Source organism: Cellulomonas sp. URHD0024, from assembly GCF_000426185.1.
Classification (GTDB): domain Bacteria; phylum Actinomycetota; class Actinomycetes; order Actinomycetales; family Cellulomonadaceae; genus Cellulomonas.
The window spans coordinates 55,442-280,242 of the sequence record NZ_AUEW01000007.1 but is presented as its reverse complement, the minus strand read 5'-3'; the positions used below and the strand labels follow the sequence as shown (position 1 = coordinate 280,242).

Annotated in this window: 207 protein-coding genes, 1 tRNA gene and 1 pseudogene (1 of these 209 cut by a window edge); 96 read left to right on the top strand and 113 right to left on the bottom strand. The window is 70.2% G+C overall.

Features of this window, described 5'->3' with window-relative positions:
- Positions 1-178: 178 nt before the first annotated feature.
- Positions 179-2,872 (bottom strand): tetratricopeptide repeat protein, encoded by a 2,694-nt coding sequence (locus I847_RS0109025; RefSeq protein WP_155856078.1) that lies wholly within the window; start codon positions 2,870-2,872, stop codon positions 179-181.
- A gap of 300 nt (positions 2,873-3,172) precedes the next feature.
- On the opposite strand from I847_RS0109025, the gene I847_RS0109020 reads away from it, so the two are divergent.
- The 6 genes from I847_RS0109020 (at position 3,173) to I847_RS22775 (ending at position 11,189) form a co-directional block, all read left to right on the top strand.
- Positions 3,173-3,406, top strand: coding sequence for a hypothetical protein (locus I847_RS0109020; protein ID WP_155856077.1), 234 nt, complete (start codon positions 3,173-3,175; stop codon positions 3,404-3,406).
- Between the two features lie 22 nt (positions 3,407-3,428).
- Positions 3,429-4,472, top strand: a complete 1,044-nt coding sequence (locus I847_RS0109015; protein ID WP_028049434.1) for a DUF4190 domain-containing protein — start codon at positions 3,429-3,431, stop codon at positions 4,470-4,472.
- A gap of 677 nt (positions 4,473-5,149) precedes the next feature.
- Positions 5,150-6,982, top strand: coding sequence for an adenylyl cyclase (locus tag I847_RS0109010; RefSeq protein ID WP_231384150.1), 1,833 nt, complete (start codon positions 5,150-5,152; stop codon positions 6,980-6,982).
- A gap of 284 nt (positions 6,983-7,266) precedes the next feature.
- Positions 7,267-8,436: a substrate-binding domain-containing protein gene (locus tag I847_RS0109000; RefSeq protein ID WP_028049432.1), complete on the top strand. Its 1,170-nt coding sequence runs from the start codon at positions 7,267-7,269 to the stop codon at positions 8,434-8,436.
- A 57-nt stretch (positions 8,437-8,493) separates the two neighbouring features.
- A complete protein-coding gene (locus I847_RS22780) occupies positions 8,494-10,131 on the top strand; it encodes a sugar ABC transporter ATP-binding protein (protein WP_051274648.1) in 1,638 nt (545 codons plus the stop codon).
- Positions 10,128-11,189, top strand: coding sequence for an ABC transporter permease (locus tag I847_RS22775; RefSeq protein ID WP_051274646.1), 1,062 nt, complete (start codon positions 10,128-10,130; stop codon positions 11,187-11,189). Before I847_RS22780 ends, I847_RS22775 begins: the two co-directional genes overlap by 4 nt.
- Before the next feature lie 951 nt (positions 11,190-12,140).
- Here the strand turns inward: I847_RS22775 and I847_RS25525 are convergent.
- Together I847_RS25525 and I847_RS0108975 are read right to left on the bottom strand one after the other, a co-directional pair.
- Positions 12,141-12,716 carry a maleylpyruvate isomerase N-terminal domain-containing protein gene (locus tag I847_RS25525; protein ID WP_051274644.1) on the bottom strand — a complete coding sequence of 192 codons (576 nt, stop codon included), beginning with the start codon at positions 12,714-12,716 and terminating at the stop codon, positions 12,141-12,143.
- Positions 12,717-12,720: 4 nt separating this feature from the next.
- Positions 12,721-13,797: a cupin domain-containing protein gene (locus tag I847_RS0108975; protein WP_028049431.1), complete on the bottom strand. Its 1,077-nt coding sequence runs from the start codon at positions 13,795-13,797 to the stop codon at positions 12,721-12,723.
- A 192-nt stretch (positions 13,798-13,989) separates the two neighbouring features.
- Here I847_RS0108975 and I847_RS0108970 point away from each other — a divergent pair, with 192 nt between their 5' ends.
- The 5 genes from I847_RS0108970 to I847_RS0108950 all read left to right on the top strand — a co-directional run bounded on the left by I847_RS0108970 (position 13,990) and on the right by I847_RS0108950 (position 19,272).
- Entirely contained in the window at positions 13,990-14,991 is a 1,002-nt protein-coding gene (locus I847_RS0108970; protein ID WP_231384149.1) for a fumarylacetoacetate hydrolase family protein, read from the top strand.
- A 23-nt stretch (positions 14,992-15,014) separates the two neighbouring features.
- Entirely contained in the window at positions 15,015-16,007 is a 993-nt protein-coding gene (locus tag I847_RS0108965) for a cyclase family protein (RefSeq protein ID WP_196804519.1), read from the top strand.
- A gap of 26 nt (positions 16,008-16,033) precedes the next feature.
- The gene (locus I847_RS0108960; RefSeq protein ID WP_028049428.1) at positions 16,034-17,164 is read left to right on the top strand and encodes an FAD-dependent monooxygenase; all 1,131 of its coding nucleotides are present in this window, start codon (positions 16,034-16,036) and stop codon (positions 17,162-17,164) included.
- Positions 17,161-18,201, top strand: coding sequence for an amidohydrolase family protein (locus I847_RS0108955; protein ID WP_028049427.1), 1,041 nt, complete (start codon positions 17,161-17,163; stop codon positions 18,199-18,201). Before I847_RS0108960 ends, I847_RS0108955 begins: the two co-directional genes overlap by 4 nt.
- Positions 18,202-18,315: 114 nt before the next feature.
- A complete protein-coding gene (locus tag I847_RS0108950; protein WP_231384148.1) occupies positions 18,316-19,272 on the top strand; it encodes a LysR family transcriptional regulator in 957 nt (318 codons plus the stop codon).
- Here the strand turns inward: I847_RS0108950 and I847_RS0108945 are convergent.
- The 7 genes from I847_RS0108945 to I847_RS0108915 all read right to left on the bottom strand — a co-directional run bounded on the left by I847_RS0108945 (position 19,269) and on the right by I847_RS0108915 (position 26,227).
- Positions 19,269-20,453 (bottom strand): acetyl-CoA C-acetyltransferase, encoded by a 1,185-nt coding sequence (locus tag I847_RS0108945; RefSeq protein ID WP_028049425.1) that lies wholly within the window; start codon positions 20,451-20,453, stop codon positions 19,269-19,271. The genes I847_RS0108950 and I847_RS0108945 overlap by 4 nt on opposite strands.
- Positions 20,450-21,430: a fumarylacetoacetate hydrolase family protein gene (locus tag I847_RS0108940; RefSeq protein ID WP_231384147.1), complete on the bottom strand. Its 981-nt coding sequence runs from the start codon at positions 21,428-21,430 to the stop codon at positions 20,450-20,452. The genes I847_RS0108945 and I847_RS0108940 overlap by 4 nt, the downstream gene beginning before the upstream one ends.
- A gap of 29 nt (positions 21,431-21,459) precedes the next feature.
- Positions 21,460-22,485 (bottom strand): VOC family protein, encoded by a 1,026-nt coding sequence (locus I847_RS0108935; protein WP_028049423.1) that lies wholly within the window; start codon positions 22,483-22,485, stop codon positions 21,460-21,462.
- A 145-nt stretch (positions 22,486-22,630) separates the two neighbouring features.
- Positions 22,631-23,269, bottom strand: a complete 639-nt coding sequence (locus I847_RS0108930; protein WP_028049422.1) for a 3-oxoacid CoA-transferase subunit B — start codon at positions 23,267-23,269, stop codon at positions 22,631-22,633.
- The gene (locus I847_RS0108925; protein WP_028049421.1) at positions 23,253-24,032 is read right to left on the bottom strand and encodes a CoA transferase subunit A; all 780 of its coding nucleotides are present in this window, start codon (positions 24,030-24,032) and stop codon (positions 23,253-23,255) included. The genes I847_RS0108930 and I847_RS0108925 overlap by 17 nt, the downstream gene beginning before the upstream one ends.
- Positions 24,032-24,982 carry a fumarylacetoacetate hydrolase family protein gene (locus I847_RS22765; RefSeq protein ID WP_034609582.1) on the bottom strand — a complete coding sequence of 317 codons (951 nt, stop codon included), beginning with the start codon at positions 24,980-24,982 and terminating at the stop codon, positions 24,032-24,034. The genes I847_RS0108925 and I847_RS22765 overlap by 1 nt, the downstream gene beginning before the upstream one ends.
- Positions 24,983-24,985: 3 nt before the next feature.
- A complete protein-coding gene (locus I847_RS0108915) occupies positions 24,986-26,227 on the bottom strand; it encodes an FAD-dependent oxidoreductase (protein ID WP_028049420.1) in 1,242 nt (413 codons plus the stop codon).
- A gap of 76 nt (positions 26,228-26,303) precedes the next feature.
- Here I847_RS0108915 and I847_RS22760 point away from each other — a divergent pair, with 76 nt between their 5' ends.
- Positions 26,304-27,086 (top strand): IclR family transcriptional regulator, encoded by a 783-nt coding sequence (locus tag I847_RS22760; protein WP_081680673.1) that lies wholly within the window; start codon positions 26,304-26,306, stop codon positions 27,084-27,086.
- 14 nt (positions 27,087-27,100) lie between these two features.
- Here I847_RS22760 and I847_RS0108905 read toward each other — a convergent pair whose 3' ends face one another.
- From I847_RS0108905 to I847_RS0108885, 5 genes are all read right to left on the bottom strand, one after another.
- Positions 27,101-29,326, bottom strand: coding sequence for a glycoside hydrolase family 3 C-terminal domain-containing protein (locus I847_RS0108905; protein ID WP_051274640.1), 2,226 nt, complete (start codon positions 29,324-29,326; stop codon positions 27,101-27,103).
- On the bottom strand, positions 29,323-31,980 hold the full coding sequence (locus tag I847_RS22755; protein WP_081680672.1) for a glycoside hydrolase family 78 protein: 2,658 nt from the start codon (positions 31,978-31,980) through the stop codon (positions 29,323-29,325). The genes I847_RS0108905 and I847_RS22755 overlap by 4 nt, the downstream gene beginning before the upstream one ends.
- Positions 31,977-32,885, bottom strand: a complete 909-nt coding sequence (locus tag I847_RS0108895) for a carbohydrate ABC transporter permease (RefSeq protein WP_028049418.1) — start codon at positions 32,883-32,885, stop codon at positions 31,977-31,979. Before I847_RS0108895 ends, I847_RS22755 begins: the two co-directional genes overlap by 4 nt.
- A gap of 3 nt (positions 32,886-32,888) precedes the next feature.
- The gene (locus I847_RS0108890) at positions 32,889-33,773 is read right to left on the bottom strand and encodes a carbohydrate ABC transporter permease (protein ID WP_028049417.1); all 885 of its coding nucleotides are present in this window, start codon (positions 33,771-33,773) and stop codon (positions 32,889-32,891) included.
- 75 nt (positions 33,774-33,848) lie between these two features.
- Positions 33,849-35,171, bottom strand: a complete 1,323-nt coding sequence (locus I847_RS0108885; RefSeq protein ID WP_034609580.1) for an ABC transporter substrate-binding protein — start codon at positions 35,169-35,171, stop codon at positions 33,849-33,851.
- Between the two features lie 205 nt (positions 35,172-35,376).
- On the opposite strand from I847_RS0108885, the gene I847_RS0108880 reads away from it, so the two are divergent.
- From I847_RS0108880 to I847_RS0108865, 4 genes are all read left to right on the top strand, one after another.
- The gene (locus tag I847_RS0108880; protein ID WP_231384146.1) at positions 35,377-36,432 is read left to right on the top strand and encodes a LacI family DNA-binding transcriptional regulator; all 1,056 of its coding nucleotides are present in this window, start codon (positions 35,377-35,379) and stop codon (positions 36,430-36,432) included.
- Positions 36,433-36,534: 102 nt separating this feature from the next.
- Positions 36,535-37,362, top strand: a complete 828-nt coding sequence (locus I847_RS0108875) for an SDR family NAD(P)-dependent oxidoreductase (protein WP_081680691.1) — start codon at positions 36,535-36,537, stop codon at positions 37,360-37,362.
- A gap of 179 nt (positions 37,363-37,541) precedes the next feature.
- Positions 37,542-38,729, top strand: a complete 1,188-nt coding sequence (locus tag I847_RS22750; RefSeq protein ID WP_196804514.1) for a methyl-accepting chemotaxis protein — start codon at positions 37,542-37,544, stop codon at positions 38,727-38,729.
- A 204-nt stretch (positions 38,730-38,933) separates the two neighbouring features.
- Positions 38,934-39,392, top strand: a complete 459-nt coding sequence (locus I847_RS0108865) for a hypothetical protein (protein WP_155856075.1) — start codon at positions 38,934-38,936, stop codon at positions 39,390-39,392.
- A 377-nt stretch (positions 39,393-39,769) separates the two neighbouring features.
- Here the strand turns inward: I847_RS0108865 and I847_RS0108860 are convergent, their stop codons facing one another.
- Positions 39,770-40,489 (bottom strand): alpha/beta fold hydrolase, encoded by a 720-nt coding sequence (locus I847_RS0108860; RefSeq protein ID WP_028049412.1) that lies wholly within the window; start codon positions 40,487-40,489, stop codon positions 39,770-39,772.
- Positions 40,490-40,553: 64 nt separating this feature from the next.
- Here I847_RS0108860 and I847_RS0108855 point away from each other — a divergent pair, with 64 nt between their 5' ends.
- Entirely contained in the window at positions 40,554-41,270 is a 717-nt protein-coding gene (locus tag I847_RS0108855) for a YafY family protein (protein WP_028049411.1), read from the top strand.
- A 927-nt stretch (positions 41,271-42,197) separates the two neighbouring features.
- Here the strand turns inward: I847_RS0108855 and I847_RS26150 are convergent.
- Positions 42,198-43,934 (bottom strand): discoidin domain-containing protein, encoded by a 1,737-nt coding sequence (locus tag I847_RS26150; protein ID WP_231384145.1) that lies wholly within the window; start codon positions 43,932-43,934, stop codon positions 42,198-42,200.
- 773 nt (positions 43,935-44,707) lie between these two features.
- Positions 44,708-45,361: an RHS repeat protein gene (locus I847_RS0108845; protein ID WP_028049410.1), complete on the bottom strand. Its 654-nt coding sequence runs from the start codon at positions 45,359-45,361 to the stop codon at positions 44,708-44,710.
- A gap of 96 nt (positions 45,362-45,457) precedes the next feature.
- On the opposite strand from I847_RS0108845, the gene I847_RS0108840 reads away from it, so the two are divergent.
- Positions 45,458-46,765, top strand: a complete 1,308-nt coding sequence (locus I847_RS0108840; RefSeq protein WP_081680664.1) for a Fic family protein — start codon at positions 45,458-45,460, stop codon at positions 46,763-46,765.
- A 373-nt stretch (positions 46,766-47,138) separates the two neighbouring features.
- Here I847_RS0108840 and I847_RS0108835 read toward each other — a convergent pair whose 3' ends face one another.
- The 3 genes from I847_RS0108835 to I847_RS0108825 all read right to left on the bottom strand — a co-directional run bounded on the left by I847_RS0108835 (position 47,139) and on the right by I847_RS0108825 (position 51,024).
- Positions 47,139-47,867 (bottom strand): DUF4386 domain-containing protein, encoded by a 729-nt coding sequence (locus I847_RS0108835; protein ID WP_028049408.1) that lies wholly within the window; start codon positions 47,865-47,867, stop codon positions 47,139-47,141.
- Complete coding sequence (locus I847_RS22740; protein ID WP_034609578.1) at positions 47,864-48,124, bottom strand: hypothetical protein; 261 nt, start codon at positions 48,122-48,124, stop codon at positions 47,864-47,866. Before I847_RS22740 ends, I847_RS0108835 begins: the two co-directional genes overlap by 4 nt.
- A gap of 146 nt (positions 48,125-48,270) precedes the next feature.
- On the bottom strand, positions 48,271-51,024 hold the full coding sequence (locus tag I847_RS0108825; RefSeq protein WP_081680662.1) for a LuxR C-terminal-related transcriptional regulator: 2,754 nt from the start codon (positions 51,022-51,024) through the stop codon (positions 48,271-48,273).
- A 336-nt stretch (positions 51,025-51,360) separates the two neighbouring features.
- On the opposite strand from I847_RS0108825, the gene yidD reads away from it, so the two are divergent.
- Positions 51,361-51,651 carry a membrane protein insertion efficiency factor YidD gene (gene yidD / locus I847_RS0108820; protein ID WP_028049406.1) on the top strand — a complete coding sequence of 97 codons (291 nt, stop codon included), beginning with the start codon at positions 51,361-51,363 and terminating at the stop codon, positions 51,649-51,651.
- An 83-nt stretch (positions 51,652-51,734) separates the two neighbouring features.
- The gene (locus I847_RS0108815; protein WP_028049405.1) at positions 51,735-52,634 is read left to right on the top strand and encodes a trypsin-like serine protease; all 900 of its coding nucleotides are present in this window, start codon (positions 51,735-51,737) and stop codon (positions 52,632-52,634) included.
- Here I847_RS0108815 and I847_RS27070 read toward each other — a convergent pair.
- The 8 genes from I847_RS27070 to I847_RS0108770 all read right to left on the bottom strand — a co-directional run bounded on the left by I847_RS27070 (position 52,597) and on the right by I847_RS0108770 (position 63,263).
- Entirely contained in the window at positions 52,597-53,085 is a 489-nt protein-coding gene (locus I847_RS27070; protein WP_051274636.1) for a hypothetical protein, read from the bottom strand. The genes I847_RS0108815 and I847_RS27070 overlap by 38 nt on opposite strands.
- A 956-nt stretch (positions 53,086-54,041) precedes the next feature.
- On the bottom strand, positions 54,042-55,439 hold the full coding sequence (locus I847_RS0108800) for a UTP--glucose-1-phosphate uridylyltransferase (protein ID WP_028049404.1): 1,398 nt from the start codon (positions 55,437-55,439) through the stop codon (positions 54,042-54,044).
- A gap of 58 nt (positions 55,440-55,497) precedes the next feature.
- Complete coding sequence (galK, locus tag I847_RS0108795; RefSeq protein WP_028049403.1) at positions 55,498-56,712, bottom strand: galactokinase; 1,215 nt, start codon at positions 56,710-56,712, stop codon at positions 55,498-55,500.
- On the bottom strand, positions 56,687-57,730 hold the full coding sequence (gene galE, locus I847_RS22730) for a UDP-glucose 4-epimerase GalE (protein ID WP_051274634.1): 1,044 nt from the start codon (positions 57,728-57,730) through the stop codon (positions 56,687-56,689). Before galE ends, galK begins: the two co-directional genes overlap by 26 nt.
- Before the next feature lie 228 nt (positions 57,731-57,958).
- Entirely contained in the window at positions 57,959-58,897 is a 939-nt protein-coding gene (locus I847_RS0108785) for a carbohydrate ABC transporter permease (RefSeq protein ID WP_028049402.1), read from the bottom strand.
- The gene (locus I847_RS0108780; protein WP_028049401.1) at positions 58,894-59,826 is read right to left on the bottom strand and encodes a carbohydrate ABC transporter permease; all 933 of its coding nucleotides are present in this window, start codon (positions 59,824-59,826) and stop codon (positions 58,894-58,896) included. The genes I847_RS0108785 and I847_RS0108780 overlap by 4 nt, the downstream gene beginning before the upstream one ends.
- Positions 59,823-61,091: an ABC transporter substrate-binding protein gene (locus I847_RS0108775; RefSeq protein ID WP_028049400.1), complete on the bottom strand. Its 1,269-nt coding sequence runs from the start codon at positions 61,089-61,091 to the stop codon at positions 59,823-59,825. The genes I847_RS0108780 and I847_RS0108775 overlap by 4 nt, the downstream gene beginning before the upstream one ends.
- Positions 61,092-61,109: 18 nt before the next feature.
- A complete protein-coding gene (locus tag I847_RS0108770; protein WP_028049399.1) occupies positions 61,110-63,263 on the bottom strand; it encodes an alpha-galactosidase in 2,154 nt (717 codons plus the stop codon).
- A gap of 180 nt (positions 63,264-63,443) precedes the next feature.
- Between I847_RS0108770 and I847_RS0108765 the strand changes: the two genes are divergently transcribed.
- On the top strand, positions 63,444-64,592 hold the full coding sequence (locus I847_RS0108765; protein WP_028049398.1) for an ROK family protein: 1,149 nt from the start codon (positions 63,444-63,446) through the stop codon (positions 64,590-64,592).
- A gap of 370 nt (positions 64,593-64,962) precedes the next feature.
- Here the strand turns inward: I847_RS0108765 and I847_RS22725 are convergent, their stop codons facing one another.
- The 3 genes from I847_RS22725 to I847_RS0108750 form a co-directional block, all read right to left on the bottom strand.
- Complete coding sequence (locus I847_RS22725; protein WP_231384142.1) at positions 64,963-65,493, bottom strand: hypothetical protein; 531 nt, start codon at positions 65,491-65,493, stop codon at positions 64,963-64,965.
- A gap of 93 nt (positions 65,494-65,586) precedes the next feature.
- Positions 65,587-66,264, bottom strand: coding sequence for a hypothetical protein (locus I847_RS0108755; protein WP_369751718.1), 678 nt, complete (start codon positions 66,262-66,264; stop codon positions 65,587-65,589).
- Between the two features lie 79 nt (positions 66,265-66,343).
- Positions 66,344-67,210, bottom strand: a complete 867-nt coding sequence (locus tag I847_RS0108750) for a hypothetical protein (RefSeq protein WP_155856073.1) — start codon at positions 67,208-67,210, stop codon at positions 66,344-66,346.
- Between the two features lie 545 nt (positions 67,211-67,755).
- Here I847_RS0108750 and I847_RS0108740 point away from each other — a divergent pair.
- Positions 67,756-68,664 carry a hypothetical protein gene (locus I847_RS0108740; protein WP_028049395.1) on the top strand — a complete coding sequence of 303 codons (909 nt, stop codon included), beginning with the start codon at positions 67,756-67,758 and terminating at the stop codon, positions 68,662-68,664.
- A 498-nt stretch (positions 68,665-69,162) separates the two neighbouring features.
- Here the strand turns inward: I847_RS0108740 and I847_RS0108730 are convergent, their stop codons facing one another.
- From I847_RS0108730 to I847_RS26680, 3 genes are all read right to left on the bottom strand, one after another.
- A complete protein-coding gene (locus I847_RS0108730) occupies positions 69,163-71,718 on the bottom strand; it encodes a S8 family peptidase (RefSeq protein ID WP_028049394.1) in 2,556 nt (851 codons plus the stop codon).
- Positions 71,711-72,724: an AAA family ATPase gene (locus I847_RS0108725; protein ID WP_231384141.1), complete on the bottom strand. Its 1,014-nt coding sequence runs from the start codon at positions 72,722-72,724 to the stop codon at positions 71,711-71,713. The genes I847_RS0108730 and I847_RS0108725 overlap by 8 nt, the downstream gene beginning before the upstream one ends.
- Positions 72,725-72,948: 224 nt before the next feature.
- Positions 72,949-73,263, bottom strand: coding sequence for a hypothetical protein (locus I847_RS26680; RefSeq protein ID WP_155856072.1), 315 nt, complete (start codon positions 73,261-73,263; stop codon positions 72,949-72,951).
- Positions 73,264-73,482: 219 nt separating this feature from the next.
- On the opposite strand from I847_RS26680, the gene I847_RS0108715 reads away from it, so the two are divergent.
- Both I847_RS0108715 and I847_RS0108710 read left to right on the top strand, forming a co-directional pair.
- Positions 73,483-75,168, top strand: a complete 1,686-nt coding sequence (locus I847_RS0108715; RefSeq protein ID WP_028049391.1) for a hypothetical protein — start codon at positions 73,483-73,485, stop codon at positions 75,166-75,168.
- Entirely contained in the window at positions 75,165-76,778 is a 1,614-nt protein-coding gene (locus tag I847_RS0108710) for a hypothetical protein (RefSeq protein ID WP_028049390.1), read from the top strand. The genes I847_RS0108715 and I847_RS0108710 overlap by 4 nt, the downstream gene beginning before the upstream one ends.
- A gap of 240 nt (positions 76,779-77,018) precedes the next feature.
- On the opposite strand, the gene I847_RS0108705 is transcribed toward I847_RS0108710, so the two are convergent.
- Positions 77,019-77,108: transfer RNA gene (locus tag I847_RS0108705), tRNA-Ser, on the bottom strand.
- Positions 77,109-77,191: 83 nt separating this feature from the next.
- On the opposite strand from I847_RS0108705, the gene I847_RS22720 reads away from it, so the two are divergent.
- Genes I847_RS22720 through I847_RS0108690 form a run of 3 tightly spaced genes read left to right on the top strand, consistent with a single transcriptional unit; the run spans position 77,192 to position 78,718 of the window.
- Positions 77,192-77,458, top strand: coding sequence for a hypothetical protein (locus tag I847_RS22720; protein WP_051274631.1), 267 nt, complete (start codon positions 77,192-77,194; stop codon positions 77,456-77,458).
- Positions 77,459-77,460: 2 nt separating this feature from the next.
- On the top strand, positions 77,461-77,844 hold the full coding sequence (locus I847_RS0108695) for a type II toxin-antitoxin system VapC family toxin (RefSeq protein ID WP_028049389.1): 384 nt from the start codon (positions 77,461-77,463) through the stop codon (positions 77,842-77,844).
- Between the two features lie 40 nt (positions 77,845-77,884).
- Positions 77,885-78,718: an NAD-dependent protein deacetylase gene (locus tag I847_RS0108690; protein WP_034609644.1), complete on the top strand. Its 834-nt coding sequence runs from the start codon at positions 77,885-77,887 to the stop codon at positions 78,716-78,718.
- On the opposite strand, the gene I847_RS0108685 is transcribed toward I847_RS0108690, so the two are convergent.
- Genes I847_RS0108685 through I847_RS0108675 form a run of 3 tightly spaced genes read right to left on the bottom strand, consistent with a single transcriptional unit; the run spans position 78,675 to position 82,276 of the window.
- Positions 78,675-80,981: an FdhF/YdeP family oxidoreductase gene (locus I847_RS0108685; RefSeq protein ID WP_028049387.1), complete on the bottom strand. Its 2,307-nt coding sequence runs from the start codon at positions 80,979-80,981 to the stop codon at positions 78,675-78,677. The genes I847_RS0108690 and I847_RS0108685 overlap by 44 nt on opposite strands.
- A complete protein-coding gene (gene fdhD / locus I847_RS0108680) occupies positions 80,981-81,805 on the bottom strand; it encodes a formate dehydrogenase accessory sulfurtransferase FdhD (protein ID WP_028049386.1) in 825 nt (274 codons plus the stop codon). The genes I847_RS0108685 and fdhD overlap by 1 nt, the downstream gene beginning before the upstream one ends.
- Before the next feature lie 9 nt (positions 81,806-81,814).
- On the bottom strand, positions 81,815-82,276 hold the full coding sequence (locus tag I847_RS0108675; RefSeq protein WP_028049385.1) for a nucleoside deaminase: 462 nt from the start codon (positions 82,274-82,276) through the stop codon (positions 81,815-81,817).
- Between the two features lie 43 nt (positions 82,277-82,319).
- Between I847_RS0108675 and upp the strand changes: the two genes are divergently transcribed.
- The 3 genes from upp to I847_RS0108660 all read left to right on the top strand — a co-directional run bounded on the left by upp (position 82,320) and on the right by I847_RS0108660 (position 84,057).
- Positions 82,320-82,955, top strand: a complete 636-nt coding sequence (gene upp, locus I847_RS0108670; RefSeq protein WP_028049384.1) for a uracil phosphoribosyltransferase — start codon at positions 82,320-82,322, stop codon at positions 82,953-82,955.
- Between the two features lie 140 nt (positions 82,956-83,095).
- Positions 83,096-83,344 carry a hypothetical protein gene (locus tag I847_RS0108665; RefSeq protein WP_028049383.1) on the top strand — a complete coding sequence of 83 codons (249 nt, stop codon included), beginning with the start codon at positions 83,096-83,098 and terminating at the stop codon, positions 83,342-83,344.
- Between the two features lie 56 nt (positions 83,345-83,400).
- A complete protein-coding gene (locus I847_RS0108660; protein ID WP_028049382.1) occupies positions 83,401-84,057 on the top strand; it encodes an SDR family oxidoreductase in 657 nt (218 codons plus the stop codon).
- 7 nt (positions 84,058-84,064) lie between these two features.
- Here I847_RS0108660 and I847_RS25515 read toward each other — a convergent pair whose 3' ends face one another.
- The gene (locus I847_RS25515) at positions 84,065-88,096 is read right to left on the bottom strand and encodes a sigma-70 family RNA polymerase sigma factor (protein WP_051274629.1); all 4,032 of its coding nucleotides are present in this window, start codon (positions 88,094-88,096) and stop codon (positions 84,065-84,067) included.
- A 143-nt stretch (positions 88,097-88,239) separates the two neighbouring features.
- Here I847_RS25515 and I847_RS0108650 point away from each other — a divergent pair, with 143 nt between their 5' ends.
- Both I847_RS0108650 and I847_RS0108645 read left to right on the top strand, forming a co-directional pair.
- On the top strand, positions 88,240-89,070 hold the full coding sequence (locus tag I847_RS0108650; protein WP_155856071.1) for a hypothetical protein: 831 nt from the start codon (positions 88,240-88,242) through the stop codon (positions 89,068-89,070).
- 92 nt (positions 89,071-89,162) lie between these two features.
- Positions 89,163-90,002 carry a phosphotransferase gene (locus I847_RS0108645; protein ID WP_028049380.1) on the top strand — a complete coding sequence of 280 codons (840 nt, stop codon included), beginning with the start codon at positions 89,163-89,165 and terminating at the stop codon, positions 90,000-90,002.
- Between the two features lie 3 nt (positions 90,003-90,005).
- On the opposite strand, the gene I847_RS0108640 is transcribed toward I847_RS0108645, so the two are convergent.
- From I847_RS0108640 to I847_RS0108580, 13 genes are all read right to left on the bottom strand, one after another.
- Complete coding sequence (locus I847_RS0108640) at positions 90,006-90,305, bottom strand: DUF1540 domain-containing protein (RefSeq protein WP_028049379.1); 300 nt, start codon at positions 90,303-90,305, stop codon at positions 90,006-90,008.
- 64 nt (positions 90,306-90,369) lie between these two features.
- Positions 90,370-91,170, bottom strand: a complete 801-nt coding sequence (locus tag I847_RS27065; protein ID WP_028049378.1) for a DUF2510 domain-containing protein — start codon at positions 91,168-91,170, stop codon at positions 90,370-90,372.
- A 132-nt stretch (positions 91,171-91,302) separates the two neighbouring features.
- Positions 91,303-92,226: a DUF2510 domain-containing protein gene (locus I847_RS0108630; protein ID WP_155856070.1), complete on the bottom strand. Its 924-nt coding sequence runs from the start codon at positions 92,224-92,226 to the stop codon at positions 91,303-91,305.
- Positions 92,227-92,355: 129 nt separating this feature from the next.
- On the bottom strand, positions 92,356-93,612 hold the full coding sequence (locus I847_RS26670; protein ID WP_028049376.1) for a DUF2510 domain-containing protein: 1,257 nt from the start codon (positions 93,610-93,612) through the stop codon (positions 92,356-92,358).
- Positions 93,613-93,768: 156 nt separating this feature from the next.
- Positions 93,769-94,875, bottom strand: a complete 1,107-nt coding sequence (locus I847_RS0108620) for a sugar-binding protein (RefSeq protein WP_028049375.1) — start codon at positions 94,873-94,875, stop codon at positions 93,769-93,771.
- Between the two features lie 149 nt (positions 94,876-95,024).
- Positions 95,025-96,323, bottom strand: coding sequence for a multiple monosaccharide ABC transporter permease (gene mmsB, locus I847_RS22710; protein WP_051274627.1), 1,299 nt, complete (start codon positions 96,321-96,323; stop codon positions 95,025-95,027).
- 26 nt (positions 96,324-96,349) lie between these two features.
- Positions 96,350-97,897, bottom strand: coding sequence for a multiple monosaccharide ABC transporter ATP-binding protein (gene mmsA, locus I847_RS0108610; RefSeq protein WP_028049374.1), 1,548 nt, complete (start codon positions 97,895-97,897; stop codon positions 96,350-96,352).
- A gap of 117 nt (positions 97,898-98,014) precedes the next feature.
- A complete protein-coding gene (locus I847_RS22705) occupies positions 98,015-99,226 on the bottom strand; it encodes an ROK family transcriptional regulator (protein ID WP_034609573.1) in 1,212 nt (403 codons plus the stop codon).
- Between the two features lie 209 nt (positions 99,227-99,435).
- Positions 99,436-100,410 carry a class 1b ribonucleoside-diphosphate reductase subunit beta gene (nrdF, locus tag I847_RS0108600; RefSeq protein WP_028049373.1) on the bottom strand — a complete coding sequence of 325 codons (975 nt, stop codon included), beginning with the start codon at positions 100,408-100,410 and terminating at the stop codon, positions 99,436-99,438.
- 31 nt (positions 100,411-100,441) lie between these two features.
- A complete protein-coding gene (nrdE, locus tag I847_RS0108595; RefSeq protein ID WP_028049372.1) occupies positions 100,442-102,589 on the bottom strand; it encodes a class 1b ribonucleoside-diphosphate reductase subunit alpha in 2,148 nt (715 codons plus the stop codon).
- Positions 102,559-102,975, bottom strand: a complete 417-nt coding sequence (nrdI, locus tag I847_RS0108590) for a class Ib ribonucleoside-diphosphate reductase assembly flavoprotein NrdI (RefSeq protein ID WP_028049371.1) — start codon at positions 102,973-102,975, stop codon at positions 102,559-102,561. Before nrdI ends, nrdE begins: the two co-directional genes overlap by 31 nt.
- Before the next feature lie 85 nt (positions 102,976-103,060).
- Positions 103,061-103,306, bottom strand: a complete 246-nt coding sequence (nrdH, locus tag I847_RS0108585; protein ID WP_028049370.1) for a glutaredoxin-like protein NrdH — start codon at positions 103,304-103,306, stop codon at positions 103,061-103,063.
- 428 nt (positions 103,307-103,734) lie between these two features.
- A complete protein-coding gene (locus I847_RS0108580) occupies positions 103,735-109,089 on the bottom strand; it encodes a discoidin domain-containing protein (RefSeq protein WP_155856069.1) in 5,355 nt (1,784 codons plus the stop codon).
- 294 nt (positions 109,090-109,383) lie between these two features.
- Between I847_RS0108580 and I847_RS0108575 the strand changes: the two genes are divergently transcribed.
- Together I847_RS0108575 and I847_RS0108570 are read left to right on the top strand one after the other, a co-directional pair.
- On the top strand, positions 109,384-112,569 hold the full coding sequence (locus I847_RS0108575) for a BTAD domain-containing putative transcriptional regulator (protein ID WP_028049368.1): 3,186 nt from the start codon (positions 109,384-109,386) through the stop codon (positions 112,567-112,569).
- Between the two features lie 52 nt (positions 112,570-112,621).
- Entirely contained in the window at positions 112,622-112,948 is a 327-nt protein-coding gene (locus I847_RS0108570; RefSeq protein ID WP_028049367.1) for a YbjQ family protein, read from the top strand.
- Positions 112,949-113,001: 53 nt separating this feature from the next.
- On the opposite strand, the gene I847_RS0108565 is transcribed toward I847_RS0108570, so the two are convergent.
- From I847_RS0108565 to I847_RS0108545, 5 genes are all read right to left on the bottom strand, one after another.
- Positions 113,002-113,829 carry an ABC transporter permease gene (locus I847_RS0108565; RefSeq protein ID WP_028049366.1) on the bottom strand — a complete coding sequence of 276 codons (828 nt, stop codon included), beginning with the start codon at positions 113,827-113,829 and terminating at the stop codon, positions 113,002-113,004.
- On the bottom strand, positions 113,829-114,812 hold the full coding sequence (locus I847_RS22700; RefSeq protein WP_034609571.1) for a daunorubicin resistance protein DrrA family ABC transporter ATP-binding protein: 984 nt from the start codon (positions 114,810-114,812) through the stop codon (positions 113,829-113,831). Before I847_RS22700 ends, I847_RS0108565 begins: the two co-directional genes overlap by 1 nt.
- A gap of 142 nt (positions 114,813-114,954) precedes the next feature.
- Positions 114,955-116,130 (bottom strand): hypothetical protein, encoded by a 1,176-nt coding sequence (locus I847_RS0108555; protein WP_034609570.1) that lies wholly within the window; start codon positions 116,128-116,130, stop codon positions 114,955-114,957.
- Between the two features lie 25 nt (positions 116,131-116,155).
- The gene (locus I847_RS0108550) at positions 116,156-116,797 is read right to left on the bottom strand and encodes a flavin reductase family protein (protein ID WP_028049364.1); all 642 of its coding nucleotides are present in this window, start codon (positions 116,795-116,797) and stop codon (positions 116,156-116,158) included.
- Positions 116,790-117,875 (bottom strand): urea carboxylase-associated family protein, encoded by a 1,086-nt coding sequence (locus tag I847_RS0108545; RefSeq protein WP_028049363.1) that lies wholly within the window; start codon positions 117,873-117,875, stop codon positions 116,790-116,792. The genes I847_RS0108550 and I847_RS0108545 overlap by 8 nt, the downstream gene beginning before the upstream one ends.
- A gap of 118 nt (positions 117,876-117,993) precedes the next feature.
- Here I847_RS0108545 and I847_RS0108540 point away from each other — a divergent pair, with 118 nt between their 5' ends.
- Positions 117,994-118,674, top strand: a complete 681-nt coding sequence (locus I847_RS0108540) for a GntR family transcriptional regulator (RefSeq protein WP_028049362.1) — start codon at positions 117,994-117,996, stop codon at positions 118,672-118,674.
- Between the two features lie 280 nt (positions 118,675-118,954).
- Here the strand turns inward: I847_RS0108540 and I847_RS0108530 are convergent, their stop codons facing one another.
- The 5 genes from I847_RS0108530 to dnaK form a co-directional block, all read right to left on the bottom strand.
- Complete coding sequence (locus I847_RS0108530; protein ID WP_155856068.1) at positions 118,955-119,827, bottom strand: hypothetical protein; 873 nt, start codon at positions 119,825-119,827, stop codon at positions 118,955-118,957.
- Between the two features lie 194 nt (positions 119,828-120,021).
- Positions 120,022-120,435 carry a heat shock protein transcriptional repressor HspR gene (locus tag I847_RS0108525; RefSeq protein ID WP_028049360.1) on the bottom strand — a complete coding sequence of 138 codons (414 nt, stop codon included), beginning with the start codon at positions 120,433-120,435 and terminating at the stop codon, positions 120,022-120,024.
- Positions 120,436-120,437: 2 nt separating this feature from the next.
- Entirely contained in the window at positions 120,438-121,418 is a 981-nt protein-coding gene (locus I847_RS0108520) for a DnaJ C-terminal domain-containing protein (RefSeq protein WP_028049359.1), read from the bottom strand.
- An 81-nt stretch (positions 121,419-121,499) separates the two neighbouring features.
- Positions 121,500-122,060 (bottom strand): nucleotide exchange factor GrpE, encoded by a 561-nt coding sequence (gene grpE, locus I847_RS0108515; protein WP_028049358.1) that lies wholly within the window; start codon positions 122,058-122,060, stop codon positions 121,500-121,502.
- Positions 122,057-123,922, bottom strand: coding sequence for a molecular chaperone DnaK (dnaK, locus tag I847_RS0108510; RefSeq protein WP_028049357.1), 1,866 nt, complete (start codon positions 123,920-123,922; stop codon positions 122,057-122,059). The genes grpE and dnaK overlap by 4 nt, the downstream gene beginning before the upstream one ends.
- 531 nt (positions 123,923-124,453) lie before the next feature.
- Here dnaK and I847_RS22690 point away from each other — a divergent pair.
- Complete coding sequence (locus tag I847_RS22690) at positions 124,454-125,278, top strand: hypothetical protein (RefSeq protein WP_155856067.1); 825 nt, start codon at positions 124,454-124,456, stop codon at positions 125,276-125,278.
- 526 nt (positions 125,279-125,804) lie between these two features.
- On the opposite strand, the gene I847_RS0108495 is transcribed toward I847_RS22690, so the two are convergent.
- The gene (locus I847_RS0108495; protein ID WP_196804512.1) at positions 125,805-127,085 is read right to left on the bottom strand and encodes a phospholipase D-like domain-containing protein; all 1,281 of its coding nucleotides are present in this window, start codon (positions 127,083-127,085) and stop codon (positions 125,805-125,807) included.
- Positions 127,086-127,471: 386 nt separating this feature from the next.
- On the opposite strand from I847_RS0108495, the gene I847_RS0108490 reads away from it, so the two are divergent.
- The 4 genes from I847_RS0108490 to I847_RS0108475 all read left to right on the top strand — a co-directional run bounded on the left by I847_RS0108490 (position 127,472) and on the right by I847_RS0108475 (position 130,472).
- Complete coding sequence (locus tag I847_RS0108490; protein ID WP_028049355.1) at positions 127,472-128,053, top strand: dihydrofolate reductase family protein; 582 nt, start codon at positions 127,472-127,474, stop codon at positions 128,051-128,053.
- Between the two features lie 348 nt (positions 128,054-128,401).
- A complete protein-coding gene (locus I847_RS22685) occupies positions 128,402-129,265 on the top strand; it encodes a CPBP family intramembrane glutamic endopeptidase (protein WP_051274625.1) in 864 nt (287 codons plus the stop codon).
- Between the two features lie 374 nt (positions 129,266-129,639).
- A complete protein-coding gene (locus tag I847_RS0108480; RefSeq protein ID WP_028049354.1) occupies positions 129,640-130,038 on the top strand; it encodes an MmcQ/YjbR family DNA-binding protein in 399 nt (132 codons plus the stop codon).
- Positions 130,039-130,283: 245 nt separating this feature from the next.
- Positions 130,284-130,472: a hypothetical protein gene (locus tag I847_RS0108475; protein WP_028049353.1), complete on the top strand. Its 189-nt coding sequence runs from the start codon at positions 130,284-130,286 to the stop codon at positions 130,470-130,472.
- A 148-nt stretch (positions 130,473-130,620) separates the two neighbouring features.
- Here I847_RS0108475 and I847_RS0108470 read toward each other — a convergent pair whose 3' ends face one another.
- Positions 130,621-131,826, bottom strand: coding sequence for an MFS transporter (locus I847_RS0108470; protein WP_196804511.1), 1,206 nt, complete (start codon positions 131,824-131,826; stop codon positions 130,621-130,623).
- A gap of 135 nt (positions 131,827-131,961) precedes the next feature.
- Between I847_RS0108470 and I847_RS22680 the strand changes: the two genes are divergently transcribed.
- Positions 131,962-132,579 (top strand): arginase family protein, encoded by a 618-nt coding sequence (locus tag I847_RS22680; protein WP_081680642.1) that lies wholly within the window; start codon positions 131,962-131,964, stop codon positions 132,577-132,579.
- On the top strand, positions 132,539-132,733 hold the full coding sequence (locus I847_RS0108460) for a hypothetical protein (RefSeq protein ID WP_028049351.1): 195 nt from the start codon (positions 132,539-132,541) through the stop codon (positions 132,731-132,733). The genes I847_RS22680 and I847_RS0108460 overlap by 41 nt, the downstream gene beginning before the upstream one ends.
- Before the next feature lie 570 nt (positions 132,734-133,303).
- Here the strand turns inward: I847_RS0108460 and I847_RS22675 are convergent.
- Positions 133,304-134,134, bottom strand: a complete 831-nt coding sequence (locus I847_RS22675; RefSeq protein ID WP_051274623.1) for a TlpA disulfide reductase family protein — start codon at positions 134,132-134,134, stop codon at positions 133,304-133,306.
- A 78-nt stretch (positions 134,135-134,212) separates the two neighbouring features.
- Complete coding sequence (locus I847_RS22670) at positions 134,213-134,806, bottom strand: TetR/AcrR family transcriptional regulator (protein WP_081680640.1); 594 nt, start codon at positions 134,804-134,806, stop codon at positions 134,213-134,215.
- 825 nt (positions 134,807-135,631) lie between these two features.
- On the opposite strand from I847_RS22670, the gene I847_RS0108435 reads away from it, so the two are divergent.
- Positions 135,632-136,213 carry a dihydrofolate reductase family protein gene (locus I847_RS0108435; protein WP_028049349.1) on the top strand — a complete coding sequence of 194 codons (582 nt, stop codon included), beginning with the start codon at positions 135,632-135,634 and terminating at the stop codon, positions 136,211-136,213.
- A gap of 353 nt (positions 136,214-136,566) precedes the next feature.
- Here the strand turns inward: I847_RS0108435 and I847_RS0108425 are convergent, their stop codons facing one another.
- Complete coding sequence (locus tag I847_RS0108425) at positions 136,567-137,358, bottom strand: DUF2510 domain-containing protein (protein WP_028049347.1); 792 nt, start codon at positions 137,356-137,358, stop codon at positions 136,567-136,569.
- 270 nt (positions 137,359-137,628) lie between these two features.
- Between I847_RS0108425 and I847_RS0108420 the strand changes: the two genes are divergently transcribed.
- The 5 genes from I847_RS0108420 (at position 137,629) to I847_RS25510 (ending at position 140,819) form a co-directional block, all read left to right on the top strand.
- Positions 137,629-138,066 carry a hypothetical protein gene (locus tag I847_RS0108420; protein WP_155856066.1) on the top strand — a complete coding sequence of 146 codons (438 nt, stop codon included), beginning with the start codon at positions 137,629-137,631 and terminating at the stop codon, positions 138,064-138,066.
- 169 nt (positions 138,067-138,235) lie between these two features.
- On the top strand, positions 138,236-138,430 hold the full coding sequence (locus I847_RS22665) for a hypothetical protein (protein ID WP_034609568.1): 195 nt from the start codon (positions 138,236-138,238) through the stop codon (positions 138,428-138,430).
- 230 nt (positions 138,431-138,660) lie between these two features.
- Positions 138,661-139,299, top strand: coding sequence for a YdeI family protein (locus I847_RS0108410; protein WP_028049344.1), 639 nt, complete (start codon positions 138,661-138,663; stop codon positions 139,297-139,299).
- Between the two features lie 648 nt (positions 139,300-139,947).
- The gene (locus tag I847_RS0108400; RefSeq protein WP_028049343.1) at positions 139,948-140,523 is read left to right on the top strand and encodes an N-acetyltransferase; all 576 of its coding nucleotides are present in this window, start codon (positions 139,948-139,950) and stop codon (positions 140,521-140,523) included.
- A complete protein-coding gene (locus I847_RS25510; protein WP_051274619.1) occupies positions 140,520-140,819 on the top strand; it encodes a VOC family protein in 300 nt (99 codons plus the stop codon). Before I847_RS0108400 ends, I847_RS25510 begins: the two co-directional genes overlap by 4 nt.
- Before the next feature lie 25 nt (positions 140,820-140,844).
- Here the strand turns inward: I847_RS25510 and I847_RS0108390 are convergent, their stop codons facing one another.
- The gene (locus tag I847_RS0108390) at positions 140,845-141,843 is read right to left on the bottom strand and encodes an NAD-dependent epimerase/dehydratase family protein (protein ID WP_034609567.1); all 999 of its coding nucleotides are present in this window, start codon (positions 141,841-141,843) and stop codon (positions 140,845-140,847) included.
- A gap of 457 nt (positions 141,844-142,300) precedes the next feature.
- Between I847_RS0108390 and I847_RS0108385 the strand changes: the two genes are divergently transcribed.
- From I847_RS0108385 to I847_RS0108350, 7 genes are all read left to right on the top strand, one after another.
- Positions 142,301-142,726 carry a hypothetical protein gene (locus I847_RS0108385; RefSeq protein WP_028049341.1) on the top strand — a complete coding sequence of 142 codons (426 nt, stop codon included), beginning with the start codon at positions 142,301-142,303 and terminating at the stop codon, positions 142,724-142,726.
- A 115-nt stretch (positions 142,727-142,841) separates the two neighbouring features.
- The gene (locus I847_RS0108380) at positions 142,842-143,684 is read left to right on the top strand and encodes a bifunctional 2-polyprenyl-6-hydroxyphenol methylase/3-demethylubiquinol 3-O-methyltransferase UbiG (protein WP_028049340.1); all 843 of its coding nucleotides are present in this window, start codon (positions 142,842-142,844) and stop codon (positions 143,682-143,684) included.
- 383 nt (positions 143,685-144,067) lie between these two features.
- A complete protein-coding gene (locus I847_RS0108370) occupies positions 144,068-144,757 on the top strand; it encodes an NADPH-dependent F420 reductase (protein WP_028049339.1) in 690 nt (229 codons plus the stop codon).
- Between the two features lie 543 nt (positions 144,758-145,300).
- Entirely contained in the window at positions 145,301-145,858 is a 558-nt protein-coding gene (locus I847_RS0108365; RefSeq protein ID WP_028049338.1) for a TetR/AcrR family transcriptional regulator, read from the top strand.
- A gap of 81 nt (positions 145,859-145,939) precedes the next feature.
- A complete protein-coding gene (locus I847_RS22655; RefSeq protein WP_051274618.1) occupies positions 145,940-147,382 on the top strand; it encodes an MFS transporter in 1,443 nt (480 codons plus the stop codon).
- A 27-nt stretch (positions 147,383-147,409) separates the two neighbouring features.
- Complete coding sequence (locus I847_RS22650; RefSeq protein ID WP_051274616.1) at positions 147,410-148,018, top strand: SRPBCC family protein; 609 nt, start codon at positions 147,410-147,412, stop codon at positions 148,016-148,018.
- Positions 148,019-148,164: 146 nt separating this feature from the next.
- Positions 148,165-148,365, top strand: a complete 201-nt coding sequence (locus tag I847_RS0108350) for a hypothetical protein (RefSeq protein ID WP_028049336.1) — start codon at positions 148,165-148,167, stop codon at positions 148,363-148,365.
- Between the two features lie 284 nt (positions 148,366-148,649).
- Here the strand turns inward: I847_RS0108350 and I847_RS27555 are convergent.
- Positions 148,650-149,744 (bottom strand): annotated as a pseudogene (locus I847_RS27555) (DUF4037 domain-containing protein).
- Between the two features lie 162 nt (positions 149,745-149,906).
- On the opposite strand from I847_RS27555, the gene I847_RS0108335 reads away from it, so the two are divergent.
- The gene (locus I847_RS0108335) at positions 149,907-150,302 is read left to right on the top strand and encodes a VOC family protein (RefSeq protein ID WP_028049335.1); all 396 of its coding nucleotides are present in this window, start codon (positions 149,907-149,909) and stop codon (positions 150,300-150,302) included.
- A gap of 89 nt (positions 150,303-150,391) precedes the next feature.
- Here the strand turns inward: I847_RS0108335 and I847_RS0108330 are convergent, their stop codons facing one another.
- Complete coding sequence (locus tag I847_RS0108330) at positions 150,392-151,813, bottom strand: serine hydrolase (RefSeq protein ID WP_028049334.1); 1,422 nt, start codon at positions 151,811-151,813, stop codon at positions 150,392-150,394.
- A gap of 304 nt (positions 151,814-152,117) precedes the next feature.
- On the opposite strand from I847_RS0108330, the gene I847_RS0108325 reads away from it, so the two are divergent.
- Both I847_RS0108325 and I847_RS0108320 read left to right on the top strand, forming a co-directional pair.
- Positions 152,118-152,516, top strand: a complete 399-nt coding sequence (locus I847_RS0108325) for a VOC family protein (protein WP_028049333.1) — start codon at positions 152,118-152,120, stop codon at positions 152,514-152,516.
- A 49-nt stretch (positions 152,517-152,565) separates the two neighbouring features.
- Positions 152,566-153,135, top strand: a complete 570-nt coding sequence (locus I847_RS0108320; protein ID WP_028049332.1) for a GNAT family N-acetyltransferase — start codon at positions 152,566-152,568, stop codon at positions 153,133-153,135.
- Between the two features lie 170 nt (positions 153,136-153,305).
- Here I847_RS0108320 and I847_RS26660 read toward each other — a convergent pair whose 3' ends face one another.
- The 4 genes from I847_RS26660 to I847_RS22630 form a co-directional block, all read right to left on the bottom strand.
- Positions 153,306-153,461 carry a hypothetical protein gene (locus I847_RS26660; RefSeq protein ID WP_155856064.1) on the bottom strand — a complete coding sequence of 52 codons (156 nt, stop codon included), beginning with the start codon at positions 153,459-153,461 and terminating at the stop codon, positions 153,306-153,308.
- 51 nt (positions 153,462-153,512) lie between these two features.
- The gene (locus tag I847_RS0108310; protein WP_028049331.1) at positions 153,513-154,112 is read right to left on the bottom strand and encodes a putative glycolipid-binding domain-containing protein; all 600 of its coding nucleotides are present in this window, start codon (positions 154,110-154,112) and stop codon (positions 153,513-153,515) included.
- A gap of 178 nt (positions 154,113-154,290) precedes the next feature.
- Positions 154,291-155,013, bottom strand: a complete 723-nt coding sequence (locus I847_RS22635; protein WP_051274607.1) for a phosphatase PAP2 family protein — start codon at positions 155,011-155,013, stop codon at positions 154,291-154,293.
- Positions 155,010-155,687 (bottom strand): phosphatase PAP2 family protein, encoded by a 678-nt coding sequence (locus I847_RS22630; protein ID WP_034609566.1) that lies wholly within the window; start codon positions 155,685-155,687, stop codon positions 155,010-155,012. The genes I847_RS22635 and I847_RS22630 overlap by 4 nt, the downstream gene beginning before the upstream one ends.
- Positions 155,688-155,828: 141 nt before the next feature.
- Here I847_RS22630 and I847_RS0108295 point away from each other — a divergent pair, with 141 nt between their 5' ends.
- Both I847_RS0108295 and I847_RS0108290 read left to right on the top strand, forming a co-directional pair.
- Positions 155,829-156,170: a helix-turn-helix transcriptional regulator gene (locus I847_RS0108295; protein ID WP_028049330.1), complete on the top strand. Its 342-nt coding sequence runs from the start codon at positions 155,829-155,831 to the stop codon at positions 156,168-156,170.
- Positions 156,167-156,814 (top strand): dihydrofolate reductase family protein, encoded by a 648-nt coding sequence (locus I847_RS0108290; RefSeq protein ID WP_028049329.1) that lies wholly within the window; start codon positions 156,167-156,169, stop codon positions 156,812-156,814. Before I847_RS0108295 ends, I847_RS0108290 begins: the two co-directional genes overlap by 4 nt.
- A gap of 12 nt (positions 156,815-156,826) precedes the next feature.
- Here the strand turns inward: I847_RS0108290 and I847_RS0108285 are convergent, their stop codons facing one another.
- Positions 156,827-157,558: a ZIP family metal transporter gene (locus I847_RS0108285; RefSeq protein ID WP_028049328.1), complete on the bottom strand. Its 732-nt coding sequence runs from the start codon at positions 157,556-157,558 to the stop codon at positions 156,827-156,829.
- 204 nt (positions 157,559-157,762) lie between these two features.
- On the bottom strand, positions 157,763-160,084 hold the full coding sequence (locus tag I847_RS22625) for a bifunctional diguanylate cyclase/phosphodiesterase (RefSeq protein ID WP_196804510.1): 2,322 nt from the start codon (positions 160,082-160,084) through the stop codon (positions 157,763-157,765).
- 525 nt (positions 160,085-160,609) lie between these two features.
- Between I847_RS22625 and I847_RS0108275 the strand changes: the two genes are divergently transcribed.
- Genes I847_RS0108275 through I847_RS25495 form a run of 5 tightly spaced genes read left to right on the top strand, consistent with a single transcriptional unit; the run spans position 160,610 to position 167,181 of the window.
- Positions 160,610-162,010, top strand: coding sequence for a cytochrome ubiquinol oxidase subunit I (locus I847_RS0108275; protein WP_028049327.1), 1,401 nt, complete (start codon positions 160,610-160,612; stop codon positions 162,008-162,010).
- 12 nt (positions 162,011-162,022) lie between these two features.
- Positions 162,023-163,087, top strand: a complete 1,065-nt coding sequence (cydB, locus tag I847_RS22620; protein ID WP_081680636.1) for a cytochrome d ubiquinol oxidase subunit II — start codon at positions 162,023-162,025, stop codon at positions 163,085-163,087.
- The gene (locus I847_RS0108265) at positions 163,084-163,851 is read left to right on the top strand and encodes a glucose 1-dehydrogenase (RefSeq protein ID WP_028049326.1); all 768 of its coding nucleotides are present in this window, start codon (positions 163,084-163,086) and stop codon (positions 163,849-163,851) included. The genes cydB and I847_RS0108265 overlap by 4 nt, the downstream gene beginning before the upstream one ends.
- A 10-nt stretch (positions 163,852-163,861) precedes the next feature.
- Positions 163,862-165,127: a GMC family oxidoreductase N-terminal domain-containing protein gene (locus I847_RS22615; RefSeq protein ID WP_081680683.1), complete on the top strand. Its 1,266-nt coding sequence runs from the start codon at positions 163,862-163,864 to the stop codon at positions 165,125-165,127.
- Entirely contained in the window at positions 165,127-167,181 is a 2,055-nt protein-coding gene (locus I847_RS25495) for a LuxR family transcriptional regulator (RefSeq protein ID WP_051274603.1), read from the top strand. The genes I847_RS22615 and I847_RS25495 overlap by 1 nt, the downstream gene beginning before the upstream one ends.
- A gap of 132 nt (positions 167,182-167,313) precedes the next feature.
- On the opposite strand, the gene I847_RS0108250 is transcribed toward I847_RS25495, so the two are convergent.
- The gene (locus I847_RS0108250) at positions 167,314-168,255 is read right to left on the bottom strand and encodes a cold-shock protein (RefSeq protein WP_028049324.1); all 942 of its coding nucleotides are present in this window, start codon (positions 168,253-168,255) and stop codon (positions 167,314-167,316) included.
- 181 nt (positions 168,256-168,436) lie between these two features.
- Positions 168,437-169,519, bottom strand: a complete 1,083-nt coding sequence (locus tag I847_RS22610) for a DUF4190 domain-containing protein (protein ID WP_034609565.1) — start codon at positions 169,517-169,519, stop codon at positions 168,437-168,439.
- A 125-nt stretch (positions 169,520-169,644) separates the two neighbouring features.
- On the opposite strand from I847_RS22610, the gene I847_RS22605 reads away from it, so the two are divergent.
- A complete protein-coding gene (locus tag I847_RS22605; protein ID WP_051274601.1) occupies positions 169,645-170,394 on the top strand; it encodes a VOC family protein in 750 nt (249 codons plus the stop codon).
- Here I847_RS22605 and I847_RS26655 read toward each other — a convergent pair.
- Entirely contained in the window at positions 170,373-170,546 is a 174-nt protein-coding gene (locus tag I847_RS26655) for a hypothetical protein (protein WP_155856063.1), read from the bottom strand. The two genes, I847_RS22605 and I847_RS26655, sit on opposite strands and share 22 nt — an antisense overlap.
- 252 nt (positions 170,547-170,798) lie before the next feature.
- Between I847_RS26655 and I847_RS0108225 the strand changes: the two genes are divergently transcribed.
- From I847_RS0108225 to I847_RS0108215, 3 genes are all read left to right on the top strand, one after another.
- A complete protein-coding gene (locus I847_RS0108225) occupies positions 170,799-171,401 on the top strand; it encodes a PilZ domain-containing protein (RefSeq protein ID WP_028049323.1) in 603 nt (200 codons plus the stop codon).
- A 142-nt stretch (positions 171,402-171,543) separates the two neighbouring features.
- Complete coding sequence (locus tag I847_RS0108220) at positions 171,544-172,740, top strand: M4 family metallopeptidase (protein WP_028049322.1); 1,197 nt, start codon at positions 171,544-171,546, stop codon at positions 172,738-172,740.
- Between the two features lie 32 nt (positions 172,741-172,772).
- Positions 172,773-173,084: a protealysin inhibitor emfourin gene (locus tag I847_RS0108215; protein ID WP_028049321.1), complete on the top strand. Its 312-nt coding sequence runs from the start codon at positions 172,773-172,775 to the stop codon at positions 173,082-173,084.
- Between the two features lie 95 nt (positions 173,085-173,179).
- On the opposite strand, the gene yiaA is transcribed toward I847_RS0108215, so the two are convergent.
- Positions 173,180-173,638, bottom strand: coding sequence for an inner membrane protein YiaA (gene yiaA / locus I847_RS22600; protein WP_034609564.1), 459 nt, complete (start codon positions 173,636-173,638; stop codon positions 173,180-173,182).
- A gap of 481 nt (positions 173,639-174,119) precedes the next feature.
- Here yiaA and I847_RS0108205 point away from each other — a divergent pair, with 481 nt between their 5' ends.
- Together I847_RS0108205 and I847_RS0108200 are read left to right on the top strand one after the other, a co-directional pair.
- Positions 174,120-176,831 carry a discoidin domain-containing protein gene (locus I847_RS0108205; protein ID WP_034609563.1) on the top strand — a complete coding sequence of 904 codons (2,712 nt, stop codon included), beginning with the start codon at positions 174,120-174,122 and terminating at the stop codon, positions 176,829-176,831.
- 167 nt (positions 176,832-176,998) lie between these two features.
- A complete protein-coding gene (locus I847_RS0108200) occupies positions 176,999-177,388 on the top strand; it encodes a hypothetical protein (protein WP_028049319.1) in 390 nt (129 codons plus the stop codon).
- A 48-nt stretch (positions 177,389-177,436) separates the two neighbouring features.
- Here I847_RS0108200 and I847_RS0108195 read toward each other — a convergent pair whose 3' ends face one another.
- From I847_RS0108195 to I847_RS0108185, 3 genes are all read right to left on the bottom strand, one after another.
- The gene (locus I847_RS0108195) at positions 177,437-177,853 is read right to left on the bottom strand and encodes a hypothetical protein (RefSeq protein ID WP_028049318.1); all 417 of its coding nucleotides are present in this window, start codon (positions 177,851-177,853) and stop codon (positions 177,437-177,439) included.
- 38 nt (positions 177,854-177,891) lie between these two features.
- Entirely contained in the window at positions 177,892-178,728 is an 837-nt protein-coding gene (locus I847_RS0108190; RefSeq protein WP_028049317.1) for a class II glutamine amidotransferase, read from the bottom strand.
- Positions 178,729-178,844: 116 nt separating this feature from the next.
- A complete protein-coding gene (locus I847_RS0108185; RefSeq protein ID WP_028049316.1) occupies positions 178,845-179,483 on the bottom strand; it encodes a hypothetical protein in 639 nt (212 codons plus the stop codon).
- A 454-nt stretch (positions 179,484-179,937) separates the two neighbouring features.
- Here I847_RS0108185 and I847_RS0108180 point away from each other — a divergent pair, with 454 nt between their 5' ends.
- Genes I847_RS0108180 through I847_RS0108170 form a run of 3 tightly spaced genes read left to right on the top strand, consistent with a single transcriptional unit; the run spans position 179,938 to position 184,831 of the window.
- Complete coding sequence (locus tag I847_RS0108180; RefSeq protein WP_034609562.1) at positions 179,938-183,300, top strand: glycosyl hydrolase; 3,363 nt, start codon at positions 179,938-179,940, stop codon at positions 183,298-183,300.
- Positions 183,301-183,357: 57 nt separating this feature from the next.
- Positions 183,358-183,819, top strand: coding sequence for an SRPBCC family protein (locus I847_RS22595; protein ID WP_081680634.1), 462 nt, complete (start codon positions 183,358-183,360; stop codon positions 183,817-183,819).
- Positions 183,812-184,831 carry a suppressor of fused domain protein gene (locus I847_RS0108170; protein WP_028049314.1) on the top strand — a complete coding sequence of 340 codons (1,020 nt, stop codon included), beginning with the start codon at positions 183,812-183,814 and terminating at the stop codon, positions 184,829-184,831. Before I847_RS22595 ends, I847_RS0108170 begins: the two co-directional genes overlap by 8 nt.
- Before the next feature lie 11 nt (positions 184,832-184,842).
- Here I847_RS0108170 and I847_RS0108165 read toward each other — a convergent pair whose 3' ends face one another.
- From I847_RS0108165 to I847_RS0108135, 7 genes are read right to left on the bottom strand one after another with little or no spacing between them, the layout of a single operon-like run.
- Positions 184,843-185,709, bottom strand: a complete 867-nt coding sequence (locus tag I847_RS0108165) for an ABC transporter ATP-binding protein (protein WP_028049313.1) — start codon at positions 185,707-185,709, stop codon at positions 184,843-184,845.
- Complete coding sequence (locus I847_RS0108160; protein WP_028049312.1) at positions 185,706-186,518, bottom strand: ABC transporter ATP-binding protein; 813 nt, start codon at positions 186,516-186,518, stop codon at positions 185,706-185,708. The genes I847_RS0108165 and I847_RS0108160 overlap by 4 nt, the downstream gene beginning before the upstream one ends.
- Positions 186,515-187,561: an ABC transporter permease gene (locus I847_RS0108155; protein ID WP_028049311.1), complete on the bottom strand. Its 1,047-nt coding sequence runs from the start codon at positions 187,559-187,561 to the stop codon at positions 186,515-186,517. The genes I847_RS0108160 and I847_RS0108155 overlap by 4 nt, the downstream gene beginning before the upstream one ends.
- Before the next feature lie 52 nt (positions 187,562-187,613).
- Positions 187,614-188,696 (bottom strand): ABC transporter ATP-binding protein, encoded by a 1,083-nt coding sequence (locus I847_RS0108150; protein WP_028049310.1) that lies wholly within the window; start codon positions 188,694-188,696, stop codon positions 187,614-187,616.
- Positions 188,693-189,529: an ABC transporter permease gene (locus I847_RS0108145; protein WP_028049309.1), complete on the bottom strand. Its 837-nt coding sequence runs from the start codon at positions 189,527-189,529 to the stop codon at positions 188,693-188,695. The genes I847_RS0108150 and I847_RS0108145 overlap by 4 nt, the downstream gene beginning before the upstream one ends.
- 4 nt (positions 189,530-189,533) lie before the next feature.
- On the bottom strand, positions 189,534-190,322 hold the full coding sequence (gene modA, locus I847_RS0108140) for a molybdate ABC transporter substrate-binding protein (RefSeq protein WP_028049308.1): 789 nt from the start codon (positions 190,320-190,322) through the stop codon (positions 189,534-189,536).
- Between the two features lie 11 nt (positions 190,323-190,333).
- Entirely contained in the window at positions 190,334-190,744 is a 411-nt protein-coding gene (locus I847_RS0108135; protein ID WP_028049307.1) for a molybdopterin-binding protein, read from the bottom strand.
- Between the two features lie 132 nt (positions 190,745-190,876).
- On the opposite strand from I847_RS0108135, the gene I847_RS0108130 reads away from it, so the two are divergent.
- Positions 190,877-191,935 (top strand): DMT family transporter, encoded by a 1,059-nt coding sequence (locus I847_RS0108130; protein ID WP_034609561.1) that lies wholly within the window; start codon positions 190,877-190,879, stop codon positions 191,933-191,935.
- Positions 191,936-191,940: 5 nt separating this feature from the next.
- On the opposite strand, the gene I847_RS0108125 is transcribed toward I847_RS0108130, so the two are convergent.
- Entirely contained in the window at positions 191,941-192,726 is a 786-nt protein-coding gene (locus tag I847_RS0108125) for a ParA family protein (protein WP_196804509.1), read from the bottom strand.
- 107 nt (positions 192,727-192,833) lie between these two features.
- Positions 192,834-193,169 (bottom strand): hypothetical protein, encoded by a 336-nt coding sequence (locus I847_RS0108120; RefSeq protein WP_028049304.1) that lies wholly within the window; start codon positions 193,167-193,169, stop codon positions 192,834-192,836.
- Between the two features lie 151 nt (positions 193,170-193,320).
- Between I847_RS0108120 and I847_RS0108115 the strand changes: the two genes are divergently transcribed.
- Positions 193,321-194,136, top strand: coding sequence for a hypothetical protein (locus I847_RS0108115; protein ID WP_028049303.1), 816 nt, complete (start codon positions 193,321-193,323; stop codon positions 194,134-194,136).
- 12 nt (positions 194,137-194,148) lie between these two features.
- Here the strand turns inward: I847_RS0108115 and I847_RS0108110 are convergent, their stop codons facing one another.
- Entirely contained in the window at positions 194,149-195,243 is a 1,095-nt protein-coding gene (locus I847_RS0108110; protein ID WP_028049302.1) for a winged helix DNA-binding domain-containing protein, read from the bottom strand.
- A 178-nt stretch (positions 195,244-195,421) separates the two neighbouring features.
- Between I847_RS0108110 and I847_RS0108105 the strand changes: the two genes are divergently transcribed.
- From I847_RS0108105 to I847_RS22585, 5 genes are all read left to right on the top strand, one after another.
- Complete coding sequence (locus I847_RS0108105; protein WP_028049301.1) at positions 195,422-195,919, top strand: DUF2975 domain-containing protein; 498 nt, start codon at positions 195,422-195,424, stop codon at positions 195,917-195,919.
- Complete coding sequence (locus tag I847_RS0108100) at positions 195,919-196,152, top strand: helix-turn-helix transcriptional regulator (RefSeq protein ID WP_028049300.1); 234 nt, start codon at positions 195,919-195,921, stop codon at positions 196,150-196,152. The genes I847_RS0108105 and I847_RS0108100 overlap by 1 nt, the downstream gene beginning before the upstream one ends.
- 65 nt (positions 196,153-196,217) lie before the next feature.
- Entirely contained in the window at positions 196,218-197,204 is a 987-nt protein-coding gene (locus tag I847_RS0108095; protein WP_028049299.1) for an aldo/keto reductase, read from the top strand.
- A gap of 123 nt (positions 197,205-197,327) precedes the next feature.
- Positions 197,328-198,752, top strand: a complete 1,425-nt coding sequence (locus I847_RS25490) for a hypothetical protein (RefSeq protein ID WP_051274596.1) — start codon at positions 197,328-197,330, stop codon at positions 198,750-198,752.
- 39 nt (positions 198,753-198,791) lie between these two features.
- A complete protein-coding gene (locus I847_RS22585) occupies positions 198,792-200,267 on the top strand; it encodes an NAD(P)/FAD-dependent oxidoreductase (RefSeq protein WP_081680632.1) in 1,476 nt (491 codons plus the stop codon).
- 11 nt (positions 200,268-200,278) lie between these two features.
- Here the strand turns inward: I847_RS22585 and I847_RS0108080 are convergent, their stop codons facing one another.
- Positions 200,279-200,710: a VOC family protein gene (locus tag I847_RS0108080; protein ID WP_028049298.1), complete on the bottom strand. Its 432-nt coding sequence runs from the start codon at positions 200,708-200,710 to the stop codon at positions 200,279-200,281.
- A gap of 73 nt (positions 200,711-200,783) precedes the next feature.
- Between I847_RS0108080 and I847_RS0108075 the strand changes: the two genes are divergently transcribed.
- Both I847_RS0108075 and I847_RS0108070 read left to right on the top strand, forming a co-directional pair.
- Positions 200,784-202,028, top strand: a complete 1,245-nt coding sequence (locus I847_RS0108075; protein ID WP_028049297.1) for an MFS transporter — start codon at positions 200,784-200,786, stop codon at positions 202,026-202,028.
- A 267-nt stretch (positions 202,029-202,295) separates the two neighbouring features.
- Positions 202,296-203,138: a sigma factor-like helix-turn-helix DNA-binding protein gene (locus tag I847_RS0108070; RefSeq protein ID WP_051274593.1), complete on the top strand. Its 843-nt coding sequence runs from the start codon at positions 202,296-202,298 to the stop codon at positions 203,136-203,138.
- Here I847_RS0108070 and I847_RS0108065 read toward each other — a convergent pair.
- The 3 genes from I847_RS0108065 to I847_RS0108050 all read right to left on the bottom strand — a co-directional run bounded on the left by I847_RS0108065 (position 203,135) and on the right by I847_RS0108050 (position 206,176).
- Positions 203,135-204,337, bottom strand: coding sequence for a hypothetical protein (locus I847_RS0108065; protein WP_155856062.1), 1,203 nt, complete (start codon positions 204,335-204,337; stop codon positions 203,135-203,137). The two genes, I847_RS0108070 and I847_RS0108065, sit on opposite strands and share 4 nt — an antisense overlap.
- Positions 204,334-205,413 (bottom strand): ThiF family adenylyltransferase, encoded by a 1,080-nt coding sequence (locus tag I847_RS0108060; protein WP_028049294.1) that lies wholly within the window; start codon positions 205,411-205,413, stop codon positions 204,334-204,336. The genes I847_RS0108065 and I847_RS0108060 overlap by 4 nt, the downstream gene beginning before the upstream one ends.
- Positions 205,414-205,750: 337 nt before the next feature.
- Positions 205,751-206,176: a hypothetical protein gene (locus tag I847_RS0108050; protein ID WP_028049293.1), complete on the bottom strand. Its 426-nt coding sequence runs from the start codon at positions 206,174-206,176 to the stop codon at positions 205,751-205,753.
- 36 nt (positions 206,177-206,212) lie between these two features.
- Between I847_RS0108050 and I847_RS26650 the strand changes: the two genes are divergently transcribed.
- The gene (locus I847_RS26650) at positions 206,213-206,383 is read left to right on the top strand and encodes a hypothetical protein (RefSeq protein ID WP_155856061.1); all 171 of its coding nucleotides are present in this window, start codon (positions 206,213-206,215) and stop codon (positions 206,381-206,383) included.
- Positions 206,384-206,411: 28 nt separating this feature from the next.
- Here I847_RS26650 and I847_RS0108040 read toward each other — a convergent pair whose 3' ends face one another.
- Genes I847_RS0108040 through I847_RS0108025 form a run of 4 tightly spaced genes read right to left on the bottom strand, consistent with a single transcriptional unit; the run spans position 206,412 to position 208,469 of the window.
- Positions 206,412-207,158: an ABC transporter permease gene (locus I847_RS0108040; RefSeq protein WP_028049292.1), complete on the bottom strand. Its 747-nt coding sequence runs from the start codon at positions 207,156-207,158 to the stop codon at positions 206,412-206,414.
- A complete protein-coding gene (locus tag I847_RS0108035) occupies positions 207,155-207,520 on the bottom strand; it encodes a CrcB family protein (RefSeq protein ID WP_034609560.1) in 366 nt (121 codons plus the stop codon). The genes I847_RS0108040 and I847_RS0108035 overlap by 4 nt, the downstream gene beginning before the upstream one ends.
- On the bottom strand, positions 207,520-207,948 hold the full coding sequence (locus I847_RS0108030; protein ID WP_028049290.1) for a CrcB family protein: 429 nt from the start codon (positions 207,946-207,948) through the stop codon (positions 207,520-207,522). The genes I847_RS0108035 and I847_RS0108030 overlap by 1 nt, the downstream gene beginning before the upstream one ends.
- A complete protein-coding gene (locus I847_RS0108025) occupies positions 207,945-208,469 on the bottom strand; it encodes a universal stress protein (protein WP_028049289.1) in 525 nt (174 codons plus the stop codon). Before I847_RS0108025 ends, I847_RS0108030 begins: the two co-directional genes overlap by 4 nt.
- A gap of 74 nt (positions 208,470-208,543) precedes the next feature.
- Between I847_RS0108025 and I847_RS0108020 the strand changes: the two genes are divergently transcribed.
- Positions 208,544-209,173 carry an NADPH-dependent F420 reductase gene (locus I847_RS0108020; protein WP_028049288.1) on the top strand — a complete coding sequence of 210 codons (630 nt, stop codon included), beginning with the start codon at positions 208,544-208,546 and terminating at the stop codon, positions 209,171-209,173.
- Here the strand turns inward: I847_RS0108020 and I847_RS0108015 are convergent.
- Genes I847_RS0108015 through I847_RS0108005 form a run of 3 tightly spaced genes read right to left on the bottom strand, consistent with a single transcriptional unit; the run spans position 209,170 to position 211,509 of the window.
- On the bottom strand, positions 209,170-209,601 hold the full coding sequence (locus tag I847_RS0108015) for a DUF6194 family protein (protein WP_028049287.1): 432 nt from the start codon (positions 209,599-209,601) through the stop codon (positions 209,170-209,172). The two genes, I847_RS0108020 and I847_RS0108015, sit on opposite strands and share 4 nt — an antisense overlap.
- Positions 209,602-209,611: 10 nt before the next feature.
- On the bottom strand, positions 209,612-211,093 hold the full coding sequence (locus I847_RS22580; protein WP_081680630.1) for an MFS transporter: 1,482 nt from the start codon (positions 211,091-211,093) through the stop codon (positions 209,612-209,614).
- Positions 211,090-211,509 (bottom strand): MarR family winged helix-turn-helix transcriptional regulator, encoded by a 420-nt coding sequence (locus I847_RS0108005; RefSeq protein ID WP_028049286.1) that lies wholly within the window; start codon positions 211,507-211,509, stop codon positions 211,090-211,092. Before I847_RS0108005 ends, I847_RS22580 begins: the two co-directional genes overlap by 4 nt.
- Before the next feature lie 91 nt (positions 211,510-211,600).
- Here I847_RS0108005 and I847_RS27550 point away from each other — a divergent pair, with 91 nt between their 5' ends.
- Positions 211,601-211,723, top strand: coding sequence for a hypothetical protein (locus I847_RS27550; RefSeq protein WP_255346365.1), 123 nt, complete (start codon positions 211,601-211,603; stop codon positions 211,721-211,723).
- Complete coding sequence (locus tag I847_RS0107995) at positions 211,720-212,208, top strand: hypothetical protein (RefSeq protein ID WP_028049285.1); 489 nt, start codon at positions 211,720-211,722, stop codon at positions 212,206-212,208. The genes I847_RS27550 and I847_RS0107995 overlap by 4 nt, the downstream gene beginning before the upstream one ends.
- Here the strand turns inward: I847_RS0107995 and I847_RS0107990 are convergent.
- The 4 genes from I847_RS0107990 to I847_RS25485 are packed head-to-tail and all read right to left on the bottom strand — an operon-like array spanning position 212,199 to position 215,583.
- Positions 212,199-213,053 carry an alpha/beta fold hydrolase gene (locus I847_RS0107990; RefSeq protein WP_028049284.1) on the bottom strand — a complete coding sequence of 285 codons (855 nt, stop codon included), beginning with the start codon at positions 213,051-213,053 and terminating at the stop codon, positions 212,199-212,201. The genes I847_RS0107995 and I847_RS0107990 overlap by 10 nt on opposite strands.
- Positions 213,054-213,066: 13 nt before the next feature.
- A complete protein-coding gene (locus I847_RS0107985) occupies positions 213,067-213,654 on the bottom strand; it encodes a TetR/AcrR family transcriptional regulator (protein ID WP_028049283.1) in 588 nt (195 codons plus the stop codon).
- A gap of 25 nt (positions 213,655-213,679) precedes the next feature.
- Complete coding sequence (locus I847_RS0107980; protein ID WP_028049282.1) at positions 213,680-214,324, bottom strand: response regulator transcription factor; 645 nt, start codon at positions 214,322-214,324, stop codon at positions 213,680-213,682.
- Complete coding sequence (locus I847_RS25485; protein WP_028049281.1) at positions 214,321-215,583, bottom strand: sensor histidine kinase; 1,263 nt, start codon at positions 215,581-215,583, stop codon at positions 214,321-214,323. Before I847_RS25485 ends, I847_RS0107980 begins: the two co-directional genes overlap by 4 nt.
- A gap of 141 nt (positions 215,584-215,724) precedes the next feature.
- Here I847_RS25485 and I847_RS0107970 point away from each other — a divergent pair, with 141 nt between their 5' ends.
- Both I847_RS0107970 and I847_RS0107965 read left to right on the top strand, forming a co-directional pair.
- Positions 215,725-216,069, top strand: a complete 345-nt coding sequence (locus I847_RS0107970; protein WP_028049280.1) for a VOC family protein — start codon at positions 215,725-215,727, stop codon at positions 216,067-216,069.
- A 97-nt stretch (positions 216,070-216,166) separates the two neighbouring features.
- The gene (locus tag I847_RS0107965) at positions 216,167-217,219 is read left to right on the top strand and encodes an NAD(P)-dependent alcohol dehydrogenase (protein WP_028049279.1); all 1,053 of its coding nucleotides are present in this window, start codon (positions 216,167-216,169) and stop codon (positions 217,217-217,219) included.
- A gap of 69 nt (positions 217,220-217,288) precedes the next feature.
- On the opposite strand, the gene I847_RS22570 is transcribed toward I847_RS0107965, so the two are convergent.
- Complete coding sequence (locus tag I847_RS22570) at positions 217,289-217,990, bottom strand: TetR/AcrR family transcriptional regulator (RefSeq protein ID WP_051274590.1); 702 nt, start codon at positions 217,988-217,990, stop codon at positions 217,289-217,291.
- A 102-nt stretch (positions 217,991-218,092) separates the two neighbouring features.
- Between I847_RS22570 and I847_RS0107955 the strand changes: the two genes are divergently transcribed.
- The 3 genes from I847_RS0107955 to I847_RS22565 are packed head-to-tail and all read left to right on the top strand — an operon-like array spanning position 218,093 to position 220,862.
- Positions 218,093-218,824 (top strand): DUF4386 family protein, encoded by a 732-nt coding sequence (locus tag I847_RS0107955; protein ID WP_028049278.1) that lies wholly within the window; start codon positions 218,093-218,095, stop codon positions 218,822-218,824.
- A gap of 17 nt (positions 218,825-218,841) precedes the next feature.
- Positions 218,842-219,576, top strand: coding sequence for a YqjF family protein (locus I847_RS0107950; RefSeq protein WP_034609558.1), 735 nt, complete (start codon positions 218,842-218,844; stop codon positions 219,574-219,576).
- A complete protein-coding gene (locus I847_RS22565) occupies positions 219,573-220,862 on the top strand; it encodes a low temperature requirement protein A (RefSeq protein ID WP_255346369.1) in 1,290 nt (429 codons plus the stop codon). The genes I847_RS0107950 and I847_RS22565 overlap by 4 nt, the downstream gene beginning before the upstream one ends.
- A gap of 101 nt (positions 220,863-220,963) precedes the next feature.
- On the opposite strand, the gene I847_RS26130 is transcribed toward I847_RS22565, so the two are convergent.
- The 3 genes from I847_RS26130 to I847_RS0107930 all read right to left on the bottom strand — a co-directional run bounded on the left by I847_RS26130 (position 220,964) and on the right by I847_RS0107930 (position 222,986).
- Positions 220,964-221,665 carry a PadR family transcriptional regulator gene (locus tag I847_RS26130; protein WP_155856060.1) on the bottom strand — a complete coding sequence of 234 codons (702 nt, stop codon included), beginning with the start codon at positions 221,663-221,665 and terminating at the stop codon, positions 220,964-220,966.
- Positions 221,666-221,858: 193 nt separating this feature from the next.
- The gene (locus I847_RS0107935; protein WP_034609556.1) at positions 221,859-222,578 is read right to left on the bottom strand and encodes an SDR family NAD(P)-dependent oxidoreductase; all 720 of its coding nucleotides are present in this window, start codon (positions 222,576-222,578) and stop codon (positions 221,859-221,861) included.
- A gap of 24 nt (positions 222,579-222,602) precedes the next feature.
- Positions 222,603-222,986 carry a VOC family protein gene (locus tag I847_RS0107930; protein WP_028049275.1) on the bottom strand — a complete coding sequence of 128 codons (384 nt, stop codon included), beginning with the start codon at positions 222,984-222,986 and terminating at the stop codon, positions 222,603-222,605.
- 106 nt (positions 222,987-223,092) lie between these two features.
- Here I847_RS0107930 and I847_RS0107925 point away from each other — a divergent pair, with 106 nt between their 5' ends.
- From I847_RS0107925 to I847_RS22550, 4 genes are all read left to right on the top strand, one after another.
- A complete protein-coding gene (locus tag I847_RS0107925; RefSeq protein WP_028049274.1) occupies positions 223,093-223,482 on the top strand; it encodes a YciI family protein in 390 nt (129 codons plus the stop codon).
- Between the two features lie 72 nt (positions 223,483-223,554).
- Positions 223,555-223,917, top strand: a complete 363-nt coding sequence (locus tag I847_RS22555) for a YciI family protein (RefSeq protein WP_051274585.1) — start codon at positions 223,555-223,557, stop codon at positions 223,915-223,917.
- Entirely contained in the window at positions 223,914-224,144 is a 231-nt protein-coding gene (locus I847_RS0107915; protein ID WP_028049273.1) for a hypothetical protein, read from the top strand. The genes I847_RS22555 and I847_RS0107915 overlap by 4 nt, the downstream gene beginning before the upstream one ends.
- Positions 224,141-224,801, top strand: partial view of an RNA polymerase sigma factor gene (locus I847_RS22550; protein ID WP_231384137.1) — the start only. It continues 857 nt past the right edge of the window; 661 of the gene's 1,518 nt are visible here — the first part of the coding sequence; its start codon is at positions 224,141-224,143; its stop codon lies off the right edge, out of view. The genes I847_RS0107915 and I847_RS22550 overlap by 4 nt, the downstream gene beginning before the upstream one ends.

Here is a 224,801-nt window from a genome sequence, read left to right as displayed (position 1 = left end):
ATCGCGCAGGTCGCGCTCAACCTGTTCACCAACTACGTCAACGTCGCCCTGGCCGTTCCGGTCGACTTCCCCCGGGTCGGGCTCCAGCGCGCCGCCTGACCGCCCGGCGCCCGGGCGGAATCAGCCCCGCCCGGGCGTGTCACCCCCGACAGACGACGAGACCTCGATGACATCCACCCTAGGTGCCTGTCCGAGTCCTGCCGATGGTCGCGTGCGGTGCTCCCGCGTCGATCGTGGTCCAACGGGCGAGAAGCTCTGCCGCTTCGCGGGTGCGGGAGTGATCAGGGCCCTGGATCTCGCACATCGTGGCCACGGTGGCTGTCAGGTCCTCGACGGCTCCAGTCACGTCCCCGTGGCGGTGACGAAGCTCGGCGAGATGCTGGCGAACCCGCAGCGCACGCGGGTGCATGGGACCGAAGACGTCATGGACCAGCTCCTGGAGACCGACGAGATCTGCTCGTCCCTGCACCGGATCGCCGGCCATCCCGCGCCAGTAGCCGAGATTGAGGCAGAAGGTGATCGTCGTCGGGTGTCGTCGCCCGAGTGCTCGCTCGGCGTCCTGAGCGGCGACCGCAAGCTCGTCGATGGCTCGGTCGGGCCGCCCGGCCAGGCCGCGCCAGTACGCCAGGTTGTGGCGCGTGGCGAGGGTCTCATGGTGCAGAGCGCCGAGGATGTCGGTGAACCCTTGGACGGCCGTCTCGTACCTCGCGACCGCACCTCCCGCGTCACCGCTCTCGCCGATCCAGCGGGCGGACTCGGCCAACGCCTGGATGGTCGCCGGGTGGTGCGGCCCGAGCTGCTCTCGCAAGTCGTCGGCCAGCTCGGTCAAGCCGTTGCACGCTCCGGCCGGGTCACCGGACAGGCCGCGGCACAGTGCGACGTAGCGACGTGCATGCCGAGCAAGTCGATGGCGCTCGCCGAGAGCCGCGGTAGCGGCCTCCACGACGGACAGCAGGTTGCGCAGGGCGTCGTGCACCACGCCGACCTCGAGCTGCTGCCGAGCTTCGTGCAGGCGCACCTCGAGCGTGTCCGGGTCGTCCAGGCCGAGCAGCTGCTCGGCCCGTCGGCGCAGCGGCACCAGGAGCTCGTACGCGCCGGCCGGGTCGCCGAGGTCACCAATCGCCCGTGCCACCTGGCTCTCCAGGAACACCACATCGCGACCCTGGTCGCCCTGGCGGGAACGCGCCTGGAGCAGAAGATCCTCGGCCGCGTCCCTGGCGACGGTGGAGCGACCGACGGTTGCCAGGTACTCCGCAGACCTGCGCAGCACGGGGTGCATGCCCTCGTCGAACAGGTGGTCGCCGGCCGTCCGCCGAAGGGTCGTCACTCCGTCGTACATGGAGGCTTCGAGCGCCGGATCGGCGTCGGTGGCAGCCCAGGCCTCCTCGAGGGCATCCGCCGCGGCGCGGGCGAGCATCGGCGCGGCCGCCGGATCGAGGGCTTCGCGGACCGCCCGCTGCACCAGAGCGTGCATCGCCACGACGCCTCCCTCGTGATCGAGCAGGCTGAGCCTGTGCAGCGCGCGGAGCGCGAGCAGCACGTCCCGCGGCCGTCCCCCGACCCAGTCGCACGCCGCCGCGCTCGTCAGCACCTGCTCGGGCGTGCCGGTGGGGGCGAGGACCGCCACGAGCTCGAGCGTCCGCCGCACGCTTCCGGGCGGCGCGAGTGCCGCCGCGCGGTCGGCAGCCAGCCGCCACGTGGTCGCGACCGTACCGTCGTGGCCGTCGGCCGGTGACGACCGTGGGAACAGGTCCGAGAGCCGTTCGCGATCATCCTCGACGAGACCCCGGTAGGCAGACACCTCCATGCCGGAGTCGATGAGGAACGCGGCGGCCTGCGACAGTGCCAGCGGGAAGTGCCCGAGTGCCTCTGCCAGCGCGGCGAGCTCGGCGGCGGTCGGTTCCAGCGCGCCGACCACCGGGTCCACGGTCAGCCGGCTGCGCAGATACTCCACGGATTCTGCCGGGCTGAACATGCCTACCGGCACGACCCGGGCCGCGGACCGGATCACCATGGCGTCCCGCCGGCGCGTGGTGACGATGCTGTGCCCGCGGTGGCCAACCGGCCACAGCCCGTCCAGCTCGGACGGGTCCTCGAGGTCGTCGAGGACGATCAGCCAAGGGCGGTCTGCCGCGCGCAGCCACGCCATCAACAGATCGGCCTGGGTCTCCTCGTCGTGGGCATGAGAGCTTCCGGCGGACGGGGAGACGCGTCCGTCCAGCGACTCGTTGACGATGGCTCGCCATACCCGGGCATACGCGGACAGGACGGCTTGCCGGGACGAGGCCGGCACCCAGACGAGCAGCCCACCACGCGCGCGGGCCCGGTGGAACGCCGCCGCTGCGAGCTGGGTCTTGCCCGCGCCGCCCGGTCCGGCCAGGAGCACCTGGCTCACCGCCCGATCCAGCAGGGCCTCGTCGATCATGGCGCTCAGCACCGGCCGCGCGCGCACCGACGCCGCATCACTCGGCGGTCGGCCCACCACCAACGACGCGATTGCCGTCAGCCGTGCGGGATCCGCACCGGTGACGTGGTGCGCGCGAGCCGCCCGCCACAGCAGGCGCAAGGCTTCGACCGACCGGCTCGGCACCTGTCCCGGACCGCCGCCGCGCGCTGCCGTCTCCACGACGCGCAGCAGGGCCGCGACCTGGTCGAAGTCTCGTGGCACCGAGCGGCCGTGCAGCCATTCGCCGAGGCGGCGGGCGTTGACGGAGACCCGACGTCCCGACGGCAGAGGAGTCGCGGAGGCGCGGCGCGCCAGCTCCTCGTCGGACACGTCCGGGAGCCGACGGCGCAGCCGCAGCAGAGCGGAGGCGAAGGCCGCGCGCGGATCTTCACAGTCATCAGCAGGTTGCTCCGCACCGGATGCCATCCGTGCCTCCTCACGCAGGCTTGCGGCGAGTGTAGGGGAAGTGGCGTGGCGTCCCCGGATGCCCCGCACCGGGCCGCTCCGGGGCCGGCTTGCCGGCTGCTACGGGGCGCTGACCTGCGCGAACCCGTGCCGCGTCGAAGACCCGTCCGACGCCGCGACGCGGTTCCACCTACGGTCGGCGCAAGCGACGGCGGGCGCCGACGCCCGAGTGGGAGGCGACACACCATGGTACGGATCTTGCGGCAGGACGAGCTCGACAGGTTGATCCGTTCCCATCGCAACAGCAAGGTCTCCCTCTGGGTGACGTCGATCGTTGCGCTGGGGGTCTACATCGGGCTCGTGGCGGCGGGCGGTCCGCCGATGATCGGCCTCGTCCTTGGTGTGGTAGCTGCTCTGCTGGCGGTGAGCCCGCAGCGTCGGCTCCTCAAGGAGCTTGGCCTCACCACCGTCGAGGCCAAGCGGATCCTCGCGGCCGAACGTGAGCGCCGCGCTGGGTCCGGGAAGTCGCTCGGGCACGACCGGTCGCAGTCCTGACCGAGGAGAGGAAGCAACGGCAATGACGGCGCCTCAGCAAACCCCCACCAGTCTGGCGAGCGAAGACAGGGACACGAGCCAGAACTGGTTCGCGGTCGCCTCGCTGGCATCCGGCATCGTCGGACTCAGCATCATCGCCGTCCCGTTCGGGGTCCTGGGCTTGAGAGCAGTGCGACAGGGTCACGCGACGAACCGCGGCTTGTCGATCGCCGGCCTCGTCCTGGGCGCCGTGGGTGTGGCCGCGTGGGCCGGCGCCGTCGCCTTGGCGACGTCCACGCCGGGTCGCGGCAATGCGGTCGCTGCCCCGGCACCTACGCCGGCCGCGGGTGCGACGCGCTACGTGCTGACGCCGACGCCGGGCTCGGACAAGGCCCTCGTGCATGCCGCGGCGGTCTACCTGTCCTCGCGGATCGACGACGACGCGAAGGTCGGGACCGATGGGCGATCGGTCCTGGTGGTGTTCCCGGCACCAGCGACGGCCGAGCAGGCGGCCTCACTGGTGGCGGGCAGCGGCGCCCAGTTCCGCCCGGTGATCGATGACGCGGACCCGATGGCCGGGTCGGGCACCGTGGCGACTCCCGGATCCGCATCGACCCCGTCCTGGCCGGGCGACGCGACCTTCTACGTGACGGCGGATCTCGCGCAGGCGTACACGTCGACGGACTGCACCAGGCCGGCACCGGCACAGCAACCTGCCCCGGACTCCGGCGCCGTGGCATGTGCTGCCGACGGGTCACGCAAGTACCTGCTCGGCGGAGCGCCCCTGACGGCGGCAGACATCTCCGCGGTGAGCATCGACCGGAACACCGTGACGTACGTCCTCACCCGCGAAGGGGAGGCCGCACTGACCAACCTGACGACCCAGCTGGCGAGTGCGGTGCCCCCCGCCAACCAGATGGCGATCACGGCGGACGGTCTGGAGCTCTCCGCGGCGCAGGTCTTGGCGCCCATCCGCGGCACCGAGATGCAGGTGCGGTTTCCCGACGAGGTCGCCGCGCAGGTGTTCGCCGGTGCTCTGACGTACGGGAGCAAGGTCATCGCGCTCGAGGTCACCGACGCTGAATAGTCGAACGCCGCGGTCGCGCTACCCGCTGGTGAGCTCAGCGGTGGCCCGGAACGCGGTTACGGCCATGGTCCAGCCATTCACCACCCGTCTGGCCAGATCGACGCGGTAAAGCGGTTGATTCGGCACTCCCGGCGGAAGCGGTCCGGACGGGCTCCTCGATGAATCAACCGTGGAACGGCACAATGGGGCGATCTTGTCGAGTCGGTGTCCCACATCAATTCATGTGATGTCGCGAATTGCCAAAACTGTCTTCCGAAGAGACGCGTAGTTGCCCCAGGCTGCGTGACGGCGAACCAGTCAATGACGAGCTGATCGCCACCGGAGAGCCCTCGGAAGTGCGTGACGTCGCCGAGACGGCTCAGTTCATCCCGGCGACCTGAGCGACGACTGCACCTTCGATGACGAACGCGCAGCTCCGAATGTCAGCGGTCGTCGGGTGCGCAGCAGCTCGAAGCATCCGACCCCTACCGCCGGTCCGCGAGGCCGCAACAGCGGGTGCGACGTGCTGCGACATGGCTCGCCACGGCAATCGCGGCGACGAGCCCGGGCCCGCTTCACCTGGGCCCCGCACACGCTTCACAGACGAGAGGATCACCATGCAGCCCACACCGACGCGACAGACTACGAGGTCGCGATGGGTCACTTTTGCCCTCGCAGGACTGACCGGATCGCTTCTCGTGAGTGGTCTCGCGGTCCTGCCCGCTGTGGCGGCTGAGGGCACGCCCGACTTCGGACCGAACGTCAAGATCTTCGACCCGAAGACACCCGTGGCCGAGATCAACGCGTACCTGCGCAGCATCTCGACCGAGTCGGAATTCAGCGCCGGCCGACACGCCGTCTACTTCCAGGCCGGCGCCTACGGAAGCGCCAAGGGTCAGAACGACCCGGCGACGGCCGAGGGCATCGTCAACTCCGAGGTTGGCTACTACACGTCGATCGCCGGACTCGGCAACGCACCCACCGACGTCAAGATCAACGGTGCGCTCCACTCCGAGCCCCGCCAGGGTGCCGACGGCTCGTCGGACGGCCTGACGAACTTCTACCGCGCACTGTCGAACGTCTCGATCAACCCGATCCAGCGACCGGTCGGCACCGACGCCGAGCGGTCGAGGCCGGAGGGCGTCGCAGGGCCACGCACGATGCGCTGGGCGACCTCCCAGGCGTCCTCCCTCCGTCGGGTCCAGATCGAGGGCAACCTCGACCTGAACGGCGCCTACGGCGCCACCCTCTTCGGTGCCGAGATCGCGGACAGCCGCATCACCGGCGACGTCAACAGCGGCGGCGACCGCGGACCGGGCCAGGCGCAGTACTACACGCGCGACAGCCAGATCGGCAGCTGGAGCGGAGGCTCGGCGAACCTCGTCTTCTCCGGCGTCAAGGGTGCTCCCGCCACCGACCTGACGGGCCGTGGCATCACGGCGATCCCGTCGACACCGGTCTCACGTCCGGCTCCGTTCCTGACCCTGAACGGCAGCTCCTACTCGGTGTTCGTTCCCGACGCAGGCACCAACACCTCCGGTGTGCGCTGGGCGACGGACGCCGGTGCCGGCACCCGGATCGGCCTCGGACAGTTCTACATCGCCCGACCCAGCGACTCCGCCGCGACGATGAACGCCGCACTGTCGGCCGGCAAGAACCTTCTCCTCACGCCCGGTGTCTACCGGCTCACCGCTCCCCTGAAGGTCACGCGTGCAGGCACGGTCGTGATGGGCATGGGCTACGCCACCCTGGCACCCACCGGCGCTCAGGCGGCGATCGAGGTCGCCGACGTCCAGAACGTCGTCCTGTCCAGCCTGATCGTCGACGCCGGACCGGGCTCCCGAGTCGTGGTGAAGGTCGGCACCGGCGCCGCGAACGGCATCGGCGACGCCCTGCGACCCACCTCGCTCACCGACATCTTCGTGCGCGTCGGTGGCGCACAGGCCGGGTCGACGTCGACCATGCTCGAGGTCAACCAGAGCAAGGTCATCCTCGACAACACCTGGCTGTGGCGTGCCGACCATGGCGCCGGCGTGGGCTGGACGAGCAACACGAGCGACCACGGGCTCGTCGTCAACGGTACCGACGTCACCGCGCTCGGCCTCTTCGTCGAGCACAACCAGAAGAACCAGACGGTGTGGAACGGCGAGCGCGGCGCGACGGTGTTCTACCAGAGCGAGTTCCCGTACGACCCGCCGAGTCAGACCGCCTGGATGGACGGGACGCGCGAGGGCTACGCGTCCTACAAGGTCTCGCCGAGCGTCAGGGTGCATTCGGCGACGGGCACCGCGATCTACTCGCTGTTCACGAGCTCGACGTTCGCCGGTGCGCCGGTGCACGCGTGGACCTCCGTCGAGGCGCCGGCGGCCACCTCTGTCCGACTCAGGTCGATGACGAACGCCACGATCGCCCTCGGGGGCGGCATCCGGCACATGGTCAACGAACACGGCACCCCCGTGGACGCGAGCCTGCCCAACCAGGTCGTGCCGGGCTTCGCGTCGTCCGCACGGCTCTCCGAGTACCCGGGCTGAGCCACGCCGGCTGTCGCCGCAGAGCTGCGTCCGGTCGCCCTCGCGCGATCGGGCGCAGCCCTCGGCGGCAGCTCCTCCCGCCGCGGTATTCTCCGGCTCGCATTCAGCAAACGGATGGCGACCATTGCGAGTTGTGATTTCCCGGCGCAGCACAGCAATGCTTCCATATGAAGCACCCAAGGAGCCCGGTCCTGAGACGTGAAGAAGCGTCGTCAAAAAGCCGGCTTCGAATGGAACTACCTCCGTGCAATGACGCCGGAGCCGGTAGCTCTGGAAGAGGTCCCATGTCGAATCGTGTGTGCGCGCGGGCAATCGCCGCCATCCTGGCAGCTACCGCCGTCCTGTGCGGTGCAGCCTGCAGCTCCCCGTCCCAAGTCGTCAGCGACCAGCCGACGGCCTCACCAGCAGCCACCCCGGAGAGCACGGCAAGCAACGCTGCGGTCGCCCTCGAGAACGCCTACGCGGGCAAGACCGGTGCGCCGCCCACCGTACCGACCGTCCCTCCCAAGGACATCGACCTCTGGGTTATCTCCTGCGGCCAGCAGGCCCCCTCCTGCGCCACGCCGGTCGCGGCCTCGCAGGAGGCCGCGGAGGCTGCCGGTTGGACCGTGAACGTCTGCGACGGTCAGCTCAACCCCGAGGGCTGGGGCAGCTGCGTCCGCCAGGCCATCGGTGCGGGTGCCAACGTCATCATTCCTATCGGTATCGACTGCATCTCGATCCAGCAACCCTTCGTCGAGGCGAAGGCTGCAGGCGTCACCGTCGTCGGCGGCGGGGGCGCCGACTGCAACTCAGCCGGCAGCGAAGCGCTGTGGGCGACGGAGCGCATCCCGCTGGAAGGCGTGAACGTGCACGACTTCTGGAACCTTTCCGGCAAGCTCGCCGCCGACTGGATCATCGGCAAGACCGATGGAAAGGCCAAGGTCCTCCAGCTCTCCTTCAGCGACCCCTTGTGGGGCCCCTGGCAGAGGTCGGCCTTCGCTTCCGAGATTGCGACGTGCGAAGGCTGCGACGTCGTCGGCAACCTCGAGATCTCGAACAACGACCTCGTGAGCGGTGCGATCGGCCAGAAGTTCCAGACCGCCCTGCTGCAAGCAGATGACGCGAACGCCGTCTACATCCCGATGGGCGCCTGGGTCACGGCCGGCCTCGGCCAGGGCATCGTCGCCTCCGGTCGCTCCGACCAGCTCGCCGTGATCAGTGGCTTCGGAGATGCGTCGACGGTCGAGGCGATCCGCGCCGGAGCGGGCCTGGACGCGATCGTGGGCTACTCCACCGAGTGGGGCGGCTGGGGATCGGTCGACACGGCGATCCGCGTGCTCAACGGCGAGGAGGTGCAGGCGACCGGTGAAGGCCAGCAGGTCATCGACGCCGAGCACGGTCTTCCGCCGACCGGGGACTACGACCCAGGCGTCGACTTCAGGGCTGCCTACCGAAATCTCTGGGGCCTCTGACCAGACCCATCGTGCGTCCACTGGTCCCGACCGCCCACGCCACCAGGGGAGAAGCCCGTGAGTACCGACAGCTCTGCGCTCCAGACGGATGACGGTGCGAACGGCGCGTTGCAGGACGGCAACCAGAGCCGGTCCGTCCTGCACGTGTCCGGTCTCACCAAGCGGTTCGGCGGCACCGCCGCACTCGACCGCGCGGTCCTGACCCTCCGGGCAGGGACCGTGCATGCTTTGGTCGGAGGCAACGGGAGCGGCAAGAGCACCATCATCAAGGTGCTGGCGGGCGTGCACCGGGCCGACTCCGGCCGGATCGAGACGAGGCGAAAGACCTGGGATGCCTCCGAATACGGGGCCCGTTCCGCATGGGAGGCCGGGTTCCGCTTCGTCCATCAGGACCTGGGGCTCTTCCCCGAGCTGTCGGTCGCGGAGAACGTCGCACTGCAGGGCGGCTACCCGACCCGTGGCTTCGGCCGGATCCGGTGGAGCACCCTGAACCGACACGTCCGACAGCTCCTCGACGCGTACGAGATAGACGCCGACCCGACGACGCCCGTGGGTGCACTCGCACCCGCGCAGCGCACGCTCGTCGCCATCTGTCGCGCGCTGCAGGACCCCGATCCGCAGGGCCGCCTGATCCTCGTGTTGGACGAGCCGACGGCGGCCCTGCCTCACCAGGAGTCCATCGCTCTGCTCGACGCGGTCCGGCGTCGAGCAGAGCGTGGGCAGACCGTCCTGCTGGTATCGCACCGGATGCCCGAGGTCCTGACGGTCAGCGACGACTTCACCGTCTTCCGCGACGGGCGCACGGTCGCGCAGATCGTCGACCGCCGTCCGGAAGAGGAGGAGCTCGTCTCGCACATGACCGGCTCCACGAGGCCGCGGCTGATTGCGCGCCCTCCGACGCGCAGCTCGACCGACCGGGCTCCGTACCAGGAGCACGCCGTCCTGGCGGTCCGAGGTCTGCACGGAGGACCTCTGCGTGGCGTGGATCTGGAGGTGCGACGTGGTGAGGTCGTCGGGGTCACGGGCCTTGTCGGCTCCGGCCGGAGCTCCCTGCTGCGTACCGTCTTCGGGCAGCACCGCCCGGTCGCCGGCGAGATCATCGTGCACGGCGCCGCCGGAGCGCGGTCCTCGGCCGGTACAGGCGCTCGGATGCGGGCGGGCGTCTCGTTCGTCCCGGAGGACCGCCCCGGCGACGCCGCCTTTGCGCAGCTCTCGATCCGGGACAACCTGTCCGTCACCGTGCGCTCGATCTACTGGCGCCTGACGGGCATGAACGCCACGAAGGAGAACGCGGACGCCCGCGAGCTGGTCCACCGCTACCGAGTTCGCAGTGGCGCTCCCGAGGCGCCGTTCTCGGTGCTCTCGGGCGGGAACCAGCAGAAGGTGATCCTCGCGCGCTGGCTCCGTCGTCGACCCAGCCTCCTCCTGCTCGACGAGCCGACCCAGGGAGTCGACGTCATGAGCCGGGTCGACATCTACGACGCCGTGCGGGAAGCGGCCGCCCGAGGGTGCGGCGTCCTGGTCGCGTCGTCCGACTTGGACGAGCTGGCCGTCCTCTGCGACCGCGTCCTGGTGATCCGCGACGGGCGCATCGCTGCCGAGCTCGCGGACGGGGAGCTCACCGCCGACGCCTTGCTCACCCTGACCCAGATGTCCGACGCCCCGCCCACCCCCAGCCCACGGAGCCCTCTATGACCATCGACGAGACGGGCACAGTCGCCACCGTCCCCACCGACGCGGGCCCGGCAGAGGGACACGAGACCAAGGCGAGGACCCGCTCGGGGTCCGGCCATCGCATCCGCGGTCTTGCAGAGCGCCACGCGCTCCTCGGCCTCGTCGCCGTCGTCGCTGTGTTCTTCGCCCTTAACCCGTCGACCCGAGAGACCTTTGCCACCTCTCAGAACCTGGCTGTCCTGCTCGGGAACCAGGCCACGGTGGCACTGCTCGCCCTGGCGGTCGTCCTCCCGCTGGTGTGCGGGTACTTCGACTTCTCCCTCGGCGCCGTGGCGGCGGCGTCGGCGGTCCTGACAGCCGGTCTGATGAGCTTCCACGACCTGCCTCTCGGCATTGCCATGACCGCCGGGATAGGCGTGGGCATCCTCGTCGGGCTCGTCAACGGCCTTCTCGTGACGGTTGTGGGTCTGAACTCGTTCGTCACGACGTTGGGGATGGCAACCCTGCTCGGTGGCCTGATCCAGTGGTACACGTCGGGGCAGACCATCCTGACCGGACTCGATCCTCGGCTCGCCCACTTCGGTTCGACCACCCTGCTCGGCGTCCCGCAGGTGGTGTATGTCGTAGCCGTCATCGCCTTGGCGCTCTGGTACCTGCTCGCACAGACGCCGTTCGGTCGGGGGCTCTACGCCATCGGCGCGAACCGCCGAGCGGCCACGCTCGTCGGCATTCCGGTGCGTCGATCATCGACGCTGACCTTCATGCTCGCCGGCGCAGTCGCTGGAGTGGTCGGGGTGTTGGCGCTGTCCCGTGCCGGCTCCGCGACTGCGGACTCCGGAACGACGCTGCTCTTCCCCGCACTGGCAGCCGCGTTCCTCGGTGCGACGTCCGTGCGCCCCGGCTTCTTCAACATCGTGGGGGCTCTCGTGGGAGTCCTCTTCGTCTCGGTCGCCGTCAGTGGGCTGACGCTCGCCGGCGCCAGCTCGTGGGCCAGCCCGGTGTTCAACGGAGCCGCTCTGCTGATCGCCGTCGCGCTGTCCCACTACCTCGGCCGGAGCCGCGGCCTCGGTTCTGCGTAGTGCCACCGGAGCGGGGCCCCCGGACTTGCCAGCGGCCAGCGGCCCGGTCGTCGTGATCAGGTCCGCAGGCGGTTCTCGGCGCGGTCCCAGACCCGCAGGTCCCCCTCGGGTTCCCATCGGACGAGCTCGGTGGAACGGCGACGACCTCGCGGATCGCCGGCAACCCGCCCTGCAGGTCGCCGAGCGCCCACGCCTGCACGAGCAGGTTGCGGACGCGAACCCGCCGAGCGGGTGGGCGGCCTCCAGCCCGCCGCGGACACCCGACCACAGCGACAGGACGTCCCACTGCAGGGCCCGCCGACGTCGTCCACCGACACCGACGACACATCCGAGGCAGCAGGCGCCGGATCGAGGAAGTCGACCGGGACACCGCGGCGCCGGATCTCCGCCAGGTGGACGATCGACCGGCGCGACGGGCCGACGAGGACCCGAGGACACCGTGCTCCTCGAAGCGAGGACGTACTTCGCCTCTCGTTCCGGGTCATCGTCCGAGCTGGCGAGCATCAGAGTCAGGTCGTCGAGCGCCACCCTGTCCTCGACGCCTCGAGCGACGTCCGTGAAGAACGGGTTCCGGATGTCCAGCACGATCGCACCGACCGTGGTCATCGCCCCTGACGCAGCTTCCGTGCCGAGCCGTTGCGCACGAACGACAGCTCAGAGACCACACCTTCGACACGCGCCCGCGTCGTCGGAGCCATCATGTGCGGGGTTGAGGACGTTCGACACCGTGCCGAAGGACACCCGTGCCGCGGTAGCGACTCCATTGACCGAAGGTCGTCGGAACTGCTGAGTCACCACCCGACCGGCCTCCGGTCGTCGCGCTTGTCGGCCGCCCACGCTGCAGTGGGGGCCGTGCTCGCAGCATCATGGACGTGAGCCAGGCTGCGTCACGGACCCATTCGACATGGCCGACGACTGTTCCGGCAACGGGTCATCTGGTGATCGAGACCATCATCGGAGCCGATGCCGACCGTCGGCGAGCGTCCCGCAAGCGCCTGACGCCGGCCGTATCGCACGCCGGATGGCGTCTGGAGCGTCGGCGAGGCGACCGCCGTTCCCGAGCCCTAACGCCGCCTTCCAGAGCAGCCCTGCCCGCGCCGGGACGGTAGCCCGGAACGCGATCGGCCGACCGTCGAGGCCAGTGAAGACCTCCTCCCAGGCCCACGGGGCAAGGTCTCGCCACTCCACGTCCAGATGGATCGCTGTGTGCAGCGCGAGATTGCGCAGCGCCTGCGGCGGGAGCGTCGCCGTGTACTCCTCGATCTCGTCGCGCTCGGCGGCGGAGGTCCACATCGGTTCGAACACACCGGTCGCTGCCCACTCGGTCCGTCGGGTGAGCGCCCGTGCGTCAAGTGCGACGTGCGCCACGAGTCGTCGTCGCGACCAATCGTCGATCTCGGACGGTTCACCGAGCTGCTCGTCTGACAGACCACGAAGCTGCCTCGCGTAGTAAGCCTGCGCACGACGGGCAACGAGCAGGTCGGCTCGGATCGATACGTCGTCGGTCCGGTCGACGCGCGCCGGCACCCCGTCAGCCCCGGCCGGGTACGTACGTGCGCGTGAACCCCAGCGCGTCGATCACCGGGCCGTCGTTGAAACGGAAGAGGTCGAGCTGGGTTTCCGCGACGAGCGACCACGGCGTCCAGCTGGGGACGACGAAGAGATCTCCCTTCTCCAGCGCATGCTCGACGTCGCCGAGGACGGCGGTCCCCCGCCCTTCGAACACCTGCCATACCGACGAGCCGACCTCGTGCCGCACGGGCGTGACGGTGCCTTGGCGAAGCCGGTGGAACTCGGCGCGGAGCGTCGGCATCACGTCGCCGCCGGTCGTCGGGTTCGTATAGCGGACCGCCGCGTGCCCCTGCTCGACGGTCGCCGGCTGACCCTCGTCCTCGAGCGCGAGCTGCTCGGTCAGGGCACGGTCCGTGTGCTCCCACCGGTAGGCCATCAGCGGAGAGCTGACGCTCGACCCCAGCTCGCTGAGCGGCCGCAGACCGGGATGTGCCCAGAGCCGCTCGTTGCGAGAGATCGCGGGCGACGCCTCGTCTGTCACGCGCTCGGAGCCGAACTCGAAGAATCCGACGTCCGCATAGTGCGACAGGGGCACGTCGAGGCCATCGATCCAGGCCATGGGCTGATCGGTGTCGTTGTGGTGCCCGTGGAAGTTCCACCCAGGGGTCAGGAGGAGATCGCCTCGCCGCATGGCGACCGGGTCGCCGTTCACGACAGTCCAGACGCCCTCGCCCTCGATGACGAACCGGAACGCGTTCTGAGCATGGCGATGCTCCGGCGCCGTCTCGTGGCCGCCCAGGTACTGGATCGCGCACCAGAGTGTCGGCGTCGCATACGCGGTCCCGGGCAGACCCGGATTCGCGAGCCCGATCGCACGACGCTCTCCACCGCGTCCCACCGGGACCAGGTCTCCGCTGCGCTCGGCGATGTCGAAAAGCTGCTTCCAGCGCCAGACGTGCGGAACGGCCCTGGGCGTCGGCGTCGTCGGCATCAGGTCGTCGCGCTGGGTCCACAGCGGGCTCGTGCTGATGGCCTCGAAGTCCTCGTACAGGCGCGCCAGCTCGGGTGTATCGGCGGTGCCGTCCATCTGCTTCATCGCAGCCCTCTCGTCGTAGACGAGTCGTTGGTATCCCACCCCGTCCGGCGCCGACAAGGTGATCGGGCGCGTCGTCGCATCAGAACTCATGATGCGCGGGATCACTGATCAGCGGCTTCACGGTGAGGTCGCCGCGACCGATCCTTTTAGCCGCCGACACCGGCACACCGTGCAATGAAGGACGGACGACTCTTGAGCACCGCTACCCCCCTCCCTGCGACGACGCCGTACGCCGTCGGGATGTTCGACACCGGAACAGGCCCCTTCGCCGGGCTGGTCGTGGGGTCCGAGGTCCTGGACCTCGCCTCGATCCCCGAGCACCTTCCGGCGGTCGGGTCGACCGACGAGCTTCTCCAGCAGTGGGAGACCATCCAGCCGGTCCTCGCGGGCCTCGCTGAACTGCGGCCGGGGCGCTGGCGCTCTGTCGCGGAGCTGTGCGTCATGCCACCCGTCGCGCCGCGGCAGATCGTGCAGGCGGGTGCCAACTACCGCACCCACGTCATCGACCTCGCCGTGAAGCACACCGAGCTCTCCCCTGGTCGCACCGAGGAGCAGGTCCGGGCCGAGACGGCGGCGATGATGGACGAGCGGGCCCGCACCGGGATCCCGTACCTGTTCGGTGGCAGCTCTTCGGCCATCACCGGTCCGTACGACGACGTGGCGCTCCCGACGTACAGCGACCAGCACGACTGGGAGCTCGAGCTGGTCGCGGTGATCGGTCGTCCCGCTTACCAGGTCAGCCGCGAGGACGCCCTCAGCCACGTCGCCGGGTACACGATCGCCAACGATCTGACCACCCGCGACCTGGTCTTCCGCCGGGACATGCCAGAGATCGGGACCGATTGGCTCCGAGCGAAGAACGCACCCGGCTTCCTGCCGCTCGGTCCGTACCTCGTTCCGGCCGCCGTGGTCGGGGACCCCGCCGACCTTCGACTGACCCTGAGCCTCAACGGTGAGACCAAGCAGGACGAGTCGGCGAAGGACATGCTGTTCGACGTCGCCACCCTCGTCTCCCACGCCTCGCACTTCGTCGCCCTGTCGCCCGGCGACCTCGTCCTCACCGGCAGCCCCGCAGGAAACGGGATGCACTGGCGCCGGTTCCTCCGTGCTGGCGACGTCGTCGACGCTTCGATCTCGGGTCTGGGTGCCCAGCGAACGCGGTTCGTCGATCCGACGGACCGGGATGCGGCGTGACCGCGCTGGACGACATCGTCGAGATGGATCCGACGACGCTGGACAGGTCCGACCCCGAGGGCGTCATCGGACTGCTCGCCGACGCGTGCTCGAACGCCGGGCGCTGGGGCGAGGCCGACGTGCTCGGCACCCTCAACCTCATCGACGACGAGTCGCGTGCTGCTGCGGCCGGGCTCGTCCGCCGGGGACGGACGTTCTCCCTGTCACTGCCGTTCGACACGAACGGTCCCCAGAACGGTTGGCGCCGTCGCACGAACCCCGTGCACACGATGCTCGACACCGGCGTCGACGCCGAGCGAGGGATCCAGGGCTTCCCGCACGGTCTCGGCGGGGCCGACGACGTCGTGGCGATGCCGCTGCAGTGCTCGACGCAGTGGGACGGACTCGGGCACATCTTCGACCACGGCTGGGCCTACAACGGCCGCCGGGCGGGCGACGTCGTCACCAGCGCGGGCGACCAGGTCACCGGCATCGAGACCGCGGCGGCAGCGATCGCTGGCAGGGGCGTGCTCCTCGACGTCGGGCGACTGCTCGGCGACGACGTGGAAGGCGACGGCGGAGAACTCGCGGACGGGTTCGCCATCACGACGGAGCACCTTCGAGCGTGCATCAGCGCCCAGGGCGCGACGTCGACGGTAGGGCCTGGGGACATCGTCCTGGTGCGCACGGGTCGCCTCACGCGAGCCAAGCGAGAGGGCTGGGGCCAGTACGCGGGGGGTCCGGCGCCCGGGCTCTCGATCACGACTGCCGGGTGGCTGCGCCGGACCGACATCGCGGCGATCGCCACGGACACCTGGGGCTTCGAGGTCCGCCCGAACGAGTTCGACGAAGCATTCCAACCCCTGCACCAGGTCGTGATCCCCAACATCGGCCTGTTCGTCGGTGAGATGTGGAACCTCGACGAGCTCGCAGCCGACTGCGCCCAGGACGGCAGCTACGACTTCTGGCTCACAGCGGTGCCCATCCCTTTCACCGGCGCTGTCGGCGCCCCGGTCAACCCCCTCGCGGTCAAGTGACTCGCACAGTTCTCGAAGGAGCGAGCATGCCAGCAGTCAGCAAGGTCCTCGTCGTCGGCGGCGGCGCCGCAGGCGTGGCGACGGCGATCCTTCTCGCCGAAGCCGGTGTCGAGGTCGACCTCCTCGAGATCAAGCCCGACATCGTGACGTTGGGGTCCGGAATCACCCTTCAGGGCAACGCTCTGCGCGTCCTGCGCGACCTCGGCGTGTGGGACGACGTCCAGAAGGCAGGGTACGGGTTCGACACCCTGGGCCTTCGCGCTCCCGACCCTGCAGGGACGGTGATCGCCGTGTTGCCCGACGCGCGCACCGGCGGGCCCGACCTGCCGGCCGCCCTCGGGATGCCTCGCCAAGAGCTCGCCCGGGTGCTCCACGCGCGCGCCGAGGACGTCGGGGTGAAGATCAGGCTCGCCACGACCTGCACCGGGATCGAGCAGGACGCCACAGGCGTCGACGTCGAGCTCTCGGACGGGTCGCGCGGACGATACGACCTGGTCGTGGGTGCGGACGGGATCCGGTCGTGGACCCGGCGGATGATCGGCGTGCCACTCGAGACAAGGTCGACAGGGATGGGCATCTGGCGGGCGTTCACCACGCGCCCGGACACCGTGACCAGGACCGACCTCTTCTACGGTGGGCCGCAGTACATCGCCGGGTACTGCCCCACGGGGCAGGACTCGCTGTACGCCTACATCGTGGAGGAGGCGCAGGACCGCAGCGCACTCACGCCCGACGAGCAGCTCAGTGAGATGGTTCGGCTCTCGGAAGGTTATGGCGGCCCCTGGGACGAGATCCGCCCGACCCTGACCGACCCGACGCGCGTCAGCTACACCTGGTTTGAGTCCCACGTACTCGAGGAGCCGTGGAACCGCGGACGCGTCGTCCTGATCGGTGACGCAGCGCACGCCTGTCCCCCCACGCTCGCGCAGGGGGCCGCACAGGCGCTGGAGGATGCCGCGGTTCTCGCCGAGCTGCTGCTCACGAGCGACGCGGTCGACGCCACGCTGTGGCAGTCCTTCATGGAGCGCCGCTACGACCGAGCGCGCGCCGTCGTCGAGGCTTCGGTCCAGCTCGGCCAGTGGCTCATCGACGGCGAGCGAGGCGATGTGCCCGGACTGATGGGACGCATCTCTGCCCTCGTGTCCGAGCCCGCATGAGCACCGACGAGCTGGGGCACCTGCCGTCCGTCGATGTCCATGCGCACGTCCTCGTCCCCGCGGTCGAGCAGCTGGTCGCCGACCATCCCGGACTCGCTGCTCAGCGGGAGCTCGACCTGCGGCGCAACGGAGCCGAGTCGACGGCGGTCTCTGCCGCGATGATCCGTGAACGCGGGTCGCTCCTCGTGCGGACCGACCAGCGGCTCGAGCTCATGGATCGTCAGGGCGTCGACATCCAGGTCTTGTCACCTTCGCCGGCGCAGTACCACTACTGGGCTGACGAACCGCTGGCATTCGAACTGGCGAGGCGGGTGAACGACGGCGTGGCACAGGCGGTCCTCGCCGCACCCGCACGGCTGACGGGTGTCGGCGTGGTGCCACTCCAGCACCCGCACCTGGCGGCCAGGGTGCTCCGCGATGCCGTCGAGAAGGGGCTGCGGGGCGTCGAGATCTCCTCCCACGCACCCGATCCCCTGGGCGGGACCGTCGAGCTCTCGGACCCACGGCTCGAGGAGCTGTGGGCGGAGGCGGCGGCACTGGGTGTCGTCGTCTTCGTGCATCCGTTCGGCTGCACGCTCGACGAGCGACTCGACCGCTGGTATCTGTCGAACTCGGTCGGACAGCCAGTCGAGACGACCGTGGCGCTCTCCCACCTCATCTTCGCGGGAGTCCTCGACCGGCATCCCAACCTCCAGATCCTCGGTGCGCACGGGGGCGGCTACCTGCCGACCTACCTCGGCCGGAACGACCGGGCGTGGCGCGTGAGAGCAGAAGCGCGGACGTGCGCCGACGCACCGAGCTCCTACCTCCGCAGGATGTGGTTCGACTCCGTCGTCCATGACGGGCGGACGCTGCGGGCCCTCGTGGACTCGGTCGGGGTAGACCGGGTCTGCATGGGGACCGACCACCCGTTCGACATGGGCTCGGACGACCCCGTCGCCGAGCTCCACGCCGCGGGGTTGACCGCCTACGAGACACATGTCATCCAGAGGGGCAACGCCAGCCGGCTAGGTCTCGCAGCCGGTCTGCGGTCGTGAGCGTCCCGGTTGCACACCCCTCAGGCAGCCGGGGCCGCTCGACTCCATGAGCAACGGGTTCCCCCCCGTCCCGTTGCCTAGGATGAGCCATGGCGTTCCCCCAACGACGACGTCGTGTGGCAGCCGTTCGCCGGAAGGCCGACCGTGAACATCGCCAACCTGAACCTGAATCTCCTCACCGCGCTGGACGCCTTGCTGCGTGAGCGCAGTGTCACCAACGCCGCCGCGAAGCTCGGCCTGAGCCAGCCGGCACTCAGCGCGTCGTTGGCGCGGTTGCGCCGGCACTTCAACGACCCCTTGCTCGTCCGGGTCGGGAACGCGTACGAGCTGACGCCGTTCGCCGAACAGCTCGGTGAGCGCGCGGGCGCTGCCATGGCGTCCGTGCAACGCGTCTTCTCCGTCGCCCCGACGTTCGACCCCGCACGGTCCGACCGGGCGTTCAGCGTGCTCGTTGCCGACTACTCGCTCAGCGTGCTCGGGACCGGCGTGAGCCAGATCATTGCTGAACGCGCACCCGGAGTCCGGGTCGAGTTCCATCCGCACACACCGCAGCTGATCGAACGCGCCGAGGAGGTCCTCCGGGAGGCGGACGCCATGATCCTGCCCCGCGGCTTCCTGTCCAGCCTGCCTCATCTCGACCTCTTCACCGACACGTGGGTCTGCGTCGTCGACGCTGACCACCCGACGATCGGAGACGAGGTCACGCTGGCCGACCTCTCCCGGATCCCGTGGGTGGTGAGCTTTCGTTCATCGTCGGCATTCACTCCCCCGATGCGTCAGCTCGAGAACCTCGGCGTCGACGTGCACGTCCAGGTCGTCGTCGAGAGCTTCTTGGCCCTCCCCCAGTTCCTCGTGGGGACTGATCGCATCGCTCTGGTGCAGGAGCGCCTGGTGCCGCACCTGATGCGCGGTCACCGGCTTCGAATCGTCCCCTGCCCGTTCGAGGTGATCCCTCTGGTCGAAGCTCTGTGGTGGCATCCGTCGCAACAGCTCGAGCCCGGCCATGCGTGGCTGCGGTCGATCATTCTCGAGGCGGCGCAGGGCGTCGAGAACACTGACGACGACATCTAGCGCCGGTACAGCAGGAGAGCTTCGCCCTGGCCGCCCCCACCGCAGAGAGCCACCGCTGCGGTGCCACTGCCGCGCCGGGACAGCTCATAGGCGGCGTGCAGCGCCAGGCGCGCGCCAGAGGCCCCGAGCGGATGACCGACCGCGATCGCACCGCCCTGGATGTTGACGCGAGAGGGGTCGATGCCGAGCTCGATCGCGGAGGCCAGCACGACGGCGGCGAAGGCCTCGTTGATCTCGATCACGTCGAAGTCCTCGATGCCCGTACCGTCGCGTTCCATCGCCGCGCGGATCGCTCGCGCCGGTTGCAGGTGAAGCGACGCGTCCGGCCCGGAGACCTGTCCGTGCGCACCGATCTCGGCGAGCCACGCAAGACCGTGGCGGCGGGCGTAGCCGGCACTGGCCACGACGAGTGCGGCCGCACCGTCGGACAGCGGACTCGCAGATCCGGCAGTGATCGTGCCGTCGGGCGCGAACGCGGGCCGGAGCCGGCCGAGCGACTCCACGGTGCTCGCCGGACGGATGCCTTCGTCGGCATCGATCCGCGTCACTGACGTGCCCGGCCCGGGAACGGTCACTGTGACGATCTCGGCGGCGAGCTCGTCGCGCGCGCCGGCGGCACGGACGTGCGACCGCGCGGCGACCTTGTCCTGAGACTGCCGGTCGATAGCGAGTGCGGCGTTGCCCTGCTCGGTCAGGGCACCCATCGACAGTCCGGAGAACGGATCGGTCAGGCCGTCTTCGAGGGTGTCGGCCAAGGTGGCGTCGCCGTACGGCAGACCGCTCCGTGATGCGCGCAGCGCGTGGGGGGCGTTCGACATGGACTCTTGGCCACCTGCGACGACGACCTGCGCCTCCCCCGAGCGGACGAGACGTGCTGCATCGATGACGGCTGTCAGACCCGACAGGCAGATCTTGTTGATCGTCGTCGCCGGGGTGCTCCACGGCAGCCCGGCGGCGATTCCCGCCTGCCGAGCGGGACCCTGACCAGCCGTGGCCTGGAGCGCCTGCCCGACGATCAGCGCGTCGACATGATCTGCGGGAACCCGGGACCTGACCAGCGCCGCACGGATGGCCACCGCTCCCAGGTCAGTCGCCGACATCGACGCGAGCGCGCCGCGAAACTTGCCGAACGGGGTCCGGGCACCGGCAAGGATCACCGGCGCGGAGTCGTCGGGGCTCACACCCAGACCGAGTCCGAGCCCGAGCGGCTCCTGAGCCTGTCGCGCGTCCGAGCGGGTCTCACGGGACGGCCGGGTGCCCCGATCGGACGGCGCACGACGCGGTTCTCGACCGCCCCGAGGCCCTCGACCTCGAGTCGGACGACGTCGCCGGCTGCGAGCGGCCGCGGGTCGCGTGAACCGGCCAGACCCCACAGCTCCGCGAGGCATCCGCCGTTGCCGCACGTGCCCGAGCCCAGGACGTCACCCGCGGCGACCCACGAACCGCGGGAGGCGTGCGCGAGCATCTCCTCGAAGGTCCATGAGGCGTTCGAGGAGAGGTCCCTACCGACGGCCGTCCCGTTGAGCCACGACCTCATCTCCAGAGCGAGATAGCCGTCCCCGTCCCGGTACGGCTCGAGCTCGTCAGGCGTGACCAGCCAAGGACCCAGGGTGCTCGCCGAGTCCTTGCCCTTTGCGGGACCCAGACCCACCTTCATCTCGACGGCCTGCAGGTCTCGCGCGGACCAGTCGTTCAAGATCGTGTATCCGACGATGTGGTCGCGTGCCCGCTCGGGGTCGAGGTCGCGGCCGTGCTCACCGACTACTGCGGCTATCTCCAGCTCGAAGTCGAACACCTCGCATCCCGGTGGGATCTCCACGTCGTCGCGAGCTCCGACCACGCTGTGCGGGTTCCCGAAGTAGAAGGCCGGGGCTGTGTACCACTCGGCCGGGACGCCCGTACCGCCGGAGACGCTGCGAACGACTCCTTCCACGTGCTCCTCGAAAGCGACGAAGTCGCGGATCGACGTGGGGCGCACGGGCGGAAGGAGCCTGACGTCCGAGAGCGGCACCGCCGGCGAGCTCGACAGCGCCCACGACGCGGCCGCAGCAGCGCCCTCGCGGTCGAGGCTGGCAACGCCGAGGACGCTGGCGCCGGGAGCCAGGGCCCGGACGACCTCGTCACCGGCGTCGCCGAGCACCACTCCCGCACGCTGCACACCTGCGTGACGGTACGTGGCGAGTCGCATCAGCCTCGGCCCTGCACCGCGTAGGGATTGAGCAGTGCGTCCTCGGTGCCCGGCAGGACGCCTTCCTCGGTCGCCGTCGGGTGCCCGGGGTCGTGCGGGAAGGACTCGGTCATCGACATCGGCATGGCGGAGTTGCGGTAGATGCTGTTCGAGCCTGCGGCCGGCGTCCAGTCGTTCGGGGTCCAGTCCGGCACGTAGTTGCGGTATCCGCCGGAGTTCAGCTCGACCCGCAACCGAGACGGCTCCCGGAAGTAGAGGAACGTCTGCTCACCGATGCCGTGGATAGACGGGCCGTACTCGATCTCGACGCCGTTCTCCATCAGCACGTCGGCCGTACGGACCAGCTCGGTGTCGGAGTCGGTCCAGAAGGCGATGTGGTTGACGCGGCCCGGGATGCTCGACGAGTCCAGGACGACGCCGAGGTCGTGCGACTTCTCGTTCGTCGTGAGGACCCCGAAGACCGTGACCGGAATGTGGTCGAGGACCGTGTACGCCATGATCCGGAAGTCCAGGACCTCGTTGTACCAGGCGCAGAAGCCCCGCACGTCCGATGCCGCGACCGTCACGTGGTCGAGGAAGCGTGGCGCGGCCGCGTGGCTGGACCGCCTCTCGGGCCGATCGGGGAAGATCGACGCGTTCTCCTCGGTCGCGTGATACTTCTCGATCTCCCAGAACAGCTCCATCGTGTGCCCGTAGGGCCCGGTGAACTGGTACGACCGACCATGCCCCTGGCGACCGTCGCTCCACCGCCCCGTCACACCGGCCGCCTCGATGCGGCGCGCCGCCTCGTCCAACGCCTCAGGGCTCGACGTCCGCCACGCCATGTTCTTCACCGACGGCTGGTCCCCGGGCGAGACGACCAGGCTGTAGGCGTAGTGGTCCCCCCAGCACCGCAGGTAGACCGACCCGTCGGCGTCCCGGTCGACGATGCGCAGGCCGAACCCGTTGACGTAGAACGCCACCGACGCATCGACGTCCGGGGAGGTGACCTCGAGGTGGGCGAGGTGCGAGAGGAGCTGGAACACGGCAGATCCCTTTCTTGGACCGCCCTGGTCTTCCAAGGGGCTGGTCCCAGTGCTGTGGTCGCACCGCAGTGTGCGACGAGATGACGATGCCCTCCGAAGTGGTGGGTCGTGAAGACGAGATCAGCGATGCCCGGCATCGCCGCTGCTAATGCCGGGCGTCCCGCACCGGCGCGTCGGTGGCGTCGACGACATCGGCCCACGACGTCCCGGCGGCGACCTCGGCGACGGCGAAGTGATCTCCGGCGACGTCCAGGACGGCGAGGTCGGTGATGACCCGGTGGACGACGGATCGCCCGGTCAGCGGGAGGGTGCACGCGCGAAGCAGCTTCGGTCTGCCGTCGCGCGTCAGGTGCTCCATCACGACGATGACGCGACGTGCCCCGTGAACGAGGTCCATCGCGCCGCCCATGCCTTTGACCAGCTTTCCCGGGACCATCCAGTTGGCGAGGTCTCCCGCAGGGCTGACCTGCATGGCGCCGAGCACCGCGACGTCGACGTGGCCGCCACGGATCATCCCGAAGCTTGTAGCAGAGTCGAAGAATGCCGCGCCAGCGCGGACCGTGACCGTCTCCTTCCCCGCGTTGATGAGGTCAGGGTCGATCGCCGACCGCTCCGGGTACGGGCCGACGCCGAGGATGCCGTTCTCCGACTGCAGGACCACGTCGGCGCCCGGTGGCAGATGGTCGGGGATCAGCGTGGGCAGTCCGATGCCCAGGTTGACGTACTGGCCGTCCTGCAGCTCGGCGGCGGCGCGCGCCGCGAGCTCCTCACGCGTGAGCGCCATGGTCCACCCCCCGCCGGATGGTGATCCGCTCGATGCCCTTGGCCCTCACCTGGTGCGCGTCCAGGGCCACGACCTGCTGCACGTAGATGCCTGGGAGGTGGATCTCGTCGGGGTCGAGCTCACCGACGTCCACGATCTCCTCCGCCTCCAGGATCGTGACGCGGCCCGCCTGCGCCGCGAGCGGGTTGAAGTTCCGCGCGGCTGCATGGAAGACGGCGTTCCCGTGACGATCTGCACGTGCGGCTCGGACCAGCGCCACGTCCGTCGTGATCGCCTCCTCGAGAACCATCTCTCGGCCGGCGAACACGCGGACCTCCTTCACGGGTGACGCCGTGGTGACCGAACCGTCCGCGCCGTACCGCCACGGGAGTCCACCCTCGGCGATCTGGGTGCCGACGCCGGTGGGCGTGTAGAAGGCGCCGATGCCCGCCCCGCCGGCGCGCAGTCGCTCGGCCAAGGTGCCTTGTGGGGTCAGCTCGACCTCCAGCTCGCCAGCGAGGTACTGGCGGGCGAACTCCTTGTTCTCGCCGACGTACGACGCCGTGATGCGGGCGATGCGGCCCGCTTCGAGCAGCAGGCCCAGACCGGCACCGTCGACGCCGCAGTTGTTCGAGACGATGCGCAGGTCGGACGCACCGTGCTCGAGCAACGCGTCGATGAGCACGCTGGGGATCCCGCACAGACCGAACCCGCCGACCGCGACGCTTGCTCCGTGCGCGACGGTGCCGATGGCGTGCATCGGATCTGCGACGACCTTGTCCATCACGTCAGGTCGCCGAAGTACCACAGCCCCGCCATGTGCATGGCCCAGTGGGCGCGCCCCGGCGCCGGGCCCGGGGCGGTCGCGTCCACGTCGCCGCGCCGTTCACCGGCAGGGCCGGGCCGGTCGGCGTAGGCGATGCTGTCGCGTCCTGTCACGCCCACCTCGAGCCGGCCGAGCCCAGAGATCTCCAGCACGACCGAGCCACCGTCCGTCAACGAGCCCACGCCCGCCGGCGTGCCCGTGGCGATGATGTCACCGGGCTCGAGCGTCATGACGTGGCTGGCGTAGCTGATGAGCGTCGGGACGTCGAAGATCAGCTCGTCTGTGCCGACGGACTGCCTGAGCTCGCCGTCGACCCAGCAACGCAGCGTGAGTCCTGCGGGGTCGGGCACCTCGTCACGGGTCGTGATGTACGGCCCGACCGGCGAGAACGTGTCGAAGGACTTGCGCGTCGAACGGTCCTCGCCGGAGCGGACGGTGATGTCGAGGATCGGGACGTAGCCGAAGACGTGCTCCAGCGCGTCGGTTCGAGAGACGTGACGCGCGCGGCGTCCGATGACGACACCTAGCTCGCCCTCCTGGTCCGTGCGCTGGTCGGAGTACGGCAGGCAGATGTCCTGGCCGGGTCCGATGATGGACGACGGTGCCTTGAGAAACACCCCGTAGTCGGCGATCGACTTCTGCTCCTGCATCTCGATCTGGTGGTCGCGATAGTTCACCGGCGCCCCGACGATCTTCGACGGCCGCGCCACCGGTGCCAGGAGTACCGCGTCCGCGTCACGGACGAAGGGAGCGCCCACGACGTCCAACCGCTCGAGGTCCGTGCCACGTTCGATCACTGCGCGCACGGGGTCACCGTGTCCTTCGAGCTGTAGCTGGTCCGTCACGTCCCACCAGCCGCCCTCACCACGGACGGCGATCCGGTCTCCGGTCAATCGTGCGATGCGCATGTCTCACCTCTCGCTGGTTGCCGCGTCGAGACGCGCGAGCTCTTGGTCGGTCGTGGTGTCGCTCCGCTTGTCCGGGGCGAGATAGAGCCAGTCGAGCTCGTCGAAGAACTCGTCGTTGCGGCCTTTCAGGTACGCGTCGCGCAGGGTGGCCCCGATCCCGTCGACGTGGCAGATCTCACCGAACGCTCGGGCCGAGGTCTGCACCTGCGACGTCCGTGGCGCGCGCAGTTCGGCGACATCGCGCAGCACGCTGCGCCAGGAGTCGTCGTGCCACGGCTGCGACGCAGCGACGAGGTCACCGAGGACGGCTGCGTCCTCGAGGGCCTGGCACGCGCCCTGCGCGAGGTACTGGAACATGGGATGTGCCGCGTCTCCGAGCAGGAGGACGCGGCCGTCCACCCACTGGGTCGTCGGGACGCGGTCCGCCAGCGTCCAGCATCGATCGGTGCCGACGAACTCGAGACCGGCCAGCACGTCCGGGTGGGCCATGTCGAAGGCCTCTGCCAGTTCCCGCGGGTCACCTCGCAGGATGCGATCGGACGTCGGTCGGCGCGTCTGGAAGACGGCGACCTGGTTGAGCAGCTCCCCACCGCGCAGCGGGTAGCGCACGATGTGGCAGCCAGGTCCGACCCAGCACACGACATCCTCCAGACCGTGTGCGCCGGGAACCTGGTCGATGGGCACCGTCCCCCGGTAGGCGACGAATCCTGACGGCTGCGTCTGGTCGCCGACGAGGCGTGCGCGATGACCTGAGTTCAGCCCGTCCGCGGCGATGACTGCGGCGGACGGGAACCGTCGCCCGTCGTCGGCGACGCCGAGCACGCTGCTCTCGGAGTGGATCACCTTGTCGACACGCGTTCCGGACAGCAGCTCGACACCCGCGGAGCGCGCGGCGTCCAGCAGGACGGTGTGCAGGTCGGTGCGGTGCGTGACGAGGTACGGCGCGCCGTACCGCCGGAGAAACCTTCCCCCCAGGTCTTGTCGGCCGAGCACCGAATCGGTGGCGACGTCACGCATCACGAGCGCCTTGGGGGCCACGGCGTTGAGCCGGACCCGACCGAGAAGCCCCCAGGCGTCGAGCAGTCGCGTCGCGTTCGGCCCGAGCTGCAGGCCGGCGCCGACCTCGGCGAACTCCGGCGCCTGCTCGACGACCGTCACGTCGGCGCCCGCTCGGGCGAGCGCGAGGCTGGAAGCCAGGCCGGCGATCCCGCCCCCGACGACGAGAACGCGTCGTGTGATGTGCATCTGAGTTGTCCGTTCGTCGTTGAACCGGTGGCCAAGCATTCGAGCCGGTGCCCGTCCCATGCAATAGGTTTCTGCTGTGCAGAACACCCGGCTACAAGAGACGCCTGCGTACGTGATCGAGTCCGTCGACAAGGCGCTGCGCCTCCTGCAGACGCTGCGCGACGAGGGTCCGGTCCGGCTCACCGATGCGGCGGAGCGCATCGACGTCTCGCGCTCGACGGCGCATCGGCTCCTGGCCATGCTCGTCTACCGGGGATTCGCTGTTCAGCAGCCCGACAAGTCGTACGCACCGGGGCCGGGGATCTTGTCGGGGTCCGGGCAGGCCGAGCTCGTGACGCAGTTGCGATCGACATGTCGGCCACACCTGGAGCTCCTCGCGCGGCGGTGCGGCGAGTCAGTGAACCTGATGGTCCGGACCGGGCCGGTCGTTCGGTTCGTCCAGACGGTCGAAGGCAGTGCCACCCTGCGTACCGCCGACCGGCAGGGTTCCGTGATGTCGAGCCTGGAGGCGTCGGGGGGGCTGGCCCTCGTCGCCGAGCTGCCCGCTCCTGAGCTCGACGCACTCCGGGAGACCGCGCCACGAGCGTGGTGGCCCACCGTGGAGCGGGAGATCACCCGCGCGCAGAGGCACGGCTACGCATTGAACCTCGCGTACACCGAGCCTCAGGTCACCGCCATCGGGCTCGCGCTGCACGACGGCTACGGTTCCGGAGTCGCCGCGTTCAGCATCTCCATGCCGCAGAGCCGCTTCAGCACGCGGCGCCGCGACGAGCTCGCCCTCCTGGCGCGAGCCACGAGGCACGACATCGAGACGGACATCGCACGAGGACGCGAAGGCCGTCTCGTGGTCGCCGACTGACGTGGTCGATCAGGTCAGTGACCCTGGCGCTGCGCTTCCCGTACCGCCTGAGCCAGCAGCTCCGGGCTCAGCGCTGTCGACGGATCGTCGAAGAGGCGTTCGATCGGCAGGTCGCCGATCATCGTGAGGATCACGGGGTTGCAGAGGAAGCCCGAGGTCCCGCCGGACGGGTCGGCGTCCTGGGCGGCGTCGATGAGTGCCGGGCCGAAGCTCAGGTCGGTCAGCCATTCCCGGAGGGTCGAACGACGCGTCAGGACTAGGGCCGGACCCGTCGACGTCCGGTCGATGCGGACCTCGACCCGGATGTCCCTCGACGACGCGCCCACCTCGATCGCGTAGGTACCGGGATCGACCACCCAGCCGTCTCGTCGCTCGTCCCAACGCGCGAAGGAACGGGCTCCGATCGTCGTCCGGACGCGCGCCGTCGCGCCCGGCTCGAGCTCGACCTTCCCGAACGCCGCGAGGGTCCGTACCGGTCGGTCGTCATCGCCTCCATCCGGCCGGAGGTAGACCTGCCATACGTCGGCGCCGGCGAGGTTGCCGACGTTCCGCACCGTGAGCTCGACGAGCACGTCGCCCAGCCCTTTGTCGTCTGCGACCACGGCGATGTCCTCGTAGGCGAAGCTGGTGTAGCTGAGACCGTGACCGAACGGAAAGGCGACCTCGCGCCCAGCATGGTCGTAGCCGCGATACCCGACGAAGATCCCCTCTCCGTGGAACACCCGTCCGCCGTGGCCCGGGAATGAGGCGAACGCCGGCGTGTCCGCGAGCCGAAGGGGGATCGTCTCGGTGAGGCGGCCGGACGGATTCACCGCGCCGGTGAGCACCTGCGCGATCGCCGTACCACCGCCCTGACCTGGCAGCCACGCCTCCACGAGCGCGCCGACGTCGCGCGACCATGGAGACGTCAGGACGATGCCGCCGTTGTCCAGGACGGCGACGGTCCGCGTGCCGGTCGCCGCGATCCGCGTGAGCAAGCCGACCTGCTCTGCGGGAAGCTCGAGCGTGTCGCGGTCGTAGCCCTCGGACTCCGACCCCTCGTCGGGGCCGAGGAAGACGATCGTGACCTCCGCGTCCCGAGCGATGCGCACGGCTTCGTCGGCGAGCGCCTGCACCTGGTCCGGATCCGACGAGTACCCAGGCGCGAAGTCCACCGTGCGATCGAGCGTTGCGCGCAGGGCAGCGAGTGGGCTGTCGATCCGCGTGGCAGAGGCGTTCGCGCTTCCACCGCCCTGGATCTGCGGGGTGCGAGCCAGCTCTCCGATCACGGCGACCCGGCCCCCCGTGGTGCTCAGGGGGAGCACGCCGTCGTTCTTCAGCAGGACGATCGACGCAGCCGCGGCGGCTACGGCGAGTAGATGGTGCTCCTCGAGGTTCGCTGTCGCGGCGGCTCCACCGCCCCACTTGACCGCCAGGCGGCGGAGGCGGTCAGCCGAGTCGACGACCACGGACGCGTCCAGGTCGCCGTTCTCCACCGCGGCGACGATCCGTCGGCGCGAGGCGTCAGCGGGCCCGGGCATCTCGAGGTCGAGGCCCGCGCGGAGTGCCTCCAGCCGGTCGTCCACCGCTCCCCAGTCGGAGACGACGGCCCCGCCGAAGCCCCACTCGTCGCGCAGGATCTCAGTCAGCAGACGCCGATCCTGCGTGACGTACGTGCCGTTGACCCGGTTGTACGAGGCCATCACCATCGCCGGACGCGCGCTCGTGACGACGTGCTCGAACGCCGCAAGATAGATCTCGCGCAGCGCCCGCTCGCTCAGCTCGGCGCTGACGCGCATGCGGTCGGTCTCCTGGCTGTTGACCGCAAAGTGCTTCACACACGCACCAACCCCCGCGGACTGGACACCGGCGACGAATCCTGCGCCGATGCGACCAGCGAGGAAAGGGTCCTCCGAGTAGTACTCGAACCCTCGCCCACCGAGGGGCGACCGCTTGATGTTGATGCTGGGTCCCAGCAGGATGTCGGCACCGGCGACCCGCGCCTCTCGACCGATGGCAGCCGCGACCCGGTGCACGAGGTCGACGTCCCACGAGGCGGCGAGCGCGACGGGAGCCGGGAAACACGTCGCCGGCACCTTGCCGGACCAGTCGGGCAGGTTCATCGCGAGCCCGTTCGGCCCGTCGCTCAGAGTCAGCGCCGGCACACCGCTCTCGTCCGTCCGTGTGTGCGACATGTCAGCACCGCTGAGCAGCGCGGCGTGCCGCATCAGCTCGCCATCCGGCGACGTCAGCCCGGTCATGCGGTGACCCCTTCCTCGGACATCTCAAGGCGGTCCTCGGGGCTGTGGATGTTCCACAGTCGAGGCATCGTGGGATCGTCGGCAGCGGCGCGGTACGGCACCTGGAACGTGTGTGAGCCGCCCCCCACACGGACTGTCCTGTCATCACCGGGCAGCTCGACCTCGGCCTCGACCCCGAAAGGCACGTCGACCTCGACCACGACCGTGGCGCCGTCCCTGCGCCAGCCGGTCCGGATCATCCCGTAGGGCGAGAGGTGCGCGGCAGACGCGTGCGTCAGACCTCCGCCTGGACGGGGCGCGATCCTGACGCGCTCGTACCCAGGAGCAGCCGGCGCAAGTCCCGCGACGATGCGATGGAGGAAGTCGACGACGGCGCCTAGCGCATAGTGGTTGAACGACGTCATCTCACCCGGATTGACGCTGCCGTCCGGAAGCATGCTGTCCCACCGCTCCCATACCGTCGTCGCCCCCATGGTCACGGGGAACAACCACGACGGGCACCTCGTCTGCAGGAGCAGGTGGTACGCCGTGTCGACGGAGCCCGTCGCGACGAGTGCGTCGCAGACGAGCGGAGTGCCGATGAATCCTGTCCGGATGAGGTGATCACCGTCGCGGACCAGCTCAGCGAGTCGTCTGCCGGCCACGCCGCGGTGGGCGTCCGTCGGCAGGAGATCGAAGCAGATCGCGAGCGAGAGGGCTGTGACGGTGTCGCTGACGACCCGACCTGACGACGTCACGTACTCAGCCTGGAAGGCGTGGCGCGCCCGGTCGGCCACGGCGCCGTACTTCTGTGCCAGAGCCGGCCGGCCGAGGGCTTCACACGCACGTGCCGTGATGCTCGCGGTGTGGGCGTGGTAGGCAGTAGCGACGAGGTAGGGATCAGTGGCCGAGTCACCTGGCCGCTCGGGCGGAGCCTGTGGGTCGAGCCAGTCCCCCAGCTGGAACCCGTCAGCCCACAGACCTGTGCGGCCCGTGAGCTCGTCGACCTGGTCGACCCACGCGGTCATGCTCGGCAGCTGCTCGTCGAGCACGGCGAGGTCGCCGGTGCGCTCGTAGATCGTCCACGGCACCAGCACGGCGGCATCACCCCATCCGGCAGCCGGGTCGGCCGGGAACCCGCACTCGAGCCACGGGTGGAAGTTGCGAACCGAGCCGAACTCCTGCTGCTCGGCCGCGAGATCGCGCAGCCAGCTGCGAAGCACGCCGGTGCTCTCGTAGAGAAACGTCGCCGCAGGTGCGAACGCTTGTATGTCGCCGGTCCAGCCCAGGCGCTCGTCGCGCTGAGGGCAGTCGGTCGGGAGGTCGACGAAGTTGTCCCTCATGCTCCACACGACGTTCTCGTGGAACTGGTCGAGGAGCGCACTCGAGCTGCTGAACCAACCGGCCCGGCGCATGTCCGAGTGGATGACCCGCGCCACCACATCGACCTCCTGCCCGTCGGGCCACCCGTCGATCTCCACGTATCGAAAGCCGTGCAGGGTGAAGCGCGGTTCCCACGTCTCGGGCCCGTCGCCGGAGAACGTGTAACGGTCGATCGAGCTCGCGGTGCGAAGCGGACGCACGCACAGCTCGTCGTTCTCGATCACCTCTGCGTGGCGCACCGTCAGCTGGTGCCCGCGCGTTGCAGTAGCCCGCAGCGAGACACGACCGGAGATGTTCTGACCGAAGTCCAGGCGGACACGGCGGTGGAGGCGTCTCTCGACTGCCACCGGAGCGAGATCCTCCACCACTCGCACCGGGGGGCCTGCCGGTCCCTCGATGGTGGCCGAGAACGCGTCCCGTGCGAGGTTGGTCGTCGGAACCCAGGAGCTGTCATCGAAGCCGACCTGGTTCCAGCCCAGTGGATGACGCCGCGCGTCGTAGCTCTCCCCCTCGTACAAGCCGGTCGCCGTGATCGCCGACTCGCTCGTCCGCCAGTCCAGCGGAACGCGCTCGAGGCTTCCGTCCCCGTGCAGGAGCTCGAGCTGGACCATCACGGCGACATCGTCGCCGTACACGTCCCAGAGCCCGCCGTTGAAACCGAGCCGGCCGCGATACCAGCCGTCTGCCAGCCAGATGCCCAGGACGTTGCTTCCAGCGTCGAGCAGGTCGTCCAGCTCGAACGTCTGCGCTCGGAGTCGGTGGCGGAAGCTGGTCCAGCCAGGCTGAAGCACGGCGTCCTCAGCGGGCGCACCATTCACCTCGAGGTCGTACACGCCGTGCGCCGCGACATACAGCCGCGCGCGGCGGACCGTCGCGGGGACGTCGAACTGAGCGCGCAGCAGGTGCGCCGGCCGCGGTCCGGACCGAGGTGCCGAAGGGGACGGGGAGACGAAGTCGACCGCCCAGTCGGCGGCATCAAGTCCGCGTTCGACGTGCGTCGGCTCCGACCACGAGCTGTGCGCGTCGTCCCCGAACAGGGCGCGCACACGAACCGTTGCGCGCTCCCGCGACTGCAGAGGGGCCGCGGGCCAGCGGACGAGCACTGAGTCCGGGCCCTCGATCCGCATGACCCTGGTCGCGTCGGAGTCGCGGGCGATCTCGAGCTCGTAGGCGATCGCACCGGGGCCCCGTCGCGCACCCCGCAGGATCCAGCTCAGGCGGGGCTCCGCCTCGGAGATGCCGATCGCTCGCTCGAGGTGCTCGACGCGCACGGCGGCGACCGTGGCGGTCACCCCTTCACCGAGCCGGCGCTCAGGCCCGTCATCATGCGCTGGTTGAGGAACAGGTAGATCAGCAGGGTGCCGAAGACGTTCAAGCAGATCGCGGCCATCGTCGGGCCGTACTCGACCTGGCCGAACTGGCCCTGGAAGCTCAGCAGCCCGACCTGGATGGTGCGCAGGTCTTCGCGGTTGGTGAAGGTCAGTGCGATCAGCAGGTCGTTCCAGATGAAGAAGAACTGGACGAGCGCGACTGTGAACACGGCGTTGCGGACGAGCGGCACGCCCACGGTGAAGAACGAGCGGAGCATGCTTGCACCGTCGAGAGTCGCGGCTTCGAACACCTCGCGAGGCACGGCACGGAAGTAGGTCGCCATCATGAAGACTGTGAGCGGCAGGCCGATCGCCGTGTAGGTGATGACCAGCGGCCACAACGAGCCGGTCAGGCCGAGCTTGAAGTAGATGGTGAAGAGGGGGAGCAGGATCATCTGGCCCGGAACCATGATTCCGGCGAGGAAGATCAGCAGCACTGTCCCGCGGCCCTTCCAGACCATCACCTCCAGCGCGAAACCGGCCGCGACCCCGAGCGCGATCGTCAGGAACAGCGCCGGGACCACCGCGAGGATGCTGTTCTTGGCGTACGTGCCAAGGTTTCCTTCGGTGATGGCACGCGTGTAGTTGTCGAAGTTGAGCCAGTTCTCCGGGAGAGCGAACGCCGGGTTGTTCAGGAACTCGGACTGCGTCTTCAGGGAGCCCAGGACAAGCCAGACGAGCGGGAAGACGACGACGACGATCAGGATGGCCGAGATGATCCCGACTCCGACAGATCGGATCCGTCGCTTCCTCGGGACGCGAAGTCGGGGTTCGGTGCCCGCCGGGACGAAGGGCTGGGACGTCACTGGTGCAGGAGCGAGGGTCATGGCTCAGGCCTTCGTCAGATCTCGGCGTGCCGAGCGGAAGATGAACAGGGTGACGGACAGGCACACGACCGTCAGCAGGAACGCGATCGAGCTGCCATAGCCGTACTTCCCGTAGGAAAAGGACGTCTGGAACATGTACATGGTCAGCGGCGTCGTGCTGCTGCCCGGACCACCGTTGGTCAGGGCGAGCACGGAGTCGAAGATCTTCAGCGTGCCGTTGATGCTGAAGATGATCGCTGAGAGCAGCACCGGCCAGGACAGCGGGATCACGATGTGCCGTACGAGCCTGATGCCGGTTGCGCCGTCGAGCCGCGCCGCCTCGAGCGTCTCCTCGGGGACATCGACCAGTCCGGCGTAGAGCAGGATCGCGTAGAACCCCATCGACCTCCACGACTCCATGAGGATCAGCACCCAGAACGCTGAGGTGCTCGAGCCGAACCAGTCCACGCTCTGTATTCCCAGCAGGTTCAGCAGCGAGTTGACCGGACCGACTCTGGGGGCCGACTCGAACAGCTGCCTGAAGAGAAGCCCGACCGCAACAGTCGGCAAGACGATGGGAAAGAATGCCAATGTCCGTACGAGGTTGGAGGCCCTCCGCAGGACGAATACATAGAGCAGTGCCAGCGCATAGCCCAGCGTCACCTGGACGATCGTGAGAACGATCGCGAACCGGACGGTGAAAGAGAGGGCCTCTCGTACGCTGCCGTCCGTGAAGAGCATCTGCAGGTTGTGCAGACCCACGAATTCGAAGCCTGTGATGGCGTTGCCTTCGAAGAACGTGTAGCCGAACGACCAGATCACTGGGACGAGAATGACCAGCGTGTAGATCGTCAGCGCCGGTGCCAGGAGCAGCGTGATCGTGCGGCGGTCGCCAAGGACTTGCTTCATCGGGGGATCTCACACTTCTTGTTGCGGTGGTTGCCGCCGGGCGCGCCCCAGCACTGGAGCGCGCCCGGCGCTAGCTCACTCTTGGTCCAGGTCTGCCTGGATCTTGCTCATGAAGTCCTCGGGGCTGATTCCGCCCGTCACCAGCGACGCGGCATTCGTCTGGCTCGTCGTGGAGGCCTTCGGCGGGAAGAGCGCCTCGAACCACAGGACGGTCTTGGTCGTCTCGTTGATCTTGTCCTGGACCGTCTGGGTCAGCGGGGGCACGTCGCCGACGTCACCGTCGACCTTGAAGCCCGTGATGACGCCCTGGTCCTTGAGCGACTGCGTCCCGAAGTTCTTCGCGATGCACTGGAGCCACTGCTTGGCGCCGTCGTCGTAGCGGAACTTCGACATCGCGAGCGGCACACCGACGTTGGCCGCAAGCTCGTCGGCCGATCCCTTGCCGCCGGTGACAGCGGGGAACGGCATGAAGCCGATGTTCTCGTTCCCGATCTGGTTCGCGGTCGGGTCGTTGAAGTTGCCGAGGACCCAGCTGCCCATGTAGAACATGCCCGCCTTGCCGGAGAGGAACTGGTTGACCGCGGTCGTGTAGTCGATCGAGCCGACCGCCTCGCCGAAGTAGCCCTTCGCGCCGAGTGCGGCGACCTTGCTCGCTGCCTCGACGTAGGCGGTGTCCGTCAGCTTCGCCTTGCCGTCGGCGACATCGGACAGAGCATCCGCGCCCAGGCTGCGGTAGATGTAGTTGCCGACGAGACGCGTGATCGGCCATCCGTCCGTGCCGTCCGCGGAGAACGGCTGGACGCCGGCGCTGTAGAGCTTGTCTGCTGCTGCGACGAGGTCGTCCCAGGTGCCCGGGACCTCGATGCCGTTGTCGGCGAAGAGCTTCTTGTTGTACCAGATGCCCTCGACGTTGAACTCGGTCGGAAGGACGTAGACCTTGCCGTCGTAGAGGGACTCGACCGTCGACTTCGCGGCCGGGATGATCGCGTCGTCCAGTCCCGCCGCCTTCAGCTCCGCGCCGACATCGACGAGAACGCCCGACGACTCGATGTCCTTCGCGACCTGCGGCGAGTTGCCGCTCGCGAACAGTGACGTCAGGTCGGTCTGACCCGCCCTGAGCTGGAGGGCCTGGTCGAAGCTTGCCTGTGGCTGGTTGTCCACCTTGAGCTTCGCGACGGCGTTCGCATCGCTGCATTCACCCGTCGACAGTGCGGTCAGCGTGTCCTTGATGGACGTGTTCTCCGAGAACGACAGGTAGCTGAAGTCCTTGCTCGGACCGCCCGTCTCCGACGGCGAGTCACCGCCCGACCCGGAGCACGCCGAGAGCAGGAACGCTCCGGCCGTGACGAGCCCCAGAACTGACGTGACCTGGGTCCGCTTTCGCGTACGCGTCAACATCACACTTCCTCCTTGAAATGTTTTGGTCGGCGCATTGAAGCGCTTCAGGGCGTGACAGTAACGTCGCGGACGGCATGGATCAAGCGGCGAATCCGCGGTAGAAGTACTTCAAATAGTGGACATAGGGCGCACCTATGGATAAGCGGTTGGAGCGCTTCAAAGATGCGATATCGTTACGCGACCGAGACCAATCAAGGGAGATCTGGTGCAACGCAACATTCGTCCGGGCCCAACGGAGTCCCGCGCGGGCATCTCAGACGTTGCGTCACTGGCGGGCGTCTCACAGGGCACGGTCTCGAACGTCCTGAACCATCCGGACCGTGTGACGGAGGAGACGCGGGGTCGAGTCGTCCGTGCGATGCAGATGCTCAGCTACGTGCCCAACGGGCTCGCACGGTCGCTCGCAGCTGGTACGAGCACGACTCTCGGGCTCGTCGTGACCGATCTCAGCAACTCGCTCTTCATCGACATCGCTCGAGGAGCCGAAGGAGCGGCGGACCTCACCGGCGTCAGCGTGATGCTCGCCAACAGCGACGGCCGGCTCGACCGCGAAGAGCGATATCTGTCGCTGTTCGCCGAGTCCCGGTTCGCGGGGATCCTCATGACCCTCAACGACGAGCACCACTTCGCCGCCATCACCGCGACGGCGACCGGTCGCACCCCGCTCGTCCTGCTCAACTTCGACGCGCCCGTGTCACGGTTCTGCAGCGCCTCGGTCGACAACGAGCTCGGCGGTTACCTTGCGGCGCAGCACCTGCTCGAGCTCGGGCGGCGCCGGCTGGTCTTCGTCGGCGGACCGCACGAGCTCAAGCCCGTCGACGATCGCGGACGTGGCTTCCGACGCGCCCTGCGCGAGCGCGGGCTGACGGGCGCGCGTGAGCTGATGCCCAAGCGGATCAACCGTGCCGACGGGTGGGAGATCGGCCTGGCCCTCGCTGCCTCGATCTCGAGCGGAGAGGTCGACGGCATCTTCGCCTCCTCGGACCTGCTCGCTGCCGGAATCGTCCAGGCGCTCGCAGGCGTGCCGGGCATTTCCATTCCCGAGGACGTCGCCATCGTCGGGTTCGACAACAACCAGGCGGCATGGGACAGCCCGATCCCGATCACGACCGTGAGCCAGCCGGGCGAGGGGGTGGGGCGCACGGGCGCCGAGCTGGTGCAGGCCGAGGCCAAGGAACTCACCAGCGACCATCAGCACCGCTCGGTCGTCCTTGCGCCTGAACTCGTGATCCGACGGTCGACCGCTCTCCAGTCGTCCTGATCGGGCACCGGGGCGGGTCGACTACGACGATCCGCCTGGGTGATCCGCGACATCACCACATCGCGCTTCCCCGTGCAGTCCGGTTCGTCCATCGTGACCCCGATGGAAATCGCACCGAGGCGACCTGGATCCGGCGCGGACGTAGCCGACGCGCCGCGACGATCGGCGATCGCCGAGACCGGACGGCTCGCCGGCAAGGTCGTCGTCGTCACCGGGGCCGCCCAGGGGCAGGGAGCGGTCGAGGCACGACTCCTGGCAGCGCTGGGCGCGACCGTGATCGCCTGTGACCGCGCCCCCGAACCGGTCGGGGACCTCCCCGGGATCGCATATCACCGACTCGATGTCACCGATGCCATGGGCTGGTTCACGATGGCGGACGACCTGCGTGGTCGGCACGGTCAGGTGGATGGTCTCGTCGCCAATGCAGGCGTCACGTGGCGGGCCCGGCTCGCGGACCTTGACGTGGCCGACCTCGCTCGGGTGTTCCAGGTGAATGTGACAGGCACGCTTCTAGGGATCCAGGCGCTCACGCCGCACATGACGTCCGGCGGCTCAGTCGTCGTCATCGGGTCGGCGGCGGCGCTGACCGGGCACTTTCCCGTCGCCTACACCGCGAGCAAGTGGGCTCTGCGGGGCCTCGCGAAGGCGGCATGCCTGGAGCTCGGCCCGTCGGGAATCAGGGTGAACACCATCCATCCCGGCTTCATCGAGACTGCGATGACGGCCTCTGCCCCAGCCGCTTTCCGTGACGCCAACATCGCCGAGACGCCTCTGGGGCGCACTGGCAAGGCCGAGGAGATCGCCGGTCTCGTCGCCTTCCTTCTCAGTGACGAGGCCTCGTTCATCACCGGCGCCGAGATTCCCGTGGACGGGGGAATGACGGCGCACGGTGGCGTGAAATCGGTCAGTGACGCTATGCGCGCCCTCTGACTCACCACCGAGGGTGCACACCCGCGGCGTTCCCATCCGTGACTCGGATACCGGGCATCCACAGAACTACGGTCCTTCTCCTCGCAGGCCGCTCAGAGCACGACCGGTCGGACCGATAGGTCTGGACAGGATGCTCGGCACCCACAGTGCTCGAGATCGAGGATGGGATGGACACTTCGATGAACGTTTCTCACCAAGCAACAGCCGTCGCGGGTCTGTCGACCACGGCCGCCGTCGCACGCGACGCCTCGGCGAGCCCACGACGTGACCGAGCTGCGGGTGTCCCCGTGACGTGGGGACTGCTGGGCTGCCTGAGCTGGTCCCTCGTGTCGGTGACGGTGGTGGTGCTGGGGTCTCCCGAGGGCGCTCGTGACGTCATCCTGCTGCTCGGCGCCGTGGCTTCCGCGTCGTCCCTCGCGCTGATGGCCGTCAGGCTCCGGCGTGATCTCGCACTCGTCAGTGCCGGCACGACCGATCCCTCAGCGAGGAACTCGACGCGTGCCGTGTTCCGGGAGACACGGGACTGCATCGCTCGGGCTGACCGACTCCGCACCGAGTCGAACCGACGCGCCGCAACCGTCTCCGAAGCGGCCGTTGCCCTCGGCGCAGGTCTGGACAGCCTGGCTCAGGCGGGCATGAACGTGGCGATCCGCTCGGACGGAGTCAGTGGACGGGCGGAAGACGTGGCGGTCGCCGCGGACAGGGTCTCGTCCACCGTCCAGTCGGTGGCGTCGGCAACCGTCCAGCTGAGCACCGCGATCACCGAGATCGCCGAGAGCGCGAGCAAGGCCACTGCCGTAGCCCGAACCGCGTCCGACGTCGCCACGCTGGGCATCGCCCACGTGTCCAGACTGGCTACGTCCTCGGAGGAGATCGGCAAGGTCGTCCGGCTCATCACCTCGATCGCGGAGCAGACGAACCTCCTCGCGCTGAATGCGACGATCGAGGCCGCCCGTGCCGGCGAGTCCGGCAAGGGGTTCGCGGTCGTGGCCGCCGAGGTGAAGGAGCTCGCCCGCAGCACGGCCCAGGCGACCGGCGACATTGCGCGTCAGGTCGACGGCATCATGGCCGACGTCGCGGCGACCGTGAAGTCGATCACAGAGGTCGACGGCGTCATCGCGGAGATCAGTCACTACCAGGCCACCATCGCCGCCGCCGTCGAGGAGCAGAGCACGACGACGCGGGCGATCGCCGACGGCGTCGCCGAGGCAGCCCACGCTTCCGATGAGATCGCCACAACAATCACCGACGTGGCGACCGCGACCCGCGAGGCAGCTGTACTGCTTGGAAAGGTCCAAGAGTCAGGTGCTCTCGTCGGCCGCACCTTCGGACTGCTGAATCGTGAGCTGGCCGCCCTCGCGGCCTGAAAGACCGACCCGCTCGCCTCGGACCTGAGAGACGCCTGAGGCCACCACGTGCGGACGCGCCGCAGGCCCTAGCGTCGACCCAGGCGACCGAGGGGGAACATGATGAGCAGGGCAGATGTCTGGGGCGTTCGTCCGGCCGAGCAGCTGAGCCCGTACCCGTGCGATGTGATCGCACCGACGCACTCTCGCCGACGGCTCCGCGGGGTGGACATCGACGCGCCGACCGACGTGGTCTACCGATGGCTGTGCCAGCTGCGCGCAGCGCCCTACAGCTACGACCTCGTCGACAACAAGGGACACCGCAGTCCTCGTGTCCCACTCCCCTGGTGCTGGGACCTCGAGATCGGTCAGTCGGTCTGCAATGTGTTCACCCTCGAGTCGTTCCAGTTCAACGAACATCTGACCATCAAGACATCGCCCCGCGGCGCGGAGCTGTTCGGGGACGTCGCGACGACCTATCAGGTCGCCGCTCGGGGTCGCCAGCACTCTCGCCTTCTTGCCGTCGTCTGCTACCCGACGCCCACGACAAGCTTGCAGCGACTGAAGTCCTGGTTATTGGGCTGGGGCAACCTCGTCATGATGCGCAAGCAACTGCGCACACTGGGGCGACTTGCAGCCGCGGAGCACGCCGCTTCGGGGGAAGCGAGCTCTGCCACCGCGTAGCCCGGGTTGCAGGTTGCCGCGCTTCTTCGGTCCCCAAGGGGGAGTCGAATTAGGTGAGTTCGAGGCAAAACGAAGGGCCCGGACCCGCGTTTCTGCTGGTCAGGGCCCTGCGTTCACTGCCGTTGCGGTAGCGGTGGGCTTCGGTCGCCCGCCGTGCACCGGGTTGCCTCGGTTCGACGTTTACGTACGTGACCTGGCCGAACACCAGCCTGCCGCCTGTATCGCGTTGTACGTATCCGAACCTGGTTGGACACCACAGAGGAGAGCAGTCGGCGACCTCCCACGCCAAAGCGAAGGGGCCGCTAGCCCGCGTCCCGGGCGCTGTCAGGGACGTGCTGTGTACGGACCGTCGGGGCACGGCGGGGCAGGGCTGGGCGTCAGGCGCGGGTCGCGCGGATGAGCTCGGCGGCGAGGTCGGCCGGTCGCGAGAACATCGGCCAGTGCCCGGTCGGCAGGTCGACGTACGTAACGTCGAACCGGCCCAGCTCGGTGTGGAACGGCGGTCCCCCGTCGACCATCGTGCGCAGCACCTGCGAGGGCAGGCTCGTGCAGATCGCAGTCGCCGGGACGTCGAACCGCCGCGGGTCGCTGACGCGCACGGGCTCGCGGGCGACCCGCGCGGGATGCGGGACAGCGCGCGAACGGAACCGCCCGAGCGCGGCCTCGTCCATGCCGTCGATGCTCGAACCCTGCGCCGCGAGCTCGGCCCAGCTCGGCAGCGGCACCTCGGTCATGTCCGGGGGCAGCGTCGCGTTCAGCACGGCACCGTCCTCGAGAGGGCCGGTGTCGACGAACACGACACGGCGCACCCGGCCGGGCCGGCGGTCGAGCGCCTCGCCGACGACAGCGCCGCCACCGCTGTGCCCCACGAGCACCACCTCCTCGCCGTGGAGCCCGTCGAGCAGGTCGGTGACTGCCCCCACATGGTCGGCGCGGGTCACCGACGCCCGCTCGTCGTCGGGAAGCAGGCCGGGCAGCGTCAAGGGCACGGGGTCGAGCCCCGCGGCTCGCAAGGGCTCCAGAAGGGCGTCCCAGGCCCAGGCGCCGAGCCAGAATCCTGCGACGAGGACGACGTGGGGCGTGCTGTTCGTAGTCATGGAACGACTCTCGGGCTACGTCGGTGACAGCAGCCTGTCACCTTCGTGTCCCCATACTGGTGCGGTGAACCGAACCGACCGCCTGTACGCGCTCACGGAGGAGCTGCGCCGCGTCGGGCGTGCCGGCACGACGAGCACGCGGCTGGCGCGGCTCTTCGAGGTCTCGCCGCGGACGGTCAAGCGGGACGTGTCGGCGCTGCAGCAGGCCGGCCTGCCGGTCGTCGCGCAGGCCGGGCTCGGCGGTGGATACGTGCTCGCGTCGTCCGTCGACCTGCCACTGATCAGCTTCACGCCCGCGCAGGTGGTGGCCCTCGCCCTGGCCGTCCGCTCGCTGCCACCGGGCAGCCCGTTCGGCACCGACGCCGAGGCCGCGCGGGCCAAGGCCCTCGACGCACTGCCCCCCGCGGACCGGATCCGGGCGGACGCTCTCGCCGCGAGGGTGTGGTCGCGGCCCGACGAAGAAGCGCCCGACGTCGCCGCGCCCGCGGTCCTCCGCGCCGTCGAGGACGCCGTCGCGCGGGCCCGGGTGCTCGCGATCGAGTACCGCTCGGGGTCCGGAGACGTCACGCGGCGGCGCGTAGAGCCGGTGCTCCTCGCCCGCACGGGGGCCACCTGGTACCTCATCGCGTGGTGCCGGACGCGCCTCGACCTGCGTTGGTTCCGCCTCAGCCGGGTCCTGCGGGCCGACGTGACGACAGAGTCGTATGACCCGCGGCCAGTCGCCGAAGTCGGCCCCGCGCCCGCCGACGCCCGTCCGGTATCCGCTCGTCCAGACGATTGAGCAGGCGTCTTTCGTCCAGGAATAGCGCACGACTTCCGACGGACGGTGCGACAAGGTTGGTCCGGTTGGACGATCTGGTGCCTGACCTGGTCGGACGCTCATACGGCTCTGCACCGAGTTGCAGGTTCCCGCTGCTTCGGACCCCAAAGTGGAGTCGAATTGCGCGAGTTCGAGGCAAAACGAAGGGCCCACACCGGTGTTTCTGCTGGTCAGGACCCTGCGTTCACTGCGGCTGGCGGGGTGTTGACACAACTTCCTGGCCTGCGCGTTCTCACCCCGCCAAGCGAGGCCCTCACAGGCCAAAGGCCGAAGTGCTCACACGGCAGGCAGCGGACCTGCGGAACGTCCTCGTGCGCTGCGCAGTCAGTGGGCGCTGCCGAACCAGCGTGTGCAGCAGCCGGGAAGGGTGATCGGAGGGCCCGGCATCGTGCCCGCCGCACATGGCGGTGCCGGTCAGCGCGAGAGCCCGGCGTGGAACGCCAGCCGCCGCCGCTGGTCCGGCGTCAGCCCCGCGGTTGCCGTGAGCTCCCGGATCCGTGAACCCGGGTGCCGTCCGGGTCGGCGACCCAGGCGCTTGTGCGCCGCGCCCCCGTCGTCGGTCTGGCGTCCGGAACACGGGGGCCTCCTGCGCGGGGCTGGTGGGCGGCGCCATGGCAGGGAACGGCGCCGACGGCACCCGCGCGGGGTCGACTGTTCGTCGGGGTGCCGACGGACTGTCTGAACGGGTTCCGCACGAGCCGGACGCTCGCCCGGAACAGGTCCAGGTGCTCGCACGGCACGTCTCTGACCCGGGTGAACGCGGCGGCACGGTCACCACGTCGCAACGTCCCGGCAGAACCGGGCCAGGCTCCCGTGGAGACACGCGGCACCGCCAGGGCGGCCGGCGAGCCGGCCGCCCTGGGTGCGGCGGCTCGCCAGCCGCCTGTGTCAGCTGCCGAAGACCTGGAACTCCCAGAGGGAGTAGCCCCACTGCGTCGTCCGCGCTGTGCCGTTCATCCGCACGTACCGACCCGCCCCTGTGACGTTCAGCGTCTGGACGCCGCCGACGCTGGAGGTCGTCGTGTAGATCGTCGTCCACGTCGAGCCGTCGTTGGACGTCTCGATCGTGTAGTTCTTCGCCGCCGCCGTCTCCCAGTTCAGGACGAGCTTGTTGATGGCGTGCGTCGCGCCGAGGTCGACCTGCAGCCACTGCGGGTCGCTGCCCTGTGCGCTCTCCCACCGGGTCCCGGTGTTGCCGTCGACGGCCAACGCGGGCCTGTTGGTCCCGGTGACGCTGGACGACGTCGCGGTCTTGCCCTGCGAGAGCAGGGTGGACGAGCCACCGCCTCCGCCCGGGGTCCCCTGGGCCCCGAGCTCCCACAGGGAGTACCCGTAGGGCGTAGTGCGCTGCGTCCCGTACATGCGCAGGTAACGGCCGGTGCCGGACACGGCGAGAGTCTGGTTGCCACCGGTACCCGTGGTCGTGCTGTAGATCGTCGTCCAGTTGATGTTGTCCTGCGACGTCTGGAGCTGGAAGGCCTTGGCAGCCGCAGTCTCCCAGTTCAGGTTCACCGACGTGATGTTGTACGACTGGCCCAGGTCGACGGTGATCCACTGGTTGTCGACGCCCTGTGCGCTCTCCCAGCGGGTGCCGGCGTTGCCGTCGACCGCCAACGCGGCCGTGTTGTTCCCGGTCACGCTCGAGGAGGTCGCGGTCTTTCCCCGCGCGATGTTGGTTCCGCCGGTTCCGCCGCTGCCGCTACCCGGGCCCTTGTTGTAGACCGCGACCGAGTCGATGACCATCGTGCCGCCCGAGACGGTCGACGCGTTGGGACCGCCGCCGAAGGCCGCGGGGAAGCCGCCGCCCATCGCAAGGTCGTAGATGATGAAGAACGGGTGGTCCACAGCGTTGGCCCAGGTGGTGGCGTCGACACGCGTTGCGGGGAGCGTGAAGTAGTTGTTGCCGTCAAGGTACCAGCGGATCTGTTCCGGCGACGTCGAACGATCGATCTCGACCGCGTAGTCGTGGAAGCCCGTCTGGCAGCCGGGGCACGCGTGCTCGCCGCTGCCGATGCCCGACGACTCGTTGCACGGTCCGCCGGGGTTGACACCGCAGTGCAGCGTGCCGAACACGGAGCTGCGCCCGTTGATGTCCTCGAGGATGTCGATCTCACCGGATCCGGGCCAGCCGACACCGCGGCGCAGGGGCTCGCCGAGCATCCAGAACGCGGGCCAGTAGCCGGCGCCGTTCGCCGTCGTGACGTTCGGCTGCTGGATGACGCTCTCCATGCGCACGACCCCACCCGCCGGCGCGCCGAACGTGGCGGCTTGCGTCTCCACGCGTCCGGAGGTCCAGCCGGTGCCGGGGTTGGTGCCCGCGTGGATCGCCTTGAGGACCAGGTGACCCGCACCGTCCTGGTAGACGTTCGCGGTGCTGTTGGTCATCGTCTCGATCTCACCGGTACCGAAGGAGCTGCCGGGTCCGGTGTCGTACTTCCATGTCCCGGTGTCGAGACCCGTGCCGGCGGCGCCGTTGAAGTCGTCGCTCCACGTGAGGGTGAACCCCGCGGGCGCAGCGGGCACCGCGGCGCTTGCGGGACCGGCGGTGACGGCCGCCGTCAGGCCCGCACCACCGATCACCGTCAGCACCGCCCCGAAGGCGAGCAGTCTCTTTCGGCGCCTCACTGGCACGTGCACCTGCATCTGGGAGGGAATCACTTCGATCTCCGATCCTGCTGAACCTCGACGGAACCTGAGCGGCCGTTCGACCGCGCAGGGGAGAGAGCTGTAGCCACCTCGGGGGTCCGGTGCCTGGGCGGCGGTGAGGTGCGGGAACGCAGGCGCTTTCCGGCAGCCGTGGGTGTCCACCGGAATTGCTGCCGTTCCCTGCGCCGCACCTCGGGTTTCAACGGTGTTGCCGTCTGCGTCGTCGGTCGCCCGACTGTGCGCCGCGTGCGGTCGGCGGACGCGTGTCAGGCCACTCGGGAGCGGGTCCGTGCGCGAGACACCGGTAGTGCGAGCCCGCGTGGTGCACGTGGCGACGAGCGTCGTGCCACGCCCTCACGGGCTACCAGCTCTTCCTTGAACTGATCACTTACGGAGTCGACGCTCGGAGAGCGCTCCCTCTCGAACAACCGCTCGAAGCCCTGGAGGCGTCCGGGGGTGGTGAGCGGTCCAGGCGCTCGAGCAGTACTGGTCTACCAGACGTCGGCAGGGAGCGCTCCCTCGATGAACGAGTTCTCACCGAACCCGGCGACGTCCTCCGGCTTCCGCCGCGCATCTGCCGCAGCTTGAGATCGCTGCCGTCGTCGGTGGAGGAGCAACGGCGAAGGGCCCCACTTCGCACGGTCACGCGGGTGGGGCCCTTCGGCTGGCTGGCTGGCGGGCTGTTGACGAAACTGTCCGACGCGCGTGAAGGGGCCGCCCCGGGGGCATTCACACGGCTTACCTGCGAGTGTTCACGATGACACGCTGATCTGCGGAAACGCGCCGCGGCGCAAAACCGCCTCGGAGCGCGCCAACGCGCGCGTCGTCGGAGAGCATCGACTCCACCACCATCCGGCACGTGGGTTGCAGGTTGCCGCGTTGCTTCGGTCCCCAAAGTGAATCAGGCGAGTTCGAGGCAAAACGAAGGGCCCAAACCGGCGTTTGTGCTGGGTGCGGCCCAGGGTGTCGTACTCGAACGTAGTGTTGCGGCCGGCCGGGCTCGTCATGCGCGTCAGCCGCCCTGCTCCGTCACGCGCGTAGGTGGTGCGACCGCCCACGCCGTCGACCATCGCGGCGAGGTTGCCCTGCGCGTCGTACTCGAACCGTTCGACCACCCCGTCGGGGTCCGTCGTGGAACGCACCAACCCGTCGACGACCTCGCTTCGAGTCGTTGCGCCGGACGAGGAGGTGGTCGTGCTCGCGGTGCGCTCGTCGCCGGAGTACGTGTAGGTGGTGTGGCGGCCCGCCTGGTCCATGGTCGCCACCACCCGCTCGGCCGCGTCGTACTCCCATGTCGAGACGCCGCCGAGCGCGTCCGTCGAGGACAGGATGTTGCCCGCGTCGCCGTAGGTCGCACTCGTCGTCGCCAGACCGCGGTCTGTGGAGGCGACCAGGTTGCCGGACATGTCGATTGGCTCGTTCTGGACGATGTGTGCAAGCAAGGATGGATAGCCCAGGCCACTATCCATCTTTAGTCGTGTAGGGAGTGATATCGTCGGTGCATGTCCTCGGTTACGGAAGATCCGCAACGCCGTCAGCCCACTGAGGTTCCCGCCGGCGGGCAACCCGCGGGCATCGTGAAGTCCGAGACTGGTACCGCCCTGTCCCCCGACCTGACCTGGCCCGCCCTTGGCTGGGAAGAGCTCGTGTGGGAGTCGAAGCTACCGCCGGAAGTCCTGTCCCGGTCCAGTCGCGCCACCATGGCCGACCCGTACCTGGCGGCGCTCGTTCCCGAGATCGCCGACCTCGAGGTGCGCCTCCCCAGGGCCACCGCCGCGGCCGCCGAAGAAGCCTCCGTCCTGATCCGCGACTTCGACCGTGACGTCGGCGGTGACGTCGCCCCGTTCGCGGCCATCCTGCTGCGTTCGGAGTCCGCGTCGTCCTCCCAGATCGAGAACCTCAGCTCCGGCGCGAAGGAGATCGCCATTGCCGAGCTCGGCGAAAATGCCAAACGGAACGCCACTCTGATCGTGGGGAACGTCCACGCCATGCAGGCCGCCATCGAGATGTCTGACGTCGTCGACGGGGACACGATCCTCGCGATGCACCGCGCGCTGCTCGAGCACGCCGAGCCCACGATCGCCGGGAAGTGGCGCGACGAACCCGTCTGGATCGGCGGGAGCTCCTACTCCCCCCATCACGCGCTCTTCGTCCCACCAGCGGCGCGCCACATCGGGGCGGCCATCGCGGACCTGACCGCGTTCGCCGCCCGGGAGGACGTCCCGGCTCTCTCTCACGCTGCAATCACCCATGCCCAGTTCGAGACGATCCACCCGTTCCCCGACGGCAACGGGCGCACCGGCCGGGCCCTGGTCCACTCCCTGCTCCGCAAGCGGGCCTTGACGAGGTCGGTGACCGTCCCCGTCTCTGCTGGGCTCCTGATCGACACCCGCGGCTACTTCGGGGCGCTCGGCGCGTACCGCGAAGGCGACCCAGCACCCATCGTTGACGCCATGGCCGCTGCAGCGTTCGCGTCCATCAGCAACGGCCGGATTCTCGTCGCCGAGCTTCAGGAGACGAAAGGCGGCTGGGCTTCGAAGGTGAAGGCCCGATCCGACTCGGCAATCTGGCCGCTGTTGAACCTGATCTTGCGGCAGCCGGTCATCAACACGGCCGTCGTCCAAGCGCAGCTCGGCATCTCACACACGAACGCGATGAAGGCCATCAGCCGGCTCGTCGAGATCGGTGCCCTCGCGGAGGTCGGCGGTCGCCGCCGGTCCATCCTGTGGCAGTCCCGCGAGGTGCTTGGCGCCCTGGACGGGTTTGCGGAGCGCGCGGGCCGGCGCTGGCTCGGCCAGTTCGACGACTGAGACCTCGCCACAGTTCGTTCGGACGCCCGAATTCCCTCGCCGGTGATGCAGTCGCTGCCCGGCGGAAGAGAGCTGCTCCGGGTCGGCTCCAGCGAAGTTGCCGTTCTTCCCGGACCCTGCCCGGCGGGGGACTCTGCGTTCATTGCGGGTGCGGTAGCGCACGACTTCCGACGGACAGTGGCGAGAAGGTCGGTCCGGTTGGACGATCGGGTGCCTGACCTGGTCGGACGCTCATACGGCTCCGCGCCGGGTTGCAGGTTGCCGCGCTTCTTCGGTCCCCAAAGTGGAATCGAATTGGGCGAGTTCGAGGCAAAGCGAAGGGCCCAGACCGGCGTTGCTGCTGGTCAGGGCCCTGCGTTCACTGCGGCCGCGCTCAGCGGATCGGCGCGTCGTCGCCCAGCAGCGGCGACGGGCGGAAGCCCTTGAACGCCATCCACGCGCCGACGGACAGCTCCCAGAGCGCGACCGGCAGGCCCAGGATCGCCGCGGCCGCCGAGAACTGGTCGAAGGCGCCGAACATCGTCGCGACGCCGGAGACCAGGATCAGCGGGGCACCGATCAGGCCGAGCATCGGGATGGGCCGCGGGACCAGACGTGAGCGGTACATGAGGGTGCCGAGTAGGAGCGCGTTGACGCCGGCCAACAGGCCCGGGCCCACCAGGTAGGCCCAGTTGTGCAGCCCGACGAGTGCGTCGCCGATGGGCGCCAGGACCGCGGGATCCGCGCTCGCGTCGGCGGTCCGCAGGGTCACAACGGCCAGCAGGCTCGCAGCACCGACGAAGAGGGCCGACGCCTCGAGCACCCGGCTGGTGACGAACCCGAGCGCGAGGCCCTCGCTCTGCCGCTTGACCAGCGGGTAGAGCACCACGGCCGTGCCGATGCCGGCGAGCGCGCACAGGACGTCGAGCAGCGTGCCCAGCTGCACGCCGGTCGTGCTGCTCGAGCCCAGGATGTAGTCGGACTGGAGCGCCGGGTCGTACAGGATGCGGGCCGGGATCGAGGTGAGGAACGTGACGAGGTAGAGCCGGCCGGCGATGCGCGCGGTCGACCTCGAGGAGCGGGCCGTGCTGGCCGTGGGGCGGGTTCCTGCGGTGAGGGTCATGTCGTTCTCCTGTCGTGACGGTGTTGGCGATCGATGCGGGTGACCGAGATGAGCGGGAGGCCGGTGTCGCGGATCTTCTGGAGGAGGCCGTGCAGCGCGGCCTGGTCGAGCACGGGACCGTGCACGACGGTCGTGCCGTCGCTGTGTCGGACGAGGTCGAGATCGTCGAACCAGGCCGCCCACCGGGTTTCGAGGTGGCCCAGGAGCCGGATCTCGTACTCGCCGGCGTCGGACCACGGACCTGCTGCCTGGCTCATGCGCACCTGCCCGGAGTCGTCGTCAGCGCCGGTGAAGGACGCGAACCGTTTCTCGGTCTGAGCGGGACGTTAGGAGCCGATGTGGTGACCGCGGATCACCACATGTGGGGAAGTTGGGTGGTGAACAGACCCGTGCGGGGCGGCGGTCAGCGCCGGGTACGCGGAGCGCCCGGCAGGCCGAGCTCCTCCGCGCGGCGGACCGCTGCGCGCCGGCTGTTGACGCCGAGCTTGGCGTAGATGCTCTTGGTGTGGCTGCGCACGGTGTGCAGCGAGACGACGAGCTCGCGGGCGATCTGCGGGCCGGTCAGGTCGCTGCGCAGGAGGCGCAGGACGTCCAGCTCGCGCTGGCTGAGCGGTTCGACGAGATCGGACGCCCCGGACGCGACGGAGGCGCCGGACGCGACGGAGGCGCCGGACGCGACGGGCGCGACGGCCGCGGCCGGCTGTGTCGGCTCGAACGCGGCCAGGAGTCGGCGCGCGTAGGTCGGCGCGATCCCCTGCTCGGCCGCCCGCGCCAGCAGCGCGGCCATCGGGCGCCCCTCATCGACGAACGTCCGCACCTGCTCCTCCGGCTCGGCCAGGGCGAGCGCGCGGGCCAGGTGAGCCAGGGCGGCGTCCAGGTCCAGCGCGAGCGCCTGCTGGACGAGGATCTCGAGGACGGATCCGCCGCGCTCGCCCGCCTCGGCCGCCGCCAGCAGCCGGTCGAGCAGGTGGAGTCCCTGCTCGGTCGTCGCGGGGTCGGCCAGGAGTGCGCGCGCCAGCGTGAGGTGCTCGTGCTCGCGCAGGTACGACAGGTCGTCTTCTGACGAGAGCCCCCGGTCGCGCGCCCAGGCGAGCGCGGCACCGAGGTCGCCCTGCCGGACCTGCACGCGGGCCCGGGCGGACGCGATCGGTCGGACGTCGGGGAAGAAGTCCGGGACGTACAGCCGCTGCGCCTCGTCGAGAAGGTTGAGCGCGCCGGCCAGGTCGCCGCGGCTCTCGCGGAGTCGCGCCGCCGCAACCTGACGACGGTAGGGTGCCTGGGGCAGGCCGAGGTGGTCGCCGAGCTCCCGGCTCCGGGTCAGGTGCTGCTCCGCCGCTTCCAGGTCACCCTGCTCGCGGAGCACCTCGCCCAGGCCGATGTACATGTCGACGGTGCCGCGAAGTACCGGACCGGCGATGACCTCCAAGGCGCGCTCATACGTGCTCCGGGCGTCGCGCAGCCGGCCCTGGGCGAGCCGGATGTCGGCGAGGGCGACCGCGCAGCCGAAGGTGTCGGAGACGTGGCCCGCGCGGAGCAGGCTCGCGGAGGACTGCACCCACATCCGGTGGCTCGCCACGAGATCGCCTCGTCCCCAGAAGGCGAGCGCGAGGAGGCCGGCGGCGGCGCCACGGACGAGGTGGAGATCGTCGGCGGCGACCTCGAGCACCCGTCCGGCGTGGACGAGGGCGGCCTCGACGTCGCCGACCGCGAGCGCTCCCGCTGCGCGGTAGAGGGCGATGATGGACGGGAGTGCGGCAAGCTCGTCCTGGTCCACGACGACCATGCCGCGGGTGTCGGCGCCGGCCTGGAGCCAGCGCTCGGCGTCGCGCAGACGCTCCTCGACCCCGTCGAGACGCCCGGTGGTCAGGCGTGCGCCAGCTAGATGGACGCTGAGCACAGGCCTGTCGCGCAGGATCGCGTCGGGCAGTGCGGTCATCCAGGCGAGCGCGGTCGCCTCCTGGCGTTGCCGGCGCATGGCGGGTACGGCGAGCTCGACGAGGGCGGCCGCCCGCGCGGGGTCGTCGCCGGACTGCGCGTGCGCGACGGCCTCCGCGAGATAGCCGTGCTGCTCGAACCAGGTGCTCGCGCGCCCGTGCAGCTCGGGCACGAGGGCCGGCTGCTCCGCCAGCAGCCGGGCCTGCAGCACGTCGGCGAACAGGCGGTGGTACCGGTACCACTCACGGCGGTCGTCGAGCGGGAAGAGGAACAGGTTCGCGCGGTCGAGCGATTCCAGGACCGCCGCTCCGTCCGACCCCTCGGTAATCGCGTCGCACAGCGCGCCACTGAGCCGTTCCAGCAGGGACGTCTGCACGAGGAAGGACCGCACGGTCTCGGGCTGGCGCTGCAGCACCTCCTCGACGAGGTAGTCGACGACATAGCGGTCGTCGCCGGCGAACCCGGCGACGAAGGCGCTCACGTCGTCGCGACCCTGCAGGGACAGGGCTGCCAGCTGGAGGGCCGCGATCCAGCCCTCGGTGCGGGACTCGAGCGCGGCGGCGTCCTCGGCGCTCAGGTGCAGCCCCATGGTGCCGCCGAGGTAGGCGACGGCCTCCTCGGCGGTGAACCGCAGGTCGCTCGCCCGGACCTCCGTCAGCAGCCCGCGGGCGCGCAGCCGGGCGAGCGGGAGCGGAGGGTCGGCCCGGCCGGCGATCACCAGGTGCAGGCGGTCCGGGAGGTGGTCGAGCAGGAACCCCAGGGCGTCGTGCACCTCGCGCGACTCGACCAGGTGGTAGTCGTCGAGGACCAGCAGGAGGTCGTCGGGCTGTGCGACCAGGTCGTTGAGCAGCGTGGTCAGCACGCTCTGGACCGGTGCGCCCTGCTGCAGCAGGGCCGACGCCGTCGCGCCGACCTCGGGCGAGACGCTGCGCAGCGCGGCGACGACGTAGGTCCAGAAGATGATCGGGTCATTGTCGCCGCGGTCCAGCGACAACCAGGCCACGGGGCGCCCTTCCGGCCGCCCCGACAGCCACTGCGCCAGCATCGTGGTCTTGCCGAAGCCGGCCGGCGCAGAGACCAGCAGCAGGGCGCCGGCGCTGCCCCGGTCGAGGCGGTCGGTCAACCGGGTCCGAACCACGAGGTCGCGTGCGCGGCGCGGGACGTACAGCTTGGTCTCGAGCAGCGGCCCGGGCGCACCGCTGGACCGCCGCTCGCCCGTCACACGCGGAGTCTAGGTCGCGGTCCGGGCGGCGCCACGGGCCGATGCGTCGCGTCGGCACCACATGCGTCTCAGTGCGCTTTCAGATTGTGTCGACGGATCGGAGTCAAGATGTGCTCGCGCGACAACGGCTTGGTGTGTCCGTGCTCTTGCCCGAGCTGCGCGAGGGCGTCCTCGGTCTCCCTGACCAGCGGCACGACCCTGTTCGCCGCCGTCTACTGCTCAACCACGGTCGCAAGTTGCGGGGCTGCTCGCCGTGTCGGCCGGCACCGTACCCCGCGTCGGCGCGCACTCCTCCTGGCCGCGGCGAAGCGCTCCGGCCGCACGTACCGTGAGGCGATGAGCCTCGTCGCCTCCGCCGTCGACCGCCTGATCGCGAGCTACCAGCGAACGCTCTCGCCCCGGAAGGGCTGGAGCTGCGCGCATCGGGTCGCGTACGGCGGCCCCTCATGCTCGGCGGCCGTGCGGGATCTCGTCCGACGCCGAGGGGTCCTCGGAGCCGTCCTTCCCAGCGTGGCCCGGTTCACCGCCTGCTACCAGGCGGCCGCCATCCTGGCCCAGCAGGAGGTGAGCGGGGTGTGCTGCTGCGGCGGCATCCCGATCCCGTTCCGGTTGCCGTTCCGCGGATGACGCGTCGTCGGGCGCCCCTTGGACGAGCGGCGTAGCGTCCGATCCGCGGCAACCGCCGCGCCCCTTCCGGATGGGAGCTCGAGATGCGTCGTCTGCTCACGCCCCTTCTTGCGCTGCTGGCCAGTGTCGGCCTGGGCCTCGGCCTCAGCGCCCCCGCCAACGCCGTCACCAACGGCACCTACGACGGGAACAACCACCCCTACGTCGCCTACGAGGACAACCTCGTCTCCGCTTGTACCGGCACGCTGCTGTCACCCACGGTCATGCTCACCGCCGCGCACTGCTTCACCGACAGCACGTCCGGCCTCGGCACGAACACCACGACCGGTGCGCCGCAGGTCCGGGTGAGCTTCGACCCGAACCTCATCAACACCCCGGCGGCTCAGCGCGCCTGGTATGTCGGTGCCTACTACTCCGACCCGCAATGGGTGATCGGCGCGAAGGGCGGGCTGCCTCACTTCGACACCCACGACGTCGCGATCATCGTGTTCGGTGAGCCCGGCTGCCACACCCCGACCAGCGCGAGCACCTACCTCTGCGGTGCGATCCCGTCCTCGGCGACGCTCGGGCAGTACGGGGACCTGCCGACCGCGAACCTCGTCGACACCCTCGCGATCAACACTCCGGTCGACTCGGTCGGGTACGGCGTCCAGGGCTTCGTCAACGGCGGCGGCCCCTGCGACCCGAACTGCAAGAAGAGCGCCGGTGACTCCGCCACGCGGTTCTTCGCCCCGACGACGCTCGTCGCCAGCAATGACACGCTCTCCGACGAGTTCATCAAGCTGCACTCGAACAAGGGGGGCACCTGCTTCGGCGACTCGGGTGGCCCGAACTTGCTCGGCGGCACGAACGTCGTTCTCGCCGTCAACTCGTTCGTCGCCAACTCGATCTGCAGCGGCAACACCTACTCCTACCGGGTCGACACCCCCGAGGCGCTGGCCTGGATCACGTCGACGGCGGCAGCGCATGGAGGCACGGTCTGACCGAAGCACCCAGCCGCGAGAGGGACGGCTCCAGACGAGGTCTGGAGCCGTCCTGCGGCCAGGACGGGGTGTGTCGGATGGGCACCCGAAGGCCGAGCGAGCGCAGCTCGAGCGACGCCAGCGCGCGCACGACGCCGGGGTCCCGGCGGCGCCACCCGTCCGCCGGGTCGTCGCTCACGCCCGCGAGCACCTCGACCGGCTGCGTCGCGAGCGCCCGCAGGGCGAACAGGTCGAGGTCGGCCGTCGAGTCGAGCGTGCGCCGTGCCGCCCGCGCGCGGCGGACGAAACGCAGGCGCACGCTCAGCCAGACCGCGACGACGAGCAGGATCGGGACCACGGCGACCGTGAGCCCGAGCACCAGCGCGAGCTGGTTGGCTCCGTGCTGGACCTGGACGCCGGCCTCCGCGATCGAGTCCGCGGCGTCCCCGGCCGCGGTGAAGGGCGCACGCACGTCGTCGCCGAGACCGGGACGCGCGCGACCGTGTCCCCGGCGGACTCCAAGCTGTCCGACAGCGAGGCCCCGGCGTCCTCGAGCGTACGTCCGGGAGCGGCGATCCGTCCGACGACCTCGTGCACCCACAGCCCGGCACGGAACCAGAGGATGAGCCAGACGGCGACGAGCACGTCGCTGGCGATCTGACGAGCACGGCGCCAGGGGGTCTGCGCGTCGAGAGTCACGCCGACATCTTGGCGTGCACGAGCCCGAGACGGTCAGCGCGGTTGCGCGGGTCCGGCCACGGAGGTGCGGTAGCACACGGCTTCTGACAGTCGGTGGCGAGAAGGTTCGTCGGGTTGGGCGATCTGGTGCCTGACCTGGGCAGACGCTCATACGGCTATGCACCGGGTTGCCCCTTGCCGCGCTTCTTCGGTCCCCAAAGTGGAGTCGAATTCGGGGGAGTTCGGGGCAGAACGAAGGGCCCAGACCGGCGTTGCTGCTGGTCGGGGCCCTGCGTTCACTGCGATTGCGGTAGCGGTGGGCTTCGGTTGCTTGTCTTGGATGCGCTTGGTCCGGTTGGACGATGTTGGTCCTGACCTCGTGCGATGCGGGTGCTGGGCATGCATCGGGTTGCACCATCTAGGACTCGATTGGACCTCAAAGGGGGAGCAATCGGCGACCTCCGCGACAAGGGGCGTCTCGATGGATCGAAGTGGGATCACAAGGCACTGGTCGGACAGGACCGCGGAGCGACGGCGTCGATCGCGGCATCGGCGTTGAGGGTGCGCGGGTACCCGACGAACGGCAGAAGATGGTCACCACTTCGATCAGCATCTGCCGGTCGTTGCCGACCCACATGTTGGGCGGCGACGTGGCCGCGCACCTGCGGACGGCACCCCCGGGCGACGAGGGGTTTCGTCCGCCGGGCGACGTCACATAACTGAGCTATGTGGTGCTCGACGACAGAAGGTTCACGTCCGTACGCCTCCGGGACCCAACTTGGCGCCTGTGGGGACGGTTCCTGGCGCGTCCGCGGGACCGAGCGACGCTGCGCCCGTGGCGACGACGGCTTCCTGGAATGTCCAGTCCCCCCGCACCGTGAGCGACGACGCCTGACGAAGCGACGGGGGGCCCGAGGGGAATCGGGCTTCGAACTTCGAGACGGTGGTGTAGTGGTCCCGGTCGAGATCGATGAGTGGGACTGGTTGCACGACCGGCTGCAGTGTGCGGTCCAGCCCGAGCCGGTAGACGTCGGAGCGGACGAGGAGCAGATCGTTCGTCGTCTTGACCGGCAGGAAACGCTCACGCTCGACGACGATGGCCTTCGCGCCCTCGAACAGCTCGATCGCGGCGCCCATCGCGGTCTCGATCTGGACCACCTCCGGCGAGGAAGGGTCGCTCGGGTCGACTGTCTTGGTGTTCCGGATCAGCGGGAGGCCCAGGATCGGGCCACGGTCGGCCAGGAAGGCTGCCAGCTGCTCCAGGTCGATCCACAGGTTGTTGGTGTGGAAGTAGGGATGTCGATGCTCGTCGGTGAAGTAGTGCATCTCCGCGGCGGCGGTCTGCGCCGTATCGCGCAGGACGAGCCGCCCATCCGACCTCCGGACCGCGAGATGGCCGCCCTTACGGTCGGCCGCGGTCCGCCTGCACAGCTCGGCCGCGTACGGCGCGCCGGAGGCGGCGAACCAGCCGGCGATCGTCGCGTCGGGCGCCGCCCCGAGGTTGTCGGAGTTCGAGATGCTGGCGTACCGGAAGCCCGCTTGGAGCAGCCGCGCGAGAGTTCCCGAGCTGACAAGCGCGGTGTAGAGATCGCCGTGACCAGGCGGGCACCACTCGAGCGAGGGGTCGGCCCGCCAGGTGACGGGGGTCAGGTCGGCAGCGAGCAGCTTCGGCTCCTGGTTCTGCAGGAAGGTCAGCGGGACACCGTCCACGGCGAGATCCTCGTGCCTGGCGAGCGCGAGGCGTGTGTCGGCGTCCGTGCGGAACGAGTTCATGAACACCACCGGAAGCCGAACGTCGTGGACCCGTCGGACGTACTGCACCTGCTCGACGATGAGGTCGAGGAAGCTGCGCCCGTTCCGGACCTTCAGGAGCGACTTCGGCATGTCCATGCCCATGGACGTCCCAAGCCCACCGTTGAGCTTGAGGATCGCCGTGCGTGCCAAGGCGGTATCTGCGGCGTCGTCGCTGACCGCCATATCAGCCAGTTGCAGCGGGTCGACGAGCGGGTCGATCGTGTCCTCGCCGATCTCGCCGGTGATGCCCTCGCGGAGCTGGCCCACGTAGTGGGTGAACACCTCGATCGCCGCGTCGGCGACACCCGCCGCACGCATCTTGGCCTGCGCCTGGCGGAGAGCGGAGTCGCTCATAAGTCGTCGCTCCTTCGATGACGTGTGGTTGTTTGCCGGCGCACGCCGGGGCGCCGCCTCAGCGCACCCGCGTCCCGGCCGGGCCGGGACGCGCGAGCAGGAAGGACGGCTCAGCGAAGCCGCGGCGGCCGAACGACTGCCGCACGGCCAGCGACACCGATGGCGCCGTTCCAGCCTCGACGAGGGCGATCGCCGAGCCCCCGAAACCGCCGCCGGTCATCCGGGCGCCTAGCGCGCCGGCGGACCGCGCGGCCTGGACCGCGACGTCCAGCTCGGGGCAGGAGACCTCGTAGTCGCGTCGCAACGACTCGTGTGAGGCGTCCAGCAGCGGGCCGACCTCTTCGAGGCGACCGTCGCGCAGCAGTGCGGCGAACTCCCTCACGCGGGCGATCTCGGTCACCACGTGGCGGACGCGCCGGCGGGCGACGTCATCGGAGAGAGCTTCCAGGGCCGCATCGAGGTCGGTGACCTCGCGCAGGCTCGGGAGCCCGAGCGTCGCTGCTGCGTGCTCGCACGTTGCCCTGCGCTCGGCGTACTGCCCGTCGTTGAGCGAGTGCGGAGCTCTGGTGTCGATGACCAGGAGCTCGAGACCGGCCGCCTCGAGGTCGAGGGGGACGTGCTCGGTGCTGCCGTCCCTGCAGTCGAGCAGCAGCGCGCGGTCCGCGCGCGCCCGCACGGACACCGACTGGTCCATGCCGCCGGTGTTGGCGCCGGCCACCTCGACCTCCGTCCGGACGCAGGCGTCGACCAAGGCGCACCGGCCGGACTCGGTCCCACCCAGGCCCATGGCGTAAACATCGTCGAGGGCGAGCGCGACGGCGCACTCGATGGCTGCCGAGGACGACAGGCCGGCGCCGACAGGGACGCAGGAAACGACGGCAGCGTCGAAGCCGCCGAGCGAGTGCCCCGCATGCGCCAGCGCCCATGCCGGGCCGGCGGCGTAGGCGACCCAGCCGCGGACGCGGCCGGGTCCGATGGTCGCGCGGGACTCCGACCACACCTCCTGCGGGGCGAGGTCGGACACCAGTCGAACCTGATCGTCGTCCCGGCGCGCCAACGCGACGAAGGTTCGGTGCGGCAAGGCGCACGGCAGGCACAGGCCGCCGTTGTAGTCGACGTGCTCACCGATGATGTTGATCCGACCGGGCGAGGCCCACACCCCGACGCGATCGTCGCCGAACGTTGCCACGAACAAGCTCGCGGCCCGCTCCGCGCCTTCCTCGTCCGGCCACGCGCGGCTGACGGCGCTAGGCACGGTACGGGCTCCGGTCATGTCGTGCACTCGCGTGTCTGCGCTCAGGTGCGACATCGGCGTCCGAGACCGCGACGCGCGCCTCCCAGGCGGACCGGACCATCTCATCGAGGGGGTACCGCATCTTCCAGTCGAGGTCACGGGCGGCGAGCTCCCCGGTGGCCACGATCCGGTCGGGGTCGCCGGGGCGGCGCGGAGCGATCTTCGCGGTGAAGTCGATGCCCGTGACTCTCGCGACGGCCTCCATGATCTGCCGCACGGACAGCCCGTTCTGGGAACCGAGGTTGTAGGCCTGCTCGGTCGGCCGGCCGGCAGCGAGAAGCTCCGCGGCCGCGACGTGTGCGGCGGCGACATCGGCGACGTGGACGTAGTCACGGATGTTCGTGCCGTCGGGGGTGTCGTAGTCGTCGCCAAAGATCTTCGGCACGTCCCCCGACAGGAGCGCCTCGAAGGCCCGAGGCAACAGGTTGTGCGGGCTGGTGTCGTGCACGACGGGGTCCCCGGATCCGACCACGTTGAAGTAGCGGAGGGAGGTGTGCCGAAGCGAGGCGCCGTCCGCGGCCGCAGCGATGGCCTGGTCCCGGATCAGCCACTCCCCGATCAGCTTCGACTCCCCGTACGGCGAGGTGGGGCGCTTGGGCACGTCTTCGGTGACGAGGGGAACCTCGGGCGTGCCGTACACCGCAGCGCTGGAGGAGAAGACCAGGTTCGCCACGCCGACCGCAGCCATCGCATCGAGCAGCGCGCGCGTGCCCTCGACGTTCTGCGCGTATGTGTGCAGGGGCCGCCGAACCGACACCCCGGCGTACTTGAACCCGGCCAGGTGCACGACGCCCTGCACAGCGTGCGCGTCCAGGGTGTGCTCAACCAAGTCGTGGTCGAGGACGCTGCCGCGCACGAACGGCACGCCGTCGGGCACGAACTGCGCGTGACCGGTGGACAGGTCGTCAAGGACGACGGGCTGGAGGCCGGCCTGCACCATGGCGCGGACCACGTGCGCCCCGATGTACCCGGCGCCGCCGGTGATGAGCCATGACATACAAACCCCCTCTGTCGAGTGGTCGGTGACGCGTTGGCGACCGCGGCGACGAGACACCAGAGACCACGTGTTGCGCGGTCGACGAGCCGTCGTGCCACCAGGCCGAGACGGGGACGCGTCTACGTCAAGGCTGTGCGGGTCGACCCGCGACGGTGTCCTGCCGGGCGGGCGACTCGACCAGCGCTGAGTGCGCTCCGGTCCGGGGCAGGTCGGAGCGACCCTCTCCACTCACTTGATGGCGCCTCGCGTCACGCCGGAGATGACCCACCGCTGAGCGACGATGTAGACCACGAGCAGCGGGATCATCGCGAGCAGGTAGGACGCGAAGGCCAGTGTGTAGTTGGTGTTGAACGTGCTCTGGAAGACGTATTGCTGCAGTGGGAGTGTCGCGCTGTTCGGGTTGGACAGGATGACCAGGGGCAGCATGAAGTCGTTCCATGCCCACACGCAGGTGATGATGCCGACGGTGGCGTTCATCGGTCGCAGGAGCGGGAAGATGACCTTCCAGAAGACGGTCCAGGTGTTGGCCCCGTCGATGATGGCCGCCTCTTCGAGCTCCCGCGGGATCGAGTGGATGTAAGCGACGAAGATGAAGATGTTGAAGGACAGGCCGAAGACTGTGTACAGCAGGATCAGCCCGACCTGGTTGTCGATGTGCAGCTGCGCGGTGAGCTTGGCGACCGTGAGCATGAGGATCGGGAAGGGCACGAAGAGTGCGGCGATGAAGTAGAAGAACAGCCCCTTGAAGAGCCTCTTGTGCATGTTCCGGGCGATGGCGTAGGCGACCATGGAGTTGGTGAGCAAGGTCAGGACCACGGCACCGACCGTGATGATGGCGCTGTTCAGCGCCGCACGGGGGAACTTCGTGAGCGTCCAGGCGTCCGAGAAGTTCGCCCATCTGATCGGGTTCGGCAGGGCGAATCCGGCGCCGGTGAGCTGGTCCGGGGTCTTGAGCGCCGTGACGACCACCAGGTACATCGGGACAAGGATGCTCAGCGACAGGAAGACCATCAGCCCGGTGAGCCACCAGTTGGGGTGACCGGTGTCGTCCGCGTCCGGGGTGCGGGAGCGACGGCGGCGGGGTTTTGGGTTGACCGGGTCGCCGGCGCCGAAGGCGTGCTCGGACCGGTCGGCGACCGGTGCGGGAATGCTGGGTGCGGTGCTCATGCCGTCACATCCTCACGCTGCAGGACACGGAACTGGACGAGGGCGAACACGATGATCACGATCATGAAGACCACGGCGTTGGCCAGCTGGTAGCCGAACTCCCCGCCTTGGAAGCCGCCCTTGTAGATGACGAGCCCGACGGACTCGGTCGCGGTGCCGGGCCCGCCGTTCGTCATGGCCACGACGTGGTCGAAGACCTGCAGGAACCCTTTGAGGGACAGCACCATGTTGATGACGAAGAAGCCCCAGATCATCGGGAAGGTGATGTTGGTGAACTTCTTCCACGAGCCGGCGCCGTCGAGCGAGCCGGCTTCGTAGAGCTCGGCAGGGACCGTCTGGAGTCCGGCGAGGTAGAGCACGATGTTGAAGGCGGCCGACTGCCAGACGGCGAGGATGACGATGGCCACCCATGCCAGGCCCTCGTCGGACAGGATCGACGTGGAGAACTTGGCGTTGCCGACCGCTTGTGCGATAGCCGGGATAGAGAAGGTGAACAGGTACTGGAACACGTACCCGATCACGAGGATCGACAGCACGTAGGGGATGAAGTAGACGCCCCGCAGGGTCGTCTTGAACTTGATCCGAGAATTGAGCGCCATCGCTACGCCGAGCGCGATGATATTGACGAGGATCGTCGCGACGATGGCGAACTGGAAGGTGAACAGGTAGGCGTGCAGGACGCGGCTGTCGGTGAACAGCGCCTTGTAGTTTGACAGTCCGACGAAGTTCCACGGCCCGTAGCCCGGGGAGTCGGTGAAGCTGTAGAACACACCCTGCAGGACCGGGACGGTGTGCAGAAGGAAGAACAGTGCGAACGCCGGCAGAACCATCCAGTAGAACGCGCGCGGCGTGCGCGAAGCGATGCCCTTCTTGCGGACCTGCTGTGGAGCGGGGCCGGTCGTGCGGGGCGGTCGTGTCGTCGTCGTCATGACTGCACCTTTCCCAGGCCCCAGGTGCGGCGGGCCGCGACCTTGTCCCAGTTGTTGTCGAGCTTGCGGAGCATCTTGGACGCGTCGCGGTTCAGCAGGTACTCCTGCAGGAGCGGGGCGAGCGGGATCGCGGCGATGAACTGGTGGTCGGTGAAGCCGACCAGCTTCTTGTCGTCGATGTAGGGCTGGATACCGACGAGGGCCGGGTCGTTGTTGGTGGCACCTTCGATCGCGGGTATGGCCACCTGTGCTTCGGAGTACTTCTGGACGACGTCGGGTTGCATGAGGAACTTGACGAACTTCTCCGACTCCTGCGGGTGCTTCCCGTGCGCCGAGGTCGTCACGAGCACGTCGACGCCCGAGACGAGGGTGGTCTTGGCCGGGTCGTTCGTCGCCGGGAACGCGAAGCTGCCGACGGTGAACTTCGGCTTGAACGAGCGGATCTGCGGGACGGCGTAGCTGCCGAGCAGCAGCATCGCTGACTTGCCCTCGGCGAATGCCCGCGTGCCGTCCTGGTAGTTGGAGGAGACCGGGTCCGGTTGGGTGTAGTCGTACAGCTGGCCGAGCTCGTCGATGGCGGTGCGCCAGCCGGCCTGGAAGGTGGTCTTGTCGGCGAACCGCTGCTGGAAGAAGTCCGTGGGCTGCGTCTGGGCGGTCAGTGGGGCCAGGGGTGACTGCGCGGTCCAGGCGTCGCCGAGCATGCCGTAGAACGGTGTGATGCCCGCTGCCTTGAACGCCTTGGCGTCGGCGATCAGCTCGTCCCAGGTGGTGGGGACCTTGATGCCCTGCTGGGCAAACAGGTCCTCGTTGTAGAGGATGCCGCTCGCGTTTGCGGCGAAGGGGACGCCGTTGACCGCTCCGGGTGAGCTCTCGCCGAGCGCCTGGAGCACCTTGACGAAGCCAGGGTTGACCTTGTCGAGGACCGGGTCCTTGCGGAAGTCGGTGAAGATCCCCGCGGAGGCGAACTCGCCGAACGTGCCGTTTCCGTTGAGCGTCATCACGTCGGGCACGTCGTTCTTCACGAGCCGGGTGCGTAGGGCGGTCTCCGGGTCGGGCACGTTCTGGACGACGACGTGGATGTCGGGATTCTGCGCTTCGAACTGTGTTGCCAGGTCCTCGAAGTACTGGATGGCCTCAGGCTTGAACTGGAAGAACGTGATCGTCGTCTTGCCCTCACCTGCCTGACCGGAGCAGGCGGCGAGCGGGACGACCAGGGCGATCGCGGCGACGAGTGTCGTCAGGATCCGTGCTCGGTGTGGAGCCATGTGATGCCTCCTGCGGGGTCAGGGCGACGGGGCGTCGATGCGACGCGCGCGGACCAGGACGGTGCGCTCCGGGAACTGGACCGGGGCACGGACGCCGACCTCCGCCAGGGCGCGGCCGGTGAGCCTGACGCCGTTTCGCCACCAAGGCAACGGCTCCAGCGCCATTCCCTCGATGCGGTCGCCGGGCGGGAGCGGGCGCACGTCGTACACGGCGTCCGGGTCGAGGCCGGGCAGCCGGAGCGTCCCGGTCGGGTACTGCAGGCTCGTGGTGAGCTGGGTGACGGCGAAGACGGCATCGTCACGGTCGACGGCGACGACGCCGTGGACACGCAACGCCGGGTCAGGGTGGTCGGCGTGCACGCGGGTGCCGGTGTGCAGGAGTCCCCGAAGCGCCTTGTGGGCGGTGATCCACTCGGCCATCCGCGCACGCTCACCAGCGTCGGCCTGGGCGATGTCCCACTCGATGCCGAGGTGGCCGAAGAACGCCGACGCCGCGCGGAAGTCCAGGGTGTGGGTGCGACCGGTCGTGTGGGCAACAGGTGAGCCGACGTGCTCGCCGATCAGCTCGGGAGGCAGGAGCAGCTCGGTCCACCGTTGGATCTCCTCGCGCTCCAGCGGGTCGATGCAGTCGCTGGCCCAGATGCGGTCGGTGCGCTCCATGATCCCCAGGTCGACCCGGGCACCGCCCGATGCGCACGACTCGATCTCGAGGCCGTGGTGCCGGGCCCGCAGCTCATCGAGCAGCCGGTACACCGCCAGCGTGTGTCGGTGCACGCCCGGGACGCCGCCGGCGCCGTGGCCCGGTTCGACCAGGTCCCGGTTGTGGTCCCACTTCAGATAGGCGATCGGGTACTCGTCCAGGAGCGCGTCCAGCCGCCCGAGGATGTGTGCGAACGCGTCGGGGTTGCCGAGGTCCAGCACCTGCTGGTGCCGGGCGGCCACCGGCGCCCGGCCGGGAGCACCGAGGATCCAGTCAGGGTGGGCTCGGGCCAGGTCCGAGTCAGGGTTCACCATCTCGGGCTCCACCCAGAGCCCGAACTGCATCCCCCGGTCCACCACGTGATCCGCCAGCGGGTGCAGGCCGGCAGGCCACACGTCGGGCGAGACGTGCCAGTCGCCCAACCCTTGGGTGTCGTCACGACGTGACCCGAACCACCCGTCGTCCAGCACGAACCGCTCCACGCCGAGCTCGGCCGCGACGTCGGCCAGGTGGGTCAGCCTGTCGAGGTCGTGGTCGAAGTAGACGGCTTCCCAGGTGTTCAGGGTCACCGGCCGCGGGGTGCTCGGGTGGTGCGGGCGTGCACGGAGGTGTTCGTGGAAGCGGGAGGCGAGCTCGTCGAGCCCGTTCCCGTGGCTCCCGTAGAGCCACGGGGACTCGTATCGGGCGCCGGGCTCGAGCCTGACCTCGCCGGGCAGCAACAGCTCGCCACCGGCCAGGAACGACTCCCCCGAGATCGCTCGCTCCGCGAGTACCCGGTGGTTGCCGCTCCAGGCGACGTGCACGCCCCAGACCCGCCCGGACCTCGAGGTGAAGCCCCGCTCCCCCGCCGCGAGCACGAGGGTCGCGTCTGCCCCGGGCCGGCCGCGCCGGCTCTCCCGCATGAACGTCCCGAACGTGAACGGCTGGCGTTGCGGTACGCGTTCGCGCAGGTGCCGGCCCGTCGTCGTCAGGAGCTCCGTCGCGAGGTCCGGGACGGGCAGCGCGAGCACAAGACCCTCGAGGTCGAACACGCTCGTCCCCGTGTTGGTCAGACCAGCCCTGACGCGCAGCAGCCCGGAGGGGGTGATCTCGAGCTCCACGTCCACGGCCACTTCCGCAGCCGGGTCCGCCGCGTGCACCACCAATCCCGTGCCCCGGGCGTCCACGCCGTCGACTTCGAAGCGGGTACTGAAAGCCGACCCTGCCCGGTGACCCGAGACCCCTGGCGTCCCGAGCCAACCGGCCGACTGCTCGGGCAGCACGGCGAACGCGACCGGAGAGTCCAAGGATCCGGTCACTCGCGGAGGCACCTGGGCGTCCGCGAGCTCGACGAGCGACTCCGGCGCGATCGAGCCGAGGTCATGCCCCCAGTGCACGATCCGCGGCAAGCCGCCGCCTCGCAGATCCAGGACGACGCTGGTCCCACCGGCACGCAGGTGCAGGGGGGCGGTCGTCACCGACGTGAGCGACAAGGCTCCTCCTCCAGGCGTCAACGACTTACTTGTGTGATGGAAGATAATACATGCGCTCAGAGTGGCACAAGTCACATCTGTCTGCATCTTGGGCCCTACTTTCGATCAGGATGCAAGTTATGATCGCGTGTGTGGTTCGATGTCGGCGGACTTGGCCGACCCGGAACGGAGGACTCGAGCGTGACGACGCGCGCCTGGACGATCGAGAGCGGAACCGCCCTGGACGTCGCGCTCGAGGTGCTCCTGCGCGGCCCCCTCTCACGCGCGGAGCTCGCACGCCGACTGGACCTCTCCCAGGCAACGCTGTCGCGGCTCACCAAACCGCTCGTCGAGCAAGGTCTGCTGATCGAGGGTGCCGCTCGGCAGGACTCCGCCGCTGGTCGACCGGGACAGCCGCTCGACGTCGACGCGTCATCGCACACGTTCGGGGGCGTCACACTCACGGGCGAGGCCGCGCACATCGTCCTCGTCGACCTGCGCGGCACGGTGCTCGCCACTCAGCACGTTCCCCTGCCGTCACACCACTCCGCCGCCGTCGTCGAACAGGTGGCAGACACGCTCGACGCGATCGTCCGCGACCACAGCGACGCGTCGAGGCTGGCCGGGATCGGGGTCGGCCTCGGCGGTCATGCGCCCGATCGCTCGACCGTGCGGGTCGCGCCGTTCCTCGGCTGGCAGGACGTGCCATTCGGCTCGATGCTCGCGCAGGCGACCGGCCTACCGTGCGTCGTGGAGAACGACGTCGCCGCCCTCACGGCCGCAGAGCACTGGTTCGGCGGGGGCCGAGATGTGCAACGGTTCGCTTTGCTGACCGTCGGGGCGGGGGTCGGATACGGCCTGGTCGTGGACAACCGCGTTGTCACGCACGAGGACATGGGACTGGGCCTGGTGGGCCATTTTCCGCTCGACCCGAACGGACCGCTGTGCCCGGAAGGCCACCGCGGCTGCGCCCGGTCGATGCTCACGATCGAGTCGCTCACCCGCCAGGCAAGCCTCGCGCACGGCCGATCGATCAACTACGACGAACTGATGGGGCTGGCCGTTTCGGGCGACCCCGCTGCTCGCCGGCTCGTCGACGACGCCGCCACTGGTCTGGGCCACCTCGTCGCGGCCGTCGCCAACCTCACGATGCCCGAACGGATCGTGCTTTCAGGCGAAGGCGTCGCGTTGGCCACCGTCGGCGCCGAAGCGCTGCACACCGCTATCGCGGCAGACCGTGATCCACGCGCATCGACATTGGACATCGTGGTCCGCCCCGGCGACTTCTCGCAGTGGGCTCGAGGCGCAGCCGTCGTCGCCATCCAGGACTTCGTCCTCCGCAGTCGGTGAGGCGTCGCAAGTCGCTCCAAGGAATTCGGTGAGTTCAAGGTAAAACGGAGGGCCCCGACCGGCGTTGCTGCTGGTCGGGGCCCTGCGTTCACTGCGGTTGGCGGGGTGTTGACACAACTACCTGGCCTGCGAATTCACCCACCCTCGGAGGAGGTCGTCACACGAAATCCGGCCAGATGCTCACACGCTGAGCCGCCTGACCTGCACAAACATCCTGACTAGCAGGGCACACCAAATCCGCCGCATCCATCCCGATGACCAGCGACAATCCCGGGCTTGCCGTTGAGCGCCGCCGCCCACGTCCAATGCTCCACATACCGCGCCCGACAGGGTCCCCGAGTACGTGGTCGCGCGTAGACCGGCAACAGCGTCATCCATCGCGCTCCACGCGGAGGGCGACGACACGGCCCATCTTCCGGTTCGCGAAGGGCCGCCGCCCGTAGCGCTCAGCGAACTGGGTCAGCAGTGCGCCTTCGACATCCTCCGGATCTCTGTCCGGCGTTGGCAGCCAAGCGACGAGCAAGTCGTCAGCGTCAGCGAGTTGCCAGATGTACCGGCCACCCCAGTGGCCGACCGGCTCTCCGGCGCCGTGGCGTCGGTACTCGTCGAGCCTTCTTCGGAGCCCGCGGCTCCCGGCCACGCCGGCCCCCGCCTTACCGATGTAGAGCACGACCCCGTCAGGAACCCACGCGTCCGCGAGACGCGTCAGAGCGACCGATGGATCCTTGTGCTTGAACGAGCCCGCAACGCTCGACTCCGCGAACGTCACAGCCGCAGACGGATCCCGGACCACGACGTAGATGCCTGGATCCGTCGGCACGTCCGCGGTGGGGAGCTCAGTGAAGCGCACGAAGCCGGTGAAGCCCATCGCACGCAACTCTGGAACCGTCCAGTCCTTCATCACCACCACGTTGGCGCCACCGTGACGCGCCCAGTGCGTTGATGTCGGCACGGACCGAACACGTCGTGGCCCGTCGCATGGGCGACACGGTGGTCATACCCCGTCATCGCGGATGAGCCTGAAGATCCGCTCTTCCACGGCCACCGGCGCCAGCCCGTGCGGAGCGCCCCAATGAGTCAGCGTCTCGACGTACCGCGCATAGTCGTCGGTGTACCCGGCCCGGAGCGGAACACCGCGAGCGGTAAGCCACGCAAGGACGAGCCCGTCAAGTACGGGCGCCGCACTGGCGGATCGGGCCTCACCTCGAGCGGTGACGAAGTACAGCCACTTCGTGAAGAACGCAGGTCCGAGCCCCGAAACCTTGCCGGGTCGGTTGTTCAGGAATCGGTATCCCTCGACCGAGCCCGCCTCGCGGGCGACCTCGACGGACTCCCCGAGCCGTCCGCGGACGGTGGCATCTACCGGGACATTCTTGGGCGACCGGGACGCGGTCAAGATCGTGGCCGTGCGGTAGGGACCATAGCCCGTCGACCCGTGCCCCCAGATCATCGCGACAGTGAAGGCAGCGGTAACGTCACGGGGCAGAAGATCCTCCACGAGATGCGCCGCAGTCGCCCTGTCGAGCTCGGGCGGCAACCCGGCGAGCATCGACCCGTTCCGATCAAGGTGCCCGGTCCACCCCCGCCATGTCTCGCGCGGGTACGAAAATCCACGTTGCACACGGAACTCGCCCGCAAGGAGTGGCTCGAGGTCGCGAGGCGCAGGCCGCATCCCCCGATGCTCCCGGATCACGCCGCGCGGCGGGCTGTGTTGACCGGGTGAACCGCTCCCGACGCAGCGAGATCTCGACCTACCCGGCGTAGTCCTGCGCGCTATCCGGGCCCCGCTCCAGCTGCGAGTGCAAGGCCCATGCCCGCAGCGGAGGTCGCTCGGGCCGCAGGTCGTCGAAGCCGTTCAGGTAGATGAGGCGACCTTCGCGGGCCGTAAAGGGCCGCTGAGTCCTCGGATCTTCGTGGATCCGAGTGGAGGCCAGGAGACCCTCATCTCGCAGCATTTCCAAGCCGCGGCGAAGGGTCCTTGTCGAGAACGGGATCCTTACGTGAGTCGCCGGGCGTCGTTCGTCCTGATCTGCGAACCAGCTCAACGGACGGAACCACACACCCCCGCCGAAGGGGCGGCCCGCCTCCAGGGCAAACATCGCTGGATCCGCTCGGGCGAACCGTTCCGCAACCATCGACGCGAGGTAAGCCGCGATCTCGGGGGTAGACCACGCCGTGATCCGCCCCGTTTCAAACACGCCACCCAGAACCGTTACGTATGAGGACTCGGCCCCCGCTCCAGGGTCGTCAAAGTCCCGACCGGATCCGTCATCGCAGAGAATCACGATCTGCGGCCGCCGACCTGGGCGATCCTCCCGACGGAGCAAGTTCATCGCCTCAAGCTGCAGCACCTTGTCGCTGATCCACTTGCGCTTGAGAACGCTGTCCGAGCCGTAGAACGACCGGGGACGGACGAGGTCATGCAACTCGTCCCACGAGAGTTCCGCTGGCAGCTCGCCCGGCCGTCCGCAATCCGGTGCCGCGCCCGCGAGTCCGCGCATGACGAGGTCGACCTTGACGACTCCCACCGCTCCACGCGTCAGCAACGGCGCGATGTGGTCGCGCACGTGCGTCTCGCGGATCCTCACGCGACCTCGCCCACCCGCCGTGTAGTACATGCAGACACTGTACCGAACCTGGGCCTCCCTAGACGATAGTCTGAATCCATCGGCTACTTTGCTGATTATGAGTCCCGGAGCATTTGTCCAACCGGCCGGAATGTGGCTGCTTTGGTGCAGCCTCGGCCTGTGTGCGCTTGTGCTCGTCACCGGACTGGTGATCGTGGTCGTAGCTCGGGCGCTTCACTGCGACGCAGGCAAGGCATCGAACGCGATCGCCACGGTGATCCGCGCCGCCCTTGGGCGGCGGTCGTCCTAGCGCACGCGTGCGAAGCACGGGGAGGAGCGTTCATGCGCACGCTGCCGCGATCCCCCTCGGGGATCAGACCCGGCCCGCACTGCCTGACTGACTCCAAAGCCGCTCCGCCCGTCGGACCCGCAGGCCGGCGGGCCATCGACGAACCGACTGCAGACGCACATGCGAGAGCAACTCGGAGAAGCACAACGTCGCAGCCGTTCATCCGTTGAACGTTGCGGTGTGAAGTCAGCCAGGAGGGGCACGGCGCCGATCAACGTGCCAGGACACCGCAGCTAGCGTTGCTGCAATGACGCCCGGTGACGCGCTTGCGACGATGTCGAGCTCGATGGCCCCGCACTTTCGTCTGCTGGCCACGACGATCGGTGCCTGGCTGAGCGATCAAGACTTCGACGCGCGGCCGGAGTGTCAGGCGGCCGTGGACATGACCCATCATGATTGGGACGACACCTGGGGCGAGGCCACTGTCGAGCTCGTGATGGATGCGATTCCTCGGCTCGCGCACGTCGCCGACCACCTGCACGCCTATGCGGCGATCGCCGCTGACCAACACGCGACGTTCTCGGGGGCGACCACTCTGCGCGCCCTGCTCGTCGGCCTCGGCTCGACCTACTGGCAGTACGAACTGACTGTTGACACCAAGGAGCGGGTCCGCCGGTACTACGCACTCCGGCTCAAGTCACTCGCCGAGGAGCAGAACCTCGTTGCACCCCCCGGCTTGAGCGGTGGCGAGGAAGTGGTCAGCCAGCTCGCCGCGACCGTTGACACCATCCATGAAAGTGGTCGGCGGGCAGGTTTCGCATGGGAACTGAGAACGTCTCGGTTTGGGGCGCCCGTCGGCCAGCTCGACACGGCCGCGCCCGGAGACCAGGCGCTCATCACCGGCCTCGTCGAGTCCCCGGGCGGGTCGCCCCACGTCGGCGCGACGCTCTTCCGGCTGCTGTCTTCCGTGGCGCACGCCCAACCCCATGGCATGAAGTTCTTCATGCACGAGACCGACGAGGTCGGGCCCAACGGTGGTGAGCTGGTCTTCATCGGCCTGGACCCTGTCTGGGTAACCATGTTGCACACAACCACCGTCGCCGCCGTCCAGCGGACAGTCACGCGGATGTGTCGCTACCTCGGCTGGGACGAGGGTGAGTGGAACCGGATCGCTCTACCGGCCCTCATGGAGGCGCGGCGCTGGCCGACCGGTTGATCGAGGTCGCCAGCGCATTCAGGCGCCCGTCCCTCGTCAGATCGCCCGGAGTCCGCGTTCCCGGCCGTTCGGTCGACGAGGCGAAGCGATCGTTGTCACCTCGACAGCATGGCCGTCCTCGACTCAACGGTGAGCCGCTGCTTCCAGAGCACCGTAGCGACGTAGCCCTCGCGCCGGACGTCGTCGAGGATGAGCTGGGCCTTGTGGCTCATCGTCTCGCCCAGACGTACCGGATCGAACCGTCGCGGCTCATTGTGGGCACGATCGCGGCCAGCCGGTCTGCATTCTCGACAACCAGCCCGACTCCGCGAGCAGGTCGACGAAGTGGCCGAATCGCTTCCCAGACCCGAACGGTGGGTTGATGTAGAACACCGAACGATGAGGTCGCGGGAGTCCGAAAATGCGTCCCGTACGGCGAGAACGCTCGGCGCCGCGGAACGCCGGAAGCGCCCGGACACAGTAGGTCCCCTTCGGATGCGCGCTTTTCGGGCTCGGACCTCAACGGGCGGCGATCGCGGTCGGCACTCGGATCTCGTTGGCGATCGGCGTGTACAAGTCGATGTCTTGACGCTTGGTCCGAAGCGACACCACTAGCGCGTACCGGACCGGGAGCGAGGTGCGGTCGGCGCGGCCGTTGTTCTTCCACCAACCGCCAACGGGGTAGACCGCGATGGAGTTGGCGGCAGCAAGCTCGTGACCGCTCCCGGTGCACTCGTCTTGATGCAGCGAGCCGAGGTGACGCTGGTTGGGCCCGACGAGCCATCGGCTCGACGCGGACGAGCTCCGGCTCGAACCCTCCTCGTCCAGTTGCGCATCCCGGTTGACGCGGCGAACGAAGTCCTGCTGCGTCTCAAGCGGGCCTTGCAGGTCGAATCGCAGGGCGTGGGACGGGTAGGCGTAACGCCGGCGCCACCCTCGGCGCGAAGGGGAAGGCTCAACGAAGTAGGACAGGCTCACCCGGAGCCGGACGTCGCCATCGCCCACAGCGTCGAGGGCTTCACGCGGCCACGGCAGCGTGTGCAAGCGGAAGTTCCGCATCCGATACTCGGGGCCATCGAACGGGACGAACACGTCTTGGCTGACCAGTGTGACGGCCCGGTGGGAGGAGTGGAGAACTGCTTCCTCAGTCGGGACGCCCCACCCGTATCGCCGCAGCAAGGTCAATCGTCCCCCCCTGCTCCGTTCGTCGTCGATTTCGGCGCGCATAGCTGGAGTCCACTCGGCCGAGTGGGTGAGCAGACCGCGGATCGTCTCGGGCCAGTAACTCGGGTACCGAGCCATCGCCATCGCCGCGAGGCGCGAGGCTTGAGCGGCTGCGGCGCTAGTGGCATTGGCCGAAGTGACGGCAAGATCATTTGCAGTGCCGGTGGTGCGAAGCGAGAGAAGTGGGTGCTTGTCCTCAAACCCGGTGACGCCGTCGGTGAGGACGTTGCCGCCCTCCATGCAGATGTCGGGTTTGATGGGCCACATTCGGCCAGAGAAGATGACCGACGTCCTGCTATGTGGAGACAGTTCACCGGCTTGGGCTAGCGGCGTCCATCCGTTATAGGCCGGGTCCTCCGGCGCCTCGGCCAGGTCGGTGTAAGCCGAGACTGTGAGGGCGTTCCACGCTTGGCCCGGATCCTCGATCGCAGACGTGTCCGACTCGGCGCGGTGGTCGAGTTGATAGCTATCAATGTTGCCGGCAGCTACGACGATCAGGCGCGCGGCATCCGGGTCTGGCGCTGAGAGAAGTTGCAGCTGATCTCCGTCGCGAACGATGTCGCTCCCGGCCGCGAGTGCGTCGACCGTTGCGGACCAAAGGGTCGGCTCACCGGGGTTGTCCGCGGCGGTGCTCAGCGGGAGGCAAAACACACGTGACCGCTTCGCCGTGATCTCAGGGAGCGCGACAGCGTCGGCAGTCGCGGTGCCGAAGTCGAGTGGGTCGAGCACGGGTTCGCCACGTCCAGGCGTCATGCGCACGGACTCGAGGCGATGGTCCAGCCGGATCGGCCCTGAGCCGACTAGGACGAAGTCGAGGTCGCCGTAGAGTGCCAGGCCCGCCATCGACGTCCCGTGCCCGTTCACGTCGTCTCCGTGCATCCCGACGACGGTGTGCACATCGGCTGGGTCGAGTGATCCTCGCAGGAGCACGTGAGCTTGGAAGACGCCTGTGTCGAGGTGACACACCACTGGGGCGGTGTCGGGCGAAGCTGGCGTGACGCGGTCGGCCAGGTCCTGCACGTACTCATCCTGCTCGTTCACGGGAAGGTCTTCGACCGTGTCAACGAACGCCGGACGGCGAATCTCGGCAACGGGCACACGCGTGAATGGAAGAATCTGGAGCTGATCCCAGGTGGCTTCCACCCAGACGACTCGGCGGTCTCGGAAGGCGACCGAGCGGTGCACCGTGCGCAACTGATGCGCGGTGCTGAATGCGTCGAAGACCTCAACGTCGGGCTTACCGGTGTCGAGCCACAACTCCCACCAGTGCACACCGCGGCCTGGTGGGTCGCCCTCTGACGTCCACAGGTCGCTAAGCACGGCTAGGCGGATGCGTCCGATGTTGGCGATCAACGCCTGCTGGGCTGGATTTCCGTCGGGGGTGGACCACTTGTCTGGCGCGGCCCGCGTGGAGAGCTTGGTGAGATAGTCCTCGAACAACTTGAGGAATCGGGCACGGTAGTCGTCCGCGACCCAGACCGTCGCCCGTTCCACCTGCGTCTCGGTCGCCGGCTGAACGGACAACAACAACCACATCGGGCGCTTGGGCGTCTTGCGGTGGGCGCTGAGGCGGTCGAGAGACTCGACCTTCAAGGGATAGGCCGCATCGGCGCCTTCGAGTACGACGATCGTGCCAAGCGCTTGGAGCTCGCCCAGCTCGACGCTCAGCGCGCGGCGATCATCGTCGCTGTCGGACAGCGCGCGCTCGAGTTGGCCCCGCATCGCCAGGCCGTGGGCGCGATGCTCAACGTCCCGGACTTTCGCGTTGCCCTGACCTCCGCGTTCGAAGCCTTCGTCGGCGGCTCGTTCGATGATGTACAGGTGGTCGAGATGCTGCAGCTCGTCAGCCAACGCTCGCCTGCCGGCGAGCCGTCAGCGCTTCAATTAGATCCGGCCGAGTGACTGCGGTATCGCCCCGCATGAGAGCACTCTTTGCGGCCGCCTCGGCTGCCTTGACCAGGTCCGCGTGGCTGAGACCCTGCGTGGAGTCCCCCAGTTTGGCCAGGCTCAGCCTCATCGCCATAGAGCCGAGCCGTGCGCGGATTACAGCTGTCGCCTGACGGACATCGGGCAGGTTGTAGCTCAAGACCGCGTCGAACCGTCGGAAGAGGGCCCGGTCCAGGATCGAGCGGTGGTTCGTCGCGGCCACAACGATCGACTCGGGGCTGGCCTGCTCAAGGAACACGAGGAACGAGTTGAGGATGCGTCGAGCCTCACCGACGTCGCTCCCCCCGCGATCAGCCCCCAAGGCGTCAAACTCGTCGAATAGGTAAACCCCGCGGCGCTCGCCGACCGCGTCAAACACGATGCGCAACTTGCTCGCTGTCTCGCCCATGTACTTGCTCAGCAGGCTGTCGAGCCGGACGGTGAACATCGGAAGTGCTAGCTCGGTTGCAAGTACTGACGCGGTCATCGTCTTGCCTGTACCAGGGGGGCCCTCAAGCAGTAGACGATGAGCAGGCGCAAAGCCGTGGTCCAGGAGCGTTCGGCGCTGACGTTGCTCGGCGATGACCTGCTTGATCTGGCTGACCAGTTCGGCGGGAGCCACGAGGTCGTGGAGCGGTACCTCAGGGTGGATGACCTCCACGAGTTCGGCGAGGTCACCACGGGGCTGCGCGAGCTTCGTGACGTTGGAGCGCGGCGTCGTCTTGCGAGAGGCGTCAACCGCCTTCTTGATGTCTTCCGCGAGCAAATGGTGCCCGCTGCGGGCCTCGCGCGCGGCGACCTGCAACGCGACCGAGTAGAAGGCGGCGTCGTCGCCGGAGGCATGGCTGCGGACCATCGCAGTGATGTGTTCCCCCAGCCCGGCCATTTCCTCCCTCTCCGAACCCTCGACGAGTACCGTCGAGCCGGTCACATCGTATGGCGTACGCCGTTGCTCAACCTACGGACTCGCCACTCAGGGCGGACACGCTCGAGATGACTGGTGGTGGCAGTGCCATCACGGCATGTCGCGACCTTTCGGGCCAACTGCCGCCTCCTCCACTTGCGCCCAGCATGGTGGGGCGGCGACCAACGAATACGCAGCACCAGACGCGCCTGCGGGGCGAGGCGTCTTACCTCGCCCCGCAGGGGTTCTTCTCAGGCGCTCGCGCGACGCCACGCTGTGGCGCAGTACTGACACCCACCTCGACGCCCGACCTCCGGGTTGTGGAGCTTGCGGGCGTCGGCCTGTGCCCACTGGATGACCCAGGTCTCGCCGAGGTGTGGCCAGCCCTCTGTGAGAGCCCATTCGGTCACCATGAGCTCCTCGAGCAGCTGCCCGACGCCAGGCAGCCCATGCGAGATGCGCTCGGCCCAATCGGTGCCGAGTCGGTCTCGGCGAGCCAACAGGGCGGCGAGGCGGTGCTGCTTGTGGGTGCGGCCGTAGGCCCCGTCGCGACGTGATGCTGACATCGCTCGTCCTCCATCGTTTGGACACCCCGGGCTGGCATCTGCCGCCGGTGGTGCGGAGCGCCGGAGCGCTCGCACACACCGGTAGGCGCGACGTTGTGGTCCACAAGCGTCCAGGCCGGCCTAGTGCGTGCGACGAGTGACAGAAGCGGCGCGCGCCGGACCTATCTGGGCATGGATCAGGACACGACGCTCTACATCGAGCGGTTCACACCCAGAGCAATGAGCGCAATCGAGTGGCGCACGGCGAGGCCGTCGGTGATCGAGGCAGTCGCACTCGCGGCACCGCGGACCAGCCAGGACGCGAAGGCGCTCCTGTGCGCCGCCGTGGCTTTCTTGAACTCGCCGTGTGGCTGGGACCGCGTCGACCCGCCTTCGCTGGCCAACCTGCTGACGGAGGCGGCGGCAGAGATCTTCGCTCGGTCGGACGCCAAGAACTCGCGAAGCCTCGCCGTCTACGCATCCAGCCTGCGAGCCCTGGTGCGGGCTCGGGGAGGCCAGACTCGTACGGCACGGGCGGTCGACAGTGCGGTACCGGAGACGACGCCTGCGATGCAAGTCGCGGCCGCGACGGCGGGAGTAAGCACCGTGGCGCTGGTCCTGGCGTGCGAGCGCGTCTCCCGGGGGCCGGTGACCAGATCCACGCTGAGCCGTGTCCGCGCGGCCACTGTCACGCACGATCGGGCCGGCACGGTCGGCCCTGATCATTCGTCGGCCGGCGCCCTGCTGGCCGCCGAGCACCGCTACTTTGCCCAGGAGGTGGTGACCACCGCTACGCCCCCCCGACCGACAACGTCACCGTCGGCACGTCAGCAGCTCGCTATGGCCCGCGCCGATCGTGCGGCAGCGGCACGGGCATTGTCGGGGCCCCGCCTGGCCGAGAGCCCCGACCTGTCCACGCTGCGCCCGGGAGTTGCCCGGGCCTTGACGGCGTACCGCCCGCAGACCATCGACCCCGGGGTCTGGGTCCACCTGCGCAGCCTCGCGGTACGGCTTGTCGCCGGAGCCGCCCCGGTCTCAGATGTGGCCGCTCGGAATGGGCTCACGATCGTGTCGCAGTTCCTCGTGTGGGTGTGGGCCCAGCCCGGCCGCCCGGACCCCGAGGCGGCACCGACCGCCGCCGAGCTGCTCGGTTCGACACTCGTCGACCGGTACGTCACCGGAGCTCGCAGTGGGCTACGTGCCGCAGGAGCCCCCGACGCGACGATATCGACCGTGCGCTCCGTTCTGCGGCGCGCCGTCAACTCCCTGGACGCCGACTACGCCCCGAGCTCGATCCCTGCCGCGACGATGGCCCCGCCGTACGACCCGGCACAGTGCGACCTGTTCGTTGAGATCGCGCAGTCCCAGCCGAATTCGACCAAGACGCGCAACGCGTGCTTCCTGATCGGACTGTGTCTTGGCGCAGGACTCTCCCCGAGTGACTTGCGATACGTGCGTTACTGCGACATCCGCGAAGTGCACCACCCGGCACTCGGGCACTACCTCACGGTCCACGTTCCAGAGGGAATCAGACGGACTGTCGTCATCCGTCGGACCCATGAGGCACTCGTCCGACGAGCTCTGAGCCTGCAGGGGAACGCCGACAGCACGCAGCCGGTGCTCGGGACCAGCACGACTCGTCGCAACGTGACCCAGGCGGCCCTGCGCTCGATCGTCACCGCGGGCGCCGGGCGACGCCTGGACATTGATCCCCGGCGTCTGCGCACGACGTGGCTATTCGCCGCCCTCAACGCTCCCGTGCCGCTCGCCGTGGTGCTCGAGCAGGCCGGGCTGACATCGGCACGCACCATCACCGACCTGCTTGCGCTGTGCCCGTCACCGGACCCAGCAGAAGTCGCCCGTGCCATGGTGGCGCTCACCGACGGCCGGATGCACCTCGGCGAGCCGCGGACGGACGAGCGATGATCGGCGATCGCGACCTCGAGCGCGTACTGACCGTCATCCGTCGATCCGGCGTGGCCGCTCAGCTCGAGGCCGTCCTGCGCGCCAAGCCCGGCGGCGCACCACGGCAACTCTCCGTCGAGATGCTCTTCGCAGCCTGTGTCCTCGTTCATGGCACGTCTTTCCGCAACGCCACTCTCGTGCGCATCCACGACCTGCTCACCAAGCACCTGGCCGTGAGCACGCAGCTTCGGCACGGCATCGCATGGCACACGGGTGCGAGCATCCGAAAGCTCGAGATCCACCAAGTCCGCTACCTCTTCAAGGCTGCCATACTGGCTGTCGACTTCTCACCGCACAGTGCCCGTGAGAACGGCGAGAAGTTGACCCAGGACAGGCGCATCGAGCGCGAAGCCGCCTTCTACGCGATCGTCGCAAGGCTGCTCGAGGAATCGAGCCGGGCCGCCGGCACGACGTTCGCGATGGCGGTCGACGCATCGTCGCTGCCCTCGTGGTCCCGCGGCGCTCGCCAGGCCCGGTCGGCCCCAGGCGAGGACTACCGCTTGGACTCCAGCAGCTTCGTCACCAAACCCACTTGTGCGTGGGACGCCGACGGGCGCTGGGGGTACCAGACCGCCACCCACGACAAGTACGACGCGGACCGCTTCTTCGGGTTCCAGATGCTCACGGCCAGCACGACGTTCGAAACTGGCTCGCTCGAGCAGCCGCTGAAGCTCATTACCGGAATGACCCTGATTCCTGCCAACGCGCCGGTCACCGGCCCCACCCTGCGCATGCTCGACGAGCTCATGTCCCATCAGCCCCTGAAAGCGGTCATGGCAGATCGCGGCTTTTCTATGGCGACGAACGAGCACTGGGCGGGCCCGATCCTCGAGCGTGGTCTGGACCAGGTCTTCGACCTTGCCGACAACCAGCGAGGCCCAGTCTTGGACCCGTCCACCGGCGTCTTGATGATCGACGGCTGGCCATGCGCCCCGTGGACACCGCGTCACCTGCACAAGATCGCCCGCCCACCGAGATTTGCTCTCAAGACACCCGGGCCGGGGGCGAGCTCCAGGCGGAAGGCCGAGTACTCGACGAACCGGGCAGCGTTGCTTGAGTTCCAAGCAGCCCAGGCCGAGCTCGCTCAGTACGCACTCGTATCCAACGGGCGACGTAAGGCGAGTGGCAAGCGGTACTTCTTCACCCCGACGCATGGCCGTGCCACGGCGACAGCAGCCCAGCGCCGGACGCAGGTATTCCGCCAGGCGACCATCACGATTGCCGCGACGACACTGCCCCACCTGCGCCAGCACAACCGCTGGGGCTCACCGAAGTGGATCGCCGAATGGAACCGGCGAAACGCTGTCGAGAGCGGCTACGGCAACCTCAAGAGCCTCGACGGCGAAGGTGTTCGGCGAGGCTGGATCCGCGTCGTCGGAATCGCCGCGACCGGTCTGATGGCAGCATTCGCGATCGTCCACTACAACCTGCGCATGCTCCAGAAGTGGGCTCTCGATACCGGCTATGCCGGCGACGACGTCGTCCTGGCCCCCACGCCCGAGATCCTCGGATACGAGCCAGTCGAGCTCTTCGCGAACGAGGCGGCGGTCGAACCGCCCCAAGCAGCCTGACTCTCAGGCCACCCCGAACTGCAGACGCACACAGATAGCCCGCGGCCTTCCGGCCGGCGGGCCATCGGTGTTCGCTCCCAAGCTTCGCCAACGCGCATCGGTGCCCCACGCAGGGGGGTACAACGGTTCCCCCTGCCCTTGCCGGTCGCAGGAAACGACTGAACCCCCCGCTCGGGACCCTTCCGGGCCCCTCACGAGGGGTTCTGTCACTACAAGGGCCTGAGTTTCGTCAGTACCCCTTGGCGGTAGCGGTGGGATTTGAACCCACGGTGGACTTTCACCCACACACGCTTTCGAGGCGTGCTCCTTAGGCCGCTCGGACACGCTACCTCGGGGAGAACGGTACCCGGTGAAGGGCCCAGGCTCCGAATCGGGGCGTTGCATGTGCGCCACATGCAACGTAGCGTCTCTGCATGGTCATGGTCCAGATCAGGCATGTGCCCGAGGAGCTGCACCGAGAACTGCGCGCCCGCGCTGCTCTGGCAGGGCACTCGCTGTCGGAGTTCCTGCTCGCCGAGCTCGTGCGAATAGGCTCGCGGCCGACGCTCGACACGCTGGCGGAACGCATCCGGGCGCGCGACGTAGCACCTCCCCGGAGCGACCAGCCGATCGCGGAGATGATCGGCGAGGGTCGCGACGAGCACGACGCAGCCATCGCCGAGCGCACGCGGCGTGACTGACGGTGCTGGTCGTTGATGCGTCGGTCGTGGTCGACTTCCTGCTCGAACCCGACCGGCTGCGCGGGCGGTTCCGGGACGGCGGCGACGACCTGCACGCGCCGGCGCACCTGGACGTCGAGGTGCTCAGCGCGATCCGACGGCTCACGCTGCGAGGAACGCTCACGGAGGGCCGGGGGCGCGGAGCGGTCGCGGACCTAGCCGACTTTCCCGTGACCCGATACGAGGTGACACCGCTGCTCGGACGGTCGTGGGCGTTGCGCGAGACGGTCAGCGCGTACGACGCGCCCTACGTCGCCCTCGCCGAGGCGCTCGACTCCGTCCTCCTGACCCGTGACGAGCGGCTCGCTCGGACGGTCGGGCACTCGGCTCGGATCGTGGCCGTCTGAGTCGTACGGTGGACAGGTGAGCAGCAGCGACGCCCTCCCGATGACCGCCGGGTCGCTGGCGGACGTGCTCGACGTGCTGGCGGGCCACCGGTTGGCGGTGCTGACCGGCGCGGGGGTGTCGACGGACTCCGGGATCCCGGACTACCGCGGGCCGGACTCTCCGCCGCGGACCCCGATGACGATCCAGCAGTTCACCGGGGACGAGAGCTTCCGACGGCACTACTGGGCGCGCAACCACGTCGGCTGGCGGCACGTGCACCGGACGATCCCCAACGCAGGACACCGGGCGCTCGCGGCGATGGAGCACCGGGGGGTGGTCACGGGGGTGATCACGCAGAACGTCGACCTGCTGCACGAGGCCGCGGGAAGTCGGCACGTGATCGACCTGCACGGGCGGTACGACCGGGTGCGCTGCCTGTCGTGCGGGACCGTGATCTCGCGGGCGGACCTCGCGGCGCGGCTCGACCTGCTGAACCCGGGCTTCGTCGACGCGGTCGACGACATCGAGATCGCTCCCGACGCCGACGCCGTCGTCGAGAGGACGAGCCACTTCGTCGTCGCGGACTGCGCGGTGTGCGGCGGGATGCTCAAGCCCGACATCGTGTACTTCGGCGAGAACGTGCCGCGCGAGCGGGTGGAACGGGCCTACGCGATGGTGGACGCGGCGGACGCGCTGCTGGTCGCCGGGTCGTCGCTGACCGTCCAGTCGGGGCTGCGGTTCGTCCGGCACGCGGCGCAGGCGAGCAAGCCGATCGTCGTCGTGAACCGGGGCGCGACCCGCGGCGACAAGTACGCGGCCGTGACACTGGCCGCGGGCACGTCCGAGACGCTCACGGAGCTGTCGGAGGCGCTGCCGGCTCCAGTCGCACGATGACGGCCTTCGAGACGGGCGTGTTGCTGCCGAGCGCAGTGCTGGACAGCGACACGAGCACGTTCGCCTCAGGGAAGTAGGCGGCCGCGCAGCCGCGGGAGGTCGGGTAGGCGACGACGCGCTGGTTGCGCAGCACGCGGTCAGGTTCGCCCGGCCACTCGCTGACCACATCGACGCGCGAACCGTCCGAAAGACCGAGGTCGACGAGGTCGGAGGGGTTCACGAAGACGACGTCGCGACCGCCGTGAATGCCGCGGTAGCGGTCGTTCAGGCTGTACGTCGTCGTGTTGAACTGGTCATGGGAGCGGATCGTCTGCAGGATCAGGCGACCGTCCGGGCACTCCACGGGGACCAGCTCGTTGACGGTGATCCTGGCCCGGCCGGTGCTCGTCGCGAAGGTCCGGGAGTCCCGCGGGCCGTTGGGCAGAACGAAGCCGCCCTTGCGACGAATGAGCCGGTTGAAGTCCTCGAATCCGGGCACGACCCGAGAGATCGACTCGCGGATGGTGTCGTAGTCGTGCTCGAACCCGGCCCAGTCGATCGGGCCGTCGTCGCCGAGGACCGCCCGGGCCAGCCGCGTGACGATCGAGACCTCCGAGAGCAGGTTGTCGGAGACCGGCGGGACCGCGCCGTGCGTCGCGTGCACCGCGCAGACGGAGTCCTCGACGGACACGAACTGGGCTCCGGAGGCCTGCAGGTCGACGTCCGTGCGCCCGAGCGTCGGCAGGATGAGCGCCTCGGCGCCGGTGACCACGTGCGAGCGGTTGAGCTTGGTGGACACCTGCACGGTCAGGTCGGTCCCCCGCATCGCCTCCTCGGCGGCGGCCGTGTCGGAGATCGCCGCGACGAGGTTGCCTCCGAGCGCGAACCAGACCTTGATCTCCCCTCGCTGCATGGCCTCGATCGCCTGTACGGAGTCGAACCCGTGCCGGCGTGGTGGCTCGAAGGAGAACTCGTCGGCCAGCGCGTCCAGGAACGCCGCGGGCGGCCGCTCCCAGATGCCCATCGTGCGGTCGCCCTGCACGTTGCTGTGCCCGCGGATCGGGGAGGCACCGGCGCCCGGGCGGCCGATGTTTCCGCGCAGCAGCAGCAGGTTGACGATCTCCTTGATCGTGTCGACGCCCTTGCGGTGCTGCGTGATCCCCATCGCCCAGGTGACGATCACACGGTCGGCCGAGAGGTAGCGGTCGGCGAGCTCGTCCATCTCCTCCCGCGCCAGGCCCGTCGCGGTCAGGGCGGCGTCCTCGTCGAAGAGCGCGAGGTGCGCGCGGAACTGCGCCAGGCCGTCCGTGTGCTCCGCGAGGAACTCGTGGTCCAGGACGGTTCCGGGGTGCGCGTCCTCGGCTTGCAGGACCCGGCGGGAGATCCACTGCAGGAGCGCCATGTCACCGCCGCTGCGGATCTGCAGGAACTGGTCGGCCAGGTCGGTGCCGCGGCCGACGAGCCCGCGAACCGTCTTCGGGTTCTTGAACCGCCGCAGGCCCGCCTCGGGAAGCGGGTTCACCGCGACGATGGCGGCTCCGTTGCGCTTCGCGTCCTCGAGCGCACCCAGCATGCGCGGATGGTTGGTGCCCGGGTTCTGGCCCATCACGATGATCAGGTCCGACGTCGCGAAGTCGTCGTACGCGATCGTCGACTTCCCGACGCCGAGCGTCTCGAGCATCGCGGTACCCGTGGACTCGTGGCACATGTTGGAGCAGTCGGGGAGGTTGTTGGTGCCGAACGCGCGCACGAACAGCTGGTAGACGAAGGCCGTCTCGTTGGCCGCGCGGCCGCTCGTGTAGAAGGCGGCCTGGTCGGGCGACTCGAGCGCCCGCAACCGGGACGCGACGAGCCGGAACGGCTCCACCCAGGAGATCGGCTCGTAGTGGTCGCTGCCGGCGGCCTTGTGGACGGGTTCGACGAGCCGACCCTGCTGGCCGAGCCAGTACTCGGACCTCGACGCGAGATCCGTCAGCGAGTGCGAGGCCCAGAACGAGGTCGGGACCGTCAGCGTCGTGGCCTCCCACGTGACCGCTCGGGCGCCGTTCTCGCAGAACTCCGCTCGCGTGCGGTGGTCCGGGTCCGGCCACGCGCAGCTCATGCAGTCGAACCCGTCCTTCTGGTTCATCCGGCTCAGCAGGGTCAGGGCTCGGCGGGGCCCGAGCTCCCCGAGCGCGTACGACATCGCGCTGGTGACGCCCGGCAGCCCGGCCGCCCACGACTCGGGCGGGTCCACCCGCAGCTGGTCGTACGCCGGGTCTGCGACCGGCGGCTTGCGCGGCACTACGCGACCCGGTCCGGCCGTGAGTAGACGACCATCGTCGTCCCCCGCAGGAACCCGACGAGCGTCAGCCCGGACTCGTGGGCGAGCTCGGCGGCGAGCGACGACGGAGCCGACACCGCCGCGAGCAGCGGGATCCCCGCCATGACGGCCTTCTGCACCAGCTCGAACGACGCCCGACCCGACACCATGAGCACGACGCCGCGCAACGGCAGCAGCCCGGCGGTCAGCGCCCAGCCGACCACCTTGTCCACCGCGTTGTGCCGTCCGACGTCCTCACGCAGGACCAGCAGCTCCCCAGCCTCGGAGAACAGGGCCGCCGCGTGCAGCCCACCGGTCTTCTCGAACACGTCCTGGTGCTCGCGGAGCCGGTCGGGGAACGTCGCCAGGACGTCCGCGGGCAGGACCACGGCGTCCTCGGCGACCGAGTAGCGGGACCGCGTGCGCACCGCGTCGATGCTCGCCTTCCCGCACAGCCCGCACGACGAGGTCGTCCAGAAGCTTCGTTCGAGGCTGGGGTCCGGCGCCGGGACCCCGCGGCCGAGCGTCACGTCGAGGACGTTGTAGGTGTTCAGGCCCTCGTCGGTCTCGCCGGCGCAGTACCGCGCGGCGGCGAACTCGTCCGCATCGCCCACGACGCCTTCCGACACGAGGAACCCGGCGGCGAGCTCGACGTCGTGGCCGGGCGTCCGCATGGTCACGGCCAACGGGCGTCCGCCGACCCTGATCTCGAGCGGTTCCTCGGCGGCGAGGGTGTCCTCCGCCTGCCGGACGCCACGGTCGACGTCGATCCGCGTCACCCGTCGCCGCACCGCGATTCTCTGCACCACCCGATGCTAGGACCGATGCGTCTCGAAGAAGTCCCTCAGCAGCGACGAGCACTCGTCCGCGCGCACCCCGCCGATCACCTCGACCCGGTGGTTCAGCCGCCGGTCGCGCACCACGTCCCACTGCGACCCGCAGGCCCCCGCCTTCGGGTCCCACGCGCCCAGGACGAGCCTCGGGACCCGCGCGAGGACGGTCGCGCCGGCGCACATCAGGCACGGCTCCAGGGTCACGACGAGGGTGCAGTCGTCGAGCCGCCAGCGTCCCAACGATGCCGCGGCCTCTCGGAGCGCGTGGACCTCGGCGTGACCGGTCGGGTCGTGGGACGCCTCGCGGGTGTTGTGGCCTCGGCCGACCACGTCGCCGGCCGGCCCGAGGACGACGGCGCCCACCGGGACGTCCTGCGAGAGCAGCGCCAGGCGGGCCTCGTCGATCGCGAGTCCCATCGCGTCGACGTCGGCGGGCAGCGGCATGCGTCCTATGCTCCCAGGCCCCGGACGCCGGTAGGTTGAGGCCATGCGCCTGCACGTTGCGGACCACCCGCTCGTCGCCCACAAGCTCACCGTCCTGCGCGACATCGGCACGCCGTCGCCCACGTTCCGGCTCCTCGTCGACGAGCTGGTCACCCTGCTCGCGTACGAGGCCACGCGCCACATCCGTACCGAGCCGATCGAGATCGTCACGCCGGTGGCGCCGACGACCGGCATCAAGCTCGCCAACCCGCACCCGATCGTCGTGCCGATCCTGCGCGCCGGGCTCGGCATGCTCGACGGGATGACCCGCGTGCTGCCGACCGCCGAGGTCGGGTTCCTCGGCATGCAGCGCGACGAGCAGACGCTCGAGGCGATCACCTACGCCAACCGCCTCCCCGACGACCTGTCCGGCCGCCAGTGCTTCCTGCTCGATCCCATGCTCGCCACCGGCGGCACGCTGGTCGCCGCGATCGACTACCTCCTCCAGCGCGGCGCGCGCGACGTCACAGCGGTGTGCCTCCTGGCCGCGCCGGAGGGTCTTGCCGTGGTCGAGGAGTTCGTCGGCGACCGGGCCGACGTCAAGATCGTCGTCGCAGCCGTCGACGAGCGCCTGAACGAGAAGGCGTACATCGTGCCGGGCCTCGGCGACGCGGGCGACCGGCTGTACGGCATCGTCTGACCGGTCCTTGAGACGCCCTGGAAAAGCCTTCCCTGCACCGGAACGCCGTGGCACAGTCCGCCTCGTGATCCGCACGCGCGCCTGTTATCGCTCCTGACCCGTCAGCGACCGACAACCCTGCCCGCACACCGGAGACCCCCATGGCACTGCCCCGATCGATCCCCCGCACCATCGCACCCGACGCGGGGCTCGTCCTGTACGTGAGCCTGCCCGCCCAGAGCCCCCACGGCGCCGACGCCCTCGCGGAGGTCGCCGAGCTGCTGCAGGAGTTCGCGCGCGAGCTGCTGCCGGGCGCGGACACGTTCGCCGCCCTCTCGTTGGCACCCGCGGGTTCCGACGACGTCCACCAGCTCGGCGACCGGCTGACGCGTCTGCGGCTGCTCGGCTGACTGCTCGGTCGGCCCCCGGGTCGCCGGTCCGAGCCCCCGTGCTTACCGTGGTCCGCATGCGCATCGCGATCGCGGGCGGTCATGGGCAGGTTGCTCGCCACCTGTCGCGCGCGCTCACGGCTCGTGGCGACGTGGCCCTGGCCTTGGTACGGCAGCTCGGGCACGTCGACGACGTCAGCGCCGACGGCGCTGAGGCAGTGGTCCTGGACCTGGAACGCGCCAATGCGCGAGACGTCGCGGAGGCCGTCTCCGGCGCGGACGCAGTCGTCTTCGCGGCCGGCGCCGGCCCGGGCAGCGGGATCGCGCGCAAGGACACGGTGGACCGTGCGGCAGCCGGTCTCCTCGCCGACGGAGCCGAGCAGGCCGGTGTGCGTCGCTACGTGCTGGTGTCCTCGATGGGCGCGGGCGCGCCGCCGCCGCCCGGCACCGACGACGTGTTCGCCGCCTACCTCGTCGCCAAGCGCGCGGCCGAGATCGATCTGCGGTCCCGGGACCTGGACTGGACGATCCTGCGGCCCGGCAGCCTCACCGACGGCGTGCCGACCGGCACGGTGACCCTGGACGCGCGCGTCCCCCGCGGTGCGGTCCCGCGTGCGGACGTCGCCGCGGTGCTGGCCGAGCTGCTCCACGAACCGCGGACGGCCGGGCGAGTACTCGAGCTGGTCGGGGGGCCCGTCCCCATCGGGGACGCGATCGCGGCAGTGACCGAGTAGCCGCCGGCTACGGGATGGTCGGCGTCGTCCGGACAGTGACGGCGCCGATGAGGTACTGGTCGCCCGTGGTGGTCGCCGTCAACGAGCTGACGTCACAGGCCAGGGGCTGCAGCGCGAACCCCTTGGCGTCGGTGCCCAGCGAGTTGGTGGCCCGCCAGCCCGTGGCCGTCGAGTCGAACGCGTTGCTGGAGACCCCGCCCGCCACGAGCCCGGTCCCGCTCCATCGTTGCGGCACCAGCGGGTGCTGCGCGGCGGGTTCTGTGCAGGTGTCTCCGAGGATCAGGCGGTCGCCGCCGACAGTGCGGTCGCCCTCCCACGCCACGACACCGATCCGCGCCGTGGTGCCCGCCTCGGCGGCGAACTCGAACGGCCGCGGGGCGGTGGGCGGGGCGACCCAGGACCCGCCGTCGTACACCGTCACGGAGGCGTCGCTGTCGGGCTCCGAGTAGACGACGACGAGCGACCACCCGGCGTAGTAGGTCCTGTCCGTGTCCTTCCGGGTGCTGCTCACCGCGATGTCGGCCAGGGACCACCGGCCGCCACCGCCTTCCGCGACCTGCGTCGTGACGTCCGCGAACGACTGGTAGTAGTGCCGGCCGAGGCTGTCGGTCGGCGTCGCGATCGTCTCGGCCTTGTCGACGTCGACGTACGCACCGGACGGCCCTCGCAGCTTCGCGGTGTCGAGCTTCCCGCTCCACGAGTCGCGCGCGCCAGAATCAGCGGACCAGTAGAGACCGGCGAAGGCGATCTCACGGCCGGCGGGGATGTTCAGCATCGTCGAGGAGGACACCGGCGTGCTCGGGCGCTTCTTCCCGCCGGGGGGTGGTGGGGCGTCGTCGAGCGCCAGCATGTCGAGCCCGTTGTTGTCCATGCTGCCGGTCTCCAGGGCCGACCTGCACACAGGCAGCGAGACGTTGCAGGACAGCAGCGGTGCACCGACCTCGGTGACGTTCCAGCCACCGTCGACGCGCACGCGCGGGGACAGCCCGCCCGACGACGTGCTCACCGTGGAGCTGGATCGGATTGTCCTCGCACCCGTCGCGCTCGCCTCCACGACGGCGGTGCCGTGCGCGCTCCCCACGACGCGCACGTTCACCAGACCCTGCACGGCGGAGCCAGCCGGGACGCTGCCGAAGTCGCAGACGATCCGGCGCGCGGAGGACGCCACGCACTCGCTGGACTGCCCGCCGCCGCCGTCGGCCACGTACCGCAGGTTCGGCGGAAGGCTGAGTGTGGCGGTGACCGAGTCGGCGTCCACGCCGGGGGCGACCGTGATGGTGAACCGCGCCGTTCCCTCGCCGTAGGACAGCAGCACGTTCGGGTCGCCCTCGTCGAGACCGAGCACCGGCGGGGTCGACGTGATCGCCACCGCCGCAGGAGGGCCGGAGTCCGCGTCGAACGCGGCAGCCGTGGCGGTGAGCGTGCCGAGCGGCCCGACGAAGCCCGCCAGCGGCGAGAGCGACACGGGAAGGGCCAGGGAACCGCCCGGCTCGATCGATCCGGCCGTGCACGTCTGCGACATCCCGTCCGGTTCCGCGCACGCCCACGCGTCGCCGGTGACGTCGACCGAGACACCGGCCGGGGCGGCGAGCGTCACGCTCACCGGGGTCGACGGCAGATCACCCGTGTTGGTCACCGTGAAGCTCGTGGGCGTGGTCTGTCCGAACGCGAGTGTCGCCCCGGGGTCGCCGACGACGACGAGGGTCGCGGGTCGGACGAGCGTGAACGTCGAGACGCTCTGGTCGGGCGCCTGCCGCCCGCCGGGCGCGAGCAGCAGGGACAGCTGACGTGAGCCGACCGTCTCCGGCGCGCCCGCGGTCAGGGCCAGCGTCAGCGGGGCGGCGGTCCGGGCGCCGAGGCTCGGGATCCGGCACGTCAGGATGGTGCCCTGGTCCGCGGCCGCCTGGGCGATCGCGGAGACGTCGGGCGCCTCGGCGGTGCACGTCCACGGGCCGTCACCGGCTGCCTCGCCGGTGACACCCCTGGGCAGGACGACGGTGACCGAGCCCGCCCCGGCGGGCACCGGGCTCCCGCCGACGTTGCCGACGTCCAACGTGAGGGTGCGCGTCCGACCACTGACCAGCTGCAGCGCCGGCACAGGAGCGCGCAGCGCGAGGCGGGCGGGCGAGGCCGCCACCCTCAGCCTGATCGGCGGAGCGTGGTAGCTGATGCCCGTGCCGGACACCACGAGGTCGACCGCACCGTCCGCCTTGTCGTACGTGTCGTCGACGGCCACCCGCAGCACGAGCGTCGACGTCGTCATGGGGGGCAGCGTGGCAAGGGTGCACTGTGCGCCCGGCGGACCCTGCGTGCAGATCCAGCCGTCGCCCAGCGCCATCGCTGCGAACCGCCCGGTGGGTCCCGATGTCTGGGCGGAGATGCCGTCCAGGGAGACACCGTCAGGCAACGTCACCTCGGCGACGAGGTCGGTGGCGGGCGTCCCGCCGGCGTTGCGCACGCCGACCACGAGCTCCTGGCCGCCGAGGCCGGCCTCGAGCGCCAGGCCGTCCTCGGGAAGGTCGACCACGACGTCCGGGGGGTCGACCGGCGGAACGGGCGGGGGGTCGACCGGCGGAACGGGCGGGGGTTCGACCGGCGGAACGGGCGGGGGCGACGGGTTCGGGTCGGTCGCCGGCTCGTCGGGCAGCGCCGGCGAGTCGGACCCGGGCTGGGTCACGTCGGCCGGCTGGCCCTCGTCGACCACCGGCGGTCCCTCGGTCGACAGGTCCTCCGGGAACTGCGTCGGCAGGTCGGTCGGCTGAGGGGTCGGCGCGACCGCGTTGTGCTCGGCCGACGCGTCGCTCGACGACGACGGCGACGGCGAGACCGAGGACGAGGGGGCGGTCAGCGGGGCGCCGGTGTCGTCGGGCCCCGTGAAGAGGGTCACGATGCCGACCGTCGCGACAGCCGCGAGCACGACGCCGCCGACGACCACCGCCGCCGCACCCACCGGGATCGAGGCGATCAGGGCCGCGACCCCGCCCGCCGCGGCCGCGCTACCCACCGCACCGGCCGCGACCGCGCCGCCGCCGATGACGCCGCCCGCACCGAGCGCGCCGCCACCGACCCCGAGCGCGCCGCCGCCGACACCGACACCGATCGCGCCACCACCGGCGCCGCTCGCGGCCGCCGCGGCACCGACCCCACCGGCTGCCGCACCCGTGCCCACCGCTGCGGCGCCCGTGCCGGCTGCACCGGTGGCGGACGCTCCGGCTGCGAGGCCGCCGCCGACGGGGAGCGCCACACCGAGCGCCCCGAGGGCCGCGATGCCGAGCACGAGCGGCGCGATGACGGCGCGCATGCCGTGGTTGACGTCGCCGAGCTCCAGCACCAGGCCGCGACACGTACCGCAGTCCTCGAGGTGCGCCTCGACCTGCGCGGTCTCGCGCGTGCCCAGTCCGTTGCGGACGTAGGACCCGAGCTTGCCCGCGACCGCGCGACAGCCGTCGTCGAGCGGGTCCTGCAGGTGCTCCTGGAGGTAGGCCTGCCGCAGGCCTTCACGCGCCCGGTAGGACAGGGCGGCGACGCCGTTGGCGGTCAGGCCCAGGATCGGGGCGATCTCGGCCGGGTTCAGTCCCTCGACCTCGGTGTGCCACAGCACCGCCTGCCAGCGTTCGGGCAGCGAGTGGAACGCCCGTGCCACGACGCCGCGCTCGAACCCGGCGAGCGCAGGGTCCTCGGCGGTCGCGGCCATCGCGGTGCCGCGTTCGAGGACGGCGATGTCGTCGGTCGGCTCGACCCGGCGCGCCTTGTCCCGACGGACCGCCGCGACGCGACGCACGACGGTGAAGAGGTAGGCCCGGAACGCCGACTCGGGACCCTTGCCTCGCTGCAGTGCGCCGAACACCGCGGCGAACGAGTCGGCGACGACGTCGTCGGCGTCGGCCTCCGAGTTCGTGTACTGCCGCGCGACCACCCAGGCGGCCCCGGCGTGCCGCTCGTAGAGCGCGCCGACCGCAGCGGCGTCACCCGTGCGCGCGGCGGCGATGAGCTCCGCGTCGCCCGTGACGCCGTCGCCGAGCTGCGCGCTGAGTGCCACGACATGCTCCCGTCCGTGCTGCGTCCGAGGGCTCAGCCTGCCATATGCGCCGAATCCCACAGAAGAAGGACGAAATTCACCGGGTGAAAAGCGTCGTACCGGCGTCACAGGTGCCGCACGGCCCCCTCTCATCCGCCGTGACGATGAACTCGGGACCGAACAACGCTGCCCTTCCAGCGCTGTCGGGAGAGTCGCTCGACGGGCTCCCCTACGGCGTACTGCCTGCTGCCCTGCGCGAGCGGTGGCGCGACGAGAGCATCGGGTCGGTCTGGCTGCGCCCCTCCGACTGGTACCACCCCGCGGTCGACGAGATCGCGTCCGCCATCCTGTCGACCAGCGACACGTCGCTCGCGGCGCAGGAGCTCGGCCGAGCCCGCGGCTACGACGGGGTCGGCATCGGCGAGACGATCGACGACCTCGGCGCTCTGTACCGCGCGCTCGGCGCCCTCGACCCGCCGGCGGCCGTGATCCGTGCGCTCTGCGAGGGCTGGGCCGACGCCCAGGCCGGCGCGCTCGCGTTCGGCACCGCCCTCGACCCGGAGTCCGGCCTGCCCACCCGCCAGTACCTGGCCATCCGGCTCGCGGAGACGTACCGCGATGCGGCGATCCCGACGCAGCGGGACCTCACGTCCCGCGGCGTCGGCCACCACCTCGTGCTCGTCGACGTCGCCGCGGGCGACATCGACCCGTTCACGCGCGCCGCTCGGTCGGCGGCCGTCGGTGCGGCGATGACGAGCACGTACGGCGAGGGCCACCCGATGGCGACGCTCGGCGGGGGCGTGTTCGCGGTGCTCGCCCGCACAGACGCACACGCACACCCTCCGCTCGAGGCACTGCACGCCGAGATCGACCGCCGGTGCGAGCTGCTCGACCTCCGTGCCGTGACCCGCATGCCCGTGCGGGTCTGGATCGAGCCGCTGCCGGACACGCACGAGCAGGCGGTGCGCACGCTCGAGCGGGTCGCACGCACCTGACGTCGCACGCTCCGTCGGGGTCCCTCCGCAGGTCGGCGACGAGTCGGTATCCCGGATGGGACAACCCCGACATGCCGTACTACCGTCGGTGCATGAACTCCGCCGGACTGGCCCCGAACGACCCCGTTCACGAGTCGCCCGGGCCCTCAGACAGCACCCCGGGAGTTCCGACGGCCCGGCGTGCGAGCCAACCGCTGCCGCCGGTCGACCCCGCGCTGGCGGCCGATCCCGGCCCGCTGCTCGCCTCGGGCGAGACCGTCGACGTCTTCGCTCTCGACGAGCACACCGTGCTGCGGCGGTACCGCTCCGGGCGCGACGCGACGCACGAGGTCGACCTCCTGCGACACGCCGTCGCCCACGGCTTCCCAGCCCCGGCGGTCCTGGCTGCCAGCGGTCCCGACCTCGTGATGGAGCGCGTGCACGGCCCGACGCTCCTGCAGGCACTCGGCGCCGAGGAGATCTCCCTGTCCGACGCGGCGGGGATCCTGGCCGATCTGCACGCACGGCTCCACGCGATCCCCGCGCCTCCGGGGTGGACGTCGAGCGAGCCGGAAGCCTGGCCGCTCTTCCCCGCTGGTCCGGTGATCGTGCACCTCGACATCCACCCGGCCAACGTCATCCTGTCCGAGCACGGCCCGGTGCTCGTCGACTGGTCGAACTCGCGGACTGGCACGCCCGAGCTCGACGTGGCGCTCACCGCCCTGATCGTCGCCGAGGTCGCGGTCGACGCCGGCGGCATCTACTCCCAGGCGGCCCGTTCACTGCTCGTGGCCTTCCTGCACGCCATCCACGTCGACCCGCTCGGTGCGCTCGACGCGGCCGCGGCGCTGCGCTCCGCCGACCCGGCGCTGGTCCCGGGCGAGCAGGAGCTGGTGCCCGCCGCCGCCCGGCTGGTCCGGGATCTCATCGAGGTGGCGACGCCACCGGCCTGACGGTCAGGTGGTCGCGAAGGTGAGGCAGTCGGCCTCGTCGTGACCTGCGCCGATGCGCACGGACGCCGCCGTGCACTCGAGGTGCGAGTTGTGGGTGCACTCGGCGCGCTGGCAGGCGCCGACGTGGGTGACGACCTTGTCCAGCCCGCCCTTGACGCCGAGCGGGATGAACGTGGTGCACTGCGCGTCACCCGAGCCTCCACCGATGGTCACCGCCGCGGCGTGGCAGTGCGAGTGGTCGTTGTACGAACACCCGGCGACCGAGCACTCGTCGACGGCGGGCATGTCCATCAGCGTGCTCATGAGGACCTCCGTGGGGACTCAGCGGTGCGTTCGCTCGACCGTAGACCCGTTCCGGGCGGCCTGCCTAGGCAGTCGGCTCGGCCCTTCGGCGGCCCGCGCGCAGGGTGACGACCCCGGCGGTCGTGAGGGCGAGCCCGGTGGCGGGAACGAGCCAGATCAGGCGGCGGTACGGCGCCGGCTGCCGGATGCGGGCGTGGGCGTCGCCCGGGTCGGCGACCGTGTAGATGACCGTCACAGACGTCCCGATCTTCAGACAGGGGCTCGACGGCCCGGCCTCGGCGCGGTACGTCCTGCTCCCGATGGTGAACGCCGCGGCCGGCGAGCACCTGGTGCCGCCATCGGCCGTCGCCTGGGCGTCGTGCCGGAAGACGGTCCCGGCGACGGTCGCCTCGCCGGCCTTGACGCGGTTCGCGCCGCCGCCGGCCGCCATCGACGCGACGGTTCCCGCGACCAGCAGCACGAGCCCGACGACCAGGGAGGCGATCGCACGGCTGCGTCGCCGCGAGCCCGAGGCGCCGTCCGGGACGTCCGTGCCGACCGATCCTGACAGGGGCTGCGCCGGGCCGGTGTCGGGCGTGCTCCGCTGCGCCGGGAACGTCCGGGGGACCGACGACCGGACCGCCGGACGCGCGGCCGGGTGCGGCTGTGCCGCGCGGACGACGATCGCGTTCTGCGGCTTCGGCGCGGGCATCTGCGACGTCGCGCCGACGAGCTTCTTCGCCGACGCCGAGCTCGTGCGCTGCGTCGCCAGCTCCGCGGTCGAACCGGCGGGTCGCGTGAGAGCGGTCCAGCTCGTGCCGTCCCACCACCGCTCGAGGTGGTCCTCACCCGGGCTCGGGTACCAGGCTGCCGAAGGTGTGCTCATGGGGGCCCTTTGCTGCTCGCGGGAGTGTCGGCGCACGTGTCGTGACTTGTCGGGTGAATCGGCACAGCACGCGCACCGGTTGAGCCGTTCTGCACGCCATTTTCCGCAAAGTGCCTGGTCAGGCGGTCGGGCTCATCCCCGACCGAACGGCAGCAGGGACCGGATCGAGCGACCCATCGTGACGAGACGGCGCACCGCGAACACGGTCACGACCAGGCCGATGAGGGGGAACAGCCAGACCAGCCAGGCGGTGAAGCCGGTCTCCTTGATGTGGGCTGAACCGTCGCCCGGGTCGGTCGTCGTGTAGATGACCGGTACCGAGGACCCCACGCTGGCGCAGTTCGTCGACGAGCTGCTCGAGTCCGCCTTGTAGGTCGACCCGCCGACCGTGAACGAGGCGATCGGTGAGCACTGGGTGTTCCCGTGGCTGTCGGTCCTCGTGCTGTGTGCGACGACGGTCCCGGTGGTGGTGGACTCGTCGGCGTGGACCTTGTTCTGGCCGCTGATCGAGAACGCCGCGATGAACCCGACCACCAGGAAGAGGACGCCGAGCATCAGCGTGCCCACGGGTCCGGCGTTTCCGCGTCGCCTGTCGAACCGGTCGTACCGATCGCCGCCCGTGAAGGGCCCGACCTGCCACGAGACGCTCGACCCGGTGTCGGAGCGCTCGCTCATGCTCGGACCGAACGGGTTCTGCAACGCGGGCTGGCCGTACGGCTGCACCCCGTTCGTCGGCGAGGGCGGCGGAGCCTGCTGCGTCGCGAGCGCCTGGTTCGCGACGGCGGCGAAGGCCCCGAGGATGCCGCCCTGGTGCTGGAGCGCGTCGAGGGCCTGGGCGGTGTCCTGGTAGGAGCCGTGGGAGGCGGCGCGTACGCGCTCGTCCATCGCGGGGTCCACGCCCTGGGGTGCCGCGACGGGCTGCGGTGCGGCAACGCGCTGAGCCGGCACCGCTGGGTTCGGCTGCGTGAACGTCGTCCACGCGGCACCGTCCCACCAGCGCTGCACGGTGGCGCCGTCCGGACTCGTGAACCAGCCCGCGGGCGGCGGTGTGCCCATCGTGTGCCCCCATGCCTCTCGTACCGTCGGCGCGACCAGCGCACGCCCCAGCACCGGGATCGGCACTCGTCGTGACCGGGATGAGGAGGAAACACGAATGGGTGAGTCCGACGCGACGGTGAGCACCTCCTAGGTCGAGACTCCCGGCACGTGAGGATCAGGGCCGCGCGCACTTCGGCGCAGGTAGATCGCGAGGCGGGCGCCTGCGACGACGATCGCGGCGCCGACCAGCGCGGAAAGCAGCGCGTCGACGTCGATGGTCGGAACCGACGCCAGGTGCGCGAAGCCGTCGCCGGGGTCCGCGACGGTGTAGACCACCGTGACACGGTCGCCGACGAACTGGCACGAGCTGTCGGGAGGCACGGGGGTCTCGTAGTGCCGGCCGCGCACCTGGAACGTGACGCTCGTTCCGCAGGTGGCGGATCCGACGACGACACCTCGCACGGTCCCCTCGTCCGAGGCCGGCGGCGCACCGCGGAGGCCGGAGGCGACCCCGACGAGGCTGGCGACGAAGATCACCGCACCGATGAGGATCACCACGAGACCCGCGTGCTTGGTCGACCCCTCGTTGCGCCACCTGATCTGCTGGTTGCGGCCGAAGCCTGTGACCCTCGCGGGACGGAAGAGCAGCGGGCGCGCGGGCGCCGTCGCGGGTTGGACGGGGATCCCCGTCGACCAGTCGACGGGAGTGGGCGCCGGCCGCGGTGCCGGGATCACGGGCTGGAGTTCCGGCACCCGTGAACGCTGCCGGAGTCCACTGACCAGTGCCGCCACCCCGGCGACGACGACGACGCCCGGGAAGGCTTCGCCGAGAAGGACCATGGCGGCCGGTTCGCCGCCCATCATGATCGCCACGACGAAGCAGCCGAACGCCCCGGCCACGATCGCGGACAACGAGACGACCCAGAGCCGCGCCAACGACATCGTGCTGCCCAGCTCGGTCTGGGCAGGTGCCGGGGTCGGAACCCCCGACAGCCACGCCAGCTTGTTCGCCTCGGCCTGTTCCGCGACCTCCGCCAGGGCGCCGACCACCCCGCCGCGCTCCTTGTACACGTGCGCTGCTTCCAGACCCGCGACGTAGGCCGACGGCATCCGGACGTCGGCGCCCGGCGGAACTCCGATGTGCACGGCGTCGACCATCGCGGCCGCCAGCGGTGAGTCCGCGTACCGCGGGTCGGAGATCGGCGGGTACAGACTGATGATCGACTTGTCCGGCGGTGTGTACGTGATCCCGTGCAGTTGGATGCCCGGACCGATCACGAGGTCGCCGGGCTCGGGCACCTTCTCGACGTACCCGGTCCAGCGCGCGCCGTCCCACCAGCGCAGCATCCCGTCCGCGTTCGAGTCCCGGTACCACCCGGGCACGGGTCCCGTCGTCTCGCTCATCCAGCCCTCAGCTCGCGCACGACGACCGGAAGGGCCGCTCCCTCCAGGGATCGGCCGTCATTCGTCTCGGGTTGAGCGAGGCCACAGGGGAAATGCGGAACGGCCCTCCGGCGGGTTCGCCGGAGGGCCGTTCCATCGTGCGGTCCTACGCTGGGATCACTTGGTGAGCGCGCTCAGCGTCGGGTCGTTCGCGTAGATCTCCGCGGCGTTCTCCTGGGTGACGACCACGGGAGTCAGCAGGTACGACGGGACGATCTTGACGCCGTTGTCGTAGGACTTGGTGTCGTTGATCTCCGGCTTCTCGCCCTTCTGGTACGCCTGGACCGCCTTGATCGTGGCGGCCACCAGCTCGCGGGTGTCCTTGTAGATCGTCGAGTACTGCTCGCCGGCCATGATCGACTTGACCGACTCGACCTCGGAGTCCTGACCCGTGATGACAGGGGTGGGCAGGCCGGCCTGCTTGACCGACGTCAGGACGCCGCGCGCCAGGGTGTCGTTCGGGGACAGGACGCCGTGCAGCGGGGTGCCTGCGCTGTAGTTCGCCGACAGGATGGTGTCGAACCGCTTCTGGACGTTCTCCGCCTTCCAGCCCTGGGTCGCCACGGCGTCGAACGTGGTCTGGCCCGAGACGACCGTGAGCGTCTTGTCGTCGATCTTCGGCTGCAGGACGCTCATGGCGCCCTCGAAGAACGGGGTGGCGTTCGCGTCGTCCGGCGAGCCGGCGACGAGCTCGATGTTCCACGGACCGGCACCCTGGCGCTTCGCGAGGCCCTCGAGGAGCGCCTTGCCCTGCAGGACGCCGACCTGGTAGTTGTCGAACGCGATGTATTGGTCGACCGCCTCGGTGTTCTTGACGAGACGGTCATAGGCGATGACGGTCGCGCCCGTGCCCTTGGCCGCCTCGAGCTGGGTGCCCAGCTGCGAGCCGTCGATGGCTCCGACGACGATGACCTTGGCGCCCTGCTCGACCATCGCCGAGATCTGGTTCTGCTGCTCGGGAACGCCGCTGTTGGCGAACTGCACGATCGGCTTGAAGCCCGCTTCCTTGAGTCCGTCGTTGAACAGCTGCTCGGCGAGCACCCAGTTCTCCGACGTCTTCTGCGGGAGCGCGACACCGATCGTGGCGTCGGCCGGGAAGCCGGCGGCGGCGGACCCTGACCCGGAGCTCTCCGGCGTCTCGCTGCGGTCCGACGAGGAGCACCCAGCGAGCGCCAGCGCCCCGACGGCCCCCAGTGTGATCAATGCTGTGGCGAACTTCTTCATGGGTGTCACTTTCTCTTGGGCACCCGTCGCTGGGTGCGTGTGTGATGCCGTTTTGGCCGCGCCTGACCGACTCGCCGACGCATATGAGGTCGGCGACTCAGCGTGCAGGTGGTGGTGGGTTGCGGCCGGGTTCTCGTTCGTGGTCGGTGCTAACCGCGCCCGGCTGTCTCGCCGGCTGCCACCGGGACCTCGGCGACTTCTTCCTGGCCCGCTTCGGAGACCAGCTCCGCGGCGCGTCTGCTCTTGCCCTTGAACAACAGTCCGAAGATGGACGGGCGCCCCTGGACCTTGTTGTAGACGTCGAACGCGACGGCGAGCAGCAGGACCAGACCCTTGATCATCTGGGTCTTGCCGGAGCCGACGCCGTTGAGGGCGAGGCCGTTGTTCAGGACGGCCATCACGAGACCACCGATGACCGACCCGACGACGGTGCCGACGCCGCCGGAGACCGCCGCGCCACCGATGAACACGGCGGCGATCGCGTCGAGCTCCCAGCCCGTGCCGTCGCCAGGGCCCGAGGAGGTGGACCGTCCGACGAACACGATGCCGGCGACGGCCGCAAGAACCGACATGTTCGCCATGACGAGGAAGTTCACGTGCTTGATGTTCACGCCGGACAGCGCAGCCGCCGAACGGTTGCCGCCGACTGCGTACACGTGCCGGCCGATGATCGTGCGGTTGGCGACGAAGGTGTAGATGATCATGAGGACGAGCAGGATGCAGCCCGAGATCGGGAAGGACGTGCCGGGCTTGCCCGAGCCGAACAGCCAGGTCAGGTACGCGATCACGACGGACAGGACGGCCGCGCGCATGTAGACGGCGGCGGGCAGCATGTCCTCGAGGCCGAGCCTGCGCGACTTGGCCACCTTGCGGAACGCCGACCAGACCACGAGGACGATCGCGAGGATCCCCAGCAGCAGCGTGGAGTTGTTCATGTTGGTGCTGGTCGGACCCCACTCGGGCAGGTAGCCGGCGCCGAGCTTCTGGATCTCCTTGGGCACGGGGACGGACAGGTTGTTGCCGATCTCCTGGTTCATCCCGCGGAAGATCAGCATGCCTGCCAACGTGGCGATGAAGCCTGGGATCCCGACGTAGGCCACCCATGTGCCCTGCCAGACGCCGATCGCCATCCCGACACCGAGGCCGAGCAGCACGCCGAGCCACCAGGGGATGCCCCAGTCCTTGATCGACAGCGCGACACTGATGCCGACGACCGCAGCCACCGATCCGACCGACAGGTCGATGTGACCCGCGATGATCACGAGCACCATGCCGATCGCGAGGATCAGGATGTAGGAGTTCCCGTTGATGATGTTCTGCGCGTTCGTCGGCGTCAGGACCTTGCCGCCCGTCGACCACTGGAAGTACCCCAGCAGCGCCAGAAGGGCGATGACCATGCCGAACTGACGGATCCCGCCGCCGAGCAACTGCTTGAATGCCGCTTTCATCGTGTGTCTTCCCGTCGGTGCGCTGGTCAGCCGGCTGTGGCCGACGTGGTGCCGGTCATGAGTCGCATGAGGGTCTCCTGCGTAGCGTCGCCCCGGTCGATGACGCCGGTGATCGAGCCCTCGAAGATCGTGTAGATCCGATCGGCCAGGCCGAGGAGCTCAGGGAGCTCGGACGAGATCACGATGACGCCCTTGCCCTCGTCGGCCAGCCGCTGGATCAGTCCGTAGATCTCGTACTTCGCCCCGACGTCGATGCCGCGCGTCGGTTCGTCGAGGATGAGCAGGTCCGGTTCGGGGAACATCCACTTGCCGAGCAGCACCTTCTGCTGGTTGCCGCCGGAGAGCTTCGCGACGCCCTGCGTGACGCTCGGCGTCCGGATGTTCAGCGCCTTGCGATAGCCCTCCGCCGCGACGTGCGCGGCCGTGGGGTCGATCACCGAGAGCTTCGAGATCTTGTGCAGGCCCGCGGCGACGACCGTGTCCTCGATCGTGTCCAGGAGGTTCAGCCCGAGGGCCTTGCGGTCCTCGGGGACGTAGGCGATCCCCTTGTCGATCGCGTGCTGCACCGTGCCGAGATGCACCTCTTTGCCGTTGATCTCGATGGTGCCGGCCAGGTAGCGGCCGTAGGACCGGCCGAAGAGGGATCGGGCGAGCTCGGTCCGGCCGGCGCCCATGATGCCGGCGAAGCCGACGATCTCGCCGCGCCGCACGAAGAACTCGGACTTCTTGCACACCAGGCGACCGGGGATGAGCGGGTGCTCGACGGTCCAGTCCTTGACGTGGAAGAACGGCTCGCCGATCTTCGGGGTGTGGTCGGGGAACCGAGACTCGAGCGAGCGGCCGACCATTCCCCGGATGATCCGGTCCTCGTCGACACCGCCCAGGGCGACGTCGAGAGTCTCGACCGACTTGCCGTCACGAATGATCGTGATCGAGTCTGCGATCTCCTCGATCTCCTTCAGCTTGTGGGAGATCATGATCGATGTCATGCCCTTGGCCCGCAGGCCGCGCAACAGGTCGAGCAGGTGCTCGGAGTCTCCCTCGTTGAGGGCGGCCGTGGGCTCGTCGAGGATCAGCAGGCGCACGTCCTTGGACAGCGCCTTGGCGATCTCGACGAGCTGCTGCTTGCCGACACCGATGTTCTTGACGATCTCGTCCGGGGACTCGCGCAGACCCACCCGGGCCAGCAGCTCCGTGGCGCGCTTACGTGCCTCTCCCCAGTCGATGCCAAACCGACCGCGGACCTCGTTGCCGAGGAAGATGTTCTCGGTGATCGACAGCTCAGGGATGAGCGCGAGCTCCTGGTGGATGATCACGATGCCCGCGGCCTCGCTGGCATTGATGTCCTTGAACTCGACGACCTTGCCCTGGTAGACGATGTCGCCCGTGTACGTGCCGTGCGGGTAGACCCCGGAGAGCACCTTCATCAGGGTCGACTTGCCGGCGCCGTTCTCGCCGCAGATCGCGTGGATCTCGCCGGCCCGGACGGTCATCGAGACCTCGTCCAGCGCGCGCACCCCAGGGAACAGCTTGGTGATCGACTTCATCTCGAGGATGACCGGCCCGGATGCCATCTACCTACTCCTGACGCAGCGCTGCGATCGGCCTACCCATCGTTGGGCCTGTTCAGACCGTAGGCAACCCCCCTGGTTGCCGTCAACTCTTGAACGCTGGCGCGTTGCATGTCGTCATCAGTTCGATACACGAGCGTGACCTTCCGTGATCACCCTGCGTAGGGCGAGGAGGCAGGCGCCGTGGACCTCGGCGTGGTCACCCAGGTCCGACAGGACGAACCGCGTGTGGGCGGTCGCCGTGGACAGCGAGCGCTGGCGCGTGGACTGGACGATCCCGTCGAACAACGACGCCCCGACGCGGGCGAGCGGTCCACCAACCACCACCACATCGGGACTGAGCAGGTTGCAGATGGGGGCGATGGCCCGGCCGATCTGCGCCCCGGCGTCGTGCAGCAGGCGGATCGCAGCCGGGTCACCAGCGGCCACGGCGGCGATCACGTCGTCCAACTCGACCTCGCTGTCCGGACGGATCCGCGCGAAGTCCGCGACGATGCGGCGCGTGGACGCGACCGTCTCGAGGCAGCCGCGATTGCCGCACGTGCAGACCTCTCCGCCGTCGATCAGCTGTCCATGACCGATCTCGCCCGCGATGCCGGACGCGCTCTCGTAGATCTTGCCGTCGAATGCCAGGCCCGCACCGATGCCGGTGCCGACCTTGACGAAGACGAGACACCGCACCCCGCTGAACGGGCCGGTGCCCGCGTGCGCGATGGCGCCCAGGTTGGCGTCGTTCTCCAGGACGACGGGGAGGTCGAGGGCACGGGTGGTCGCTTCGACCAGGTCGATCCCGGCCCAGCTCTGGAGAACGCTGGCCTGCACGACCCTCCCCGTCACGGGGTTGAGCGACGCTGGGACCGCGACGCCGCACAGGACGACGTCGGACCGGTCGACGCCGCTCTCGGCGAGCATCTCGTCGACCATCTGCCGAGCGATCCGCAGGGTGTCGGACGGGAGGTGAGACGAGTGCAGGGTCGTGCCCCGCATCCCGAACGTTCGGCGCCCGGTGTCCATGGCCATCACCTGCAGGTGCGCGCGGCCGACATCGACGCCGACGACCACCCGACCGTCCGGCACGAGGGCCACCTCGACCGCCCTGCGCCCACCGCTGATGGTCGGGCGGGCGGAGACCCGCCGTTGCTCGGTGAGCTCTCGCACGATGCTGGAGATCGTTCCTGCGGACAGGCGCGTGCGACGCGCGAGCATCGCCTGCGTCTGCGGGCCGTCGATCCCGAGAGTGCCGACGACAAGGTCGATGTTCCGCGCACGCAAGGCCTTCTGCGATCCGGCGGACGTAGAGGCGGCTGCGTTGCCGTCGAAGACCAAGGACATGCGGCAATGTCTACGCTGAGCGAGCGGCGGCGTCAACACATGAACGCAACATGGATATGCCCGGTTCAGGACGCGCAGGCAGAGCGCTGCTGCGACGCTTCGCTCGTTGCTGCATCGCCGTCACCTGGGCAAACGCAGTCCGTCGCGTCCGAAGAACGAGGAGGGCCCGCATCCTTGGATGGATGCGGGCCCTCCCACGTCTGAGGCGGTCAGAAGTCCCAGTCGTCGTCTTCGGTGTTGACTGCCTTCCCGATGACGTACGACGAGCCGGACCCGGAGAAGAAGTCATGGTTCTCGTCGGCGTTCGGGGACAGCGCGGACAGGATCGCCGGGTTGACGTCGGTCTCGTCGCGCGGGAAGAGCGCCTCGTAGCCCAGGTTCATCAGCGCCTTGTTCGCGTTGTAGCGCAGGAACTTCTTGACGTCCTCGGTCAGGCCGACACCGTCGTAGAGGTCCTGCGTGTACTCGACCTCGTTGTCGTACAGCTCGAAGAGCAGCTCGAACGTGTAGTCCTTGAGCTCGGCGCGCTCCTCGGGCGACAGCTTCTCGAGGCCCTTCTGGTACTTGTAGCCGATGTAGTACCCGTGCACCGCCTCGTCACGGATGATCAGCCGGATCAGGTCGGCCGTGTTGGTGAGCTTGGCGCGGCTGGACCAGTACATCGGCAGGTAGAAGCCCGAGTAGAACAGGAACGACTCCAGCAGCGTGCTGGCCACCTTGCGCTTGAGGGGCGAGTCGCCGCGGTAGTACTCCATGACGATCTCGGCCTTGCGCTGGAGGTTGACGTTCTCCTCCGACCAGCGGAACGCCTCGTCGATCTCCTTCGTGGAGCACAGCGTCGAGAAGATGGAGCTGTAGGACTTGGCGTGCACCGACTCCATGAACGCGATGTTCGTGTAGACGGCCTCCTCGTGCGGCGTGATCGCATCGGGGATCAGCGACACCGCGCCGACCGTGCCCTGGATCGTGTCGAGCAGCGTGAGCCCGGTGAAGACGCGCATCGTGAGCGTCTTCTCCTGCTCCGTCAGCGTCGCCCAGGACTGCACGTCGTTGGACACCGGCACCTTCTCCGGCAGCCAGAAGTTGCCGACGAGGCGGTCCCAGACGTCTGCGTCCTTGTCGTCGTCCAGGCGGTTCCAGTTGATCGCCGAGACGCGGCTGACGAGCTTGAGCTTCTCGCTCATCGGAGTGCTTCCTTCTGTTCGTTCTGGGAGGTCAGAGCATGCACGAGACGCAACCCTCCACTTCCGTACCCTCCAGCGCGAGCTGGCGGAGGCGGATGTAGTAGATCGTCTTGATGCCCTTGCGCCAGGCGTAGATCTGGGCCTTGTTCAGGTCCCGCGTCGTGGCCGTGTCCTTGAAGAACAGGGTCAGCGAGAGGCCCTGGTCGACGTGCTGCGTGGCCTCGGCGTAGGTGTCGATGACCTTCTCGTAGCCGATCTCGTACGCGTCCTGGTAGTACTCCAGGTTGTCGTTCGTCATGAACGGCGCCGGGTAGTAGACGCGCCCGATCTTGCCTTCCTTGCGGATCTCGATCTTCGACGCGATCGGGTGGATCGAGCTGGTCGAGTGGTTGATGTAGGAGATCGACCCCGTCGGCGGCACGGCCTGCAGGTTCTGGTTGTAGATGCCGTGCTCCTGCACGAGCGCCGACAGCGCACGCCAGTCGTCCTGCGTCGGGATGTGCACGCCGGCCTCGGCGAACAGCGCCTCGATACGGGCCGTCTTCGGCTTCCACTCCTTGTCGATGTACTTCTCGAAGTACTCGCCGGTCGCGTACTTCGAGTCCGCGAAGCCCTCGAACGCGCTGCCGCGCTCCTGGGCGAGCAGGTTCGAGGCCCGGATCGCGTGGTACGCCACCGTGTAGAAGTAGATGTTGGTGAAGTCGAGGCCCTCGTCGGACCCGTAGAAGATGCGCTCGCGGGCGAGGTAGCCGTGCAGGTTCATCTGCCCGAGGCCGATGGCGTGGCCGCCGGCGTTCGCCTTCTTGATCGACGGCACCGACTCGATGTTCGTCTGGTCGGCGACGCCGGTCAGCGCGCGGATGGCCACCTCGACGGACGTGCCGAAGTCGGGCGAGTCCATGGACAGGGCGATGTTCATCGAGCCGAGGTTGCACGAGATGTCGCGGCCGACCTCCTTGTAGGAGAGGTCCTCGTTGTACGTCGACGGCGTCGAGACCTGCAGGATCTCCGAGCACAGGTTCGAGTGCGTGATCTTCCCGGCGATCGGGTTGGCCCGGTTCACCGTGTCCTCGAACATGACGTACGGGTAGCCGGACTCGAACTGGAGCTCGGCGAGCGTCTGGAAGAACTCACGGGCGCTGATCTTGGACTTCTTGATGGACGCGTTGTCGACCATCTCGTAGTACTTCTCGGTCACGTTGATGTCCGCGAACGGCACCCCGTACACGCGCTCGACGTCGTACGGCGAGAACAGGTACATGGGCTCGTTCTTCTTGGCCAGCTCGAACGTGATGTCCGGGATGACGACGCCCAGCGAGAGGGTCTTGATGCGGATCTTCTCGTCGGCGTTCTCACGCTTGGTGTCGAGGAACCGGTAGATGTCCGGGTGGTGCGCGTGCAGGTAGACCGCGCCGGCGCCCTGGCGGGCCCCCAGCTGGTTGGCGTAGGAGAACGAGTCCTCGAGCAGCTTCATGACGGGGATGACGCCGGAGCTCTGGTTCTCGATGTGCTTGATGGGCGCGCCGTGCTCGCGGATGTTGCTGAGCAGGAGGGCCACACCGCCGCCGCGCTTGGACAGCTGCAGGGCGGAGTTGATGCCGCGCGCGATGGACTCCATGTTGTCCTCGATGCGCAGCAGGAAGCAGGAGACGGGCTCACCGCGCTGCGCCTTGCCGAGGTTGAGGAACGTCGGGGTGGCCGGCTGGAACCGCCCGGACACGATCTCGTCGACGAGCGAGATGGCGAAGTCCTGGTTCCCCTCGGCGAGCGCGAGAGCGACCATGCAGACGCGGTCCTCGAAGCGCTCCAGGTACCGCTTCCCGTCGAACGTCTTGAGCGTGTACGAGGTGTAGTACTTGAACGCGCCGAGGAACGTCTGGAAGCGGAACTTCTTGGAGTACGCGTACTCGAAGAGGGTCTTGATGAAGGCACGGTCGTACTGCTCGAGGACCGCGGGGTCGTAGTACTTGTTCTCGACGAGGTAGTCCAGCTTCTCGTTGAGGTCGTGGAAGAAGACGGTGTTCTGGTTGACGTGCTGCAGGAAGTACGCCCGCGCAGCCTCACGGTCCTTGTCGAACTGGATCTCGCCGTTCGCGCCGTACAGGTTCAGCATGGCGTTCAGGGCGTGGTAATCCAGTCCCGACGTCTCTACGCGGGTATCTGCGACTGTCGTTGCCAAAATCTTCCCAATCCCTCACGGACGCTTCTGACGTCCTCTGCCGTTCCCATGAGCTCGAACCCGTACAGGTAGGGGACGTGGCACTTGGCCGCGATGATCTCCCCCGCTATGCAGTAGGCCTCGCCGAAGTTCGTGTTACCGGCCGCGATCACGCCACGGATCAGTGCACGGTTGTCCTCGTCGTTGAGGAACTTGATGACCTGCTTGGGCACTGCTCCACCCTCGTTGCCCCCGCCGTACGTCGGCAGGACGAGCACGTACGGCTCCGAGGCGTGCAGGAACGGGTCTGTCGGCTTCAGCGGGATCCGCTGGGCATCGAGACCGAGCTTCTGGACGAAACGGTGGGTGTTGTCCGAGGCAGAGGAGAAGTAGATGAGGGAGCTCATCGGTCCATCCCCTCGGTTCGGGTCGTGCGGCTTGCCCACCCGGGCAGGTGCGGCGTCGAGACCAGCACCGGCCCGGGGAGTCCTGTCAGGCGACGGCGGCGGCCAGTCGCTCGGCGAGAGCCTTGATGCGGTCGGGCCGGTAGCCCGACCAGTGCTCGCCGTCCACGATCACGACGGGCGCCTGCAGGTGGCCGAGCGACATGACGTAGTCACGCGCATCGGCGTCCTGGCTGATGTCCACGACGTCGTACTCGGCCTCGAGCTTGTCGAGCGCGCGGTACGTCGCGTTGCACTGAACGCACGCCGGCTTGCTGTACACCGTGATCGACATCGTGGCTCCTGTGTCCTGGCTGTTCTGGCTGTTCTGGCTGCTTCCTGGACCTCTGACGAGGTCCGTGCGCAGCCCGTCCGATTGGCTTGGCAAGACACTACACCTAGTGGTCGGCGACGCAATGGACCACTAGGGGTTGTAGTGACATCGGTGTGATTCTTCACCCTGTGGACAAGGTCCAGGCTACCGCCGACCACTGACACGGCCTTCTACGGGCCCGCGACCAGCGCGTTCGCAACGCGCGTCTACGGGCCTCCACAGGCGTCCACAGACCCCCATCGGACACCCACAGGACCGTGCACACGTTGTGCACACGCCGCGTGTCCGATTCGCCCGGAAATGACGGAGGGCCGTGGCGGGGGGCGACCCCACCACGGCCCTGCGTCCTCACCTCGGCGACCTGGCGGGGCCGCCGAGGCGGGCCTGCGTCAGGCCGGCGTGCCGAGCACCCGCAGCGACCACAGCGAGACACCCCACTGGGTCAACCGGGTCGGCGCGTCGATCCGGACGTACCGTCCCGTGCCCGACACGGTGACCTTGTCAGGCGTCGCGGCGGTCTTGGTGACCGTGGCCAGGGACTGCCAGGGCCCGGTCGCCGAGTCGGACACCTGGACCGTGAACCTGCCGGCCGCGGCCGCCTCCCAGTCCAGCTCCACGCTCGACAGCGCGTACCGGGCGCCGAGGTCGACCTGGACCCACTGCCCGTCGGCGTGCGCGCTCTCCCAGCGTGTGCCGGCGTCCCCGTCGACGGCCGCAGCCGCCGTGTTGGCGCCGAGCACCGAGCTCGCCGTGGCCGTCTTGCCGCGTGCGACGTCCGTGGCCTGGGGCGTGGTGGTCGTCGACGTGGAGCCGAGCACCCGCAGCGAGAAGATCGACACCCCGTACTGGGTGAGCCGCGTCGGTGCGTCGATCCGCACGTAGCGACCCGAACCCGCAACCGGGACCTTGTCCGGCGTGGCGTCGGAGTTCGTCACCGTCGCGAGCGTCTGCCACGGGCCGGTGGGAGACGACGAGACCTGCACCGAGAACTTGCCGGCCGCGGCCGCCTCCCAGTCGATCTGCACCTCGGACAGGGTGGCCGTGACGCCGAGGTCGACCTGGATCCACTGGTTGTCGGCGAAGGTGCTCTCCCAGCGGGTCCCGGCGTCACCGTCGACCGCGAGCGCGGGTGACGCCTGGCCCAGGGTGCTGCTCGCCGTGGCGGGCTTGCCCTTGGCGAGGTCGACGACCGTGCCGGGGTCAGTCGGACCCGTCGGGTCGGTTGGCGTGGTGGAGCCGCCGACGCTGATCGTCGACGTGCCCTTCACGCCCGCGACGGTCGCGGTGACGGTGGCCGTGGTCGCCGTCGACCCCGCTGTGTAGCGACCGGCCGAGTCGACCTGACCGCCGCCGCTGACCGCCCAGGTGGCTGCGACCGGACCGCCGTTGCCCGCTGCGTCGAAGGCGTAGGCCTGCAAGGCCACCGACCCACCGAGGCGCACCGCGGCCGTACCCGGGGAGACGAGCACCGTGGTCGGCGTGACCGCGTCACCCGCCAGGACCCCTCGGGCGTTCAGCTCGAAGATCGAGAACCCGTACCCGGTGAGCCGGGTGTGGCCCGCGATCCGCAGGTACCGGCCGGAGCCGGCGACCGCGAGGGTGTCGTCGGAGGCGTCGACCTTCGTCACCGACCGGATGGTCCGGAACGGTCCTGTCGCCGAGTCGGCGACCTGGACGTCGTAGGACGCGGCCGCGGCCGTCTCCCAGTCGATGGTGACGGAGCTCAGCTCGTAGCGGGCGCCGAGGTCGACCTGCAACCACTGCTCGTCCGCGAAGCTGCTCTCCCACCGGGTGGTGGCCGAGCCGTCCACGGCCAGCGCCGCCGAGGCGGTACCGCTGCTGGCCGTCGCCGTCTTGCCGTGCGCCACGTCCGCCGGGGCCGCCGTCACGTCGACGACCGCCGTCCCGCGCACGCCGCCGACCGTCACCGTGAGCGTCCCTGCGCCGAGGGTCGTCGCGGTCAGCACGCCCGAGGCCGACACCGTGCCGCGACCGCCCGCGGCCCACTGCGCGCCGGTCAGCGCGAACGGGTCGCCGTACTGGTCGACACCGGCCGCCGTGAACGCCGCGGTGGCGCCCTGGGTCACCCGGGCGAACGCCGGGCTCACCGTGATGCCGGCGAGGGCCGGTGCCGCTCCGACCCGCAGCTGCAGCGTCGCCTGGACGGAACCGACCGCAGCGGTGACGACCACCGGGTCGGCGTTCGTCGTGGCCGTGAACTTCCCGGCCGACGTGATCGTGCCGCCGCCGCTGACCGACCACGTGGTCCCGGTCAGCGGCACGACCGCGCCGTACTGGTCGTACCCGGTCGCGGTGAGCTGGACGCTCTGGCCCACGGGCACCGTCTTGGCGGCCGGCGACGCCGACACGACGATCCGGGCCAGCGTCCCGTCGAGCCCGCTGCGCACCAAGGTGCGCGCCGGGACGGCGATCGAGCCGATCTGCGTCGTGCCGTCGTACACCGCGTACGACTTCTGCTGGTCGGTCGGGTTGAACACGACGTACGTGTACGTCGTGCCGTTCCGGTAGACCTGGCTGGTCGGGGCCGCGACGTGGCGGTTCACCACCTCCTGGCCCAGCGAGAGGTTGGACTGCGCGTTGTAGAACACGGAGCCGGCCATCGAGACGCCGGTCGCGACCGGGTCGCCACGGCGGGCGAGCTCGGCGATGACGTCCGCGTACATCGCGGGGTCGGCCTGTGCCACGTAGCCGAGCACCACGTTGCCCAGGGCGTCGCCCATCCGCGAGTACACGTCGGCCGCCTGGGTCGTGTCGCGGCCGGGCGTGTACGTGCGGACCTCGTACGCGTAGAGCCGCTTGAGCGCGGCCGGGTCCGGCGTGAAGGCGGTGGACAGGTACTGGAAGACGCCCCAGCCGGTGGCCCACGTCTTGGGGTCGGCGTCGGGGGTGGCAGCCGGCGGTGTTGGCGGGGTCCAGCCGGCAGGCAGCGCGGCGGGGTTCCACACGTCGGTCGGGAAGACGAGCGAGCCGTCGGCCGCGACCGTGAACCGCAGCGTCGCCTTGGCGGTGTCGTACAGCGGGTTGGCCGCCGTGCGCGCCGAGACGTACGTGGGGTTGTGCAGGTAGGCGTTGCGCACGGCGTCCTGCATGGCCGTCACGGCGCCCGCCTTGTCGACGGTCACGTTGGCACCCCAGTCGGTGCCGACGCCGTACCAGCGCTTGGCGGCGCGGGCCAGGTTGGCACCGTTGTCGCCCGCGGTGTAGGCCCCGAGCACGGTCGGCCGTTCGTCGAACATCTTGGCCAGCAGCTCACGCCCGAAGGCGCGGTCCCAGCCGAGGTAGCCGAAGTACGGGCCCGTGGGCATCCACTGGATGCCGTAGATCCAGGCCGGGTCGCCGCTGAAGTACGTCGCGAAGGCCTGGCCCGAGTCGAACAGGATGCCCGTCGTGCCGTGCTGGTAGGCCGCCGGGTGGTTGGTGACGCCGGCGTTGCCCGTGGTCGGGGAGTCGCCCGGGGTGTCGAGCCAGTACTCCTGGACGGACGCCCGCTCGGTCACGTAGCCCATCGCGCCGGTCGCCTGCATCTGGTCGTCACCGAGCGCCGCGCCGAGCATGAAGATGCCGACCCAGGACTGGATCGCCTCGGAGCTCGACTCCTGGTTGTTGCCGCCCGGCGAGCTGAACCCGCCGGCGTAGGAGTGGCCCTCCCAGGTGTCGAACGTGCGCAGGTACGGGAAGTCGGTGGAGGACCGGTCCGAGTTGGCGTACTGCTTCGCGACGAGGGTCGCCATCGGGCCGTACTGCTGGCCCCAGGTCGGGTCGTCCATCGCGAGCAGCGCGGCCGCCAGCGTGAAGTAGCCGTAGTGGAAGTGGTTGTCGGTGAACTCGAACGAGCCGTAGGAGTCGCCGAAGCCGATCAGGGCCTTCCACGTGGGGTACCGGGCGAAGAAGTGCTCCTTCTCGCCGGGCGTGTAGGTGAACCAGTCGTCCAGGGCCGTCTTCAACGTGGCCTTGAGCGCGTTGTAGGAGTCGGTCGCGCCGACCTGCTTGGCCATCGCCATGTACTGCGCGAGCTGCAGGACGTCCTTGCCGCCCCAGTAGGTGTCGCCGCCGTACGTCGTCTTCTTGGAGTAGTCGGCGACGTACTTCTTGACCTGGGCGACGGCCGCCGCGTCGGTCGGCGCGGGGGCGAGCGGGGTGATGCCCGTGAACGGGTAGCGCAGCACCCAGCCGCCGGTCCCGACGGTCATCTTCATGCGGCCGCGGGGGGCGTCGTAGCCGTACCCGGTGAACGCGAGCGCCTGCTTGGCGTCCACGTAGTGGTGCGGCAGCCAGCCCTGGATCGTGGAGTGGTCGGTGCCCTGCAGCAGGTCGGTGGTGACGTCCCACGTCTGACGGACCTCGCCCGCGGTCGGGTCGTAGGCGTACGTCATCTTGGTGTCGCGCGGGATCGCGAAGGCGTGCGCCTGCAGGTCGGCGAGCGTCGCGCCGGACGCCGGGACCGCGCTGACGACGAGGTACGGCTTGCTGAGCGTGAGTGCGAGCACGTTCCCGGTCCGGTCGACCACCGAGCCGTCCGGCAGGTGGATGCCGAACGACCGGCCGCCCTGCGTGACCTGGACCGCGGAGACGGTCGCGGGCAGCGTCAGTGGCTGACCGCTCAGGCCGGTGAGCGTGGCACCGGGCTGCAGGACGATGCGCGGGTTCATCTGCGTGAACTCGAACCACGCGTAGGGGATGCCGCGCGCGGCGGTCACGTCCATCTTGGCCGCGCCGGCCGCCGAGGCCATCCGCCAGCTGACGTTCCACTCACCCCAGCGCAGAGCCTTGGCGTCGGCGGCGATGAACTGCGTGGAGAAGCGCTCCGACAGGTTCGCCGTGTCGTCGGTGCGGACCACCTGGTCGACGAGCACGTGGCCCCAGCCGGCGGCCAGGGAGTCGACGACCTTGATCGTGGCCGCGCGACCGCGCAGGTCGGCGACGTTCCACGTCACCCAGGCGAGCTGCTCGGAGTCGGCGCCCGTGGCGGTGCGCACCACCTGGCCGTCGACGACGAGCTGGACGCCGGTCTGGTCGGGGTGCTTGCCGCCTCCGACGAGGAACGCGATGGTGTTGTGGTCGACGGTGAAGGTCGGCGACGTGAGCGTGCCGGTCGCGCCGTCGCCGCTCGAGGACGTGAACGAGTTCAGCAGCCCCTTGCCGAGGTAGCCGGCGACCGGGCTCTGCCCCGTGGCGGATCCCGCGGTGGTGCCGGTGAACGCGGTCCCGGTGGCCGTCCAGCCGGTGGGCAGCGCGGTGTCGAAGTCGGCCATCACGACGTCGCTCGGGCCCGGCGTGGGTGTCACCGCACCCTGCACCTCGATCTCCTGGTCGAGCACGCGGGCGCTGCCGTCGGCGTTCCACGAGGTCGGCAGGAAGACCTTGGTCCCCGCCGACGAGTTGGACAGCACGAGCGGGTCGGCCCACAGCGATCCGGAGTACTTGCTGACGACCAGGTCCGTCCACCACGAGTTGGTGGGGACGGGCTTCCCGGACTGGGAGCCGTCGATGTACAGCGGCCGGTCGACGGTCGCGGACACGTCATGTCCGGCCGCGTCGAGCGCCGCCGGCGGCGCCGAGGCGTAGGACCCGGAGCCGACGGGCACCACGGCCGGGTTCTGCACGGGCGCGGCGACGGCTTGCCAGCCGCCGGCGACGACGGCGGTGCCGACCAGAGCGGTGACGACGGTGGTGGCGAGCTTGTGGCTGGAGGGCGCGCGGCGGCTGCCGGCGATGGTGCGCATCTGGAACACCTCTCGGGAGGCGCGGGCCTCGTTGCCCGCGCGGTCGGCCCTCCGCAGGCCGGTCCGGGGCAGCAGGACCGGGCCATGTCAGAGAGCGCTCCCCGAGAGTAGCGACCCGGACGTTCCAGTCAAGAGCCGCATGCTGGCAGAGAGCGCTCCCTTCGCCCCTTCGGGTGTAAACACGACGTCGCGCCACGAGCAGGGCGGTGACGTCCTCGTCGTCCACGCCACATCCTGAGAGGGCCTCGGCGAGCACGCGCGACCTCCGTCGGTGTCGTGCGCGATGCTGTGCACGTGCAGATCACCACCCTCGGGGCGTTGGCCGTCGACGGCCAGCCCGTCCGTGGGGACAAGCTGGTCGCACTCATCGGGGCGCTGCTCGACGCGCGCGGGCGTGTGGTGTCGTCGACGGCGCTCGTCGAGGACGTGTGGGAGGGCCTCCCGCCCGACGACACCGGCGGTGCCGTCCAGGCGCTCGTCTCCCGCGCGCGCCGGCTCGGCCTGCCGATCACGGGGGCTCCGGGCGGCTACCGGTTGCCGGTCGAGGACCTCGAGATCGATGCCGCGCAGGCAGGCGACCTGCTGGAGCGCGCCCGCTCCGCACTGCGCGCCGGCGATGCGGCGACCGCGCACGCCCTGACGGGTCGCGCCCGGGCGCTCGTCCCCGTCGTCCCCGACCTCGCCGACCCCGCGACGGCCCACCTGCTCGGAGAGCTCGTCGCGGTGCGCGCAGAGAGCGGGCTCGCGATCGGCGACACGGCCGACGTCGTCGACGACCTGCGTCGCTGCGCGCTGCGTACGCCGCCCGACGAGCCGCTGGTCGCGCTGCTGGTCCGCGTCCTCGCCGCACAGGGCCGCGATGCGGAGGCGCTCCAGGTGGTCGAACGCCTGCGCGACGAGCTGGCCGACCGCTACGGCACCGACCCGTCGCCCGTCGTCGCACAGGCACACCTGGCGCTGCTGCGGGGCGAGCTGTCCGCGGCCCCTGCGGCCGTCCCCGCGCGGCCAGCACGATCCGTCCTCCCCGGCGCGTGGCGCCGGCCCGCGACGGCGCTCGTCGGGCGCGACGAGGACGTCACGGAGCTGGAGACCCTGCTGGGGACGAGCCCGCTGGTCACCATCGTCGCGACGGGCGGTGCTGGCAAGACCCGGTTGGCCACCGAGGTCGCGCGGCGCGCCGTCGCCTCCGGCACCACCGTCCGCGTCATCGAGCTGGCGGGCCTGCGTGGCCCGGGCGAGGTCCTGCCGACCGTCCTGGCCGCCATCGGCGGCGGAGACGCCACCGTCACACGCGTCGACCTCACCCCCGAACGACGGCTGCTCGCCCCCGAGGACCGGCTGCGGATCGCGGCCCAGGACCTGGACGGGCTGCTGGTGCTCGACAACTGCGAGCACGTGCTCGAGGCAGCGGCGGCGGTCGTCGGTGACCTGCTGGCGGTCGCCCCCGACGACGTCGTGGTACTCGCCACGAGCCGGGCTCCCCTGGGCCTCGTCGGCGAGGCCGTGCACCGCCTGGGAACCCTGCCCGACGCGGACGCGGTGGCCCTGCTCGAGGCGCGCGCCCGGGCCGGTCGCGCGGGCGTCGGGTGGGACCCCGACCGGGCCCTGGAGCTCTGCCGCCGGCTGGACAACCTCCCGCTCGCGCTCGAGCTCGCGGCGGCCCGCCTGCGCTCGATGACGGTGGAGGACGTGCTCGGCGGGCTGACCGACCGGTTCTCGCTGCTCGACGACGCGCTGCGCGGGCTGCCCGAGCGCCACGCGAGCCTGTGGGCGATGGTCGACTGGAGCCGCGAGCTGCTCGACGCGGCCGAGAAGGACCTGCTGCAGCGCGTCTCGGTGATTCCGGCGCCGTTCACCGCGGAGGCCGCGATCGCCGTCGCCGGAGCCCAGCCGCACGTCGTTCGACGGGCGCTGTCCACCCTCGTGGAGCAGTCCCTGCTGGCCCTCGACGAGCACGACGACGGCTCCGCCCGGTACCGCATGCTCGAGACCGTGCGCGAGTACGGCGAGGCGCGGCTGGACGATGCCGGCGAGCGCGGGGACGCGATGACCGGGCTCGTGCGCTGGGCGGGCGTCGAGGCCGGCAGGCTGTCCGACGACTTCGTCGGCCCGGGGCAGATCGCCGCCTTCGAGCGGACGGCGCAGGAGCAGGAGACGCTCGTCGCGGCCCTGCGCTGGGCGATCGAGCACGACGACGAGATCGCACCCGTGCGCATCGCCGCGGCCCTGTTCCACCTGTGGAGCGTGCGCGGCGCGCACGTCGAGGTCGTCGAGTGGGCGCGGCGGATCTTCAGGATCGACGAGCCCGCGGCCCGGATCTCGTCCGCGCTGTTCTACGGCACCTCGTCGGGACGGCCGTTGCCCGACGCCGACCGGGTCGCTGCGGCCGGGCTCTACGCGGTGATCAACGCCGGCGTCGCTCGGCAGATGCGACTCGCCGCCCTCGGGTGGCGAGCGATCAAGGTCGTCACCACGGAGCGCCCGGCCCAGATCAGCCCCCGGATGACCGCGCTGACCGCGGTGATGCCGGCCCTCGGGTCCAACGACGTCGCCGCCACCCTGGCGGCAGCCGACCGCCTCATCGCCGAGAGCGACCCGTACCTGCACGGGATGGGCTTGTTCATGCGGGGCGCGACGCGCGAGAACGCCGGCGACCCCGAGATGTCCAGCACCGACGCCCGGGAGGCGTACCGCGCCTTCGAGCTCGCCGGCGACCACTGGGGCATGGGCATGGCGGCGCAGGGCGTCGGGCAGTGGGAGGGTGCGCGCGGAGGGCCCGACGGCGAGGAGTGGTTGATGCGCGGCGTCGAGCACCTCGAGCTGGTCGGCGCGCAGCAGGACGTCCGCAGCATCCGCGTGCTCCTGGACATGCAACGGGCGCTCGCCGGTGAGGAGGGCGCGCTCGACCGTCTCCGCGAGGTGACCCGGTCACCGCAGGTCGACGACGTCGACGTCGCCCAGGCGTACCTCGCGATGGCTCACGTCGCCTGGGCGGCCGGTGACGCGCGCGAGGCGATCGCGGACGCCGAGGCGGCGGCCGCGCTGATCGACGGTGGTCAGGTCATCTTCCCGCAGGCGCGCGTGCTGTTCCGGGTGGTCGCCGCCGTCGTGCACCTGCGGAACGCGGGCATGCCCGGGGTCGACGACGCCGGCGCCGTCGCGCGGGCCGTCGAGCTGCTCGTCATGGCGCGCCCCGAGGCCGCCGCCATGGCGGACATGCCCGTGCTCGGCTCGTTCGCCCTCGGTGCCGCGGAGCTCGCCGCCTACCGCGGCGACCCCGAGTCGGCCCGCGAGCTCTGGGCCATCGGCATGCGGCTCGGCGCCAATGTGACCCTGCTCTTCCAGCTCGGTCTCGGCGTACCCCTCGCAGCCGTCCTCGAAGACCCCGACCGCCGGGACGCGGCACTCGAACGGTGGCGCGGCCGGCCCGCGCCGGAGGCCGCCGACCGGATCCGCGACCTGACCACGGATCTCGCCTGACGCGTGGTTCAATCTCCCGTCACGCACCGGCCCGACGACGACGAGGTCCCCCATGAACTTCCTGGTTTCGACGATGAACGACGCCCCCGGCTACCGCGTCCAGGCCGTTCTGGGCGAGGTGACCGGCCTGACCGTGCGCGCCCGCAACGTCGGCGTGCAGATCGGTGCCGCGTTCAAGGCGTTCGGTGGCGGCGAGCTGAAGGGTCTGACCACGCAGCTCCAGCAGACCCGCGACGAGGCGATGCAGCGGATGGTCGAGGCTGCGATGGCCCGTGGCGCCAACGCGGTGCTCGCCATGCGGTTCGACGCCAACGAGGTCGCCAACGGCTACCAGGAGGTCGTCGCCTACGGCACGGCCGTGGTGATCGTGCAGGCGTGACGAACAGGGCGGCCACCGATGTCCGGTGACCGCCCTGGTTCACGCCGTGCTGGTCAGACCTTCTTGCGGTAAGCCCGCAACGCCAGCGGCATGAACACGACGACCAGGCCCAGGCACCACAGCAGCGTGTAGTAGACGCTGTTGCCCATCGGCACCCCGAGGAAGAAGCCGCGCATCGCGGCGACCAGGTGCGTCAGCGGGTTCCACTGGACGAAGGTCTGCATCCAGCTGGGCAGCGAGGCCGCCGGGACGAAGACGTTCGACGCGAAGCTCAGCGGCATGATGATCAGGAACATGATCCCCTGCACCGCACCGGACGTCCGGACCTTCATCCCGACGAACACGGACACCCAGCTCAGGGACAGCGCGAAGACGATGGCGAGCAGGCAGCCGGCGAGGGCGCTGAGCGGGTTGGTGAGGATCCGGAAGCCCATCAGGTAGCCGACGAGGAACGTCGAGATGATCACGACGACGTAGCGGACCACGTCCCCGAACACCGAACCGACCAGCGGCGCCGATCGTGGGATGGGCAGCGACTTGAAGCGGTCGAAGATGCCCTTCTCCATGTCGGTGTTGAGGTTGACGCCGATGGCGATGGCGCCCGTCGCGATCGTCTGCGCCAGGATGCCGGGGAGCAGGAACTGCAGGTACTTCTCGGTGCCGCCGGCGACCGCGCCGCCGAAGATGTAGGTGAAGATCACCAGGAAGATCGCCGGCTGGAGCGTGACGTCGATGAGCGCCTCGGGGGTGCGCATCGTCTTGATCAGGCTTCGCTTGGCGAGGGCGAGCGAGTGCCGGACCAGCGGGAACGGTCGCTTCTTGACCGGGACCGAGGACGTGCGGGGCGCGATCGCGCTGCGGGGTGTGGTCGTCGTGGTCATCACGCCACCTCCTTCTCTTCTGTGACGGTGGTGTCGTCCTCGGACGCGGTGCGACCCGTGAGCGTGAAGAACACCTCGTCGAGGCTGGGCAGGTGCAGGGAGAGCTCGGTGACGCCGATGCCGACGCTCGCGAGGCGCGCGACCGTGGCGGTCATCGCCGAGTCGTCGGCCACCGGGACTGCGAGGACTCCCTTGCGGATCTCCTCGGCGCGGCCGTCGGAGGACACCTGCGCCAGGATCGTCGCGGTCTCCTCCAGCCTGGTGAGATCCGCCGGGCGGACCTCGAGCGTCTGGCCGCCGACGATCCGCTTGAGCCCGTCGGGGGTGTCGTGCGCGATCACGCGGCCGTGGTCGATGACCGTGATCTCGTCGGCCAGCGCGTCGGCCTCCTCCAGGTACTGCGTGGTCAGCAGGACGGTCGAGCCGTCGTTGACCAGGCTTCGGACCACGCCCCACATGTCCTCGCGCTTCGACGGGTCGAGGCCGGTCGTCGGCTCGTCGAGGAAGATCACGTCGGGCCTTCCCACCAGGCTGGCGGCCAGGTCGAGGCGGCGGCGCATGCCACCGGAGTAGGTCTTGGCGGGCCGGTCGGCCGCGTCGGTGAGGTCGAACCACTCGAGCAGCTCGGCGGCCCGGGCGCGGGCGTTGGCCTTGCCCAGGTCCAGCAGGATGCCGAACAGCACGAGGTTCTGGCGGCCGGAGAGGTCCTCGTCGACGGACGCGTACTGGCCCGTGAGTCCGATGGACTGGCGGACGCGCACCGCGTCCTTGACCACGTCGAAACCGTTGATGCTCGCTGTGCCCGCGTCGGGGGTGAGGAGGGTGGACAGGATGCGGACCGCGGTCGTCTTGCCGGCGCCGTTGGGGCCGAGCACGCCGAGGACGGTGCCGCGGGCGACGGCGAGGTCGACGCCCTGGAGGGCCTTCGTCTCGCCGAAGTGCTTGACGAGGCCGTGGGCCTCGATCACCAGGTCTGTTGTCATGGCTCGAGCCTGGCCGACGTCGCTGACAGCGTGCCGACACGGGGCTGACACGGTTCCGTCGCCCCGGTGTCGGCACCGCTGTCAGCGCAACGTCCGCCCTCGTGGGGCCAATAGCACCATCGAGTGCGGACGTTGCGGTGGGTTATGGGAGGGCGATCGACGTGTCGAGGAAGTCGTTGGTGTACAGGTCGCTCGCCTTCAGGCCGTCGACCGGGGCGGAGCCGTCCTTGGTGAGGATCGGGCCGGCGATGTCGAGGATCTTCTGCACCCGCGACTCCTCGAAGCTGCCGAGCGTCCCGTCGGGGGCGTTCGCCACGATGCCGAGGTCGAGCTGCTGCTTCGTGCCGTCCGTGGCCTGGGCCGCGTCGTAGACCCATCCGGTGTCGAACTTCACGACGGCGTCGACGATCACCGCGTTGGTGGGCTCCGGGTCGGCGAAGTAGTCGACGGTCGACTGCTGGATCACGGGGACGAGCTTCTTCAGGCAGTCGGCCTGCGCGGTGACGTCCGGCGTGCGCACCGACAACGCCACCGCGTACAGCGGGTAGCCGGTGTCGGCGATGAGCTGGTAGTCCACCGGCTTGTTCCAGGACGGCAGCTGGTTCTGGTAGACGAAGGGCTCGTCCGTGGCGAAGCCCTGCTGCGCGTCCTTGCCCTGCGCGGCGACGAAGTTGGCGGGGGTCCCGTCGTACGTGCCGTCGATCTGCTCCGGGCGCAGCTGTCCCGACCCGGTGAGGTACTCCATCCAGGTGGCGCCCGCGAAGTAGCGGACGAACGCGTCGGTGTCGGCCAGGTCGCTGATCTTGTGGACGTCGGGGTAGGTCGCCGGGTCCCACATGATCATCCACGGTGCCTTCTCGAAGGTCGCGAAGACCGCCGTCGTGGGCAGAGCCGCGGAGTTCTGGATGGACTCGTCGGTGTTGACCCAGCCGAGGAGCACGTCCTTGTCCGTGTACATCTGCGACGGCACGGGTGTGAAGCCGATGGCCGGACCGCCGGCACGGATCTCGACGTCGACGCCGGTGTACTCGCCCTTCGAGTAGAGCGGGCCGCTGACCACCTTGGCGTTGGCGTCGATCGTCGGGTCCGGCCCGAGCAGCTGGTAGAGGCCGCCCTGCTCGGCCTGCGGGTTCCAGTCGGTCTGGATGACGACGGTGGCGGGGCAGACGCCGCTGAGGTCGACGGCACCGATGGCGGCACCGCCCGACGACGCGGAGGACTCCGGCTCGGCGGCCGACGAGCCGCCGCAGGCGGCGAGCGGGAGCGTCACGAGGCCGGCGAACACGGCCGCCGCAAGGCGCTGGCGGGAGGTTGTCATGGTGATGCTCCTTATTGTGAGGGAGTTACAGCCGGTCGATGTCGGTCGCCTGGACGGGGATCCCGGTGGCGTCCGACGCGAGGGAGAAGCGGTTCTCGGTGGAGACGTAGAAGCTGGCGCCGAACCGGCCGACGGGGTGGAAGTCCGCGAGCGCGACGCGCCAGAGGTCGGTGTCGATGAGCCCGTCGGCGGCGTGCAGGTGACGGATCCGGCCGAGGTAGACCTGCCGGCTCGTGGTGAGAATCCGCTCGTGCACCGTGCACTCGAACGCCACCGGTGCCTCGGCGATCCGTGGCGGGCGCACCCGGTACGACGGCGTCGGGGTCAGCCCGACCATGGCGAGCTCGTCGACGTGCGATGGGTAGGCCTGGCCGCACTCGTGCATCCGGGCGGCCATCGGCAGGTCGGGGATGTGCACCACGAACTCGCCCGTGGCGTCGAGGTTCGCGGCGGTGTCCTTCTGGGCGCCGTCCTCCAGCCGGTTGACGCTGATCATCAGCAGCGGTGGGTCCTCGCCGATCATCCCGAACATGCTGAACGGTGCGGCGTTGACGATGCCGTCCTCGCTCGTCGTGGTCACCAGGGCGATCGGTCGGGGCACGATGAGAGACGCCATCAGCTTGTAGCGCTGGTACACGCCCAGCTCGTCGAAGTCGATCTCAGCCATGCGACGCCACCCACCAGCTGAGCAGCACGTCTCGCAGCGCATCCCCCTCGTCGGCGTAGCGGTCACGGTCGTGCAGGGCTTTGAGACGAAGCACGTCGGTCTCGTCGAGCTCGACCGGAACGTCGACGAGGTTCACGGGGGTCCGCGCGAAGGCGGGCGCGTAGTCCGGGTTCTTCGCGAGGCGCCGCTCGGTGCGGATCGTCGGCTGGCGGAAGTCGGCGGGCGTGCGCTGGGTGGCGTACGCGCGCAGCGGCGGGACGGCCGCGATCTCCTGTGCGGTGGCCGTCTCGATCACGACTCGCACCGGGTTCAGCGAGAAGTTGCTGGTGCCCATGATGTCGTTGCCACAGACGTTGGGCACCGCGAGCACGTCCACGAGGGCGAGCAGCTCGACGTGGTCACCAGGGGCCGTGGACTGGCGCAGGATCTCCGGCATCCCGTCCACCACACGCGTCGCCATGAACAGGTTGAACGAGTCGTGCACGTCGTCCGGGGTCAGGCCGTACTCCCGCTGCGCCTCCGCCTGGATGTCCGCGCAGTTCGTGTGCTCCGGGAAGCCGTGCATCGACTCGTACATGTTCGCGCTGCACCGCGGGAACAGGGTGTCGTTGATGCCCGCCGTGTCGGTCTGCAGGTACATCAGCGCCCGCTCGCGCGGAGGTGCGGACCACAGGAAGGACCCGGTGCTCGGGTTGGTGCCGTGCAGAGTGCGGGTCCGGCCCACGTGCATGAACTCGCGGTAGTCGTGCAGGTTGAACACGTTGAGGTCGACGCACTGGTCACCGGTGATCTGCTCCACCCGCAGCACCTGACCTGCGCTGACCTCGAACGCCTTCCCGGTGCCGGCCTCGAGCACCGTCTCCTCGACCAGGGTCCGCTCGTCCGGTGCGTCGAGATCCACCCACCACCGCCAGGGGGTGCCGGTCCGGCGCGGGTGCACCCGACGGACGACGCCCTCGGCGGTCTCGGTCAGGGCGAGCCGGACGAGCGAGGCTGCGTCGGGTGCCTCGTCGGCGCCGATCGAGGCGGTGACGAGCTCGAGCTGCTGGTCCGTGAGACGGACGGTGATGTGCGACATGGCGTCCTTTCGTATACAGAAGGACACTAGTTGGTATACCGAATGAAGCGGTTTCGTATCCGTCAATTGTTCGTTGCCATCACATTTCGTCGGACGGTGGGCGTATACCGTGGCGCCCATGGACAGACCAGCCGACCGGGCGAACGCCGCGTTCCTCAGCCTGCGTTCCGCGATCGTCGAGGCCGCCCTCCCCCCGGGAACCCGGCTTCCCGAGGACCTGCTCGCGCAGCAGTACGGAGTCAGCCGGACGCTGATCCGCGGCACGCTCGCGCGACTGACGGCCGCGGGGCTCGTCGAGACGGGCAAGGCCAAGTCCGCTCTCGTGGCCAACCCGTCGCTGACCGACTCCAAGGAGACGTTCGAGGTGCGTCGCTGCCTCGAGCGTGAGGCCGTCCGGGCGATCGCCCTCCGCTGGGACGCGTCGATGGGCACGACGCTGGGCGCGCACATCGACCGAGAGCTCGCCGCGACGTCCACGCCGAACGCGCAGGTGTCCGGGCGGCTCGGCGCCGAGTTCCACATCCTGCTGGCCGAGCTCAGCGGCAACACGCTCCTCGAGCGCTACCTCAGCGAGGTCATCTGGCGCTGCGCGCTGATCCTCGCCGTGCACGGCCGCGACCACGACCAGCGCGGGTCGGTCGCGGAGCACCAGCGACTGGTCGAGGTCATGGCCGCCGGCGACGCCGACGGCGCCGAGGCGCTGATCGTCGCGCACGTCGCCGCCGTCGAGGAGCGCACCCTCTCAGGAGTCGGCCAGGACCAGCACCTCGACCTGACGGCGGTCCTGAGCCGCTACTGAGGCCGAGAACGGGCGTTTCAGGCCGTCAGCCGCACCGCGGTGAGCAGCCGGTCGAGGTCGTCGTCGCTCGTGACGTAGTGCGGCGACGCGCGGACCACCTCGGTCAGGCCACGCGGGGCGACGTCGAGCTGAGGCGACGAGACACGGGTGACGCTCCTCGAGCGCCCCGAGCCCGACGGACAGCGCGTAGTCGACCGCCGCACCCGGACCCAGGTGGGCGACGTGCTGGACCCCCGTGTCGCGGCGGGCACGGTCCACATCGAGCGTCACGGGTGGGGGTCTAGACGGGTGGAAACGTGCCTTGAGCAGCGGTGATGACCGGGCCCGGCCGTTCCACGAGGCGCCGCCGGCCGAGCTCGTTCGCGAGCTCCGAACGCGCCGGCGGCGTGCGCACGTAGAACCCGATGACTTCCGCCAGCCACCCGGGGTCGATGTCGAGCACCGGACCGGGGACGTCGACCCGGGGCGTGCGCGGTTGCGGGACGAACAGCACCCGCCGCCGACGACTCCACCGCCACGATCGCGCGCCCTGCGGACCGTGGACGCGGAGCACCTTGTACGAGCCGGTGTTGAAGAACTCGGTCGACGCGACGTCGTCCCAGCCCAGCCACGAGTCCCCGTCCCAGCCGTCGGCACCGATCCCCTCGGGCGTCAGCACCAGCCGACAGTGCCGCGTCGCCTTGATGGCCGAGTCGGGCAGGTACAGCGTGAAGAGGAGCGTCAGCACACCGACGAACCACGTCCCGCCGCTCCGCTGGAGGGCTAGGGCGATGGTCATGGCGCCGAAGACCGCTGCGAGGAACCCGACCGTGAGCATCGGCACCAGGAGAAGTGTTCGCCGCCACTGCACGACGATCGCTGGTCTGCCGTAGACCGTCTCGACCGCGACACTGCGCTCGTCCTCCGGGAATCGGTGCACGTACAGCCTCTGAAATCCGACGGCCCCTGCGATCCACCCCACGCCGAGCGCACAGCTCAGCAGGCATCCTCCGACGTTCCACGTGTCCTCGTCCGGCGCGACCAGCATGGCGACGCCGAGCACGAGCGGGACCGCGCCCAGCACGACGTTCCCGATCGCGACGAACCACAGGAAGGCACGCACCCCGAGGGTCGGGGGCAGACCGAACGGGCTCGCGCGCCGCACGTCCTCCATCAGCAGCACTCACCGATCGACCGGGTGGCAGCGGCAGTCACGTCGTGCGCTCCCCGATCCGGAGGATCGGCGAGTCGTCGTTCGGGATCAAGCGCACTACAGCCCCTGCGGTCGGCCGGACGGTTCGTCGGGCGAACCGTACCCAGGGCAACGCAGGCCCGATAGGCACAGGCACTCACCCCGGTGGGTTCCGGTCACCGGCTCGACGGGCGCCAGAGGACGACGGCGGCGCGGTCCGTGGGGCCGACCGGGCGGCGGCTGCGGGCGCGGTCGACGGCGACCGCGCCGGTGGGGTCGGCCGTGAACACACGGCGGCCGGGGTCGACGAACGCGCGCAGGTACTCGATCTGTCGTCGCAACCCGTCGACCTCCTGCTCGAGCTCGAGGATGCGCTTGATCCCGGCCAGGTTCACGCCCTCGTCCTGGGAGAGTCGCTGGACCTCACGCAGGGTCGCGATGTCGCGCAGCGAGTACCGCCTCCCCCGGCCGCTGGCGCGACTCGGGGTGACCAGGCCGAGGCGGTCGTACTGGCGCAAGGTCTGCGGGTGCATCCCGGCGAGCTCGGCGGCGACCGAGATGACGTAGACCTTGGCGTCCTCGCCGGGCACGGCTACGTCCTCGCCGAGTCCAGCAAGCCGGCGCGCACGTCCTCACCCGACGTCGCGATGCCGAACGCCTGGACCGCCTCGCGGGCGGCGCCGGACAGCCGCTGGGGCACGACGACCTGCACGGTCACCAGCAGGTCGCCCGCGCCCTTCGGCGTGACGACCCCCTTGCCCTTGACGCGCAGGACCCGGCCGGACGGTGTGCCCTCCGGCACCTTCACGCGGACCGTCGAGCCGTCGAGCGTCGGCACCTCGATCGTCGCGCCGAGCGCGGCCTCGTCGAACGCGACCGGGACCGTCAGGCGCAGGTTGTCGCCGTCGAGCGAGAAGACGGGGTGCGGCGTGACGTTGACCGTGACGACGAGGTCGCCGGCGCCCAGCTCCCCGGGTCGACCCTTGCCGCGCAGTCGGATCTTCTGGCCGTCGCGGACGCCCGCGGGGATGCGCGCGTTGACGGTGCGGCCCTCGACGTTCAGCGAGACCTGCGAGCCCTCGACGGCCTGCCGGAAGGGCATGGTCACGCTGGCGGCCAGGTCGGCACCGGCCTGCGGGCGCTGGAATGCGCCACCGCCACCGCCGCCGTTCCCGAACAGTCCACCGAGCAGGTCCTCGAACCCGCCGCCTCCGCCGCCGCCGCTCGTGGAGTAGCGGACGCGGCCGCCGCCGGGCGCACCTCCGCCGCCGAACATGCCACCGAAGACGTCCTCGAAGCCGGTCGCGCCGCGGCCGCCCGAGGTGAAGCGCGCGCCGCCGGCCATCGCGCGCAGCTGGTCGTACTGGCCGCGCTGCTCGCTGTCCGAGAGCACCGCATACGCCTCGCCCACGTCCTTGAAACGCGCCTCTGCCTTGGCATCGCCGGGATTGTGGTCCGGGTGCATCTCACGCGCGAGCTTGCGGTAGGCCTTCTTGATGGTCGCCGCGTCCGCGTCCTTCGGGACGCCGAGAACCGCGTAGAAGTCCTTCTCGAGCCAGTCCTGACCGGTCACGACGCCTCCTTCCAACTCTCCGCAACGTCCGCACAAGTGGGTGTAATTGCACCCACTTGTGCGGACGTTACCTGGGTTTGACTACGCCTCGGGGTCCACGACGGCCACACGGGCCGCGCGGAGCACCCGGTCGGGCGTGCGGTAGCCGGGCTGGAGCACCAGCTGGACGGTCGGTTCGTTGACCTCGGCAGAGTGCGAGTGCATCAGCGCCTCGTGCACGGCCGGGTCGAACGGCTCGCCGGCCGCGCCGTAGCGCGTGACACCGAACCTGCCCAAGGTCGACTCGAGCTTCTCCGCGATGGAGACGAAGGGACCGGTGAGGTCGCCGTGCTGGCGGGCCAGCTCGATGTCGTCGAGAACCGGGATGAGGGCCTCGACGACCGCGTGCACCCCCCGGTCGTGGGCGGCCAGGCCGTCGGCCTTGGACCGCTTCACGAACGAGGAGTACTGCTGCTCGAGGTTGTAGTAGGCCGCCTTGGACCGCTGGAGCTCGTCCAGACGCTCCGCCGCGATCCGCTCGGCCTCGACCAGGCCCTCCAGCACGACCGTCTCCTCCGCGTTCTCCGCGATGGACTCGGCCTCGGCCAGAACCTGCTCCTCGGGAGTCAGGTCCTCGCCGTCACCGGGGGTTTCCGACGTCACTTGGCAGCCGCCTCGTCCTCGTCGTCGACGATCTCGGCGTCGACGACGTCCTCATCCTGGGAAGCAGAGCTGGCGGAAGCGTCCGCTGCGGGCGCCTCTCCCGCGCTGCTGTTCGCCGAGTACAGCGCCTCGCCGATCTTCTGGCTCGTGGTCAGCAGGGCGGAGTGCTTGGCCTTGACCTCCTCGACATCCGTGCCGGCGAGCGCGGTCTTCAGCTCGCCGGCGGCGGCCTGGACCTCGGTCTTGACGTCGTCGGACAGCTTGTCCGCGTTGTCCACGAGCAGCTTCTCGGTCGAGTAGACGAGACCCTCGGCACTGTTGCGCACCTCGGCCTCCTCGCGACGCGCCTTGTCCTCGGCGGCGTGCTCCTCGGCCTCGCGCACCATGCGCTCGATGTCCTCCTTGGGGAGGGCCGAGCCGCCGGTGATCGTCATCGACTGCTCCTTGTTGGTGCCCCGGTCCTTGGCGGACACGTGCACGATGCCGTTCGCGTCGATGTCGAACGTGACCTCGATCTGCGGGACGCCACGCGGAGCCGGCGCGATGCCGGTCAGCTCGAACGTGCCGAGCGGCTTGTTGTCCCGTGCGAACTGGCGCTCGCCCTGGAACACCTGGATCAGCACGGACGGCTGGTTGTCCTCGGCCGTCGAGAAGATCTCGCTCCGCTTGGTCGGGATGGCCGTGTTGCGCTCGATGAGCTTGGTCATCACGCCGCCCTTGGTCTCGATGCCGAGGCTCAGCGGGGTGACGTCGATGAGCAGGACGTCCTTGCGGTCGCCCTTCATGACGCCGGCCTGCAGCGCGGCACCGACGGCGACGACCTCGTCCGGGTTGACGCCCTTGTTGGGCTCCTTGCCACCCGTGAGCTCGGTGACCACGTCCGTCACGGCGGGCATACGGGTCGAGCCGCCGACGAGGACCACGTGGTCGATCTCGGAGAGCTTGATGCCGGCCTCACGGATCACGTCGTTGAACGGCTTCTTGGTCCGGTCGAGCAGGTCCTGCGTCATCTGCTGGAACTGCGCGCGACCGAGCTTGGTGTCCAGGTGGACCGGGCCGTTCTCGCTCATCGACAGGTACTGCAGCGAGATGTTCGTGGTCGTCGCCGAGCTGAGCTCCTTCTTCGCCTGCTCCGCAGCCTCACGCAGACGCTGCACGGCGATCTTGTCCTTCGCCAGGTCGACGCCTGTGGAGTTCTTCACCTCGGTGACCAGGAAGTCGACGATGCGCTGGTCCCAGTCGTCGCCACCCAGGCGGTTGTCGCCGGAGGTCGCGCGGACCTCGATCGTCGAGAAGCCGTCGTCGTCCTTGCCCACCTCGAGCAGGGAGACGTCGAACGTGCCGCCACCGAGGTCGAAGACGAGGATGAGCTCGTCCTCCTTGCCGCGCTCCAGGCCGTAGGCCAGGGCGGCCGCGGTGGGCTCGTTGATGATGCGCAGGACGTTGAGGCCGGCGATGGCGCCGGCGTCCTTGGTGGCCTGGCGTTCGGCGTCGTTGAAGTACGCCGGGACGGTGATGACGGCCTCCGTGACCGGCTCGCCCAGGTAGGCCTCCGCGTCACGCTTGAGCTTGGAGAGCACCCGCGCGCTGATCTCCTGCGCGGTGTACTTCTTGTCGTCGATCGCCGCGGACCAGTCCGTGCCCATGTGGCGCTTGACGGACGTGATGGTGCGGTCGACGTTGGTGACGGCCTGGCGCTTGGCGATCTCGCCGACCAGCACCTCACCCGTCTTGGAGAACGCGACGACGGACGGCGTCGTGCGCGACCCCTCAGCGTTGGCGATGACCGTGGGCTCGCCGCCCTCGAGGACCGCCACCACCGAGTTGGTGGTTCCGAGGTCGATGCCGACTGCTCGTGCCATGTGTGTGCCTTCTTTCGTGTGCTGCTTCGTGTGCGGTTGGTCGCTCTTGAGTCCGGCTGGCTCAAGTCTGCGTCGCGACGACCGCGTGCGCAAACCCGCGGGGCCAAACTTGAGTCTGTTGGGCTCAACCTTGGGCGAGACCGGTGCATTCCCCGGAGGACCGCGCACGTTCACGGCGCTTGGTGTGGGATCCCGTGTGAGTTGGCCAAATCTCACGTAGTTGGCCACGCCGTGGCCAGATCTCACGTAGTTGGCCAGCGGAGGCTCGCCTCGGCCGGCACGGTCCATGGTGTGTAGGCGCCCCGGGTTCCACGGTCACTCGCCCGTGGTGCACACTCGTGCCTCGGCCAGTGAGTACCGACCCGGTGGACGGAGGCGCCCTGATGGCACGCCCCCCGCTCGTCCTGCTCGAGCCGGGCGAGGTCTTCGCCCTCCCGCTGTTCCTGACGTTGGAGCTCGCGGCGGAGACCGCGGCCCGGCTTGGTCACCCCGCGTCGGCGTAACCCTCATGGACTGTGAAGGGCGGTGCGCATGACCGACTGGGCTTCTGAGTTTCACGCCATCGTCGCGAGCGACGTCGGGCAGCGGGACGGCATCGGCTGGGAGTTCACCGGTGCTGACGGTCTCGTGTGGACGGTCTTCCGGGAAGACGGCGGCCCCTTCCCCGTGCTCTCGTCGGCGCGCGGTGACGGTCCCCTGCCATCGCAGGTCCAGCTCGAAGCAATGACGATTGAGGCCGTGTCCGACCTGCTGTCCCCCCAGCTCGCGGGGCGCCACGACTGGATGGTCAGGAACATCGCGGCCGCCCTGCTCTTCGCGTCGCGGGATGTCGTGTCCTGGGAGGGCGTGGAATGGGCAGTGGAACTCGACCAGGCCGGCGAGGGAACCGCGTGGGCCGAGCCGGGTGACCTCCGCACCCCGTACGCCTGGTTGCGAGCAAGGTCCAGCGACTCCGACGCGCTGGTGAGCATCTACCAAGAGGACGCCTACTTCGGGCTGTCCTTCGCCGATCCCCTCGATCGCCCACTGCCGGCGTCGCAGGTCGGCGGGCTCCGCCCGTGCACGCGGATCGATCTCGCGCGGGGCCGGATCACCGCGGTCGAGGTCGTCTACGACACCACGATCGACGGCCTGAGGGATCCCGGTCTGCTGACCGAGGTCCTCCTTCACAGCGAGACCGGCATCACCCTGCTCATCGCCGCCGAGGCGTACAGCCGCGAGGAGTGGCACCTGCACGACGAGTCCGTTGTCGCGCTGCCCAGTCCGGCCGCCGCGGACCGCCTGCACTGGGACGGACCGCGGAAGCCGTGGCACCCATCGGAGGGCTCGTACGCGCGGCACACCCGGCCGGTCTGACCGCTTCCCGGATACCAGCAGCCGGCTCTGTAGCGCCACTCCGTCGGCGGCGTCCCCAATCGGAGGATTTGGACAAGTAGATGAGACGAGCCGTATCTCACCAATGTGTCCGACCGCACGTCAGAGGGTCGGGCTGCGGACAAGTTCGCTGAGTTCCTACAGTAAGACGCTCAGATCGCTCGGCAGGCCAGTCGCATCCGACTTGTCGTATTCGCATTAAGTAGTCGTCGGGTTGTCGCGGTTCGCAGGTAGTTGTCGCAGGCGCACGGTTGACGCGTGGACGCTGGTGCGTTGCGCGTCAGGTGACCGCCAGGGTGGAAGTGAAATCCAGGACCGGTTGGAGGGTCGACTCGACGGCCGGAATCTCGTCGAGTCGCGCAGTTCGTCGACGAGCTCCGCGACACCGAGCCCACCCTCACCCACGCTCAGATCCGAAGACCTGCGCTCGGCGCCGGATCACCACACTCGCCCCCTCCACGTGGCGCGGAGGGACGAGTGTGGCGGGTCGGCATCTCAGGGCATGTCGTCACAAATCGCGCATGTCTTCACACATTGTCATGACCTTCCTGAACTGCTCGCGGAACTCGAAGAAGGCGCTGCCCTTGTTGGGGTTGGATATGATCTTCATCCAGGTCTCGTCGTTGTACCGCAGGGCCCCGATCGTGAAGTTCGCGGAACCCAGCCACACCACCTGGCTGTTGGGCACACCGTCGTAGTTTCCGTCGATGAGCATGTACTTGGCGTGCATGCTGATCGTACGCTTTTGCTCCGGGACCCAGCAAATCCCATTGTCCAGATTGATACGGGGGTTGTCGAGGATGGTTCGGACTTCGGGTGCGATCTGGGTGACGTTGACGACAACCTCGATCCAACAGCCATCTTTCGCCAACTCGTCAAGCTTCTTGGCCACCTCGACACGCTTGAACGCGAACTGCGCGATCCGGATGAATGTCTTGTGATCGGACGTGCCGCCGGTCGTGTTCTTGTCACAAATCACGTTGTCGAGGATTCCGACGATGGTGTCCGATCCCGGGTCGCTCTCAGGCTTACCAGCCGGTGCCTCCAGCGGGAAGAAATAGGCCTTGAAATTGCCGTCGGTCACGGTCGAATAGCTGTGAGGCTTCTGCGTGGCCAACTCTTTGTCGAAGTAGTCACGGTAGGCGACATAGAGGTCTTCGTGCTCGGCGACCGCGTAGGCCACATTCCACAATTCTTTGCCGTTAGACGTGTTCACGTTACCTGTGGACTGCATGACGACGCGAGTGTTGCCCAGTGTCTCCGAGAACAGGAAGAACTTGTTGTGCATGTAGGCCTTGGCACTGCACCCACGGAATTCGCCTTGCGGCAGACCCTCCCCGCAGATGACGAAATAGGAGCTCTTGCTGACGTCCTTACCCAATGCGGCGCGCAGGCGCTTCACGCCGTCATCTTGGAGCGGGTTGAAGTCGTTCTTATCCGACCTGTCGAGCACCACCCTCACCTTGACGCCACGATTGAAGGCTTCGTGCAGTGCGGTGACCACCCTGGGGTGCTCTTTCTGGTTCTCGGTCAACAGGTGCACGGCCACCCTGATCATCGAGCCGCTCGGGGCGCCCTCGATCAGCGTCTCGAGCCGGTCGGTGATGGCCCAGGGATCCTGCGCCGGGTCGTTCCACACCGGCCCCAGAACGGCTGTGTTGGACGCCGCGCGTGCAGGTTCCGCCAGTACGACCGGCACAACGCTCAAGGACAGTGTCAGTGCCAGTGCCCCGATGGCGGCGACCAAAGCGCGTGCCCGGCCCGACGGTAGGCGCGTGTCGCCCCTCATCAGCTTGCTCCTCTGTTGTCGGTTTCGTCCGCGTTCGTTCATCGGACCGCGAGACGGTACCAGTGGGGCTGGCCCGTTCGGATGGATATCTGAGATGAAGGGCCTGATGACGTGGTCTCCTTCGAGGACGCTCCGTCACAGATGCGCCGGTACGGGAACGTCCACCGCCGAGCCGTCGGGGAACTGGGTGGCCCAGCATCGCGAGCGGCCGCGCCATGGTGTTGATCTCCGTGCCGCGGTCGCGCGAGCCATTGTTCGTCGGGTGCGCCGGCCACACGCACTGGGGCGACCTCGCGGCCGCCCTCCCCCGGTATGACGAGGGTCGAGGCGTCCGGCTCGGTTGAGCATTCCGGTCGCGCTCAACGGGGGAACGAGGAGGGTCCCTGATGGGAAGGTCGGTGCTCTACATGTCGATGTCCCTCGACGGGTTCATCACCGGCCCAGACGACGGGCCGGAGAACGGGCTCGGGACCGGCGGTGAGCGTCTGCACGAGTGGCTCGGCAAGCCCACTGCGGCGTTGCCCCACTTCGACCCTCCTGGGCTGAGCGGTCAGGTGTTCGCCGAGCTGATGGCGACTGGTGCCGTCGTCGTCGGCCGCAAGACGTTCGAGTACGGGCAGTGGAACGGCGACCACCACGGCGTGCCCATCTTCATCCCCACACGTGCCACCCCGTTGCCACCGCAGAGCGGCTGGGCACATTTCGTGCCCGACGCCGAGACCGCCATGCGCGAGGCCAAGGCCGCCGCGGGCGAGAGGAACGTGATGTTGCACGGCGCCCGCCTCGCGCAGACGCTGCTGCGCGAGGGGCTGCTCGACGAGGTGGAGATCCATCTAAACCCCTTGGTCCTCGGGAGCTGCCGTCGCCTGTTCGGCACGGACCCCGCAGAGCTCGAGCTGACGCGCGTCCTCGCTACGCCCGGCGTCACGCACCTGCACTACCGGGTGGGTGCACCCACGTCCGGCTGACCTTCCGCTCGGGGGCTGGCGGTACACGAGACCAGGTTGCAGGTCCCCGGCTCGCAGACGCTGAGGATTCGGACAGGTTCGTGAGACGCGAGCCGTCTCACCGACTTGTCCCATGCCTGGTCAGCGCGACGCGCTCAGGACAGATTGGATGAGTTCCTACAGCTTGTTTGGTCACCATCCGGGACCCTCTTGGTCCACGACGAACAGCGGGCACCTCGTCTACGCGAGCCGGCTCGAGCTCGAGTGCCTCTGGCGCGCCCACTTCGATCCGAACGTCGTCCGGATCGCGGCGCGGCCGCTCCAGGCCCCCGTCACAGCGGTAGGTTGCCGCCGTTGATAGACGAGTCGGTGGAGGTCACGTCGATGGACGTAGTGGGGGCGCCCAAGGCAGCCGATCGTGTGCGCGCCCTGATCACCCGGTGGCCCATCCTCACTGCGGTTGTGCTGACCATGGTCTGGCATGTCGTGCTGTTCGCGCTGGCCGAAGCGCTAGCTCCGTTGCAACCGCACTGGTTTCCAGACCTCGGGTACACGCTGATCAATCTTGGTGCTGCAGCGGTTCCGGTCGGGCTGATTCTCTGGCTCGGCTGGACCCGTTCAGCAGCACTGATCTGGCGGCGTCCAGACCGGTCCTGGTGGCTTTTGACGCCGCTGGCGCTGGAGGCGGTCAGCTACTCGCTCGACGGAGTGGTGGGCACTGCCCGCGAGCTGCTCAGCACCGCCATCCTCTGCATCGCGATCGGGATCTCGGAGGAATCGCTCAGCCGCGGTCTGGTACAACGGGTCCTGGCTGTGCTCGGCCCGGTTCGGGCGGCAGTGTGGGTGGGCGTGCTGTTCGGGGCGGGCCACACGCTCAGCGGTATCTGGTTCTCGCGACCCATGGGCGACACCATATTCATCACCATCAATGCAGCGGCCTTCGGCTTCGCCTGCGCCGCGCTGCGTTGGCATCTACGGACGATCTGGCCACTGGCCGCAGTGCACGCTCTGGGGGACTTCTTCCAGCTTGTCAGCCCCGGCAACCTGCCGTTCGCTGTCCGTGTCGTGTATCTCTTGGGCTTCATCGGCTACGGATGGTGGTTGCTCAAGCGACTACACGAAGGGGCGACCGGGATCACCTCAGCGATGGACGTCGGCAACGCAAGCCTGGCGGACCCGCCGTCACCGGACGATCGCGAGACGCACCTCACCACCCGCCAGCCACTGGAGTGAGGTCCAGCGGCGAGGCTCGCGGATGCACAACGGTCGCCCTGACCTGCCGGCCCTGAGGATTCGGACAAGTTCGTGAGACGCGGGCCTCCTCAGCGACTGGTCCGATGCCCGGTCAGAGCGGTGCTCTCCGGACACATTCGCTGAGTCCTTACAGTCCGCACGATCCGCGGGAAGACGCGCTGGTCGCTCGGAAGGACCCGCCGATCGCTCGGGAAGACGCGTTGCGCAGCCCTGGGGTTGTTGGACCTGCGGGCACACAGGTCCTCCGAGCTGGGCCTGATAGTCCGATGACGTCGGCGCGGCCCTGCCAACCCCGGAGACTCTGATGTGCTGATGTCCTACCCGGCGGGGAGGATGGGCGGAGGAAGGTACAGATGAGCGACATCGCGGACGTTCCACCCGACGTTGTGGGCCGGCTCCGGGTGATCTGCGGGGAACTGCCCGAGGCGTACGAGGAGCCGGCGTGGATCGGCCTGCGGTGGCGGATTCGCCGGCGGACGTTCCTGCACGTCTACACCACCGACGAGAGGCGGTCGGCGTATGTCGATCTGGACCATCCGGCCATCCTGATGACCTTCCGGGCGCCGCCCGGGGAGTTGGCCGCGCTGGCGCATGCCGGCCCTCCGTTCTTCCGGGCCGACTGGGGTGAGAATGTCGTGGGAATGGTGCTGGACGACGAGACGGACTGGGTCGAGGTTGCCGAGCTCGTGACGGACAGCTATCGCGTGCAGGCGCCCCGCCGCCTCGCGTTCCGGCTGAAGGCAGGTGGATGAACCGCCGGCTCGTCCCCGTGGGAACTCACCGGCGTGATCGGTCGACCACGTGCTTCAACTCGCAGTCGCCGTCAGGAGAACAGCTGGACCTGGCGCTCGACGCCACGTGGTGGCTGGGCAGATCAGCGAGACGGGCTCGGGCATCACGAGGTGCGGGCTGAGGATTCGGACACCTAGGTGAGACGCGCGCAGGCTCACCTATGTGAGCTACAGCAGGTCAAGCCGTTGAGCGTCGGACAAGTTCGATGAGTTCCTACAGCTTCCATCGCAGCATCTTTGCCCTCACCTTGCGCAACAACTTGATGATCCTGGCCCGTGGCGTCCTCACCGGGCCGAGCACCGTAGCGCGGCACGTGACGCACAACGCGACGTCGACGTTCGGACGCTCGGCTCATGCCGAGCGACCACGGCGCGGCACGAACATCTTCGGCTGACCTGGCCCCGACCGCGGTTGCGCGCGTGATGCTCCGCCGTGCACCCGGCGCCAAGCCGAACGAGAGGTCCGTGCACGATGGCCCGACCGCTCAGCGTGGAGCTGCTGGACGAGCCGCCGTCGACGTCGATGCGGCATGCACCTGCCGGCTACGACTCCGGTGGCGCGGTGCGGGCGTGCGGGTCGTCCGCGACCATGCCGCGAGCAGGCTCACTGTCGGTACGGCTCGTCGGCACGGACGCGAAGAGCAGCGTCGCGAGCAGCGCGATTCCCGCACAGGCGAGCAGGGCGGCTCGATATCCGAGATTCTCGACGACGACGCCGGCAAGAACTCCGGAAAGGAGCAGTCCGACCGTGACGGCGTTGGCAAACAGAGTCGTGGCCCGGGCGGTGAACGGTGCAAACGCTTCCTGGAAGAACCGGATTCCTACGGCACCGACCACGGCGATGGCCACGCCGCGGGGCACCTGAGCGACGAGCAACCATGCCAACCGCGATGCGGCCGCGGCCATGACGAAGAAGACGACGAAAGTCGCGAGCCCACCGCACAGCAGGGACCGTGCCGAGATCCGGTCCGGCACGCGCGCCAGCGCGAGCGCTGCCGCGATCTCGACGGCCGCGCAGACCGAGAACATGACACCGACAGCCGACGGCGGTTGGGCGAGCTCGTCCGTGATGAACAGTGGGAGCACGAACGAACCGGAGAACATCGCGAGGTGGAAGAGCACCACGCACCCGACCACCCGAAACCAGAAGGACCTCCCGCGCAGTGCCACGAGCGAGGACGCAGCATTGGTTCGGCTCTCCACCGGGGTGGTGGGCCGACGCGTCGTAGCTGCGAATGCGGCTGCGGCCAACAGGGCGACGGCAGCCGCCGTGAACAGGGCGCCGTACCCGCGCCACGTCACGATCACGGCGCCGACGAGAGGCCCGACGGCCCAGGCCAGTGACCACACGGACCGGAGGACGGCGATCGGGCGGCCGGCCGTCGACGCGTCGCTGTGAGCAGCGGCGAACAGCTGGGGAAAGGCCGCCTGGACTGCTGCGAGCAGGGTGACGCTCAGTGCGACCAGTCCCGCGAACGACGGCGTGGTTGCCAGCAGGGCGTACCCCGCCGCCCCCAGGACGCACGCCGCCACCGCGTATCGGCGTGCCGGGTGGCGGTCGTACCGACGCGCCCACCAGCTGCTCACCACGATGCCCGCCGCGCCGGTCAGCGTCGCGAGCAGGCCCGCCTGCGCCGGGGTCGCACCGACGGTGCCGACGGTGAACAGGACGAAGTAGGACTTGGCCATGGCGTCGGCCAGGCCGAGCATGAGGACGGCGAGCCCGAGTCGCCCGGTCGTTCCCCGCATGGTCATAGCCTCTACCGTCGCGATCCGCGCGACATCCCGGGGACTGTCCGGCTCCTGCGGACGGCGCAAGGGTGTGCTGCATGATCCTCGTGGATCGACGCCGGTGCGTCGGCGTCAGCGTCTAGCCTGGCTGGGATGTCGAACCGAATCTTGGGCGTCCTCGGGGTGCCGTCAAGCGCGGCCGCTCATGCCCCAGGCCTCGAACGCTCCCCCGCCGCCATGCGGGCCGCCGGCCTGGTGCCCGCGCTCGAGCGCTCGGGCCGTCGCGTCGTCGACCATGGCGACACGTCGGTCGCTCGGTGGCGGGCCGACCCGCCCGAGCGCACCAACCCCCACGACGTCGCCCAGGTCGCGACGGTCTTGCAGGAAGCGCGAGCCGCGGTCGCGCCCGTCCTGTCGGCCGGCCACGTCCCGGTGGTGCTCGGCGGCGAGTGCACCGTGACGATCGCGGTCCTGGCGGCAGCCGCGGACCTCGGGACGGACCTCGGCCTGGTGTACATCGACGGCGGGCAGGACCTGCAGCTGCCCGGGGATCACCCGGAGGAGCCGATCGCGGACTCCATGGGCGTGGCGCACATGCTCGACCTGCCGGGCGCCCACGACACACTGGCCGCCTTGGGTCCGCACCGTCCGCTGCTCACCGCCGATCGGCTGTGCTTCGTCGGCTACGCAGAGCACGATCTCCGCCGTCTCCGGCCGGCAGATCGCCAACATGGACCTGCCGGCCGAAGGGTTCACCCAGGTGCTGACTGAAGCCGGCCTGCCCGCCGAACTGGCCCACGTCCTCGTCGACGCCGACCTCGCCATGGGCCGCGGTGAGCTGTTCACCGACTCCGGTGACCTGCGGCGCCTGATCGGACGCCCGACCGTGACCCCGGCCGAAGCGATCACCGCCGCACTCAGCTGACCGGCCTTCTCGCCGCCGACGCAACGCTCGTGGTCTTTCACTGCGCGGTCCTCGCATCGTTGGACGCGGACGCTCGGTCGGCGTTCGTCGACTCCGTCATGACGTTGCCTGGGCACTGGATCAGCAATGAGGGCGCACATGTTCTCGCAGCCACTGCCCACCTCGCGCCCGGGATACCTGGCCACGGCTTCGTCGTGGCGGTCGACGGCGTGACCCGGGGTTACGCCAACCCACATAGACGCGCCCTGATCAGAGTCAACGACTGAACGCCTCGGACGCGCGACGGCCTGAGGATTCGGACAAGAAGGTGAGATGCCGGCCACCTCGGCTGGTTGTCCAACTGCAGGCCACGGCGTCGCCCGTCGGACAAGACCGCTGAGCTCCTACAGCTTCTTCTGGTCGATGTGGCGCACGCGCAGCCGCCGCCGCCGCTGCGCGTGTGGGCGTTGTGGGTGCGACCACACGCGGGCGCAAGGCGCTCGGTCGAGGCGATCGGATCGGCATCATCGGACAGTTCCAGCTGTCGCCGGCGCTGCGTGCCCGCGGTCCACTCCGGACTCGTGCGCGCACCTAAGTTGTCGGCACGCCCCCGGCTAGGGCGAGGACGGTCGCGAGAGCGGCGAGCGCGAGGATCGTGAGGCCCAACGCGGCCGTCGGTCCTCGCCGGTCCGTCGCCAGCCCGCGCAGGAGAGTGGAGGCACGGCCCAGGAGGGCCAGGGGTGGCGCGGCCTTCCAGACGTCGCGCTCCGCCTTGCCGCCGGCGCGCCGCACGACGTCGGGCAGGTGCCCGACAGCCGTCAGCAGCGGGACGACCATCCTGCCTCGACGGGTGCGCACGGAGTGCGTGCTGAGGGCGCCCTCCACGCTCGCGCGCACCGCGGCGGTGTCGTTGGCCCAGTGCACGCGTGCGTCGATGATCCCGTCGGGACGCAGGAGGTAGGCCGAGTTCGGCTTCGGGCCGACCGCGCGGTGCAGCGTGCCGTCGATGTCGTCGACGGCGACCTCGTACGTCACGTGCAGGTCGTCCCGCATCGACGCCGCGTGAGCCGCCTTCTCCTCATCCGTTCGGGGTTGCGGAAGGAGCTCACCGGGGTGCGCCTCGCGGGTCTGGACCAGGACGAAGCGCACCCGGTCGCCGTAGTGCGTGTGCAGCTCGTTGAGCGGCGGGAGCGCGCTGCGCGTGACCGGGCAGGTCTGCGACCCGAAGACGAGGAGGACCGGCCTGTCGCCGAGGTCTTCGCTGGCGAACCGGGTGCCTGCGAGCGTCGGCAAGTCGAAGGCGGGGATCCGGTCACCTGGTGCGGGATCTGTCGAGCGGTAGTACATGTCGGCGACGATGTCCCTCGTCCGCAGGTCGTCGAACCGGTACTCGGACGACCCGTGCTCCGTCTGGGCGGTCATGGGGTTCCTCTCACTTCGTTGACTTGACCGAATGGTCAAGTGATGGGGCGCGCGGTTGGAGGTGCGGTGGGAGCAGAGTCAGCGAGGTGCGGGGAGGAGCAGTCGCACGAGGGGCCGCAGCGCCTCGAGAACGCGCGGATCGCCGTCGGACTTGGCCAGGACGCTGAAGCCCTGGATGCAGGCCACCACGCTGCGCGCGGCCACCGTCGGGTCCAGCATCGGGTCGACGTCCCCGCGGGCTTGACCGTCCGTGACGACAGAGGCGACGCGTGCGGTCCAGGCCGTCAGCACCTCGGCGACCCGGGTCCGCATCTCCGGGTCGTGTGCGGAGAGCTCTGCCGCGAGGTTGCCCAGCGGGCAGCCGGGCACGACACCGAGGCGCTGCTGCATGGTGCGCATCATCGACGAGTAGGCCGACAGGAACCGGTCGAGACGATCGAGCGGTGGCGCCTCGGCGTCGAAGGCCTCGTCGAGGAGGCTGCGCATGAGCGTCCAGTTGCGCTCCAAGACCGCTAGCCCGAGAGCGTGCTTCGAGGGGAAGAAGTGGTACAGGCTGCCCTTGTTGACTCCCGCCGCCTTGCACACGTCCTCGACGCTGACGTCCGCATAGGTAGACCCGTGCACGAGATCGCGTGCGGTGGTCACCAGCCGCTCCCGGGTATCCGTTGGCATGCGTCGACGATAGGAGCGAGTTGACCAATCGGTCAACTAGGCGCATGCGACTCCGTCGCCGGCCGTTGGCGCACAGCCGTCCTCGCAGTGGCGCTGGTCTCTGAGGAACCGGATGGAAGTGCGGGACGCGAGTCGTCTCAAGCAGATGCCCGCCTGCAGGTCATCGCCGCGCCTCGCGTACAGGCGGGATGCGTTCCTGCAGGCGCGGACATCACGCATGTCGCCGCTGGGATGCCAATTCGCATTCCCGCCGGGGAGGGACCGACCGGAACCTGCTCGACGAGTGGAACATACGGCTGCGGCGCATGCCGGCTACGGTCGTCTCGTCGACCTTGCAGGACACCCTCGGCTGGCCCCGGGCCTCCATCGAGAGGGGCGACGCCGTCGAGGTCGTGGCGCGGATGAAGGCGAAGTCCGGTGTGCCACTGCGGTCTCCCGCCGGCAGCCTGCCGCTGAACCGGGCCCTGATGGCCGCCGGGCTGGTCGACCGCCTGCAGGTGACGATCCTCCCCGTGATCGGGGACGAGCCCTCTCAGACCTCGACGGGAGCACCGCTGATGGTCCATATCTCGAGGAGTTCCTACACGGTTAGATCGGCCTCAGGCCGTCCCAGCCAGTTGTCCCACGGCAGGTCGGAGCGCCGGGGTCCGGACAAGTTCGATGACGTCCTCCAGCCGCGGCGCGATCGAGCTGCTGCTGGTGGCAACGACGCGGTGGCGTCGCTACCGCACCTGTCCGCCCGAGTCTGTGCAGGCCGCCGTCGATCGGGCCGCCAGCCGTTCGTACAGAGGGTGAGCGAAGCCATCACACCGAAAGGCGAACACCATGCGCACGCTGAAGCTCATCGAGTTCTTGACCCTCGACGGGGTCATGCAGGGTCTGGGATCCCTCGACGAGGACCGCGACGGCGGGTTCGAGCACGGCGGGTGGGCCGGACCCTACGGTGACCAGGTCCTGATGCAGGCCGCCGTCGAGGGTCTCTCCTCGACCACCGCGTACCTGTTCGGGCGTCGGACCTACGAGAAGATGGCCGCGTTCTGGCCCTTCCAGTCCGACGAGAACCCGATGGCGGCTCACCTGAATGCGACGCCGAAGTTCGTCGCGACCCGGACCGCGAGAGACCTCGAGTGGGCCGGAGCCCAGGTGCTCGACGGTTCGCTCGGGCCGGCCGTCCAGGCGCTGAAGGAGCAGGGCGACGGCACGATCGCCGTGCTCGGCAGCGGCGTCCTCGCGCAGGACCTCCTGGCTCTCGACCTGGTCGACGGGTTCAGCCTCTTCCTGCACCCGCTCCTGCTCGGCACCGGAAAGCGCCTGTTCCGTGAGCTCGACGCCCCGAGAGCGCTGCGCCTCGTCGACTGCACCCCGACGACGACCGGCGTGCTGCTCCTCGAGTACGAGCCGGCGTGAGACGGCGGGCATCTCACCCAGTTGTCCCACTGCACGCCAGAGCGCCGGGCGTTGGACACGTTCGGCCCGTTCCTCCACCGGCTTTCGGACGGGTTGTACGGCGTTGACAGGTTTACTCGGGCGCACCGGAGCACCACCCGGCCGGATGATGTCCTACCACTTCGCCGACAAGGCGTCGCTGATGGCCGCGGCGGTCGAGGGTCTCTGGCGCGGTGACGGAGATCCGGTCGTGGGTGTCCCCGTCCATGTCGAGCTCGAGGTGCCCAGCCCGATCGCACGAGCGATCTCACGAACGTGTCCGACCTCGGGACAGGGTGCGTCTCACCTGCACCTTCGCGCGCCACGGTGCTCGATCACGGGGCTCGCGACGGAAACAGCGCGCCGACCGCGCGTCTGACGACGCCGAACCTGCGGGTCGCGGCGATCACGATGACGACCCCCGAGAACGGCATGAGCCAGAGGAGCCAGTTGAGCAGGCTGGTGCTCTTGACGCGTGCGTCACCGTCGCCCGGTGCGGCGGTCGTGTAGATGACCGTCACGGACGACCCGATGACCGGGCAGTCGCTCGTCGCGCTGTGCGCTTCGGCGGTGTACGTCGTGCCACCGACGAAGAACGACACGACCGGCGAGCAGATCTGGTCGCCGTGGCTGTCCACCCGGACCTCGTGGTCGACGACGGTCGCGGTCACCGTGGACTCGTCGCCGTGGGTGGTGTTCTCATCCGTGATCATGCCCGCGACGAGGAGGCCGAAGGCCAGGAGCGTGAGTCCTAGGAGCAGCTGGCCGACTGGCCCCATGCGCGTCCGGCGACGTCGGTGGATGACGAGCCGATCGCTGGGTTCCGTGCCGCCGGGGATCGGCTCGGCGCGCCAGGTGACCGACGGCCCTCGCCCGTCGGTGACCTCGTAGACGTAGGGCGACGCCGGTACGGGGGTGCCGAACGCAGGGCTGCCATACGGCTGGACACCCGGATCGGTCGGCGTGGATCGTGCGGGCGGCGGCGAGTCAGCGTGCTGCCCCGGGTGGTCGACGGGAGCCGGAACCGGCCGCGTGAGCGACGTCCAGCCCGCACCGTCCCACCAGCGCTGCATGCCGTCGCTGTCGGTGCTGGTGAACCAGCCTGCCGGCGTTGGTGCGCCACCCATCCGTGCCCCCTCGTCGTGTCACGGACCGACGACCGAACGGCCGACCCCCTGAGGGCATCGGGCGTTCTCGTCCAGCAGTTGAGCGCCCGTTCGGAGTGCACGTCCGCTCAGTCCCAGCCCTGCGCTCAGTTGGCCGCGGCGTGGCCGATTCCCACGAGACTGGCCAGCGGAGCTCCGTCGCCTTGACCCTCGACTCGGTCGAGGCAAAGCCCGGAACATCGCGCCCGCGTACGAGGTTCGCCGCGTCGAGCCGAGCGCTACCCTGCGCCGGTGACCATCACCAAGCGCCGAGGGGCGTGGTTCGGTACCGAGGGTGGCGACCTCGACGAGTACCTGTCAGCGTTCGCGGCCGGCGGGTACTCCGTCGACACCGTGAGCCATGCGGCGTGCGGCAGCTGCGCTGGCCGTACCTTCCGGGTGCTGCTGGATGACGAGGAGGGCGCATCCGTGCGGGTGTGCTCGGCCTGCTCGGCGCAGCACGCGATGCTCGACTGCGCGTCGTACCTGGCGGACGCCACGCTGGGCGCCGCAGCCTGCCCCTGCGGTGGGGAGCAGTTCGACGTCGCCGTCGGGTACTCCTTGCTCGACGACGGCGACGTCCGCTGGGTCAGCGTTGCCCTGCGGTGCCAGACCGACGGTCTGCTGGGCGTCTACGCCGACTGGAAGATCGACTACACCCCGTCCGGGCATCTAGTGACGTTGGCCTGACTCGGGAACAGCGAGTCGACGTCTGCGGCTACCGAGACGTCGCCGGCTACGGCGATCGCTCGGCCGCCGGCAGCGCGGATGTGCTCGATCACGCGCTCGGCGCCCGGTCGGGGACGTGTGGCTGATCGGAACTCACCCACGCTGGCCCGATGCTCTTCACAAGGAGAACGTGAGCGGCGGACCCCCATCCGGCGTCCTGCTGCCGTATGCCTCTGCCGAGGGGCGCATCGTCACCGACGACGAGACGGGGATGGTCGAACACACCCGCGTGGTCTTCGACCGAGGTGGGTTCCCCGGTTGTTCGGACGAGGACAGAGCGGGTGACGTGATCGCCTCCCTGCGTGCGGACCTCCTGCCGCTCTGAGGGGCAGCCGCGTCCGGCGCGGCCGCACCGCTCCGTCTCGACGGGGGAGCCACTTCTCGGACCTACGTGAGACGCACTTCGTGGTGCCTACTTATCCAGGCGCAGGTCAGCGCCTCGGGCTCTGGCCAGCTCAGATGGGGTGGCGCGTGGCGGGCGATGTCGACGCTCGCCTTCGGCTGCAGACTCGGTGCATGACACGCGACGAGGCACAGTCCCGGACTCCGGGTCGGATGGGCGGCTCACCCGAACGACCTGCGCGCTTCTTCGACAGTCCCGAGGAGTTCGGTGCCTGGCTGGCACTGCACCACGACACCGAGACGATGCTGTGGATGGGCTTGAAGAACAAGGGCTCGGCCGGTCGCGGCCTGACCTGGGAGCAAGCGGTCGTCGAGGCGCTGTGCTGGGGATGGATCGACTCCGTTGCGCAACGCATCGACGGCGAGTCCCGGCGGCAGCGCTGGACCCCTCGCAAGAAGACTTCCCACTGGAGCCGGGTCAATCTCGATCTCGTCGAGAAGCTGCGCGCCGAGGGGCGGATGCAGCCGAGCGGACTGGCGATCTGGGAGCAGCGCACCCGCGAAGAGGCGCCCTACAGTCACGAGCGACCTTGGGCCGGCCTGCCGGACTCCTACGCCGAGGAGCTGGCTGCGTCGCCGGCAGCCAGCGCCTTCTGGGAGGCATCGACTGCGACCTACCGCAAGGTCTGCGCGGTCTGGGTCACCTCAGCCAAGCAGGACGTCACCCGCGCCCGCCGGATGGCACAGCTGATCCAGTGCAGCGCCGAGGGCGAGCTCGTACCGAACCAACGCTACGGCGACGTTCCCGCGTGGTTGGCGAGGGCCGCCGCAGCCGCGGCAGAAGCACGATGACGTAGTCAGGGAACCGCCCGCTTGGTGGTGAGCTGAACGATCGCCTGCTTCGTCGGCCCGCGGATCGCATGCTCGTCGAGGCCGCCGCCGGCGGTGGGCCAGGGCCGATCCGGTCGAGCGCAGGCGACGTCCTTTCGGCGCGGCAGGCCGATCCGGTACCGAGGTCGTGGATCTTCTCGACCGCCTACACCGACGCACGAAGGGCCCCGTCCCGATGAGGCGGTGCCCGCGGACGCCGAGGTTACCGAGAGCGACCTTGTCGAGGCGGCCGAGCAAGCCGTCCTCCCGGGGTTCGTCACGCGCCCGCATCCCGTGGAGCGTGTGCGGGAGGCGTTGGAGCTCGACGAGACGGATCCGCGGTCGGAGCGCGTCGGGCAGATGTGTCGTTTGGTGTCAGTTCGGCACCCCGCCGGAGCTCCCCGACATCACGAGCCCCTAGACCTGTCCGTGGCTTGTCCGAACGTCCACCCAGCTGTCCGCAGGGCACGCTGAGGTCGTGGGCACACGTGCGGTCGCGCCGCGTACGTGACGGCCGACGGGGTCGACGGAGCGCTACGGTCGCGTGCAAGGTGGAGGTCGTCCCAGAACTCGGCGAGCACCTGTGCGCCGAGGACCGTCGAGCGAGCCGGCACCAGGGAGACGCTTCGGATGAGCGAGTACACCGTCAAGGACCTGACCCCCGAGACGTGGGAGGGGTTCGCCGCGCTGGCCGGGAAGCACAACGGGGTCTGGGGCGGCTGCTGGTGCCTCACGTTCCATCCGGAGGACAAGCCGGGGACGTTCGACGGCAACCGCGACCTCAAGCAGCACCTCGTCGAGGTGGGCGTCGCCCACGCCGCGCTCGTGTACGACGGCGAGACCTGCGTCGGGTGGTGCGAGTACGGCACGCCCGCACAGCTCCCCCGGATCTACTACCGCAAGCAGGTCGAGACCCCGTCGGACGCGCTCCCCGACCACCGCATCACCTGCTTCTTCGTGGACCGCGACCACCGACGCCGGGGCGTGTCGGCCCTCGCGCTGCGCGGGGCGCTAGACCTGATCGCCGAGGCCGGCGGCGGGCTCGTGGAGTCGTACCCGCAGGAGACCGCCCCGGGCGAGAAGGTCAACGCGTCGTTCCTCTTCAACGGCACGCGTCGACTGTTCGAGCAGGCCGGGTTCACGTACGTGCGGCCGGCCGGCAAGAGGCACTGCGTGATGCGGCTGCGGGTCGTGCCGCGTGCATGAGGCGTCGCCGAGCGGCGCTCTGTGCCACCCGGGCGCAGCCCGGGTACACGGTGCTCGGCTGGCGGGTGACCGACATCGTGGCGACGATCGCGGATCTCGTGTCCGGTGGCGTCGTGATGGCGCGCGACGGCGGGATGGAGCAGGACGCACAGGGCGTCTGGACCACCCCGGGTGGGGACCGCATCGCGTGGTTCGAGAACCCGGACGGCAACGTTCTCGACGCCCCTCACCGAGTTCGGAGCACGGTCTCGGCCGCAACGCGGAGCCTCACCAGGAACCAGCTCCACCAGAAGTAGACCCGTCGAGACAGCAGCCGAGCCGTCATAGCGGACGCGGACGGAAGGCGTCGAGAAGGCGCTCCGTGAGTGCCTCGTACTGTGGGTCGATCGCCCGGCGCGTGGCGTCGGCATCGTGCCAGGCGACGATCTCGCGGGCGCCCTGCGCGAAGGGGATGCGGGGCGAGAACTGAGGGACCAGTCGTCGGATCTTCGTGTTGTCGAAGAGCATCGTGTGCGCCTTGTCGCCGAGGAGCCCTGCGCCGAGCTCGGGGTCGGCGGCGGCGATCGCCTCGGATGCGACATGAACGAGGCGCGGCTCGTGGACGCCGGCAGCCCCGGCCATCGCGAGGTAGATCTGGTCCCACGACGGCGCCTCATCGCCGGTGATGTGGAACGCCTCGCCGATCGCCTCGTCGCGCCCCAGCAGCCCGACCAGGCCGACCGCGACGTCGGCGCTGTGGGTGATGGTCCACCGAGATGTCCCGTCCCCGGGGACGACGACCTCCAGGCCGCGGCGCATCCGGTCGATCACCGTCCAGCCTCCGTCCATCGGGATGAGCGTGGCGTCGTAGGTGTGTGAAGGGCGCACGATCGTCATCGGCAGGCCGGTGTCACGGTACGTACGGACGAGCAGGTCCTCGCACGCGATCTTGTTCCGGGAGTACTCCCAGAACGGGTTGCGCAGCGGCGTCGACTCGACGACGGGCAGGTGGGTCGGCGGCGTCTGGTAGGCCGAGGCGGAGCTGATGAACACGTACTGACCGGTGCGGCCGGTGAAGAGGTCGAGGTCGGCCTGGACATGCTCGGGGGTGAACGCCATGAACTCCACGACGGCGTCGAACTCGAGGTCACCCAGCGCGGAGCGGACGGACCCCGGGTCGCGGACGTCGGCGTGAAGCACGCGGGCGCCGTCGGGCACCTCCCGCGTCGACGACCGTCCGCGGTTGAGCAGGGTCAGCTCGACGCCCTCCGCGATCGCCCGCCGGGCCGCCTCCGTGCTGATGATGCCGGTCCCGCCGATGAAGAGTGCGCGCAGTGCCATGCCTCGCAGGATACGAACAGCAGGCGAACCCCGCCGATCAGGACGACAGGGACCCCGGTCGCCGGAGAGACGGATGGCGCGGGCCGCGCGCGTTCTGGTCGAGGCGGCCCGTGCCGGCTGAGGCACACGTCCTTCCGCGTCCCCCAACGGGCCTGGTAACCGGCCTGTCCCACGCCACGGGTCGTGTCCTCAGCAGCACCAGCAGCCCGCCCACGCCCGGCGCCTGCGGTGATGCCAATTCCGCCCGGCCGCTACGACCGGTCCCGGCGGCATGCCGATTATCTGAGGATTCGGACAGGTAGACGAGCCGAGCCCAGATCGCTCGCAGCAACCCGGTCGGCCAGCCCGACCGGGTTCTCCGCAGGAACGCGCAACAGTCGATCTCCAGGCGAGCAGATCGTCGCCTGCGCTGGCCGGGCCCGATGCCTCTGCGTGCTGGGCACCCCACACTGGGCCCATGACCCGATTCGCCATCGACGCGGCCACGGCCGTGATGCTCGCGCGGGAGAACGTCACGGTCCCCGTCCAGCACCAGCTCGTCGCACCCACCCTGCTGCGCTCCGACGTCCTCTCGATGCTCTACCGCGAGGTCCACCGTGGCGAGCTCGACCCCCGGGAGGGGAAAGCTCTCCTGGACCGGGTGACGACGACCCGCATGCGCCTGCTCGGCGACCGAGTGTCGCGCGCGACCGCGTGGCGGATAGCCGAGCAGCTGGGCTGGGAGGACACGACCCGCGCTGAGTACGTCGCCGTCGCGGCGCTGCAGGCGGACTTCTTCGTCACGGCCGACGACGAGCTGGCGGCAGCCGTCGCCGGCATGGTGGCGCTCGCGCCCTTCGACGCCCTCAGCGGCCCTGGTGGTGGCGGAGCGTCCTCGCCGTGATGTCCACCTCGGGGGTGGATCACCCTGGCCCGTCCCCAGAGTCGGTGTGCTCGCGAGACCCGGCTCGCGGGACGGCGACTTAGGGTGCTCCGTGACCTCGCCCACCCCTGACAGCATGCCTCGCACTCGATCGTCCTGGTTCGAGGACAACCGGAAGAACTGGAACGACCGGGCGGCTCTGCACCACGCCTCTGGCTACGGGATCCAGGAGCTGATCGACGATCCGCGCGCGATCAGCGCCACCCTCGTCCCCGACGTCGCGCGACTCGGGGACCTGACCGGCAAGGACGTCATCCACCTGCAGTGCCATCTCGGCACCGACACCGTCAGCCTCTCCCGGCTGGGGCCGCGCCGCGTGGTGGGGGTGGACCTGTCCGGCGAGTCGGTGCGCAGGGCACGCGCGATCGCGACGGAGTGCCGTGCCGACGTCGAGTACGTCGAGGCCAACGTCTACGACGCCCGTGAAGCCGTCGTCGGTGACTTTCAGTTGGTGTTCACGTCGCTGGGTGTCTTGTGCTGGCTCCCCGACGTCGACGGGTGGGCGCGCGTGGTCGCTTCGCTGTTGGCCCCGGGCGGCCGGTTCGTCATCCGCGACGACCACCCGATGTTCATGACGATCGGCGAGGACGTGAGCCGTGGTCTGCTGGTCGAGCAGCCCTACTTCCAGCAGGACGAGCCCCTGACATGGGACGACGCAGGCAGCTACGTCGTTGCCTCCCCCGGCGCGCCTGCCATCGGCAACACCCGCAACCACCAGTGGAACCACTCCCTGGGCGAGATCGTGACGGCGCTGCTGCGCGCCGGGTTGGTCATCACCGCGCTCGAGGAGTCGAGCTACTCCGCGTGGTGCCCGTGGCCGGAGCTGATGGTCGCGGACGAGGCGGGGCGCTACCGGCTCCGGGACCGCCCCGAGCGGCTCCCGATGCAGTTCGTGATCGAGGCTCACCGCCCCGCGTAGGTTCCCCGGTGCGGGAAGCGCACCTGAGAGTCCGATCCTTTCGGCCGACGACATCCGGCGGCCGCGAAGAGCCTTCAGCAGAGCAGCCAGGGAGCCATGTCGCTGGTCGCCTGCGTCGCGGCCCAGCTGGCAAGCAGGTTGAGGGCGTCCTCGTCCCGCGAGCCCTCGCGCGTTGACACCACGGATCCAGGCTCCCTCAGACTCCGACCGGCGCACCACCGCTGACGGCTCACGCCGCACTCCTACGCGGGAGCTACTACCTTCGAGCACCCACCCAGTTCGGGCATCCGGCAAGACTCCCGGACCCGCCGGTATGACGCCGCGATCCTGGCAGGTGCTCACCGGCCGGGAATAGCTGTGTCGGTGTGCGCGCTGGTGCGCAGGTGACGACCATCGGACTCATCGGCAGCGGACACATCGGCAGCACGGTCGCGCGACTCGCGGTCGACGCGGGCTACGACGTCGTGCTGAGCAACCGTCGTGGACCAGAGACCCTTGCCGACCTCGTCGAGCAGCTCGGTCCCCGGGCCCGAGCGGCAACTCCGGCCGACGCGGCCGTGGCCGGCGACATCGTCGTGGTGACGATCCCGCTCAAGGCCTACCGCCAGGTCCCCGCCGCGCCGCTGCGCGGCAAGGTCGTGATCGACACCAACAACTACTACCCCGACCGGGACGACCGCATCGCCGAGCTCGACGACGAGTCGACGACCACGAGCGAGCTGCTCCAGGCACACCTGCCCGAGTCGCGGGTCGTGAAGGCGTTCAACAACATCATCGCCAGCCATCTCGGCATCTTGCAGCGCCCGGCGGGCGACCCGGAGCGTTCGGTTCTGGCCATTGCCGGTGACGACGACTCGGCCAAGCAGGCCGTGACCGAGTTCATCGACGCGATCGGGTACGACGCCTACGACGTGGGCCCGCTGTCCGAAGGTTGGCGTTTCCAGCGGGACACCGCGGCCTACACCAGGCCGTACGCCGTTCCCGGGACCGACTACCCGTGGCCCGGCCAGCAGCTCACCGCTCAAGCACTGAAGGAGAAGCTCGACGCCGCCGTCCGTTACCGCGACATGTGAAGCGCGTGTCGAGACCAGGGCGCGGTTGGGGGCCGATCAGCCCTCTGATCCCGATCAGGGGTCCGTCACGACGCGATGCCGTTGCAGAAGGCGTAGGCCACCGCCCCGACGCGGTCCCCGCAGCGAAAGGACCTCCCTGCCGTATCGACGAGGGGTCCGGTCATCGCGGTCGCCGGCGTGACCGGCGCGGATCCACCGCTTGCATGTACCGCCAAGCGTGGATCCGGACGTGCGGTGGCCGGATGGTGGTGCGCCTCAGTGAGGCGAAATGAAATTCCCTAGCCTGTCTAGTAGTCAGTTCGGCTAGTCAGTGCAATGATCATCGAGAGGCCGGTTGCAAGTGTGCGGAAGTCGAGAACAGGCATTCCGGGCGCTTGCAGCCGGCCCGTCGAGACGACCTGAACTCCGTGCTCGCCGGCCTCGGAACACCGACGGCCACAGTGTTTCGCCGGCCGCCAGCCTGCAGGCCCCGCTCGTCCTACCGGACGAGGCCCAGCTCGCCTGCGCTTGCCGACCAAGCGTAGTGAATGTACAGTCACTCACATGACTCCGGCCTCGCTCTCCACCGCAGACCTCCGTAAGCCGGTCGTCGCCGCTGCAGCCGTCCAGGAGTTCGCTCGCGGCGGGTACCACGGGACGACGATCGCCGATGTGGCCCGCGCAGCGAAGATCTCGCCGGCCTACGTCGTCAAGCTGTTCCCGACGAAGGAGCGCCTGTTCGTCACCGCCGTGGAGACGTGCTTCGACCGCGTCGTCCAGGTGCTGGCCGCCGGCGCGGACAGCGCCGAGGACCAGTCCCCAGAGGGGGTCCTGTTCGCGATGGGGGGCGCGTACGCCCAACTCATCGCCGATCGCACGTTGCTCATGCTGCAGGTACACGCCCAGTCGGTCGGCGAGCTGACCGAAGTCGGCCAGGCGATGCGTGCGGGCCTGCGAGAGGTTGTGGACTTCGCCAAGAGCCGGTCACGCGCCTCCGACGACGACGTGCAGCGGTTCATCGCCTACGGCCAGCTGTGCCACCTGATCGTGACCGCCCAGATCGACGAGGTCCCCGAAAGCTGGGCTCGACTTCTGACCGCGGGCATCCGCCACCCCGACTGATCCCTCCCGGCAACCTTTGGCCCGGGCACACTTCTGTCTCACCAGGTGAATGACTGTTCACTCTCTCGATTGGAGCACATCATGAGCGCGACAACCCTCCCCGCCCCTGCCCCTTTCACCACGCCGCCGCGCAGCTCTCGGCGCTGGCTCGCCCTCAGCGTTCTGGCACTCGCCCAGTTCCTCGTCGTCCTGGACGCCTCGATCGTCAACATCGCGCTGCCGGTCCTGGGTGAGCAGCTGCAGATGACCACGGCGGCACTGTCGTGGGTGATCACGGCCTACGTCCTCGCCTTCGGCGGTCTGCTCCTGCTCGGAGGTCGCCTGGCTGACCGGTACGGGCATCGTCGCGTGTTCCTGATCGGCGTCGCCGGTTTCATCGGGGCGTCGGCACTCGCAGGGCTGTCGACCAGCAGCGGCATGCTGCTCGCTGCGCGCACCGTGCAGGGCGCCTCCGCGGCGCTGCTCGCCCCGGCCGCGCTCGCGCTGCTGACGCACCTGTTTCCCGACAGCCGCGACCGCACGAAGGCGCTGGGCGTCTGGGGCGCAGTCGCGGGCATCGGCTCGGCCGCGGGCGTGCTGCTCGGCGGGGTGCTGACCGCTGCACTGGGCTGGCAGGCGGTCTTCTTCGTCAACGTCCCGATCGGGCTGCTGGTGCTCGCGGCCATCCCGTTCCTCATCACCCGTGACGTCGCCAGTGCGCGCGGCAAGCTCGACATGCCGGGCGCGGCCACCATCACCGGTGCTCTCGTCGCGGCCGTAGGTGCTCTGAGCGCCGTCGAGCAGGTCGGCCTGGTCAGCCCGCTGACCTTCGGCCTTGCGGTCGCCGCGGTCGTGCTCGGCGTCGCCTTCGTCGTCGTCGAGCGCCGGACCGCTGAGCCGCTCGTGCCGCTGAGAGTGTTCCGGAACCGCAACCTCAGCGTCGGGAACATCGTGATGCTCTTGGTGGGCGCGGCGATGGTCGCCCTGTTCTTCGCCCTGTCCGTCTACATGCAGGCCGTGCTCGGCTACGACGCGCTGACCACCGGTCTGACGCAGCTCCCGCTCGCCGGCGCCCTGGTGGTCGTGGCCGGTGTCGCCCCCTCCGTGATCGAACGGATCGGCGCACGGTCGACGCTGATCGGCTCGCTCGTCCTGCTCGCCGGCGGCTTGGTCTGGCTCTCGTTCGCCCCGGCCGACGCCACGTTCGTCGGACAGCTGCTCGGCCCCACCCTGCTCATCGGGACCGGGATGGGCGGCGCGTTCGTCACCACGACGCAGCTCTCGGTCGATGGTGTCGAGGGTGGGGAGTCCGGTCTGGCCGGCGGTCTGATCAACACCAGCCAGCAGATCGGCGGCGCGCTCGGCCTGGCCGTGCTGTCCACCGTCGCGGCCGTCCGCACCGATGCCCTGGTCCACGCCGGCGTCGCGACCCCGGCGGCCCTGAGCGGCGGTTTCTCCTGGCTCTTCCTCGGCGCCGCTTGCATCGCCCTCGCCGGCGCCGTCGTCGCCTGGTTCAGCACAGACACTGTCCCCGCAAGTGAATGACCGTTCACTCAACAGTAGGAGACCGCAATGAACACGACCGACAGCATCCCCACCGCGATCGACGAGTCCGCCACCGTGGTGGTCCGCCGCGAAATCCGCATCCAGGCCCCGATCGACCTCGTCTGGCGCCTGCGCACCGACGCCGCCGGCTGGCCGGCTTGGCAGACCGACGTCGACTCCGCCGAGGTCGACGGCCCACTGGTGCCGGGGGCGTCCTTCCGGTGGAGCACTCACGGACTCGACGTCACCTCCACCGTCTACGCGGTTGACGCCCCCCGTCGCATCCTCTGGGGCGGCGGCGCCCAGGGGATCACCGGGATCCACGAATGGACGTTCACGCCCGACGACGACGCGACCATCGTCCGCACCGCCGAGTCGTGGGAGGTCGAGCCGGTCCACGCCGAGGCGGAGCATCTGCGCACCGCGCTCGACGGCTCCCTCGCGTCGTGGCTGCAGCTGCTGCGCACCAAGGCCGAAGCCAAGGCCGCCAACCGTGCTCGCAAGGTGCGCCGGCGCCGGGTCGCGAAGGGACTGGCGTGGACGTCGCTGGGTCTGACGGCCCTGTTCGTGCTGGCCGAGCCGTGGCTGCTCGTGCCGCTCGTCCTGTTCCTCGTCGCGCTCAGCCTGTGGGACTGACGGCATGACGGACGCCGGCTCCGCGGTCCACCGCCCGCACGGCACCCGCTGAACCACTGCTCGGGCCGGGTCACGACCGTGGCTCGGCCCGAGCCCCCCTTTCCCCACGAGACCTCGCGCCATCGACGCGAGAAAGAGGAGCGCCCATGTCTGCCGTCCGCCACAACAGCGCCGTCCCCAGCGACGGCATCACAGCCCTCGCAGACCACCCGCGATCGCCCAAGCCGGCGGTCATCTCGGCTTGGGCGATCGCGGTGCTCGTCGCGGGCGACTTCGCCATGCTCGTGGTCGTCGCCATCGCGTTCGCGATCCGATACCACCGAACACAGCGGCGCCGGGGACTCTGAGTGCTGACCCCGAGGGCTCTAGGTGCTCGTACGGGACCTGCGGCGAGGCCGAGATGCCACCCTGGGTCATGCGTTTGCAGCCGGTGCTTCGCCGGCCGACGAGTCGAAAAGAGGGGCTGTCCTCATGGTGTCTACCGGAGCCAACGGGCAGCTGTGGCTCGGCGTGATCGGGATCGTCGGCGCCATCGTCGCGGTCGTCATCGTCGAGGCGATCCGGCGGCGGCGGAAGTGATACGACGTGCAGCTGCCGTGGCGAACGCGCTCGTCCACGTGCCTCGAGCGGGTCAGCTTCCTGAGGACTCGCCTCCGCGCACCCCGGCGTCAGCGCCCGCAGCTGCCCAGACGACGGCGCGCCGGCGCTGGGCGTCCATGAGCACAGCCGGACCGTCGCACCACTGCTCGATGGCACCGATGCCCGGCGGCAGGGCGCGGACGAACGGATCGCGGACCTCGGACCGGAGTGCGTCGAGGACGTCGTCGTCCACGCCGAGGAACGGGCGGTCGTAGAACGGTCGGACCGGCGCGCCGTCGATCACCGGCAGACCGGCGCTCCGCTGCGCCTCGTACAGCACGGTCAGCGCGTGAGCGAGCGAGTCCTGGCGTTCCCTCCAGCCGTCCGCCGCCAGCGCCGCTCGGACGGGCGGCGCCAGGCGGGTCCCGACCGGCATCCGACCGACCACGGTGCCCAGCCACTTCGGGTACGGCGCCCACACGTCCCCGATGACGCATGCGAGGTGCAGCATCGCTCCGACGAGCCGCCCCGTGAGGGCACGTGCGCCTGCGTCGTCGTCGACCTGACCGGCTCGACCGAGCAGGTGGAGCTCCTGCGCGATTCGCTACCACCCGGCGGCGAGCACCTGCAGCCGGACGTCGCGTGGGTAGGTGGCCAGGAGCCGTCGCGCCCGCGTGAAGGTCCCCGAGCCGTCGTGGAACAGCGGTCCCGCGGTGACCTCCAGCGCGGATTGACCGGTGAGCGCCAGCCAACCGAGCGGGTCGAGCTCGTCCGGCGTCCCGACCCCGATCCGGGTTCCGACGAAGGCCTCGACGGTCGTGACCTCGACGCGGTGCCTCTCCCGACGATCCCACGACGTGCTGAACCGCGTCGGATGCCCGTCGAACTCGTCGGGCAGGCTCTCGTCCAGGATTCGCGAGATCAGCTCAGGGGTCAGCCACCCTGCGGAGCCGGCGTCGGACGCATCCAGCAGAACCGTCAGCCGCAGTCCCCAGTCGTGATCGCGGGACAGGTGGTCGTCGAGCCCGAGGACGTCGGACCCGGCTCCGAGCCGACCTGCGGCGTGCGGCAGCCCGGTCCAGTGACGCTCGAGCGCGGTTCGGACGACCTGCTCGTAGTAGGCCAGGCTGAGATCCGCTCCGCGCACCCGGACATCATGGCGGTCCGCCCGACGATTCGGAGGACGTCATGAGTGTCCTGGGCACGGTTGCGTCGCGCTCGAACGTGCGGGAAAGGGCGACGACGGGGCCGGGCAAGCCCCGGCGTGCAGCGTGCCACCGGCCACGAGCGCCCCGGCTACGGTCGAGGGATGGCGATGCACTGGACGCTCGGCGGTGACGCCGCTGACCCGCACGCTCTCGCGGCCTTCTGGGCCGACGCCCTCGGCTACGTGCCCGAGCCGGGCTACGACGACCCCGACGGCGCCTCGATCGTCGACCCCGACGGCGTCGGACCCGCGGTGGGCTTCCTGCGCGTGCCGGAACCGGTGACGGCGAAGAACCGGCTGCACATCGACCTGCGCGTCGCGGGTGAGCCGCCGTGGGACTGGGCTGCCCGGGCGGACCTCATCCGCGCGAAGGTCGCCGACCTGGTCGCCCGCGGCGCGAGCGTCGTCCGCGAGGAGCACTACCGGGATGAACGGGGATCGGTGCTCGGGCACGTCGTGATGCTCGACCCCGAGGGCAACGTGTTCTGCGTGGCCTGACGGAGCTCACCGCGGCCGGCTGGCACGCGAGCTCCTGGACCGTGGGGCGCAGGGCGGTCGTCGTCGGATCAACTCGGCCGGTGGACCGCCTAGGCGACGTCCGGTCGGGTCCTCAGCGGCGACCGCAGGTGCAGGTCCAGCCGTGGGCCCGTCAGTGGCACCGTGCTCCACGTCGCGGCGGCTGCGCCCCCGCCGGCGTCGACCACCAGCCGGACGTGGTGAGGGGTGGTGATCACGTACAGGTCGGCGACGAAGGTGTCGCCCTGCCAGGCGCCGGTCGCCACGACGGGGCGGCCGAGAGGGGAGCTCTCCCGCCAGGTGCGGTGGCCGACCTCGACGTCGAACGAGCCGAGCCGGACGCGCCACCCACCGTCGACCGGGCGGACGGCCACGGTGATCCCGTCGGGCAGGGGAGCGTTCCGGGCCGTGGCCTCGTGAATCGCGACGGCTGACCGCCCCGGGTCGGCGGTCCCCCGCACCGGTTCGAGGGACAACGAGCGCAGCCGCTCGGCGAGGGCCTCGTCGTCCCGTGCACTCTCGACCTCGTCCAGGGCGGGCAGAAGGTAGTCCCAGAGGAGGTCGAGGACCGCGCCGGGCTCCGTCTCGCCCGTGACCGCGACCACGAGGTCGTGGGAGGGGACGACGATGCACCGCTGGCCGTAGGCGCCGTGACCTCGGTACCCGTGGCGTGACATCCAGAACTGGTACCCGTACCCGCACAGCGAGTCCTCGTTCTCGGGCGACCCTTCGACCTCGAAGGTCTCGATGTGCTGGCTCGTCGCGAGCTTGACCCATTCCTGCGGGACGATCTGCCGGTCGCCCCAGCGCCCTTCGCGGAGAAGGAGCTCCCCGAAGGCGGCGACAGCCTCGGTGGTGAGGTGCAGACCGTGGAACCCGAACGAGGCGCCGCTCGCCACCTGGTCCCACTCGACGAGGTCGATACCCATCGGCGCGAAGAGACGCTCGTCGAGCAGGTCCCGCAGGTCGCGGCCAGTTACGCGTTCGACCATCCGGGCGAGAACGAATCCGGTCGAGTTGTCGTAGGTGTGCCTCGTTCCCTCCGCGTGCGCGAACGGGAGGCGGAGAAACCCCCTCACCAGGTCGTCCGGCTGCAGCCGCCAGGCCTCCTCGAGGGTGTCGGTGGCGTGCCCGGTCGTCATGGACAGCAGATGGTGCACCGTCAGGCGGAGTCCCTGCTCCGGGATGTCGGCCGGGACGTGTTCCGCCAGCACGTCCACGACCCGGTCGTCGAGCGACAGCAGCCCGTCGGTGATCGCGAGGCCGACGGCGACCGAGGTGAACGACTTGGTCAGCGAGTAGAGCAGGTGCGGGCGCTCGGCGGAGTACGGCGCCCACCACCCTTCAGCGATGACGTGGCCGTGGCGAACGATCATCAATGAGTGGCACGGGACGGACCGTGCTTCGAGCTGGTCCAGCAGCGCGGACACGGCGCGGGACGGCACCCCCGAGGCGATCGGGGTCGAGCGCGGCAGGAGGCGTCCGGAAGGCATCCGCGCACCATAGCGAGGCCGCACGACCATCGACTCCGTGGACCCGCGGACGCACCGCCCGAAGACATCGACACGCCGGTGAGAACCCGCGCCCGCTAGCGTGGGTCGCCGGTGCAGGCCAGCACCGTCAAGCAGGTGCTTCACTATTGCGACCCCGGCCTGCTCGATGATGTCGAGCGCCGGTCGGCGAGGATCGGGGCGATGGTGAAGAGTTCCCACACCCACGAAGGCAGAGGTGTGGGATGTCATCGGCGCCTGTCCACATCACGTGAGCCGTACATGGGGTAGGTGGCACCATGGCGCGATGACAGCGTCAGCGGATCCCGGCGACGTGCGGTTCGTGGGAGTCTCCCTGGATTGCGCCGACCCGGCCGAGCTGGCGGAGTTCTACCTCCTGCTGCTCGGGGGACGTCTGCTGTGGCGCCGACCGACCAGCGTGGGGGTGCAGGTCCCAGGACTACTGCTCATTCCGCAGCGGGTGGAGAACTACCGGCCTCCACAGTGGCCGGGCGCTTCTATCGTTCATCTCGACCTCACCGCTGGAGACGGCCTGGACGAGCCGGTCGAGCGCGCGGTGGCACTGGGGGCCAGGCTGGCCGAACCTCAGCCCGACTCGCGGTGGCGGGTGCTCCTGGATCCCGCTGGCCACCCGTTCTGCATCACCACCGTGGCACCGGCGCCCGAGATCCCCGCAACCGCATGAGCGAGTTCACCGGGTCGGGGACGCCGGTCGCAGAAGCGGTCCGTCCGCGATGACCGACACGGGGATTCGCGTCGAGGCTGCGACGCCGGATCGCTGGTCCGACGTCGTCGCGGCATTCGGCCGACGCGCGTCCAGGCCGGACTCCTGCTGGTGCCAACGATTTCGCACGCACGACCAGCCCAGCAACCGGGACGAGCTGCATCGAGAGATCGAGGAGGTCGACGTCCCCGTGGGTCTCGTCGCCTACGTCGACGGAAGTCCCGCGGGATGGTCCCGGGTCGTGCCGCGCGCGAGCCTGCCGGGGGTCATGCAGAACCGGGCGCTGCGACGCGTCCTCGACGAGGATCCGTCGGTCTGGTGGGTGACCTGCTTCACGGTCCGAACCGAGCACCGCGGTGCCGGGGTCGGGACGGCGTTGCTGGTGGCCGCCGTCGAGCACGCCCGTCGACATGGCGCGTCCGCCGTCGAGGGCCACCCGGTCGATGTCGGCAGGCTCCGCGTCGCCACGGTCTCCGGCTCGGCCGTGTTCACCGGCACGCTCGCGATGTTCCAGGCTGCTGGCTTCGGCGAGATCGGCCGCACCTACGTCAGCCGGCCCGTCATGCGCTTGGAGCTGTAGCCGTTCCCAGGCGATGTCCTCTCCGACCCGTGCCGGTGGTTCGCGGGCTGACGGGCGGAACTCACCGGTCAGTTCGCAGCCTTCGCCAGGCCGGTCCGGTCGTCGTCACCTGCTGGTTCGACGTGGAGCGGTCGGGGAGCCTCCAGCCTCTTGCTCCCCGACCGAAAGAGTCACGTCACGCCCGCGAGCGGAAGCTCGGACCGCAGGAACGGTCCGTCGGTGGTCGCCACTCCCGAGCCGTCGTGGTTGCGCACCTGGGTCGGGGCGCCGGCGACGACGCCTCGCTCGCGCAGACGTGCATCCGATCCGTGTGCGTCGTCCCGCACGGCGGGGGTCGGTCCGGTCGCCAATCGGGCCGCTGCTGCGGACGGGACGGCTCAGTGTTCGCGGTAGGCGAGCACCGCAAGCCCGGGATAGGAGGTGACCATGCCGTCGGCGTCGACCTCGAGCTCGACGTCGACGCCACGCGTCCCGTTCGAGTAGCGGACCCGGTCGCTCGAGGCGCTCGCATAGCGCTGATCGCTCGCGATGACGCGGAGCGAGGGAAGCTCCACCCAAGCCATGACCAACGAGTGCCCGGGAACTCTGCTGCGCTGGAGGCCGAGACGGCGGATCGGCATGAGGTTCGTCATCGGGCATCGATCGATGTCGCAGTCGAGTGCGGTCGCCAGATCGGTTCCGAGATCCGGTCCGGCCGCCGCGATGTCCTGCGGCGGCGACCCACCGCCGGCGACCGTGCACGTCCACAGCCCCGCCTCGTCGCGCGACAGGTCGAGCGAACGTTGCCACCCGTCACCGTCGACCGCGACGACGAGGCTCCGCGTCACCCACCCCACAGACGCGTCGAGACGCCAGTGTGCGACGTAGGAGCCCGTCACCTGACTCCCCGTGGCACGCACGCCGTCGTCCAGCAGCTCGACGTCGGCGGTGTCGGTCTGCCCTGGGTCGATGAGGCTCGCCCAGCGGTACTGCGTCACGTTTCACCGCCCGAGGGCACGGCGTGCGTCGAGCGCGCCTGGCCGGACACGACGGCCGCGCAGTCGTTCATGCGCCCAGTCTCACGCCGCCGTGGTGAAGTCGCGACCTTGGACGGTGCCCGTCCGCACAACTCCCGACCGCGGCCCGTGCGGGCTCGGCAGTTCGGAGGCTCGGCGCTCAGACGTCCCGGCGCAGGTACCACCACGCGAGCAACGCGCACAGGACGCCGTTGACCAGGCCGACGAGCACGTCCGTGGGGTGGTGCATGCCGCGGTAGAGGCGCGCCGTCGCGACGGCGAAGGGGACGAGGAGGCACACGGCCGTGAGTCCCCACCGCAACCACGGCCGGGTGATCCGCTGGCACAGGAGGGCGAGGGAGACGTAGAGCGCAGCGGACGCGCTGGTGTGACCGCTCGGGAACGCGGTTGTGGGCGGGGAGTCGTCGAGCAGGGCGACGTCAGGACGTCCGCGGCCGACGAGCAGCGACGACGTGAAGAACAGGACGGCCTGCAGCCCGATCGCGATCGCGGGGACGACGGCCAGCCACCACTGTCGGGTGCGCCACCAGAACACCGCGACCACGAGCAGGCACGCGGCGATGACGAACTGGGTCTGCCCGAAGTCCGACAGCACGAGCGTGAGCGAGCCGAGGCCCGCGGTGCGGCGCGCCTCGAACCACCGGTCCACGCCGGTCTCGGCAGGCAGGTCGTGCAACGGCCCGACGATCAGGAGGCCGGTCCCCACCATGACCAGCCACCACAGCACGGCCGGGAGGAGCGCCCGCCTCGCCAGGTCGCGGCACGCCGACCCGAACGTCGGGCGAGACGTGTCGAGCTCGTAGCGATGGACGAACGAGTGGACCGTGCTGCGTTGTCGTGTCTCGCCGACGAGGAGGGTCATGTGAGCCCTTCCGTGCGTGGCTGTGTTCTCCAGCCGAGGTAACCGAGGGACGAAGCGCCGACCATCGCGGTGCCGAGCAGGATGCCGGCAACCACGTCGGACGGGTGGTGAACGCCGAGAAAGACCCGGTCCGCGGCGGTGAGCAGGGTGACGGTGCCGCCGACGACCACCACGGCGAACCTGCCACGCGTTCCGAGCAGCGGCCACAGGACGATCGTCGTGGTCAGCGCCGCGGCGGCGGCGTTGGTCGCATGCCCGGAGGGGAAGCTGGACCCCGGTGCGTGCTCGAGGGCGTCCTCCACCGCGGGTCGCGCCCGGTGGACGAGCCCCTTCGCTCCGACCTGCAGCACCCACGCGACGAGGAGCGTGACGATGCCCCACAGCGCGCGGGTCCCCAGTCCGTGCCGCCGCCAGATCTGCAGGCAGAGCAGTGCGACGGCCAGGTTCACCCAGACGGGCCTGAGCAGCTCCTGCCACGCCAGCAGCCCGTGGAGGAGGCCGCTGTGCTCGCGAGTGAAGGAGGTGGCGGCAGCGACCGCCTCGTCGTCGAGCCGCGCCATTCCTGGCGCCTCCACGCGCACGAGGTACGCGAGGACGAGGACCGGCAGGGACAACCCGGCGCCGAAGGCGGTGGCTCGCAGGAGCGCGCGCTGGCGCGGATCGGGCGGGAGCATCCCCGCAGGTTAGAAGAACATCGGGTCGTCGGCGCGCCGACCACACCCGCCGCCGCGGGTACGTCCCGGTGCTCTCGTACCGCAGCATCCCTCGTCGGACACGGGTTGACGAACAACGGACTCGCGACAATAGTTAGGCAGATGCCTAGGTATCACGACGAGCTCGACGCCGTGCTGCGGGCTCTCGCGGATCCGACGCGCCGAGCGATGGTGGAGCGTCTCGCGAAGTCCCCGGCCGTCGTGTCCGAGCTCGCGGCGCCGTTCTCGATGGCGTTGCCGTCGGTGCTGCAGCACCTGCGCGTCCTCGAGGACGCGGGTGTGGTCACCTCGCAGAAGCACGGCCGCGTCCGCACGGTGAGCCTGCGCCCGGGTGCCCTCGACACCCTGCGCCTGTGGGTGGGCGAGCAACGGATGTCCGCAGAACGTCGATTCGACCGGCTCGACAGCCAGCTGGCCCGCACCACCCCGAAGGAGCTGACATGACCCGCGTGCGCATGGACCTGTTCGTCTCGTTGGACGGCTACACCCCCATCCTGGGCGAGGACGCCGAGAATCCGATGGGCGAGGACTGGGGGCGCCTCACGGCCGACTATGCCGCGACCCGGACCTTCCGCGAGCGCGTCTTCGGGGACACCAGCGGCGCCGGCACGACCGGAGTCGACGACTCCTACGCCGCCGCCTTCTTCGAGGGCATCGGGGCCGAGATCATGGGCGCGAGCATGTTCGGCCTGCACTCGTTCCCCGACGATCCGCAGTGGAAGGGCTGGTGGGGTGATCAGCCGCCGTTCGGCACCCCGGTCTACGTGCTGACCCACACCGCACCGCGCCCGCCCATCCCCATGCAGGGTGGAACGACCTTCCACTTCCGCAACGGCTCCATCGAGGACGTGCTCACCGAGGCGAGCGCGGCTGCCGGCGACCGAGACGTGCGCGTCGGCGGTGGGTACGGCACCGCCCGCGACTTCCTGCGTGCCGGCCTGGTCGACGAGGTGCACCTCATGGTCGCTCCGGTCGTCCTCGGACGAGGCAACCGGCTCTGGGACCACCTGCAAGGGCTCGAGCTCACCCACACGGTGACGACGGAGGTGTCCGAGAGCGGCACGACCCACGTCACGTTCACGCGGTAGGGCCGGGCGGGCTCAGTCGAGCAGGTGGATCGCGTACGCCACCGCGAAGCCGAGGGTGGTGGCGACGCCGACCCACCGGCCGCCCTCGTCGTAGGCCTCAGGCATCATCGTGTTGGCGAGCATCGTGAGGATGGCCCCGGCCGCGAAGGTGAGCACGAAGGCGACGACCTCGGGCGACGAGCTCTGGAACAGGCCATAGCCCGCGGCGGAGGCCAGACCCGACACGACCATGATCGCCACCCACATCCACACGATCCGCGACCGGCGCCAGCCGGCGGACACCAGACCGGTCGTCGAGCCGATCGCCTCGGGCAGGTTGGAGACGAACACGGCCACGAGGTAGGCAGCGCCGACCTCCCCGCCCTGGAAGATCGTCAGGCCGATCACCATCGACTCAGGGATGCCGTCCAGCACGGTGCCGAGCACGATCGCCAGGGGCGAGCCGCTCTGCTGGTCGCCGCCGGTGTCCTTGCGGTCACCGCCGCCGAACCGTTCGATCAGCACGTCGCCTCCGAAGAAGACGAGACAGCCGGCGAAGAGCCCGCCGACGAGCGCGCCATGTCCCGTGGACTTGGCGGCCGCCTCCTGCACGAGGTCGAACGACACGGCGCTGATCAGCACGCCGGAGCCGAACCCCATGACGAGGCCGATCACCCGCCGGCTGGTCGGGAACGCCAGTGCGACCAGCGCGCCGAGCACCAGAGAGCTGGCTGCGAGCAGCCCCCATCCGAAGGCACCGGCCATCTCCCGCACCCCCCTCGACGGACCAGACGAGGCACCGTCTCGCGTCCCGGTCTCGACGAGACCACGCAGCACATACCTACCAGTACGGCAGTGAACGCGTCACGTGCGCACGGTTGCACTCGCGACGGGTCGGTGAGTGCGGGCGTCGCCGGCGTACCGGGAATCTGCGAGGAGTCCTGCAGCACGCATGGCGTCGACCAGCGATCAGGCGGGGACGGGGCGCGCCGGCGTCGCGCGCATGGACTCGCCGAGCGCCTGCGCCGTCATGGGCCGCGCGAAGTGGAAGCCCTGCGCGAGCCCGTACCCGAGGCGACCGAGGTCGTCGGCCTGTGCGAGGGTCTCCACCCCCTCGGCGACCGCCTCGATGCCGAGAGCGCGCGCGAGCTGCAGCACGGCGCCGGCGATGGCGCCCTCGCCGGGTGCGGGCGCGAACCGCCGGTCGAGCTTGATCTCGTCGACGACGCAGTCCACGAGCAGGCTCAGCGTCGAGTTCCCGGTGCCGAAGTCGTCGAGCGAGACGCGCACTCCCATCGCTCGGAGCCCGCGCAGGGAGTCCTGCATCACGCCGCCGCCGACCGCAGTCGACTCGGTGATCTCGACGGTCAGGCACCCGCCCGGCAGGCCGCTGTCGCGCAGTGCCGCAGCAACCTCGTCGACGAAGCCCGGGTCCTGGAGCTGGAGCGCCGAGACGTTGACTGCGACACCACGCAGCAGGTCGGGCCCGTGCTCCCGAGCCCAGGCGGCAGTCTGGCGGGTGGCCTCGCGAAGCACCCAGCGACCGAGGGGCACGACCAGCCCGGTCTGCTCGGCGAGCGGCACGAACTCGCCCGGGGCGAGCAGCCCGCGGCTCGGGTGCTGCCAGCGCACGAGTGCCTCGACGGCCGTGATCCGGCCTTCCGGGAGGGTGACGACCGGCTGGTAGTGCAGCACGAGCTCGCACCCGTCGATCGCGGCTCGCAGCTCCTCGGCGAGGCGGCTGCGCTCGGCGCCGCGCGTCTCCATCCCCGGGCTGTACTGCCTGTAGCCGCCCTCACCCCGCTCCTTCGCGTCGTACATGGCGACGTCCGCGTGGCGCAGGAGCGCGTCGGCGTCGTCCCCCGGACGGACGTCGACGACGCCGAAGCTCGCGCGGGCGGCGAGGACGTGCTCGTGGACCCGCACCGGGTCGGCGAGCGATGCCGCGATGCGGGTGAGCAAGGGCTCGAGCGCGTCGGCGCCGAGGCCGTCGACCAGGATCGCGAACTCGTCGCCACCCAGCCGCGCCACGGTGTCGGTCGCTCGCACGCCCGCGTGCAGGCGCGCCGCCACCGCGACGAGCAAGCCGTCGCCCACGACATGGCCGAGCGTGTCGTTGACCGTCTTGAAGCCGTCGAGGTCCATGAGGACGAGGCTCAGCCGGCGGCCCGCGGTGATCCCGCCGACGGCCGTGGCCAGCCGCTCGGCGAACAGGGCCCGGTTCGCCAGCCCGGTGAGCGCGTCGTGCGTGGCCTCGTGGCGCAGCTGTTCCTCCTGGTCGCCCAGGCGCGAGAGCAGCGCGTCGTTCTCGCGGAACGCGATGAGCTGACGCACGACGACGAGCGCAGTGAGCAGCACCGCGCCGAGCGCCACCACGACGAGGTCGGGAGAGTGCGTCACCGCGGTGCGCACGAGGAGGACGCCCACGGCGACGACGGCGAGATAGGGCAGGAGGCTGTAGCGACGCCTGCGTCGGCCGCGCATGCGAGCATCGGCGCCGTCGGCCATCTGGAAGCAGGCACTGAGGGCGATCGTGCACGACGCGAGCGGGTTGAGCAGCACCTGAGCGTCGAGCTCCGGGCGCAGGGCGAGGAGCACGACCGAGACAGCGGACCCCAGGCCGCCGACGAGGGCCGAGACGGCGCGCAGATAGACAGTGCGCGGTGGCACGACCTCGGACCCGCCGACCGCGGCGCGCGACGCGAGGAACACGGCCACCAGTGCGGCGACGAACACGGGGGCCACAGCGCGGACGTCCTCTCCGGCGAGCAGGATCCGTGAGCCGCCGAGGCCGTGCCAGAGGATCACGGCGGCCCCCACGAGAAGGGTCGCGACATCGAGGATGAGAGCCGTACGCTCCGCGCGCGTCCGCGGCCCCAGCGGGATCCGGAAGACGGAGATGCTCAGGAGGATCGCACCGACAGCCTGCAGGACGTTCGCGGCATGGCCGAGGGAGGCCGGGCCCATGCTCGCGGCGAGCCGGGCCCCGATCGCCGCGGCCATGAGCGTCATGCCCCAGGAGGTCAGCACCCAGATCCGGCGGGCCGCAGGCTCGCTGCCGGTGTCGGTCGCCGCACGGCGGCACAGCAGGACCGCGAGGACGGCGATGACGGGGTTGAGCGTCTGACCGATCCGCTGTCCCCACGACGCCGTCCCGGCGAGCTCGGCGCCGAACAGCAGGACGTTCGTCCCCGCGAGCACGAACATCGTGACGAGCAGCCGGCTGCGCAGGGCGCTGTCGGTTCGCGGCGCGTCGGACCCGGGGCCCGGACGCGGGAGGGTGCGCTGCATCGTGATCCTCGCTCGGACGTCGTCACCACACACCATCGGCTGGAACACGCCGGACATGAGCGCACGGCTCCGCCGAGCGTGTGGCCTCCCGGCCCGGCTCGCGTCGCCTTTCGGGACCCGCTCAGGCACGCTTCTGGTGCCGCCCTGCGCCGGCCGTGACCGACGTCGACCTGAGCAGACGGCTACCTGGAGGACGAGACCGGCTCGTTCGACTGGTCGGTACCCGACGACGAGGTTCATGCGTTCTGGAACGAGCACGAGCGACAGATCGGCACGTCGCTCTACGGCCGTCGCATGTACCGACGATGCGCGTCTGGCAGGACGACGACTGGGCTGAGCGTGCTCTACGTGCGCCATGCGGTCCGGAGCGCTGCCTGAGACAAGAGCGGCTGTCGCCGCGCCCAGGAACCCCTTTCATCCCGACGGGGTGATGTTCGCTCGTCGAGACCGGTGCGACCCTCGGACCGGGTCGACATGCCGTCGCGCGTGCGTCCGCCGCAGCACCACCATCGATCGGGAGGTCCGGTGTCCGACCTCGACCTGGCCCGCTTGCAGTTCGCGTCGACGAGCATCTACCACTTCCTCTTCGTGCCGGTCACCATCGGCCTCGGCTTCCTCGTGGCCGTTCTGCACACGACGTGGTTCCGGTCCGGCAACCCGGACCACAAGCGGCTGACCAAGTTCTTCGGCACGCTGCTGCTGATCAACGTGGCCGTGGGCGTGGTGACGGGACTGATCCAGGAGTTCCAGTTCGGGATGAACTGGTCGGCCTACTCCCGGTACGTCGGCGACGTCTTCGGCGCCCCGCTGGCGATGGAGGGGCTCGCTGCCTTCTTCCTCGAGTCCACGTTCATCGGGCTGTGGGTGTTCGGCTGGAACGTTCTCCCTCGCCGGGTGCACCTGCTCACGGTGTGGCTCGTCGCGGTCGGCGCCGCGGGCTCGGCGGCGTTCATCATGGCCGCCAACTCGTGGATGCAGCACCCGGTGGGGTACACCGTCGACCAGGCCACGGGTCGGCCGCAGCTGTCGGACATCGGCGCGGTGATGACCAACCCCGTGTTCCTGTGGGGGTACGCCCACGTCCTGACCGCGTCGCTCGTCACGGGTTCGGTCCTCATGCTGGCCGTCTCGGCGTGGTACCTGCGACGCGGGGAGCACGCGGAGGTGTTCACGCGCTCGGCCAAGCTGTCAGTCGCCGTGCTGCTTCCCTCGATCTTCCTGGCGCTCGGCATCGGCAGCCACCTCGGTGTCATCGAGGCCACGTACCAGCCGATGAAGATCTCCGCCGCCGAGGGGCAGTGGGAGACGTGCCAGCCCTGCTCGTTCTCGGCCTTCCAGATCGGCGGCGGCAACAACGACCAGAACCCCACCAAGATCATCGAGATCCCCCACCTGCTGTCCATCCTCGCGACGGGGACGTGGAACGGTGAGGTGCAGGGCATGAACGAGCTGAACGCCCAGTACCAGGAGGAGTTCGGGCCCGGCGACTACGTGCCGAACGTGTTCGTGCAGTACTGGTCGATGCGCGTGATGGCCTACCTGGGTTCCCTGGCCGCGCTCGTGGCCCTCTGGGGGCTGTGGCTCATCTGGCGACGACGACTACCCACCGCGCGCGTGTTCCTGTTCGTCGCGACGTGGGCCGTGGTCTTCCCGTTCCTGATGAACACGGCCGGTTGGATGCTGACCGAGAACGGTCGCCAGCCCTGGATCGTGCAGGGCCTCATGCTCACCACGGACGGCGTCTCGACGTCCGTCGGCAGGACCGACGTGATCATCAGCCTTGCCGTCTTCTACGGCATCTTCCTGCTCCTCGGCGCCGTCAACGTGTTCCTGATGATGCGCTTCGCGCGCCGGGGCCTCGAGCTCGAGGAACCCGAGGAGCACGTGGACGACGACCAGCCCCGCGTCCCCGCCCTGACGTTCTGAGGAGGTGTTCCGATGACCTTGCCTGACCTGTGGTTCCTGATCATCGCGTTCTTCTGGACCGGGTTCTTCGTCCTCGAGGGCTTCGACTTCGGGGTCGGCATGCTCCACAAGGTCGTGGGGCGCACGGACACGGAGCAACGCGTCGCGATCAACTCGATCGGGCCCTTCTGGGACGGCAACGAGGTGTGGCTCATCGTCGGGGCGGCCGGCATCTTCGCCGCGTTCCCCGGCTGGTACGCCACGTGGTTCTCCGCCATGTACCTGCCGCTCGTGCTCCTGCTCGTGGCGTTGATCGCCCGCGGGGTCTCGTTCGAGTTCCGCGGGCGCATGGACGCGACGCGGTGGCGACAGACGTGGTCGTGGAGCCTGACTCTGGGCAGCCTGCTGTGCCCGCTGCTCCTCGGCGTCGCGCTCGGCAACCTGCTGGCCGGCCTGCCGGTCGACTCCACCGAGGAGTTCACGGGCTCGGTCGCGGACACCGTCACCGGCTACGGCCTGCTCGTCGGGCTCACGCTCACCGCCCTGTGCGTCCTGCACGGCGCGACGTTCCTCGCCATGCGCACCACCGGACAGGTGCGGACGCGGGCGCAGCGCGCCGCGAGCGTCGCGCTGGTGCCGGCCGTCCTGCTGCTCCTGGCGTTCGCCGTGGCGACCCCCGCCGTGTCCGGTGCTCCCGTGCTGCGCGGAACCGTGCCGCCCGTCGTCGCCGTCGTCGCGGTCCTGGCGGCCGCCCTGCTCGTGCGGGCGCACCGGGATGGCTGGGCCTTCACCGCCACGGCCGTCGCGATCGCGCTCACGGTGGTGACCCTGTTCGCCAACCTCTACCCGAACGTGCTGGTCTCGAGCACCTCCGCCGCAGACACCCTCACCGTGACGAGCACGGCATCCGGGCCGTACGCGCTCAAGGTCATGACGGTCGTCGCCCTCGTGCTCGTGCCGTTGATCCTGCTCTACCAGGGCTGGTCCTTCTTCGTCTTCCGCCGCCGGGTCATAGCCCCGCCGGCGGCTGTACTACCAGAACCACCGGACCCGACCACGGGTCCGTCCGCACCCCTCGACGAAGGAGCACGCACATGAGCCTGCACGGAAAGGTGGCGGTCGTCACCGGCGGCAACAGCGGCATCGGCAAGGCCGTCGTCCTCGCGCTCGCCGAGGCTGGGGCGAACATCGTCATCGACTTCGTCGCCCACCCGGAGGCCACCGAGGAGCTCGAGAAGCAGGTGCACGCCCTCGGCGACCAGGCCATCGGGGTCGAGGCGGACGTCAGCAAGGTGGCAGACCTGGAGATGCTCGTCGCGCGGACCGTGGAGGCGTTCGGTCACCTCGACATCATGGTGAACAACGCCGGGATCGAGACGCGCACGTCGGTGCTCGACACCACCGAGGAGCAGTACGAGCGCGTCATGGACATCAACCTGAAGAGCGCGTTCTTCGGCACCCAGATCGCGGCCAAGCAGATGATCAAGCAGGGCACCGGCGGCCGGATCATCAACATGACGTCGGTGCACGAGGACTGGCCCATGCCTGGGAACACCGCGTACTGCCTGTCCAAGGGCGGCATGCGGATGCTCACCCGGACGGCGGGCGTCGAGCTCGGGCCGCAGGGGGTGCAGGTGGTGGGCGTCGGACCGGGCGCCGTCGCGACGCCGATCAACACGTCGACCATGAACGACCCCGAGAAGATGAAGACCCTCGATGCGGCGATCCCGCTCGGCCGGATGGCCGAGCCGGAGGAGATCGCCAGCCTGGTCGCCTTCCTCGCCGGCGACGGCGCGACCTACCTCACCGCGACGACGGTCTTCGCCGACGGCGGCATCATGCACAGCAGCCCGGGCTTGTGAGGTGGACGAGATGACCGAGCACTACGACGTCGTCATCATCGGCTCGGGCGCAGGGGGCGGGACGCTCGCCCACCGCCTGGCACCCTTGGGCAAGAAGGTGCTCATCCTCGAGCGGGGCGACTGGCTCCCGCGCGAACCCGCGAACTGGGACGCGACCGAGGTGTTCGTCAAGAACCGATACGTCTCCAAGGACACCTGGTACGACCACGAGGGCAGAGCGTTCCAGCCGCAGGTGCACTACAACGTGGGCGGCGCGACGAAGTTCTACGGCGCGGCGCTGTACCGGCTGCGGGAGAAGGACTTCGGCGAGCTGCAGCACCACGGCGGGGTGTCGCCCGCCTGGCCCGTCGGGTACGACGAGTTCGAGCCGTACTACGCGGAGGCCGAGGAGCTCTACCGGGTGCACGGCGCCCGGGGCGAGGACCCCACCGAGCCCCCGTCGAGCGGCCCGTACCCCTACCCTCCGGTCGCGCACGAGCCGCGCATCCAGCAGCTCTTCGACGATCTCGGTGCGATCGGCCTGCACCCGTTCCACTCGCCGTCAGGCATCAACCTCGACGAGACGGACATGGCGTTCAGCACGTGCATCCGGTGCGGGACGTGCGACGGCTTCGCGTGCCTCGTGCAGGCGAAGTCGGACGCGGAGATGGTCGCCGTGCGGCCCGCCATCCGGCACGTCAACGTGACGCTCGTGCGCAACGCCGAGGTCCGGCGCCTCGAGACCGACGACTCCGGCCGGAGCGTGACGTCGGTCGTCGCGGACGTCGACGGGGTCGAGCAGCGGTTCTCCGGAGACGTGGTCGTCGTGGCGGCGGGCGCGGCCAACTCCGCGAAGCTGCTGCTCCAGAGCGCCAACGACCGGCACCCGAACGGGCTGGCCAACGGCTCCGACCAGGTCGGACGCCATTACATGTTCCACAACAGCCGGGCCTTCCTGGCGATCTCGGTCGAACGAAACGACACCCGGTTCCAGAAGACGCTCGGCGTCAACGACTACTACTTCGGTGACGAGAGCTTTGGCTTCCCGATGGGCAACGTGCAGATGGTCGGCAAGTCGTCGGCACCGATGTATCGCGGGGAGAAGCCCGTCGAGGCCCGCTTCGCGCCGATGTTCGCCCTCGAGGAGGTCGCCGAGCACGCGGTCGACTTCTGGCTCTCGGCCGAGGACCTGCCCGACCCGGACAACCGCGTGACGCTCGGCAGCCACGGCGACATCGTGCTCACGTACACGCCCAACAACCGGCAGCCGCTCGCAACGACCTGGTCGACGCGCTGATGGAGTCGCCGGCACGGGTCGTGGCCATCGTCGCCGGGCCCGGGTACGGGAAGTCGGCGGTCCTCGGCCAGTGGGCGGACCGGCTGGCCGGTGCGGCGCTCTGGCACACGTGCACCGACGCCGACAACGACCCGGCCACGTTGTTGACGGCGCTCGGGCGGGCCGCCGGGGCAGGCCCGGGGATCGTCACCGTCGCGGGTCTCGTGCAGGCAGTCGCCCCGTACCTGCCACGGACCCTGTTGGTCGAGGACGTGCACGCGATCACCTCGGCGGGGAGCCTCAACGTGCTGACCGACGTCATCGACCGCCTACCCGACACGTGGCGGGCCGGTCTCACCTCACGTGCCCGGCCACGCCTGCGGATTGCGCGGCTGCGAGCCGTCGGCGACCTGCTGGAGGTCGGCGTCCCCGAGCTCTCCCTCGGTCCGGACGAGACCGCGCAGGTGCTGGATCGGTCGGGCGTCGTCCTCTCGCCGAGCCGGACGGCGGAGCTGCTGGACCGCACCGAGGGCTGGCCGGTCGCAGTGTCGCTCGCCGGGATGGCGTTGCGCGCGGACGTCAGCCGGACGTTCACGGGCGACGACGTCTTCATGCGCGAGTACCTGCGCGCCGAGGTGCTCGCCGGCCTGCGGGCGCGCGACACCAAGCTCCTGGTGCGCTGCTCGATCCTCGACGAGCTCTCCGGTCCCGTCTGCGACGCCGTGCTGCGGACCCGGTCCTCCGGGGCGGCGCTGGAGCATCTCGCTGCGGACGGGGTGATCCAGCCGGCGGACCGGGGCGGCGATCGCTTCCGTTGCCACCCCCTCCTGCGCGATCTGCTCAGCGCCGAGCTGCACCGCAAGGAGCCCGCGCTGGTCCCCGAGCTCCACCGGCGCGCGACCCGGTGGTTCGCCGACGCCGGTGCCCCGGACGAGGCCATCGAGCATGCGCGCCTTGCCGGTGACGTCGCCGAGTTCGCCCGGCTCGTCCTCGAGTGGTCGCAGCAGACCTGGGCCAACGGCGGCATCGACTCCGTGCACCGGTGGATGACGTGGCTGGAGGAGGCGAACGACGGCGTGGGCTTTCCCGCGATCGCCGCGCACGCCGCGTTGACCTTCGGGCTGGTCGGCGAGCCCGCCCGCGCCGACAGGTGGTCGGCGATCGCGAAGGCAGGGCCCGGAACCGGCCGGTTGGCGGACGGCAGCACGGTCGAGGGGACGCTCGCGTACCTGGACGCGATCGAGGGCCGGGCCGGGACCGCGACGATGCGCCGGGACGCGCGGGCCGGCTGGACCGGGTTGTCGCCCGCGAGCCCGCTTCGCGCGACGATGCGCCACACCGAGGCACTCGCCGACCTGCTCGACGGTGACCTCGACCGTGCCGACGACCTGTTCGTCGAGGCCGAGGAGGCTGCGGAGCTGGCCGGCGTCGGCCCGCTCGTCGCGATGGACCTGTGCGAGCGGGCGTCGATCGCGGTCGAGCGCGGCGAGTGGCCGACCGCCGTCGACCTCGTCCGCCGCGCAACCGCCATCGTCACGGACGGTGGCTACGGCTCCTACTGGTCGAGCGCGCTCGTCTTCGCCTGGGCCGCCCGCGTCGCGGTCCACCTCGGCCTGCGCACGGAGGCCATCGCGCACCTGCGGCGAGCGCTGGCACTTCGGCCGCTGCTCACCTACGCGCTCCCGGTCGTCTCCACACAGGCCCTCCTCGCCACGGCGCAGGCGTCGCTCGGCCTGGGCGACCGCCACGCGGCAGGCGCGGCAGCGCGGCAGGCCGAGGAGATCATGCGCCGGCGGCCGGGTCTCGGCGACCTGCCGGACAAGGTCGCGGCCCTGCTCGCGGCCCTTCAGGAAGGGGTGGACCAGGGTCGGCCCGACACCCTGACCCCCGCCGAGGTCCGACTCCTGCCGCTCCTCGCGACCCACCTCACCTTTCCCCTGATCGCCGAACGCCTCGGCATCTCACGGAACACGGTCAAGACGCAGGCGGTGTCCACCTACCGCAAGCTCGGCGTGTCCTCCCGCAACGAGGCCGTCGCACGCTGGGAGCTTCTGGACGGCACCACCGGGTCGTGAGAGCCGGAAGGCGCCAAGGCCTGATCTACCTGCGCCACGCACGAGGAAGGGCGACCTGAGGCAGTCGCGGTTTCGCGCTCGTCGTCCGGCTGTGACGATCAGGATGGGCGGTTCCGTGCGCGCGGCTCTGGCTCACGCCCGTTCGACGCTGTCCGCCTGCGGTCCGCGATCGCTCTGGCGCACCTTGTACCGGACCCGATCGCCCTCCTGCAGGGCTTCGGCGCCCCTCACGACCGACACGTGCACGAACAGGTCCGCACCCCCCGCATCCGGCGTGATGAAGCCGAAACCGCGATCCGCGTCGTACCGGGCCACCAAGCCCTCGCCACCACGCACCGGGTCGGCCGGCACGCTCCGGGGGCCCGATCGACCGCGGCCCGACACGACCGGCGCACCGTGGCGTGCCGAGCCGCCGACCAGCCGGACGTTGCGGGCCTGTGGCCCCTTGTCGCCCTGGGCGAGGTCGAAGGTCACGCGATCCCCGTCCGACAGCTCAGCCAGCCCTCCGGCCAGGTCCCGGACGTGGGCGAAGGCGTCCTCGCCGCCCGCGTCAGGAGTGACGAACCCGAAGCCCTTGTCGACGTCGTACCAGGACACGGTGCCGTCCGCGCCATCGGGTGCCACAGGCCTCGACGCCTGGGCCCCGAGCGGCAGCAGGTGGTCCGCCTGCGGCCCTTTCTCCCCGTCGACGACCAGGAACGCCACCCGCTGCCCGTCCGAGATCACCCCGCCGCCCACGATGGCCGAGCTGTGCACGAAGATCTCCGCACCGCCTCCGTCGGGCGTCACGAAGCCGTATCCCTTGCCCGGCTCGTACCAGGAGACGGTGCCGAGCACGCCCAGGGGTGCGTCGGAGGCGTGGTCGCCCGTGACCCGGACGCGGCGAGCCTGCGGGCCGCGGTCCCCCTCGCCCACCTCGAACTCGACGACCTGGCCCTCGCGGAGCAGCTTCGGCCGGTCGTCGTCGACGACGATCTCGGAAGCGTGCACGAACAGGTCCTCGCCCTCGTCCCCGAGGGAGAGGAAGCCGAACCCCCGCTCGGCGTCGAACCAGCGGACTGTTCCCTCGGGCACGGTGACTCCTCGTCGAAAGCAAAGGTTTGCTGGCCTCAGTCTCCCCCGACACGACCACTCCAGCGCCTGAGCGGAAGTCACACCGGTCGGTGCGTCGACGCGCGGGGCACCGGACCGGACCGGGGTCGGTTGTCGGGCTTCGCGCTCGCGGCAGGTGATGGACCTCCCGGCGATGCGCGGCCTACAGGTGTGCGGCGATCGCGGCGGCGATCTGCGCCTCCTCCTGACGGCCGAGCTGGTCCGAGAGCGCGACGGCGGCGGGATCACCGGCCTTGGCGGCGTCCGAGCGGGCGTGGTCGGCGTCGAAAGACTCCTGGGTCGTCGGCTGCGTCCACATCGACGGCAGCGGCGGCATCTCCCCACTGGGACCGACGAACCCGCCCCGCCAGCAGTCGGCCTCCGCGTACAGCAGGCCGTACGCGAACGAGCTGTCCGCCGGGCGGTCGATGTCGGCGAAGTCCTCGAAGTAGACCGGGTCGATCTGCATCTCGGCGTCGCTGTCGCGCGTCAGGATCCAGAACGCCTCGCGCGCGGCGGGATCGTCCAGGTGGTGCCACATGTCGGTCATGGCAGAGCAGAGCTCGAGGTCGGCGGGTCTCGACCGCGAGATCCCGAGGTCCGGGGTGCCGTCCACCGACGACTTCTCGGCGATCACCTGGGCCCGTCCCCGGAGGTCGTCCACGAGCGTGGCCTGGCGGGCGGCCTCGGCGTCGTGCGCGTCGGAGATCGCGGCCGAGAGGAACGGCACCTCGACACCACGCGTCGCACAGTCGACGCCGGCGTCGACGTCTCCGCCCAGGACGGACGCGTGATACACCCCGCGCGAACCTTCGACGCAGAGCGTGTCGCCCGTGCGGTACACGGCGACGCGTACGCCGTCGTCCGAGCCGTCTCCCACATCGGTCGGCCACGCGTCGTCGGACTTCTTCTGTGCGAGCAGGTCGGACTCCACGTCCTTGATCACGCGGCGGGTGGTGGAGGCGTCGGCCCGGGCCGCCGCCTGCGCCGACCACTGGTCAGGCAGGTCCGAGCGGGCGAAGAGGGTCAGCCCCGCGACGACCGTCACGGCGGCGGCGATCGTCGACAGCGCAGCGCCTGCCACCGCCAGTCCCCAGCCACCGTCACCGGTGCGACGTACCCTGCGCAGTGCCACGTACGAGAGCACGAGCCCCGCGGGCCAGAACAGGAAGGTGAGCACGAAGCCCCAGACCGCGAGAGGTTCGGTGTCACGGTACGTACGGGACGGTTCCGGCAGATCGGGCATGCGGGCGAGGGTAGCGCGGGTCCTCGGCCCCGGGCGGCCGTCGTCGGCACGCGGGCCGCGGTCGTGGGCGCCCGCATGAACCAGCCGGACAGGCTCCGAGGGGCGTCGTTCGCTAGCGTTCGAGGGTGCCCAGTCGACTGACGGCCCTGACCTTCGATGCTCACGACCCCGTTCGGCTGGCCGAGTTCTGGGCGCGCCTCCTGGGACGAGGAGCGGTCGAGGAGGTCGACGGTGTCGTCCTCCCCGGGTCAGCCACCCAGCTCGGCCTGCGGTTCGTCGTGAGCGCTGAGCCGAAGGTCGGCCAGAACCCGATGCACCTGCACCTCACCAGCACCAGCGCCGAGGACCAGCACAGCATCGTCGAGACCGCCCTCCGGCTCGGCGCCAGCCACCTCGACGTCGGGCAGCTTCCCGAGGAGGAGCACGTGGTCCTCGCGGATCCCGAGGGCAACGAGCTGTGCGTGATCGAACCGGGCAACGCCTACCTGGCCGGCTGCGGCTTCCTCGGTGAGCTCACCTGCGAGGGCAGCCGGGACGTCGGCCTGTTCTGGGCCGACGCGCTGGGCTGGCCCATGGTCTGGGACCAGGGCGCGCAGACCGCGATCCAGTCCCCGCGCGGCGGCACCAAGGTCTCGTGGGACGACCCGGGCGGGACCCCCAAGCACCGGAACCGCCAGCGCTTCGACCTCACCGTCGGCGGCGGCGACCTGGACGGCGAGGTCGACCGGCTCGTCGCACTCGGTGCGACAAGAATTCGCAGCGTCGAGGGCGACGCGGTCGAGCTGGCCGATCCGGACGGCAACGCGTTCCGTCTCAGGTCAGGTGTCCGAGCCGGAGGTCTACGCGGCGTGGCTCAGCCGCGTTCCTGCGAGTAGCGGGGGCCGGTGTCGCCGGCGCCCATCCAGAAGCTCGAGTTGTCGTAGACCAGCCGGACGCCGTGCGTCAGCTCGCACTCGCGGGCGAGCCGGCCGACCCGGAAGCGGGTCCGGCACTGACGGCAGTGCAGCGTCGTGTCGTCCTGGGCCATGGCGCACCTCCCACGAGGGTGGCGGCCTGCGGGGTCGGGCCGCGTGCGTCTCATGGTGAGACCTGGACGCACCGGATCGACCGGTTCGTGGCACAGATCACCCGGACGGTCGCCCGGCCGGGCGACCGAAGAAGAGGGGTCACTCCAACGGCTCAGTCGTGGCTCAAGACCTGTCGCGAGCGGCCGATCTGACGGTCGAGGACCAGCACCACCCCGCCGCGACGGTGCGGCCCAGACCGGACGGACGTCACCATGCACTCCCTCGCTCGATGCGCCCTCGCGGCCGGCGACCGCGTGCTCGACGGCTACGTCGCCGCGTGCGGGGACGGGACACTGATGCTGCGCGCCGACCACGGGGTCCGGGGGGAGCTCCGGGTCGGCGACGACGTCCAGGTCCTCGTGCTCGACGACGTGCGCGGCGAGGTCAGGTACAGCGGTCGGGTCGCCCGGGTGAGCGTGACGACGGTGTACGTCGCCGACCTCGAGCTCCGCTCGATGCTGCAGAAGCGCCAGGTGGCGCGGGTCAAGATCGCGCAGCTGTGCACGGGCGTCCTGCAGTCGTCGCAGGACGCCGACCGGTCGATCACGTTCGTCGTCCTGGACCTCGGCGCGCACGGCATGCGCATCTCCACGACCGCGCGGCTGACGGAGCAGGACCGGATCACGTTCCAGTTCCCCACCCCCGACCGCGCCGTCCCGCTCGACGCCGAGGTGCTGCGGTCGCAGCGCACGCGCACCAGGTCGACGCACTACGGCTGCCGCTTCGTCGGGCTGCGCGAGAGGGAGGCGGACGCGCTGTTCCGCTTCGTCATGCAGACACAGGCCGCGCAGCGGCGCACTCGCCTTCTGTCCTGACTCGACAGGATCTGTCCCTCGGGTAGTGGCCGGTCTGACGTCGCCAGTGCGCAGCGCGGCGTCCGGCTGGGCGTCGTGGTATCTGCGAGGGCGATTCGTCCCCTTTTCAGACGAAGCCCATCCACAACCGACGGGGGTCGTCATGAGCACCGACGTGCACTACAACTGCATCACACCGCCGTTCCTGCTCGAGAAGCTCTTGGAGTCCGAAGACCCGGAGATTCGCGAGGCAGCCAAGTCGACGCTCCTGACCAGCGCCCAGCTGCGCGGCGAGCGCCAGATCACCTCCGGACTCAGCTCTCTGGCGGTGTTCGCGGCTCCTGCGGCGGGCGCTGCGCGGTCCATCTACGACGCACAGCACCGCGAGACCACGCACGGAGCAGCCCAGGTCCGCTCGGAGAGCCAGCCCGACGTCGCCGACCCGTCGGTGAACCACGCCTTCGACGGGCTGGGACACACGCGCGCGTTCTACGCCGACGTCCTCGGCCGCGACTCCATCGACGGCAGGGGCGGCCAGATCGACGGCTACGTGCACTTCGGCTCGAAGTTCAACAACGCCTTCTGGGACGGTCGCGAGATGGTCTTCGGCGACGGCGACGGAAGGATCTTCTCGGACCTCGCCGGCTCGCTCGACGTCGTCGGTCACGAGCTGACGCACGGCGTCACGGAAGCCGTCGCCGGCCTGGAGTACCACCTCCAGTCCGGGGCGTTGAACGAGTCGATCTCGGACGTCTTCGGCTCGCTGGTCAAGCAGTACGCGGCGAACCAGAAGTCGGACGAGGCCGACTGGCTGATCGGCAACGACGTCTTCACGCCGGAGTTCGCGGGTGACGCGCTCCGGTCGCTCAAGGCGCCCGGGCAGGCCTACGACAACCCGACGTTCGGCCACGACCAGCAGCCCGCCCACATGAAGGACTTCCTGCACCTGCCCGACACGCAGGCCGGCGACTGGGGCGGCGTGCACGTCAACTCCGGCATCCCGAACCACGCCTTCTACCTCGTCGCGACGGCTCTCGGCGGCTACGCGTGGGAGACGGCGGGGCACATCTGGTTCGAGGCGCTCAACGCGTCCCGTCCGGACACCGACTTCGAAGCGTTCGCCACGCTGACCGCCACGAAGGCGAGCCAGCGGTACGGTGCGTCGTCGACCGAGGTGCACGCGGTGACGGATGCTTGGGGGCAGGTCGGCATCAAGGTCACGGCCCCGAAGACGCATGCAGCCGCGGCGGCGCTCGTCGCGGCCGATCCGGCCTCGGGTGTCGCGGGCCAGCTGGACCGCCTCTCTGCCGAGATCGACGAGCTGTCGAAGCTGGTCCGCTCGCTGAAGGTCCCGGCCTGACCTGTTCGACGACCTCCGAGACGAGGCTCCGCATGACGAAGAAGCTCACGCTGGTGACCGTGGGGGGCATGGCAGCGGCCTTCGCTGCGCCCCCCACGGTCGTCCACGAGAACGACCTGGACGACGACGCACGCCACCACCTGCACCGGCTGGTCGCAGCGGCTGACGACGCGCGCACGGGAGCAGACGAGCCGGGTCAGCTGCGCGACGCCCAGTCGTACCAGATCTCGATCGAGGCCGACGACGAGCCACCCGTCGTCCTGTCCGCGACGGACGGCAGCGTGTCGCCGCAGTTCGCACAGCTACGCGACTGGATCCGTGACAACGGCTCGGCCAGCGCCTGACGTCAGTGCCATGGAGCACGAGGTCCGACGACGATGGTCACGCGCCCGCGCAGCACCGCTCGGTCGAGTGGCGGCCGCGTACGTGACCCGCGCGCTCACTGCCAGACGTTGGGCTTGATCTCCGGCTCGGCGGCCACCCGCGGTGCCGGCGGCGCGGCGGCCGCGAGGTCCCGGACGTTCTTCTGGACCGCGACCACGGAGAAGAGCGCCATCGCGAAGCCCAGACCGTAGAAGCCCTTCTCCGACAGTGCCAGCTCCGCGTTGCTGAGGCCCGCGGTCACGAGCACGACGGAGGTGATGACCATGGCCCACGAGAGGCCGAGGAAGATCGTCGTCACCGGGATGCCCTCCGCCCGGTCCCGCACGGACTTCTGCAAGGCGATCGCCGAGAACAGGCCGAGCAGCAGAGTCGTGCCGTAGAAGCCCTTCTCCGAGAGCTCCATCTCCGCGTTCCACAGCCCGACGGCGAAAGCGCTCACGGAGATGACGAGGGCGACCCAGGACGCGCCGACGAAGGCCGCGGTCGGACGGGCGGGGAAGCTCTGCTGCGACATGGGGCGCTCCGTTGGTGGGGCGTCCGGCACCGTGCCAGCCGCGCCACGATGGTGGCGGTCCGGCAAGGCGAACGCAAGCATCCCGCGCGACGACACTCGGTCGGACCAGTTCGTCTGGGTCCGTCCGACGAGGTGCGGACCCAGACCGGCGCAGCCGGCGAACTGACGTGTTTTTCGGCAACTGACCAGGCATTCCCCCACTCGGACGTCCACCTGCCGGGACGGTGGATACGGACGTTTCCGGCAACCGCGCCGGAATTAGGGAGCCGAACGGCGTAATCACTCCTGTCACAGACAGTATTCGCAGGTCAGCGGCCCAAGATCGTCGAGCCGGAGGACTGTACAGCGCCTGTGCGGGGCCCTTCGGCCGTCTGGCTGTGCAGCGGACGGGACACGACCGCCGGCTTCTTCACGAGGCTGCGGCCATCGCCTTACCCCTCCCCCTCTCCCGACGACGTCGTCGGCAGTTCGAAGGAACTCGATGTCCATCCCACGCAGCTTGCGCTCACGACGAGTGCAGACCCTGCTGACCGTTTCGGTCGCCGCGACACTTGTCGCTAGTGGCCTCCTCGTCGCCGCCACTGGGGCGAGCGCGGCAGCGGTCAATCTCTCGCAGGGCAAGACGGCCACCGCGTCGTCGTCCGAGAACGCCACCTACTACCCCGCCTCGGCGGCCGTCGACGGGAGCGCTACCACCCGGTGGGCGAGCCTCTCGACGGACGCGGAGTGGATCCAGGTCGACCTGGGCCAGACGTCCACGATCGAGCGCGTCGACCTGCAGTGGGAGGGCGCCTACGGCAAGTCCTTCCAGATCCAGGTCTCTGGCTCCGCGACCTCCGGCTTCACGACGATCGCCACCGTGACCAACGGCACCGGCGGCAACCAGAGCGTCCCCGCCGCCGGCTCGGGCCGCTACGTCCGCCTCCAGGGCGTCACGCGCGGAACCGGCTACGGCTACTCGCTGTGGGAGCTCCAGGTGTTCGGCACGGCCGGCACGAGCTCGACCACCACGACGACCGCCACGACCCCGCCGCCGACCACGCCGGCCGCCGGCTGCGGCACCGCTGACGTCGCGCAGGGCAAGGCGGCCAGCGCCTCGTCCGTCCAGACCGGCTCGGACTACGTCGCGGCGAACGCGGTCGACGGCAACGGCGGCACCCGCTGGGCGAGCGCCTCGACGGACGCCGAGTGGATCCAGGTCGACCTCGGCTCGACGCAGACCCTCTGCTCCGTCCAGCTCGACTGGGAGGCCGCGTACGGCAAGGCCTTCAACATCCAGGCCTCGAACAGCGCGACCTCCGGCTTCACGACGATCGGTTCCGTGACCAACGGCACCGGCGGCAACCAGACGGTGGCCGTCAACGGCTCGGGTCGCTACCTGCGCGTGCAGGGCGTCACCCGCGGCACCGGCTACGGCTACTCGCTGTGGGCACTGCGGGCCTACGCCGGCTCGTCGTCGACCACCTCGCCGACGCCGACGCCGACCCCCACACCGACCCCGACCCCGACCCCCACGCCGACGGTTCCCCCGGTCGCCGCGGCCGACCCGGTCAACCCGAACTTCGGTTCGAGCACGTTCATCTTCAAGCCGACGGACACCCAGGCGTCGATCCAGTCGACGCTCGACGCGGTGTTCAAGCGTCAGGAGGCGAACCAGTTCGGCGAGGAGCGTGACCAGTTCCTGTTCCTGCCCGGCACCTACGCCGTGCAGGCCAACATCGGCTTCTACACCGGCATCGCCGGAGCCGGGAAGAACCCGGACGACGTCCAGATCAACGGCGGCGTGTGGGTCGACGCACAGTGGTTCAACGGCAACGCGACGCAGAACTTCTGGCGCTCCGCCGAGAACTTCGCCGTGACGCCGAGCACCGGCCAGGCTCGCTGGGCCGTCGCCCAGGCCGCGCCGTTCCGCCGCGTGCACGTCAAGGGCGACCTGTCGCTCGACTCGTCGGCCTACGGCTGGGCCTCGGGCGGATACATCTCCGACTCGAAGATCGACGGCAAGGTGACCTCGTACACGCAGCAGCAGTGGTACACGCGTGACTCGAGCGTCGGCAGCTGGGACGGCTCGCTGTGGAACGTCGTGTTCTCCGGCACCCAGGGCGCCCCCGCGAACACCTTCCCGAGCCCGACGACGACCACGGTGAACACCACCGGGGCGATCCGCGAGAAGCCGTACCTGTACTACGCCAACGGCTCCTGGTCCGTGTTCGTCCCGAGCCTGCGCTCGGGCACGACGGGCACGACCTGGCCCAACACGGCCGGTACCTCGCTCTCGCTGAACACGTTCTACCTGGCACACCCGGGTGACGCCACGGCGACGATCAACCAGGCGCTCTCGCAGGGCCTGAACGTCATCTTCACGCCCGGCGTCTACCACACCAACCAGACGATCAACGTGACGAAGGCCAACCAGATCGTCCTCGGCATGGGTATGGCGACGATCATCCCGGACGGCGGCGTCAACGCTCTGCAGACCGCCGACGTGGACGGCATCAAGATCGCCGGCCTGCTGTTCGACCAGGGCACGACGAAGTCGAACACGATCCTGACCGTCGGCTCCGCCGGCAACCACACGGACCGCGCGGGCAACCCGCAGTCCATCCAGGACGTGTTCATCCGCGTCGGCGGCGTCGTCGCCGGCAAGACCACCAACGCCATCGTCATCAACTCCGACGACACGATCATCGACCACATCTGGTCCTGGCGTGCCGACCACGGAGCCGGCGCCGGCTGGAACGACAACGTCGCCGACTACGGCCTGATCGTGAACGGCAACGACGTCAACGCATACGGCCTGTTCGTCGAGCACTACGAGAAGTACAACCTGCTGTGGAACGGCAACAACGGGCGCACGATCTTCTTCCAGAACGAGCTCCCGTACGACGCGCCGAACGTCGCGGCCATCACCCACGACGGCGGCATCAAGGGCTACGCCGCCTACAAGGTCGCGGCAGGCGTCACGCAGCACGAGGCCTGGGGCCTGGGCTCCTACAGCAACTTCACGAGCGACCCGACGATCCGGGTCGACAACGGGTTCGAGGTCCCCTCGGTCCCCGGCGTGAAGATGCACAGCCTGTCCACGGTGTCGCTCGGTGGCATGGGCTCCTACGCCCACGTCATCAACGGCGTCGGTCCCGCCGCGGAGGGCACGTCGACCGTGCCCGCCACGGTGACCAACTACGGCGGCTGACACCAGCGTCGTCGCCCCGCGGCTCACCTGGTCCCTCTGGGTGAGCCGCGGACCCGGAGCCCTCGAGGTTCGCGGGAAGCAGCGAGTCGTTGGCCGTCCCCACTGCGGGGGCGGCCAACGCTCTTGTCTGGCGGCACCTGCGGGCACCCGCTCGATACGATCGCCCGATGCCACCGCAGGACTGGATCGAGCACCGGCGCCCGGACGACCGCGAACGCCTCGGCTGGATCCGCCCGGACGGTGACGGGTTCGTCGCCCTCGACGCGCTCGGGCGCGCGGCCACGGGAACGGTCGACTGGCTGGCCGCCGAGGAGGCGCTCGAGGAGCGTGGCCTGTACTGGCTCGCGGACCTGTGGCAGCTCGACCTGCCCGACGGCAGCCGTGAGCGCGTGCGGATCGTCGAGGTGACGCCCGAGCGGGTCGTCGTGAAGGTCGACGACTTCGGCGCGGTGGACGTGGTGACCGCGAGCTACGTGCTGCCGTTCCCGGCGCCGGACGTCCTGCGGCCGTTCGAGGGCGACCCCTCGACGCTCGGCCCAGGACTCTCGTCGAGCTGACGGGCCGGGTCACGTCTCAGCGGACCGTGAGCGCGCCGCGTGCCAGGGTCACCCGCCGAAGTCCTTGGCGAACCACGCATAGGACCTGCGCTGACCCGCACTGACATAGTCGAAGTACACGGTCACCGAACCGTCCGCACTGCGATCCGCCACAGCGCCGAGGGTCTCCTTGAACGCCCAGCTCGACGTCAGCGGGAGGATGAACGGCGGCTCGCCGACCGGCACGTGGATGACCGCGAGCGTCATCCGTTCACCGAGGTGCCAGGGATCGTCGGCCTTGGCCAGTCTCAGCTGGACGAGCCACGACACCTCGCCGTGGACGCTCGCGAGGGGCGGCCCGGCCGGGTGGATCAGCTGGCTCAAGAACGCACCGACGCTGAGGTCGGGGTCGACCTCCACCTGGTACTTGTGGCTGACGGCGTCGTCGCCCATGGCGACCGATCCCCGGTTGACGGTGACGAGCACGATTCTCCTGGTCTCGGCGGGCGGTGCGAGGCCGCAGCCTACCCAGCCGCGGCCGGCCCGAACGGCACAGTCTCGAGCGTCCCTCCGCCGATGACGAGACACGTCGCCTCCGGCACCTCGAGCCACGCTCCTCGCAGGTCACCGAGCGGCTCGGACACCACGATGCGCGTGTCCTCGGACAGGTCGTGCAGCACCGGGTTGTCCGGGTACTGCTGGCGCAGCACGGCGACGTCCTGGTTGTGGAACAGCGAGCGCGACCGGCCCTCGGAGGAGTACCGGAAGGCCCACAGGCGCTCCCCGTCCGACACGGCGATCGTGCCCTGCACCGGGTAGTCGACCCCGCGCCGACGCGCGACGTCCTCGACGAGCCCGATCGCCGCGGCGACCGCCCGGGGCGGGTCGTCCGTCAGCCCGAACGTCAGCGCGAGATGGAACAACGTCTCGGAGTCGGTGGTGCCGGCGATCGTCGGGAAGAGCTCGGGATCGACGGCCAGCTGAAGGTCGCGCTTCAGCTCACCGAACCGGGCGAGGAAGCCGTTGTGCATGAACAGCCACCGGTCGTGCCGGAACGGGTGGCAGTTGCTCTGCTGCACGGCCGTGCCGCTGGTCGCCCGCACGTGTGCGAGTACGACCCCCGCGCGCACGTGCTGCGACAGCTCACGCAGGTTCTCGTCGCTCCACGCCGGCTCGACGCTGCGGAACAGCCCCGGGGTGGGCGAGTGCTCGTCGTACCACCCGACGCCGAACCCGTCGCCGTTGGTCGGCTCCGCACCGAGCCGACTGTGCAGGCTCTGCATGACCAGCGAGTTGGCGGGTTTGTAGAGGAGCTCGTCGAGCAGCACCGGCGAACCCGCGTACGCGATCCAGCGACACATCTGCGACCTCCTCGTCGAGCGCCCGCGTCCCTCCAGGCTCCCACAACGGCAGAATGCCGCTGCTCAGCCCATGGACCGCCCAGGAACGGACGGCGTCGGCCATCGCCCCGATCTGGCTAGACCAGCTTCGGGAAGGTGATCAGGAAGGACGAGGCGACGAGGAACAGGACGACCGCGAACCCGAGCAGCACGTCCCCGCCGCGGGTGGACCTCATCCGGCCGGACATCGCGGCGAAGAACAGCACCGCAGCGAACGCGACCGTCAGCAGCGTGTAGTTGTCGCCTCGTTGGTTGTTCCTCAGCGCCTGCTGGTACTTGGCGTCGGCCCGGGCGTCGGCGGCCTTGGCCCGGTCGAGCTCGGGGATCCGGTACTCCGGCAGCTCGAAGGGGGACGCCGCGGCGTCGGGACTCTGCAGCGGGTCGGAGGCCAGCCAGACCGGGAACGCGGTGGCGAGCGGCTCGGGGAACCGCGCGGCGAAGAAGTCCGCGAGCGCGGTGTCGCCACCCGCGTAGGCGGTCGCCCACTGGGAGAACAGCGTCGACTGCACGCTGATCCTGCGGTTGGCGACGCCCTCGAAGCGGGTCGCCTCGATCCGGGCGGTCGACGCCTGGCTGAACGAGATCGACATCGCCCCGCCCCACTTGCTCGACTGGAATCCGACCCACGCCGTCAGGATCGTCGTCACGGACAGCAGGACGACGACGACGACCTCCCGCCAGTCCACCGGGTGCCGCGGTGGCGACTCGTCGTCCATGTGCCGATCATGGCGCCTGAACTGCCCGAACGCGCCTCGAACCGCGGACGGCGACTGCACTACCGGCTACCGCGAGCGCGACTGCGAGACCTGCCCACGACCGCAGCGAAGGTCATCGCCTGCCGGTGAGCCACTGGCGCGTCCCAGGAGGAACGAGGCTCTCGTCGCGTGTCCCCGACTTGACCTGCGGGGAGCGCGGGGTGACTCTGAGGACGCAGCCTGTCGGCGCGAGCCAGTGCCGACGCGTGTTCGACAGGCGGGGCATCTCTGCGTTGAGGGAGCGCTCCCATCCGGAGCACCCTGCTCGACCTCGGCCGCCGCGACAGGTAGCCGACGCCGTCCTGAGTGACCGTCCAGCACGGTTTCGCCACCTCACCAGCGGTTCCCGCAACGGGTCGACAACAGGGTCGCCCGTCGCGCGAAGCGAACTGTCGAGCAACAGGGACAACTCCATATGTCTGGTCAGACAGGTCTCAAGAAGCTGGGACCACGCATCTCCTCGAACGGTCGCCGTTGGGTGGCCCTGATCCTCGCCGGCGCTCTGCTGGCATTCGTTGCGCAGGTCACGGTCCTGCCACTTCCCCGGGCAGCCGCCGTCGCAGTCGGTTCGGGGAGCTATGCGGACGGGACGCCGCCCGGGGGGGCAGTCCCGACGGAGTGCAACAACGCACCGATCACGAACCCCCGGGCCCACGTCACCGCGAACTTCCCGGCAGGGGCGATCCCCACCAACGACTGGTGGACGTCTCTGCTGTGGCACAAGTTCGACTGTGCGTCGATCTCCGAGAACCTCATGGCCCACCCGCTGGCGCTGCACGCGTTCACGGACGGTCTCGGAGTGAGCTACCCGACCACCGCGACGATCTCCGGCACGGCGACCGGGGTCGGCGAGTACCACTACTCGTACGCGGAGGACTTCCGGCTCGGCATCGCGGGACTGTCCTCGGACGGCAAGGTCGACGGCTACTCGGACTGGACCGTCAGCGAGCTGTGGACCAACGGGACCAGCAGCCTGCGGACCACGTTCGGGCACGGTCTGCCGTTCGTCTACGCGACGAAGACCGGCGGGAACGCCACGCTGACCGGCGCCGGGGCCCCGACGGTGTGGAGCAACGGGAACGCGACGGTCGGCTACACGATCAACGGGCACGACTACGCCGCGTTCGGGCCGACGGGGTCGGTCTGGAGCGTCTCGGGAAGCACGATCAGCTCGTCGTTGAACGGCGGGTCGTTCTTCTCGGTCGCGGTGCTGCCGACCACGCCGGGAGCGAGCGTCGCCGACAAGACCGCCGCGCTGAACGCGTTCGCGCCCTACGCCCACAACCACGTGACCGGCACCAAGGTGTCGTGGTCGTACGACGAGACCACCGCCACGATGACTGCCACGTACGGCTTCACGACGACGGCACGGCAGGGATCCGGAACCGGAACCGTGTACGCGCTGTACCCGCACCAGCGGGACAACCTCACGGGCGCCACCATGAGCGGCTACTCCTACGTGTCCCCGCGCGGCCCGATGCGCGTGGTCGTCGGCAGCTCGCAGTTCCGGACCGTCACGCCGTTCAACGGGGTGCTTCCGCAGCTCGCCAACACCGGCTTCCCGGCGGGTTCCGCCGACGCCGCCCAGCTGAGCGGCTACGTCGACCAGGTGGCCACCGGCGACCCGTTCGCCGGGTTCGGCGACGACACGTACTGGACCGGCAAGGCGTTCGGGCGGATCGCCCAGGCTGCCCAGATCGCCAACCTCACCGGGAAGCCGGCCGCCCGTGACCAGCTCGTCGGCGCCATGCGGACCCGGCTCACGGACTGGCTGACGGCCACGCCCGGGGAGGCGACGCGGTCGTTCTGGTACAACTCGGCCTGGGGCACGCTGATCGGCTACCCCGCGTCGTACGGGTCCGACACCGACCTGAACGACCACCACTTCCACTACGGCTACTTCGTGGTGGGCGCGGCGACCGTGGCGGAGTTCGACCCGGCATGGGCGGCCGACTCCGCGTACGGCGGCATGCTGAACCTGCTGATCAAGGACGCCGCGAACTCGGACCGCGCCGACACCCGGTTCCCGTTCCTGCGGGACTTCGACATCTACGCGGGCCACGACTGGGCGTCCGGTCACGGCGCCTTCGCCGCCGGGAACAACCAGGAGTCCTCGTCGGAAGGCATGAACTTCGCCAGCGGCGTCATCCAGTGGGGCCAGGCCACGGGGGACAAGGCCGTCCGCGACCTGGGCATCTACCTGTACACGACCCAGGCCTCGGCCATCTCGAACTACTGGTTCGACACCGACGACGAGGCGTTCCCGGCCGCGTTCGGGCACTCGTCGGTCGGCATGGTGTGGGGCGACGGCGGCGCGTACGCCACCTGGTTCTCGGGCGAGCCCGAGATGATCCAGGGCATCAACTGGCTGCCGAGCACGGGCGGGCACCTCTACCTCGGCTACGACCCGGCCGACATCACGCGCAACCTCACGGAGCTGACGCGCAACAACGGCGGGCCGCCGACGGTCTGGCAGGACATCATCTGGGAGTACCAGGCGCTGGCCGACGCCCCGACCGCGCTGTCCCAGTTCCGAGCCCAGGCCGGCTCGTACCCGGTCGAGGAGGGCGAGTCGAAGGCGCACACGTTCTACTGGCTGAAGAACCTGTCGGGGCTGGGCACGGTGGACCGGTCGGTCACCGCGAACACGCCGCTGCACGCCGTGTTCGTCAAGAACGGCGTCCGAACCTACGAGGCGGCGAACATGAGCGCGTCGCCGATCACCGTGACGTTCTCCAACGGCGTCACTCTGGCGGTCCCTGCCCGGTCGGTGGCGAGCTCGAACACCACCGCGCCGCCCACGGACACGAGCCCACCCTCGACCCCGTCGGGCCTTGGCTCCTCGGGGACGACCTCGACGTCGACCTCGCTCTCGTGGTCCGCGTCGACCGACAACGTCGGCGTCACGGGGTACGAGGTGCTGCGCAACGGCTCGGTGGTCGGCACCGCGTCGGGCACCTCGTACGCGGCGACGGGCCTGTCCCCGTCCACCTCGTACACGTTCGCCGTCCGCGCCCTCGACGCGGCCGGCAACCGCTCCGCGAGCGGCACCTCGTTGACGGTCACCACCTCGGGCTCGGGCGGAGACACGGCGGCTCCGTCGACACCGGGCGGGGTCACCGCCTCGGGCACCACGTCGTCGGCGACGAACCTCGCGTGGTCGGCCTCGACCGACAACGTGGGTGTCACCGGGTACGACGTGCTCCGCAACGGCTCGGTGATCGGGGCCACGAGCGCCCGGACCTTCACCGCGAGCGGCCTCGCGGCCTCGACCGCCTACACGTTCACCGTGCGGGCGTACGACGCTGCGGGCAACAGGTCCGGGAGCAGCTACCCGGTCACGGTCACGACGACCGGCACGTCGACCGGCACCGACGCGACGTCGCGGATCCAGGCTGAGTCGTACAACGGCATGGCGGGCGTCCAGAAGCAGGCGACCCAGGACGTGGACGGCGGCCAGAACATCGGCTGGATCGCCAACGGCGACCATGTCCGGTTCGACAACGTCAGCTTCGGCACCACGGAGCGCCGGACGTTCGTCGCCCGGGTTGCCTCCGGCGCGGCAGGCGGGGTCAGCGGGCTGGTCAACGTGCGGCTCGACAGTCTGACCGGCCCGTCGATCGGCAGCTTCGCGATCGCGACTACCGGCGGGTGGCAGACCTGGCAGACCGTGCCGGCGAACATCGTGCCCACCACCGGCACGCACACCGTGTACCTGACGTTCGACTCCGGGCAGCCGGCGGACTACGTCAACGTCAACTGGTTCACGTTCCAGTAGTGGAACCCCGGGTGCATCGGAAGCCGGTGCACCCGGGACCCTCACTAGGGTCGACGGATGATCGTCGAGTCCTCCGTCGATGTCCCACTGGCACCCGGTATCGCCTTCGCCGTGTCACAGACCACCGGCGCCGCCCGGCTGCGCTGGGACCCGTTCATCCGTCGCCAGGCGTTCCTCGACGGCGCGACCGCCCCCGCCAGGGGCGTCCGCACCCTGACCCGGCACAGGTCGGGGATGCGGATGGTCAGCGAGTACGTCTCCTACACGCCGCCGACGAACGTCGGGATGAAGATGGTCGACGGCCCGTGGTTCTTCGCGGTCATGGCCGGCGCGTGGCGGTTCACACCCCTTCTCGACGACGCCGGGACCCGAGCCGTCTGGCGGTACAGCTTCACCTGCCGGCCTGGTTGGTTGGCACCCCTGGCCGAGCGGGTCGGGCGGGCGGGGGGCACGTTGCGTCCCGGTCGACGGTCCCGAGCGCACCACGTGGTTGGTCAGCGATGCTGGTGCCATGAGTGATCCGTTCTGGCGGTTCGGTGTCGAGCTGGCCATCGAGCAGGTCTACGGCGAGACCGAGCCCGTCCGGATCTGGGCCTTCCCCAGGACGCAGGAGGCGAGCGCGACCGCCCCCGTCGACACGGTCCGTGCCTACGAGCGGGAGGAGCCGGACGCCCACTGGCACTACGTGGGTCTCGGCCTCAGCTCCCCGGATCTGGGCCACGACGGCGCCCTCCGGTGCGAGCTGACCTTCCGGCTGGAGCGCGGCGACGAGGACCTTCCGCCGCAGTGGCCCGCGGACCTCATCCAGCACGTCGCGGACTACGTGCTCGAGACCGGGCACGACGTCGGCCCCGGCCACACGTTCGACCTCAACGCGCCGGTCGTCCCGGACTCGCGCTCTGCGCTGCGCCACCTCTTCTTCGCGCCGGACCCGGACCTCGGCGCCCTGTTCGTGCAGGCGGTCGGGATCACGTCGGACGAGCTCGCGGCCCTGGAACAGTGGTCCGGCTTCGCGGCCGTTCTCGCGCAGAACGTGCCGGGGTTCGTGACCCGACCGTCGCGCACCTCGACGCTGGCGCTTCCCGGTGTCATGGAAGCGGTCGCGGCGGGTGCCGAGACCGAGGGCTCGATCAGGGCCGTCTGCGTGGTGTCGACACTCCAGGTGACCCCGTCGCGGAACCTCGCCGATCGGCTGGCCGGGCGTCGACGCATCACCGTGACGATGACGACCCATCCGATCGACTCCCTGCGACGGGCGCTGCTCGGCCGGCTCGCCCGCGGCGAGCCGCTGATGGTCCGGGGTCCCGATGCCGAGCTGCTGCTCGTCCCGGAGGCCGGAGCAGGGCCGCACCGCGAGCAGCCGAACTGCTGGGTGGTCGGCCTGTTGCCGGAGCAGGCGACCGACCTCGCGGACACGTTGGCCCCGGTCCCGGGCACGTACCGGGCGCCGACGCTCCCGCACGTCTCGTTCGACCTCCGGCCCTCACCCGTGACCGGGCTCTCCGCGCCGGAGTCCGACCCTGCGTGGTGAGGCGCCCGAACTCACCGCGCCTTTGCGCGGGCCAGGGTCAGCATCCGTTCCTCGAGGGTCGCGGGCACGGGCTCGACGGTTGCCGCCAGCCCCGCGCCGGCGAGGATGCGGCGAACCTCGTCCAGGTCGGCGTCGGCCACGCGCACGTCCCGGCCGTCCAGGATGACCGGCACGCCGGCGCCGTTCAGCACGCCGAACACCGCCGCCCAGTCGTCGGTGCGCACCGCCGCCGCAGCCGTCGCCCCGATGAGGTCCGCCTCGCTGCCCTGCCCGACCAGCTGCCCGTCGGACATCAGCAGGAGCCGGTCGCACTGCTGCGCCTCCTGCATGTAGTGGGTGGTCACGAGGACGCCGGTGCCATCGGCGGACTGCTCGCGGATGGTGTCCCAGAGCGCCGACCGGGACAGGGCGTCGACGCCGGACGTCGGCTCGTCGAGCAGCAGGACCTCGGGGTCGTGCGAGAGGGCGATGACGAACGCGAGCTTGCGCTGCGCACCCAGCGGCAGCTCCCCGACCAGCGAACCGGCGTACCGGGCGAGGTCGGCGGGCAGGTTCGGCACGGGCGTCCTGTAGGAGTCGGCGGCGAACCGCATGTTCTCGGTCGCCGTCAGGTCGGGGTAGAGGCCGAGGTTCTGCGGGACGTACCCGAGCCGTCGCCGCCGCTCGCGGGTGGGCGGGCCGCCGAGCACCTCGACCGTCCCCGAGGTCGTCCCCAGGAGGCCGAGCAGCATCCGCATGAGCGTGGTCTTGCCGGCGCCGTTCGCACCGAGCAGGCCGACGACCTCACCGGGTCCGACCTGCATCGACACGTCACTGACGGCCGTCAGGTCCCCGAAGCGACGGGTGACCGACGCGGCCCGCAGGAGCACGTCGCTCATGCCGTCGTCCGCTGCAGCGAGAGCGCGATGACGATGTCCTCGAGGTCGGGCTCGATCACGCGCCCGTCGGTCGGCGTCTGGCCGACGGGCCAGAACTCGTGCCGTTCGGGGCCGCGCCGCCACGACCACTGTGGCCTGACCGCTGTGCGACCGCTCGACACGGTGCCCGTGAACTGGGCGCGCACCTGCTCGTACGAGCCCTGCACCAGCACCCGTCCGGCGTCCATGACGACGAGGTGCCCGGCACGCTCGGCCTCGTCGAGGTACGTCGTCGACATGATCACCGCGGCGCCGGCGGCGGCTGCCTGCGACACCATCCGCCACAGGTCGATGCGGCTCACGGGGTCGATGCCCGTGCTGGGCTCGTCGAGAACCAGCAGGGCGGGGCGGTGGACGCTGGCCAGGCAGAAGCCGAGCTTGCGCCGCATCCCGCCCGACAGCTGGGACGCCAGACGCTCGGACGCCGCGGTCAGGTCCGCGCCCTCGAGCACCTCCGCGCGGCGGGCGTCCAGGACGGCGCCCGACAGGCCGTAGATCCCCCCGACGAAGTCGATGTTCTGCCTCACCGACAGCGACGCCCAGCTTCCCGACGACGCCGGCAGGAAGCCGAGGTCCTGCTTGCCGGGAGCCTCGACCTCACCGCCGTCCAGGCGCTGCTCGCGGACCAACGCGCGCAGGAGCGTCGTCTTGCCGGCGCCGTCGCCTCCCACCACCGCCACGACCGAGCCCGCCGGGACCTCGACGGTGACGTCGTCGAGCGCGACGGTCTCACCGAACCGCACGGTCGCGGACCGCAGCCCGAAGGTCATGCGTCGACCCGCGCGGCAGCGGGTGCCCGCCTCCGCTCGCCCGGTGCGAGGTCGCGACGGAACCGCAGGGTCGCAGCCGTGAAGACGACCGTCGCCATCACCGCCAGCACCGCGAACGCCGGCCACAGCGAGACCAGCGAGGCCCCGCGCAGCATCACACCCTGGGAGATCATCACGAAGTAGGTCAGCGGCAGCAGGTACCCGATCCACCGCACGCCCGGGGCCATGGCGTCGAGCGGGAAGATCATCCCGGACAGCAGGATCGACGGCAGCATCACGAGGAACGCGGTCTGGATCGCCTGCCCGGTGGTCCGCGAGATCGTGGAGATGAACACGCCGATCCCGAGCACGACGAACAGGAACAGCGCCGCGCCCAGCGCGAAGACCGCCACGCTGCCGTTGAACGGGACGTCGAACAGCGTCATGCCGAGCACGGTCACGATGATCATGTCGAGGGAAGCCAGCAGGAAGTACGGCGCGATCTTGCCGAGGATCACCGAGCTCGGCTTGATCGGCATCACGGCCAGCTGCTCCAGCGTGCCGGCCTCACGCTCGCGGACCAGCCCGATGCTGGTCACGATCGTGCCGATGAACGTCAGGATCAGGCCGATGATCGCGGGGATCATCACCCACGCGGTGGTCAGGTCCGGGTTGTACAGGACCTCGGTCTGCACGCTGGAGCCGAACGAGTTGAGCGTCCCGACGATCGACTGCGCCGCGAACAGGTTCGAGCCGTCGACGAGGGCGAGGACCGGCGTCTGGTCTGCCACGAACGCGACGTCGACCGTGTTGTCCTGCAGCAGCTTCTCGGCATCGGCCCGAGTGTCGGTCGGCGCGTCGACCGTCACCTCGAAGAACGCGGGCAGCTGCGCCGTCACCTGAGCCGCCTGCGGCCCGACGACCGCCGCCTTGACCGACGAGACGTAGAAGTTGGCCGCGTACCCGAAGATCACGAGCAGCAGCAGCGGCAGGACGATCAGCATGGCCAACGTGCGCCGATCGCGTGCCAGCTCCCGGAACTCCTTGACGACCATCGCCTTCATGCGACGAACGTATCGGGCGGCGCAACGGCCCGATACCTGTGCGCGACCACGATCACGAGCGCGATCCGGGGACCTGGCCGTACACCTCGAGCTCGGTCGCCTTGGCGGACAGCCACACCTCGCCCCCCGGAGCGAGCCCGAGCTCCGCGACCGCGGCGGGCGTGACGTCGACAAGCGCCGACGGCTTCCCGACGAGGTCGAGCCGTACCCGGTCGGTCAGCATCGTCAGGCCGACGATCGTGGCCGACCACGTGTTGCGGGCGCTGGAGACGTCGGGCCGGTGCGGGCTGACGACGACCGCCGAGGGGCGCAGCGCGACCAGGACGTCGCCGTGCTCACCGTGGTTCGGCACGACGAACGTGCCCCCACCGTCGAGAGCCACCTGGGAGCCGTCGACCGTTCCGGTGTAGAGGTTCAGGCCGACGAGCTTGGCGACGTACTCGGTGGCCGGCCGGCGGGCGACCTGCGCCGGGGTGCCCTCCTGGACGACGCGGCCATGCTCCAGGACGACCAGCCGGTCCGCGAGCAGCAGCGCCTCGAGCGGGTCGTGCGTGACGACGAGGCAGGCGCCCGCAAAGCCCGACAGGTGCTTCTTGAGCTCCGTCTGCACGTCGAGCCGGCTGCCGGCGTCGAGCGCGGACAGAGGCTCGTCGAGGAGCAGGAGGCTCGGGCCGCCCGCGAGGGCGCGGGCCAGGGCCACGCGTTGCGCCTGTCCGCCGGACAGGTCGCCGGGACGACGCGCGGCCAGCTCGGTGAGGCCCAGCCGGGCGAGCCAGTCGTCCGCTGCCGACCGGGCGTCGGCCCGGCTCGACCCGCGCGCCCTCGGCGAGAACGCGACGTTCTCCCGGACGCTGAGGTGCGGGAAGAGGCGGTAGCTCTGGAACACGAAGCCGACCGGTCGGTGCGCGGCGTCGAGGAACGCACCTGTGCTCGCGTCGTCGAGGACGTCGCCGTCCAGCAGGATCTGTCCGGCGGAGACGGGCGTCAGCCCCGCGACCGCGCTGAGCAGCGTCGACTTGCCTGCGCCGTTCGGACCGAGGACCGCGACGACCTCTCCCGGCGCGACGCGGAGGTCGGCGTGCAGGGTGAACGCGCCCCGGGTCACCTCGGCCCGCGCGACGAGTCCGGCGGTCACACCGCTCCCCTGAGCCAGCGGTCACGCAGGGCGACCAGCACGACGACCGACACGAGCAGCAGCACCAGGCTGAGCAGGATCGCGGCGTCCGGGTCGGTCTCCAGGGCGTAGTAGACGGCGATCGGCATGGTTTGCGTGCGCCCCGGGTAGCTGCCCGCGAACGTGATCGTCGCGCCGAACTCACCGAGCGCCCGGGCCCAGCACAGCACCGCACCGGCGACCAGCGACGGCGCGACCAGCGGAACGGTGACTCGTCGGAACACCGTCATCCGCCCTGCGCCGAGGGTGGCAGCGGCCTCCTCGAAGCCCTGGTCCGCGGACCGCAGCGCCCCTTCGACCGTCACGATGAGGAACGGCATGGCCACGAACGTCTCGGCGATGACGACCGCGGCCGGCGTGAACGGCAGCGTGATCCCGAACCACTGGTCCAGGTACTGCCCGACGAACCCGCTGCGCCCGAAGGCCAGGAGCAGCGCGACGCCGCCGACCACCGGAGGCAGCACCAGCGGAAGCGTGACGAGGGCGCGCACCAGCCGCAGGCCCGGGAAGTGCGTGCGGGCCAGCACCCAGGCCAGCGGTACCCCGACCACCAGCGAGATCGCGGTGGCCGTCGTCGAGGTCCACAGCGACAGCCGCAGCGCCTCGCCCGCCGCCGAGCCGTGCAGGATCGTCCACGCCTGACCCCAGGGCGCGCGGAAGACCAGGCCGAGCAGGGGGACGACGAGGAACAGCATCCCCACGATCGCGGGCACGAGCAGCGGGACCGGCGCCGACCGCGACCCGCCCCCGCTCGTCGCCCGGCGTTCGCGCTCCCGGGAGCTCAGCGTCTGCACGGTGTCAGGCGCCCGGTTGGCGGAAGCCGGCCGCGGACAGCACCCGCGCGCCGTCCGCGGACAGGACGTAGTCGACGAACGCGGAGGCAGCCTCGGCGTGGGTGGAGTGTGCCAGCGGCGCGATGGGGTAGTCGGTCGAGGCGTTCACGTCGTCCGGGATCTCGACGCCCCGCACCTTCTCGCCCGCTGCCAGCACGTCGGTGACGTACACGACTCCCGCGTCGACCTCGCCGAGCTCCACCTTGCTCAGCACCGACCTGACGTCGGGCTCGAGCGTCACGGGGGTGACCGTGATCCCGGCGTTGGTGAACACCGCGGCGGCCGTCGCGCCGCACGGCACCTGCGGCTGGCAGAGCGCGGTCGTCACCGCCGTGCTCGTCAGGTCGTGCACGCCCGTGACCTTGGCCGGGTTCGTCGGCGGGACGGCGATCTCCATGCTGTTCGTCGCGAAGACGACGGGGTCGCTCGCCTCGCCCGCGGTCACGACGTCGCGCATCGTCGTGGCGCTCGCCGACGCGAACACGTCCGCCGGGGCACCGTCGGTGATCTGCTGGGCGAGCGCCGAGCTCGCGGCGAAGCTGAACCGCACCGTGACCCCGGGGTGCGCCGCCTCGAAGTGCCGGCCGAGCGTGGTGAACGACTCCGTGAGCGAGGCCGCAGCGAGCACCGTGATGTCGCCGGTCAGCGACGAGCTCGAGGTCGCGCTCGGGGTGTCCGACGAGCCCGAGGCGCAACTGGCGGAGCCCAGACCGACCGCCGCGGCGACGAGGGCGACGGCGAGACGACGAGGCACCGGGTCGCTCCTCAGTGGCTTCGGGGGATCTCGACGGACACATTGGTGGCCTTGACGGCCGCGACGGCGAGAACGCCGGGCTCCAGACCGAGCTCGTCGGCGGCCTCCCGGCTCATCAGGGAGACGACGCGGTGCGGCCCCGACTGGATCTCGACCTGGGCCATGACAGTGTCCCGCACGACGCGGGTGACGAGGCCAGTGAACCGGTTGCGGACGGAGGCGGCGGCGATGTCACCGGGCGGGAGCTGGGCGGCGTCCTTTGCGAGGTCCTCGGCGAACCTCGCCAGCACCGCGCCGTCGATCGCCTGGCGACCCGACGGGTCCGTGGTCGTCGCGACGCGACCGCTCTCGGCCCAGCGGCGAACGGTGTCGGCGCTCACACCGAGCAGGTCGGCGGCGTCTTTGATCCGGTAGGTGGGCACCGTGCGAGCCTAGCCGCAGATACCGGTCACTGAGGCGTGGGAGGACGCAGGTGCAGGTGGAATCCGCACCCACAACCGTATACGCCGCGTGCATGGGCGACGGGGAGTACCGCGGCGGACGAGGATGGACCCGTGAGCGAGTCGGGCCGCGGGCTGGGCAACACCGGGGTGCGCGCCGCGCTGGCGGCCGCGGTGCTGTTCGGTGCGAGCGCGCCGCTGGCCAAGCTCCTGCTCGGCGACGTGAGTCCGTGGCTGCTCGCCGGGCTGCTGTACGTCGGATCGGGTCTCGGGCTCGGGCTGTGGCGGCTGGTGCGTCGCACCCCCCGCGTCCGGCTCGCGCGGCCCGAGGTCCCGTGGCTGCTCGGCGCTGTGGTCGCGGGAGGCGTCGCGGGACCGGTGCTCCTGATGTTCGGGCTCGCCGCGATGCCCGCGTCGGGTGCGTCTCTGCTCCTCAACGCCGAGGGTGTGCTGACCGCCGTGATCGCCTGGGTGGTGTTCCACGAGCCCGCCGGGCGTCGCGTCGTCGCGGGCATGCTGGCCATCCTCGCCGGCGCGGTCGTGATCGCCGTTCCGACGGGCCAGGCACAGGTCGACAGCGTGTGGCCGGCGGTCGCGGTCGTCGGCGCGTGTGCCTGCTGGGCGCTGGACAACAACCTGACCCGCAAGGTCGCGCTGAGCGACGCGACCTGGCTCGCCGCGGTCAAGGGTGCCGTCGCCGGGCCGACGAACCTCGTGCTCGCCCTGGCGCTCGGCGCTCACCTGCCGTCCGCGGCCACGACCGCCGGGGCGCTCGCGCTGGGCTTCGTCGCGTACGGGTTGAGCCTCGCGCTGTTCATCGTCGGGCTGCGGCACGTGGGCACGGCCCGGGCGGGCGCGTACTTCTCGGTCGCACCGTTCTTCGGCGCGGTCCTGGCCCTCGCGCTCGGCGACCCACTCACCTGGCAGCTCGCCGTCGCCGGGACGTTGATGGCGTCCGGCGTCTGGCTGCACCTGACCGAACGGCACGGGCACGAGCACACGCACGCCGCCGTGACGCACGAGCACTGGCACACCCACGGCGACGGACACCACGCTCACGAGCACCCCGAACCGGTCGCGCCGGGGGTCCGGCACCGTCACGTGCACACGCACACGGCGACGACCCACGCGCACGACCACTACCCGGACGCGCACCACCGGCACGACCACTGACGGCGCTACGCGGCCCGGACCTCGGCCCACAGGCGCTGGTAGAGCAGTGCGGCACGGCTCCTCGGGGCGAACGCGGTCACGGGCGCCTGCCGTTCGGCCATCTGCTCGATGATCGACAGGGCCGGGATCTCCGTCCGCGCGACCCGCGCACCGCCGTCCCGGGCGATCGAGTCGACGACCTGGCCGTGCAGCCGTTTGCGCCGGTCGACCATGGAGAAGAACGCCACCAGGTCGGGTCGCGGCTTGTCCGAGTCGGCGACGAACGACTTCAGCTGCTCGAACGTGCGCACGGACAGCGTCGCGGGGACCAGGGGCACCACGAGCGTGTCGGCGGCGTGCAGGACGTTCTCGGACATCAGCGAGATGCTCGGGGGGCAGTCGAGGAACACGACGTCGTAGACGCCGGGGAGGCTGCCGATCAGCTGGTCGAGGCGCCGTGTGCGCTTCTTGGCGTCGTCGAGCTCGAGGTCCAGGTTGCGGTAGGAGAAGTCGGCCGGAAGCAGGTCCAGGTCGCCGAAGTCGGTCGCCCTGATCGCGTCCTCGAGCGGCCTCTTGCCGGTCACCAGGCCGTGGCCGCCGCCCTTGACCCGCGGCTTGACCTTGAACATGTACGTCGCCGCGGCCTGTGGGTCGAGGTCCCACAGGAGCGTCCGCCGGCCCTCCGCCGACGCCAGGTGGGCGAGGTTCACCGCCGTGGAGGTCTTCCCCACCCCGCCCTTGATGTTGTAGGACGCGTAGACCTTCATGAGTGCCTCCCGGCGGGACCGTGCGTGGTGTCGAGCGAGCGACACGCTGGCACGGTCTCACGCGCGCCCGACCTGCGGTAGCGCTGCCGTCGATCCGGCTGTGTCGCCGCGGGGCGTCGACCTCGAGCGCGCTCTCGGACGCCAGTCGTGACCTAGGCGCGACGCCGCTTCCATGCCAGCATGACGAAGAGGTCGTCCTCCTCCAGCACCGCACGCGCGAGCGCCGGCTCACCGGCCTGCTCGCAGGACCAGAGATCGAAGTCCATGGTCTGCGACCACGCCTCGGTCAGGAACCCGAGCACCGTCGCGCCGTCCAGGACCTTCACGACGCCGTGCGACGTGCGGGCCAGCTCGACCGCGAATCCCCGCTCCGACCGACCGGCCCGGCGCGGGGCCGCCGACCCGAGGAACCCGTGCACCCGCACGGGCACGTGGCCGCCGCCGGTGGGCACGAGGCGACCGGGCAGCCGGCTCTCGGAGAGCTCCATGCGCGGAAACTACTCCACCGGATCGTCGCCGTCACGACATCCCCCGGGTGCGAAATGTCACCTGCGCGGCCGACACTCCGGCTGCCAAACTGACCGCGCGCCGATGTCCGGGACGCCCGCCCGAGACAGGCGACGACCGGGGGGTCCTCACATGAAGCGTCCGAATCTCCTCGCCCTGCCCTTCGCCGCGGTCCTGGTGGTCGCCCTGTCCGCCTGTGGTGGCGCCGCCGCCGACGAGCCGTCCGCACCGCCCAGTGCGGCGCCCGCGGCGGCCTCGGCGGCGCCCTCGCAGACTCCCACTCCCACTCCCACTGCGACCGCCGACGAGGTGACCGCCAAGACCCTCTTCCCGCGCCTCGACGCCGCGCTCGCCGCGGTCCAGAGCTACGACCTGACGATGGCGACGACCGGCCCGGCACCCGTGCAGCTGGCCGGCTCCGCAGACCTCGCGGACGGCAGGAAGAACTTCGCGGCGTCGACGAACGGCGCGGAGATCCGGCTCGTCAACGGGATTCTGTACGTCCGGCTGGGAGAGCGCACCCGCGGGAAGTTCGTGAAGATCACGCCCGACGACACGTCCAACCCCCTCGCTGCGGAGTTCTCGGGGTTCCGCGACGACGTGCTCCGGTCGGGCTACGTCGGCATGGAAGGGGCCATCACCAGCATCGCCAGCAACGGCGCGCACGAGGACGTCAACGGCGTCGTGGCGACGGCGTACACGGTCGTCCTCGACACGTCCCTGCTCACCCCCGACGCCGCCGCGAGCCTGCCCACGGACCCCGCCGCGCCGCTGCCCGCGAGGGTCCGGTGCACGTTCTGGCTCGACGACCGCAACCTTCCCGTCCGCACGGTGCTGGACGTCGGCGCCTCGACCACGACCACCGACATCTCGAACGTCGGCTTGGGCACACCGGTCGTCGCACCCCCGGCCGCCCAGGTCACGACGGTGATGCCGTCGCTCGGCTGAGGTCGGTGCGGTTCACGGGGTCGAGCCGACCACGACCCGGTCGCTGGCGCCATCGGACAGGAACGACGCCGTCGCAGCACCCTCGTCGGCGACCGCGGAGCGCTCGGCAGGGGTCAGGGTGCGCAGCGGGGTGACGCTCACGGTGCCGGCCTCGACCTTCCACCTCGCCGAGACCCGGCCGTCCACGAGCACCACGCGGGTGCCGGCGACGGACAGGCCGCGGTGGGCGTCGTCGACGATGCGTGTGCGGTCGTCGTAGCCGAGCAACGCGTTGTCGAACGCGGGCAGGAAGCGGACGGGCGCGGGGGCGTCCGGGTCGGGAAGCGGTGCGCCGGGCAGATCCCACAGGACGCGGCCGCGTTCGTCGGTGTACGACACGAGCTCGTCGCGCATCGCCTTCACCGCGGCGGGCAGGCCGGCGATCCCGGACCAGGAGCGGATGTCGGCGGTCGCCGCGGGGCCGTACGCGGCGAGGTAGCGACGGACCATCGCCCGGCCGACCTCGTCGTCGTCGGCAGAAAGAGGGTCGATGTCCCGGCCGAGCCACGTCGACAGCAGGGCGATCTGGACTCCGGCCTTGGCGCGCCACAGGCCGCGCGGCGGCGTCTGCGCGACGGGAACCAGGCAGGCGATCGCGAGCTCGGCGTGGGCGCGCGGGCGGGGAGCGGGCCAGCGCGCGACGAGCACCTGCGCGAGCTCGGACATGGCGCGCGGCGTGCCGTCGGACAGGAACTCCCGGGCCACGCCCGCGAACTCGTCCAGGTCGACGCCGACGACCTCGGCGCGGTAGATCGCGAGCATCCGGCTGCGCAGCATGGCGTCGTGCCGGGCCCGCCAGGCGACCATGTCGTCGGACGTCACGAGGTGGACCGTGCAGCGCATGAGGTGGCTGCGGACCACCTGTCGTTCTGTCAGCAGGCCGTCCAGCGCCGTCGGGTCGAACGCGCGCAGCCGCGACCAGAGGCCGACGAACGGCTCCTGCGGCTCCTGCGCCTGCAGGCCGCCCAGGTGCGAGACCGCGTCGAGGACCGGTAGGTCGGCACGGTCGAGCAGGTGCTGGCGGGCGAGCGTCGCCCGGTTCAGCGCGCGGGTGTCGAGGACCGTCATCAGGCCCAGCATCGCAGCCGTGACCGCCTGTGCCAGATGACTGCGGAGGCACGTCGGCGCCCCGGTGCGGCGTTCGCCGGCGAGATCGCGGTCCGGCTCGAGCTGCCTTGCGCCTGTCGTCGAGGAACGATAGTTTTCGGTCGTTAGTCGATAGATCTGCCGCGACGGAGGAGGAACGATGGGCCGTCTGGCGATCTGGGGTCTGCGGGCCGTCATCGCGATGCTGTTCCTCGGGACCCTGTTCGTGCAGGCGGTCCTCGTGCCGCTGCTGGGAGTCGACATCGCCCACGAGCTGCCGCAGGAGGTGTTCCTGCGCTGGTCGTTCGTGATCCTGGCGATCCTCGGGCTCGTCACGGCCGAGGTCGCACTCGTGTGCATCTGGCGGCTGCTGACGATGGTGTCGCGGGACACGGTGTTCAGCCGGGCGGCCTTCCGGTACGTCGACATCATGATCGGCTCGGCGGTCGTCGCCACCCTGCTCGCCGTCGCGATGTCGTTCGCGCTGGCCCCCGGCGAGCAGGTGCCCCCCGGAGCGGTTCTGCTCGTCGTGCTGGGCGGGGTCGGGACCGCCGGCATCGCGCTGCTCATCTTCGTCATGCGGGCGCTGCTGGCCAGAGCCGTCGACCTGGACTCGACGGCGAGCACCCTGCGCGCCGAGCTCGACGAGGTCATCTGATGCCGATCGTCGTCGACATCGACGTGATGCTCGCCCGCCGCAAGATGTCGGTCGGTGACCTGGCGGACCGCGTCGGCATCACCCCCGCCAACCTCGCCGTGCTCAAGAACGGGCGCGCGAAGGCCGTCAGGTTCAGCACCCTCGAGGCGTTGTGCGCCGTGCTCGACTGCCAGCCCGGCGACCTCCTGCGGTTCGTCGGGGCACAGGACGAGGAGCTCGCCGACCTCTCCTGAATCCCGTGGAGGGGGTGTCTGGCAGGGCCTCCTTCGGCGGGACCAGCCGTCGTAGCGTTGATGTCATGCACACACGAACACTCGGACAGGGACTGCAGGTCTCCGCGGTCGGGCTCGGCTGCATGGGGATGAGCCAGAGCTACGGACCCAACCCCGGGGACCGCGACGACATGGTCGGCGTCCTGCGCGCGGCTGTCGACCGCGGCGTCACGTTCTTCGACACCGCGGAGGTCTACGGGCCGTTCGTCAACGAGGAGCTCGTCGGCGAGGCGCTCGCACCCGTGCGCGACCAGGTCGTCGTCGCGACGAAGTTCGGCTTCCGGTTCGAGGACGGGCGGTCAGCGGGGGTCGACAGCCGGCCCGAGAGCATCCGGCGGGCCGCCGACGGCTCGTTGCGACGGCTCGGGATCGACGTCATCGACCTCTACTACCAGCACCGCGTCGACCCGGCCGTGCCGATCGAGGAGGTCGCGGGTGCGGTCGGCGAGCTCGTCGCCGCGGGCAAGGTCCGGCACTTCGGGCTCTCCGAGGCGGGGGCCTCGACGATCCGACGTGCGCACGCCGTCCACCCGGTGACCGCGCTGCAGAGCGAGTACTCGCTGTGGACGCGGGACCCGGAGCCGGAGGTGCTGCCCACGTGCGCCGAGCTCGGGATCGGGTTCGTGCCGTTCAGCCCGCTGGGCAAGGGCTTCCTCACGGGGACCGTCGACGCGTCGACCTCGTTCAGCGCGGGCGACATCCGCGCCACGATCCCCCGGTTCACCGCCGAGAACCGCACGGCCAACGAGGCGCTCGTCGATCAGGTGCGCTCCCTCGCGCAGGCCAAGGACGCGACGCCCGGTCAGGTCGCGCTGGCCTGGCTTCTCGCCCAGCAGCCCTGGATCGTGCCGATCCCCGGCACGCGCCGCACCGCCCGCGTCGAGGAGAACCTCGGCGCCACGCAGGTCGCGCTGTCCGCGGACGAGGTCGCCACGTTGAACGGCGCGGCCGCGCGGATCGGCGTGCACGGAAACCGGTACAACGACACCGGAATGGCGGCCGTCGGGCTGTGAGGGTCTGACGCCACGCTCGCCGAGCCCCGGACGAGCAACGGTGCCCGGGCCCCTGGCGGCGGGTGTGGATCGGCCGGCGCTCTGTCGGTCATGTCCGGCTGGGGGTGTGCCGATGATCCGGGCATGCGCAGCAGTTGGCACGAACCCGGCGAGGCCTGGGAGCTACCACCGAGCGACCTCTTCCTGCCGACGCTGTTCGGCGGCGTGATGACGTCGGCCGTCCGGGACGTCACGGACGTGGTCGCGGTCCTGCGCTCGGCGGTCGAGCTGGTGGTCGGCTGGATCGGGGTCGAGGTCTCCTGGTCGACGCGCTACGGCGACGAGGTCCAGCTCACCGACGAGTTCTGGGCCGGCCTCACCGAGATCGACGACCTGTTCGGGCTCCGCGCCACCTGCACCCAGCTGGCCGCCCAGTGGAGCAACCCGCACCACACGATCGCGATGGTCGGCGCGGACGTCCCGTACGACAACGACGAAGCGGGACGGCTCATCGGCCAGACATCGGTACGCCTGTCGATGCAGCGCTGGGCGATGTACGGCTCGGGCGAGAACCTGCCGTGGTTCTCCGGCGCGCTCGACCGGTGGATGACGCAGAGTGCCGTCGCGCTCGGCGCGGACACCGGCTACGCGGTGCTCGACATCGCCCGGAGCGAAGACGTCCAGAGCGCCTGGGAGACGCGGATCGGGATGTCCCAGGTCTTCCGCGACCCGACCGACCGGCTGTGGGGTGTCGGTTGGGGCACGCTCCTGTCGTCGAAGCACCTGGACCGGGTCGGAGGCACCGCGCCGGTCGAGGCGATCCCCGGCGCACGCGTCCGGCCGCTGCCGGGCGGACGGGTCTGGGTCACGCTCGGCGACGACCCGTCCGCGATCGCCGTGGAGACCATGAGGCGACTGCAGGCCGCCCTCGAACCCGCCCTGCCACCGGCGGACGGGAACTATCACATCCCGACGCCGGCTCCCGGTGGCTCGATCTTCACCGACATGTCGTGGTGGGGGCAGCGCCCGCCGACCGCCGACGAGGCCGTCGCGCGCTGGCGCCTCGACGCGTACGAGGCACTGACCTCCGGGCGCAGCACGCAGGGCACGTTCGGCCCGGTCGGCTTCACGGTCGCCGCCGGCGTGACCGAGCTGCTCGCGACTGCCGACGAGCCGGGGCTGGCCTCTTTCCGGTTCCGGGACCTGGGCGACGAGATCGCGGCCAGACTGCTTCACCTGCTCGGGCCGGAGGTGCTCGACGCTCCCGACGGGTCCGGACCGACGCTCGGGAACGCCCTGCGGGCCGCAGTCGCGCACCCCGGCGTGGTCCTCCTGACCGGCCACGCCACGGGACCGAGCAGCGATGACGAGCGCATCGTCGTCGACGGGCTGCGGATCAGGCACGACCCGGTGCTCGACCGCACCGACCCGACGGACCTCGCCGCCGCGTGGCGCCGGGTGGTCGAGCTGGGGATCGACGACGCCCTCGCACGGCCCGACGAGCTGCGCGCCCCGAGCACGCAGGAGCCGGACGGCGACCCCGAGGCGTGGACGGTGTGGTGGGACTGAACCCGTGACGTCTCGGACAGTCGCCGCCATGCTGGTCAGGTGACACGACGCGACGAGGCCCGACGGATCGTGATCCTCGGAGGCAGTGTGGCCGGCGCGTTCGCTGCCGCGGCACTCGCCGGGCACGGTCGCCGGGTCACGGTGCTCGAGCGGGACACCCTGCCGGCCGAGCCCGCGCCCCGGCGTGGCGTCCCGCAGGGTCGGCAGCCGCACGTGTTCCTGCACCGCGGGCTCATGGCCGTCGAGGAGCTGCTGCCCGGCGTCGACGCGGACCTGCGCGCGGCGGGCGGCGTCCCGCTCGACACCGGCGACATGGCGTGGCTGGGCGAGTTCGGCTGGGCACCGATAGCGCCGCAGTACGGGATCGTCTCAGCCACCCGCCCGCTGTTCGAGCACGTCGTGCTCCGGCACGTGCGGGCGCTGCAGGGCGTCGAGGTGCGCGACGGGACGGCGGTCACCGGTCTCGAGCGGGCGTCCGACGGCCGGTGGGTGGTGCGGGTCGAGGGCGACGAGCCCCTGAGCGCCGACCTGGTCGTGGACGCGTCCGGGCGGTCGTCGCGTCTGCCCGTGTGGCTGGAACGGCTCGGCCTGCCCGAGGCGCCGGTGTCGCAGGTCAACGCCCATGTCGGGTACGCGACCGCTGAGGTCCGCGTGGCCCGCGGCCGGACGGCTGTTCCGGGCATCGCCTTCCTGCAGACGCCGGCGCGGGCGGGTGGGCTCGCGCTCCCGGTCGAGGGCGACCGGTGGCTCGTCACCACGGTCGGGTCGGGGGTCCTGCGGCCCGGTCGGGACCGGCAGGCGTTCGTCGACGCTCTGGTCGGCCTCCCCGACGACGCGCTGGCCGACCTCGTCGCCGACACCGACCTGGGCGAGGTCGCGATCCACCGCCAGACCGGCAACCTGCGGCACCACTACGAACAGGTGCGTGACTGGCCGGACGGCCTGCTCGTCGTCGGCGACGCCCTGTGCGCGTTCAACCCGGTCTACGGCCAGGGCATCACGGTCGCGGCGCTCGAGGCGCTCGTGCTCCGCGACGCCGGGCCATTGCTGCGCAGGGACGCGGGACTGATCATGCGACGCCTGGCCAAGGCCGTCGACCTGCCGTGGCGGATCGCGACCGGTGAGGACCTGCGCTACCCCGCCGCGCAGGGCTCGGTGCCGCGAGCCACCGCGATGTTCTCGGCATGGACGCGCGTGCTCGGCCGCCTGAGCGCGCACGGCTCCGTCGAGGCCCAGGTGTCGATCGGCAGCGTCTACCACCTCATGGCCTCGCCTCTTGTCCTGCTGCACCCGAGCCTCGTCGCCAAGGCCCTGCGCGCCCGCCTGCTCGGCTACGGCGACCCGACACCCCGCCCGCGAATCCTCGGGACAGACGACCCGCCCCCTCTCGCGCTCCCCCGCCTCGGGATTCAGAGAATCCCCCGACGAAAACGCGGCAGATCCTCTGAAACCTCCGGGACGGAACCGGAGTCGGACGGGAAGACCGTCATCGGCGAGTTCCAGACCGGTTCGTGAGACGCAGGCGACTACGCGCCGCCGAAGCGGGTTCGGTGCTCGACCGGGATCAGGGGCTTGTCAGCGCGGACGCGCAGCTGTTGGACGGCCCACGTGTTCCCGTCCGGGTCGGCGAAGCCGAAGAACGTGCCGCCGTCGCGCTCGTCGAACACGGTGATCTCGGAGGCCTTGACCCCGCGCGACAGGAGCTCGTCCCGGGCCGCGGAAGCGTCGGCCACCACGAGCTGCAGACCGCGCAACGAGCCGGGGGCCATCTCGTTCTGGGACGGCAGGTTGCCGAGGACGATCGAGCAGCCCGAGCCGCGCGGGGTCAGCTGCGCCACGTGCATGTAGTCGTTGACCGTCTCGTGGTCGAGGTCGAAGCCGACCTGGTCGCGGTAGAACGCGATCGACGCCGCCAGGTCGCTGACCGGGACGACCACGACCTCCAGGGTCCAGTCCATGGGAGTGCCCTCTCGTCGAGACGCAGAATTCCGTCGAGCCTATCGACGGAGCGCGGGCTACCGTCTGGTCGTTGTGAGCCGAATCCTCGACGTCGTGGTCCCGCCACGGCTGGATCGACGGTTCCGGTGGCTGCTCGCGTCGTCGTGGACGTCGAACCTCGGCGACGGAATCATCCTCGCGGCCGGCCCGCTGCTGGTGGCCTCCCGCACGGACGACGCCTTCCTCGTCGCGCTGGCCGCGCTCCTCAACTGGCTGCCGGCGCTCCTGTTCGGGCTGTGGGCCGGCGCGATCACGGACCGCGTGGACCGGCGCCGGCTGGTCATCACGGTCGACTGCGTCCGCGCCACGATCGTCGGGCTGCTCGCGGTGGCCGTCGTCGCCGACGTCGCGACGATCGGGGTGGTCCTGGTCGCGATCTTCGTGCTGGCCACGGCCGAGACGTTCGCCGACACGGCGTCGAGCACGCTCGTGCCGATGCTCGTCGACCGGGACGACCTGGCGCTGGCGAACTCCCGCATCCAGGCCGGGTTCGTCACGGTGAACCAGCTGGTCGGGCCGCCGCTGGGCGCCCTGTTGTTCGCGGCCGGGCAGGCTCTCCCGTTCGCCGCCGACGCCGTGCTCGTCGGCGCCGGCGCATGGCTCATCTCGCGGATCTCGTTGCCTGTCGTGGTCCGGGAGCACCACCACACCCACATCCGCCACGACATCGCCGAGGGCGTGCGCTGGGTGCTCCACCACGCCGCCGTGCGGACCCTGGTGCTGACGATCCTGATCTTCAACGTCACGTTCGGGGCGGCCTGGTCCGTGCTGGTCCTCTACGCCCGCGAACGACTCGGGCTGGGGGCCGTCGGGTTCGGGCTCATCACGACGGTCGGCGCGCTCGGTGGCCTCGCCGGCACGCTGTCCTACGGCTGGATCACCCGGCGCATCTCGCTGGCCAACCTCATGCGCGTCGGCCTGATCATCGAGACGCTCACCCACCTCGGCCTCGCGCTGACCACGACGCCGGCGGTCGCCCTCGGCATCTTCTTCGTCTTCGGCGCGCACGCGTTCGTCTGGGGCACCACGTCGGTCACGATCCGGCAGCGGGCGGTCCCGACGGCGCTGCAGGGGCGGGTCGGCAGCGTCAACCTCGTCGGGGTGTACGGCGGCCTGGTGATCGGCGCGGGCATCGGCGGCGTGCTCGCGCAGAGGTACGGGATCACGGCGCCGTTCTGGTTCGCGTTCGGCGGGTCGGCGATCTTCGTCGCGCTGATCTGGCACCAGCTCCGTCACGTCGCCCACACGGACGCCCAGGACGCGCCCGCGCCGGAGTAGGCACGAGCTTGTGCCTGTGCGCGTCAACGAGCCTTTTGACGTGCACGACCACAAGTTCGGCGCCTGCGAGCGCAGGCGTGCGACTCGGGGCGTTGGCTTCGGGGTCCAGGAGTCGCGCGGGTGATTTCGCAGGTCAGTCGGGAATGCCACGAGGCCGGCGGCATATGGTCGAGGACAGCCCAACGAGGCGCACCACGAGCCGGCAGTCGCGACGGTTCGGGCCGCCGCGACCACGTCTCGACGAGCTCTCACGACGGATGGTGCGCGATGGCCCAGCAGGCCTCAGAGATCGTCCGGTCCGCGCCGAGAGGTCCGCGGCTCCGCGGGCTGGCGTTCCGGTTGCTCGGTTCTCTCGACGAGACCGACACGGCCGTTCGACAGGCCTCCGAGCGCGAAGGCTCCTCCGACGAGACGGATCTCGCCGTGGCCCGGCTGTGCCTCGACACGCTGAGCCGGCGCGCGAAGGCACCGCGCGACGACTGGCACGTACCGGACCTCGTCGTGACGACGGCGGACCAGCACACTCCCGAGCAGCTCGAGCTGCTGGCCGGGTCGGTCGGCTCGGTGCTGTACGTCACGCTCGACGCCCTCTCGGCCCACGAGCGCGTCGCGTTCGTGCTGCACGACGGGTACGGCCTGGAGGTGGACAGGATCGCCGACGTGCTCGGGCTGCCCGCGACGGCCGTGACCGCACTGACCGACCGAGCCCGCGCAGCGGTCGGCGAGCCCCTGGCCCCCGACGGCGACCTCCGTGGGCAGCGAGCAGTACTCGACGCGTTCTTCAAGGCCGTCCGGGCGGGCGACGAGGACGCGGTCCGGTCGATGATCCGACCGGACGCGGTCCTGCGGGCCGACGCCGGTGGGCACGCGATGTCGGCGGTCGTCGAGGGCGCCGAGCAGATGGCGCGGCGCGCGGTCATGCTGGGCCGGGTGCGGTCGACGTCGCACCACGTGCTGATCAACAACGCGGCCGGCTCGGTCGTCACGGCCCAGGGTCAGGTCGCCGCGGTCCTGGCGTTCACGGTCGTCGGTGGCCAGGTGGCCGAGATCGACGAGATCGCCGCGCCGGTCCGCGTCGCCGCACTGGGTGTGGAGGCGCTCTTGCGTTAGGACGGCTCCACCTTGAGGCGGCGGCTCTGCACGAGGTCGCGCAGTGCGACCAGCCCGGTGATCGCGCGCGGCGAGAGCAGCAGGACGCCCAGGACGAGCGCCTGGTAGAACGCGACGTGCGTCGGCCCGGCCTCGACGAGGGCATCGCGCATCCAGACCAGCAGGTGCAGCGTCGTCGGGACGAAGAACGCCACGAAGAACCAGGCGGCGACCGCGAGCCCGGCGACGTGCACGAACCGGTACCAGCGGGCGACCGCGACATCCCGCTCCGGCATCGCAGCCAGGTCGGCCGCCTGGGCCGGAGAGAGTCGACGCAGCGAGCGCCGCAGCAGCAGCCGGGTGGTCTGGGCGAGGTTGGTGCAGCCGAGCAGCGCCGTCATCACGGCGTAGACGTCGGAGCGCAGGAAGACGAAGAGCTGCACGACGAGCGCCGACACCTCGACCAGGACGAGCGCCGCGACGAGCCTGTCCGGGCCGGTCCCGGTGACGCGCAGGACCAGGAGCGCGAACAGCACCACCGCGTCGAACGCCATCCCGGCCAGCAGCGGCCCGAGCCGACGCCGCGGAGGCAGCGCCCACAGACCGGTCAGGTTCGTCTCGAAGGTCAGGAAGTAGAGCCGTCGCGTGATCCGCAGCCGGGCCGGCACGCCGAGGGCCGCGGCCGCCATGACGTGCGCGAGCTCGTGCAGCCCGGCCAGCGCGTAGGTGAGCACGGTCAGTGCCGCGAGGCTCTCCGCGGGGGTGCTGAGGAAGAACGCGTCGAGCGGGTGCGGTCGCGACGACGGCACGGCGATCATCAGCACGACGGCGGCCAGCCCGGCGAGGGCCGCGAGCGCCGCGCCCGTTCGGGAGAAGAGCCAGCGGGCGTGCGGCCCAGGCGCGACGACGAGCCCCGGCCCACGTCGTGCCTCTTCGCTCCGCGTCGCGACGAGGTCCACGGACTCCACGAAGTCGAGGCCGACGAGCGAGGTGGCGAAGCCGAGGACGTCGACCGGCTCGGTGGCGTCCGGCGGCGTGACGGCGGCCTCGACGGCCGCGATGCTCAGCCCCTGGTGAAGCAGCTCGACAGCCTGGGCGCCGATCGGCGGGAGCGCCACGAACCGCCCGATGTCCGCACGCCCGACGATGACGCTGCCCGCCTGCGGCGTCATCGTCAGCGGGCGCAACCGGAGCACCGAGTCGGCGGTGAGGGTGGTCATGCCGGGACCAGAGCCGTCGCGCACACCGGGCAGTCGGGGTCCGCGGGCCAGGCGTCGGACGACGTCGAGCAGTCACCGGCGAAGTCGAGCAGCTGGTAACGCCCGGCGGCCACGGGTTCGCCGAGACCGGTCAGGTAGCGCAGCGCCTCCATCGCGACCAGGCCGCCGAGCACGCCCGCGACCGGGCCGATCGCGCGGTTGACGCGGTCCTGGCGCAGGACCCGGGGGACGTCGACGATCTCGGCGTCGACGCCGCCGGCCAGTCTCTCGCGGTGCCGTTCCAGGCACTCCCGGCACGCGCTGCGGCCGGGGTCGACCGACCAGTAGAGCCCCTGCGTGTAGGCCAGACCCCCGCGGACGAAGGGCACACCCGCGGCGACGCACGCCGCGTTGACCCACCGGTCGACCTCGTCGGGCTCGTCGATCGCGGACACCACCAGGTCGGGCTTCGTCGCGCGGATGAGCTCGGCGACGTCCTCGGTGGACTCGACGCGCCGCCTCTCGGAGGCGACGCGCAGCGAGGGGTCGAACGCGCGCAGCCAGTCGGCGACCCGGTCGGCCTTCGGCTGCCCGAGCGAGGCCTCCGTGTACGTGAACTGTCGCGCGAAGTTGCGCAGCTCGACGAGGTCCTGGTCGACGACGGTCAGCGCGCCGACACCCAGCCCGGCCAGGTTCATCAGCACGGCAGACCCGAGCCCGCCCGCGCCGAGCACGAGCACGTGCGAGGCCCGCAGTCGCTCCTGCGGTTCGTCGCGCGGCAGCGACAGGGTGGTGAACGCGTCGAAGAACGCGAGGTTGCTGAAGTAGCGCTCGGTGTCGTGCGCGTCGAACGGCGACCGCGCCGACGCGTCCTCCAGCCAGCCGAGCCGGTCGAGGTGGTCGAGCACGGGCCGGACGTCGGAACCGACCTGCGCCGCGAGCTCGTCAGGCGTCCGTGACCCGTCCTGCAACAGCCGCAAGAGTGCGAGCACGGAACCGTCCGGGTCGGCGAGCCGGACGCGGACCTTCGGGTCCAGGCTGACCAGCAGGTCCGTGCCCGAGGCCAGCACGTTGAGCGACTTGAGTCGCGGGAGCATGTCGTCGTCCTTCGTCGTCTGCGATGGGCTGGAAAACGTAGGAGGGCCGGCCCGGCCACACGGCCGGGCCAGCCCTCAGCGGCGGGAACTCAGGCGCCGCCGGCGTCAGGGTCGAGGTGGATCCGGGTAGCCGTAATCTCCTCGACGACCACGATCTCGATCGTCATTGCTGTCACCTCCCCCCTGCTGTCCGTGCCGCCCGCGTCGGCTGCACGGGGAGGAAGAGAGGGTCCACCGGTGCGTGATACCGGACGTTCCGGACATCACCCGCTACCGGTGGAAACCGTCGCCGTCTGGCCAGGTCAGCACGGATTTCGTCGCGACGAGAAAGTTTGGCTCACGGAAGCGTCGTTGGACCCTGAGGGGTGACGGCGGTGTGCGCGGCGAGGATCCGCGACGCGACCACGACGTTCCAGGGGGTACCGGACCCACGCGCGGCCCGGACCTCGGCGAGTACCGGAGGGACGACGAGGTCCTCGCGACGTCCGTCGGTCAATGTGATCCGCAGGCCGCGTCGTTGGTAGCCCCGCCAGTCCGACACGTCGGTGCCGACGATGTCGACGACCTGCGCCCAGGCGAGAGCGAGGACGGGGACGACGGTGCCGTTCCTGTGACGGGCCCACAGTTCGAGACCCCCGGCGCCGTACACGAGGGTTGCCACGATGCCACCGACGCGGCGCTGGCCGGTGACGCGCATCTCTGTGGTCTGGTCTGGAGTGCTGACGACGTCGAGGTACTCCCACTCGGGCCGGACGGCTGCCACCTCACGGGTCGGCGTTCGTTCGTTCGCCGGGAAAGGGTGAGGACCGTCCCGACGAGCAACGCGAAGAAGCCGACCGCACCGAGAGCGAGGACGACGCCATCCCACCCGCCGAACGCGACCATCGTGGCCATCACGACGGTGAGCCACGAGAAGGTGACGATCATGACGATCCTGCGGGAGCGGCGCGAGGTCACGGTGGCACAGTAGACGGCCCCTGAGGGCTCGCGGCCGGGAACTATCCGGTGGGAGTCCGGAGGCCCAGTCGGTGCGCGAGCAGCCGGGCCGCCACCACGGCGGCCACCGACTCGGCGGCGAGCAGGCCGACGAGCACGAGCAGCTGCACCTGGGCGGCCGCCGCCGGGGAGGCACCGCCCAGCAGGAGGCCGACGAACGCGCCGGGCAGCGTGACCAGGCCGGCGCTCCGAGTCTGGTCCAGGGCGGGCACCAGCGACCGTGCGACGGCGCGACGCGCGTGCCAGACGACCGCCTGACGTGGGGTCGCACCGAGGGAGAGCCACGCCTCGACCTGGTCCCACTCGCCGCGCACGTCGTCGCGAAGCCGGCCGCCCGCCAGGGAGACCGCGGTCATCGCGCCGCCGATGATCTGCGCGCTGAACGGCACGACCGTCTGGGCCTGGACGGGCAGGGCGCCGCTGGCCAGGACCGGTACGACGGCGGCGAGCGCGCCGACGACGATCGCGAGCGCGACGGGCGGCCACGTCGAGGTGCCGAGCCCGATCCGCCGCACCGACGTCCACGACGCCGCGGCGAGCATGACGACGAGGTAGATCGCGACCCCGCCAGGGTGCTGGAACACCCAGGCGATCACCAGGGCGACGAGCGTGAGCTGGACCGCCGCACGGGCGACCGCCACCAGGGCGTCCCGGCGGACCCGGACCTGCGCCACGGTGAGCACCAGCATGACCACCGCGAGCAGCACCGCCAGCGCCAGCGCGAGCCGCCAGGCCGGGACGACGGTCACCAGGCCGCCATCACCGCGACGCCGAGGGCCGCGGCGCCCAGGCAGAGCACGACCGAGCCGACGGCGTTGAAGGTCGCGCGGCGCACCTCCCCGGCCTGGATCAGGCGGACGGTCTCGACCATCGCCGTCGAGAACGTGGTGTACCCGCCGCAGAACCCGGTCGCCGCGACGGCCAGGGTTGTCGAGCCGAGGTCGTGGTACAGGTGGGCACCGTTGAGCAGCCCGATGAGCAGCGAGCCCGAGACGTTGATCAGCAGCGTCGCCAGCGGGAACACGCGGGTCCAGCGGGCCCGGATCGAGCCGTCGACGACGAACCGGCTCGCCGCCCCGACCCCGCCGAGCACGGCGATCAGCACGACCATCAGGTGGGGTCCGTCCGGGGACGCCCGCGGGCCGCGCCCAGCGCGATGCCGCCGACGCACGCGAGGATCCCGAGGACCAGGCTGAGCGTTGCGTAGACCAGCGCCATGGTCACCTGGCCGCCCGCGATCAGCCGTTCGAGCTCGTAGGCGAGCGCGCTGAACGTGGTGAACCCGCCGAGCAGCCCGGTGCCCAGGCCGAGCCGCAGCACGCGACCGCGCGGGCTCTCGGCACCTCGTCGCAACAGCCCTTCCAGGAGTGCGCCCAGCAGGAACGACCCGAGCACGTTCTCGATCAGGGTGGCCGTCGGGAACCCGTTCGCCGACGCGCCGACCGCGTGGGTGAGCGCCCACCGAGCCGTCGTGCCGACCATCCCGCCCAGGGCCACGACCGCGATCAGGCGCGGGTCGCGGTGCGGCGGACGGGTCACGGGCTCTCCTTCGGGTGCTGCGGGACGATGGTGACGGGAATCGGCTGCGTGTGCGCGAGGCGTCCAGCGGTCGACCCTCCGACCAGGTGGTTCATCCACCCACCGAGGCCGGCGCGACGACTCCCCACGGCGATCATCCAGGCATCGTGCTCGTGCGCGACGTGTGCGAGGGCGTGTGTCGGCTCACCGACCGTGTAGACGAACCGCCACGCGCCCTTGTAGCCGCTCAGGTGCTCGGTCACCTCGGCGGCACACTCGTCGTCGGCCGCGACCGAGGCCTCGTCGGCGTCGAGGTGGTCGGGATCGAGCGTCGTCGACTCCAGGGAGCCGTCGTCATGGGTCCCGACGAGGATCCGCGCCGAGTCCGACCACACGCACACGAGGTTCGCGCCCAACGCCTGGGCCAGCTCCGCGGCGGCGTGCACCACCCGCGCCGACTGCCCGGGCACGACGCCGACGACCACCGCCCGCGCGCCCTCGACCGGGCTGCCGTGCCAGGGGTGCGGTGCCGAACGGGCCATGCGGGCTGCCTCCGTTCGTCACGGTACCGCCGAGTCCGTGGAACAGCCTGGGGGCCCTCGTGGTTGGCCTCGGCATGACCACCATCGGATTCATCGGGGCGGGCCAGATCGGCGGCACGCTCGCCAGGCTCGCCGTCGCGCACGGCTACGACGTCATCGTCAGCAACTCCCGCGGGCCTGCGACGCTCACGGACCTCGTGTCCGAGCTCGGCGACCGGGCCCGCGCCGCCACGCCTGCGGAGGCGGCCGCCGGCGCCGACCTCGTGGTCGTGACCATCCCCGTCAAGGCCGTCCCGTCCGTGCCCGTCGCCGAGCTGGCCGGCAAGCTCGTCATCGACACGAACAACTACTACCCGCAGCGCGACGGCCAGATCGCGGTCCTCGACGAGGGCGCGACGACCGTCTCCGGATACCTCCAGCAGCACCTGCCGACGTCGTCGGTGGTCAAGGCGTTCAACAACATCTACTACGGCGACCTCGGCTCGCTCGGTGTCCCCGCCGGCTCGCCCGACCGCCTCGCCCTCTCGGTCGCGGGCGACGACCCCGACGCCCGGCAGGCCGTCATCGGCCTCATCGACGAGCTCGGCTTCGACGCCGTCGACGTCGGCCCGCTCGCGGAGAGCTGGCGGTTCGAGAAGGACCACCCGGCCTACGGGCTGAAGGCGGACCTGGCCGGCATGACGAACGCACTCGCGCAGGCCTAGCCGGCTCGGCGGTCCCAGCGGGCACGCGCGGCGACGTGGGCGCGGTCGATCAGGTCGAGCACGGTGGCGCTGGTGCGCTCGCCCGGGTTGACCACCGCGACCCAGCCCACGTCGCCGTAGACCGGATGCCGGTGGACGACGTCCGCCTCGCCGGGGTCTGACGGCGCACCAGGCACGGCGCCGCGGCCGACGTGGACGTTGACCCGCCAGCGACCCTCGTCGTCCAGCCGCGACAGCTCGTCGTCCGGGTAGTTCTTGGTGACGATCGTCGCGAACGGCTGGGTGCTCGTCGGGACCTGTCCGTCAGGCGCGTAGTAGAAGAAGTGGTCACCCCAGGCGATGGGCGGGAACTCGCTGCCTTCTCCCGGCGCCAGCTCGAGGACTCCGTCGAGACGGCGGACGTGATCGAGGAGCTCGTCGATGTCCATCGGCCCATTCTCAGGGCGCACCGAACACCTCGGCACGTTCTGCGGCGCCCACCGGCACCGCGTCGTGGGGCTCGAGCTGCTGGAGCTCGTGGAGGAGGTCGTGCGGAGCGATCCGACGAGCCCGCCGGAGCGAGAGGACCGCGTGCGTGGCCAGCCCGACGAAGACGAGGCCGCAGGCAACGGCCGCGATGAGGAACGTCAGCTCGATGCCCTGACTCGCGGGCCGGCCGGTCGGCGCCAGGTGGGCCGCGATGACGGCGCCGGCGACGGCCGCGCCGATCGAGCCGCCGATCGTCCGCAGCACCTGGTTGAACGACACCGCCGACCCCAGCTCCTGCGCGGCGACCCCGCGGGCGATCAGGCCGGGCATCGCGGCGAAGGTGGTGCCGATGCCGATGCCGACGAGGAACATGCCCGCGAGCAGCTCGGGCAGGGCGTCGTGCCGGACGACGAGCAGCAGGTTGGCCAGGGTGACGAACAGCGCGCCGAGCGGCAGCATCACCGTGAAGCTGAGCCGGTGCGCGAACGCGCGGCACAGGCGGCTGGCCAGCTGGCTGCCGATCGAGAGGGGCAGCATGACGAAGCCCGCCCAGAACAGCGGCATGCCGACGCCGTAGCCGGTGCTCGTCGGCGCCTGCGCGACCAGGCTGATCACCGAGACGCCGATGTACATGGACGCGCCCATCGACAGGCCGGTCGCGTTCGCCAGCAGCACGTCGGGCTTGCGCATGAGGTCGAGCCGGATGAGCGGGTGGTCGGTGCTGAGCTCGCGCCAGGCCCACAGGGCGAGCACGACCGCGGCGCCGACGAGCAGCCCGATCGTCGTGGCCGAGGCCCAGCCGAACCGTGGGCCCTCGCTGATGCCGAGCAGCAGCATGGCCAGGCCGACGCCGAGCAGGGCGGCGCCCAGGGTGTCGAAGCGGCGGCGCAGGCCCTGGTCGTCGGGACCCTTCGGCACGGCCACGAGGATCACGACGAACGCCGAGACGACGAACGCGGCCGCGAACCAGAACGCCCAGCGGAAGTCGAACGACGCGGCGATGATCCCGGTCAGGGGGTACCCGATGCCGATACCGGTGGCCACCGTGACGGACAGCGCGGCGATGCCGGGTCCGATCTTGTCCGGCGGTGCGTAGCGGCGGGCCAGCGCGATGGCCATCGGCGTGATGGAGTACGACAGCCCCTGCAGCGCGCGGCCGACGAGGATCACGGAGAACGTCTGCGCGGTCGCGGCCAGCACGGAGCCGACGAAGATGACGGCGAGCGTGAGGAGCAGGATCCGCTTCTTGTGCGGCCCGTCGGACAGCCGCCCGAGGACCGGTGTCGCGACCGCCCCGACCAGCAGGTTCACGGTCAGCGTCCACTGCGCAGTGCTGACCGAGACACCGAACTCGGCGGACAGCGTGGGTACCAGCAGGAGGCCGAGCGAGCTGATGATCGCGGCGGCCAGAGCCGCGTAGACGAGGGCCGGGACGAAGCGCTTGCCGGTCATCGGGTGGCCAGCTTGCGCAGGACGTCGACGGCTCCGGCGAGGGCGACCCGGTCGTCGTCGTCGAGCGAGGCGACCGCAGCGGCCAGCCAGGTGTTCGTCGCGCGCCGGTCCGCCTCGACCGCCGCACGGCCCGCTTCGGTGATCTCGATGATCATGCGGCGCCCGTCGGTGGGGTCGGCGCTGCGGGTGATGCGGCCCGCACGCTCGAGGTCCGCGACGATCACGGCCATCGACTGCGGGGTGATGTGCTCGCTGGCCGCCAGCGCCGCCGACGTCGCCGGGCCGACGTTCGCGAGCCGGTTCAACGCGCGGCTCTGCCCGATGGACAGCGACTTCTCGGCGATGAGTCGCCGGTAGATGGGGCCGAGCGCGTCGCGCAGGTCGAACGCGAGCCCGGCGGTGTCGGTGGTCGTCACGTCAGGCAGCATACAGCCCAACTGATCAGTTCGACTGACGGTCTGCGGTATTCGCTCGTTGTCTCGCGGGCCCGGACGTACCGTCCGGCTCATGGACATCCCTCGACAGCACGCGATCCGCGAGGCGAACCACCGGATCCTCGACCCGTTCACTGACGAGAAGCAGCGGCGCTACCTCGGCCGGGGCGTGTCCGCGCTGCGGAAGCAACCGTGACGGACGTCGTGGCCGAGCCCGGTCCGGAGACGTGTCTCGAGCGCGTGCTCACCACGCGGCTGGTCGAGCCGCACCTCGGACCGCCCGGCGTCGCGCTGGATCTCGACGGCGGATCGGGGCCCTACGCCGTCTGGCTGACCGAGCTGGGCTGGGAGGTTCATGGTGCCGCGGACACCGTCTTCGACGCGGTGCTCGGGCTCGACCCGGTCCACCGCGTTCCAGCCCCTGACGTGCTGCGTCCGGGCGGTCTGCTCGCGCTGGCCATCGCACGAGGGCCGTTCGTACCGCCGGGGTTCGACACCGTGACCGTGGCCGCCACGCACGGGTTCCTGGAAGGCGACGAGGACAGCCTGGAGGCCCTCCGGCTGGCCGACCCGGACGCCTACCGCGAGCAGGTGGACCGGCTCGTCGCCACGGCGGCCGACCCGGGAGTCGTCGCGGCCGCCGTCCATCTCGTGTACGTCGGCCGGCGCCGCTACAGGTAGTCGACCACCGCCGCGATCGTGGCGGGGTCCCGCAGGATCCGCCGGTGCCCCAGGCCGTCGGTCATCCGCAGCTCGGCGTCCGGCCAGGACTCGGCGATGCGTTCGCCGTCCGCGGGGTCCGACTCCTTGTCGGTCCGGTCGGCGAGCACGAGCAGCGGCGGCAGGTCGGTCCGCCCGGCGGACCGGGTGGGGATCACCAGGTCGCTCAGCGGCCGGTTCGCCAGGACCTCCATGCGCTGCAGCAGGAGCTGCCTCGTCTTCTCCTTGAACCCCAGGGCCCGCGCGAACGCCCGGGTGTACTCGACGGGCTCGGCGGGCGGCGCGATCAGCACCAGGCGGTCGGCGGGCGTGCCGTCCAGCACCGCGAGCGCGACGGCGGCCGCCCCGAGCGAGTGACCGACCACCGCGTGGGCCGTGCCGTGGGCTGCGATGACGGTCTCGATCGCGTCCATCAGCTCGACGAGGCTGCTGCGGCGGCGCCCGAGACCGCCCGGGCCTGAGTCGCCGTGACTCGGGGCGTCGTAGGCGATCACCTGGAATCCGGCGGTCACCAGCGGTTCGACGAAGGCCGCGAGCTGCGCCCGGTGGCCGCCCCAGCCGTGCACGAGGTACACGCGCGGTCCGGCGCCCCAGGTCTCACCGACGATCCCTTGTGCCAGGCGCCAGGGGGTGCCACCCGGCACGTGCTCACCCGGCTTGGCATGGGTCGGCGTGCACCACATCCGTAGCGCACCGCGAGCGACGAGCCTCGGCGAGACGCGGTCGAGCGTCTGCACGGTCAGCCGCAGCGTCCGTGGAACCGTCGCACGAACGATCGTGCTTTTCTGTGCAGTCGTCTGGGTCATCGACGTTCGCTTCCTAGGAGACGACGAGCGAGGCCAGCAGACGCTCGAACGCGAAGCGCGCCCGGTCGTCGGCGGTCGGGTCGTGCAGGAGCCGGTGCGCGTGGAAGTGCGCCAGCATGATCCCGTGCAGGTCGTGGGCGAACTGCTCGGGGGACTCCGCGTCGCGCAGCTGCCCGTCCTTGGCGCCCGACCGGTACATCTGCGCGAGCGAGTCGGCCAGGTCCCAGTGGTCGCGGACCAGCTGCTCCCGCACGACGCCGGGCTGGTCGTCGAACTCGGTGGACGCCGACACGAACAGGCAGCCGGCCGAGCCCTCGTCGGACAGGCGCACCCAGTAGTCGAACAGTGTGCGGATGCGCGGGACACCCCTCGGCGCGGCGAGGGCGGGTCGGAGGACCTGCTCGACGAACCGCTCGCGCGCCTGACCGAGGACGGCCAGCTGCAGCGCCTCCTTGGACCGGAAGTGCGCGTAGAGGCCGCTCTTGGAGAGCCCGGTCGCCGTGGCGAGCGAGCCGATGGTCAGACCGGCGACGCCGAGCCGGCCGGCGATCTCGACCGCCTGGTCGAGCACCGCCTGCCGCGTCTCGTCACCCTTGCTCACCGTGCAGTTTTAGCACGATCGTGCTTTAGGACACCAGCCCCGACTCGTACGCGGCGATCACCAGCTGGACGCGGTCGCGGCAACCGAGCTTGCGCAGCGCCTCCGACACGTGCGACTTGACCGTCGGCTCGGCGATCCACAGCTCCGCGGCGATCTCCCCGTTCGACAGGCCACGCGCCACGGCCAGCAGCACCTCGCGCTCGCGCGGCGTCAGGTCGTCGATGCCGGGCACGGGCGTGCGCACGGGCGTTCGGGCGGCGAAGTCCTCGACCAGCCGCCGGGTCACCGTCGGGCCCAGGAGCATCGAGCCGTCGGCGACCAACCGCACGGCCTCGACCAGGCGGTCCGCCGTCACGTCCTTGAGCAGGAAGCCTGACGCGCCCGCGCGCAGGGCGTCGTACACGTACTCGTCGAGGTCGAACGTCGTCAGGATCAGCACGCGCGTGCCTGGGTGGTCGGCGGTGATCCGCTGCGTCGCCGCGATCCCGTCCAGCACGGGCATCCGGATGTCGACCACGGCCACGTCCGGCCTCGTCGTCGCGACGAGGTCCAGGAGCGCCTGCCCGTCGACGGCCGAACCGACCACCGACAGGTCCGCCGCCGCGCCGATGATCGCCGCGAACCCCTGCAGCACCACGGGCTGGTCGTCGGCGACGACGACGGTCGTCACGCGGTCAACCAGATGTCGAGCACGAACGTGCCGTCGACGACCTGCGTGCCGAACGTCCCACCGAGCGCCTCGACGCGTTCCCGCATGCCGATCAGCCCGCGACCAGGCTCGTCGGCACGCTCCGCCGGGTTCGAGAGGCTGAACCCGACACCGCCGTCGTCCTGCCGGCGAACCAGCCGCGTCGTGGTTCCCGGCGCGTGCCGGCGGGCGTTGGTGAGCCCCTCCTGGACCGCCCGATAGAGCACGTACCCGTTCGCCGCGCTGATGTCCCTCCACGTCCCGACGACCTCGATCGGCTGGCCCGCCGCCACCGCCGACACCACGAGCTGGTCGACGTCGCACGCGGTCGGCTGAGGCGTCCGGTCGTCGGAGTGGTCGGTGCGTTGCAGCACGACGAGCACCTGGCGCAGCTCCGTCAGCGCCTCGCGGGCGTCGGTCGCGATCGCCGCCAGCACCCCGCGCGCGGTGTCGTCCAGGCCGGGGTGCACGTAGGGCGCCGACTCGGCACGCACGGCGACGAGCGACACGTGGTGCGCGACGACGTCGTGCAGGTCACGGGCGAGCCGCGCCCGTTCGCCGGCCAGCGACTCGACCTCGAGGGCGTGCTGCTCGATGACGGCCGCGTCCCGCGACCGGATGCGCGCGCGCCAGACGACACCGGCGCCGGCGAACGCCCCGACGGCCACGACCTGGATCGTGAACCACGCCCCGAAGAGCAGCCACGCGTTGACCACCGTGTAGGCCACCGGAGACGGTCCGGCCGGAAGAACGGCGACCCACCCGCCGAAGCACCACATCGCGAGGACCGTCGTCGCGGCGAGGAACGGCACCAGCGCATTCCGTCTCCCGTCGAGGGCCGCGAGCATCGCGATCGCCACGAGGCCCAGCCACCAGCCCTGCGGGAACAGACGGTCGTCGTTCAGGGGCACGGTGAGGAACGGGAGCAGGGCGATTCCGGTGGCGAGGACCGGCCGTCGGCGAGCCAGCACGACCGCGCCCACCACGAGCACCCCCAGGAGCAGCCCCGGCTGGAACCAGGTCCACGTCATCGAGGTGTAGTCGGCCTGCGCGAAGCCACCGATCGACGTGTAGGACGTCCCGCTCTTCCCGTGCTCGTACTGGGTGACGGTGGGCGTCGCGAGCAGGACCGCGCCGACAGCTGTCGCCAGGAACACCGAAGGGCCCCAGCTGCGCCGGCCCGCCCCCTGCGCGGGCCGGACCACTGCTGGGGCCACGGCGTCGATCTCGACTGTCGTCATGCAGTCATCGTGATGGATCACCGAGCCCCGCGGACACCGTCCCGAGACGGATCTCGGAGGCGGTCGTCACACGTCACAGGGATGATCCGTCAGGTGGAGGAGAGCGGGCACGAGCCCCTGATACATGGAATGAGGATGAACATGACTGACGGACTGAAGATCGTCGTGGTGCCGGTCAAGGACCTCGATGCGGGCAAGGCCTTCTACACCGCGCTGCTGGGCGTGGAGCCGCTGCACGACGCGCCGTACTACGTCGGCTACGAGACCGCGGGCCTCCACCTCGGCCTCAACCCGCACGGTCACGAGCAGGGCATGACCGGCCCGACGTACTACTGGAAGGTCGCCGACCTGGCGACCGCGAGCGACGCGCTCGTCGCGGCCGGCGGCAGCGTGCTCCAGGAGCCGAGCGAGGTCGGTCCGGGCCGGACCGTCGCGACCGTCGCCGACTCGGACGGCAACGTCATCGGGCTGGTGCAGGACGCCTGAGCGGATGATCGACGGTCCGGGGTGCAGGGGCTGACGCGCGGCTGGATCGGCGCCGGGGCATGATGGCTCTCCCCGCCGTCGTCTCGAGGAGACCTCTGTGTCCCTGACCGTTCCCGCCCTGCTCGCCCCCTCTGCCGGTGCGACGTTCGAGCGCGGCACCATCGACCGCCGCGAGCTGGGCGAGCACGACGTCCTCATCGACATCGCCTACGCCGGCATCTGCCACTCGGACATCCACCAGGCGCGCGCGGAATGGGGCGCGGGCATCTTCCCGATGGTTCCCGGGCACGAGATCGCGGGAGTCGTCTCCGCCGTCGGCTCCGGCGTCACCAAGCGGTCCGTCGGCGAGCGCGTCGGCGTCGGCTGCTTCGTCGACTCCTGCCGCGAGTGCGCACGCTGCGTGGCCGGCGAGGAACAGTTCTGCGAGCGCGGGATGGTCGCCACCTACAACGGCCGCCAGTACAGCGGCGAGCCGACCTACGGGGGCTACGCCACCCAGATCGTCGTCGACGAGAACTACGTCCTGCACCTCCCCGACGAGCTCGCTCTCGACGTCGCCGCGCCGCTGCTGTGCGCCGGGATCACGCTCTACTCGCCGCTGAAGAACTGGGGCGCAGGACCGGGCCGCCGCGTGGCCATCGTCGGCATGGGCGGGCTCGGGCACATGGGCGTCCAGCTCGCGCACGCGCTCGGCGCCGAGGTCACGGTGCTCAGCCAGTCGCTGTCCAAGGAGGCCGACGGCCGCGCGCTCGGCGCCGACCACTACTACGCGACGAGCGACCCGTCGACCTTCAGGTCGTTGAAGGGCACCTTCGACCTGATCATCAGCACGGTCTCGGCGGACCTCGACCTGGACGCGTACCTGCGGCTGCTCGCGTTCGAGGGGTCGCTCGTGTTCGTCGGCCTCCCCGAGAACGCCCAGTCGTTCCGCGTCTTCTCGCTCACCGCGGGCCGGCGGTCCATCTCCGGGTCCAACATCGGTGGCATCCGCCAGACCCAGGAGATGCTCGACTTCTGCGCGGCGCACGGGATCGCCTCGCTGATCGAGACCATCACGGCCGACGACGTCGACAAGGCCTACGACCGTGTCGTCGCCAGCGACGTCCGCTACCGCTTCGTCATCGACACGTCGACGATCCCCGCCGGCTGAGCCCCGAGTTCGTGCGCTCGAACCGAGTTCGAGCGTTCAAACGCACGAACTCGGTTGGAGCGCACGAACTCACAGGCCCAGGTTCGCGACGATCTCCGAGAGCAGGGTGTCGAAGTAGGCGTCGGCCGGGCTGACCAGGGGACGGAGCTGGCCGAAGACCTCCATCACGGTGAAGCCGTGGACGCGGACGAAGGCGTCGACGGCCAGCGCGACCGCCGGGGCAGGCAGAGGGTAGGACTGGCGCTGCGCGAGTGCCTCGAAGCCGGCTGACGTGCCCTCGTCGAGAAGCGACTCACGACGAGCCAGCACGTCGGGGTCGACGAGTCCGGCCGCGTACGCCTGCGCGAACAGGGCCATGACCCGCCCGCCCGGACGCACTGCGACCGCGATCGTGCGGCCGGCCGGCGCGTGGTAGCCGGGCACCGGGGCGCCGAAGGCCAGCCCGAACTGCGCAGGATTCTCCACCGACCAGGACCGGTAGGCGCGGAAGGCAGCCACGATCGCGCCGCGCACATCGCCCGGCGAGGCAGCGTCGACGGCCGCGTCGACCGCATCGGCATGGTCCGTGAACGCCTCCACCAGCAGCTCGGTGATGAGGTCGTCGCGGTCGTCGACGTACCGGTAGAGCGCCGAGACGGCGATCCCGATGTCGCGCGCGACCTCCCGCAGGGTCACGCCCTCGACACCCGCCGTCTCCAGCTGCCTTCGCGCCGAGCGCAGGATCGCCTCGGTCATCTCCTGTCGCCGCTGCTCGCGGAGGGTGCCGGCCACCCCGAGACCATAACCGAGAACACTGTTCTTGACACGCACCGGCCGAGCGAGAACACTGTTCGCACAACAGAGAACAGTGTTCTCGTTTCAGGAGGAGCCGACATGACCACCGACCGCCGCACTGCCGCTCTCTCGCTCATCGTCTCCGGCGCGCTGGCAGCCCTTGCCAGCGTCGGCCTGAGCGTGACGTTCGGCTGGCCCGACATCCTCGACGCCCCGGCCACCGAGGCGCTGCCCGCGTTCGCGAAGGTCGCGGGCACGGTGCAGACGCTCTTCGTCCTCGAGATGGCCGCCAGCCTGATCCTCGTCCCCGGCGTGATCGCGCTGCACCGCCTGCTCGCCCGCAGCCGGGGCACCGACACCGCGCTCCTCACCGTCACGGCGTTCGGCGTCGTCGCGCCGGTCGTCCAGAGCCTCGGTTGGGTCCGCTGGCCGCTCGTCGTGCCTGCGCTCGCCGAGCGGTACCTCGACCCGGCCACCTCGGCCGGCACCCAGGAGGCGACGGCCGCGAGCTACGACCTGCTCAACGCCTACGCCGGCAGCGCGCTCGGCGAGCACCTCGGCTGGCTGCTGCAGGGCGTCTGGGCCGTCGGGATCGCAATCCTCGCGTGGCGCGCCGCCGACGTGGCTCCCGCTTGGCTGCGTCGTTCGCTCGCCGTCGTGGCTGCCGCGTGGACCGTCACGCTGATCCCGGCCGGCTGGTTCGACAGCGACGCCCTCTCCGCACTCGGCTCGTCGATCTACTCGGTCTGGTACCTCGGACTGCTCGTGCTCGGCGTCGCGCTCCTGCGATCGTCGTCGCGAGACAACGAGTACGTCCTCGTCGACGCCTGAGCCGTACCGTGGCCCGCATGGACCCCATCCAGCCTGTCGCGCCGCCGCTGACCGGGCGCGTGATCCTCACGCAGGAGTGGCAGCGGGTGAGCATCCTGCACTGGCGCGTCCCCTCCGACGAGATCGCACACTTCTACCCGCCCGGCACGCGTCCCGACGAGTTCGACGGCTCGTCGTGGGTCGGGCTGCTCGCGTTCCGGATGGCACGGTTCCGCATCGTCCCGGGACCGGCGCTGCCCTACATCGGCGACTTCCCCGAGATCAATGTGCGGCTGTACACGGTCGACGACGACGGCAGACGAGGCATCCTGTTCCGGTCGCTCGAGGCGTCGCGGGTGCTGACCGTGCTCGGCGCGCGGACGGTCATGAACGTGCCGTACCAGTGGGCGCGGATGTCGCTGCACCGGGACGACGACGTCCTCGACTACCGGTCGACGAGGTTGACCGGCACGCGGCCGTCGTCGCGGATCGTGGTCCGGCCGTCGTCCTCGGTCGTGGTCGACGACCCTCTCGCCGACTTCCTCACCGCCCGGTGGGGCATGCACACGCTGATCCGCGGACGCACGCGGTTCGTCCCCAACGACCACGAGCCCTGGCCGCTGCGGCGCGCGGAGCTGGTGTCGCTGGACGACGAGCTCGTCGCCGCCGCGGGGATCTACGTGGACGGTCCGCCGCCCTCGGTGCTCTACTCCCCCGGCGTCCACGCCCGCTTCGCCGTCCCGCACCCACCGGTCGCCTCCAGGCTCGACTGACGCGCGTACCCGCTGGTCGCGACCACGCCCGGCGGACACCCGGTCGCGGCCGTCGTCGGCGGAACTCCTCGCTCTCCTGCCCCTGCGCAGGGCAAGGTGAGTCCCGTGATCCGGCGCCTCGGCCTGCGGCCTCTGACGAGGGGCACCGCGTCACGACGTTCGAGCTGTTCTTCGACCTCGTGTACGTCTATGCGTTCACCCAGGTCAGCCACCTCATGGCCGAGGGACACAGCGCCCTCGGGGTGCTCCAGGCGCTGATCGTCATCGGGCTGCTCTGGTGGACGTGGACCTCGTTCAGCTGGCTCGCCAACCAGTCGCCCGCCGACCAGGGCGTGCTGCGCGCCGGGATGTCGGTCGCGATGGCGACGATCTTCGTCGCGACGCTGGCCATCCCGGAGGCCTTCCACGACCTGCTGGGTGGGCTGGACGGGCCGGTGGTGTTCGTCGTCGCGTACGGGATCGTGCGGCTCGTCCACATGTCGCTCTACCTGGTCGCCGGTCGCGACGACCCCGCCCTGCAGCGGCAGGTCCTGCGGACCCAGGTCGTCGCGTTCCTGCCGGCCTTCGTGCTGCTGCTGGTCGGCGCGTTCGTCGGGGAGCCGGCGCAGACCTGGATCTGGCTCTTCGCCGTCGCCTGGGACCTGGCGCTCACACTCCTGACGGGTCGCCGCGGCGACTGGCGGCTGCAGTCGCCGTCGCACTGGGCCGAGCGGTACGGACTCGTCGTCATCCTGGCGCTCGGTGAGTCCGTCGTCGCGATCGGGGTGGGGGCCTCGGCCCTGCCGGTCAGCGTCCCCGTGATCACCGGCGCCGTCCTGTGCGTCGCCCTGGCGCTGGTCCTGTGGTGGGTCTACTTCCCGGGCTGCGCCAACTCGGCCGAGCGCGCCCTCGCTCAGAAGGACGGCGTCGCCCGCGCGGAGTACGCGACGCTCGCGTACACCTACCTGCACTACGTGCTCATCGCGGGGGTCGTCGTGGCCTCCCTCGGCGTGGAGGAGGCGATGGCCGACGTCGGGTCCGCGGAACCGTTCGGGGTCTTCGGCGCGGCTGTGCTCTGCGGTGGAGTCGCCACCTATCTCGTCGGGACCGCCGTGCTCCTGCGCTCGGCCGGACGGGCGTGGTCGTGGGTCCGGCTCCTCGGCGCGGCGACCGCCACCGCACTCGTGCCGCTGCTCGCGGCTCTGCCGTCACTGGCAGGACTGGTCGTGATCGTCGTCGTGGCCTACGTGTTCGCGGTCACGGAGGTGCGGGTCTACGCCCGGGCGTATGGCGAGCCGTCGGCGTGAGGAGTCACCCGTCCGACCCGCGAGTTCGTGCGTATGAACCGAGTGCGTGAGCTTGAACCTACGAACTGGGTTCAAGCTCACGCACTCGGCACTGGCAGAGGTCAGGCGTCCTCGACCGGGGGAGCGACCGGGTCGCCCGCCAGGATCAGGTAGAGATCCCGGCGCGATCGCTCGAGCACCGCGAGCGCCTGGGTGGCCTGCTCGTCCGTGCCGGAGCGGGCGACCTGGTGGGCCGCGGCCGCGAGCGCCTCGAGCGCACCGCGCAGGTTGCGTCCGGGTGACGTCGGCCGGCTGGCCGCGTCCTCGAAGGGGCTGCCCAGCTGCTCGGCGTTCTCGGTGACGTAGGCGGTGCCGGCGTCCGTGAGACGGGCCATCTTGCGGCCGGACTCGGCGGTGATGGTGACCAGGCCCTCGTCCTCGAGCAGGTTGAGCGCCGGGTAGATGGCGCCCGGGCTCGGCCGCCACTGGCCGCCGGACCGCTCGCCGATCTCCTGGATCAGCTGGTAGCCGTGCATCGGCTGCTCCTTGAGCAGCAGGAGGACGGCCGCGCGGATGTCGCCGCGACCGGCACGCCGGCCGGGTCCGCGTCCGCCGAGGCCCGGGCCGCCGAAGCCCCGTGGACCACCGAAGCCGCGCGGGCCGGGCCCGTGCTCGTGCTCACCGCGCGGGCCGGGCCCGTGCTCGTGGTCACCGTGCGGTCGGAAGGCGCCGCGGCGCGGGTCGAAACCCTCGCCGTAGGGCGCGCTGGGGAAGTCTCCGCGACGCTGTCGGCCGCGGGTGTCGTCTGTGTAGGGGTGTCGCATGAGTGGTTCTCCTTGGAAGGTCGGTGCCCGGGCCTGGCGGCCCGGGGGCGTCGCCGGCTGGCGCGGGATCGCGTCGGGCTCTGCGGCGTCCGGGAGGTGATGCTCTCCACCGGATGATCGTAACGATATATCGTTGATAGGACGTTGACAAGCGCTACCGATATACCAGCCGGACCCTCCGTACCTGCCGTGGTCAGAGCCGCGCGAGGACCGCACCGCCGTGCACCGCGAGCACCTGACCGGTGGTCCAACCCGCGTCCGGCGACGCCAGGTACGCGACGGCCGCAGCGACCTCGTCCACCGTCCCCGGCCGCCCCGCCGGGATGCGGGAGACGCGACGACGTCGTTCGTCGTCGTCGAGACGCCCTTCCCAGAACTCGGTGTCCGGCACGAAACCCGGTGCGACCGCGTTCACGGTGATCCCGTCGGCGGCGACGGCGCCGGCCGTCCCGGTCACCCAGGAGTTGATCGCCGCCTTCGCAGCGCCGTACGAGCCCGCACCTCGCAGGGCGGCCACCGAGCTCATCGCGACGATCCGACCACCCGGCCGGGACATCACCGGCAGGAGCGCCTCGCCGAGGAGCACCGTCGTCAGCACGTTGAGCCGGAACTCGTCGGTCCAGATCCGCGCGGTCGCCGCCAGGCCGTCCCCCTCACGCGTCAGCGAGCCGCCCGCGTTGAGCACGAGAACGTCAACCGCACCGAGCCGGTCCGCGAGCCGGTCCGCGAGCCCCTCGACCTCGGCCGGTTCCTGCAGATCCGCGACCTCGATGCCCATCGACCCCGCCGACGCCCGCTCGAGGACGTCCCTGCGCCGCCCGACGATCGTCACCTCGTCGCCGTCTGCCACCAACCGTCGCGCCACGGCGAGCCCGATCCCGGTGCCGCCGCCCGTCACCACCGCACGTCTCATACGACGAGCCTCACCCGCGATGCGTCAGCTCGCGATCTGAATGAGGTTCCCGCAGGTGTCGTCGAAGACCGCGATCGTGACCGGGCCGGCCGGCGTGGGATCGGTGACGAACCGCACCCCGGCGGCCGACAACCGCTCGAACTCGGCCTGCACGTCGTCGACCCCGAACATCGTGAACGGGATGCCGTCCTCGAACAGCGCGGCCTTGAACGCCTGCGAGGCCGGATGCCCGGCCGGTTCCAGCAACAGCTCGACGCCGTCGGGCGCGGCCGGCGACACGACCGTCAACCAGCGGGCCTCGCCGAGCGGGATGTCGTGCTTCGTCGTGAATCCCAGGACGCCCGTGTAGAAGTCCTGCGCCTTCTGCTGGTCGTCCACGTACACGCTGGTCACGGTGATGCGGAGCATGGGTTCCTCCTTCGACCGTGCCATTCTGTCGAATTTCCGGGGTCTCGCCCGTCATCCCGCCGACGGGGCACAGTAGAGAGGCCCCACACGACCGGAGGAGACCGCGATGACCGCAACGTGGATGGTGCTGCTGTACGGGGACGAGAAGTTCTGGACGTCGGCGTCGGCGGAGGTCGTCGACCGGGTCATGCGCGAGCACCGCGCCTACGCCGCCGCCTGTGCCGAGCAGGGCTACACGATGATCGGCGGCGAGCAGCTCGGGTTCTCGTCCACGGCGATCACCGCACGACGGTCCGAAGGCGGGCCGGTCGAGGTCACCGACGGCCCGTTCAGCGAGACAGCCGAGTACCTGGGCGGGTACTACGTGTTCCAGACCGACGACCCCAAGGGCCTCGCCGAGCTCACCGGGGAGATGCTCATCACGGACACCGGTGGCGGCGCCGAGCTCCGACCGGTCATCCAGGTCGACGGCCAGCGACCCGCAGCAGCTCTCTGACATGGTCGTCGTGTCGAGTCCCGGTGCTCTCGGCCGTCATGTGGTCATCGTCGTCTCCCGGAAGGAATCGTCATGACCGAGTACATGGTGCTGCTGCACAGGTCCGAAGCGCGCGACGCGACGCTCTCGGCCGCCGAGTTCGCGCAGGCGCGGGCTGCACACGACGCGTTCCAGACGTTCTGCGCAGCCAACGGCTGGCCCATCAGCAGCAGCGCGCCGCTCGCCTCGGCCGCCCGCGCGCGTTCCCTGCGCCCGGACGGTCGGGGCGGGCTCGCCGTCACCGACGGGCCCTACAGCGAGATCGCCGAGCAGGTGGGCGGCTACTACATGGTGACCGCGCCGTCGCTGGACGCCCTCACCGAGGCCGTCGGTCGTCTCGTCCTGAACGGTGAGCACGTGGAGATCCGCGCTTCGGACCGCGAGTCGTTCCAGTGAGGTTCGTCGTGCTGGCGTTCGGGTCGTCGCTGCCGTCGGGGGTGTCGCTCGCGCCCCCTGAGACCGGCACGCTGGTCGTGGACAGCGCCGTGCACTCCTCGGGTTTCGACGGGGACGCGTCGGCACTGTCGGGGTTCGCCCTGGTCGACGCCGCGTCGCTCGACGAGGTGCTCGACCGGCTGCCGTCCGAGGGGACCTTCGAGGTGCGGCCGGCGGAGGTCACGTGACGGATCGCCCCTCCCTGCCGGGCGACGGGCCGGGCACGTCCGCGGTCTCCAGCTCCTCCGGTGCCGATCGGTCCGGCGGCCCGCCGGCCGGCCTCCGATCGTCGGCTGGCCCCGGTTCTTCGTCGGACCACCGCGATGCGGCCGGTGGCTCGACGGAGGCCGACCGCGCGCTCGCCGACGCCTGGCACACGTCGTGGTCGCGGCTCATCGGGCTCCTGATCGGGCAGTACGCGCGGCCGGACCTCGCCGAGGATGCGCTCTCGGACGCGTTCGAGGCCGCCGCGCGGCACTGGCCTGTCGACGGTGTGCCGACGAACACCGGCGCGTGGCTGCTCACCGCAGCCCGCCGCCGCGTCCTCGACCGCCTCCGTTCCGAGGCGGTCCACCGCCGGAAGGAACCGTTGATGGTCGTCGACGACGAGATGCGCGCAGCCGCCGCGGCCGTCGTCGACCCTGGAGCACACGTCGCCGACGAACAGCTCCGGCTGATCTTCGCTTGCTGCCACCCCGCGATCGCCCCCGACGACCGCGTCGCCCTGACGCTCCGGTTCGTCGTCGGCCTGACGACGACCGAGATCGCCCGGCTGCTGCTGGTCCAGGAGACCACCATGGCCGCCCGCCTGACCCGCGCCAAGAAGCGGCTCGCCTCGTCCGGCA

Coding starts and splice junctions, on each gene's coding strand:
- I847_RS0108495 (WP_196804512.1), bottom strand. CDS start 127,085: ATGAGGGGCGACACGCGCCTACCGTCGGGCCGGGCACGCGCTTTGGTC.
- I847_RS0108755 (WP_369751718.1), bottom strand. CDS start 66,264: ATGCGGCCTGCGCCTCGCGACCTCGAGCCACTCCTTGCGGGCGAGTTC.
- I847_RS0108675 (WP_028049385.1), bottom strand. CDS start 82,276: ATGCCGCTGCCCGCCGACGTCGACGCGATGGGACTCGCGATCGACGAG.
- I847_RS0108555 (WP_034609570.1), bottom strand. CDS start 116,130: ATGACAACCTCCCGCCAGCGCCTTGCGGCGGCCGTGTTCGCCGGCCTC.
- I847_RS22635 (WP_051274607.1), bottom strand. CDS start 155,013: ATGACCCTCCTCGTCGGCGAGACACGACAACGCAGCACGGTCCACTCG.
- I847_RS0108565 (WP_028049366.1), bottom strand. CDS start 113,829: ATGACCACGACGACCACACCCCGCAGCGCGATCGCGCCCCGCACGTCC.
- I847_RS0108710 (WP_028049390.1), top strand. CDS start 75,165: ATGATCGGCGATCGCGACCTCGAGCGCGTACTGACCGTCATCCGTCGA.
- I847_RS0108390 (WP_034609567.1), bottom strand. CDS start 141,843: ATGGCACTGCGCGCACTCTTCATCGGCGGGACCGGCATCATCAGCACG.
- I847_RS0108530 (WP_155856068.1), bottom strand. CDS start 119,827: ATGGAGGACGTGCGGCGCGCGAGCCCGTTCGGTCTGCCCCCGACCCTC.
- I847_RS0108070 (WP_051274593.1), top strand. CDS start 202,296: ATGGCCCAGCAGGCCTCAGAGATCGTCCGGTCCGCGCCGAGAGGTCCG.
- I847_RS0108690 (WP_034609644.1), top strand. CDS start 77,885: ATGACCGCCGGGTCGCTGGCGGACGTGCTCGACGTGCTGGCGGGCCAC.
- I847_RS0108890 (WP_028049417.1), bottom strand. CDS start 33,773: ATGAAGCAAGTCCTTGGCGACCGCCGCACGATCACGCTGCTCCTGGCA.
- I847_RS0108660 (WP_028049382.1), top strand. CDS start 83,401: ATGCGCATCGCGATCGCGGGCGGTCATGGGCAGGTTGCTCGCCACCTG.
- I847_RS0108965 (WP_196804519.1), top strand. CDS start 15,015: ATGGATCCGACGACGCTGGACAGGTCCGACCCCGAGGGCGTCATCGGA.
- I847_RS0108080 (WP_028049298.1), bottom strand. CDS start 200,710: ATGGACTGGACCCTGGAGGTCGTGGTCGTCCCGGTCAGCGACCTGGCG.
- I847_RS0108410 (WP_028049344.1), top strand. CDS start 138,661: ATGGGCGGCTCACCCGAACGACCTGCGCGCTTCTTCGACAGTCCCGAG.
- I847_RS22725 (WP_231384142.1), bottom strand. CDS start 65,493: ATGAAGGACTGGACGGTTCCAGAGTTGCGTGCGATGGGCTTCACCGGC.
- I847_RS22680 (WP_081680642.1), top strand. CDS start 131,962: ATGTCGAACCGAATCTTGGGCGTCCTCGGGGTGCCGTCAAGCGCGGCC.
- dnaK (WP_028049357.1), bottom strand. CDS start 123,922: ATGGCACGAGCAGTCGGCATCGACCTCGGAACCACCAACTCGGTGGTG.
- I847_RS0108025 (WP_028049289.1), bottom strand. CDS start 208,469: ATGGCCCGTTCGGCACCGCACCCCTGGCACGGCAGCCCGGTCGAGGGC.
- I847_RS0108480 (WP_028049354.1), top strand. CDS start 129,640: ATGAGCGACATCGCGGACGTTCCACCCGACGTTGTGGGCCGGCTCCGG.
- I847_RS0108475 (WP_028049353.1), top strand. CDS start 130,284: ATGAGTTCCTACAGCTTCCATCGCAGCATCTTTGCCCTCACCTTGCGC.
- I847_RS0108905 (WP_051274640.1), bottom strand. CDS start 29,326: ATGACCGGGCTGACGTCGCCGGATGGCGAGCTGATGCGGCACGCCGCG.
- I847_RS0108380 (WP_028049340.1), top strand. CDS start 142,842: ATGCCTCGCACTCGATCGTCCTGGTTCGAGGACAACCGGAAGAACTGG.
- I847_RS0108780 (WP_028049401.1), bottom strand. CDS start 59,826: ATGACGACGACGACACGACCGCCCCGCACGACCGGCCCCGCTCCACAG.
- I847_RS0108815 (WP_028049405.1), top strand. CDS start 51,735: ATGCGTCGTCTGCTCACGCCCCTTCTTGCGCTGCTGGCCAGTGTCGGC.
- I847_RS0108860 (WP_028049412.1), bottom strand. CDS start 40,489: ATGACTACGAACAGCACGCCCCACGTCGTCCTCGTCGCAGGATTCTGG.
- I847_RS26655 (WP_155856063.1), bottom strand. CDS start 170,546: ATGGCCCAGGACGACACGACGCTGCACTGCCGTCAGTGCCGGACCCGC.
- I847_RS0108215 (WP_028049321.1), top strand. CDS start 172,773: ATGACGAAGAAGCTCACGCTGGTGACCGTGGGGGGCATGGCAGCGGCC.
- I847_RS0108885 (WP_034609580.1), bottom strand. CDS start 35,171: ATGTTGACGCGTACGCGAAAGCGGACCCAGGTCACGTCAGTTCTGGGG.
- I847_RS0108165 (WP_028049313.1), bottom strand. CDS start 185,709: ATGAGCGACGTGCTCCTGCGGGCCGCGTCGGTCACCCGTCGCTTCGGG.
- I847_RS0108715 (WP_028049391.1), top strand. CDS start 73,483: ATGAGCGCAATCGAGTGGCGCACGGCGAGGCCGTCGGTGATCGAGGCA.
- I847_RS27065 (WP_028049378.1), bottom strand. CDS start 91,170: ATGAGCACACCTTCGGCAGCCTGGTACCCGAGCCCGGGTGAGGACCAC.
- galK (WP_028049403.1), bottom strand. CDS start 56,712: ATGACCGGAGCCCGTACCGTGCCTAGCGCCGTCAGCCGCGCGTGGCCG.
- I847_RS0108490 (WP_028049355.1), top strand. CDS start 127,472: ATGGGAAGGTCGGTGCTCTACATGTCGATGTCCCTCGACGGGTTCATC.
- I847_RS22610 (WP_034609565.1), bottom strand. CDS start 169,519: ATGCCCGATCTGCCGGAACCGTCCCGTACGTACCGTGACACCGAACCT.
- I847_RS0108845 (WP_028049410.1), bottom strand. CDS start 45,361: ATGTCCGGCAACCTGGTCGCCTCCACAGACCGCGGTCTGGCGACGACG.
- I847_RS0108915 (WP_028049420.1), bottom strand. CDS start 26,227: ATGCACATCACACGACGCGTTCTCGTCGTCGGGGGCGGGATCGCCGGC.
- I847_RS0108225 (WP_028049323.1), top strand. CDS start 170,799: ATGCACTCCCTCGCTCGATGCGCCCTCGCGGCCGGCGACCGCGTGCTC.
- I847_RS0108840 (WP_081680664.1), top strand. CDS start 45,458: ATGTCCTCGGTTACGGAAGATCCGCAACGCCGTCAGCCCACTGAGGTT.
- I847_RS22670 (WP_081680640.1), bottom strand. CDS start 134,806: ATGCCAACGGATACCCGGGAGCGGCTGGTGACCACCGCACGCGATCTC.
- I847_RS0108200 (WP_028049319.1), top strand. CDS start 176,999: ATGCCACCGCAGGACTGGATCGAGCACCGGCGCCCGGACGACCGCGAA.
- I847_RS0108180 (WP_034609562.1), top strand. CDS start 179,938: ATGTCTGGTCAGACAGGTCTCAAGAAGCTGGGACCACGCATCTCCTCG.
- I847_RS0109025 (WP_155856078.1), bottom strand. CDS start 2,872: ATGGCATCCGGTGCGGAGCAACCTGCTGATGACTGTGAAGATCCGCGC.
- I847_RS0108400 (WP_028049343.1), top strand. CDS start 139,948: ATGAGCGAGTACACCGTCAAGGACCTGACCCCCGAGACGTGGGAGGGG.
- I847_RS0108035 (WP_034609560.1), bottom strand. CDS start 207,520: ATGGTCGTGCTGATCGCCGTGCTCGGCGGGGTCGGGGCGGCGAGCCGG.
- I847_RS0108265 (WP_028049326.1), top strand. CDS start 163,084: ATGAGCCTGCACGGAAAGGTGGCGGTCGTCACCGGCGGCAACAGCGGC.
- nrdF (WP_028049373.1), bottom strand. CDS start 100,410: ATGAGCGAGAAGCTCAAGCTCGTCAGCCGCGTCTCGGCGATCAACTGG.
- I847_RS0108320 (WP_028049332.1), top strand. CDS start 152,566: ATGACCGACACGGGGATTCGCGTCGAGGCTGCGACGCCGGATCGCTGG.
- I847_RS22750 (WP_196804514.1), top strand. CDS start 37,542: ATGAACGTTTCTCACCAAGCAACAGCCGTCGCGGGTCTGTCGACCACG.
- I847_RS0108190 (WP_028049317.1), bottom strand. CDS start 178,728: ATGTGTCGCTGGATCGCGTACGCGGGTTCGCCGGTGCTGCTCGACGAG.
- galE (WP_051274634.1), bottom strand. CDS start 57,730: ATGTCATGGCTCATCACCGGCGGCGCCGGGTACATCGGGGCGCACGTG.
- I847_RS22690 (WP_155856067.1), top strand. CDS start 124,454: ATGACCGACTGGGCTTCTGAGTTTCACGCCATCGTCGCGAGCGACGTC.
- I847_RS0108835 (WP_028049408.1), bottom strand. CDS start 47,867: ATGACCCTCACCGCAGGAACCCGCCCCACGGCCAGCACGGCCCGCTCC.
- I847_RS0108155 (WP_028049311.1), bottom strand. CDS start 187,561: ATGAAGGCGATGGTCGTCAAGGAGTTCCGGGAGCTGGCACGCGATCGG.
- I847_RS0108930 (WP_028049422.1), bottom strand. CDS start 23,269: ATGGCGCTCACGCGTGAGGAGCTCGCGGCGCGCGCCGCCGCCGAGCTG.
- I847_RS26680 (WP_155856072.1), bottom strand. CDS start 73,263: ATGTCAGCATCACGTCGCGACGGGGCCTACGGCCGCACCCACAAGCAG.
- I847_RS22625 (WP_196804510.1), bottom strand. CDS start 160,084: ATGCAGCGCACCCTCCCGCGTCCGGGCCCCGGGTCCGACGCGCCGCGA.
- I847_RS0108110 (WP_028049302.1), bottom strand. CDS start 195,243: ATGACGGTCCTCGACACCCGCGCGCTGAACCGGGCGACGCTCGCCCGC.
- I847_RS22765 (WP_034609582.1), bottom strand. CDS start 24,982: ATGCGCATCGCACGATTGACCGGAGACCGGATCGCCGTCCGTGGTGAG.
- I847_RS0108955 (WP_028049427.1), top strand. CDS start 17,161: ATGAGCACCGACGAGCTGGGGCACCTGCCGTCCGTCGATGTCCATGCG.
- I847_RS0108160 (WP_028049312.1), bottom strand. CDS start 186,518: ATGACCTTCGGGCTGCGGTCCGCGACCGTGCGGTTCGGTGAGACCGTC.
- I847_RS22655 (WP_051274618.1), top strand. CDS start 145,940: ATGAGCGCGACAACCCTCCCCGCCCCTGCCCCTTTCACCACGCCGCCG.
- I847_RS0108185 (WP_028049316.1), bottom strand. CDS start 179,483: ATGGACGACGAGTCGCCACCGCGGCACCCGGTGGACTGGCGGGAGGTC.
- I847_RS0108115 (WP_028049303.1), top strand. CDS start 193,321: ATGAAGCGTCCGAATCTCCTCGCCCTGCCCTTCGCCGCGGTCCTGGTG.
- I847_RS0109015 (WP_028049434.1), top strand. CDS start 3,429: ATGACGGCGCCTCAGCAAACCCCCACCAGTCTGGCGAGCGAAGACAGG.
- I847_RS0108650 (WP_155856071.1), top strand. CDS start 88,240: ATGAACTCGGGACCGAACAACGCTGCCCTTCCAGCGCTGTCGGGAGAG.
- I847_RS0108065 (WP_155856062.1), bottom strand. CDS start 204,337: ATGACCACCCTCACCGCCGACTCGGTGCTCCGGTTGCGCCCGCTGACG.
- I847_RS0108105 (WP_028049301.1), top strand. CDS start 195,422: ATGGGCCGTCTGGCGATCTGGGGTCTGCGGGCCGTCATCGCGATGCTG.
- nrdI (WP_028049371.1), bottom strand. CDS start 102,975: ATGAGCTCCCTCATCTACTTCTCCTCTGCCTCGGACAACACCCACCGT.
- I847_RS0108925 (WP_028049421.1), bottom strand. CDS start 24,032: ATGGACAAGGTCGTCGCAGATCCGATGCACGCCATCGGCACCGTCGCG.
- I847_RS0108365 (WP_028049338.1), top strand. CDS start 145,301: ATGACTCCGGCCTCGCTCTCCACCGCAGACCTCCGTAAGCCGGTCGTC.
- I847_RS26130 (WP_155856060.1), bottom strand. CDS start 221,665: ATGCGACACCCCTACACAGACGACACCCGCGGCCGACAGCGTCGCGGA.
- I847_RS0108785 (WP_028049402.1), bottom strand. CDS start 58,897: ATGAGCACCGCACCCAGCATTCCCGCACCGGTCGCCGACCGGTCCGAG.
- I847_RS0108470 (WP_196804511.1), bottom strand. CDS start 131,826: ATGCGGGGAACGACCGGGCGACTCGGGCTCGCCGTCCTCATGCTCGGC.
- I847_RS0108665 (WP_028049383.1), top strand. CDS start 83,096: ATGGCACTGCCCCGATCGATCCCCCGCACCATCGCACCCGACGCGGGG.
- I847_RS0108800 (WP_028049404.1), bottom strand. CDS start 55,439: ATGAGCGACTCCGCTCTCCGCCAGGCGCAGGCCAAGATGCGTGCGGCG.
- I847_RS0108325 (WP_028049333.1), top strand. CDS start 152,118: ATGACAGCGTCAGCGGATCCCGGCGACGTGCGGTTCGTGGGAGTCTCC.
- I847_RS0107935 (WP_034609556.1), bottom strand. CDS start 222,578: ATGAGACGTGCGGTGGTGACGGGCGGCGGCACCGGGATCGGGCTCGCC.
- I847_RS0108960 (WP_028049428.1), top strand. CDS start 16,034: ATGCCAGCAGTCAGCAAGGTCCTCGTCGTCGGCGGCGGCGCCGCAGGC.
- I847_RS0108335 (WP_028049335.1), top strand. CDS start 149,907: ATGGCGATGCACTGGACGCTCGGCGGTGACGCCGCTGACCCGCACGCT.
- I847_RS22700 (WP_034609571.1), bottom strand. CDS start 114,812: ATGACAACAGACCTGGTGATCGAGGCCCACGGCCTCGTCAAGCACTTC.
- I847_RS0109000 (WP_028049432.1), top strand. CDS start 7,267: ATGTCGAATCGTGTGTGCGCGCGGGCAATCGCCGCCATCCTGGCAGCT.
- I847_RS22705 (WP_034609573.1), bottom strand. CDS start 99,226: ATGTCCTTGGTCTTCGACGGCAACGCAGCCGCCTCTACGTCCGCCGGA.
- I847_RS0108750 (WP_155856073.1), bottom strand. CDS start 67,210: ATGTACTACACGGCGGGTGGGCGAGGTCGCGTGAGGATCCGCGAGACG.
- I847_RS0108015 (WP_028049287.1), bottom strand. CDS start 209,601: ATGGACATCGACGAGCTCCTCGATCACGTCCGCCGTCTCGACGGAGTC.
- I847_RS0108120 (WP_028049304.1), bottom strand. CDS start 193,169: ATGGAGCTCTCCGAGAGCCGGCTGCCCGGTCGCCTCGTGCCCACCGGC.
- I847_RS25490 (WP_051274596.1), top strand. CDS start 197,328: ATGCGCAGCAGTTGGCACGAACCCGGCGAGGCCTGGGAGCTACCACCG.
- I847_RS0108435 (WP_028049349.1), top strand. CDS start 135,632: ATGCGCACGCTGAAGCTCATCGAGTTCTTGACCCTCGACGGGGTCATG.
- I847_RS0108545 (WP_028049363.1), bottom strand. CDS start 117,875: ATGTCGCACATCACCGTCCGTCTCACGGACCAGCAGCTCGAGCTCGTC.
- I847_RS0108100 (WP_028049300.1), top strand. CDS start 195,919: ATGCCGATCGTCGTCGACATCGACGTGATGCTCGCCCGCCGCAAGATG.
- I847_RS0108425 (WP_028049347.1), bottom strand. CDS start 137,358: ATGGGTGGCGCACCAACGCCGGCAGGCTGGTTCACCAGCACCGACAGC.
- I847_RS0108540 (WP_028049362.1), top strand. CDS start 117,994: ATGGACAGACCAGCCGACCGGGCGAACGCCGCGTTCCTCAGCCTGCGT.
- I847_RS0108895 (WP_028049418.1), bottom strand. CDS start 32,885: ATGACCCTCGCTCCTGCACCAGTGACGTCCCAGCCCTTCGTCCCGGCG.
- I847_RS0108740 (WP_028049395.1), top strand. CDS start 67,756: ATGACGCCCGGTGACGCGCTTGCGACGATGTCGAGCTCGATGGCCCCG.
- I847_RS22595 (WP_081680634.1), top strand. CDS start 183,358: ATGATCGTCGAGTCCTCCGTCGATGTCCCACTGGCACCCGGTATCGCC.
- I847_RS0108295 (WP_028049330.1), top strand. CDS start 155,829: ATGCCTAGGTATCACGACGAGCTCGACGCCGTGCTGCGGGCTCTCGCG.
- I847_RS0108205 (WP_034609563.1), top strand. CDS start 174,120: ATGTCCATCCCACGCAGCTTGCGCTCACGACGAGTGCAGACCCTGCTG.
- I847_RS0108330 (WP_028049334.1), bottom strand. CDS start 151,813: ATGCCTTCCGGACGCCTCCTGCCGCGCTCGACCCCGATCGCCTCGGGG.
- I847_RS0108350 (WP_028049336.1), top strand. CDS start 148,165: ATGTCTGCCGTCCGCCACAACAGCGCCGTCCCCAGCGACGGCATCACA.
- I847_RS0108095 (WP_028049299.1), top strand. CDS start 196,218: ATGCACACACGAACACTCGGACAGGGACTGCAGGTCTCCGCGGTCGGG.
- I847_RS22740 (WP_034609578.1), bottom strand. CDS start 48,124: ATGAGCCAGGCAGCAGGTCCGTGGTCCGACGCCGGCGAGTACGAGATC.
- I847_RS22580 (WP_081680630.1), bottom strand. CDS start 211,093: ATGACCGGCAAGCGCTTCGTCCCGGCCCTCGTCTACGCGGCTCTGGCC.
- I847_RS22675 (WP_051274623.1), bottom strand. CDS start 134,134: ATGACCGCCCAGACGGAGCACGGGTCGTCCGAGTACCGGTTCGACGAC.
- cydB (WP_081680636.1), top strand. CDS start 162,023: ATGACCTTGCCTGACCTGTGGTTCCTGATCATCGCGTTCTTCTGGACC.
- I847_RS0108570 (WP_028049367.1), top strand. CDS start 112,622: ATGAACTTCCTGGTTTCGACGATGAACGACGCCCCCGGCTACCGCGTC.
- I847_RS22615 (WP_081680683.1), top strand. CDS start 163,862: ATGACCGAGCACTACGACGTCGTCATCATCGGCTCGGGCGCAGGGGGC.
- yidD (WP_028049406.1), top strand. CDS start 51,361: ATGAGCCTCGTCGCCTCCGCCGTCGACCGCCTGATCGCGAGCTACCAG.
- I847_RS25485 (WP_028049281.1), bottom strand. CDS start 215,583: ATGACGACAGTCGAGATCGACGCCGTGGCCCCAGCAGTGGTCCGGCCC.
- I847_RS0108460 (WP_028049351.1), top strand. CDS start 132,539: ATGGACCTGCCGGCCGAAGGGTTCACCCAGGTGCTGACTGAAGCCGGC.
- I847_RS0108550 (WP_028049364.1), bottom strand. CDS start 116,797: ATGGCTGAGATCGACTTCGACGAGCTGGGCGTGTACCAGCGCTACAAG.
- I847_RS0108620 (WP_028049375.1), bottom strand. CDS start 94,875: ATGAAGAAGTTCGCCACAGCATTGATCACACTGGGGGCCGTCGGGGCG.
- I847_RS0107970 (WP_028049280.1), top strand. CDS start 215,725: ATGACTGACGGACTGAAGATCGTCGTGGTGCCGGTCAAGGACCTCGAT.
- I847_RS0108220 (WP_028049322.1), top strand. CDS start 171,544: ATGAGCACCGACGTGCACTACAACTGCATCACACCGCCGTTCCTGCTC.
- I847_RS27550 (WP_255346365.1), top strand. CDS start 211,601: ATGGACATCCCTCGACAGCACGCGATCCGCGAGGCGAACCACCGGATC.
- I847_RS0107955 (WP_028049278.1), top strand. CDS start 218,093: ATGACCACCGACCGCCGCACTGCCGCTCTCTCGCTCATCGTCTCCGGC.
- I847_RS0108580 (WP_155856069.1), bottom strand. CDS start 109,089: ATGCGCACCATCGCCGGCAGCCGCCGCGCGCCCTCCAGCCACAAGCTC.
- yiaA (WP_034609564.1), bottom strand. CDS start 173,638: ATGTCGCAGCAGAGCTTCCCCGCCCGTCCGACCGCGGCCTTCGTCGGC.
- I847_RS22555 (WP_051274585.1), top strand. CDS start 223,555: ATGACCGAGTACATGGTGCTGCTGCACAGGTCCGAAGCGCGCGACGCG.
- I847_RS0107990 (WP_028049284.1), bottom strand. CDS start 213,053: ATGACCCAGACGACTGCACAGAAAAGCACGATCGTTCGTGCGACGGTT.
- I847_RS22720 (WP_051274631.1), top strand. CDS start 77,192: ATGGTCATGGTCCAGATCAGGCATGTGCCCGAGGAGCTGCACCGAGAA.
- I847_RS0107930 (WP_028049275.1), bottom strand. CDS start 222,986: ATGCTCCGCATCACCGTGACCAGCGTGTACGTGGACGACCAGCAGAAG.
- I847_RS0108775 (WP_028049400.1), bottom strand. CDS start 61,091: ATGGCTCCACACCGAGCACGGATCCTGACGACACTCGTCGCCGCGATC.
- I847_RS0108020 (WP_028049288.1), top strand. CDS start 208,544: ATGACCACCATCGGATTCATCGGGGCGGGCCAGATCGGCGGCACGCTC.
- I847_RS25495 (WP_051274603.1), top strand. CDS start 165,127: ATGGAGTCGCCGGCACGGGTCGTGGCCATCGTCGCCGGGCCCGGGTAC.
- I847_RS25510 (WP_051274619.1), top strand. CDS start 140,520: ATGAGGCGTCGCCGAGCGGCGCTCTGTGCCACCCGGGCGCAGCCCGGG.
- upp (WP_028049384.1), top strand. CDS start 82,320: ATGCGCCTGCACGTTGCGGACCACCCGCTCGTCGCCCACAAGCTCACC.
- I847_RS0108640 (WP_028049379.1), bottom strand. CDS start 90,305: ATGAGCACGCTGATGGACATGCCCGCCGTCGACGAGTGCTCGGTCGCC.
- nrdH (WP_028049370.1), bottom strand. CDS start 103,306: ATGTCGATCACGGTGTACAGCAAGCCGGCGTGCGTTCAGTGCAACGCG.
- I847_RS0108975 (WP_028049431.1), bottom strand. CDS start 13,797: ATGAAGCAGATGGACGGCACCGCCGATACACCCGAGCTGGCGCGCCTG.
- mmsB (WP_051274627.1), bottom strand. CDS start 96,323: ATGAAAGCGGCATTCAAGCAGTTGCTCGGCGGCGGGATCCGTCAGTTC.
- I847_RS0108645 (WP_028049380.1), top strand. CDS start 89,163: ATGAACTCCGCCGGACTGGCCCCGAACGACCCCGTTCACGAGTCGCCC.
- I847_RS0108385 (WP_028049341.1), top strand. CDS start 142,301: ATGACCCGATTCGCCATCGACGCGGCCACGGCCGTGATGCTCGCGCGG.
- I847_RS0108170 (WP_028049314.1), top strand. CDS start 183,812: ATGAGTGATCCGTTCTGGCGGTTCGGTGTCGAGCTGGCCATCGAGCAG.
- I847_RS0108290 (WP_028049329.1), top strand. CDS start 156,167: ATGACCCGCGTGCGCATGGACCTGTTCGTCTCGTTGGACGGCTACACC.
- I847_RS22630 (WP_034609566.1), bottom strand. CDS start 155,687: ATGCTCCCGCCCGATCCGCGCCAGCGCGCGCTCCTGCGAGCCACCGCC.
- I847_RS0108875 (WP_081680691.1), top strand. CDS start 36,535: ATGGAAATCGCACCGAGGCGACCTGGATCCGGCGCGGACGTAGCCGAC.
- I847_RS22775 (WP_051274646.1), top strand. CDS start 10,128: ATGACCATCGACGAGACGGGCACAGTCGCCACCGTCCCCACCGACGCG.
- I847_RS0107925 (WP_028049274.1), top strand. CDS start 223,093: ATGACCGCAACGTGGATGGTGCTGCTGTACGGGGACGAGAAGTTCTGG.
- I847_RS0108630 (WP_155856070.1), bottom strand. CDS start 92,226: ATGGGCACACCGCCGCCCGCGGGCTGGTTCACGAGTCCGGACGGCGCC.
- I847_RS26670 (WP_028049376.1), bottom strand. CDS start 93,612: ATGAGCGAGACGACGGGACCCGTGCCCGGGTGGTACCGGGACTCGAAC.
- I847_RS22650 (WP_051274616.1), top strand. CDS start 147,410: ATGAACACGACCGACAGCATCCCCACCGCGATCGACGAGTCCGCCACC.
- I847_RS0108060 (WP_028049294.1), bottom strand. CDS start 205,413: ATGCTCCCGCGACTCAAGTCGCTCAACGTGCTGGCCTCGGGCACGGAC.
- I847_RS0108285 (WP_028049328.1), bottom strand. CDS start 157,558: ATGGCCGGTGCCTTCGGATGGGGGCTGCTCGCAGCCAGCTCTCTGGTG.
- mmsA (WP_028049374.1), bottom strand. CDS start 97,897: ATGGCATCCGGGCCGGTCATCCTCGAGATGAAGTCGATCACCAAGCTG.
- I847_RS0107950 (WP_034609558.1), top strand. CDS start 218,842: ATGGACCCCATCCAGCCTGTCGCGCCGCCGCTGACCGGGCGCGTGATC.